Source organism: Monoglobus pectinilyticus (assembly GCF_002874775.1).
In the GTDB taxonomy this organism is placed as follows: Bacteria; Bacillota; Clostridia; order Monoglobales; family Monoglobaceae; genus Monoglobus; species Monoglobus pectinilyticus.
In genome coordinates this window covers 115,344-346,029 of the sequence record NZ_CP020991.1, presented here as the reverse complement: position 1 = coordinate 346,029, position 230,686 = coordinate 115,344, and the positions used below count along the sequence as shown (strand labels likewise).

Annotated in this window: 195 protein-coding genes, 1 tRNA gene, 1 pseudogene and 1 riboswitch (2 of these 198 only partly in view); of the genes and pseudogenes, 104 read left to right on the top strand and 93 right to left on the bottom strand. The window is 36.5% G+C overall.

The genetic code is table 11. The annotated features are described in order from the left end of the window. Positions 1–232, bottom strand: partial view of a prenyltransferase/squalene oxidase repeat-containing protein gene (locus B9O19_RS01515; RefSeq protein ID WP_102364782.1) — the beginning only. It extends 788 nt beyond the left edge of the window; 232 of the gene's 1,020 nt are visible here — the first part of the coding sequence; it begins with the start codon at positions 230–232; the stop codon falls past the left edge of the window. A gap of 197 nt (positions 233–429) precedes the next feature. Between B9O19_RS01515 and galE the strand changes: the two genes are divergently transcribed. Genes galE through B9O19_RS01500 form a run of 3 tightly spaced genes read left to right on the top strand, consistent with a single transcriptional unit; the run spans position 430 to position 3,234 of the window. Beyond that, positions 430–1,416, top strand: coding sequence for a UDP-glucose 4-epimerase GalE (galE, locus tag B9O19_RS01510; protein ID WP_102364781.1), 987 nt, complete (start codon positions 430–432; stop codon positions 1,414–1,416). Positions 1,417–1,426: 10 nt separating this feature from the next. Then, positions 1,427–1,636, top strand: coding sequence for a DUF896 domain-containing protein (locus B9O19_RS01505; RefSeq protein WP_102364780.1), 210 nt, complete (start codon positions 1,427–1,429; stop codon positions 1,634–1,636). Then, positions 1,636–3,234: a B12-binding domain-containing radical SAM protein gene (locus B9O19_RS01500; RefSeq protein WP_102364779.1), complete on the top strand. Its 1,599-nt coding sequence runs from the start codon at positions 1,636–1,638 to the stop codon at positions 3,232–3,234. The genes B9O19_RS01505 and B9O19_RS01500 overlap by 1 nt, the downstream gene beginning before the upstream one ends. 208 nt (positions 3,235–3,442) lie before the next feature. On the opposite strand, the gene B9O19_RS01495 is transcribed toward B9O19_RS01500, so the two are convergent. The 4 genes from B9O19_RS01495 to csaB form a co-directional block, all read right to left on the bottom strand. Beyond that, positions 3,443–4,090 carry an ECF transporter S component gene (locus B9O19_RS01495; protein ID WP_102364778.1) on the bottom strand — a complete coding sequence of 216 codons (648 nt, stop codon included), beginning with the start codon at positions 4,088–4,090 and terminating at the stop codon, positions 3,443–3,445. Positions 4,091–4,224: 134 nt separating this feature from the next. After that, positions 4,225–4,345: riboswitch (FMN riboswitch) on the bottom strand. 66 nt (positions 4,346–4,411) lie between these two features. Further along, the gene (locus B9O19_RS01490; RefSeq protein ID WP_102364777.1) at positions 4,412–6,223 is read right to left on the bottom strand and encodes a VanW family protein; all 1,812 of its coding nucleotides are present in this window, start codon (positions 6,221–6,223) and stop codon (positions 4,412–4,414) included. Positions 6,224–6,358: 135 nt separating this feature from the next. Next, entirely contained in the window at positions 6,359–7,549 is a 1,191-nt protein-coding gene (locus B9O19_RS01485) for an ATP-binding protein (protein ID WP_102364776.1), read from the bottom strand. A 174-nt stretch (positions 7,550–7,723) separates the two neighbouring features. After that, on the bottom strand, positions 7,724–10,006 hold the full coding sequence (csaB, locus tag B9O19_RS01480) for a polysaccharide pyruvyl transferase CsaB (protein ID WP_158648881.1): 2,283 nt from the start codon (positions 10,004–10,006) through the stop codon (positions 7,724–7,726). A 232-nt stretch (positions 10,007–10,238) separates the two neighbouring features. Here csaB and B9O19_RS01475 point away from each other — a divergent pair, with 232 nt between their 5' ends. From B9O19_RS01475 to B9O19_RS01405, 15 genes are all read left to right on the top strand, one after another. Continuing rightward, positions 10,239–11,666 carry a DHHW family protein gene (locus B9O19_RS01475; protein ID WP_102364774.1) on the top strand — a complete coding sequence of 476 codons (1,428 nt, stop codon included), beginning with the start codon at positions 10,239–10,241 and terminating at the stop codon, positions 11,664–11,666. Positions 11,667–11,671: 5 nt separating this feature from the next. Further along, positions 11,672–13,231 (top strand): DHHW family protein, encoded by a 1,560-nt coding sequence (locus B9O19_RS01470; RefSeq protein WP_102364773.1) that lies wholly within the window; start codon positions 11,672–11,674, stop codon positions 13,229–13,231. A 73-nt stretch (positions 13,232–13,304) separates the two neighbouring features. After that, positions 13,305–16,793, top strand: coding sequence for a glycosyltransferase family 39 protein (locus B9O19_RS01465; RefSeq protein WP_102364772.1), 3,489 nt, complete (start codon positions 13,305–13,307; stop codon positions 16,791–16,793). 26 nt (positions 16,794–16,819) lie between these two features. Beyond that, positions 16,820–17,662, top strand: a complete 843-nt coding sequence (locus tag B9O19_RS01460) for a fumarate hydratase (RefSeq protein ID WP_102364771.1) — start codon at positions 16,820–16,822, stop codon at positions 17,660–17,662. A 326-nt stretch (positions 17,663–17,988) separates the two neighbouring features. Continuing rightward, positions 17,989–19,005, top strand: coding sequence for a 3-deoxy-7-phosphoheptulonate synthase (gene aroF, locus B9O19_RS01455; RefSeq protein WP_102364770.1), 1,017 nt, complete (start codon positions 17,989–17,991; stop codon positions 19,003–19,005). Positions 19,006–19,020: 15 nt separating this feature from the next. Next, positions 19,021–19,893: a prephenate dehydrogenase gene (locus B9O19_RS01450; RefSeq protein ID WP_102364769.1), complete on the top strand. Its 873-nt coding sequence runs from the start codon at positions 19,021–19,023 to the stop codon at positions 19,891–19,893. Next, a complete protein-coding gene (gene aroB, locus B9O19_RS01445) occupies positions 19,881–20,933 on the top strand; it encodes a 3-dehydroquinate synthase (protein WP_102364768.1) in 1,053 nt (350 codons plus the stop codon). Before B9O19_RS01450 ends, aroB begins: the two co-directional genes overlap by 13 nt. A 48-nt stretch (positions 20,934–20,981) precedes the next feature. After that, entirely contained in the window at positions 20,982–22,265 is a 1,284-nt protein-coding gene (gene aroA, locus B9O19_RS01440) for a 3-phosphoshikimate 1-carboxyvinyltransferase (RefSeq protein WP_102364767.1), read from the top strand. 15 nt (positions 22,266–22,280) lie between these two features. Then, a complete protein-coding gene (aroC, locus tag B9O19_RS01435) occupies positions 22,281–23,351 on the top strand; it encodes a chorismate synthase (RefSeq protein ID WP_102364766.1) in 1,071 nt (356 codons plus the stop codon). 23 nt (positions 23,352–23,374) lie between these two features. Then, the gene (locus B9O19_RS01430; protein ID WP_102364765.1) at positions 23,375–24,577 is read left to right on the top strand and encodes a chorismate mutase; all 1,203 of its coding nucleotides are present in this window, start codon (positions 23,375–23,377) and stop codon (positions 24,575–24,577) included. A 6-nt stretch (positions 24,578–24,583) separates the two neighbouring features. After that, positions 24,584–25,105: a shikimate kinase gene (locus B9O19_RS01425; protein ID WP_102364764.1), complete on the top strand. Its 522-nt coding sequence runs from the start codon at positions 24,584–24,586 to the stop codon at positions 25,103–25,105. Between the two features lie 51 nt (positions 25,106–25,156). Next, positions 25,157–25,603, top strand: coding sequence for a type II 3-dehydroquinate dehydratase (gene aroQ / locus B9O19_RS01420; RefSeq protein WP_102364763.1), 447 nt, complete (start codon positions 25,157–25,159; stop codon positions 25,601–25,603). Continuing rightward, positions 25,593–26,465 carry a shikimate dehydrogenase gene (gene aroE / locus B9O19_RS01415; RefSeq protein WP_102364762.1) on the top strand — a complete coding sequence of 291 codons (873 nt, stop codon included), beginning with the start codon at positions 25,593–25,595 and terminating at the stop codon, positions 26,463–26,465. The genes aroQ and aroE overlap by 11 nt, the downstream gene beginning before the upstream one ends. A gap of 221 nt (positions 26,466–26,686) precedes the next feature. Next, positions 26,687–27,946 carry a glycosyltransferase family 2 protein gene (locus B9O19_RS01410; protein ID WP_102364761.1) on the top strand — a complete coding sequence of 420 codons (1,260 nt, stop codon included), beginning with the start codon at positions 26,687–26,689 and terminating at the stop codon, positions 27,944–27,946. An 86-nt stretch (positions 27,947–28,032) separates the two neighbouring features. Continuing rightward, the gene (locus B9O19_RS01405; protein WP_102364760.1) at positions 28,033–29,286 is read left to right on the top strand and encodes a glycosyltransferase family 2 protein; all 1,254 of its coding nucleotides are present in this window, start codon (positions 28,033–28,035) and stop codon (positions 29,284–29,286) included. A gap of 73 nt (positions 29,287–29,359) precedes the next feature. Here the strand turns inward: B9O19_RS01405 and asnB are convergent, their stop codons facing one another. Beyond that, on the bottom strand, positions 29,360–31,207 hold the full coding sequence (gene asnB / locus B9O19_RS01400) for an asparagine synthase (glutamine-hydrolyzing) (RefSeq protein ID WP_102364759.1): 1,848 nt from the start codon (positions 31,205–31,207) through the stop codon (positions 29,360–29,362). 283 nt (positions 31,208–31,490) lie between these two features. On the opposite strand from asnB, the gene proS reads away from it, so the two are divergent. The 13 genes from proS (at position 31,491) to spo0A (ending at position 46,844) form a co-directional block, all read left to right on the top strand. Further along, entirely contained in the window at positions 31,491–32,927 is a 1,437-nt protein-coding gene (gene proS, locus B9O19_RS01395) for a proline--tRNA ligase (RefSeq protein ID WP_102366577.1), read from the top strand. Positions 32,928–32,974: 47 nt separating this feature from the next. Then, positions 32,975–33,823 (top strand): diadenylate cyclase CdaA, encoded by an 849-nt coding sequence (cdaA, locus tag B9O19_RS01390; protein WP_158648880.1) that lies wholly within the window; start codon positions 32,975–32,977, stop codon positions 33,821–33,823. Between the two features lie 2 nt (positions 33,824–33,825). Beyond that, a complete protein-coding gene (locus B9O19_RS01385) occupies positions 33,826–34,788 on the top strand; it encodes a CdaR family protein (RefSeq protein WP_102364757.1) in 963 nt (320 codons plus the stop codon). Next, the gene (locus B9O19_RS01380) at positions 34,772–36,352 is read left to right on the top strand and encodes an NAD(P)/FAD-dependent oxidoreductase (protein WP_102364756.1); all 1,581 of its coding nucleotides are present in this window, start codon (positions 34,772–34,774) and stop codon (positions 36,350–36,352) included. The genes B9O19_RS01385 and B9O19_RS01380 overlap by 17 nt, the downstream gene beginning before the upstream one ends. A 119-nt stretch (positions 36,353–36,471) precedes the next feature. After that, on the top strand, positions 36,472–37,833 hold the full coding sequence (gene glmM / locus B9O19_RS01375; protein ID WP_102364755.1) for a phosphoglucosamine mutase: 1,362 nt from the start codon (positions 36,472–36,474) through the stop codon (positions 37,831–37,833). A 54-nt stretch (positions 37,834–37,887) separates the two neighbouring features. Next, positions 37,888–38,982 carry a redox-regulated ATPase YchF gene (gene ychF, locus B9O19_RS01370; protein WP_102364754.1) on the top strand — a complete coding sequence of 365 codons (1,095 nt, stop codon included), beginning with the start codon at positions 37,888–37,890 and terminating at the stop codon, positions 38,980–38,982. A 60-nt stretch (positions 38,983–39,042) separates the two neighbouring features. Further along, a complete protein-coding gene (locus B9O19_RS01365) occupies positions 39,043–39,534 on the top strand; it encodes a zinc ribbon domain-containing protein (RefSeq protein ID WP_102364753.1) in 492 nt (163 codons plus the stop codon). 2 nt (positions 39,535–39,536) lie between these two features. Further along, complete coding sequence (locus tag B9O19_RS01360) at positions 39,537–40,415, top strand: hypothetical protein (RefSeq protein WP_102364752.1); 879 nt, start codon at positions 39,537–39,539, stop codon at positions 40,413–40,415. Positions 40,416–40,438: 23 nt separating this feature from the next. Continuing rightward, on the top strand, positions 40,439–41,110 hold the full coding sequence (gene cmk, locus B9O19_RS01355) for a (d)CMP kinase (protein WP_102364751.1): 672 nt from the start codon (positions 40,439–40,441) through the stop codon (positions 41,108–41,110). Then, positions 41,097–41,705 carry a lysophospholipid acyltransferase family protein gene (locus B9O19_RS01350; protein ID WP_102364750.1) on the top strand — a complete coding sequence of 203 codons (609 nt, stop codon included), beginning with the start codon at positions 41,097–41,099 and terminating at the stop codon, positions 41,703–41,705. The genes cmk and B9O19_RS01350 overlap by 14 nt, the downstream gene beginning before the upstream one ends. 36 nt (positions 41,706–41,741) lie before the next feature. Next, positions 41,742–44,108 (top strand): 4-hydroxy-3-methylbut-2-enyl diphosphate reductase, encoded by a 2,367-nt coding sequence (gene ispH, locus B9O19_RS01345; protein WP_102364749.1) that lies wholly within the window; start codon positions 41,742–41,744, stop codon positions 44,106–44,108. Between the two features lie 92 nt (positions 44,109–44,200). Next, positions 44,201–45,610, top strand: coding sequence for a UDP-N-acetylmuramoyl-L-alanine--D-glutamate ligase (gene murD, locus B9O19_RS01340; RefSeq protein WP_102364748.1), 1,410 nt, complete (start codon positions 44,201–44,203; stop codon positions 45,608–45,610). Between the two features lie 433 nt (positions 45,611–46,043). Further along, on the top strand, positions 46,044–46,844 hold the full coding sequence (gene spo0A / locus B9O19_RS01335; RefSeq protein WP_102364747.1) for a sporulation transcription factor Spo0A: 801 nt from the start codon (positions 46,044–46,046) through the stop codon (positions 46,842–46,844). A gap of 633 nt (positions 46,845–47,477) precedes the next feature. Here spo0A and B9O19_RS01330 read toward each other — a convergent pair. Beyond that, the gene (locus tag B9O19_RS01330) at positions 47,478–48,401 is read right to left on the bottom strand and encodes an ImmA/IrrE family metallo-endopeptidase (RefSeq protein WP_158648879.1); all 924 of its coding nucleotides are present in this window, start codon (positions 48,399–48,401) and stop codon (positions 47,478–47,480) included. Between the two features lie 69 nt (positions 48,402–48,470). Next, positions 48,471–48,992: a helix-turn-helix domain-containing protein gene (locus tag B9O19_RS01325; RefSeq protein ID WP_102364745.1), complete on the bottom strand. Its 522-nt coding sequence runs from the start codon at positions 48,990–48,992 to the stop codon at positions 48,471–48,473. 340 nt (positions 48,993–49,332) lie between these two features. On the opposite strand from B9O19_RS01325, the gene B9O19_RS01320 reads away from it, so the two are divergent. Then, positions 49,333–49,503: a hypothetical protein gene (locus B9O19_RS01320; RefSeq protein WP_158648878.1), complete on the top strand. Its 171-nt coding sequence runs from the start codon at positions 49,333–49,335 to the stop codon at positions 49,501–49,503. A 98-nt stretch (positions 49,504–49,601) separates the two neighbouring features. Here the strand turns inward: B9O19_RS01320 and B9O19_RS01315 are convergent, their stop codons facing one another. Further along, positions 49,602–51,650, bottom strand: a complete 2,049-nt coding sequence (locus B9O19_RS01315; RefSeq protein ID WP_102364743.1) for a transglycosylase domain-containing protein — start codon at positions 51,648–51,650, stop codon at positions 49,602–49,604. Positions 51,651–51,808: 158 nt separating this feature from the next. Between B9O19_RS01315 and B9O19_RS01310 the strand changes: the two genes are divergently transcribed. Then, the gene (locus tag B9O19_RS01310; RefSeq protein WP_102364742.1) at positions 51,809–52,222 is read left to right on the top strand and encodes a hypothetical protein; all 414 of its coding nucleotides are present in this window, start codon (positions 51,809–51,811) and stop codon (positions 52,220–52,222) included. A 28-nt stretch (positions 52,223–52,250) separates the two neighbouring features. Here the strand turns inward: B9O19_RS01310 and B9O19_RS01305 are convergent, their stop codons facing one another. After that, complete coding sequence (locus B9O19_RS01305) at positions 52,251–54,620, bottom strand: ABC transporter substrate binding protein (protein ID WP_102364741.1); 2,370 nt, start codon at positions 54,618–54,620, stop codon at positions 52,251–52,253. 234 nt (positions 54,621–54,854) lie between these two features. Between B9O19_RS01305 and uvrB the strand changes: the two genes are divergently transcribed. The 5 genes from uvrB to B9O19_RS01280 all read left to right on the top strand — a co-directional run bounded on the left by uvrB (position 54,855) and on the right by B9O19_RS01280 (position 64,163). Further along, positions 54,855–56,822: an excinuclease ABC subunit UvrB gene (uvrB, locus tag B9O19_RS01300; protein WP_102364740.1), complete on the top strand. Its 1,968-nt coding sequence runs from the start codon at positions 54,855–54,857 to the stop codon at positions 56,820–56,822. Positions 56,823–56,848: 26 nt separating this feature from the next. Beyond that, positions 56,849–59,704 carry an excinuclease ABC subunit UvrA gene (gene uvrA, locus B9O19_RS01295; protein WP_102364739.1) on the top strand — a complete coding sequence of 952 codons (2,856 nt, stop codon included), beginning with the start codon at positions 56,849–56,851 and terminating at the stop codon, positions 59,702–59,704. 116 nt (positions 59,705–59,820) lie between these two features. Next, entirely contained in the window at positions 59,821–62,136 is a 2,316-nt protein-coding gene (locus tag B9O19_RS01290; protein WP_102364738.1) for an AMP-binding protein, read from the top strand. Positions 62,137–62,163: 27 nt separating this feature from the next. Beyond that, positions 62,164–63,132: a P1 family peptidase gene (locus B9O19_RS01285; protein WP_102366576.1), complete on the top strand. Its 969-nt coding sequence runs from the start codon at positions 62,164–62,166 to the stop codon at positions 63,130–63,132. Positions 63,133–63,242: 110 nt separating this feature from the next. After that, positions 63,243–64,163, top strand: a complete 921-nt coding sequence (locus tag B9O19_RS01280) for a copper amine oxidase N-terminal domain-containing protein (protein ID WP_102364737.1) — start codon at positions 63,243–63,245, stop codon at positions 64,161–64,163. Positions 64,164–64,215: 52 nt separating this feature from the next. Here B9O19_RS01280 and B9O19_RS01275 read toward each other — a convergent pair whose 3' ends face one another. The 3 genes from B9O19_RS01275 to B9O19_RS01265 form a co-directional block, all read right to left on the bottom strand. Next, the gene (locus B9O19_RS01275; RefSeq protein WP_102364736.1) at positions 64,216–64,467 is read right to left on the bottom strand and encodes an AbrB/MazE/SpoVT family DNA-binding domain-containing protein; all 252 of its coding nucleotides are present in this window, start codon (positions 64,465–64,467) and stop codon (positions 64,216–64,218) included. A 110-nt stretch (positions 64,468–64,577) separates the two neighbouring features. Next, positions 64,578–66,557 (bottom strand): GerAB/ArcD/ProY family transporter, encoded by a 1,980-nt coding sequence (locus B9O19_RS01270; protein WP_154058595.1) that lies wholly within the window; start codon positions 66,555–66,557, stop codon positions 64,578–64,580. A gap of 20 nt (positions 66,558–66,577) precedes the next feature. After that, on the bottom strand, positions 66,578–68,065 hold the full coding sequence (locus B9O19_RS01265; RefSeq protein ID WP_158648877.1) for a spore germination protein: 1,488 nt from the start codon (positions 68,063–68,065) through the stop codon (positions 66,578–66,580). A gap of 171 nt (positions 68,066–68,236) precedes the next feature. Here B9O19_RS01265 and B9O19_RS01260 point away from each other — a divergent pair, with 171 nt between their 5' ends. Further along, positions 68,237–70,690, top strand: coding sequence for a carbohydrate-binding domain-containing protein (locus B9O19_RS01260; protein WP_102364733.1), 2,454 nt, complete (start codon positions 68,237–68,239; stop codon positions 70,688–70,690). A gap of 191 nt (positions 70,691–70,881) precedes the next feature. After that, on the top strand, positions 70,882–71,511 hold the full coding sequence (locus B9O19_RS01255; protein WP_102364732.1) for a flavodoxin family protein: 630 nt from the start codon (positions 70,882–70,884) through the stop codon (positions 71,509–71,511). A 62-nt stretch (positions 71,512–71,573) separates the two neighbouring features. Here B9O19_RS01255 and B9O19_RS01250 read toward each other — a convergent pair whose 3' ends face one another. Next, the gene (locus B9O19_RS01250) at positions 71,574–72,404 is read right to left on the bottom strand and encodes an Mrp/NBP35 family ATP-binding protein (RefSeq protein WP_102364731.1); all 831 of its coding nucleotides are present in this window, start codon (positions 72,402–72,404) and stop codon (positions 71,574–71,576) included. Positions 72,405–72,641: 237 nt separating this feature from the next. Between B9O19_RS01250 and B9O19_RS01245 the strand changes: the two genes are divergently transcribed. The 4 genes from B9O19_RS01245 to B9O19_RS01230 are packed head-to-tail and all read left to right on the top strand — an operon-like array spanning position 72,642 to position 77,439. Next, a complete protein-coding gene (locus tag B9O19_RS01245) occupies positions 72,642–73,502 on the top strand; it encodes a methylenetetrahydrofolate reductase (protein ID WP_102364730.1) in 861 nt (286 codons plus the stop codon). Between the two features lie 22 nt (positions 73,503–73,524). Then, positions 73,525–74,235 (top strand): vitamin B12 dependent-methionine synthase activation domain-containing protein, encoded by a 711-nt coding sequence (locus B9O19_RS01240; protein WP_207655132.1) that lies wholly within the window; start codon positions 73,525–73,527, stop codon positions 74,233–74,235. After that, positions 74,207–76,612: a homocysteine S-methyltransferase family protein gene (locus B9O19_RS01235; protein WP_172620945.1), complete on the top strand. Its 2,406-nt coding sequence runs from the start codon at positions 74,207–74,209 to the stop codon at positions 76,610–76,612. Before B9O19_RS01240 ends, B9O19_RS01235 begins: the two co-directional genes overlap by 29 nt. Positions 76,613–76,629: 17 nt before the next feature. Then, positions 76,630–77,439 carry an amidohydrolase family protein gene (locus tag B9O19_RS01230; protein ID WP_158648876.1) on the top strand — a complete coding sequence of 270 codons (810 nt, stop codon included), beginning with the start codon at positions 76,630–76,632 and terminating at the stop codon, positions 77,437–77,439. Between the two features lie 25 nt (positions 77,440–77,464). Here the strand turns inward: B9O19_RS01230 and feoB are convergent, their stop codons facing one another. Together feoB and B9O19_RS01220 are read right to left on the bottom strand one after the other, a co-directional pair. After that, positions 77,465–79,657 (bottom strand): ferrous iron transport protein B, encoded by a 2,193-nt coding sequence (gene feoB / locus B9O19_RS01225; protein ID WP_102364728.1) that lies wholly within the window; start codon positions 79,655–79,657, stop codon positions 77,465–77,467. Between the two features lie 23 nt (positions 79,658–79,680). Further along, positions 79,681–79,902 (bottom strand): FeoA family protein, encoded by a 222-nt coding sequence (locus B9O19_RS01220; RefSeq protein WP_102364727.1) that lies wholly within the window; start codon positions 79,900–79,902, stop codon positions 79,681–79,683. A gap of 1,062 nt (positions 79,903–80,964) precedes the next feature. On the opposite strand from B9O19_RS01220, the gene B9O19_RS01215 reads away from it, so the two are divergent. The 5 genes from B9O19_RS01215 (at position 80,965) to B9O19_RS01195 (ending at position 93,141) form a co-directional block, all read left to right on the top strand. Next, on the top strand, positions 80,965–88,767 hold the full coding sequence (locus B9O19_RS01215) for an RCC1 domain-containing protein (protein WP_102364726.1): 7,803 nt from the start codon (positions 80,965–80,967) through the stop codon (positions 88,765–88,767). A gap of 20 nt (positions 88,768–88,787) precedes the next feature. Then, positions 88,788–90,206 (top strand): stalk domain-containing protein, encoded by a 1,419-nt coding sequence (locus B9O19_RS01210; RefSeq protein WP_158648875.1) that lies wholly within the window; start codon positions 88,788–88,790, stop codon positions 90,204–90,206. A 122-nt stretch (positions 90,207–90,328) separates the two neighbouring features. Then, a complete protein-coding gene (locus tag B9O19_RS01205; protein ID WP_102364724.1) occupies positions 90,329–91,696 on the top strand; it encodes a DUF4855 domain-containing protein in 1,368 nt (455 codons plus the stop codon). Between the two features lie 32 nt (positions 91,697–91,728). Continuing rightward, positions 91,729–92,385, top strand: coding sequence for a DUF6273 domain-containing protein (locus tag B9O19_RS01200; RefSeq protein ID WP_102364723.1), 657 nt, complete (start codon positions 91,729–91,731; stop codon positions 92,383–92,385). Positions 92,386–92,535: 150 nt separating this feature from the next. Beyond that, positions 92,536–93,141 carry a copper amine oxidase N-terminal domain-containing protein gene (locus tag B9O19_RS01195; protein WP_102364722.1) on the top strand — a complete coding sequence of 202 codons (606 nt, stop codon included), beginning with the start codon at positions 92,536–92,538 and terminating at the stop codon, positions 93,139–93,141. A 179-nt stretch (positions 93,142–93,320) separates the two neighbouring features. On the opposite strand, the gene B9O19_RS01190 is transcribed toward B9O19_RS01195, so the two are convergent. Together B9O19_RS01190 and B9O19_RS01185 are read right to left on the bottom strand one after the other, a co-directional pair. Continuing rightward, positions 93,321–93,680 (bottom strand): molecular chaperone Hsp90, encoded by a 360-nt coding sequence (locus B9O19_RS01190; RefSeq protein ID WP_102364721.1) that lies wholly within the window; start codon positions 93,678–93,680, stop codon positions 93,321–93,323. 124 nt (positions 93,681–93,804) lie between these two features. Continuing rightward, positions 93,805–95,040: a peptidoglycan-binding protein gene (locus tag B9O19_RS01185; RefSeq protein WP_102364720.1), complete on the bottom strand. Its 1,236-nt coding sequence runs from the start codon at positions 95,038–95,040 to the stop codon at positions 93,805–93,807. A gap of 80 nt (positions 95,041–95,120) precedes the next feature. Here B9O19_RS01185 and B9O19_RS01180 point away from each other — a divergent pair, with 80 nt between their 5' ends. From B9O19_RS01180 to B9O19_RS01160, 5 genes are all read left to right on the top strand, one after another. Further along, the gene (locus tag B9O19_RS01180) at positions 95,121–96,689 is read left to right on the top strand and encodes a S8 family serine peptidase (protein WP_102364719.1); all 1,569 of its coding nucleotides are present in this window, start codon (positions 95,121–95,123) and stop codon (positions 96,687–96,689) included. Position 96,690: 1 nt separating this feature from the next. Beyond that, on the top strand, positions 96,691–98,397 hold the full coding sequence (locus B9O19_RS01175) for a S8 family peptidase (RefSeq protein ID WP_102364718.1): 1,707 nt from the start codon (positions 96,691–96,693) through the stop codon (positions 98,395–98,397). A 398-nt stretch (positions 98,398–98,795) separates the two neighbouring features. Next, a complete protein-coding gene (locus B9O19_RS01170; RefSeq protein ID WP_102364717.1) occupies positions 98,796–100,082 on the top strand; it encodes a glycosyl hydrolase family 18 protein in 1,287 nt (428 codons plus the stop codon). Between the two features lie 609 nt (positions 100,083–100,691). Continuing rightward, the gene (locus B9O19_RS01165; protein WP_102364716.1) at positions 100,692–100,943 is read left to right on the top strand and encodes a helix-turn-helix domain-containing protein; all 252 of its coding nucleotides are present in this window, start codon (positions 100,692–100,694) and stop codon (positions 100,941–100,943) included. A gap of 201 nt (positions 100,944–101,144) precedes the next feature. Next, a complete protein-coding gene (locus B9O19_RS01160; protein ID WP_158648874.1) occupies positions 101,145–101,396 on the top strand; it encodes a helix-turn-helix domain-containing protein in 252 nt (83 codons plus the stop codon). A gap of 277 nt (positions 101,397–101,673) precedes the next feature. Here the strand turns inward: B9O19_RS01160 and B9O19_RS01155 are convergent, their stop codons facing one another. Continuing rightward, positions 101,674–102,984 carry an alpha-amylase family glycosyl hydrolase gene (locus B9O19_RS01155; protein ID WP_102364714.1) on the bottom strand — a complete coding sequence of 437 codons (1,311 nt, stop codon included), beginning with the start codon at positions 102,982–102,984 and terminating at the stop codon, positions 101,674–101,676. 160 nt (positions 102,985–103,144) lie between these two features. Here B9O19_RS01155 and yunB point away from each other — a divergent pair, with 160 nt between their 5' ends. From yunB to B9O19_RS12205, 21 genes are all read left to right on the top strand, one after another. Beyond that, positions 103,145–103,849 carry a sporulation protein YunB gene (gene yunB / locus B9O19_RS01150; RefSeq protein WP_102364713.1) on the top strand — a complete coding sequence of 235 codons (705 nt, stop codon included), beginning with the start codon at positions 103,145–103,147 and terminating at the stop codon, positions 103,847–103,849. Positions 103,850–103,987: 138 nt separating this feature from the next. Continuing rightward, positions 103,988–104,218 carry a trp RNA-binding attenuation protein MtrB gene (gene mtrB / locus B9O19_RS01145; RefSeq protein ID WP_102364712.1) on the top strand — a complete coding sequence of 77 codons (231 nt, stop codon included), beginning with the start codon at positions 103,988–103,990 and terminating at the stop codon, positions 104,216–104,218. A gap of 3 nt (positions 104,219–104,221) precedes the next feature. After that, on the top strand, positions 104,222–105,982 hold the full coding sequence (gene pyk, locus B9O19_RS01140; protein ID WP_102364711.1) for a pyruvate kinase: 1,761 nt from the start codon (positions 104,222–104,224) through the stop codon (positions 105,980–105,982). 12 nt (positions 105,983–105,994) lie between these two features. Continuing rightward, positions 105,995–106,417, top strand: coding sequence for an acyl-CoA thioesterase (locus B9O19_RS01135; RefSeq protein ID WP_102364710.1), 423 nt, complete (start codon positions 105,995–105,997; stop codon positions 106,415–106,417). 149 nt (positions 106,418–106,566) lie between these two features. Then, complete coding sequence (locus B9O19_RS01130; RefSeq protein WP_154058593.1) at positions 106,567–108,747, top strand: heavy metal translocating P-type ATPase; 2,181 nt, start codon at positions 106,567–106,569, stop codon at positions 108,745–108,747. An 18-nt stretch (positions 108,748–108,765) separates the two neighbouring features. Then, entirely contained in the window at positions 108,766–108,972 is a 207-nt protein-coding gene (locus tag B9O19_RS01125; RefSeq protein ID WP_102364708.1) for a heavy-metal-associated domain-containing protein, read from the top strand. Between the two features lie 164 nt (positions 108,973–109,136). Next, complete coding sequence (hisZ, locus tag B9O19_RS12150) at positions 109,137–110,792, top strand: ATP phosphoribosyltransferase regulatory subunit (RefSeq protein WP_158648873.1); 1,656 nt, start codon at positions 109,137–109,139, stop codon at positions 110,790–110,792. Then, positions 110,789–111,505 carry a 1-(5-phosphoribosyl)-5-[(5-phosphoribosylamino)methylideneamino]imidazole-4-carboxamide isomerase gene (gene hisA, locus B9O19_RS01115; protein WP_102364706.1) on the top strand — a complete coding sequence of 239 codons (717 nt, stop codon included), beginning with the start codon at positions 110,789–110,791 and terminating at the stop codon, positions 111,503–111,505. Before hisZ ends, hisA begins: the two co-directional genes overlap by 4 nt. Before the next feature lie 2 nt (positions 111,506–111,507). Then, positions 111,508–112,146 carry a bifunctional phosphoribosyl-AMP cyclohydrolase/phosphoribosyl-ATP diphosphatase HisIE gene (gene hisIE / locus B9O19_RS01110; RefSeq protein WP_102364705.1) on the top strand — a complete coding sequence of 213 codons (639 nt, stop codon included), beginning with the start codon at positions 111,508–111,510 and terminating at the stop codon, positions 112,144–112,146. A gap of 30 nt (positions 112,147–112,176) precedes the next feature. Then, on the top strand, positions 112,177–112,551 hold the full coding sequence (locus tag B9O19_RS01105; RefSeq protein WP_102364704.1) for a VOC family protein: 375 nt from the start codon (positions 112,177–112,179) through the stop codon (positions 112,549–112,551). Between the two features lie 179 nt (positions 112,552–112,730). Beyond that, positions 112,731–114,605, top strand: coding sequence for a 1-deoxy-D-xylulose-5-phosphate synthase (gene dxs, locus B9O19_RS01100; RefSeq protein WP_102364703.1), 1,875 nt, complete (start codon positions 112,731–112,733; stop codon positions 114,603–114,605). A gap of 9 nt (positions 114,606–114,614) precedes the next feature. Further along, positions 114,615–115,415 (top strand): TlyA family RNA methyltransferase, encoded by an 801-nt coding sequence (locus B9O19_RS01095; protein ID WP_102364702.1) that lies wholly within the window; start codon positions 114,615–114,617, stop codon positions 115,413–115,415. Between the two features lie 15 nt (positions 115,416–115,430). Beyond that, entirely contained in the window at positions 115,431–116,303 is an 873-nt protein-coding gene (locus B9O19_RS01090; RefSeq protein ID WP_102364701.1) for an NAD(+)/NADH kinase, read from the top strand. Between the two features lie 35 nt (positions 116,304–116,338). Then, on the top strand, positions 116,339–118,024 hold the full coding sequence (gene recN / locus B9O19_RS01085; protein ID WP_102364700.1) for a DNA repair protein RecN: 1,686 nt from the start codon (positions 116,339–116,341) through the stop codon (positions 118,022–118,024). Positions 118,025–118,165: 141 nt separating this feature from the next. Continuing rightward, positions 118,166–118,573 carry a SoxR reducing system RseC family protein gene (locus B9O19_RS01080; protein ID WP_102364699.1) on the top strand — a complete coding sequence of 136 codons (408 nt, stop codon included), beginning with the start codon at positions 118,166–118,168 and terminating at the stop codon, positions 118,571–118,573. Positions 118,574–118,585: 12 nt separating this feature from the next. Beyond that, positions 118,586–119,296, top strand: coding sequence for a hypothetical protein (locus tag B9O19_RS01075; RefSeq protein ID WP_102364698.1), 711 nt, complete (start codon positions 118,586–118,588; stop codon positions 119,294–119,296). 73 nt (positions 119,297–119,369) lie between these two features. After that, positions 119,370–119,576 (top strand): 4Fe-4S binding protein, encoded by a 207-nt coding sequence (locus B9O19_RS01070; RefSeq protein WP_102364697.1) that lies wholly within the window; start codon positions 119,370–119,372, stop codon positions 119,574–119,576. A gap of 13 nt (positions 119,577–119,589) precedes the next feature. After that, positions 119,590–120,657 carry a 3-methyl-2-oxobutanoate dehydrogenase subunit VorB gene (locus B9O19_RS01065; protein WP_102364696.1) on the top strand — a complete coding sequence of 356 codons (1,068 nt, stop codon included), beginning with the start codon at positions 119,590–119,592 and terminating at the stop codon, positions 120,655–120,657. Between the two features lie 19 nt (positions 120,658–120,676). Then, the gene (locus B9O19_RS01060; protein WP_102364695.1) at positions 120,677–121,432 is read left to right on the top strand and encodes a thiamine pyrophosphate-dependent enzyme; all 756 of its coding nucleotides are present in this window, start codon (positions 120,677–120,679) and stop codon (positions 121,430–121,432) included. Further along, the gene (locus B9O19_RS01055) at positions 121,429–121,974 is read left to right on the top strand and encodes a 2-oxoacid:acceptor oxidoreductase family protein (RefSeq protein WP_172620963.1); all 546 of its coding nucleotides are present in this window, start codon (positions 121,429–121,431) and stop codon (positions 121,972–121,974) included. The genes B9O19_RS01060 and B9O19_RS01055 overlap by 4 nt, the downstream gene beginning before the upstream one ends. Beyond that, on the top strand, positions 121,968–123,914 hold the full coding sequence (locus B9O19_RS12205; protein WP_102364693.1) for an ABC-F family ATP-binding cassette domain-containing protein: 1,947 nt from the start codon (positions 121,968–121,970) through the stop codon (positions 123,912–123,914). Before B9O19_RS01055 ends, B9O19_RS12205 begins: the two co-directional genes overlap by 7 nt. Positions 123,915–123,916: 2 nt before the next feature. Here the strand turns inward: B9O19_RS12205 and B9O19_RS01045 are convergent, their stop codons facing one another. Continuing rightward, positions 123,917–124,900, bottom strand: coding sequence for a tyrosine recombinase XerC (locus B9O19_RS01045; protein WP_102366573.1), 984 nt, complete (start codon positions 124,898–124,900; stop codon positions 123,917–123,919). A 236-nt stretch (positions 124,901–125,136) separates the two neighbouring features. Between B9O19_RS01045 and recD2 the strand changes: the two genes are divergently transcribed. The 3 genes from recD2 to B9O19_RS01030 are packed head-to-tail and all read left to right on the top strand — an operon-like array spanning position 125,137 to position 128,471. Then, on the top strand, positions 125,137–127,329 hold the full coding sequence (gene recD2 / locus B9O19_RS01040) for an SF1B family DNA helicase RecD2 (protein WP_102364692.1): 2,193 nt from the start codon (positions 125,137–125,139) through the stop codon (positions 127,327–127,329). Positions 127,330–127,355: 26 nt separating this feature from the next. Beyond that, positions 127,356–127,955, top strand: coding sequence for a recombination mediator RecR (recR, locus tag B9O19_RS01035; RefSeq protein WP_102364691.1), 600 nt, complete (start codon positions 127,356–127,358; stop codon positions 127,953–127,955). Positions 127,956–127,970: 15 nt separating this feature from the next. Further along, positions 127,971–128,471, top strand: coding sequence for a GNAT family N-acetyltransferase (locus tag B9O19_RS01030; protein ID WP_102364690.1), 501 nt, complete (start codon positions 127,971–127,973; stop codon positions 128,469–128,471). Between the two features lie 192 nt (positions 128,472–128,663). Here B9O19_RS01030 and B9O19_RS01025 read toward each other — a convergent pair whose 3' ends face one another. Together B9O19_RS01025 and B9O19_RS01020 are read right to left on the bottom strand one after the other, a co-directional pair. Further along, the gene (locus B9O19_RS01025; RefSeq protein ID WP_158648872.1) at positions 128,664–131,948 is read right to left on the bottom strand and encodes an SGNH/GDSL hydrolase family protein; all 3,285 of its coding nucleotides are present in this window, start codon (positions 131,946–131,948) and stop codon (positions 128,664–128,666) included. Between the two features lie 248 nt (positions 131,949–132,196). After that, entirely contained in the window at positions 132,197–132,853 is a 657-nt protein-coding gene (locus B9O19_RS01020; protein ID WP_158648871.1) for a cytidylate kinase-like family protein, read from the bottom strand. 287 nt (positions 132,854–133,140) lie between these two features. Here B9O19_RS01020 and rpsF point away from each other — a divergent pair, with 287 nt between their 5' ends. From rpsF to B9O19_RS00985, 8 genes are all read left to right on the top strand, one after another. Then, on the top strand, positions 133,141–133,428 hold the full coding sequence (gene rpsF / locus B9O19_RS01015; RefSeq protein ID WP_102366572.1) for a 30S ribosomal protein S6: 288 nt from the start codon (positions 133,141–133,143) through the stop codon (positions 133,426–133,428). A gap of 2 nt (positions 133,429–133,430) precedes the next feature. Next, positions 133,431–133,928, top strand: a complete 498-nt coding sequence (gene ssb / locus B9O19_RS01010) for a single-stranded DNA-binding protein (RefSeq protein ID WP_102364687.1) — start codon at positions 133,431–133,433, stop codon at positions 133,926–133,928. Positions 133,929–133,953: 25 nt separating this feature from the next. Beyond that, a complete protein-coding gene (rpsR, locus tag B9O19_RS01005; protein ID WP_102364686.1) occupies positions 133,954–134,202 on the top strand; it encodes a 30S ribosomal protein S18 in 249 nt (82 codons plus the stop codon). A 131-nt stretch (positions 134,203–134,333) separates the two neighbouring features. Then, on the top strand, positions 134,334–135,602 hold the full coding sequence (purD, locus tag B9O19_RS01000; RefSeq protein WP_102364685.1) for a phosphoribosylamine--glycine ligase: 1,269 nt from the start codon (positions 134,334–134,336) through the stop codon (positions 135,600–135,602). A 230-nt stretch (positions 135,603–135,832) separates the two neighbouring features. After that, positions 135,833–136,924: a 2-oxoacid:acceptor oxidoreductase family protein gene (locus B9O19_RS00995; protein ID WP_102364684.1), complete on the top strand. Its 1,092-nt coding sequence runs from the start codon at positions 135,833–135,835 to the stop codon at positions 136,922–136,924. Next, the gene (locus tag B9O19_RS00990; RefSeq protein WP_102364683.1) at positions 136,921–139,149 is read left to right on the top strand and encodes a thiamine pyrophosphate-dependent enzyme; all 2,229 of its coding nucleotides are present in this window, start codon (positions 136,921–136,923) and stop codon (positions 139,147–139,149) included. The genes B9O19_RS00995 and B9O19_RS00990 overlap by 4 nt, the downstream gene beginning before the upstream one ends. A gap of 75 nt (positions 139,150–139,224) precedes the next feature. Then, a complete protein-coding gene (locus tag B9O19_RS11790; RefSeq protein WP_169925261.1) occupies positions 139,225–139,398 on the top strand; it encodes a hypothetical protein in 174 nt (57 codons plus the stop codon). A gap of 50 nt (positions 139,399–139,448) precedes the next feature. Then, positions 139,449–139,697, top strand: a complete 249-nt coding sequence (locus tag B9O19_RS00985; RefSeq protein ID WP_102364682.1) for a spore coat protein — start codon at positions 139,449–139,451, stop codon at positions 139,695–139,697. Between the two features lie 504 nt (positions 139,698–140,201). Here the strand turns inward: B9O19_RS00985 and B9O19_RS00980 are convergent. From B9O19_RS00980 to B9O19_RS00925, 11 genes are all read right to left on the bottom strand, one after another. Beyond that, entirely contained in the window at positions 140,202–141,665 is a 1,464-nt protein-coding gene (locus B9O19_RS00980; RefSeq protein WP_015573044.1) for a tyrosine-type recombinase/integrase, read from the bottom strand. Between the two features lie 12 nt (positions 141,666–141,677). Beyond that, positions 141,678–141,884, bottom strand: coding sequence for a helix-turn-helix domain-containing protein (locus B9O19_RS00975; RefSeq protein ID WP_015573045.1), 207 nt, complete (start codon positions 141,882–141,884; stop codon positions 141,678–141,680). After that, a complete protein-coding gene (locus B9O19_RS00970) occupies positions 141,874–142,575 on the bottom strand; it encodes a helix-turn-helix domain-containing protein (RefSeq protein WP_015573046.1) in 702 nt (233 codons plus the stop codon). Before B9O19_RS00970 ends, B9O19_RS00975 begins: the two co-directional genes overlap by 11 nt. Continuing rightward, positions 142,562–142,813 carry a helix-turn-helix domain-containing protein gene (locus tag B9O19_RS00965; RefSeq protein WP_015573047.1) on the bottom strand — a complete coding sequence of 84 codons (252 nt, stop codon included), beginning with the start codon at positions 142,811–142,813 and terminating at the stop codon, positions 142,562–142,564. The genes B9O19_RS00970 and B9O19_RS00965 overlap by 14 nt, the downstream gene beginning before the upstream one ends. Positions 142,814–142,919: 106 nt before the next feature. Then, positions 142,920–143,180 carry a helix-turn-helix domain-containing protein gene (locus B9O19_RS00960; protein WP_015573048.1) on the bottom strand — a complete coding sequence of 87 codons (261 nt, stop codon included), beginning with the start codon at positions 143,178–143,180 and terminating at the stop codon, positions 142,920–142,922. Continuing rightward, positions 143,173–143,751 (bottom strand): type II toxin-antitoxin system PemK/MazF family toxin, encoded by a 579-nt coding sequence (locus B9O19_RS00955; RefSeq protein WP_024721675.1) that lies wholly within the window; start codon positions 143,749–143,751, stop codon positions 143,173–143,175. Before B9O19_RS00955 ends, B9O19_RS00960 begins: the two co-directional genes overlap by 8 nt. A 100-nt stretch (positions 143,752–143,851) precedes the next feature. Continuing rightward, on the bottom strand, positions 143,852–144,391 hold the full coding sequence (locus B9O19_RS00950; protein WP_015573050.1) for a sigma-70 RNA polymerase sigma factor region 4 domain-containing protein: 540 nt from the start codon (positions 144,389–144,391) through the stop codon (positions 143,852–143,854). A 438-nt stretch (positions 144,392–144,829) separates the two neighbouring features. Then, on the bottom strand, positions 144,830–145,561 hold the full coding sequence (locus B9O19_RS00940) for an ImmA/IrrE family metallo-endopeptidase (protein WP_024721676.1): 732 nt from the start codon (positions 145,559–145,561) through the stop codon (positions 144,830–144,832). A 19-nt stretch (positions 145,562–145,580) separates the two neighbouring features. Continuing rightward, on the bottom strand, positions 145,581–145,832 hold the full coding sequence (locus B9O19_RS00935; RefSeq protein WP_003525178.1) for a hypothetical protein: 252 nt from the start codon (positions 145,830–145,832) through the stop codon (positions 145,581–145,583). A gap of 2 nt (positions 145,833–145,834) precedes the next feature. Beyond that, complete coding sequence (locus tag B9O19_RS00930) at positions 145,835–146,134, bottom strand: hypothetical protein (RefSeq protein WP_024721677.1); 300 nt, start codon at positions 146,132–146,134, stop codon at positions 145,835–145,837. Between the two features lie 12 nt (positions 146,135–146,146). After that, positions 146,147–147,382, bottom strand: coding sequence for a DNA polymerase Y family protein (locus B9O19_RS00925; protein ID WP_015573051.1), 1,236 nt, complete (start codon positions 147,380–147,382; stop codon positions 146,147–146,149). 150 nt (positions 147,383–147,532) lie between these two features. Here B9O19_RS00925 and B9O19_RS00920 point away from each other — a divergent pair, with 150 nt between their 5' ends. After that, entirely contained in the window at positions 147,533–147,943 is a 411-nt protein-coding gene (locus B9O19_RS00920) for a helix-turn-helix domain-containing protein (protein ID WP_015573052.1), read from the top strand. A gap of 100 nt (positions 147,944–148,043) precedes the next feature. After that, the gene (locus tag B9O19_RS00915) at positions 148,044–148,577 is read left to right on the top strand and encodes an ImmA/IrrE family metallo-endopeptidase (protein WP_024721678.1); all 534 of its coding nucleotides are present in this window, start codon (positions 148,044–148,046) and stop codon (positions 148,575–148,577) included. A gap of 41 nt (positions 148,578–148,618) precedes the next feature. Here the strand turns inward: B9O19_RS00915 and B9O19_RS00910 are convergent, their stop codons facing one another. The 5 genes from B9O19_RS00910 to tet(O/32/O) form a co-directional block, all read right to left on the bottom strand. Further along, a complete protein-coding gene (locus B9O19_RS00910; RefSeq protein ID WP_024721679.1) occupies positions 148,619–149,089 on the bottom strand; it encodes a GIY-YIG nuclease family protein in 471 nt (156 codons plus the stop codon). A 103-nt stretch (positions 149,090–149,192) separates the two neighbouring features. Further along, complete coding sequence (locus B9O19_RS00905; RefSeq protein ID WP_000323895.1) at positions 149,193–149,618, bottom strand: RNA polymerase sigma factor; 426 nt, start codon at positions 149,616–149,618, stop codon at positions 149,193–149,195. Positions 149,619–149,712: 94 nt separating this feature from the next. Beyond that, positions 149,713–150,225, bottom strand: a complete 513-nt coding sequence (locus B9O19_RS00900) for a sigma-70 family RNA polymerase sigma factor (RefSeq protein ID WP_000241709.1) — start codon at positions 150,223–150,225, stop codon at positions 149,713–149,715. Between the two features lie 596 nt (positions 150,226–150,821). Next, positions 150,822–152,042: a tetracycline efflux MFS transporter Tet(40) gene (tet(40), locus tag B9O19_RS00890; RefSeq protein ID WP_102366571.1), complete on the bottom strand. Its 1,221-nt coding sequence runs from the start codon at positions 152,040–152,042 to the stop codon at positions 150,822–150,824. Positions 152,043–152,111: 69 nt separating this feature from the next. Continuing rightward, entirely contained in the window at positions 152,112–154,031 is a 1,920-nt protein-coding gene (tet(O/32/O), locus tag B9O19_RS00885) for a tetracycline resistance ribosomal protection mosaic protein Tet(O/32/O) (RefSeq protein WP_024721683.1), read from the bottom strand. A gap of 448 nt (positions 154,032–154,479) precedes the next feature. Between tet(O/32/O) and B9O19_RS00880 the strand changes: the two genes are divergently transcribed. Further along, positions 154,480–155,418, top strand: coding sequence for a DDE-type integrase/transposase/recombinase (locus B9O19_RS00880; protein ID WP_102364681.1), 939 nt, complete (start codon positions 154,480–154,482; stop codon positions 155,416–155,418). 98 nt (positions 155,419–155,516) lie between these two features. Here B9O19_RS00880 and B9O19_RS00875 read toward each other — a convergent pair whose 3' ends face one another. Beyond that, entirely contained in the window at positions 155,517–155,891 is a 375-nt protein-coding gene (locus B9O19_RS00875; protein WP_001129922.1) for a TnpV protein, read from the bottom strand. Continuing rightward, the gene (locus tag B9O19_RS00870; protein WP_102364680.1) at positions 155,872–156,474 is read right to left on the bottom strand and encodes a P-loop NTPase family protein; all 603 of its coding nucleotides are present in this window, start codon (positions 156,472–156,474) and stop codon (positions 155,872–155,874) included. Before B9O19_RS00870 ends, B9O19_RS00875 begins: the two co-directional genes overlap by 20 nt. Positions 156,475–156,549: 75 nt before the next feature. On the opposite strand from B9O19_RS00870, the gene B9O19_RS00865 reads away from it, so the two are divergent. The 4 genes from B9O19_RS00865 (at position 156,550) to B9O19_RS00850 (ending at position 157,792) form a co-directional block, all read left to right on the top strand. Continuing rightward, positions 156,550–156,729: a hypothetical protein gene (locus B9O19_RS00865; RefSeq protein ID WP_179947306.1), complete on the top strand. Its 180-nt coding sequence runs from the start codon at positions 156,550–156,552 to the stop codon at positions 156,727–156,729. Positions 156,730–156,853: 124 nt separating this feature from the next. Continuing rightward, positions 156,854–157,228 carry a hypothetical protein gene (locus B9O19_RS00860; protein WP_102364679.1) on the top strand — a complete coding sequence of 125 codons (375 nt, stop codon included), beginning with the start codon at positions 156,854–156,856 and terminating at the stop codon, positions 157,226–157,228. Positions 157,229–157,251: 23 nt separating this feature from the next. Further along, the gene (locus B9O19_RS00855; RefSeq protein ID WP_015573057.1) at positions 157,252–157,584 is read left to right on the top strand and encodes a hypothetical protein; all 333 of its coding nucleotides are present in this window, start codon (positions 157,252–157,254) and stop codon (positions 157,582–157,584) included. Continuing rightward, a complete protein-coding gene (locus B9O19_RS00850; RefSeq protein WP_015573058.1) occupies positions 157,571–157,792 on the top strand; it encodes a hypothetical protein in 222 nt (73 codons plus the stop codon). The genes B9O19_RS00855 and B9O19_RS00850 overlap by 14 nt, the downstream gene beginning before the upstream one ends. A gap of 58 nt (positions 157,793–157,850) precedes the next feature. Here the strand turns inward: B9O19_RS00850 and B9O19_RS00845 are convergent, their stop codons facing one another. From B9O19_RS00845 to B9O19_RS00715, 27 genes and pseudogenes are all read right to left on the bottom strand, one after another. Continuing rightward, positions 157,851–159,560 (bottom strand): CHAP domain-containing protein, encoded by a 1,710-nt coding sequence (locus B9O19_RS00845; RefSeq protein WP_015573059.1) that lies wholly within the window; start codon positions 159,558–159,560, stop codon positions 157,851–157,853. Positions 159,561–159,600: 40 nt separating this feature from the next. Next, entirely contained in the window at positions 159,601–160,371 is a 771-nt protein-coding gene (srtB, locus tag B9O19_RS00840) for a class B sortase (protein WP_015573060.1), read from the bottom strand. 37 nt (positions 160,372–160,408) lie between these two features. Continuing rightward, on the bottom strand, positions 160,409–162,742 hold the full coding sequence (locus tag B9O19_RS00835) for a VirB4-like conjugal transfer ATPase, CD1110 family (RefSeq protein WP_015573061.1): 2,334 nt from the start codon (positions 162,740–162,742) through the stop codon (positions 160,409–160,411). Then, positions 162,735–163,100, bottom strand: a complete 366-nt coding sequence (locus B9O19_RS00830; protein ID WP_015573062.1) for a PrgI family protein — start codon at positions 163,098–163,100, stop codon at positions 162,735–162,737. Before B9O19_RS00830 ends, B9O19_RS00835 begins: the two co-directional genes overlap by 8 nt. Further along, positions 163,100–163,285: a hypothetical protein gene (locus tag B9O19_RS00825; protein WP_015573063.1), complete on the bottom strand. Its 186-nt coding sequence runs from the start codon at positions 163,283–163,285 to the stop codon at positions 163,100–163,102. Before B9O19_RS00825 ends, B9O19_RS00830 begins: the two co-directional genes overlap by 1 nt. Positions 163,286–163,299: 14 nt before the next feature. Then, the gene (locus B9O19_RS00820) at positions 163,300–164,136 is read right to left on the bottom strand and encodes a hypothetical protein (RefSeq protein WP_003525214.1); all 837 of its coding nucleotides are present in this window, start codon (positions 164,134–164,136) and stop codon (positions 163,300–163,302) included. A gap of 73 nt (positions 164,137–164,209) precedes the next feature. Beyond that, the gene (locus B9O19_RS00815; protein WP_014635894.1) at positions 164,210–164,569 is read right to left on the bottom strand and encodes a glutamyl-tRNA amidotransferase subunit A; all 360 of its coding nucleotides are present in this window, start codon (positions 164,567–164,569) and stop codon (positions 164,210–164,212) included. Positions 164,570–164,708: 139 nt separating this feature from the next. Beyond that, positions 164,709–166,380 (bottom strand): annotated as a pseudogene (locus B9O19_RS00810) (VirD4-like conjugal transfer protein, CD1115 family); the annotation flags it as partial. Then, positions 166,367–166,570 carry a hypothetical protein gene (locus B9O19_RS00805; RefSeq protein WP_002606285.1) on the bottom strand — a complete coding sequence of 68 codons (204 nt, stop codon included), beginning with the start codon at positions 166,568–166,570 and terminating at the stop codon, positions 166,367–166,369. The pseudogene B9O19_RS00810 and the gene B9O19_RS00805, both read right to left, overlap by 14 nt. Positions 166,571–166,579: 9 nt before the next feature. Then, a complete protein-coding gene (locus tag B9O19_RS00800; protein ID WP_015573064.1) occupies positions 166,580–167,464 on the bottom strand; it encodes a hypothetical protein in 885 nt (294 codons plus the stop codon). 5 nt (positions 167,465–167,469) lie between these two features. Then, entirely contained in the window at positions 167,470–168,264 is a 795-nt protein-coding gene (locus tag B9O19_RS00795; RefSeq protein WP_003525219.1) for a PcfB family protein, read from the bottom strand. Then, on the bottom strand, positions 168,248–169,618 hold the full coding sequence (locus B9O19_RS00790) for a relaxase/mobilization nuclease domain-containing protein (RefSeq protein WP_024721688.1): 1,371 nt from the start codon (positions 169,616–169,618) through the stop codon (positions 168,248–168,250). Before B9O19_RS00790 ends, B9O19_RS00795 begins: the two co-directional genes overlap by 17 nt. Further along, positions 169,609–169,950 carry a plasmid mobilization protein gene (locus B9O19_RS00785; RefSeq protein ID WP_024721689.1) on the bottom strand — a complete coding sequence of 114 codons (342 nt, stop codon included), beginning with the start codon at positions 169,948–169,950 and terminating at the stop codon, positions 169,609–169,611. The genes B9O19_RS00790 and B9O19_RS00785 overlap by 10 nt, the downstream gene beginning before the upstream one ends. Continuing rightward, on the bottom strand, positions 169,931–170,074 hold the full coding sequence (locus B9O19_RS00780) for a DUF3789 domain-containing protein (protein WP_081721142.1): 144 nt from the start codon (positions 170,072–170,074) through the stop codon (positions 169,931–169,933). Before B9O19_RS00780 ends, B9O19_RS00785 begins: the two co-directional genes overlap by 20 nt. Before the next feature lie 133 nt (positions 170,075–170,207). Beyond that, positions 170,208–171,125: a DUF3846 domain-containing protein gene (locus B9O19_RS00775; RefSeq protein ID WP_102364678.1), complete on the bottom strand. Its 918-nt coding sequence runs from the start codon at positions 171,123–171,125 to the stop codon at positions 170,208–170,210. Next, positions 171,122–172,075 (bottom strand): DUF3991 and TOPRIM domain-containing protein, encoded by a 954-nt coding sequence (locus B9O19_RS00770; protein ID WP_024721691.1) that lies wholly within the window; start codon positions 172,073–172,075, stop codon positions 171,122–171,124. The genes B9O19_RS00775 and B9O19_RS00770 overlap by 4 nt, the downstream gene beginning before the upstream one ends. A 16-nt stretch (positions 172,076–172,091) precedes the next feature. Beyond that, the gene (locus B9O19_RS00765) at positions 172,092–172,484 is read right to left on the bottom strand and encodes a hypothetical protein (protein WP_014635901.1); all 393 of its coding nucleotides are present in this window, start codon (positions 172,482–172,484) and stop codon (positions 172,092–172,094) included. Beyond that, the gene (locus B9O19_RS12330; protein ID WP_102364677.1) at positions 172,474–180,138 is read right to left on the bottom strand and encodes an N-6 DNA methylase; all 7,665 of its coding nucleotides are present in this window, start codon (positions 180,136–180,138) and stop codon (positions 172,474–172,476) included. The genes B9O19_RS00765 and B9O19_RS12330 overlap by 11 nt, the downstream gene beginning before the upstream one ends. A gap of 15 nt (positions 180,139–180,153) precedes the next feature. Then, complete coding sequence (locus tag B9O19_RS00755) at positions 180,154–180,837, bottom strand: hypothetical protein (RefSeq protein ID WP_015573070.1); 684 nt, start codon at positions 180,835–180,837, stop codon at positions 180,154–180,156. Between the two features lie 5 nt (positions 180,838–180,842). Further along, positions 180,843–181,400 carry a hypothetical protein gene (locus B9O19_RS00750; RefSeq protein ID WP_102364676.1) on the bottom strand — a complete coding sequence of 186 codons (558 nt, stop codon included), beginning with the start codon at positions 181,398–181,400 and terminating at the stop codon, positions 180,843–180,845. Further along, a complete protein-coding gene (locus B9O19_RS00745; RefSeq protein WP_015573071.1) occupies positions 181,378–181,611 on the bottom strand; it encodes a hypothetical protein in 234 nt (77 codons plus the stop codon). Before B9O19_RS00745 ends, B9O19_RS00750 begins: the two co-directional genes overlap by 23 nt. 13 nt (positions 181,612–181,624) lie before the next feature. Next, on the bottom strand, positions 181,625–182,218 hold the full coding sequence (locus B9O19_RS00740; protein WP_015573072.1) for a hypothetical protein: 594 nt from the start codon (positions 182,216–182,218) through the stop codon (positions 181,625–181,627). A 9-nt stretch (positions 182,219–182,227) separates the two neighbouring features. After that, a complete protein-coding gene (locus tag B9O19_RS00735) occupies positions 182,228–182,521 on the bottom strand; it encodes an exodeoxyribonuclease VII small subunit (RefSeq protein WP_003525240.1) in 294 nt (97 codons plus the stop codon). A 148-nt stretch (positions 182,522–182,669) separates the two neighbouring features. Then, complete coding sequence (locus B9O19_RS00730) at positions 182,670–186,920, bottom strand: SpaA isopeptide-forming pilin-related protein (protein WP_015573073.1); 4,251 nt, start codon at positions 186,918–186,920, stop codon at positions 182,670–182,672. A gap of 70 nt (positions 186,921–186,990) precedes the next feature. After that, positions 186,991–187,695, bottom strand: a complete 705-nt coding sequence (locus tag B9O19_RS00725) for a hypothetical protein (RefSeq protein WP_024721696.1) — start codon at positions 187,693–187,695, stop codon at positions 186,991–186,993. A gap of 233 nt (positions 187,696–187,928) precedes the next feature. Further along, positions 187,929–188,873: a ParB/RepB/Spo0J family partition protein gene (locus B9O19_RS00720; RefSeq protein WP_024721697.1), complete on the bottom strand. Its 945-nt coding sequence runs from the start codon at positions 188,871–188,873 to the stop codon at positions 187,929–187,931. Next, positions 188,830–189,654: a ParA family protein gene (locus B9O19_RS00715; protein WP_024721698.1), complete on the bottom strand. Its 825-nt coding sequence runs from the start codon at positions 189,652–189,654 to the stop codon at positions 188,830–188,832. Before B9O19_RS00715 ends, B9O19_RS00720 begins: the two co-directional genes overlap by 44 nt. Positions 189,655–190,264: 610 nt before the next feature. On the opposite strand from B9O19_RS00715, the gene B9O19_RS00710 reads away from it, so the two are divergent. Beyond that, complete coding sequence (locus B9O19_RS00710) at positions 190,265–190,486, top strand: DUF3784 domain-containing protein (protein WP_015573075.1); 222 nt, start codon at positions 190,265–190,267, stop codon at positions 190,484–190,486. A 75-nt stretch (positions 190,487–190,561) separates the two neighbouring features. Here B9O19_RS00710 and B9O19_RS00705 read toward each other — a convergent pair whose 3' ends face one another. From B9O19_RS00705 to pflB, 4 genes are all read right to left on the bottom strand, one after another. Continuing rightward, positions 190,562–190,741 carry a hypothetical protein gene (locus B9O19_RS00705; protein WP_102364675.1) on the bottom strand — a complete coding sequence of 60 codons (180 nt, stop codon included), beginning with the start codon at positions 190,739–190,741 and terminating at the stop codon, positions 190,562–190,564. A gap of 370 nt (positions 190,742–191,111) precedes the next feature. Beyond that, positions 191,112–191,188: transfer RNA gene (locus tag B9O19_RS00700), tRNA-Arg, on the bottom strand. Between the two features lie 198 nt (positions 191,189–191,386). Beyond that, the gene (gene pflA, locus B9O19_RS00695) at positions 191,387–192,157 is read right to left on the bottom strand and encodes a pyruvate formate-lyase-activating protein (RefSeq protein WP_102364674.1); all 771 of its coding nucleotides are present in this window, start codon (positions 192,155–192,157) and stop codon (positions 191,387–191,389) included. 154 nt (positions 192,158–192,311) lie between these two features. Beyond that, complete coding sequence (gene pflB / locus B9O19_RS00690; protein ID WP_102364673.1) at positions 192,312–194,549, bottom strand: formate C-acetyltransferase; 2,238 nt, start codon at positions 194,547–194,549, stop codon at positions 192,312–192,314. A gap of 218 nt (positions 194,550–194,767) precedes the next feature. Between pflB and B9O19_RS00685 the strand changes: the two genes are divergently transcribed. Continuing rightward, positions 194,768–195,853, top strand: coding sequence for an acyltransferase (locus B9O19_RS00685; protein WP_102364672.1), 1,086 nt, complete (start codon positions 194,768–194,770; stop codon positions 195,851–195,853). Here B9O19_RS00685 and B9O19_RS00680 read toward each other — a convergent pair. Genes B9O19_RS00680 through B9O19_RS00670 form a run of 3 tightly spaced genes read right to left on the bottom strand, consistent with a single transcriptional unit; the run spans position 195,806 to position 198,891 of the window. Further along, positions 195,806–197,065 (bottom strand): BaiN/RdsA family NAD(P)/FAD-dependent oxidoreductase, encoded by a 1,260-nt coding sequence (locus tag B9O19_RS00680; protein WP_102364671.1) that lies wholly within the window; start codon positions 197,063–197,065, stop codon positions 195,806–195,808. The genes B9O19_RS00685 and B9O19_RS00680 overlap by 48 nt on opposite strands. 13 nt (positions 197,066–197,078) lie before the next feature. Beyond that, positions 197,079–198,035, bottom strand: a complete 957-nt coding sequence (locus B9O19_RS00675; protein WP_102364670.1) for a metal ABC transporter substrate-binding protein — start codon at positions 198,033–198,035, stop codon at positions 197,079–197,081. 40 nt (positions 198,036–198,075) lie between these two features. After that, positions 198,076–198,891 carry a putative ABC transporter permease gene (locus B9O19_RS00670; RefSeq protein WP_102364669.1) on the bottom strand — a complete coding sequence of 272 codons (816 nt, stop codon included), beginning with the start codon at positions 198,889–198,891 and terminating at the stop codon, positions 198,076–198,078. A 301-nt stretch (positions 198,892–199,192) separates the two neighbouring features. Between B9O19_RS00670 and lon the strand changes: the two genes are divergently transcribed. Genes lon through tyrS form a run of 6 tightly spaced genes read left to right on the top strand, consistent with a single transcriptional unit; the run spans position 199,193 to position 207,377 of the window. Continuing rightward, positions 199,193–201,616, top strand: coding sequence for an endopeptidase La (gene lon / locus B9O19_RS00665; protein WP_102364668.1), 2,424 nt, complete (start codon positions 199,193–199,195; stop codon positions 201,614–201,616). Positions 201,617–201,642: 26 nt separating this feature from the next. Then, on the top strand, positions 201,643–202,251 hold the full coding sequence (gene yihA, locus B9O19_RS00660; RefSeq protein WP_102364667.1) for a ribosome biogenesis GTP-binding protein YihA/YsxC: 609 nt from the start codon (positions 201,643–201,645) through the stop codon (positions 202,249–202,251). Positions 202,252–202,265: 14 nt separating this feature from the next. Beyond that, on the top strand, positions 202,266–203,036 hold the full coding sequence (locus tag B9O19_RS00655) for a fumarylacetoacetate hydrolase family protein (protein WP_102364666.1): 771 nt from the start codon (positions 202,266–202,268) through the stop codon (positions 203,034–203,036). Further along, positions 203,033–204,289 (top strand): histidine--tRNA ligase, encoded by a 1,257-nt coding sequence (gene hisS / locus B9O19_RS00650; protein WP_102364665.1) that lies wholly within the window; start codon positions 203,033–203,035, stop codon positions 204,287–204,289. Before B9O19_RS00655 ends, hisS begins: the two co-directional genes overlap by 4 nt. A 39-nt stretch (positions 204,290–204,328) precedes the next feature. Further along, positions 204,329–206,152 (top strand): aspartate--tRNA ligase, encoded by a 1,824-nt coding sequence (aspS, locus tag B9O19_RS00645; RefSeq protein WP_102364664.1) that lies wholly within the window; start codon positions 204,329–204,331, stop codon positions 206,150–206,152. Beyond that, the gene (gene tyrS / locus B9O19_RS00640; RefSeq protein ID WP_102364663.1) at positions 206,145–207,377 is read left to right on the top strand and encodes a tyrosine--tRNA ligase; all 1,233 of its coding nucleotides are present in this window, start codon (positions 206,145–206,147) and stop codon (positions 207,375–207,377) included. Before aspS ends, tyrS begins: the two co-directional genes overlap by 8 nt. A 181-nt stretch (positions 207,378–207,558) precedes the next feature. Here the strand turns inward: tyrS and B9O19_RS00635 are convergent, their stop codons facing one another. From B9O19_RS00635 to fmt, 10 genes are read right to left on the bottom strand one after another with little or no spacing between them, the layout of a single operon-like run. Next, on the bottom strand, positions 207,559–208,083 hold the full coding sequence (locus B9O19_RS00635; protein WP_102364662.1) for a hypothetical protein: 525 nt from the start codon (positions 208,081–208,083) through the stop codon (positions 207,559–207,561). 20 nt (positions 208,084–208,103) lie between these two features. After that, positions 208,104–208,733, bottom strand: coding sequence for a thiamine diphosphokinase (locus tag B9O19_RS00630; protein ID WP_158648870.1), 630 nt, complete (start codon positions 208,731–208,733; stop codon positions 208,104–208,106). Next, the gene (gene rpe, locus B9O19_RS00625) at positions 208,714–209,406 is read right to left on the bottom strand and encodes a ribulose-phosphate 3-epimerase (protein ID WP_102364660.1); all 693 of its coding nucleotides are present in this window, start codon (positions 209,404–209,406) and stop codon (positions 208,714–208,716) included. Before rpe ends, B9O19_RS00630 begins: the two co-directional genes overlap by 20 nt. An 18-nt stretch (positions 209,407–209,424) precedes the next feature. Beyond that, positions 209,425–210,315 (bottom strand): ribosome small subunit-dependent GTPase A, encoded by an 891-nt coding sequence (gene rsgA / locus B9O19_RS00620; protein ID WP_102364659.1) that lies wholly within the window; start codon positions 210,313–210,315, stop codon positions 209,425–209,427. Between the two features lie 3 nt (positions 210,316–210,318). Beyond that, positions 210,319–212,361, bottom strand: a complete 2,043-nt coding sequence (gene pknB, locus B9O19_RS00615; protein ID WP_102364658.1) for a Stk1 family PASTA domain-containing Ser/Thr kinase — start codon at positions 212,359–212,361, stop codon at positions 210,319–210,321. Then, positions 212,358–213,119: a Stp1/IreP family PP2C-type Ser/Thr phosphatase gene (locus B9O19_RS00610; RefSeq protein ID WP_102364657.1), complete on the bottom strand. Its 762-nt coding sequence runs from the start codon at positions 213,117–213,119 to the stop codon at positions 212,358–212,360. The genes pknB and B9O19_RS00610 overlap by 4 nt, the downstream gene beginning before the upstream one ends. A 23-nt stretch (positions 213,120–213,142) precedes the next feature. Beyond that, the gene (rlmN, locus tag B9O19_RS00605) at positions 213,143–214,165 is read right to left on the bottom strand and encodes a 23S rRNA (adenine(2503)-C(2))-methyltransferase RlmN (RefSeq protein WP_102364656.1); all 1,023 of its coding nucleotides are present in this window, start codon (positions 214,163–214,165) and stop codon (positions 213,143–213,145) included. Between the two features lie 13 nt (positions 214,166–214,178). Further along, the gene (gene rsmB / locus B9O19_RS00600; RefSeq protein ID WP_102364655.1) at positions 214,179–215,489 is read right to left on the bottom strand and encodes a 16S rRNA (cytosine(967)-C(5))-methyltransferase RsmB; all 1,311 of its coding nucleotides are present in this window, start codon (positions 215,487–215,489) and stop codon (positions 214,179–214,181) included. A gap of 8 nt (positions 215,490–215,497) precedes the next feature. Further along, positions 215,498–216,208: a zinc metallopeptidase gene (locus tag B9O19_RS00595; RefSeq protein WP_102364654.1), complete on the bottom strand. Its 711-nt coding sequence runs from the start codon at positions 216,206–216,208 to the stop codon at positions 215,498–215,500. An 11-nt stretch (positions 216,209–216,219) separates the two neighbouring features. Next, on the bottom strand, positions 216,220–217,155 hold the full coding sequence (fmt, locus tag B9O19_RS00590) for a methionyl-tRNA formyltransferase (protein ID WP_102364653.1): 936 nt from the start codon (positions 217,153–217,155) through the stop codon (positions 216,220–216,222). Between the two features lie 219 nt (positions 217,156–217,374). On the opposite strand from fmt, the gene hisH reads away from it, so the two are divergent. Genes hisH through B9O19_RS00575 form a run of 3 tightly spaced genes read left to right on the top strand, consistent with a single transcriptional unit; the run spans position 217,375 to position 220,023 of the window. Then, a complete protein-coding gene (hisH, locus tag B9O19_RS00585; protein ID WP_102364652.1) occupies positions 217,375–217,980 on the top strand; it encodes an imidazole glycerol phosphate synthase subunit HisH in 606 nt (201 codons plus the stop codon). 14 nt (positions 217,981–217,994) lie between these two features. Further along, positions 217,995–218,759: an imidazole glycerol phosphate synthase subunit HisF gene (gene hisF / locus B9O19_RS00580; RefSeq protein ID WP_102364651.1), complete on the top strand. Its 765-nt coding sequence runs from the start codon at positions 217,995–217,997 to the stop codon at positions 218,757–218,759. 1 nt (position 218,760) lies between these two features. Beyond that, positions 218,761–220,023: a bifunctional folylpolyglutamate synthase/dihydrofolate synthase gene (locus tag B9O19_RS00575; RefSeq protein ID WP_102364650.1), complete on the top strand. Its 1,263-nt coding sequence runs from the start codon at positions 218,761–218,763 to the stop codon at positions 220,021–220,023. 228 nt (positions 220,024–220,251) lie between these two features. Here the strand turns inward: B9O19_RS00575 and B9O19_RS00570 are convergent, their stop codons facing one another. From B9O19_RS00570 to B9O19_RS00530, 9 genes are all read right to left on the bottom strand, one after another. After that, positions 220,252–222,000: an Rqc2 family fibronectin-binding protein gene (locus B9O19_RS00570; RefSeq protein ID WP_102364649.1), complete on the bottom strand. Its 1,749-nt coding sequence runs from the start codon at positions 221,998–222,000 to the stop codon at positions 220,252–220,254. Positions 222,001–222,065: 65 nt separating this feature from the next. Further along, the gene (gene metK, locus B9O19_RS00565; RefSeq protein WP_102364648.1) at positions 222,066–223,214 is read right to left on the bottom strand and encodes a methionine adenosyltransferase; all 1,149 of its coding nucleotides are present in this window, start codon (positions 223,212–223,214) and stop codon (positions 222,066–222,068) included. Further along, complete coding sequence (gene tmk, locus B9O19_RS00560; RefSeq protein ID WP_102364647.1) at positions 223,207–223,824, bottom strand: dTMP kinase; 618 nt, start codon at positions 223,822–223,824, stop codon at positions 223,207–223,209. Before tmk ends, metK begins: the two co-directional genes overlap by 8 nt. A 17-nt stretch (positions 223,825–223,841) precedes the next feature. After that, the gene (gene araD / locus B9O19_RS00555) at positions 223,842–224,537 is read right to left on the bottom strand and encodes an L-ribulose-5-phosphate 4-epimerase (protein WP_102364646.1); all 696 of its coding nucleotides are present in this window, start codon (positions 224,535–224,537) and stop codon (positions 223,842–223,844) included. A 26-nt stretch (positions 224,538–224,563) separates the two neighbouring features. Continuing rightward, positions 224,564–226,213: a ribulokinase gene (gene araB / locus B9O19_RS00550; RefSeq protein ID WP_102364645.1), complete on the bottom strand. Its 1,650-nt coding sequence runs from the start codon at positions 226,211–226,213 to the stop codon at positions 224,564–224,566. Positions 226,214–226,339: 126 nt separating this feature from the next. After that, positions 226,340–227,683, bottom strand: a complete 1,344-nt coding sequence (locus tag B9O19_RS00545; RefSeq protein WP_102364644.1) for a CCA tRNA nucleotidyltransferase — start codon at positions 227,681–227,683, stop codon at positions 226,340–226,342. 19 nt (positions 227,684–227,702) lie between these two features. Continuing rightward, the gene (locus B9O19_RS00540) at positions 227,703–228,203 is read right to left on the bottom strand and encodes a peptidylprolyl isomerase (RefSeq protein WP_102364643.1); all 501 of its coding nucleotides are present in this window, start codon (positions 228,201–228,203) and stop codon (positions 227,703–227,705) included. A 38-nt stretch (positions 228,204–228,241) separates the two neighbouring features. After that, positions 228,242–229,315, bottom strand: a complete 1,074-nt coding sequence (locus B9O19_RS00535; RefSeq protein ID WP_102364642.1) for a peptidylprolyl isomerase — start codon at positions 229,313–229,315, stop codon at positions 228,242–228,244. 106 nt (positions 229,316–229,421) lie between these two features. Beyond that, on the bottom strand, positions 229,422–230,686 hold the 3' portion of the coding sequence (locus B9O19_RS00530) for a serine hydrolase domain-containing protein (RefSeq protein ID WP_102364641.1). 160 nt of this gene lie beyond the right edge of the window; the window shows 1,265 of its 1,425 coding nt (coding positions 161–1,425); the start codon falls outside the window, past its right edge; its stop codon occupies positions 229,422–229,424.

The following is a 230,686-nucleotide window of genomic DNA, read 5'->3' as shown; positions in this document are numbered from 1 at the left end:
TCAGACCTGAATGTGATATTCCAATAACAGCCCATTCACCAGATGTAGATGATATTGTTGGTATAGTCGCTTGAGAAAGAACATATCTTGCTGTCTCCTCAATTTTTTGACTATCATCTGAAGCATAAACGGATGAGTGTGCAAATATAAATAGTATGATAAACATAAACAGAGGTTTCATCAGTGTTTGTATCAAATTTATTGTATTAAAATCATTTTTTTTATTAACCATAAAAATACCTCAAAGTTATAGATAATACGATAGTTTAATAATGTTTATATTATCATTTTTAGCGATTAATGTCAACAATAGCATTACAATATTTAATTATCTGTTGACAAGCAATTTTATTTGTTATAAACTATAGCCATATTTGTAAATAGGTTTATATGTAAGTTAGAATATATACTAATAATGGAGGAGATATTATGTCAGTTTTAGTATGCGGAGGAGCAGGATATATTGGCAGCCATACTGTTTCAGAACTTCTTGATAGAGGCGAGGACGTTGTTGTTGCTGACAATCTTCAAAAAGGTCATAAAAAAGCTGTTTTAGGCGGCAAATTAATGATAGGTGATTTGCGTGACAGCGATTTTTTAGATAAGGTTTTTTCGGAAAATACAATTGATTCAGTCATTCAGTTTGCGGCCGATTCTTTGGTAGGCGAAAGCGTTGAGGACCCGCTTAAATATTATAATAATAATGTTGTGTCAACTTTGAGTCTGCTTAGTAAAATGAAACAGTATGGTGTGGATAAAATTGTATTCTCATCTACTGCTGCAACTTATGGTGAGCCGCAGAATATACCAATTATGGAAACTGACCCAACTATTCCTACTAATCCTTACGGACAAACTAAATTGGCCGTCGAGAAGGCTCTTAAGTGGTGTTATGAAGCATATGATATAAAATACACTGCACTGCGCTATTTTAATGCTGCCGGCGCACATATAAGCGGAAAAATAGGTGAAGACCATAATCCTGAGACGCACTTGATTCCTATTATTCTTCAGGCTGCACTTGGACAAAGAGATAGTATTACAATATTCGGCGATGATTATAATACCGAAGATGGAACCTGTGTACGCGATTATATTCACGTTACTGATTTGGCAGACGCTCATATTCTTGCTCTTGATAAGATGAGAGCCGATGGAAAATCTAATATTTATAATCTTGGAAACGGAAACGGATTTTCTGTAAAAGAAGTTGTAGATATAACTAGAAAGGTTACCGGTGTGGATATAAAGGCTGAACTTGGAGAACGGAGACCGGGTGACCCGGCTATACTGGTTGCTAGTTCTGAAAAAGCAAAAAAAGAACTGAATTGGAAACCGAAGTATAATGATTTAGGTACAATAATCGAAACTGCATGGAAATGGCATAAAGAAAATCCTAACGGTTTCTCTGAATAATGGAGGATATATGGAGCAAAAGAAAATAAAAAGAATAAATGAGCTGGCAAAAAAAGCAAAAAGTGAAAATGGTCTTACTCAAGCAGAAGAGCAGGAACGTGCTCAGCTAAGAAAAGAATATATAATGGATGTTAAATATAATCTCAGAGCCCAGCTGGAAAATATTGAAGTTGAATATCCGGATGGAGAAGTGATTCCAATAAGGAGAAAGAAAAAGTAATGAAGACGGTTTTTGTTGCCGTTAATGCCAGATATTCTCATTCATCTTTGGCAATAAGGTATATAGAAAAATATAATATAAAATTTAATCCTGAACTAATGGAATTTTCAATTAATGACAGTATTGGTTCTATATATTCAGCATTAGTGGAAAGCGGTGCAGATGTGTACTGCTTTTCTTGCTATATTTGGAATATTGAGATAATTCTGAAAGCTGCGGAATTAATAAAAAAAGCTATGCCAAATATTGTAATTATATTCGGTGGCCCTGAAAGCGGTTATAATTCTGATGAACTTCTAAAGAAATACAATTTTATTGATACAATAATCAGAGGAGAAGGAGAAATAATAATTGGCAAAGTGCTGGAACTGATTCAGCAAGGAAAACGACCGAATAGGTTTTATCAAGGAGAATGTGTGGATTTAAACAGTCTGAAGTTTCCGTATACAACTTTGGATATAGAAAATCTTAAAAATAAAATATTGTATTTCGAGACCTCTAGAGGGTGTCCATTCAGATGTGCATATTGTCTGTCGTCGGCAGATAGTAATGGGATAAGATACTTTCCAATGGAATATGTTAAAAAAGGATTTAAATTTTTCTTTGATAAAAAGGTTCCTTTAGTTAAATTGATAGACAGAACTTTTAATTGTGATTCAAAACGGGCAGTAGAAATAGTGAATTATATAATTGAAAATTCAACTGCTACCAAAGTTCACTTTGAAATAGAAGCAAGTATTTTAACTGATGAACTGATTTCGGTTTTGAATTCAGCTCCAAAAGATATGTTTCAAATTGAGGTTGGCGTACAGACTATAAATCACGAGGCTCTTACAGCAGTTAACAGAAATTATGATTTAGAAAAAATAAGATATAATATAAGACGTTTGACAGAGCCAAAAAATATACATATTCATTTGGATTTGATAGCTGGATTGCCATTTGAAGATTATAATTCTTTTATTAAATCTTTTAATTTTGTGTATTCGATGAGTCCTGACATGTTGCAGTTAGGATTTTTAAAAGTCTTAAAAGGCACACAGGTATCTGAACGATTTACTTCGGATATAAAATATGCAGAGTTCCCTCCATATGAAGTGATTTCAACAAAATGGATATCAGCGTCAGAACTTCTGAAATTAAAAAAAGTTGAAAATGCTGTGGATATGTTTTATAACAGCGGAAAATTCTTTAATAGTATAAGAAGTATTTCAGAAAAACCGCCTTATGATAATAATCCTTATTCTTTATTTGAGCAGCTGGGCGAAAAAACCAAACGCAGTGAAAAAGCAGGAAAGTTGGCAAATACAGCATTTTATGAGATTTTGTATGAAATTTTTGGAGATTGCATTATTGAGGAATTGGCAGTGGATTTTATTAAAAATAACAAGACCGCAAGACTTCCAAAGTTTCTTCATAGGGAAATGAGCAAGTCTTTTAAAACTCATTGTATTGAATTAATTAATAATCCAAACTTTGTTGAAAGTTATAAAATATCCGGAAATTTAAAGGATTTACGATTTGAGCACATTTTAAATAAGGTTTTTGTTATGGATTATAGCAATAACTTGTTCTTTGATATAACAGAATGGTTTTAAATAATATAAAAGATTTATGAAATTCTTAATTATTTAGATTAAAAAGTTTATTTTAGAACTTCGGGGGACGATATATATGATGTGTAAGGTACAAATAATAAAATAAAGTTTGTCAAATTGTCTTGTAAATAATTTCAGAAGATTTTTTTATGATTTATTTCTTATTGATTTTTGGGCCGCAGAGCTTTTGTTCTGCGGCCCATTATTTTTATGCCTTACCTTTTAATATTGGTTTAAGACGTTTGTATAATAAAAATGTTAATATTGATATAATAACGCCTTTGAAAATATTATATGGAGTTATACATAAAGCTATAAGTTTTAGTTCACTGTCAAGAATAGGTGAGATTTTAGTTCCCATTTCTATAATTGCATCCATAGGAAAACCCATTGCATTTATGTAAAACGGGAAAACTATAAAGTAGTTAGAGAAAAATCCCATTGCCGCAAAACAAAGTGTTCCGACAAGCATGCCTATTAAAGCTCCTTTTCGAGTTCTGTTTTTTTTGTAAATAATGCCGGCGGGTATAACTAGACAGCAGCCTAGAATAAAATTTGATAATTCTCCAACACCCATTGTATGGGTTGTTAATAAATGCAGAAGATTTTTAATCAATTCAACAAATACTCCGGCAAGCGGACCGAAAGTGAAGGCACAAATGAGAGCCGGAAGGTCTGAAAAATCAAACTTTACAAAACTTGGTACAATAGGTATTGCGATTTCAATTAGCATTAGCACATATGCTATCGCACTGCATAAAGCAATTGAAACAAGCATTCTTGTCGTTATAACTGGTTTTGACAAAACACTTTTGGGTTTAAATGAATTTTTCTTTTTTACGGCTTCGTTAGTCATAATAATTCCCCTTTATAATATAAATTTTTAATTATTTGCAAAATAAAAACACCCTAAAATTTCAGGGTGTTATAGTACCAAAATAAATTATAATACTTAAAATAAGTATTCAAGTATTTAAATAATCGATACAATATAGACTTCTTTCATCCGGACTTTACCGTCGGCTTTGGATTTTCACCAAATCAACTTATAAAAATAAGCTCGTGGGCTATAACCACCGGTAGGGAATTGCACCCAACCCTGAAGTATTTTAATTGATTTAGAAATTATAACATATACTATGATTTATTTCAATAGTTTTTTTATATTTTTCCAAATTTATTGCTGAGGTTCTGCAGAGGCAGTAGTTTGGCTTGAAGGTTCTTTTGTTGGAGGAGTTTTACTGCTGATAGTTTCTTGAGTTGTGCTGCCGTCTGAACTGGTAGTCGTTTTAATAACTGTTATAGAATTTCCATCATTTTGAACGTCTAAGTTAATCTTAGGTTTAGAGACATTTGAACCTACAACTCTAACAGACAGAACTCCGCCGCTGGCATCAATAAGGATTCTAACGGGATAATTTGTACTGTTTTTAAATATAAACTCCGGACCTCCCCAAGACACGGTGGCATCCATTCCTTTAGGAACGTATGCTACGTCTTTTGAGTGTGAGGTTCTGGCTATAACGTCAAGACCCGCTCTGTTGATTGCGCAAAAAAGTGTTGATGATACTTGGCATATTCCGCCGCCATAATCAACTTCACTCACAGTTTTACCTTCTTTGACTACGTAAACCGGTGCCTGCTGATAACCTCTGTCCGGTGAACGTTTGCCAACGACATCATTAAAATCAAATTTTTCTCCCGGAAGTAATTCCAAACCATTGATTGTGTTTGAAGCCAGTCTTATATTTCCGGCTCTGGCAGCGCTGCTTCCGCTATAGTCGGTAGTGTAAGTTCCTAAAGTGTCTTCATAGAGGATACTTTGCAGAAATTCAGTGTCTACAGCAGGATTAACCAATTGAACCGGTATGCTGTAATCATCTTCGGGCTGTTCAATTGCGGCTTTAATTTCCGACTTATTAACGACGATTTGCGGTTTTCCCGGAACAACATAGACTTTATTATTATCGTCCTTGGCGTATGACGCGTCTTCAGCCGGTTTGGTTATATAATTATAAAAATCGTCCAAATCAAGTTCAGGAGCTTTTGTCTTAATCGGAATAAATTCAATATCACCAAAGTTAAAAGAACAAATTTGGTCAATAACCAATTGTATAGCAGATTCCATATCGACCTTAATACCGTCCTGAGGTTTAGCGATTACTATATCGTTGTTATCACCGATTCTGAAGGTGTAACCTAACGGTTCAATCTCATGCGGGGCGCATAAATCATTAATTGCACCGGTAAGCGCCTGTTCATCATAGGATACAGCTGGCCTTACTTTACTGCCTGAGAATATGCTTGAAGTATAAGATTTAAGTTTATTAAAAAAGCCGGCTTCTGTTCGTCCAACTTGAAAAGCGTCACTAGCCATTTTTTCCGGTTCAAACTGCATAGATAAGTTTTTAATATCTATAGTGGATTGGTCACCCATGCAAATAAATTTCAAAGTTTTGCCCTGAATTCTATTTTGATCATATTCTTGACTTAATTTTTCTGCAGCTTCTTCTTGGGTTAACCCTCCAAGATTTATATTTTCAATATAAGTATTAGGCATTATATTACTGTAGCTATTGACATATATTCCATATCCGGCAGTTGCTAAAACTATTAAAGAAATAGCAGAGGCAGCAACAATTTTTATTGTTTTATAATTTTTCTTTTTTGTTTTTATAGTACTGTTCTTAACCGGACTTCTTTTAATTTCATCATCATTATTTTTAGAATCTGCCGTTGATTTTAAATTATTATTTTCATCTGTAGATGAGGTTTGTTCATCATTAAAGTTATCTTTAACAAATTCAGAACTTTTATTTTCTTCTTTACTATTTAATTTATTTTTTGAATTGTCTTTTAAATTTTCTTCTTTATCGTTATCTCTAATAATTTTAGAATTTTTATTTTCAAGTTCTTTAGACGCGTTTTTTAATATATCATTATCTATATTATCTTGTGAAAAGTCATCGTTGACATTGTATTTTGACATATAATCTTTCACCCACTATTTTAAAATTTCATAATTGTCCATATACTTATTGTCTCACAATTTTCTACAAAAATCAACAAAATTTTCACCTAAAACGTATTTGTTATAAAAAATTAATAATTTATAATTAATATATTATTGTTCACTTAGGAAATTTGAAACAAACTGAGCGGCGGTTCTGCCTGAAAAGCCATTATATTGTATTTGCCAAGTTAATGCTTTAGAACGAATATTCTCATCCATTTGAATATCTTCTCTTCTTAACATGTCTGAAACTATATTGAGATATTCCTTTTGTGTAGGAGTTAGAAAACTTAAATTTATTCCAAATCGTGCTGCTAAAGATTTTCTTTCTGAGAGAGCTTCGCTCCTGTGAATTTCATCATTCATACCGCCTTCGCGGTCAGCCCACGTTTCTTTAATCAAGTTTCTTCTATTGGAAGTAGCGTAGATTAGAACGTTTCCTCCCCTGGTTTCTGCTTGACCGTCAAGGGCAACTTTTAATAATTTATAACTCATATCATCAGGTTCAAAAGATAAATCATCTATAAAAATAATATATTTTAAAATTTGATTATTTATGCTTCTGAAAACCAGCGGCAAATCATCTAAATCAGACTTTTTTAATTCAATAAGTCTTAAACCTCTGTCTTTAAACATGTTAAGACTAGCTTTAACGCATGAAGATTTACCTGTGCCGCTGCTTCCGGTCAGCAGAACATCATTGGCAGGTTTTCCGCACATAAAGCTTTCTGTATTTGCTATTAGTATTCTTTTCTGATATTCAAGACCGCAAAGGTCATCAAATGTGATAGGATCTGTATTATAAATTCCTTTTAATGATTTTCCTTCCCATTTTAATGCAGCAAATGCTGATGAACTCCCGGTACCGAAAACTTCAGCATGTGCAAGTATTGCGCCCATCAAGGCCTCTCGTGATTTTGAATTCATCATACTTTCAAGAGATCTCGCATATCCATGTAATCCGGTTTCTATAGGTGTCGAAATTATGGATGAAATTGGAACAAGATCTTGAGATATACAAAGCTTATCCCAATCTATACATAAAAGATTATCATAAACAGTTTTTATGTCCTGACGCAAAAAGTCACGTATTGTTTCAGGATTAGGTAAATTGTCCTGTTCAAGCATTAAACGCAAAATATATTCATCAATAATATTTCCGTCTGTCAGCCTGTGTTTAGAGAAGGAGATCAAATTACGTGCCGCCTGATAATACGCATCTTCATCTCCGTCACTTTTAAATTTAAGTAATGAAGTTACAACATCATCATTATTTAAATTATTGAATATAAATAAATTCATATAGTTACCTTCCTTTATATTTTACTGTGAATGTATTAAGTAATTAACTAAAATATCTACTTTGCTGTTTGATATTGAAAAAATAATTTTGCTTTAAATATAATTCTAATACATGCCTAAGTTATATAAAAATAGATATAATACACAATTCTAGCTGTATATTAATATTTAGTCCTAGTTTTTAATTAAATCTACTGCGAGTTTTGCGGTATCAAGAGCTTTCTCTTTAGCTAATGCGGTTGTATTTTTTAAATTAGCTACAATATCGTCATGAGATAAAATAAGCTCATCTATATACCTGGTTATCGTGACAGGATTAAGGTTATCTACAGAAATACTGTATTTTTGGTCAATATAATCCATTATAGCATTTATTTTCGGGTCATATATCAATCCGATTATTGGAGTGCAAGTGGCGGCTGCATATATAAGCGTATGCAGACGCATTCCTATAACAATTTTGGACCGTGCAGTAAGCCCCAAAATTTCAGGCGGCGTCAAATTTTCAGGCGCTATATAGCCGGTTTTTGTGGCAAGGGAAGAAATTCTTTTCGAAATATCAACGTCCTTAGGGCACTGCATTGGAACAAATACACTGTCAATGCCATATTTTTCTTTTATATAATCAGCAGTTGCTGCAATAGTTTTTTCAAAAGATTTGCCGATTGTTTTCCAAGGACGTACAGATATACATACGAATTCTGAATCTTCTTTTAGCCCCATTTTTAATAAGATATTATCAGTTGTTTCATCAGTAGTGGGTTTTAGCGTAAAAGCAGGGTCTGCTGTTATAATTATATTTGAGTTATTAACTCCTATTTTTTCAAGTTCCTTTTTAGAAGAATCTTCGCGTAAAGTAATTAATTCAACCTTATCAAGAGTATTCTTTATCTTAGCGTAATTGTGTTTGTTTTGTATAGGTCCTATTCCATTAGAATACAGCATAACTTTTGTGCCGCATTTTTGGGCAAGTCTTATTATAGTGAGATAATATGCCAAAGATTTGTCGCTGGTGATATCTTGAATCAAACTTCCGCCGCCGCTAATTAGTAATGATGTGTTTTTTAATTTTAAATAAATCTTAGGAAAATTAAACCTATGAATCGAATCCACACCATAAACAGCTTTAGTCTGTTTGGGGTTATTTGACAATGCCAGTATTTTTATATCGGGTTTTAGTTCTTTAAGATTGTTCACAATGGCTTTTAATATTGAATCATCACCACTGTTGTCAAAGCCATAGTAACCTGATATCATAACATCATAAGTTTTATTTTTGCGCAAGGGAAAAATATATTCATCAATGTCTTCAAATTCATCATTAGTAACATCGTTTATACCTTCACTTTTAATTATGCTGACATACATTTTCATTGCGTCATCAGCCATAGTATCTATAGAATAATATTTTTCGATAACTTCTTTTGAATAGCTTCCTAATCTTGTTTTTTCTGCTTCAGGAAGGCCCATAAGCTTTATAATATCTTCATATAATATATTTTCATCAGTTTCACGGCAGCCTCTGCAGCAAAAATTAGTATCAATAGAAATACCTAGTTTATCTTGGTCAAATATACCGATATATCCTTCATTTCCTGCGATTATAGACGGTTTTTCCGCGGCCATGGCTTCAAGAGCCGCACGGCTGACGCCGATAAATATTTCGCCGCTGGCAACCAGCTTATTTATGTCGGTTCTGCTTCCAGTATATTTGATTAAAGGTTTATTTAATTTGTTATTTACATTATCAGCAGCAGTTTTCATATTTTCAAAGTCATTACCGCCGCCAACTATTAGAATTTCAAGATCATCTATCTTTTCATCAAGTTTTTCTGCAATAGAAATAAGTTTATGAGCAGCAAGACTTCTATCAATATCCATCCTGCTGACATATACTATCCTGCGTTTTTCCGGCGTTAGTCCAAATTCTTCTGCAACTTCAGTATAATCAGTATTTTTTGAAAATTTCTGAGTATCTATACCATTGATTGTTACTCTTATATTTCCCGGTTTTATACCATAATTATCAATAAGATATTTTTTTATATCATCACTTACAGCTAGCGAGCGGTCACCCCATTTGGTTATATATTTATATGGGAATTTTAAACTGAAAACCCAATGAGCTGTTGTGACGAATCTAAAATTAATTGATTTTCTGATAAGATTTAATATGAAACAAGGTATTCTTGCGTGCCCGTGAACCACATCAATTTTATAATCAATTATGATATTTTTTAAAGTTTTATATGCGGTTATTACATCTTTTGGATTTTTGTCTGACATAGGCACATAAAAGTGTTTTATCCCGGCGTCTGTCAGTTCTTTTTCATATGCACCTCCGGCTGAAGCTACATAGACATCAATACCGCGGCGTTTTAACGCTTTGGAAAGTTCGACAATGTGAGTTTCTGCCCCGCCAATATCTAGTTTCATTGTTGCCATTAGGACTTTCATAATCATAACCCCTTTGCAGAAATTTGGTCGTATTATCACAAAAACTCATTTTAAATCACTTTATACAAAAATGCAAGGCTTTTTTATGTAATGTAATTATAAAGTAATTTTATATTTATAATATATTTTTTCAATAAAATAATACAAAAATTTTATTTAGAAATATTGCATTGGAAATATAAGTATGATATAATAACTCAAATATGTTAAATGGTAAAGGAGCAGAGTATTTTTGAAATATTCGGTTAAAATCAGATTATATTCGGCGCTTATTTTATTGTTATCCATGATGAGCGTGTTGTTTGCAGGTGATGTTTTAGCTATCAAACAGGAGGTATTTGTATATGTATATGGAAATAGAGTTGAATTTTCTAACTGTGAACCAATTATAAAAAGCGGGAGAGTTTTTTTGCCGGCTTCAGAAATTTTTGATATACTGGGTCTTGATATTTATTATTCAGAAGATAATAATAAATTGACTGTTAAAAATAATGGAAATACTTATGTTCTGAGTGTTTATAGCAGTGATATAACGGTCAATTCCAGAGAAGTTAATATTGGCTCAGAACCAATACTTGAAAATTCAGAGATGTTTATACCTATTCGTGCTGTAGGAAGTACAATGGGGTATCATGTTTCTTGGGATTCCCAGAATATGACTGTACATATTGATAAAGGCAGAAAGCAAAACCCTATGGACGGGACTGTTATAAGTGATGAATACAGATATCAGAATTATAATGGTTCATATAACGGGTTTGACGTTTTCAGCAACGGTGAAAATCATTTCTGTATGGAAATATTAGATATTAGTGATGAGAATTGCAATAGATATTCAAATATAGTGAATAATTTTGCTGATGCTGTACCTGAAGCTAATACATATAGTATTGTCATCCCGACCGCTTCTGAGTTTTATGCTTCTGATGCAAAAAAGTCCAGCTATTTAAATGAAATAGCCAGTATATATGATGGATTGCATGATGATGTGACGCCAATTAACGTTGAGGACGTTTTAATGAAACATGCCAATGAAAATATATTTTTTAAAACAGACCACCATTGGACGCAGCTTGGCGCATATTATGCTTATAAAGAATTTTTAAGCTATAGCGGCGGATATATCGATGAGCCGGAAATGTTTGCAAATCAAACTATAGATAATTATCAAGGTTCTTTTCTTGGTTACTTATCAGGAACAGACGGATATGATTTAATGAAAGATACATATGATAAATTAACTCTCTATTATCCAGTAGGCAACTATACAGGAGCGTCTTATTATGATGTTAATTTGACTCAGTACATTGAGGAGATGAAAGGGATAAATCCAGGGTTTGAAAATTATGATTGTCTGCTGGAAGGAGATTATCCTATAGAAGTTTTTAAGACTTCTATAAATAATGGCAAAAAAATATGTATTGTGAAAGAATCCTTTGGAAACGCGTTTGCAGTATGGGCGCTTAATAACTATCAGGAAGTGTATGTTGTTGATTATAGAAAGTTTAACAGGTATGGCGGCAACATTGAAAACAGCCGGGAGTTTTTTATAAGCGATTTCTATGATAATGTGAAATTTGATGATTTAGTAATAATAAATTATCCTGTTTCTGTTGAAAACGAACCTGAATTAAATGCACTTGAGAATATGGCAAGATAAATTAGATGAAAAAATTGAAATTTGGTGATTTTTTGATAACTATAATTGATGTAAAAAAATTATTCTGTAAGACTATTATATTAATTGCGATATTAATATTTATTATTGGAAGTCTATCAGCTGCCGCTTCCAGCGGTGATATTTCAGTTAATTTTGATGGGACATTTTTGAAATTTGATCAAAATCCTATTATAGTAAATTCAAGAACAATGGTTCCATTAAGAACTGTGTTTGAAGCTTATGGAGCAGAGGTATCATGGGACGAGGGAACTGAGATAATAACTTCTAGATTGGATGATATCGAGATTATATTGCAGATTGACAATAATGAGATGTTTAGAAATGGGAAAGTTATACATTTGGATGCGGCTCCCATGATTGAAGGAGACAGAACATTGGTTCCGGTAAGAGCAATTTCTGAATCTTTCGGCAGCGAAGTGACCTGGGACGATATAAATAGAATAGTTTGTATTAGAAATTTGCCTGAGTCAAATAACGTGATGAATGGAACAATAATAAGTGATGAATATCGTTATGAAAATTACGATGGACAGTATAACGGCGTTTCCATTTTTAATAAAAACGGAATCGATTATTTTGGTATGGAACTGCTTGGAATTTCCAAAAAAAGCGGAGAAAAATATGCTGAGATATTGAATGGAATGGCGGAAGATTTGCCTGATGTCAGAGTATTTTGCGGAGTTGTTCCCACTGCGGCGGAGTTTTATGCGCCTTTTGGTTTTAGAACAAATTATCTTTCAGCTATTTCACACATATATAATAGTTTAAACTCAAATGTTACGCCTATTAATATTGAAAACGCTATGATGTCAAATGCCGATAAGTACATATATTTTAAGACGGATCATCATTGGACGCATTTGGGTTCATATTTTGCTTATCGTGAATTTTGCAGTGTTTCGGATAATATGGCTTCTGAGTTGGATGAATTTGAAAAGAGAACTATAAATAATTATCTTGGTTCTTGGGGTAAAGTTACTGTAGATACTGATGGATATAATATGCTGGACAGCAGCCGTGATATAATTGAGTTTTATATGCCTAAGGTAGAATTTGAAGGACAGTCATATAGTGAAATGGAAATGGACAAACCAACAAAGAATATGCAGCTTATTAATCCGGCTTTTGGTAACTATGCTATTTTTCTCGAGGGAGACAATCCGCTTGAATATTATCATACTAACGTTGATAATGGCAAATCAATCTGTATTATTAAAGAGTCTTTTGGAAATGCTTTTTCAACATGGCTTTTAAATAATTATGAAAATGTGTATATAGTTGATTACAGAATATTTAATAATAATGGTGAAAATTATAATACCTTTACAGTTAAAGAATTTTATGATATGTATAATTTTGATGATTTACTTGTTTTGAGTTATCCATATACTATACAGCAGGAAGATTTAAGGCAGATGCTTGGTCAGACATGGAGATCAGATTACGTAGAATATTCTTCTTACAGTAATGATAAAGGCTCGGATGATAATGATGTTCCGCTGCCAACCCTGGTTCCTGATGTTATAGATACTGGGTTGGAATAACAACTGTTTATTTCAAACAACATATTATTTATAGTAAACAATTAAAGAATATATAGAAAAAGGGGTAGAGGAAGTGTATTTAGCCTATTTAATTGCAATACTTTTTATTTTAGCTTTTGTGGCTCTGCAAAAATTTGTTGATTCTAAGAATCAATTATCAGTTCAACCTTTGATGGAAGTGAACAAAAATAAATCAAAAAGTAGAAACCAAAGAAAAAAATCCAAAGAGAAATTTGTGCCGGCAAAGCAACTGAAAAATAACAAAAATATTGGTGATTTATCTATACGTATTTTTGTTATTGTTGGCGCTGTTGCATTGTTGTCCAGAATAATATTGGCTTATTTTTTAAAGGGATATCCGTCGGATATGTCATGCTGGATAGCATGGGGAAATAATGTGATGACAAATGGGCCGGGACATTTCTATGCTCCTGAGTATTTTTGCGATTATCCGCCAGGGTATATAACTATACTCGGAATTTTTGCATGGTTTAATCAGATTTTTCATCTTTCCGGAAATGCAACACAGCTGATGTTTAAACTTCCGGCTATTTTGGCTGATACCGTATTGATGATTTCTGTTTTTGTTATTGGTTCAAAACACATGGGCAAAAAGTCTGCATTGATTTTGGGAATAATTTTAATGCTGAACCCGCTTCTGTTTATTAATTCATCTGCTTGGGGACAAGTTGAATCTGTACTGGCAGTATTTTTAATACTTTCAATGTATAATTTGTATAAGAAGAATTATTATTTATCCGGCATATTATATGTGCTTGCTGTTCTCATGAAGCCTCAGGCCTTGATGGTCGGACCGGTATTTTTGTTTGCCTTTGTTGCAGCAAAGGATTGGAAAATGATATTAAAGATGGTTGTAATAGGAGTTATAATGCTTCTTATGTTCTCAATTCCATATAACTATGCAGCTTGGGGACATGAAGGATTGAATATAGGGCAAAAATTATTAGTATCACTTAATCCGGTTTGGCTTATACAAAAATATATGAGTACATTAGCTTCATATCCATATTTTACAATAAACGCTTTTAATTTCTTTGCAATGCTAAAATTAAATTGGGTTTCTCTTGAAGTCGGCGGCTCAGCCCAAACACTTCTCAATATTCTGAATTATGTTATGATACTTTTAGCTATTGGCGGAGCATTGATACTATATATTAAAATCAAAAGCCCAAGCGGAAAGATATTTATACCTGCATTCTTCATAATCAGTTTCTTGTTTACGTTTGGATTAAAAATGCACGAACGTTATTTAATAACGCCAATTATGTTTTTAATTTTTGAATATATGTTATCGAAAAATAAGAGAACGTTATTTAGTTTTGCATTTTTCAGCAGTGTTAACTTTATAAATGTTTTCTGTGTGTTGATGTTTATGCTGAAATTTAATACTTCAGGACCGTCATATCAAGCAATGGCGTTCGCTTCAGTATTAGAAGTTGTTACTTTTATAATTACCATGTTCGTTATCATACATGATTACGTTTTATATCCTCAGGTGACTTGTGCTAGGGCTGGAGATATTGGAGAAAGTAAATATCATGGCTTTGAAGCTGTAAAGGTATTTTTTACTTCATTCGGCAAAAATAAAGTTAATGTTTCAAGTAGAGTTGTTGATAGTGCTGAATTGAATGTGGAAATATGTGAGGAGGAATCAGAAAGTATTCCACCTCTTGATACATGGATTTCTAAAATTAAATTAAAGTATTTTGAAATTCTATCTAAAGTTACATCTTTATTTTATAAAGCAACAAAAATTGAGTATACGGGCAAACCATTAAAAACGGAAAAGATAGTTAAAACTGATATAGTAATAATGGCGGCAATTGTTATTATTTACGCTATTATCGCATACGTAAATTTGGGAAGTTTAAAAAATCCGCAGACGTTTTATCAGCCTGAGTCTCCAAATGAAACGGTTCAGATTGATTTGGGTTCAGTTCAAAGCATTGATACTGTAACTTATTATTTGGGAATAGGCGATGTTGCTACAAAGCCGGGGATGAAGCTATCATATTCTAAGGATGGAAGAACATGGCAGGACATGAATGTAAACTGTCAGCTTAATTCTGTTTTTAAATGGGAAGTGTCAAAACTTGCCTCTCCTGTTGAAGCTAGATATATAAAAGGTGAGACCAGTGCTATAGACTACAGAATGTTTGAACTTGCTTTTTGGCAGGCTGACGGAACACAAATTCCGATATCAAACGTAACCGGAAAAGGTGATTGTGCAAATATTGCGGATGAGCAGGATATGGCGCAATATAGAACAAGTTTTATGAACAGCACCTATTTTGATGAAATATATCATCCGCGTACTGCGTATGAGCATCTTCATTTAATGCCGTATTATGAGACAACTCATCCGCCGCTTGGTAAATTAATTATGTCAATCGGTATTGCTGTTTTTGGTATGACGCCGTTTGGCTGGAGAGTTATGGGAACCACTTTCGGAATTATAATGCTGCCTCTCTTATATATATTACTTAAAAAATTATTTGAGAGAACTAGATATTCCGTTTTGGGAACGTTGATATTTGCGTTTGACTTTATGCATTTTGCTCTAACTAGAATGGGAACGATAGACTCGTATCCAGTAACATTTATAATAGCGATGTATTTGTTTATGTTCTTGTTTGGAAAGAGGGCGCTTAACCTTGCAAAAAATAATCCAACTAAGCTTAAAGAGGGAAAAACTATTTGGAAGCTAATCGGAACTTTAGCTTTATCAGGATTAATGTTTGGCTTTGGCGCTGCGTCAAAATGGATTTGTATATATGCAGGGGCAGGACTTGCTGTAGAGTTGCTTCTGATTTTTGTTGGCGTATATATGGCTTTGCCTAAAAAACACAAGAAATTATTCCTTGGATTCTTATTTAAGATATGTGCTTCATGTGTAGTAACTTTTGTTCTTATTCCAGGATTTATATACACTATGTCATATCTGCCGATTTCGATGGTTAAAGGATATCCGGATGTTTGGCATGCAATGCTGAATAATCAGACTTATATGTATAATTACCACAGCGGACTTGAGGCAACACATCCGTATTCGTCAGCATGGTATCAGTGGCCGATCGATTACCGTCCTTTATGGGCTTATTCGGCACCTGTAGAGACGGTAGGACAGAACAATATTGGATGTATCTCCATTTTTGGTAATCCATTGATCTTCTGGTCCAGTATAGTTGCTTTTATATATACAGTTATCGTTGGAATAATTAAGAGAGATAAAAAAGTTCTATTTTTAGTTGTTGGATTGCTTGCTCAAATATTGCCTTGGGTATTCGTTACCAGATGTGTATTTATATATCATTTCTTTGCAAGTACGCCATTCCTAATAATCATGATAGTTTATACTCTCCGTGATTTAGAAGAACGTTTTGGCTGGTTTAAGCATATTTCAAACTGCTTTGTTGCATTGTGTGGATTGCTCTTTGTCGGTTTCTATCCTGTGCTGTCAGGCATGACTGTAACTAAAGATTACTCTAATATATGGTTAAAGTGGCTGAATTCATGGGTGTTCCACAATAGGGGAAATTAATTATATAAAAAAAGAATGGTGATACAGTGAGAGAGATTAATACAGATTTAATAACAAAAACTATTGAAAAAATGTGTATAGACGCAAATTGTTTTTTGAATCCTGATGTAGAAAATGCAATATGCAGGGGATATGAGAAAGAGACTAATACAGTTGCAAAAGATGTTCTGAATAACATTATAAAGAATGCTGAAATAGCTCGTGATGAAGCAGTTCCTATTTGTCAGGACACCGGGATGGCGGTTGTATTTCTAAAAATAGGACAGGATGTTCATATTTCCGGCGGTTTATTGTGTGATGCAGTAAATGAAGGCGTTAGGAGAGGATATAAAAACGGTTATCTTAGAAAATCAGTTGTTGCTGACCCTGTAAGACGCGGTAACACTGGAGATAATACTCCCGCAATAATTCATACAGAGATTGTTGAAGGTGATAATATTGAGATAACTATTGCTCCGAAAGGTTTTGGCAGTGAAAATATGAGCGCGGTAAAAATGCTTAAACCATCAGACGGACTTGAAGGAATAATTGACTTTGTTGTTGATACAGTAAAAAATGCCGGAGGCAATCCATGCCCGCCGCTTGTTATAGGCGTAGGTATTGGAGGAACCTTTGAAAAGGCTGCATACCTTGCAAAATATGCGCTTCTTCGTGATGTGGACAGCAAAAATCCTGATCCGTATTATGCTGATTTAGAAAATATTTTATTGGAAAAAATAAACCGGCTAGATATTGGACCTCAGGGATTTGGCGGCGTAACAACTGCACTCGGAATAAATGTTGAAACTTTTCCTACACATATTGCCGGAATGCCTTGTGCGGTTAACATAAACTGCCATGTTACCAGGCATGTAACAGAAAAAATATAAAAAGTTTAAAAAAACACTTGCATTTTAACAAAGTATGTAGTATAATACTAAGAAGTTAAAATTTGCAAGTGTTTTTAATTTAATTTGTTATTTGGAGAAGAATAAAATGAGTGATTTGCTGCGTAGATTGATTTCTGATACAACAGAATATTTTTTCTACTTTAGCCAGAGCTTTTACTTTAGCTTTGGTTATTTTTGGTGCAGTAAATTTAGTAAAGCCCGTTTATGTTCTTTTTAAGATAATAACATAAAACTTTGAAAATTATTCAAGGATGGGCTTATGGCTCATCCTTTTTATTTTTATAACAAATTTAGGAGGAATAAAAATGGTAGTTATTTTAAAACCAAAAACAAAACAGGAAGATGTCAATAAAATGGTGTCTTATATAAAGGATATGGGGCTTGACGTGATGGTTAACAAAGGTGTTGACTGCACAGTTTTAGGTTTGCTTGGAGATACGAGCAAAATAGATCCTGATACTCTGATGCTGAATGTTCATGTTGACAGAGTTATGCGTATTGCTGAACCTTTTAAAAAGGCGAGCAGAAAGTTCCATCCGGATCCATCCGTTATTAAAGTAGATAATGTTGAAATAGGCAAAGAAGGCGAGTTTACTGTTATCGCAGGCCCTTGCAGCGTGGAATCCGAGGCACAGATTATTGATGTGGCACAGAGCGTTAAAAAGAGCGGCGCTAAAATGCTGAGAGGAGGAGCTTTTAAACCCAGAACGTCGCCGTATTCGTTCCAGGGACTTGAACTTGAGGGTTTGAAGTTATTGAAAGAAGCAAAAGAAAAGACCGGACTTCCGATTGTTACTGAAATTATGTCGCCTAAAATGGTGGAAATATTTGATAAGGATGTTGATTTAATTCAGGTTGGAGCAAGAAATATGCAGAATTTTGACTTGCTTAAAGAATTAGGCAATACAAAAAAACCGGTTTTATTAAAACGAGGTCTTTCATCAACAATTGAAGAATGGCTGATGTCGGCTGAATATATTTTGGCTTCCGGTAATCCAAATGTTGTATTATGTGAGAGAGGAATAAGGACATTTGAAACATATACCAGAAACACTTTGGATTTAAGCGCCATTCCTGCAATTAAGAGATTAAGCCACCTTCCGGTTATTGTTGACCCGTCTCATTCAGCCGGGATGAGTTGGATGGTCGAGCCGCTTTCTTTGGCGGCGATGACAGTCGGTGCTGACGGTCTTATAGTTGAAGTTCATAATTGCCCTGAGAAAGCATGGTGTGACGGCGCACAGTCTCTTGATAAAAAACAGTTTGAAAATATGATGAACAAAATGAAGGCAATCGGAGTTCATGTTGGAAAGAAAATATAAAATAGGAGTAGAGATATGGAGAAGGATTTTAGGATTGCAATTATCGGACTTGGACTTATCGGAGGTTCATTGGCGTATGCCCTCAAAGGATTTAAAAAATGCGTGATTGCAGGTTGTGATATAGATAGCGAAACCAGACGTCTCGCTTTAAAAAATAAAGCTGTTAATTTTGTATATGAAAAAGCCGGAGATGCTATAGAAAATTCTGATGTTGTGTTTTTTTGTACATATCCGGACAGTATTCATAAAATTATAGAAATTAACGCACACCGGTTCAAGACCGGGGCAGTTATATCCGATGTTTGCGGTGTTAAATCCAGTGTTTCTGAATCCATATGCAGTGTTTTGCCGGAGGGAGTTGACTATGTAGGCGGTCATCCAATGGCAGGCAAAGAGATGGATGGGTTTGTTAACGCATCATCTGAGCTTTTTTGGATGAGCGGTTATATAATAACTCCCGTTAAAACTTCAAAAAAAGAAAGTGTGGAACTGATAAGGGAAATAGCTAAATATATTGGCTCCACACGTATCACCATAGCAAGTCCTGAAGAGCATGACAGTGTGATAGCCTATACAAGCGATTTAATGCACATAGCAGCATCAGCTCTATGTTTATCTTATCCGGAAAAAATGAATAGAGCGTATACAGCCGGTTCTTTTCGTGACTGTACTAGAGTGGCAAGAATAAATCCCAAGCTTTGGAGTGAATTATTTTTAGCAAACAGAAAAAATGTTTTAAATGAAATAGACCGCTTAATTGAAAACTTATCGGAAATTAGGTATTGTATTGACAATTCACAAAGTGATGAATTATATGAATTACTTGATAAAGTGTGTAAAAATAAAATAACTATGCAGGAAAAGGAGCCTGAGCCATGGAAAAATTAAAAGTAAATATTCCTGGAAGAGAGTATGAAATATACATTGATAATGGTATTTTAAACAACACAGCAGATTATATAAGAAAAATTTATTCCGGAGAAAAGATTGCTGTTGTGACAGATTCAAACGTAGCTCCGCTATATTCAGAAATAGTTGTTTCAAGTCTTGCACAGTCAGGTTTTGAAACCAAACTTATAACAGTTCCTGCTGGGGAAAAAAGCAAATCTGCTGATTGCTTAATGAATTTGTATAATGAAATGCTTGATTTTAAGCTTACCAGGACTGATTTAATAATTGCTCTCGGAGGAGGTGTAATTGGTGATTTGACCGGTTATGCCGCTGCTACTTTACTTAGGGGAATACCTTATGTTCAAATTCCTACGACTTTATTGGCTCAGGTAGATTCAAGTGTGGGCGGTAAGGTTGCAATTGATTTGCCTCGTGGAAAAAACCTGGTTGGAGCTTTTAAACAGCCGGAGATGGTGATAATAGATACAGACTGCCTCAAAACATTAACCTCCAGAGTTTTGGCAGACGGTATGGCAGAAGTAATCAAATATGGTGCTATAAAAGATAAAAAGCTGTTTGAAATGCTTGAAAGTATAAAATCTACAAAAGAATTGTTTGCAAATATCGATAAAATAATATATAATTGTTGTGATATAAAGAGGCAGGTTGTTGAATCAGATGAGTTTGATACAGGCGGACGTATGATTTTAAATTTTGGACATACTTTTGGACATGCGATTGAGAAAAAATATAACTATGAAACATATACTCATGGAGAAGGTGTGGCTGTAGGAATGGTCATGTCTTGTGAATATGGTGAGAAACTTGGTATAACACATAACGGCGTTACAGACAGAATGATAAGCATTCTTAAAAATTATAACCTTCCTGTTGATGTTCAAATCAGCAAAGATGAACTTGCAGAAGCTGTCGCAGTTGATAAAAAAGGCGAAGGCAGTAAAATTAATTTAATATTAATTGAGGACATAGGCAAGGTAATGATAAAAAAGCTTGAAAAAAGCGACTTTCTTAAATAATATTTAACATTTTTTTATTATATGACAAATAGAGCTGGAGGCTGAAAGATGGAAGATGTAAAAAAAATTCAACCTAATATGTTAAAAGGAATTGTTTCAGTTCCGCCGTCCAAAAGCGTCGCGCACAGAGCTATAATTGCGGCATCTCTTTCTGGCGGGGAGTGTACAATTGAAAATGTTGCAGTTTCAAAGGATATCGAAGCAACAATTGAATGTATGCGCGCACTGGGCGCTAAATGCAGCGTCAATACAAAAAGTATGACAGTGAGCGTTACGAAGAAAAAAACATATAAGGTTAAGAATATGATTACTCTTGATTGCGGAGAAAGCGGTTCTACTTTGCGTTTTTTGATGCCTATTGCGCTTGGAAAAGGCGTTCCGGTAAAATTTGTAGGTCATGGCCGCCTTATGCAGAGACCACAGACTCCATATTTAAACATCTTTCGCGAAAAAGGTATAAAGTATGAACTGGGAACTGATTATATAATTATTGATGGAAGTTTAAAATCAGGGAGTTATGGTCTTCCTGGAAATGTCAGCTCCCAATTTATTACTGGACTTCTATTTGCTTTGCCGATTATAGACGGAGACAGTGAAATTATTGTGTCCGGAGAGCTTGAATCAAAAGGTTATGTGGATTTGACTATTGATATGCTTTCAAAATTTGGAATTGAAATTGAAAATTATAAGTATAAGCTGTTTAAAATAAAAGGCGGTCAGAAATATAAAGGCTGCAATGAATTAAAAATTGAGGCTGATTATTCTCAGGCAGCATTTTTTCTTGTAGCTGACGCAATCGGCTGTAATGTTGAATGTTTGAATTTGAATCCTAATAGTTTGCAGGGAGACCGAGAAATTTTAGATATAATTAAAAATACCGGTGCAAGAATTGTAAAGGGGCCAAACGGCGGAATTATGGCTAAAAAGACAGCTGTAATGCATGGGATAACGGTTGACGCCAAAAATATTCCGGATTTAGTACCTATTGTCGCGGTGCTTTGCTCTTTTTGCTCAGGAGAAAGCCGGATAATAAACGCCGGAAGATTAAGACACAAGGAGAGCGACAGATTAAGGTCAACCGCAACCGAACTTGGCAGGCTGGGAGTTGGCATTGTAGAGGAAAGAGACGGTTTAAAAATAATAGGCAGAGATTTGGTTGAGGGAAATGTTTGTTCTTCCTGGAACGATCATCGTATAGCTATGGCGCTTTCTATTGCTGCTTGCCGCGCTGAGGGGTGTATTGAGATAACGGGCGCAGAAAAAGCTGTAACCAAATCTTATCCTGATTTTTATAAGGTGTATGATCGTCTGGCAGGAAACGAAACTTACTAAGGAGGAACACTTGCATTGAACACATGGGGAAACAATCTTAAGCTTAGTATTTTTGGAGAATCGCACGGCGGCGGTATAGGTATAGTTATAGATGGTCTTCCATCAGGAATAAGTTTGGATATAGAAAAAATTTCAGATGAAATGAGAAGACGTGCTCCCGGAAAGGATAATATTTCAACATCAAGACGTGAGGAAGATAATGTTGAAATACTATCTGGTTTTTTTGATGAAAAAACAACAGGTACCCCGCTTTGCGGTATAATCAGGAATACAAATACGATTTCAAAACATTATGAAAAAGATTTAATAAGACCGGGACATGCTGATTTTACAGGTTTTATGAAGTATGGAGAAAGTCATGATTACCGCGGCGGAGGCCATTTTTCCGGAAGGATAACAGCGCCGTTGGTTTTTGCCGGCGCCATAGCCAAACAGGTTTTAAGCTTATATAATGTTTATGTTGGCGCGCATATTTATAGAATTAATGATGTTGCTGATGAAAAGTTTAATCCTATTTCAGTATCAAAAAATGATATTGAGTTGATTACAAAAAAAGATTTCCCAGTTATAGATGACGGTAAAACTGAACAAATGAAGGCAAAAATACTTGAGGCTAAAGAAAATTTAAACTCTGTTGGCGGAATAGTAGAATGTGCTGTTATTGGTATGCCTGTTGGTAAGGGGGCGCCTTTTTTTGGTTCCGTGGAAAGCCGCCTTTCATCTATGCTGTTTTCAGTTCCGGCAGTAAAGGGCGTACAGTTTGGCGCCGGTTTTGATTTTGCCGGAATGTTTGGTGATGAGGCAAATGATGAATTTTATATGGAAGGAAAGGATGTTAAAACATTTACAAACAATAATGCCGGTATAAATGGCGGTATTACTAATGGTATGCCGATAATAATGCAGGCTGTTTTAAAACCGACGCCTTCGATTGCACAAAAACAACGAACAGTAGATATATCAAAAATGGAAAACGCATCTATAGAAATACATGGAAGACATGATCCATGTATAGTTCACAGAGGCGCTGTTGTTATAGAGAATGCTGTAGCATTGGCTATTTTGGATATTTTATTAGATAGATAAATTGTAACTTAAAGGAAGATAAAATGGACACTAAAAGTGATAATCAAAAATTGAATGAATTAAATAATACATGCAGCCAAAAAAATAGGTTAGACATACTAAGAGAAGAGATTGATAAGATTGACAAAGAGCTGCTGCCATTATTTTTAAAAAGAATGGATTTATGCAGCAGTGTTGCTGATTACAAGCGAAGTGTAGGAAAGCCGGTTCTTGATTCAGAAAGAGAAAAGCAAGTTTTAAAAAGCAAAATGGATTTGTTAACAGACAAAAGCCGGGAAAATGAAGTTTATGAGTTTTTTACTGCTATAATGTCAATAAGTCGTGATAGACAGACTCGTGAACTTAGCCGCGATAAAGGCAGAAAACGTATTGAGGATATGTTAAATCCTAAACCGCATATTCAAAATCCCAGGATTGTGTTTTATGGTGTTAAAGGCTCATATAGCGAGGAAGCGGCAATAAAATATTTTGGAGCAGAATCAAACAGAACTAATGCTGATTCGTTTGAAGCAGCGTTTTTATCCTTAAAGAATAATAAATCCGATTATGCTGTTTTGCCTATTGAAAATTCTAACACCGGTACCATAGTTGATGTAATGGATCTGCTTGAAAAATATGGTTATTTCATAATAGGTGAAGTTGATATACCTATAAGACATTGTCTTATGGGTGTTAAAGGTTCGAAAGTTTCAGATATAAAGTATATCTATTCTCATGAACAGGGGATAATGCAGAGCAGTGGATTTTTAAAAACTTTAGGCAATGATATTATTTGCCGTGAATACTATAGCACGGCTAAAAGTGCAGAGAAAGTTGCTAATGATAATAATCCGGTTCAAGCGGCAATTGCGGGTAAGCAGAATGCTGAGATATATGGTTTGGATATTTTAGCGGAAGATATAAATAACAGTGATAAAAATACTACCCGTTTTATTGTGGTGTCAGTTAATTCAGAAATAGACGTAATGTGCAATAAAATCAGCGCGGCTTTTACACTTCCTCACGAAAGCGGCGAGTTACATAGAGTATTGGCATGTTTTGCGCATGGAGATTTAAATTTATTAAAACTTGAATCTAGACCTCTTGATAACAAAAATTTTGAGTATATGTTCTTTGTTGATTATACAGGGAATCTTTTAGATGAAAAGGTAAGGCAAATTACAAATAATGTAATTGAAGGCACAGGTGAGTTTAAGCTTTTAGGTAATTATAAAATTAAGGAATAGCAGGTGATGAATTTGAAAATATTGCTTATTGGAATGCCCGGGTGCGGAAAAACATCTTTAGGAAAACGTGCCGCAAAGAGCTTAGACTTTAGTTTTGTTGATTTAGACGAAGAAATTGAAAAAAGTCAGAATAAATCAATAAATGATATTTTTACGGAAAACGGAGAAGAATATTTTCGCAGATTAGAAACAGAGAAGCTAAAAGAGTTTTGTTCTGTTCCGCAAAATAAGGATATTATTATTTCAACCGGCGGAGGCGTAGTAAAAAATAATATTAATATAGAAAATGCAAAATTTTTGGGTGGGTATATTATATTCATTGACAGACCCTTGAATTTTATAATGGAAGATGTTGATACATCTGACAGACCGCTGCTTAAAGACGGAGCTGACAAATTAATTTCTCTGTATAGTGAGAGGTATGAATTATATAGAGATGCAGCTGACTATATAATAACAAATAATATGTCTTTTGCTGAGGTTTTAAAAGAAATAATTAATCATATAAAAACTTTATCTGATAAATAATATAGTATTTTTTTATATATCACGAATATATATGAAAGGGGAAATAGAGTTATGAAAATAATGGTAATAAACGGTCCTAATATAAATATGCTTGGCGTCAGGGAACCGGATGTGTATGGAAATACGGCATATTCAGATTTGGAAAACACAATTGAAGAATACGCTAAAAATTTAGGCGCCGAGGCTATCGTTCTTCAAAGTAATGGAGAAGGAGAAATAATCGACTTTATTCACCATGCGTTGGGAAGCTGTGACGCAATAGTAATTAATCCCGGGGCATATACGCATTACAGTTATGCTATATTAGACGCGCTTAAAGCTGTAAATTTACCTGCAGTGGAGGTTCATATAAGCAACATACATAAGCGTGACGATTTTAGGAAAAAATCTGTTACTGCATCCGGATGTATAGGACAAATTTGTGGATTGGGAATCAGAGGTTATCTTTTAGCTATAGATTATTTGCTTAATGAAATGAGGGAAGAAGATGACAATTAAGCTTAATGTAATCGGAGACCCTATTGAACATAGTAAATCCCCTGAGGTTCATGGCAGTATATTAAATATTTTAAAAATTCCTTATGAATATGAAAAAGTTAAAGTTAAGAAAAATGAACTAGATAAATATATAGAAAATGCAATAAAAAATAATGTAACCGGATTTAACCTGACAATGCCGCATAAAGTTGACATAATTCCATACCTAGATGGAATTGACAGTGAAGCGGAGTTGTTTGGCGCTGTTAATACTGTAAAAATAAAAGATAATAAATTATATGGATATAATACTGATGCAAACGGTTTTATAACTTCTTTGAACTTAGGGCAAAATGGATTTAATGTAAAAGGAAGAAAAATTATAATTTTAGGAGCAGGCGGTGTTGTATCAACGCTGGCGCTGAAGTTTTCACAGCTTGAGGCTTCTAAAATAATTATTTTAAACAGAACTGTACAGAAAGCTGAAGCTATTTGTATGAGAGTCATGTCAGCTCAAGATAATGGGTCAATAAATAAAGTTACTTCACTTAAATTTGATAGTTCTAATTCAAAAAATGTTAAAAATTATCTTGATGATTGTGATATGATTATAAATGCAACACCATTAGGGATGAGCGGAATATCATATGATTATACAGATTTGTCATTTTTAGATAAACTCAATAATGAGGCGCTTGCTGTTGATCTAATTTATAATCCTGAGAAAACTGCATTTTTAAAATATGCTGAAAAAAATGGAAATAAAATAATGAATGGATATGGTATGCTTATTTGTCAAGCAATTTTAGCAGATGAAATCTATTTGGATACAAAGTTGGATATTAGTAAATTGTATACAAAATTTATCAATTTTCATTGTTAGTTTTGACTAAAAAGAGAATGATTTATGACGGGTTTCGAGTGAAAAGGTAAAATAACATATCGTTTATGAAAAATTTACTATTTGTTTATGATTTGTTTATATTTTAAGAATATAAATTAATATAGTATATGAGAAAGGCTTGTAAAAGTTTTATTATTTTTATTAAGCTGAAAATTTTATTCTGTGAATTTTAATTCTTTGAATTTAAAAGGGGATTATTTATGAAAGCTATTATAATTTTTAATGCTGTAATATCTATTTTGTTTACACTTTGTTATGCTTATCAATTTTTTTATTTATTTGTTGGGCTTCTTAAGGGTGAACAAAAGTTTAAAGCTGTCCGTGAGCATAAATTTGCCGCTGTTATATCTGCTAGAAATGAAAGAGACGTAATAGGACAGTTGATTTCGAGTATTAAATCACAGAATTATCCTAAGGATAAGCTTGACGTCTTTGTTATTGCTGACAATTGTACTGATGATACAGCACAAGTTGCCAGAGAAGCAGGGGCAATTGTGTATGAAAGATTCAACAAAGTTCAGGTTGGTAAAGGATATGCCTTGGATTGGTTGTTTAAGATAATAGATCGAGACCATAAAGATGCGGGATATGAAGGCTATATGATTTTTGATGCTGATAACATATTAGACGTTAACTATGTGTCTGAAATGAACAAGGTTTTTGATAATGGATATGATATACTTACAAGTTATCGTAACTCTAAGAATTTTGACAGTAATTGGATTTCAGCAGCATACTCTTTATGGTTCCTTAGAGAAGCAAGATATTTAAATAATTCTAGAATGCAGTTGGGAACAAGTTGTGCGATTTCAGGAACAGGATTCTTGGTTGGCGCAAATGTGATTGAAGGAAACGGTGGATGGATACATCATTTGCTCACAGAGGATATTGAGTTTACTTGTGATTCGGTAAGTAAAGGAATGAAGATTGGTTATGCTTCCAAAGCCGTTTTATATGATGAACAGCCTACAAAATTCAGTCAGTCATACACGCAGCGTCTGCGCTGGGCAAAAGGTTTCTATCAAGTTTTTGCTAATTATGGCGGCAAGTTATTAAAAGGTGTTTTGAAAGGCAGTTTTTCTTGTCTAGATATGTTTATGACAGTTATGCCCGCGATGCTGCTTACACTATTGAGCGTACTTATAAATGTTGTAGCTATACCGGTAGCAATTGCTACTGATGCTCCGGAGACAGCTATTCTTGTGCAGGCGCTTATTCAAACTCTTGTAAATTTTTATGGGTTATTCTTTATACTTGGTCTTTTGACTGCAATCACAGAATGGGATCAAATTCATTGTGTTTGGTATAAAAAAGTGTTATACTTATTTACATTCCCGGTATTTATGCTTTCATATGTGCCGATTGCTATAATAGCATTGTTTAAGAAAGTAGAGTGGAAGCCTATCAAACATAGCGTTGTTAGAACATTAGATGAGGTTAGAAGTAATGAAGCCGCGTAATGTGATCTAAAATATTTCGACTATACACATTAGGAGAGGTGTTTCTGTTGCCTCTCCTTTCTAATTGTAGTGGAATGGAGCCGAATATGAAAGTTATTTTTATAATTAATTTACTTATATCAGTTATTTTTACAATTTGTTACGCTTATCAGTTTTTTTATTTAGTAGTTGCTTTATTTAAGAAACAGAAAAAATTTGTTGCTAAAACCGAACATAAATATGCTTTTGTTATACCAGCAAGGGATGAGAGTATCGTTGTTGGAGAACTAGTGCTGAGCGCTTTGGCACAAAACTATCCTTCAGAAAAAATAGGCGTATACGTTATAGCCGACAATTGCACAGATAATACTGCTGAAGCGGCTAGAAAAGCCGGAGCGACAGTTTATGAAAGAAATGACAATCTTAAAGTTGGTAAAGGATTTGCACTGGACTGGTTTTTTGAAACTGCCTCAGACAAGCTTAATGAAGAAGATTATGATGGTTTTATAATTCTTGATGCTGATAATGTTCTGGACAAAGATTATTTGCTTGAAATGAATAAAGTTTTTGATAATGGATATGATATTGTAACAAGCTATCGAAATTCCAAAAATTACGGAACAAATTGGGTATCTGCCGGTAATGCGCTATATTTTTTGAGAGACGCTAAATATATGAATTATCCCAGAATGTTACTAAATACTCCCTGCGCAGTGACAGGGACAGGTTTTTTAATAAGCAAAAAAATTGTTGAAACCGAAGGCGGATGGAGATGTCACCTTCTTAGCGAAGATACAGAATTTACTGTTAGTGAAGTTTTGAAAGGTGTTAAAATCGGATATGCAAATGACGCGGTATTCTATGATGAACAGCCTACAGAGTTAAAGCAGTCTTTTATCCAAAGAATGCGCTGGGTTAGAGGTTACTATCAGATTTTGGCTAAGTATGGCGGTACCTTGTTAAAGAGAACATTTAAGGGCAGTTTTGCTTGTTTTGATATGTTTATGTCTGTTGCGCCGGCAATACTAATGATGGTTATAGGTTTAATTTTTAATATATTTGCATTGATTTTTGCCGCTGTTATAAGGTCGCCTGAAATGCCCGGTGTATTATTTTCTTTAGGATTTACGTTATTTAATGTATATTGGATATTTTTCTTTATGGGTGGAGTAACAGCTATAACTGAGCGTAAAAGAATATATACTTCCAGAGCTAAGAAAATACTTTATGTATTTACTTTCCCGTTATATATGCTTACATATCTGCCAATTGCCTTTGTTGCTATGGTTAAAGATGTGAAGTGGGTTCCGACAAGTCATAGGGTGGTAAAAGATGTGGATAGTATAAAAAAGGATGAATAAAAATTATAAATACCAAAACATAACGTTTTGGTATTTGTTTTTTTATATTAGTCTGTTTTTTATTTAGATATCGTTATATTATGTTAATTGCATATTTATCAAGCCAAGTATTTATCATATATAAATATGCTAATATCTGCGGATAGTTCATTAGCTGCCCATACCAAGGCTTTGAAAACATACTAGCTTTTGTGTCCAGCAGTTCCTGCAGTTTATCCGGTTTTACTATTTCTAAAATAGGTGAGTCATAATTTAAAAGAATTTTATTTATTTTATTTTCAACATTTCTTGTATATGCCGGATTAAAGCTTTTTGGGTATGGACTCTTCTTTCGATATACAATTTCATCAGGCAGCATATCGCTGAAAGCTTTGCGTAAAATACCTTTTTCACGTCCTGCATAACCTTTCATATCCCATGGAATATTGTATGCGTATTCAATTATTCTAAGGTCACAAAATGGAACTCTGACCTCAAGACCGCTATACATAGACGCATGGTCTTTGCGTGACAGCAAAGTCTGCATAAACCAACTTATGTTAAGCATGGTAATTTCTTTTATTCTTGAGTCAGATGGAGTTTCACTTCCAGTTTTAGGCGCTGAATCTATTGTATCTTTATATCGTTTAAACACGTATTCTTTTGGGTCAAATTGCAAATATTTGTCCTGAATTAAATTGGCTTTTATTTCTGTATTTCCGCTCCAAGGGAAATCGGCCTGTGCCAGCATTTCTTCGTTTGTAAACCATGGATAACCGCCGAAAATTTCATCGGCACATTCTCCTGACAATACAACAGTATGGTTTTTCTTCACTTCACTGCAGAATAATAACAGTGAGGACTCAATGTCCGCCATTCCTGGAAGGTCGCGGGCTAGAGTTGCGTCCAGCAGTGCGTTGCCAACTAAATCGTTATCCAAAATAATATTGTTGTGTTTTGATTCTATAAAATTACTCATTAAATTTATATAATAATTATCGTTTGATGGCTGGTAGTAATTATTCTCAAAATATTTTTCGTTTTCAATATAGTCCACGGAGTATGTATTAAGTCTGCCGCGGTTTGTAATTTTAAATTCTTCTGATGCAACTGCCGATATGATACTTGAGTCCAATCCTCCAGATAAAAATGTACACAGAGGTACATCAGATACAAGCTGTCGTTTTATAGAATCATATATTAAAGAGCGGAGAGTGTAAATAGTATCAGATAAACTGTCTTTATGTTCATATGCTTTAAGTTTCCAATACTGCCATAAATTTAGCCCTTCACTTTTTGAGAAAGTTCCGCACCATCCGGGTTTTAATTCCTTGATATCGTGAAATGCAGTTTTGCCGGGTGTTCGTCCGGGACCAATTAAAAATATTTCAGCTATTCCAAATTTGTCTACATTGGAAGACACAGATGGATGCTTTAACAGTGCTTTTATTTCTGAGCCAAATATAAATTCAAAATCGTTATTATAATAGAAAAATGGCTTAACTCCGCCTCCGTCCCGGGCAAAAAATAGAGAATCAGTTAATTTATTATATATTACGAAAGCAAAAATTCCATTAAATTCTTTTACACAGTCACTTCCCCATTCTATATAAGCAGTCAATAAAACTTCTGTATCAGAGTGACCGTTAAAATTATATCCTAAGTTTATTAGCTTATTGCGTATTTCTTTAGTGTTATAAAGTTCTCCGTTGTAGCATATTACATATGTATTATTATTATTTTCTTTAATCATTGGCTGATGACCATTTTTAATATCAATAACTGACAGCCTTCTATGTGCTAATCCCACAGAATTTGAACAGTATTCATCTTTTTCATCGGGACCGCGCCTATTGAGTGTTTCTCCCATAGAAAACAGAATGTTTTTATCCGACTCTGAAATAATTTTTTTATAGTTTATAAAACCAGTTATTCCGCACACAGTAATCACCTCGCTGCATTTTATGCATAAATTCATTTTTGGTGAGTTATAATTTAATGCCAATATTAACTGATAATAATAAAGTGACTAATAGCTTATGGTAACATTATTGTAATATTAAAATTCTTGACCAGCCTTGACACAAATATCGTTTTCATTTATACTAAATAGTAGTATGCTCATTTAGAAATTAAATTGTAAAAAATTATTTAAAAACTATTTATACAGAAAGTTTTAAATGAGATATTTTGACCTAATATATTGTTTGGAAGGACTGGTAATTTTGGCAAAAGAAAAGAAAATGGTTGAAGAAATAACTTCAATGAGCGAAGATTTTGCTCAGTGGTATACTGATATTATTAAAAAGGCGGAACTATGCAGTTATTCAGGAGTCAGAGGATGCATGGTTATTCAGCCTTACGGATATGCTATATGGGAAAATATTCAGAAAATAATGGATAAGAGGTTTAAAGAAACGGGAGTTCAAAATGTGTCTATGCCTATGTTTATTCCTGAAAGCCTTTTGCAGCGTGAGAAGGATCATGTTGAGGGATTTGCTCCAGAAGTTGCTTGGGTCACACATGGCGGAAATGAAGAACTGCCTGAACGTTTGTGCGTAAGACCGACATCGGAAACTTTGTTTTGTGACCATTATTCAAATGTGATACGTTCATATAGAGATTTGCCAAAATTGTATAATCAGTGGTGCAGTGTAGTAAGATGGGAGAAAACTACAAGGCCGTTTTTGAGAAGCACAGAATTTTTATGGCAAGAGGGTCATACCGCGCATGCCACACAAGCAGAAGCGGAAGAGCGTACTAGAATGATGCTCAATATCTATGCAGATATTTGTGAAAAAGAATTAGCAATTCCGGTAATTAAAGGACAGAAAACTGAACGGGAAAAGTTTGCCGGTGCTACCGAAACATTTACAATTGAAAGTATGATGCATGATGGTAAAGCTTTGCAGTCAGGAACCAGTCATAACTTTGGCGATGGATTTGCAAAAGCATTCGGGATTCAATACCTTGACGAGAATAACGAACAGCAGTATGTTCATCAGACTTCATGGGGAGTGTCAACAAGAATAATTGGTGCTATTATAATGGTTCATGGAGATGATGCAGGCTTAAAACTTCCGCCTAGAATTGCACCGATACAAGCAGTTATAATTCCTATAGCAATGCATAAAGAAGGCGTTCTTGAAAAAACAGCTGAGCTTTATGAACGTTTGAAGAAAAGTTTTAGAGTTGAGTTTGATGACAGTGATAAGTCTCCTGGATGGAAGTTCAGTGAATATGAGATGAGAGGTGTTCCTATCAGAATAGAGATGGGACCTAAAGATATAGAAAATAATCAGGTTGTTTTAGTTAATCGGGTTAACAGAGAAAAAACTTTTGTTTCGCTGGATAATGTTGAAACAGAATTACAAAATCTGCTTGATAAGATACAGCAGCAAATGTTTGACGCCGCTCTCGAAAATAGAGAAAGCAAAACGAGTTCTGCTGTTACTTATGATGAGTTTAAAAATATTATAGCAGAAAAAGGCGGCTTTGTTAAAGCTATGTGGTGCGGTGACGAAGAATGCGAGCTTAAAATAAAAGAGGATACTACAGCTACATCACGCTGCATACCATTTGAACAGGAAAAACTTAGTGACGTGTGTATTTGTTGTGGGAAACCGGCTAAACATATGGTGTATTGGGGTAAGGCATATTAAAAATTATTTTGTCTGCAGTTTTTGCAGGCAGAAACGGAGGTAATTCTGTGTTAGCAAATTTCTTTAGCTCGGCATTAGACCAGATTTCTTTGCTTAGAATTGCCGATGCGGTAGATATTGTAATTGTCGCTGTTTTGGTATATATTTTACTAAAGTTTATCAGAGACAGCCATACAACACGTCTGCTTAAAGGTGTTATTCTTATTATCGTAGGCATTCAAGTGGTTTATCTATTTAATCTTCATGTTACCTCGTATATCTTTAGTAAATGTGCACAGATTGGCGTTATTGCATTAGTGGTTATATTTCAGCCTGAACTTAGGCGTGCTCTTGACCAAGTAGGTAAAACATCAATCAGCGGTTGGTTTTCAAATGATTCTGAGAGCGATACAAACGTTTTGAGTATGATAAGAGAAGTGTCACATGCTGCACAAGCTATGTCAAATGACAAGACGGGAGCACTTATAGTAATTGAACATGGTTCTGATATAGATTCTATGATAAGCTCAGGTATTAAAATTGACGCTGAGGTTTCATCTGAACTTTTAATAAATATTTTTGTTCATAACACGCCTCTGCATGACGGTGCCGTTATAATAAGAGACAACAGAATAGCTCTTGCAACATGCGTCTTGCCGCTTTCACAAAATCCGCATATAACATCTGAACTTGGAACAAGACACCGTGCCGGTATTGGAATTTCTGAGGAAGCGGATGTAATAGTAGTCATTGTTTCTGAGGAGACAGGAAATATTTCAATCGCTTATAAAGGATTGCTGACCAGAGGTTTGAACGAAGAAACTATGAAGAGCAGACTTGAAGAATTGCTTGGAAGTTATTCTAAAAAGCAGAATCCCGGAATGTTTAAAAATATTTTTACAAGAAAGGAGAGGTAGCCTTGAATAAAATTTTTGCTAACAATACTCTCCTGAAAATATTATCATTTATTATTGCCATTGTGCTTTGGGCTTATATAATTATAATTATTGATGCGCCTACCGAAAAGACGTTTAGAGATGTTCCGATTACTACCGTAAACGAGCAGGTAATCAGTGATCGTGGTTATTCTATTGAGAAACTTTCCGTGCAAACCTCGTCTGTGAAAATTGAGGGCAGCCGAAAAGTTATTGCTAAATTTGACAGCAGTAATATTATTGCTAAACTGGATTTTTCTGATGTCAATGCATCTAAGCTGACAAGCGAAGGAGTTATAACTGTTAACCTTAGTGTTAGTTCAGAATTCGGTGATATAGTTAGTTTTACACCGTCTGCTGTTGACGTTCATGTTGAATCAACCAAATATAAAGATGTTGATATAAAATATACTCACAGCGGTGATGTGATGGATGGCTATGTAAGCGGTGACATTAGTCTGTCACAAGATAAAATCAGAGTATTTGGTGCACAGTCAAATATAGATAATGTTTCATATGCCAGTGTTAATATTGATTTTATAAATACTGATTACAGCGCTTATATTGACGGTAAATTAAAGCAGGATTGTCAGGTTAAGTTATTTGATTCAAACGGAAAAGAACTTACCGAGAAAGATAAAAGATGGATTTGGAATAATACTCCTGTGATACAGGCAGAGTGTCCGCTGTATAAAGTAAAATCGGTTAAAGTGGTTCCGAATGCCGATTACACTTTGTCGGGTGTTACTTTAAAGTGTGAACCGGGCGAGATTAAAATCTATGGTGATAATAATTCTATAGAAAATTATTCGCAGATACAGACAGAACCGGTAACTTTATCCAGCTTTGAAAACGGACATGAAATAACTTCTAAATTGGTGCTGCCGTCTTGGGCTAAAACGGTTGATAATGTGTCGGAGGTTAAAATAAGTGCAAATAGTAATTAATAATATAAAGATGCCTGTTAACCATAAAATTGAAGATGTTTTGCTTGCCGCTCAGGAATTTGTGCGGCAGCAATGCATTTATGCAGATAATTTTTATATATACCGTCAATCAATTGACGCCAGGCACAAAAAATCAATAAAATATATTTACTCGGTGGCAGCGGAAGTAAATAATGGTGCAAAGATATTACCAAATAGCAATTTGCAAATAATATCTCAAAATGATGAAATAAAAGTTGAAAGTAAAAAAATGTTTAAAAAACGTCCGGTTGTCGTTGGTATGGGACCATGCGGTCTGTTCACTGCGTATATATTGACATTATCCGGAAATCCACCGCTTATAATTGAACGCGGCGGCATGGTTGAAGAAAGAGTTAAGTCTGTTGAGGAATTTTGGAATTCGGGAAAATTGAATACGGAATCAAATGTGCAGTTCGGTGAGGGCGGAGCAGGAACCTTTTCGGACGGTAAACTCAATACAGGTATTAAAGACAAGAGACAGAGATTTATTTTAAAAACTTTTGTGCGGTTCGGTGCCCCTAACGATATTTTATATAAGTCAAAACCACATATTGGAACTGATAAGCTTAGAAACGTGCTTATAAATATGAGAAAATATTTGTTGGATAATGGATGTGAAATTCAATTTAATACAACTTTAACCTCATTAAAAATGCGTAACGGAAAAGTTTCAGAAATTGAATTAAATAATGATAAAGTCATCGAATGTGACAAGTTGTTTTTAAGTATTGGTCACAGCAGCCGGGATACCTATGAAATGCTTTATAAAGCAGGAGTAAAAATCGAAGCAAAACCGTTTGCCGCCGGAGTAAGAATTGAACATAAGCAAGAATTTATAAGTCGAAGTCAATATGGAGTAGAATGGAAGTCATTGCCTCTGGCCGATTATAAGCTGGTATATAATGGAAAAGACAGAAGCTGTTATTCGTTCTGTATGTGTCCCGGTGGATATGTTGTTAATGCTTCTTCCGAAGATGAAAGACTTGTTGTGAACGGAATGAGCGATTATAAAAGAGATGCCGAAAATGCTAATAGCGCGTTGGTGGTTTCAGTAAGACCTGAGGACTTTGAAACTAACTCACCTTTAGCTGGGATAGAATTTCAGCGTAAATACGAATCGATGGCTTTCAAATTAGGCGGCAGTGATTTTTCGGCTCCGGTGCAGCTTGCGAAAGATTTTTTGACCGGTAAAAAAAGCAGTCAGCTGGAAAGTGTAAATCCTAGTTTTACTGGTAAAACAGTATTATCAGATTTGCGTTCATGCCTTCCTAAATTCATATCTGTCACATTAAGTGAAGGACTGAGATATTTTGATAATAAGATAAAAGGTTTTGCATCAGGAGGAGCTATTATGACCGGAGTGGAAATGAGAACTTCTGCGCCGGTTAAGATTGCCAGGGATAGTAATTTTGAGTCTGTTGGTATTCAAGGATTGTATCCGGCAGGGGAAGGCGCAGGATATGCGGGCGGTATTATAAGCGCTGCATTGGATGGAATACGAGTTGCTTTAGCTGCAATTGAGAGCTGCAATACCGGGTATTGATGGCTGAAAACTTTTAATATTGTTTGACAAATTTGTTGCATTAGCGTATAATAATTAAAGAAATTATTGTATACATTTTGTTTATGTTAAGTAAGCATTTGATATTTTGGAGGATAGTTATGGGTAGATTATTTGGAACTGATGGTGTAAGAGGAGTTGCTAACAAAGACGGAGAGTTAACGCCTGAGTTAGCTTTTAAAATCGGTAAAGCCGGTGCTTATGTTTTGACTGAAACTTGCGGTGATAAACCTAGAATATTAGTCGGTAAGGATACCAGAATATCAGGTGGAATTTTAGAGTCCGCCTTAGTTGCAGGTATATGCAGTGTTGGTGCTGAAGCCGTTCTTGCCGGAGTTATTCCAACTCCAGCTATTGCCCATCTTGTTAGAAGTGAAGGTTTTGACGCAGGAGTTATGATATCCGCATCGCATAATCCTTTTGAACATAATGGAATTAAATATTTCAGCGGTTCCGGATATAAACTCAGCGATGAAATTGAAAATAGAATAGAATCAATTATTCTTGATAATTCTGAAAAAATTGAGTCGCCGATAGGCAAGAATATCGGACATATTACTATCGATGATTCTTTAGTTGATAAATATATCAAATTTGCAGAAACAACTTGTGACACTGTTTTTGATGGAATAAAAATTGCTATAGACTGTGCAAACGGTGCTTCTTCAGTTACAGCTAAAAAAGCACTTGAAGAACTTGGCGCAGAAGTTTGCGTTATTAATGATTCACCAAATGGCATAAACATAAATGAAAATTGCGGTTCAACACATCTTGAAAATTTGGCTGCCTTTGTTACTGAATGCGGGGCTTATGTAGGGTTGGCCTTTGATGGTGACGCTGACAGAGTTTTAGCTGTAGACGAAAACGGTCATATAGTTGACGGAGACAAAATTATGACCGTCATAGGTCTTGATATGAAGAAAAACGGTAAATTACCTGATAATACAATTGTTGCAACTGTAATGAGCAATCTAGGATTTTTTGTTATGGGTGAAGAAAACGGAATTAACATTAAAAGAACTAAGGTTGGAGACCGATATGTTCTTGAAGAAATGCTAAAAAATAACCATTTGATTGGCGGAGAACAGTCGGGTCATGTTATACTGCTTGAACATAATACTACAGGTGATGGACTTGTAACAGGAATACAACTGGTTTCTGTTTTAAAGCATTCAGGTAAACGTTTGTCTGAATTAGCATCTGCTATGCAGGTTTATCCTCAGGTTTTAATAAATGCAAGTGTTAAAAATGAACTTAAAAATGAAGAGAATTATATGAAGTTTCCTGAGATTAAACAAGCAATAGAAGCACTTGAAAGTGAGTTTAAAGATACCGGGAGAGTCCTTATAAGACCGTCCGGTACGGAGCCTCTTGTAAGAGTAATGATAGAAGGAAAAGATGAGAATTTGATTGAAAAAAGAGCAAGAGAATTGGCTAATCTTTTTGAAGCTAAGTTAAATTAAAACGTCTAATAATACATATAGATTTGAAATTTCACATAAAGAGAGGATATACAGATGAAACTTGGAATTGTCGGATTACCAAACGTTGGTAAGAGCACACTATTTAATGCAATTACACAAGCAGGAGCAGAATCAGCAAATTATCCGTTTTGTACTATAGAACCAAATGTCGGCACAGTTCTTGTACCTGACGAGAGAATAGATAAGTTGGTTGAAATGTATGATCCGGATAAAACAACTTATGCAGTTATAGAATTTGTTGATATTGCTGGACTGGTAAAAGGTGCAAGCAAAGGTGAAGGTTTGGGGAACAAGTTTTTATCCAATATCCGTGAGGTTGACGCTATTGTTCATGTTGTCAGAGCTTTCGAAGATGGTAATATTGTACATGTTGACGGAAGTGTGGATCCTGTGCGTGATATAGAGACGATTAATTATGAACTGATAATGTCAGATTTAGAAATTCTTGACAGAAGAATTGACAAGATAATGAAGTCTATAAGAGGCGGAGAGAAAAAGTATCTTGCATATCAGGATTTTTATGAAAGATTAAAGGCGCATTTAGAAAGTGGTAAAACAGCTCGTTCTATGGATATGACTGATGATGAGTTAGATATGCTTGAAGATGTCGCACTGCTCACGATGAAACCAGTAATTTACGCTGCTAATGTTGCTGAGGATGATTATGCAAATGAGGATACTAATGTATTTGTTAATAAGATAAAAGAGTATGCTAAATCTGATAAAGCTGAGGTAATGGTTATTTCAGCAAAGATAGAAGAAGAAATTGCTGGGCTTGAAAAGGATGAAAAGCAAATGTTCTTGGATGAGCTTAGTGCCGCTGAATCAGGACTTGATAAATTAATAAAGGCGAGTTATAAACTTTTGGGACTTATTAGTTATCTTACTGCAGGAAAGCCGGAAGTAAGGGCATGGACCATAAAAGAGGGAACAAAAGCTCCGCAGGCAGCAGGAAAAATTCACACTGATTTTGAACGCGGTTTTATCCGTGCTGAGGTAGTGCATTTTGATGATTTAATGAATTGCGGCAGTATGAGTGCCGCTAAGGAAAAGGGCTTAGTGAGGTCTGAAGGAAAAGAATATGTAATGAAAGATGGAGATATTGTTTTATTCAGATTTAATGTGTAATATTAAAAGTATTCTTTTTGGGGAATACTTTATTGAAATATTAATAAAGGAGTTGTTTTTATGGATTTTTTAGAAAATGTAATGAGTGCTGTTGGGTCTGCCGCGCAGACTGTGGTTAAAAAGTCCGGCGAAGTTGTTGAATATTCAAAGTTAAAATATTCGATGTTTGATCTTAGTAATTCAATTAAAAATTTGTATTCTCAGATTGGTGAAGCAGTATATATCAGCTATAAAAATCATACACCGCTTGATGAAAATGTTAAAGATAAATGTGCTGAAATTGATAAATTAAATGATATGCTTGAAGAACTTGACGATCAATTAGGCGGTTATAAAGCAATTGTTAAATGTCCAAAATGCGGCAAGGGCGTTAAAGATCACTGTTCTTACTGTCCTTATTGCGGTGAAAAACTTTCGGAGGATGTAGATGCTGAGTTTTATGGAGATACACATAAATACTACTCGCCGTCCAGCTCTGAACCTGTTGATGATGAGCCTGATAAACATGTGGACAATGACGCGCATAAAAGCGATTCTAAAACAGGAGAATAATCATGCTTCTTATAATCTCTGACGGTGGTAATTTGGCAAGAGAAACATCGCGCATTCTCGATAAATTGGATGCAAATTATTTATTTCATTTTTCATCTTTCTCAAATGCAGGTTTTTTGGGGAAAGGTAATGCGGTTGTTGGGAAAATGAGCTATAGGAGTCTCTGCCGTATTATTGATAAAAATAATATAAATTGTGTTGTTGACATAATTAATGCGCCCAAAAGTGATGAGTCTTTGGTTGCATTAAATGTCGCTGAGGATTTAAAACTGCCATTGATTAAATTGATTCCACCAACACTGCCTTTTGAACGCTCTAACTTGAAAAGAGTTAATATAAAATGTGATGTTGATTATTCTTATGAAAGTGTTGCATCAAAGATAAATAACACTGTCGGTAATATAGTATTTTTTTCAAAACCATATAATGTTAAAGCTATATCTGATTTGGTTTTTGATAGAAATTCTTTGTATGTTCCAATTTCATCGGGTTTTGATTTTGATATTGAGTTGGCTCTTGAGTTTGGAATTCCATTATTGAATGTAAAGGATTTTGATGATATAAGCAGTTTTGATGGAATGAAAGGCGTTCTGAAAAAGCTTGAAGCTAAACTTTTAATAACTGATAGTTCTTTTGATATACTTGATAAATTAAAAGCTGCATCAGAACTTGGTGTAAATGTTATTTTTACTCAGAATTCAGGTTATGACTATAAGTATATTTATGATAATCTAGATGAATTCAGCTCCATTTTAAAAGAATTGTTTGTTTTAGATTCAGAAGAAAATATTAGTGATTATGAGTATAAAGAAAATATAAATAAAGGTCAATTATTAAATAAATCTGATGCTCTATCAGATAGTTCTGAGCATCAGAAATAAAATGTTTTAATTAAGAGGTAAAAATGAAAATTGCTATTGATGGACCTGCCGGTGCGGGTAAGAGCACAATTTCTAAGTCTGTTGCTAAAATGTTAAATTATATTTATATTGATACAGGCGCTATGTATAGAAGCGTTGGTCTTGCTGCAATAAAGGCCGGATTGGATACTAGGAGCGAAACTGAACTTCAGAGAATAATTAATAATATATCTATAGAAATAAAAAATGACGAACATGGACAGAAATTTTTCTTAAACGGAAAAGACGTTACAAAAGAAATAAGAAAACCTGAAGTTTCGATTGCTGCTTCAAATGTTGCAACAATACCTTCTGTCAGACTTAAACTTGTTGATATTCAACGTAAATTAGCTGAAAAATCCAGCGTAGTTATGGATGGCAGAGATATTGGTACTTATGTTCTTCCAAACGCGGAACTGAAAATATTTTTAACCGCTGATGTTGACGAAAGGGCGAGACGAAGATATAAGGAACTTATAGAAAAAAAGGCTGAAACAAATTTTGAATCAGTCAGAGAAGAAATTTTATTTCGTGATAAAAATGACAGTGAAAGAGATTTCGCTCCGTTAAAACAGGCAGATGATGCCGTTTTATTAGACACTACTAACATGTCAATAGATGAAGTAATAAATAAAATTTTATCTTTAGTTGAGGAGAAATGCAATGACATTATATAAATTTGGCAGATTTGTCGTTAATGCATTTTTTAAAGTTTTTTTTAGAGTAAAGTTCGTTGGAAAGGAAAATATTCCAAGTGTTGATGAGAGATTTATAATATGCGCTAACCATAAAAGCAATCTTGATCCTCCGCTTGTTGGAACCGCATTTTCCTTTGAAATAGGATTTATGGCTAAAGAAGAATTATTCAAAAATAAAATTTTCGGAAAGCTTATTACTGCTCTCGGAGCATTTCCTATAAAACGCGGAAAATCAGATTTTGGAGCTCTGAGAACTGCTATAAGTCTTGTTGCTGACGGCAAGCATATAGCTATCTTCCCAGAAGGAGGAAGGTCGCATAAAGACCGTTTAAGAAAAGGAAAAATGGGCGCTGCCCTGGTTGCTGTTAAGGCGCGGGCAAATATTTTGCCGATTGGTATTGAAGGCGAGTATAAACCTTTTGGTAAATTAATTGTGCGGATAGGGAAGCCAATAGAGTTGACATCATATTTTGATGAGAAATTAAATTCAGCTGAGCTTCAGGAGATAACAGACAAGCTCCTTATGCCAAAAATATCTGAGCTGTCTAACATTCCTTTAAATAATCAGATATGATGTATATTATAAAAAGATATAGTGAGATAATATAATATGAAAATAGAAATAGCTAAAAATGCCGGTTTTTGTTTTGGCGTTGATAGAGCTGTCAAAATAGCTTATGATTGTATAAGTGAAAAAGATAAGCTAAGTCAAAACAATTTAGCGGATGATTCTTTAATATATACCTATGGAATGCTGATCCATAATACAGATGTTACAAACGACCTTGCAAAAAAGGGTATATCAGCGATAGAAAAACCTTGTGACGCTCCATTTGGTTCAAGAGTGATTATAAGAGCTCATGGCGTACCAAAATCAGATATAGAATATTTTAAAAAAAATAATATAAAATTGATTGACGCTACTTGTCCTTTTGTAAAAAAAATCCATAAGATTGTTTTGGATGAATACATAAATAAAGGCAGAACAATAGTTATTGTAGGTAATCCTGAACATCCTGAAGTTATTGGCATAAATGGGTGGTGTAATAATTCAGCTATAATTATATCAGATGAGAATGATATAAACGATATGCTGTTAAAATTGAAGGATATTCCAATATCCGTTGTTGCGCAAACTACCATAAGAAGGCAATTATTTAAAAAAGTTGAAGAAATTTTAAAAAAACATTTTACAAATGCCGATTTTTTTGATACAATATGTAGTGCAACCTCTGAAAGACAAAAATCGGCAGCTGAGTTGGCAGCTAGAGTAGATATGATGTTTGTTGTAGGAGGTAAAAACAGTTCTAATACTTTAAAACTTTATGAAGTTTGTAAGGAATTATGTGAAAACACTGTTCATGTTGAAAATAGTAAAATAATAAAAAAACAATATAATAATTTATTAAACAAAAAAATGAAAGTAGGTATTACCGCCGGAGCATCTACTCCCGAGTCGGTAATCAAGGAGGTCTATTTAACCATGGCGGAAAATGAAATGAATTTTGCAGAGGCACTAGAGGAAACATTAAAGCCTCTGAAATCAGGTGAGGTAGTAAAGGGCGTTGTAATCGGTATCACACCAACTGAGGTTCAAGTTGATATTGGAAGCAAGTATGACGGAGTGATTCCTTTTGATGAACTAACTAATGACCCTAATGATAATATTAATGATTTGGTAAAGATTGGTGAAGAGGTTGACGTTTATATTGTCCATGTCAGCGACAGAGATGGTGTCGTTACTCTTTCTAAAAAGAAAATTGACGCTGTTAAAGGTATGGAAGAACTTAAAGCTGCTTTTGAAAACAACGAAGTGCTTTCAGGACGTGTTGTTGAGTTGGTTAGAGGCGGTGTTGTTACAATTGCAAAAGGAGTTCGTGTATTTATACCAGCTTCTGAATGTGCATTGAACTATCTTTCAGACTTAGGCGTTTTATTAAATACAGAGCAGAAGTTTAGAATTATTAAGATGGATACTGACAGAAGAGGAAGACAGAGAGTTGTCGGCTCTATTAAGACAGTTGCAAAAGAAGCTGCCGATAAAGCGTCTGCTGAATTTTGGGCAACTGCAGAAGAAGGCAAACAATATAAGGGTATAGTTAAGTCTTTAACATCGTTTGGAGCTTTTATTGATTTGGGTGGTGTTGACGGATTAATTCATATTTCTGAACTTTCTCCGATTCGTATTTCTCATCCTTCTGAGGTTGTTAAAGTTGGAGATGAAATTGAAGTATATATTAAAGAACTTGATAAAGATAAAAACAGAATTTCTCTTGTTAGAGAGCTCAAAGAGCAAAAAGCTGCTGAATTTTGGAAAGATGCTGAGATTGGCAAAAAATATACCGGTATTGTAAAGTCTATTACACCTTTCGGTGCTTTTGTAGATATTGGCGGCGTTGATGGTTTGGTTCATATTTCAGAGTTATCTTGGAATAGAATTAAACACCCGTCTGAAATAGTTAGTGTTGGACAGGAGCTTGAAGTTTATATTAAGGATCTTGACAAAGATAAGGGTAAAGTTTCTTTAGGATACAAGAAGGAAGAAGACAGCCCTTGGGTTAAAGCTGTTAAGGATCTGCATGTAGGAGATAAGATTCAGGCTAAGATTGTTAGAATTCTTCCATTTGGTGCTTTTGCTGAAGTGGCTGAATATGTAGATGGTCTGATTCATATTTCTCAGATTTCAAATGAAAGAATCAACAAACCTTCAGATGTGTTGGCTATTGGTGATGTTGTGGATTGTGAAATCGTTGAAATTAATGACGATACAAAGCAGATTGGTCTTTCAATGAAAGCTCTTATGACCGATTCAGCATCTGATGTAACTGCTGACAGTGATTCAAATGAAGAAGTTTTACCTAATTCTTATATTGAGGAAACAAGCTTTACATTAGGAGACATTCTTGATTCTGCAGAAGTTAGCGAAGATTCTGAGAAGAAGGCATCTGAAGATGTTAATGAAGAGCCTGAAGCATAAGCTTTATTAGTTTAAATCATTAGGGGCGGACAAGACTTTGTCTGCCCCTAGTTTTTGAGCGCGAATATTAATATCGTATTGGAGGATTTAAAATGGAGGTTAATGAGTATTCAGTTCCTATTGAGAATTTTAAAAAAAAGGTCAATGGGAAGCCTGTTGCTGTTGTGGGAATTGGAGTCAGCAATGTTCCACTTATAAAATTTTTGGTTGGTATGGGCTCAAAAGTGACAGCATATGATAGAAGAACTAAAGAACAGCTTGGTGATACTTACAGTGAGTTATCTGCTTTGGGAGTTTCTTTTATTTTAGGAGATTCATATCTTGATAAAATTGATGATGATATAAAAGTTATATTTAAAACTCCAGGTATAAGGTTTGACGTGCCTGCTCTTAGCAAAGCGGTTCAAAATGGCGCAGAACTTACTTCTGAAATGGAACTGTTTTTTGAACTCTGTCCGGCTGATATTATAGCCGTTACTGGAAGTGACGGTAAAACCACTACCACAAGTCTTATTTATGAAATGCTTAAACGAGGCGGTTATAATTGTTATTTGGGAGGAAATATTGGATCACCGCTTATTGGTGAGGTTGAAAAAATAAAACATAATGATAAAGTTGTTGTTGAATTATCCAGTTTTCAACTGCAAACAATGAAAATGAGTCCCAAAATTGCTGTTGTCACAAATATTACTCCAAATCATTTAGATTGGCATACTGATTTTGATGAATATATTAGTGCTAAAAAAACAATATTTTTAAATCAGGGCAGTGATGGAAAAGTAGTACTCAATTATGATAATGATATCACAAGAGAATTTAATAATGAAACTGCAAATGGAATTTACTTCAGCCGCAAAAATAGATTAAATAATGGCTATTGTTTGAATGATGATATGATAATATCTTTTTATAATGACGGCCATATAGAACGCGAAATTTTAAGTGTAGAAGATATATATATTCCTGGAATGCATAATGTAGAAAATTATATGGCTGCTATCGCTGCGGTTGATGGGTTAGTTTCAGATGATATTATCAGAAAAACTGCAAAAGAATTTGTTGGAGTCCCGCATAGAATAGAATTTGTTAGAGAACTTAACGGAGTTAAATATTATAATGATTCTATTGCCAGCTCGCCTGCTAGAACTACTGCGGGGTTAAATTCTTTTGATAAAAAAGTTGTTTTAATCGCAGGAGGCTATGATAAAAAGATACCTTTTGAAGAGTTTGGTTCTGTTGTGAATAATAAGGTTAAAAGTTTGGTTTTATGTGGTTTTACAGCAGATAAAATTGAAGACGCAGTAAAATCAGCTCAAAATTATAATGAAAATAATATTCCAATTTATAAGTGTTCTCTTTTTGAAGACGCTGTTAAGAAGGCTAAGGAAATTGCAGAAGCTGGGGACGTTGTTATTCTTTCTCCTGCTTGCGCAAGTTTTGATTTATTTAAAAATTTTGAGGAGCGCGGAAATACTTTTAAAAATATTGTAAATAGTTTTTAATATTTAATGTTTTAATATGCTTACTATCTGATTATTTATTAATAAATAATCAGATAGTAAGCATATTTTTTTAGCAATACTTGTAATATAGTTTTTATATCCAATTTGTATATTTTTTTCTCTTAATTTTTTTAGTGCAAAATATAAAATTTTTTATCTTTGAAATAATAGAAATTTATATTTATTTACAGAATAGCTGATTTTTTGTAAATATTTTGTCGAATGGGTTGACAAGATAAAAGAAAGTTACTATAATTTGAATATCAAATGTTGCCATATTATGTCAATAATCTTACAATTGTGTTACTGCTTTAATTATTTTTTAACTAAGAATAAAATCGTTTTAAGTATAATAAAAGTATTTTATATAATTATTTGTTATTGCCATATAATGGTGAATTAATTTTAAATTATCAATATAGGGAGAAAAGAAATGGAAATTAATCAAAAAATTAAAGTAGCAGTAGCAGATTTCGACAAAGATTTTGCAGATGGATTGTGCTTATATTTGAGACAGTCTGCAAAGATAGATGTTGTAGGATGTGTACATGATGGATTAGAAGTAGCAAGTTTAATAAAGAATAATGACGTAGATGTTTTGGTAATGGATTTGGTGCTGCCGACTATAGACGGAATAGGAGTTCTTGAGAGAATCAACAGAATGCAGCTGAATAAACGTCCTCATGTTCTGATAGTAAGCTCAGTCTTGAACGAGACTGTAACGTCATATTCCAATTCATACGGCGTTGAATATTGTATGTTGAAGCCTGTCAACTATGATGCGCTGATTGACAGAATCACAATGATGGCGGCTCCGATAACCACAGGCGAAGATGTAATGCAGAACTGGAAGGTGAACACAAAAAAGTTTGACTATGCACAGGTAGAAGCAATGGTGACAAACGTTATACATGAGATAGGCATACCGGCGCATATAAAGGGATACCAATACATAAGAAGGGCAATAATGATGGCGATATATGATTTGGATATAATGAACTCTGTAACCAAAGAATTATATCCAACCATAGCGGAGAACTTCAGCACAACGTCAAGCAGAGTTGAAAGAGCGATAAGACATGCGATAGAGCTAGCGTGGGATAGAGGTGACATGGACACTCTGAACAACGTGTTCGGTTACACAGTATCACAAATAAAAGGAAAGCCGACAAATTCAGAATTTATAGCAATGATAGCAGATAAGTTAAGACTTCAGCTTAAGAATGCTTCTTAAGATTTTATAATTAATTTTTGTATAATATAGGTATATAATAATTAAAAAATAAAATACAAGAATTTATATATTCTTGTATTTTATTTCAAATCGTGATTTAATTTCTTTAAAAGCAATAGTTTTTAGAATTGTTTATAATTAGGTCTTATTCAATAGAAGTTGCTCCTACTTAAGTTATGATAAAAAGTATAAATATTTGAGTGAATCAAATTAGAATCTCATTTGATAAAAAGAAATTCAATAATAGTTAAATTTAATTCAAAATGCAAAAAAAGTAATAAAGTCAATTAAGTGATTCTTATAATATTATTTTTTGCGACTGCGCATATATTGGGATGAGTATAAATTTATGACTGGCATATAAATATTGATTATGTCTAAGAATTAATAAAATAAATTATTTATATTATTAATACTCCAAAGCCTGTCACAGACATTCTAAGATTACTATCATATTAATTTTATAAATACATGTTTTGGATATAGTACATTGTAAGTTGATAAAATAAGTTAATATATACGTCTTATGCTATGATTAAATTATGAAATAAAACATTAAATATTTTCTTATCAATACTTATCATAGCATTTTTATAAAGACTTATAAAAATATTTGTTATAAGTTTAATATATTTATTTCGGTTTGCATTTGCCACAGGGCTGATAGCCTGATTTTATTGCTTCATCTATAGTCATGTATATTATATTAGGCTTATCTTTTATATAACTGCAGTTAAGGTCATGATATTTTATTCCGCTTTTGGTCACTCCGACTTTTTCTTGATTGACACTAATTGACGGTGAAGGGGATGTTTCAGATATACTCAATGTAGGTGTGGGAGAAGATTCATAATCATCAGCTTCATTTGCTTGGATACTTATAGGGGATGGATAAAACTGAGATAAAAATATAAATAAAACGGTAACAATAATTATTGTTAAAACACTTGTTGATATAATTAATTTTATATTTTTATATTTCCCGGGCGATTTAATTGCCTTAAATTTTTTGCAGAGTTCAATTTCAGCATTACTATATTTATTATGATTATCAATCTTTGTTAATATTTCATAACAATGTTTTTTATCAAGTAAAGAAAACATAGAAATATCTTCAACTGTTGATATACGATTTACAGATAAAACGCATATTGGGGCAAGGAATTCAAGAGCGAATTCGTTTGCTTCGCGTTCTTGGTTATCATCAAGAAGTCCATTTTCCTGAAAACCTAATATTCCATGCTTAGAAAAATGCCCCATTATATCGTGACCGAGTTCGTGAGCTAATGCGAAACGTTTTCCTGCATTTGATAAATTGTTGCGATAAAAAAGTATCATATTATTATCCGTTTTAATGCTGAATGCAGGTGAATATTTGGCTATATCAAGTACACCCATTCTTTTAAAAATATCTATATAATCAGAAGAATTAATATCATAACTTTTTATTATCCAGCCTCTGTCAAGCAGTATGGACTCAATGTCGTCAACGAGTATGGAAAATTCTTTAATATTATATTGTAATAAAGTTTGAATTGCATAATATTGTGCTGTCATCATTATCCTCCCATTTATGTATAATGATAACGACAAAAAGTATTTAAATAAAATTAAATTTATTATAAATTAATCTATATTGTCAATGTTTTCATCAATCTTATTAGATTTTAAATTTTTGACCGACTGTCCTTTAGCAGCAATTTCTCCGTATTCAGTATCAATTTTTAATATTTCATTTATGCCTTTGTCTAGTTCATCTTTTTGTTTATTTAATGCGTATTCTTCAATTATAGGTTTAATTTGTTCGATAAATTTAGTTTTAAGTTTTTCATCAGAGATTAAATTTACTAGTTCCAAAAGTTCTTTTTCATTTTTTGTTAATTTATTATTTAATTCTGAATTGTCTTCTATAGATTCATCGCTGGGAATTTTATTGTCAATACCCAGTATATCGTCGGCAGAAACTTTAAAATATTCTGCTATTACTGTTATTTTTTCCCATGCGGGATATTTTATTTTATTTTCTAAATCATAAATATAGTTTCTATTAATTCCACAGTCTTTTAAAACTTTTTTGATTGATTTATTGTTTTTTAATGCTAGTTCTTTAATTTTTTTTGCAAATTCGGATCCAGTTATCATTTCCATAATATCAGCTTCTTCCAATTCACACTTGTTTATAGTAAGACTTTATAAATAAAATCCGACAAAGTTAGAAAAAGTTTAACCTTCTTTGTCATAAATCAACAAATTACAGATAAAATCTGCATTTTTGTTGACTACAGAAATATTCTGTATTATAATATTAATAACTTATTTATAAAGTTAGACAAATAAAAGAAAACTTGCGCATATACAATGGCAAATTTATTCGACAAAATTATTATAATATATTTTTCATGAGTATGCAATAGTTTTTTATTAAAGTGAGGTGATTATGGTGGTAAATGAAATCAAAATTAGATTACTAAGACTGGAAAAAAGACAAGTGGATTTATTGGATGCTATCAGAAAGAGGGGATTCAAGAACTTACAGCCATCAACACTTAGTCAATATATCAGCGGAACTATTACAGGCCCGCAAGCCGAAACGGTAATAAAAATTATATATGAAATATTAGAAAGCTGGGAAGAAGAAAAGTCTACTTATGTTAGATAACTGTTTTCTAATTATAAAATAATAAAAATCGAGTGGAAGATAAATAACTCCACTCGATTTAACAAAGTTTGTAATATAACAAACAAAATTAGCTAAACTTATTCGCCGTCAGATTCTCTTGAATTGTTTGAACCACTATTTCTTCTTCCTGAATTATTTTCGGTGTTCTTAGACTTTGAAACTCCTGATGACACACTGACGCTATAGTCTATATCTATACTTCTATTTTTCTTTTTTATTGTCGAATGTACTTTGTCCATAACATTTTTCCATACAGGAATACAAGGGTTTGATGACATTTCTATTGAAGCCGGCGTATCATATCCATACCATACTGAAGCTACATAATATGGAGAATAGCCGATAAACCATCTGTCAAAGTTTTCTGATGTTGTACCTGTTTTTCCGGCAGTAAAGGTTCCGTCTGACAATGCCGCTCCGCGACCGGTGCCGCTGGTTACAACACTGTTAAGATATCTGTTCATTATTGCGGCGGTCTCCGGCTTTATTGCTTCCCAGGTAGTATCACTGTCTCTGCCGGTCAAGATTGTTTCACCGCTTTCATTTTTAATTTCAGTAAATGTGTAAGGTTTATTATATACACCTTGATTTGGGAAAATGCAGTATGCAGCAGTCATTTCAATATTTGTAGCGCCGTGAGTTAAACCGCCGAGCGCCAATTGTGCATATCCAAGATCTGTGTAAATTTCACCGTTTATTTCTTCTGCTTCAACAAGGGTAGTAAATCCAAGTTTCTGCGTCATAAAATCGAACGAAGTCTGAATGCCCATGTCCGACATTATTTCTACAGGCACTGTATTCAAAGACTGCTGAAGAGCATAGTCAAGTCCAACTTCTGAATTACTGTAAGTGTAACTATAGTTTCTTGGTACCCAGCCATCATAGGATTTTCTTTTATCCATCACTCTTGTACTTGTGTTTATTGTTCCATTATCCAGTGCGGGTGCGTATACAGCTAATGGCTTTATTGTTGATCCCGGCTGCCTGGGACTTTGTGCTGCACGGTTCAGAGTAAAACTAGCTTCTTTTTCACCAATTCCGCCTGCCATTGCAACAACTCTGCCGTCTGATGGGTCAATAATAACAATTGAAGACTGGGCTGAAGAATCTGGGAAATTATTTGTATTATAATAGTATTCTTCAACTATTGATTGAATTTCCGGGTCATAAGCACAGTAAATTTTAAGACCGCCGGAATATACCATTTTTGTTGCAAGACTTTCAGAATAGCCTTTTTCCTGCAATCTTGATATTGCATCACGTACTACTTGGTCAACATAATATGATGTTATTATTTCTTCTTTTTTAGTTGCAGCCGTATCTTTGCTGAATGTAAGAGGATAGTTAACAGCTTCATCATATTCTTCCTGAGTTATATAACCAAGAGAAAGCATTTTTGCTAAAACCAATTCTTGTTTTTCTTTATTTTTATCCGGATTTATGAATGGGTCATATAATGCCGGATTTTGAGTAATAGATGCAATAGAAGCGCATTCAGCCAGGTTTAATTGACTTACATCCTTATCAAAATACAAATTTGCAGCTGTTTGAACTCCATGACAGTTTTGGGATAAAAATATACAATTTAAATAAAGTTCTAAAATCTGATCTTTAGATAATTTTTTTTCTAAGTCAATAGCTTTTGAAATTTCTGAAATTTTTCTGGAAATTGTTTGTTCGTCATCACCGGTTATATTTTTTATAAGCTGCTGCGTAATAGTACTGCCGCCAAGAGAAGCTTGGCCGCCTTTACCGGTTAGTTTATCTAAAAAATATGTTAAAGTAGCTTTAAGTGTTCGTTTTATATCTACTCCATTGTGAATAGGAAAACGTTCGTCCTCAATAGCAATAAAGGCATTTTGAAGATTTTTAGGAGTTGCGTCCAGATCTACCCAAATCCTGTTTTCATCAGAAGATAATGTTAAGAGATTCTTTTCTTCTCCTGTATTGGGATCAAGATATACTATGTTTGAATTGCTGTCCATCGTCAGTGAATCCAAATCAATGCCGTCAGTATTTCCCCACATGCCCATTACAGCAGTGAGTACAGCTCCTCCGGCAACAGCTCCTCCAATAATAATTGTAATTAAAAATATTAAAATAAATTTTCCAACGTATTTTCCCATTATTTTTTCCCCTTATAAAATATCAATCATCAAAATACTACATATTATACTATATAATTATATCACATAAACAGGTATAATAAACTATAAATCTGTTAATAATCTATTAAATTAGTGTTACAGCAAATATGATAACACAAGATATGGGGGTACTAATTATGTATAAAAAGTTAGTCAAAAGTATTATCATTTGTGTTTCAGTTGTGTTCTTTACTTTGATGATTGGTTATATAACATATTTTGCAACTGTAAACGTTATAAACAGGTCTGTCACTAAAAATTTAAATTCTGCTGAAGCAGTTGCATCGCAAACAACACCGGGAATGCAGGAAGCAATTCCAAGCAGTACACCCGGAAATGAGCAGTATTATCTCGCACGCCTTAATGGAAACAGCATTGAAATATATTTGTGCAGTAATACAGATTCAGCAAAAGCAGCTGAAAAATTTTTATATTCATTTAAGGTATATGCGTCAGATATCCCTGACGATGATATTTTAAATTTAACGCGCGGAATAATTTTTAAAACTAAAGAAGAATTAGCGTCTTTTGAAGAAGATTACAATAGTTAAACTTTAAAAGGTTACTAATGTTTCATTATTATGTTTGTTCAGACGTTTCTAAATACTTCTCTAAAGTATAATATAATTCATCTGCATCAACAGGTTTAATCACATGTGAATTAAAACCATTATTTAAGATTTTTTCCACATCATCCTCATATACGTCTTGCGACATAGCTATTATGGGGATAGTAGAGGAGTTAGCGTGCTTGCTTTTTCTGATAGTATTTGCTGCTTCATATCCGTCCATTATAGGCATATCTACATCCATAAGTATTACATCAATATCCTTATACTGAGCTTTATTAAAAGTATATACTGCTTCACGCCCATTTTTAGCTATCATAGTTTTAAAATTAACAGTTTTAAGAACATCGTCTAGTATAGCAAGATTAAGTTCGTTATCTTCTGCTATAAGTATTGTTTTACCGGAAAAATTATATTCTTCAGGTGATTTGTATACACGAACTTGTTTGCCGTCCTTTTCACAAATTTCAAGAGGAATCGTAACAGTAATTGACGTTCCTTCACCTTCAGTGCTTATAGCAGAAATATTTCCGTTCATCATAGAAATATATTTTTTTGTCATTGATAAACCAAGACCGCTGCCATTTTGTGCAGAATCATTGTTGTAATTATTGCTAAATACTTTATCCAGTTTATCCTTGCTCATACCAATACCGGTATCACTGACAACAAATTCAAGGATAGCATAATTTTTGTCGCCGGATGGTTTTTGTGTTGATTTTAAGTCAATAGTATTTCCATTTTCTGTGTATTTAAGCGCATTAGTAAGCAAATTTGATAGTAGTAGGCCTAGCTTATATGAATCACCATAATAATTATTTTCAGTAATATCATACCTGTTTTCAGAAAAAGTAATATTTCTCTCATTACAAAGATAAGAAAAAGTCTGTCTTAGATCATTTAGAACGCGGCTTAGTTTAAATGGCTCATGATTTATTTCTAAAGTCTGTATATCTAGATTAGAAATATTAAGTAATTCATTTACAGAGTTAAAGAGAGTGTGTGCTGTATCATCAATTGCATTAATATTTTGTTTAGTTTTTTCAGAATCATTAAGTTCTTTTTTTGTTCTGTTAATTAAAGAAATAAGAGTACTCATAGGTTGTTTTATTTCATTTGACACACAATTCAAATATTCAGATTTTGCAATTCCGTTTCTTTCAGAAATTTTTAACGCTTCTTTCAGTGTAGAAGTAGATATTTCCAATTTTCTGTTTTTCATTCTCGATTCAAACCATTTAATTACAAATTGTATCAAAAGAAGAAGTATCATTATTAGGATAGAGCCAATAGCAAGAAGCTTACCATATTTCTCTCTAAATGATTTCTCATAATTAACATATATAGAATTTGAAGGCAAAGACGAACTGCTTATATGATATTTTTTCATTACTTTAAAATCAAATTTATATTTTGAACTTGAATTTTCCGATAAAGGTATTTCGGATATATTTTGTCCATTAATTATTGAATTTACAGTATTTGCTGCAATTATACCTGACTGCTTTGAAGACAACACTGCTCCACCCAAATAACCGTTACCAATATTTAAATCAGTTAAACAAAAGGTTGGAATTGTTGTATTTTCTGTTATTAGCTTGCAGACTTCATAATCGGAGTATTGCTTTTTATCAATAGTTTCATTCATATTTAAATAGAACAGTATACTGTCATTATTAAGTTTAGAAAGAGCGGATACAAATTCTTCTTCATTTAATTCAGAAGAATTAATATCTTTGAAAATGATATTAGAAAATTGTTCCTGCTCAGCATAAAACTGATCTCTGTCACCGATACCTGTTAATGTATTATCAGAAATAGCAATAATATTTTTTGCGTCAGGATAAAGATTCAGTGCTGTATGAATATTGTTTTCAATATTTAATTTTTCTATAGAACCAGTAATTAACGGATCCATTGCTGCTTTTTCAGCAATAAATTTGTTTTCAATTCCTTCAAAGATTATGGGTGTATTAGGAAATAGAACATTTTGGTATTTTAAAACTAAGTCAAGCGCTTCATCGTCTCCAACGATAACTATATCGAAATTGTTTTCATATGAAGAAATATGATAGTTAAGAATATCATAAAATAATGCGTCGTTTTTATTATCATTTATTATATTTGAATTCAAAAATTCACTTTCAAGTGTAACTGAGCCGTCAAGTGTTTCGCGTATACCTTCGAGTTGTTTAAGAACCGATGTGTTTGAGGGCGAGTATGAACTTATAAATAAAACTTGTATGTTTTTATCTGAACTAACATTGTTATTTTCCTCGCTAAAACCATTAGTATAACTAATAGAGAAAATAATAAAAATTATGGTAAAAAACATAAAGTATTTTAACTTTTGTATATGTTTTGTTCTGAAAATAAACATTGTAGTTGCCCCTTTAATTTACATATATGGTATCATTATGATAGCATAAAAAGGTGTGTCGCGCAAGGTTTATTTTTTTCGCTAAAAAGCATTATAATGGTGAGTTCTCTTTTGAGCATATTTTTTAAAAAATGTGTTGAATTATAGGTTTCAAATGTGGTACAATGTGAGATAAGTGTTATTAATAAATACATTATTATCTGAAGGAATTATTTTATAGCACGGAGGTGTGTTATGGATTTTAAAGTTGTATCAAAATATTCGCCGGCCGGCGATCAGCCTAAAGCTATTAAAACATTAGCTGACGGTATTTTAAATGGTGATAAATTTCAAACGCTTTTAGGAGTTACCGGAAGCGGTAAAACTTTTACAATGGCAAATGTGATTGAAAAGGTGCAAAAACCTACGTTAGTCTTAGCGCATAATAAGACATTGGCGGCGCAGCTTTGCAGCGAATTCAAAGAAATATTCCCGGAAAATGCAGTTGAATATTTCGTATCATATTATGATTACTATCAGCCTGAGGCGTATATTCCTTACTCTGATACCTATATTGAGAAGGACGCTCAGACGAATGATGAAATTGATAAGCTTCGTCACAGCGCTACTGCGGCATTATTTGAAAGAAAAGATGTTATTATTGTAGCCAGTGTTTCATGTATCTATGGATTGGGTGACCCAATAGACTATAATAATATGGTTATATCACTGAGACCGGGAATGATAAAAGACAGGGACGAAGTTATTGCAAAACTTATAGAAATTAAATATGAAAGAAACGATATTAATTTTTCAAGAAATAAGTTTCGCGTAAGAGGAGATGTTTTAGATATATTTCCTTCTGACGCATATAATACGGCAGTAAGAGTAGAATTTTTCGGAGATGAAGTTGAACGTATTACAGAAATAAACACTGTAACAGGTGAAGTTATTGGTGAAAGAAAGCATATTGCGGTATATCCTGCATCACATTATGTTACTACGCCTGAGAAGCGTGACAATGCTATAATAAGTATTGAAAAAGAATTAGAAGAACGCTTAAAAGAACTCAGAAATAATAATAAGTTGGTTGAAGCTCAACGACTAGAACAGCGCACTAAATATGATATGGAAATGCTGAGAGAAACCGGATTTTGTAATGGAATAGAAAATTACTCCAGACATATCAGCGGCAGAGAACCGGGGAGTCCTCCGTTTACACTTATTGATTATTTACCGAAAGATTTTTTATTGTTTGTTGACGAAAGCCATGTTACGCTGCCGCAGGTTAGAGCAATGTATGCAGGTGACCGTGCCAGAAAAGAAAATTTGGTCAAATACGGATTTAGATTACCATCTGCTTTTGATAACAGACCTCTCAATTTTGATGAGTTTTGGGGAAAGCTGAATCAAGCAGTTTTTGTATCTGCAACACCGGCAGATTTTGAAAAAGAGCAATCAACCCGTATTGTAGAACAGGTAATCAGACCTACCGGTTTGCTTGATCCTGAGGTTGAAGTCAGACCAATAGATGGACAAGTAGATGACCTTTACACAGAAATTGTCGAAAGGACAAAAAATAATGAAAGGGTCTTAGTTACTACTCTTACAAAGAAAATGGCGGAAAGACTTACTGAATATTTTGACGACCTTGGTGTAAAGGTAAGATATTTACACTCAGATGTTAAGACCATTGAACGTATGGAAATTATAAGAGATTTAAGACTTGGCGAGTTTGATGTATTAGTCGGCATAAATCTTTTGCGTGAAGGATTAGACATACCTGAAGTTTCTCTTGTTGCTATACTGGACGCTGATAAGGAAGGCTTTTTAAGAAGCGAGACATCATTGGTTCAAACAATAGGTAGAGCGGCAAGAAACGCAAAAGGAAAAGTTATAATGTATGCAGACACAATAACCGGTTCAATGAGATATGCTATAGATGAAACTAACAGAAGGCGCGGTATACAGATTGCCTTTAATAAAGAGCATAATATAATTCCACAGACAATTAAAAAAGAAGTATATGAGGTTATTGAAGCAACCACTGAATTAAGCAGGTCAGAAAAAGGAAAGACAGCAAAGAAGAATGAACAAAAATTAATTGATAAGGAACGAGCAATTGCAGAATTAACTGTTGATATGAAAAAAGCTGCAGAGCTTCTTCAGTTTGAATTAGCGGCTCAGATACGTGATGAAATTAGAAGAATGCAGGAAGAATAAGCGTTATAATAGGAGTTGACATAAATATGAACAAAAATATAATTGTAAAAGGTGCAAAGGAAAATAATTTAAAAGATATTGATTTGGAAATACCAAGAGATAAACTTGTAGTTTTTACCGGTTTAAGCGGCTCCGGAAAGTCTTCACTTGCTTTTGACACTATCTATGCTGAAGGTCAGCGGAGATATGTTGAATCTTTATCAGCTTATGCCAGACAATTTTTAGGTCAAATGAGCAAGCCAGATGTTGAATCAATAGATGGTTTGTCTCCGGCTATATCAATTGACCAAAAGACAACGGCGAGAAATCCGCGTTCAACAGTAGGAACAGTGACAGAGATATATGATTATATCAGATTGTTATATGCAAGAATAGGTGTGCCACACTGTCCTAATTGCGGAAAAGAGATTTCGCCCCAGTCCATTGACCAAATTGTTGACTCTGTTCGTAATCTGCCTGAGCGTACTAAAATACAAATAATGGCTCCTGTTGCCAGAGGACGAAAAGGCGAATACGTAAAGACGTTTGAAGACGCAAGGAAAAATGGATTTGTAAGGGCAAGAATAGACGGAAAAACTGTCGAAATTTCTGATATGGATATCCGTCTTGATAAACAGAAAAAACATAACATAGACATAGTTGTTGATAGGCTTATTATAAAAGAGGGTATTGATAAAAGGTTGGCTGATTCATTGGAAACAGCTTTAAACATGGCACATGGGCTTGTGATTGTTGATATAATAGATGGAGAAGAGTTAATGTTTTCACAAAATTATGCTTGTGAGGACTGCGGTATAAGCATAGAAGAACTCACGCCTAGAATGTTTTCTTTTAACACTCCTTATGGTGCGTGTCCGGAATGCGCAGGTTTAGGACATATTATTGAAATCGACCCAAACCTTATTATACCTGATAAAGAATTATCTATAAACCAAGGTGCAATAGCCGCAAGCGGTTGGAACGGAACTGACAAAAATTCGATTTCGTATATGTATTACAGAGGTTTATCTGAACTTTATGAATTCAGTCTTGATGAGCCTATTAAAAATCTCCCCCAAAAAATACTTGATGTTATCTTATACGGAACCGGTGACCAAAAAATAAAGCTGACCTATGACAGAAAATTTTCAAAAGGAGTTCAGTATGCAAGATTTGAAGGCATAATTAATAATCTTGAAAGAAGACATAAAGAAACGAATTCTGACTGGATGAAAGCTGAAATAGAAACTTTTATGGTAGATATGCCTTGCCCTAAATGTGAAGGAGCCAGATTAAAGCCGGAATCTTTGGCGGTCACTATTGGAGGGTTAAATATAAACCAAGTAAGTGATATGTCTATAACTGAAGCTTACGATTTTTTCTCTAATATAAAAATCAGTTTATCAAAAAAAGACATAATAATTTCCGAAAATATATTTAAGGAAATAAAAGAGAGATTGAAATTTTTAAAAAATGTTGGATTGGAATATTTGACGCTCTCTAGAAGTGCGGGAACGTTAAGCGGAGGTGAAGCACAGAGAATACGTTTGGCAACTCAAATAGGTTCAAGCTTAATGGGTGTTGTGTATATTCTGGACGAGCCCAGTATCGGACTTCATCAGAGAGATAACGATAAACTGATTGAGACTTTGAAACGGTTAAGAGATTTAGGAAATACTTTGATAGTGGTTGAACATGATGAAGATACAATGCTTGCTGCGGATTATATAGTGGATATAGGACCCGGCGCAGGAATACATGGCGGAGAAGTAGTGGCAACAGGAACCGCCAAGGAAATTATGAAATGTGAAACTTCTTTAACAGGTCAATATTTGTCAGGTAAAAAATTGATACCTGTTCCGGAAACACGAAGAAAAGGAAATGGATTTAACTTAGAAATTAAAGGCTGTCAAGAGAATAATTTAAAGAATGTCAACATCAAAATACCTCTTGGAACTTTTACTTGTATAACCGGCGTATCAGGAAGCGGAAAGAGCTCATTTGTAAACGAAATATTATACAAACATTTATCAAATGTATTAAATGGTTCGAAAAAGAAACCCGGCAAGTTTAAGAGTATAAAGGGGGAAGAAAATTTAGATAAGGTTATTGATATTGACCAGTCTCCTATCGGCCGTACTCCAAGAAGTAATCCAGCAACATATACAGGTCTGTTTTCAGATATAAGGGAGTTGTTTGCGGCAACCCAGGAGGCAAAATCCCGAGGCTACAAGTCAGGAAGGTTTAGTTTTAATATAAAGGGCGGAAGATGCGAAGCCTGTACAGGAGACGGAATAATTAAAATAGAAATGCACTTTTTGCCTGATGTGTATGTGCCTTGTGAAGTTTGTGATGGAAAACGGTATAATAGAGAAACACTTGAAGTTAAATATAAGGGTAAGAATATTTATGAAGTACTGGAGATGACAGTTGAGGAGGGGTGCAGCTTTTTTGAAAATGTTCCTAAAATAAGCAGAAAGCTTCAAACTTTATATGATGTTGGACTGGGTTATATAAAAATAGGTCAGCCATCCACAACTCTGTCCGGAGGTGAGGCTCAAAGAGTTAAACTTGCCACTGAGCTCAGCAGAAGAAGCACAGGAAAAACAATATATATATTGGATGAACCGACAACAGGACTGCACACTGCGGATGTTCATATGCTTATAAATGTTTTGCAAAAGCTTGTAGATGCAGGAAATACGGTTGTGGTTATTGAACATAATTTGGATGTTATTAAAACTGCTGATTATATTATTGATTTAGGTCCGGAAGGCGGAGACGGCGGAGGAACTATTGTCGCTAAAGGTACGCCGGAAAAAGTGGCAAAAAACAGCGCGTCATATACAGGTCAATATTTAAAAAAATATTTAGAGAAAAAGAACGAAAAAGCTAAAATATAAGTAAGTTGACAAACATTTTTAGTAATGCTATACTTAAATTTATAGAGTTTGTATTATTTTACTAAATAATATTATCTATTATTTTTATAAAATTTGTATTTTAAGGAGTTATCAGTATGGACAATGTTTTGGACGGAAGAATAAAAGAGGTTGCTGAACGTATAAAAACCTTACGTGAAATTGATGGATTAACGATGGAAGAAGTTGCTGAAAAGACTTCAGTTGACATCGAAAAATATAAGCAAATCGAAAACGGTGAAAGTGATTTTAGTTTTTCATTTATTTGTCTTTGCGCCAGAGTTTTGGGCGTAGATGTTACAGATCTTTTAGAAGGACAAAGCGCAACTTTGTCAGGATATGAGCTTACTCGTGCCGGTGAAGGTATGAAAATAGTAAGACGTAAAGAATTTGAATATAATAATTTGGCGTCTCTTTTTAAAAATAGAATTGCAGAACCATTTCTTGTAACCGCACCATTTTCTGAAGCGGAACAGCATAAGGATATAAAGCTTTCAAAGCATGAGGGACAAGAGTTAGATATTGTTTTAAGCGGTAAGCTTAAAGTGCAAATAGGTGATAATATTGAAATATTGAATCCCGGAGATAGTATTTATTACGACAGCAAGACTCCTCACGGTATGATTGCTGTTGATTGTGACACATGTAAATTTTATGCAATAGTGCTGACTCCCAACGGCAGAGGGACAAGCTATATAGAAAATGTTGAAATAACTCCTGAAAAGCCTGTTCCTATCCGTGAAGATTCAGATGATATGATATATAAAAACTATCTTAAAACTGAAACGGACAAAAACGGTATTGTTAAATCGATAGATTTTATTAATGAAGATAATTTTAATTTTGCATTTGATATTGTTGATAGGCTTGCTGAAAAAGCTCCTGATAAGATGGCTATGCTGCATTTGTCCAGAGAGAAAGAAGAACGCAGGTTTACTTTTGAAGATATGAAAAAGTATTCCGCTAAGACTGCAAATTATTTTAAGTCACTTGGAATAGGAAAAGGCGATAAAGTAATGCTTGTTTTAAAACGCCACTATCAATTCTGGTTTTCTATCCTTGCATTACATAAGATAGGCGCTGTTGTAATACCCGCAACAAACCTGCTTGTTGAGCACGACTTTGATTATAGGTTTAAGGCGGCTGAAGTAAAGGCTATAGTTTGTACTTCAGATGGTGATACGGCACATCAGGCAGAGCTTGGCGAAAAAAATTGTGATTTTGACGTCTTAAAAATTATGGTTGGAGGCAAGCGTGAAGGCTGGCATGACTTTGACAATGAAATTGAAAACTTCAGTGATGAATTCCCTCGTCCTCAGAATCCGGATGAAACTGCATGCGGAGACGAAACTATGCTGATGTTCTTTACGTCAGGCACTACCGGATATCCTAAGATAGCAATGCATAGCCATAAATATCCTTTGGGGCATTTTATTACTGCAAAATATTGGCAGAATGTAAATCCTGACGGTATTCATTTTACTATATCAGATACTGGCTGGGGAAAAGCGCTGTGGGGAAAACTCTATGGTCAGTGGATGTGTGAAGGCGCAGTATTCACATATGATTTTGATAAATTTGAGGCAGAGGATATTTTACCGCTGTTTAAGAAATATAATATTACTTCTTTCTGCGCACCTCCTACGATGTTTAGATTTTTTATAAAAGAAGACTTGGGAAAATATGATTTGTCTTCACTCGAGTATGCTACTGTTGCAGGAGAAGCGCTTAATCCCGAAGTATATCAGCAATTTTATAAACATACCGGTATAAAGCTTATGGAGGGATTTGGTCAAACAGAAACTACTCTTGTAGTCGGCAATTTTGTTGGTATGACGCCAAAACCAGGTTCTATGGGCAAACCCAGTCCGCTGTATGATGTTGATATTGTTTTGCCAAACGGTAAATCTGCTGCAGCCGGCGAAGTCGGTGAAATTGTTATTAATACTAAGAACAGTATTCCATGCGGATTATTTAAAGGATACTATAATTCTGAGGAATTAACGCGTGAAGCATGGCATGACGGCGTATATCATATGGGAGATACGGCTTGGCGTGACGAGGACGGTTACTTTTGGTATGTTGGAAGAACAGATGATGTCATAAAATCATCAGGTTATCGTATAGGACCTTTTGAAATTGAAAGTGTTATCATGGAACTTCCTTATGTATTGGAATGCGCTATTACTCCTGCACCGGATCCGATCCGTGGCCAGGTGGTTAAAGCTACAATAGTTTTGGTAAAAGGTGTTGAAGGCAGCGAAGAAAGAAAAAAAGAAGTTCAGAATTATGTAAAGAAACATACAGCTCCTTATAAGTATCCTAGAATAGTTGAATTTGTTGATGAACTCCCAAAGACAATAAGCGGCAAGATAAGGCGCGTTGAGATTAGAGATAATGATAATAAGCAATAGGTGAGCAAAATGTTCGTAGATAATCTTATAGAGGAAATAAGCATTACAGAACTTCCAAATGTAAAGATAGGAAGTTCGGAGGACTTTGAAGGCGGCACCGGTTGTACTGTTATTTTGTGTGAAGACGGAGCCCCTGCCGGCGTAGATGTAAGAGGAGGGGGGCCGGCTTCACGTGAAACACAGCTTTTGAATCCCACTATGGCTATGGATAAAATTAATGCTGTGGTTCTGAGCGGCGGCAGTGCTTTTGGCCTTGATGCGTCCGGCGGGGTTATGAGTTATTTGGAATCCAAAGGTATTGGATTTGATGTTGGTGTTACTAAAGTTCCTATTGTTTGTCAATCATCTATTTTTGATTTGACAGTTGGTTCAATGAAAAAAAGGCCTAATTTTGATATGGCAGTAAAAGCTTGTGAAAATGCTGAAATAAATATGCCTGAGCAAGGCTGTTATGGAGCCGGCGTTGGAGCCACTGTAGGCAAAGTGTTGGGAATGGATCGTTGTACTAAAAGCGGAATTGGTATATATGCAGCAAAATTAGGCGGTCTTATGGTTGGCGCTATAGTAGTTGTAAATGCTTTCGGAGATATTTTTGATTTTGAAACAGGAAAGAAAGTTGCAGGGGTGCTGAATAAGGATAAAACAAAACTATCTAAAAAAGATTGTCAGGAGCTAATGTTTGAATTCTATTCAAATTTTGAAAATCAAATAATTACAAATACAACAATTGGTGCTGTTTTAACAAATGCTAACTTTGATAAAACACATATGACAAAAGTTGCTCAAATGGCTCAGGACGGTTATTCACGAAGTATATGCCCTGTTCACACCACTCTTGGCGGAGATACTATATATGCGTTATCGCTGGGTGATTTAAAAGCTGACATTAATTTGGTTGGAACTTTATCGGCATATGTGACGTCTAAAGCAATAGTTAATGCTATAAAATTTTCCAAATCAATGTATGGTTTTAAAGCTGTCTGCGACTTACTCTAAAAGGTTTGACATTATTTTCTGTTGCATATTCGGTTGATTTATAGTATAATATAAAATAAATTTAGATTTGAAAAAATCATGTATTAAATATATAGTTAAGGAAGGTTATTATGAAAAAACTGATTTGTTTGTTTATAAGTTTATCGATAACCATCGGTATAATTTGCAGTTTTTCTATATCAAGCTACGCTGCATCACCTATTGAAAACATTTATATTAACGGTCAGCCTATTGATTTTAGTGAGGCTGAACGTCCGTATATTCAAAATGATAGAACAATGATACCGCTTAGAGCCATTGCAGAAGCTTTAGGAGCTACTGTATATTGGTTTAATACTGATAAAAAAATTCAGATTGTGAGATATGATACTACATTACGTTTGGTTATTGGCTTGCCAAGACTTGATATTTATAAAATTGACGGTGAAGAGCAAGCTTTGAAAGAAACAGTTGAACTGGACGCTCCGGCTTTCCAGGGAGATATAACCAGAGATTTTCGTACATTTGTGCCTGCTAGAGCAATTTCAGAGGCTTTTGGAGCTGATGTAAACGCTAAATTTGTTAATGATGATGAAGGTAAGACCGACAGAGCTATGAACGTATATATTTTAGATGATTATGATGAAACTAAAGAAAATGTAGTTTCGATAGCTGACTTATATGATAAAAAAGATGTTCAAGATAAAACTCTTATTTCGACTGTTGGTATAATATCAAAATTGGATTCTAAATATTATTTACAAGATGAAAACGAGCCATATAAAATGATTCCTATTACTGATATTCCTGAAGTAGAAAATTTTTGGACTGAACAGCTTGGTGTAGAAAATAATAACCCTATTGGAACAAAAGTGAAAATTACTACTATGGTATCTTTAAATGATGAGAGTGGATATTCTATACCTATTAAAAGGGCTATTACCGGTATAAGAACAATAGAAAAAAGTAATAGCTCGTCACCTGTTGTAAGCAATGAAGATAAAACAACAGCAACTCCAAAGCCATCATATGAAAATTTATTTGCTGATTAACAAGTTTATACTTAAAATAATAATGACCTGCGATTAATCCGCAGGTCATATTTTATATTTGTTTGGTTAAATCATTAAGACAATATTTGCAAATCATTTTTCCCCTGTATTCAACTAAATTATCTTCTCTATCACAGAAAGCACAGCAAGGCGTAACTCTTTGAATAAATATCTTATTGTCTAATGTATATATTTCAACTCTTATTTTTTCATCATCTGATTGACCTAGTACCCGTCTCATTTCGCTCGGAATAACGAGACGTCCATAGTGATCTAATTCACGAATGACACTAGTAGGTTTCATAATTGCTACCTCCTTAACAATATGATAATAATACCACATATATCTAAATTTGTCAATTACAAAAGGCAGGTGTCATTTTTTGAAATTTTTTATTTTACTATATAACTATATCAATATAATAAATTAATATTAACGGTCGGTATATTTATGATATTTTCTTTTTCTTGGATTACATTTTTCCATTCGTATTCATATAAGAATTTAGATTTTGCAAATTTTCCGATTGATAATATATCACATTGATTTTGATATATTTTTTCAATTAAATTTTTACTATCATTCATTAAATCTTCATAGAGCAATTCATAATTATCTTCAGAACCATTTTGATTTTTCTTGGCAAATATTTTGGTTTCAATTTCAGCACTGATTTTTTTATTCTCTATATTTGTTTTTATATTAGGTGATGAACTTTTTATCTTGTAGACTTGATTGGTGGATTCGGAAGTAAAAAATATAGAATCTCTTTCTATCCCTAAAAGTATGTTTATAATTTGACATTCATGATTACTTAGTTCTATTTTGGGTATTTCCCCGGAAAACAAGATTGCCCCCGTAAATCCATCCGGTGAAATAATTGGAAGATACCCGTCTCCTGAACTACCGGTAAGTTTTATTAAAAATGTTCTTAAATTTGTTTGCAAAGTTTCGGTTGTAGAAGAATCTGAAAATAATAATTCATAATATCTAGCCATACTTTCTTCGAGTGATGGGTTGACTCCATATAGATACTCTTTAGCGGTATCTGTGCTTGCTATACATATTTTAGTTTCCGGACGCACATCATTAATGTTAATAAAATCTTCACAGATATTTTTTAAATACCCATCACTGTTAGTTATTGATTTTGAAAAGACAATAAGTTTTAAATGTGAAAGTGATGGCGTTTTGCCTATAAATCTTTTAACGCTCTCTAAACCGTCAAATATATTATCAGCATCAATTGAAATATTGTTTACTGACTTATTTTCTGTTTCACTTTCTTCTGAACCTGAATTTTGCGGGTCTGTATTTTCTCCGGTTGTCAGCGGATTTGTAAATTGAAATGAGAATATCAATGAACCTGTATTTTCGTCTTTATCTACGCCAACAGCTATTGCATATGCGGTATCTTCAATATCCCTGTTGTCGTAACAGCCGCAAAGAGGAACTATTCCAATTAACAATACCAATATTGACGCGGTTGTTTTCATGAAGCTGTTTTTTGGTAAACCAATTTTTTTCATAAGAATTCTTATGACCGCAAGTGATGTTGATAAATATAATATACCGGATGTGATTGAAATAATTATATTTAACACATCAAGCCGGGTGTTAAGCCGGTTTATACCTGAAAATCTTGATATATGGAACAATGGATTATTTTCTGCTACAAAAACAGAGTCGGTCGGGATTGCCAGCAGAGATATTATAGTAAATATACTGTAAATCCCAGCGCCAATAATTGCTGAGTATAATATAATTTTTGAACGGTTTATATTTTTAGACTTTTCTTCAGGCATTATTGTTAAAAATACAATTGGAACTATTATTTCTGAAAATGCAAACAGATGTTTGAATCCGCTGCTTATCGTGGAAGCGATTCCATTTCCTAATACAGGAAGAGCATTATATATATCATCATATTTTATACTGCTTATTGAAATTATAATCAATCCAATTATTATTAACGGAACGCATATACTATGCAGTTTTAAGATAGACGAAAAGTCTCTGATTCCAACAATCAGCACTGTAACAGCAATTAATGTCAAGACAATCCAAAGAGGAGTATTGGGATAAGCGCTGTTGTTTATTGTATTAATCAGCTGGTAAATAAAATATATATTATGTGATATTAAATAACCAATTAATATCACAAATATAGTGTTTCTTAAATAAGTGTTTTTAAGGCTCAATATAAAATATCTTTTGAAAAAGTAAACTATAAACAAAATCGCCGTAAATACAGCAAAACTAAAGATTAATGCCAAACATGATGAAGAACCTGTCTCGTGAAGCAGAATGTTCGAAAATCCTATAAATATTTTTATCAGCAGACAGTTAAATGTTAAACACCATATACCTAAATTGATATTTTTTTTATTCATAGATATCACTCTGTTTCCTTTTATTTTTTCCACTTTCTGCTTATGTGCGGCTGTTTTATATTATCTTTTGTTTTGAGTTCAGCCGGACGTCTTTCTTTTTTCCATATTGGTTTTACAAGCAATGATTCAGATGAACGAACGTTAATTCCGAAATCGGATAGAAATGGAAACCCAAACGTTTTAGTCGCTGCCAATCCTGACAAAGTTATCATTATAGCAGCCACCAGACCAACTATTCCAAACAAATATGCCGCTGCTATATATACAAATTTTAATACGCTGAGAGATCTTGAAAGTGATAAGGTTGGTGTCGAAAATGCTCCAATTCCGCCTATTGATACTATTATTATTAATATTGGACTGACTATGCTTGCTTCAACTGCAGCCTGGCCTAAAATCAGTCCACCGATTATACCAAGAGTGCTGCCAATTGGGTTTGGTACTCTGACGGATGCCTCTTTTATAAGTTCAAATGATATTTCCATTAAGATTAATTCTACTATAAGTGGAAATGGAACTTTTTCACGGCTGGCTGAAATAGCTATTAGTAAGTCAGTGGGGAGAATTGCCTGGTGGTATAACATTACGGCAATAAACAGTGCAGGAAGAAGAATTGACAGAGACATGCCAAATATTCGTACTAATCTCATCAAATTTGCCTCGGGAACACGTACATAATTGTCTTCTGTGGCTTCTATCAAATCTAATGAAGTAGTTGGAACTATCAATGCAAATGGGCTGCCCTGAACTATTATTGCAACCTTTCCCTCGACAAGCATTGAGGCAACTCTGTCGGGTCTCTCTGTTTTTAAGGTTCTAGTCATAGGAAAATAAGTGGTGTCTTCTATCAGCATTTCAACATCACTTGAAGAAAATATATACTCGGTATCTATATCTTTTAATCTTCTAGTTACCTCTTTGATAAGCTTGCTGTTTGTTATTCCTTCAATGTACATTAAAGCGCAGGGAATTTTATTTGTTTTGCCTACCGGAATATTAGTGGCGGTTAATTTAGGATTTTTTAATATCTTTCTAACAAGTGCTAAATTTGTCATTATAGATTCGGCAAACGCTTCCTGAGGTCCCGCAAGGCTGACTTCCTGAGTAGGCGAATCAACTCCTCGTGAGTCCCAGCCTTTTATATCGGCTATAAAACAGCAGTCGCAGCCGTCTATAAAGATACCGCATTCACCAAAAGAGATTTTTTCTCCGATTAAATCAAAATCTTCGGCAATGCTTAGAGGCGCCACTGATACTATTTGTTTAAAAACAATATCTTTTTTTGGTGTTACGCTTGTGTCATACGCTTTGCATGTGAGCAAAGACCGCATAATATCGCGGTTTAAAAATGTTTGATTTGACATTCCGTCATAGTATATTAAAAAAGCGTCAGCCGTTTCGTTTTTAAACTCAACTTTAAATTCGCGAAAGTTAAAATCAATATTCTTATCTGAGTTAAACAGCTGTTTTACGGTATTCTCATTATTTTTTAAATTTGTATCTATCAATTTTATCACCTGGATTATTTTACCCTTATAGCCAAATTGCTATTCAGTTTTTATATAGAGATTTTGTTCATATAAACTTTACAATTTTATTTTTAGTTTTAAGGTTTATTTAAGAAAACTAATTTATAATTTTCGTATAGTCAAGTGGAAATATTTTTAAGGAGGAATAAAATGAAAAAAGTATTATGTTCAATATTCTCTGTATTTATACTATTATTCTTAATGTCCTTTCCGATAACGTCGCTGGCTGAGGAAAACATAAATGTTTATTATGAAGGAGAATTATTAGTTTTTGATGTCGAACCTCAGATTATAAATAATTTTACTATGGTACCGGCAAGAACTATATTTGAAGCTATGGGCGCAAAGGTAAAATGGGACGAAGAAATTCAGACTGTAACTGTGAAAAAGAAGAAAAAATCAATATCTATGACAATAGGCGGTCAAATCACTAATCAAGACGGAGAGGTGATAAATACTGAGACAGTTCCAGTCGTACTAAATGACAGAACATTGGTTCCGGTGAGATTAATATCTGAATTTTTAGGAGCTCAGGTAGAATGGAATGAAAATACCAATACTATTTATATAACTGAAAAAGAAGAGATTGAAGATGATTCATGGAAAGAAAATCTTGGAACAATAAATATGACTTCTATGGAAGTAAACGGAAGCGGAGTTAAAACAGATGATAAAATTGTATATATAACCGAAGGCGGAGATTTTGAAGTCAGCGGCAAAACAGAAGACGGAATGATTATTGTAAATACCGATGAAAAAGTTAAGCTTAGATTAAGCGGTGTAGACATAACGAATAGTGACGGTCCGGCAATATATTTTAAAAATACCGACAAAGGATATATAACATTAACAGACGGAACTGATAATACGCTTACTGATAGTGAGCAATATAATTATGAAGACGCAAGTGCCCCCTTATTCAGTGATGATAATTTGGAGATAAAAGGCAATGGTTCCTTAATAATTAATGCGAATTATAAACATGGTATTGCCGGTGATGATGATATAAGGATAGAAAACGGGAATATAACGATAAATTCAAAAATAGGTGACGGGATACATGCCAAATGTGGTGTTAAGATAATAGGAGGAACTTTGAATATTACTTCAGACGGTGACGGTATTCAGTCGGGTGAATGGAATGTTATAGTTGATGGCGGTGAAATAAATATGACTACTACCGGGGAAATAATCGGTTCACACAAAAACATTACCGGTTTTCCGAATGATTTTGAAAGAAATGAGCCGCAGGACGACGGAGCGAAATTTGATTCTAACACTTTACCGGAAAACTACAGAAATAACGTAAATGAAAAAGGCGGTATTTCACAAATATTAAATAACATTGATACTTCAGTTTTTGATAATATGACCGTTGAGGAAGTAACTGAAAAGCTTAAATCAATGGTTGAAAATGGAGAATTATCAATAAGTGGAAATATTGAAGACACACAGCAAACTCAGGAGGAAGGCGTTACTACCAATGAAAAAAGTTCAAAAGGATTAAAAGCAGCAGAAGATATTTATATAAACTCAGGAAAAATAAATATACATTCAATTGACCATAGTATTCATTCGGGAGATATTACTGAGATAAACGGCGGTGAATTAAATATTTATTCTGAAGAGGGCAAAGGTATGAGCGCTCACGGAAATTTGAATGTTAATGCAGGTGATATAAATATAGAATATTCCACAGAAGGAATAGAAAGTAAAGCAGAAATGACAATCAACAGCGGAAACATTCATATAATATCCACAGACGATGGGTTAAATGCCGGAGGAACAGGCAGTGATAGTATGGAACATGGTGTAATGGATTCAAGTATGATTTTAGAGCGTCTTGCTGAGAGAATTGTTAATGGAAATATTGATAATCAGCAAAATAATATGCCGCCTGATTTTTCCCCTGGTAATACAGAACAAATAATGCAGCAGCCCGATTCCCTCCCTCCAAATGGTGAAAGACCAACTGATAATGGACAAAATATATCTAGTTTTAATGGTCAGGCTAATTTTGGAGGGCAGCGTACGGACGTTGATAATAACGGTCATTCTATCACTATAAACGGAGGTTATATCTATATTGACGCAATGGCAGACGCAATTGACTCCAATGGATTTTTGGAAGTTAATGGCGGAACGATCATCCTGGACGGTCCAACGAGCGGCGGAGACAGTCCGCTTGATACAGACGGTTCCATGTGGATAAACGGAGGTTATATTGTTGCTGTCGGAAGCAATGGTATGCTTGAAATACCAAGTGATGATTCAAAACAAAATGTTTTAGTGGTATCGTTGTCTGAAGCTGTACAAAAAGAGACTATAATTAATATCAAAAATTCAAGCGGTGAAGATATAATTACATTTAAGCCGTCAAAAGAATACCAGGCTTTGATTTTCAGCTCACCTGATTTAGATTCAGATGATACTTATACTATCTCTTATGGTGGGACAGCTGAGAGTGAAAGCATAGACGGACTGTATAGTCAGCCTTCAAATTATATTGGAGGAACTGAAATTGGAAGTATAACGACTTCTGAAACCATTTCAAAATTAGGAACATTTGGAGGAAGGTTCGGCGGCGGACGAGGCGGATTTTAATTTATCAATAGAAGAGGTGATGATTAATACGCTGAATCTATTGTTTTTCATAACCCCTTTTTATATTTTTATGACTCTCCTTATTGGAGAGTCTTTTTTCTTGACTTAAAATGTAAAAAAATATATAATTATATCAAATAGTTATAATACCATTAAAATAATAATAAGTTAAATTATGAGGAGGTTAAATTATGAAAGTATTATTAGTAAACGGAAGCCCAAAACATAAAGGATGTACATACACTGCTTTAAGCATAGTAGCAGATGAACTTGAAAAAAACGGGATTAATACAGAAATTTTTCAGGTTGGTATGCTTCCTATAAGAGGGTGTATTGGCTGCGGCATGTGTGCAAAAAACGGAAACGGACTATGCCAGTTCGATGACGATGTGGTAAATAAGGCTATTCTCAGTTGTAGAACTGCTGATGCAATAATTATAGGCTCACCTGTTCATTATGCTTCTGCGTCTGGCGCGATAACTTCATTTTTAGACAGATTATTCTATGCTGGAGGCTCTAATTTGGCATATAAACCCGGAGCAGTTGTTGCAAGCTGCAGAAGAGGGGGCGCATCAGCAACGCTTGATCAAATTTCAAAATATTTTGGCATAACAAATATGCCTATTGTTTGTTCAAATTATTGGAACATGGTTCATGGGAATACTCCTGAGGAAGTTTTGAAAGACGAAGAAGGCGTTCAGACTATGAGAATACTTGGAAGAAATATGGCATGGATTTTGAAATCTTTAAATGCAGCAAAAGAGGCCGGAATAGAACCGCCTGAACGTGAAGCAAAGATAAAAACAAATTATATAAGATAAAAAAAGGTCATAATGTGGTATTTCACATTATGACCTTTTATATATCATTACATTTAATTTTATTACAAATTTTCTATTGCTTCAATAGAGTTTGGTATTGGATTTTCGGATATTGATTCTATTATACCATTGTCACATGCGGACGCAATGTTTGGATCAATCGGCAGCTTATCCAATACTTTTATGTTGTGTTTTTTTGCTATTTCATCTATATGACTTTCTCCGAAAATGTTTATTTTTTTGCCGCAGTCAGGACAGGTTACATAACTCATATTTTCGACAAGTCCAATAATCGGAATATTCATTAACTCTGCCATTTTCACTGCTTTGCCGACAATCATTGAGACAAGCTCCTGCGGTGAAGTGACAATAATTATACCGTCAACTGGGAGTGACTGAAAAACTGTCAGTGGTACGTCTCCGGTTCCCGGCGGCATATCAACAAACATATAATCCTCATCTTCCCAAACTACTTCACTCCAAAATTGTTTAACTGTTCCAGCAATAATAGGACCTCTCCAAACTACAGGTTCAGTATCGTTTTCAAGCAGCAAATTTATAGACATAATATCAATGCCAAGCTTTGATTTTTCAGGAAGAATACCAAAGTCGCTGCCAACGGCCTTATTGGTTATACCGAAAGCTTTTGGTATTGACGGTCCTGTTATATCAGCGTCCAAAATTGCAACATTGTGTCCCTTTTTCTTCATGTTTACAGCTAAAAGTGAAGTGACGAGAGATTTACCTACGCCGCCTTTTCCGCTGACAATACCTATTACCTTTTTTACAGAACTATGCGCTCCCAAATCTACCCTAAAACTATTTTGTTCCTGTTCTCTTTCAGAGCAAGTTTCACCGCAGCTTGAACAATCATGTGTGCAATTTTCGCTCATTTTCATATCTCCAATCTAAATAAATTTTAAAATATTGAAAAACAACAAGTTTAAATATAACTTTCTTTTCCGTTCTTGTCAAGTATATAGAGTGTATATAGTTTATTTTTGTATAATTTACAAATTTATTTATTTGCATATAAACAATTGTTATGATATAATATTTTAAAATTTTGCGGTTTTTGTTATTAATCTGCGTATGAAAATTTAAATATATTTGATACTAGGAGATAGAATATGAAGATTTCTCAACTGTTTAAAAATAAAAATGACAAACCTATAATATCTTTTGAAATTTTTCCTCCCAAAAAGGAAGAGGCTTTTGAAAATGTGGGAATTATGCTAAAAGAATTGTCTTATCTTGAACCGAAATTTATTAGTGTAACCTGCGGAGCAGGAGGAAGTTCAAACAGAAATAAAACTATAGAGCTTGCATCAAAGATAAAAAATGAATTTAATATTGAGTCTATGGCTCATATGACCTGTATTTCTTCTACACCTGATAGTGTTCTTGAAGAGGTGAAGGCAATACAGGACGAAGGGATAGAAAATATTTTAGCCCTGAGAGGAGATATTCCAAAAGAAGGTTTTGAGCCTGAAAAAGCAAGTTATAGTCATGCTTTTGAACTAATAAAAGAAATTAAGACGAATAGTGAACTATGTGTGGCTGCAGGAGCTTATCCTGAGGGTCATATTGAATGCGATGATTTTAATAAAAGTATAGAACATATGAAAATAAAAGAAGAAGCGGGTGCAGATTTTTTTGTCTCACAGCTGTTTTTTGACAACAGATACTTTTATAGATTTTTTGAAGCTGCTGAAAAAGCCGGTATTACCGTTCCAATAACTCCCGGTATAATGCCAATGATGTCTAAGAGCCAGATTTCTAATATGATATTTATGTGCGGTGCGTCTTTGCCTTCGGAAATGGTTAGAATTCTATATAAATATGAATCCAGCCCTGACGATCTTCTAAAAGCCGGAATAGAGTATGCCGGAAGACAAATAAGCGATTTGGTAAAAAATAATACGTGTGGTATACATCTGTATTCTATGAACAAACCTGAGATAGCTAAGCAGCTTCTTGAATATGTATAATATAATTTGAGAGAGTGGTTTAATGTTTAATATTGAGCTTGATAAAAATGAAATACTAAGATATTTAGGACATAGAGGTCAGGAAATTGATACTAATACCGAAACTATGATTGATAACTGTATAGAGGAAATAAAAAAAATCTCGCGGTATAGATATGTGTATAAGATTTTTGATATAAAAGTCGGATATCATGATGCAGTTTCTTGTATAGATGTTGTTGGTACCAGTTTAAGACTTGAAGGCAATGATATATATGAGCATTTGCGCGAATGCCGAAAATGTGCCGTTATGGCTGTGACGCTCGGTATAGAAGTTGATAACAGCATACGTATTGCACAAGGGAATGATATGCTGAAGGCGGTAGTAATGGATAGCTGCGCCACTGAATTTATCGAAAAGGTTTGCGATGAAGTTGAAAAGAAAATAAAAGCTGAGGCGGAAGTTTTAGGGAAAGGAACAAATTTGCGCTTTTCTCCCGGTTATGGAGATTTGCCAATTGACATTCAGAAAAATTTACTCGATGTTCTTGACGCCAACAGAAAAATTGGATTGACAGTGACGAACAGCTCTTTAATGATACCCGGAAAGTCGGTTACCGCAATAATTGGATTTACTGAAAATATAAGTTTTAAAAAGAAAAAATCAAAATGCGATATTTGTTCAATGAGAGAAAATTGTATGTTCAGAAAAGGAGGAACTACTTGTGAGCGTGGCAGAGTATATAAAGCATAATAGATTATTTTTTGACGGAGCCATGGGAACCATGCTTCAAAAATCCGGTCTTGAGCCTGGAGGTCTTCCTGAAGTATATAATATTGAGAAACCTGAAACAGTGCTTGAAATACACAAAGAATATGTAAAAGCAGGTGCAGATGTAATAACAGCAAACACTTTTCAAGCTAATGAGTTGAAACTGTCTGACTGCGGATACTCGGTAGAAGAGATAATAACAGCAGGAGTGCAACTTGCTAAAAAAAGCGGCGCAAAGTTTTCAGCTCTTGATATTGGTCCTTTAGGGCAGCTTATGGAGCCCATGGGAACATTATCTTTTGATGATGCGTATGAAATGTTTAAACGGCAATTAGTTGCAGGTGAAAAAGCCGGTGCTGATATAGTCCTGTTTGAGACGATGTCTGATTTGTTGGAGGTTAAGGCCGGCATTCTTGCTGCAAGAGAAAATACAAATCTGCCGGTATTTGTCACGATGACATTTCAAGAAGACGGTAGAACATTTGTCGGCTGTGACCCTAAGTCGGTTGCTGTCACACTTTCTGGATTAGGAGTAGATGCTTTAGGTGTAAACTGTTCTCTAGGACCCAAAGAATTATTGCCAACTATAGATGAGCTCATAAAATACTCACGGGTACCGGTTATGGTTCAGCCTAATGCGGGACTTCCGCATATTGAGAATGATAAGACAGTCTATAATATTTTGGCTGAGGATTTTTCTAACTTTATGAAAAAAATTGCAGAAAAAGGCGTTTCTGTTATAGGCGGATGCTGCGGCACAACTCCGGAGTTTATTAAGGAAACAAGAAATTTGGTTGAGGCTGTTGAGTTTTTCAGTCCGGAATATGAGCATGTAACAGCAGTGTCGTCAGGAACTAAAACTGTTATTTTTGATAACGCCGTTACAGTTATTGGAGAGAGAATTAACCCGACCGGAAAGAAAAAACTGAAGGAAAAATTAAGACAACAGGATTTTGGGTATTTAGTCAGTGAAGCTATCTCGCAAATGCATAACAGCGCTGATGTCCTTGACGTTAATTGTGGCTTGCCGGAGATAAATGAAGCGGAGACTCTTGCAAAAACCGTCAGTGAGATACAGGCGGCAGTAAACCTGCCTCTTCAGCTTGACAGTAGTGACAAAAACGCCGTTGAAGCTGGAATACGAAAATATAATGGTAAGCCTATTATTAATTCTGTTAACGGCAAACAAGAAAGTATGGACGCTATTTTTCCAATAGCTAAAAAATATGGTGCGGTTGTTGTAGGTTTATGTCTTGATGAAACCGGAATACCTGAAACGGCAGAGGGAAGATATAAAATTGCTGAAAAGATAGTACGTACAGCGGAAACATACGGAATACCAAAAGAAGATATTATTATTGATTGTTTAGTACTTACAGCTTCAGCCCAACAGAAGTTAGTTATAGAAACAATAAACGCTATCAAGCTGGTAAAAGAGAGACTTGGGGTTAAAACTGTGCTCGGAGTAAGCAACGTGTCATTCGGGCTTCCTGCGCGACCAATTTTAAACAGTGTATTTTTGGCCGCAGGTTTTGGCGCAGGGCTGGATTCTGCAATAGTTAATCCAATGAGTTTTGATATTATGAAAACAGTCCGAGGTTTTAAAGTGCTGAACAATCAGGACGTTGACGCTGTAGATTATATTTCAAACTATGCAGATTATGTGTCTGAAACCGGTTCCGGCAAAGATAGTGCCGGAAAAGTTAGTGATAATACGAATGCGGCAAAAGGTACAAATGAAGATATTACTTCTTATATCATTGATGGAAGACGTGAAGAAACAGGTATAGCAACAAAAGAAATGCTCAAAGATTTAGACCCTATAAAGATAATTGACAATTATTTTATTCCGGCTCTTGATATTGTGGGAGACAGATACGAAAAGGGAACGGCGTTTCTGCCGCAGCTTATCCAATCTGCAGAGGCTGTAAAATGTGGTTTTGAAATTATACGTGACAGTTCAAAAAAAGAAGGAGAAAATAAAAAAGGTAAAATTGTTTTGGCTACAGTTAAGGGTGATATTCACGATATTGGAAAAAATATTGTAAAAATGCTGCTCGAAAATTATGGTTATGATGTAATTGACTTAGGTAAAGACGTTCCTATAGAAAGTGTTGTAGACGCTGTAATTCAGAATGATATTAAGCTGGTCGGTCTCAGCGCATTGATGACAACAACGGTAAAAAGTATGAAAGATACAATTTCTGCCTTAAGAGAAGCAGGTAGCAGCGCTAAGGTAGTAGTCGGCGGAGCTGTATTAAATGAGGAGTATGTTAATTTTGTCGGCGCCGATTATTATGGAAAAGACGCAAGAGCAACCGTCAAGATTGCTAATGAAATTTTTGGATATGACAATTAATATTAGGAGGATTTACAGTGATTATTGATTTTCATACGCATGTTTTTCCGGACAAGATATCTAAGAGAGCGATTCATTCGCTTGAGGATAATATTGTAAAAATTCAGGGTGAAAACTTTCCCGCCAGAACAGACGGCAGCCTTGGTGAGCTGCTGAAAACAATGAAAGAGGATAATGTTGACTATTCTGTGGTTTTACCAATTGCAACCACCGTTACCCAATCAACATCAATAAACAAATTTGCAGCGGAAATAAATGGACATAACGGAATCATATCTTTTGGAAGCGTTCACCCATTACAAAATGATTGTGAGAAAGTTCTGGAAGAAATCAAAGAGGCCGGATTATTGGGTATAAAGTTACATCCGGAATATCAGGGGGTTTTTGTGAGTTCCCCGGAAATAAAAAGAATTTTAAAAAAGACAGATGAACTTGGTCTTTATGTTGTGTTTCATGCCGGACAGGATATTGGTATGCCAAAGCCTGTTCACTGCATGCCGGAATGTTTGAATCATGTTTTGGATTATATAAGCGGAGATAAGATTATTGCAGCTCATATGGGTGGCTGGAAAGAATGGGATGCCGTAGAAAAATACATAGTTGGAACGCCAATAATGATTGACACTTCATATACGGCCGGATTTATGGATAAGGCACAATTTAAACGTATTGTTAGAAATCATGGAAGTGATAAGGTTTTATTTGGAACCGATAATCCATGGCACCGGGTAAAAGAAGAAAAAGAGTTTATAGACAGTATCGGTCTTGAAAAAATTGAACTAGAAAATATATATTATAAAAACGCAAAAAGAGTTTTAAATATATAATTATTAAAAACGGACCTGCATTTTTTTATGCGGTCCGTTTTTTATTAAATTCATTTAAATACTCATTTGACTTCTTATATCTGTTTTTTCTAAAAATAGCATATAATAAAGCTGCAAATGCTATTACAGCAAAGAAAGTGTAAATATTAAATGTCCCATAAGCTATAAACGAGCCAAGTTGGTAGATACATAAAGAAATTATATACGCAAATCCCGTTTGATATAAAATAGCAAATGCAGTCCATTTTTTATTATTCATTTCTCTTGCTATCGCTGCCATTGCTGCACAGCATGGAGCACATAAAAGATTAAATGCTAAAAATGAATAGGCCGATAATGGTGTAAACGCTGAAGTCAATATACCCCAGGAACCTTCAATTGAACCGGATTGCGAAAAGTCAAACAGGACTGCAAGAGTGCTTACTATATTTTCCTTAGCAATAAGCCCTGCAAGTGTAGCAACAGTTTCTCTCCAGCTGCCAAACCCAAGAGGTATAAAAATCCATGATATCCATCTTCCAATGTAAGACAGCAGTCCATTAGAAAAGTCATTTACAAATCCAAAATTTCCGTTCTCAAAGCCGAGATTTGACAAAAACCATATTATTATTGTTGAAATTAATATCACTGTTCCTGCTTTTTTTATAAATGACCATGAGCGGTCCCACATACTTCTCAAAACATTTGTTGCGGTTGGCATGTGGTATGGAGGCAATTCCATAACAAACGGAGTATCGTCTCCGCTAAACGCTGAGGTTTTCTTAAGTATAATCCCAGAAACAACAATTGCTGATATTCCAAGCAAATATGCGCTTGGAGCCACCCACCAGGCTCCTCCGAATAAAGCTCCTGAAAATAAAGCGATAACAGGAAGTTTTGCTCCGCATGGGATAAAAGTTGTTGTTATTATTGTCATTTTTCTGTCAGCCGGATTTTCTATAGTTCTGGAAGCCATAATTCCCGGAACGCCGCACCCTGTTCCAATCAAGATAGGAATAAATGATTTTCCTGACAGACCAAATTTTCTGAAAACTTCGTCCATAATAAAAGCAACGCGAGACATATATCCACAGCCTTCCAGGAAGGCTAGAAATATAAAAAGCACCATTAATTGAGGTACAAAACCAAGCACAGCACCAACACCGCCAATTATTCCGTCAATAATCAAACTATTGAGCCAGTCCGCAGTTCCAATAAAGCTTAAGAAACTTTCAACAATTACCGGGATACCCGGTATCCAGTTTCCAAATAAACTCCATCCCTCTCCAAATATTCCATTATTCATCCAATCGGTTACATAAGAACCAACTGTTGTAACTGAAACAAAGTACATAACAAACATTACTATTATAAAAATTGGTATAGCTGCAAACCTATTTGTTAGAACTAGATCAATTTTTTCTGATAATGTCTGTTCATTATCAGACTTCCTTATATAACAATTTTTAATAATAGAGGTAATATAAGCATATCGTTCGTTAGTAATTATACTTTCACTGTCATCGTTAAAAGTCTTTTCGGTCTTTTTAATTATATCTTCAACGTTTGGAATATAATTTGAATTTATTAACTCGTTAATTTTTTTATCTCTTTCAAAAATTTTTATAGCAAAGAAGCGTTTTTGAGTATCAGGGATTTCCCTGCTAAGCTTATGAGATATAAATGCAAGAGTCTCCTCAAGTTTTGGGCTAAAAAGAAGAGGTCTTAAAATTTTCTTATTTTTATCAGTTTGAGCTAACTCTATAGCTTTATCTACAGCCTGAGAAATACCGTCATTTTTAAGCGCAGATGCCTCAAAAACCGGACAGCCGCTTAAGGCGTCCGAAAATCTTTGAAGATTTAAAACATCGCCTTGTTTTTTTAAAATATCTGCCATATTTATGAGAATTACAACAGGTATTCCAAGTTCAAGCAGCTGAGTTGTAAGATATAGATTGCGTTCTATGTTTGTCCCGTCAATTACGTTCAAAATTACGTCAGGACGTTCTAATATTAAATATTTTCGAGAAATAACTTCTTCTAATGTGTATGGAGATAATGAATATATGCCGGGCAAGTCCATAATAATAACATCGCTGTTATATTTTAAAGTACCTTCTTTTTTTTCTACGGTAACACCGGGCCAATTTCCGACATATTGATTCGATCCTGTTAAAGCGTTAAATATAGTAGTTTTTCCGCAATTTGGATTTCCGGCAAGTGCGATTTTTACAGTCATAGATTTCTCCTTAAATATGTATGTTAATCAATCTCTATAAGTTCAGCGTCACATTTTCTAAGAGACAGTTCATAACCTCTTACTCTTAATTCCATTGGGTCTCCCAAAGGCGCAAGTTTGCGAACACTTATAGCAGTACCTTTCGTTATTCCCATATCCATTATTCTTCGTTTTAATGCACCGCTGCCATTAAGTTTGACAACTTTGACAGTACTGCCGCATTCTGCATCTTTAAGCGTTTTCATTAATAAACACTCCTTATCAAAAGCATGATCAAGCTATTTCCTCACATATAGGTTAGCACACTCTAACTTGTATGTCAATTAGTATTTGTATAGTAAAAAATATTTATATATTTTATTCAATAGGTATAAATTTAATAACTAGATATTTGTAGAACATTATAAAATTATTAGAAAGATATGAGGAGCTTTAAAATTAATATAATATGTTAATTGATATAAATTGATAATAAAATAAGAATTTAGAATATGGTATAAATTTGAGTAAAATTAACGCAGAACTTAAAATTATTTTTAAAATATATTATATTAATTAATAGAATATCATAAATTTCTATTAAAAATCTAGTTATTATATAATAGCTAGATTTGATTTATTTATTATCTTAATTATTATAATTATTTATTAAATATAACTTATTCATTAAAATAAAAGAAAATATACATAAAAATGTTGACAATTCTATGACAATTTGGTAATATATACAATAATAATATTGTAAAAATAATCCAATATAATATGCGGTTATTAAAAATTATTTTTATTTTATTTTTGCATTAACACAGAAATATACATAATAATACTTATTATAAATTATTAAAATATAATATGTATAATATCGTGAATTATAAACTGTAAATAGAAAGTTAAATTTATTAATTTTCTCTTTACGCATATTTTTTTAGCTATTTATAGTTAAATGGTTTAATTATTGTTAATCAATTAATATTTTCATTCAGACATTTTAAATATTTCTTTGAACTATAAAAAATAGTATATTACAATATATTTAGTATTTCAAAAAAATTTATTTATGATATTTGAATTAATTTTAAAGAAAGGAAGTGAAAAAATGAAAATAAGTTCGTGTTAGAGATTGCAGTATTATATGAATTTTAATTATACTTTTATCATCCGAAAATATTGTAATATATCAATTGTTTTAAGTAATACATACTTTGAAGAAAATATTTTTAAATTTGTTTTATATGAAAATATTAAATTTGCATTTTAATTAAGTAAAAAAACAAAAAAGAAAAAAGAGAAATTAGGAGGGAGAAAAAGTGAAGCGAAGGATAATAAGTCTAATATTGGCAATGTCAATGTTAATATGTATGAGTAATTTTGGTATAGTAAATTCTCAGGGGGAAGAGAATAACGACGTTGATGTTTCTGAAAATGTAACGCTGCCGGAATTTGAGGATAAAGTTACAAAGCAACCGGTTGATACAACTCCGGAGCCTACAGAATTAACATTTACTCAGGAGCCGGTTGAAACGCCTGAAAGTTCCAAACCGCAGGAAACTATTCCTTCACCTGCGTTGCTGGATAATAATGCAGGTGAAGAATTTTCACGTCAGATAGAAATTAAGATTGCTACACAAGACGGAATAATTGTGTCGAATGCAGATGTATCAGTTGATGAAGATCATGCTGTTTCTGATTCGAATGGTATTGCACATTTTGACAGTATACCGGAGGGAAAGCATATCCTGAAAGTGTATGCTGCCGGATATAGATACAAAGAAACAGTATTTGTTATCCCTGGTAATAGTAAAGAGACGTATGAACATAATACATATTTGATACAAAATGAAAGTGAGTTAATGCTTCTGTCAGATGAAAATGATGAGGAGACTGCCTACAGCGAGAAAGTTAAAAAATATTCGGAAAATTTCGACTATGCAGATGGCGGTGGATTTAATATTTCATACAGCCGTTCTGTCGACGGAAGCGTAGGTACGGGAGTTCCTGTTACTCAGTGTAATGGATATATTTATTGTTTTGATTCAGACGCCACATTTGCATATAATATATCAAACGATAGTTGGTCAATTTATCCGGTGATTCCAACGTACAGAGCATATGCCGGAGTTGCAGCAATAGGTGATATAATATATGTAATTGGAGGGGCTGGTCCAAATGCGGCAGGCAACGAGGTTCAGGCTTTTAACACAAATACAAAAACATGGTCTCAAAAGTCAAACATGCCGCAGACAGGCTCATATTTTAACGCTCATGCTGTGAACGGAAATATTTACATTGGCGGAGGTATTGTGTCAGGAAATCCGGCAGGGAGCTCTCCGAGTGACTCCAGCGGAGAGGTTAGTCTATATAAATATTCACCTGAAAATGACCAGTGGACAATTCCTGTGCAGAAAGGCGAAATTCACTCTTTAAAGGGAAGAGTTTCAACAGCCGCTAACGGCAGGATTTATTTTACTGCCGGACATGATTGGTATGCTGATCAGCATTCAAATGATGTATATATTTATGATACTATAGATGAAACATGGAAAAGAGGCGAAATAAGACCCTCTAATTCAGATAATATCGGTATATTCGGCGGAATATTTACAAACTTAGGTAGTTGCCTGTATTATCAGGGCGGAACATCATGGTTTGGCGGTGACGATGAAGGACATAAATATACCACGGAGGACAGACCGTGTCTGTATGATCCATATTATGATTCATGGATGGAATTCAATTTATATGATGAGAAATATAAACTGGATTTGGTTGACTATCAGTCAGTAACATCATACGGGAGCACAATATTTATACCTGAAAATGACAATGATTCATTTCGTTTAAAAAAGGTTTCAGTATTTAATTCATATGTAAACTCACCGGAAATGTATAGAGACCATAATATAGCCCTTGGAAACAGTTATATACTTAAAGTTGAAGACGGAAAAGTGATGGCAAAAGGAAAAAATGACTGCGGACAGCTAGGCAACGGAACAAATATTGATTCTGAGGATTTTACAGAAGTTAAAGCAGTGTGGGGAAATAAAAGAATAGCAAAAGCAGAAACCCGTGCCAACACATCATATGCTTTGACAGAAGACGGAGTTTTGTATGGCTGGGGAGATAATTCAAGCGCACAGCTAGGAGACGGAACTTATGTTAATAAAAATGTACCTGTAGAAATTCTGACAGGAATATCTGATATTACAGCAGGAGTAGAACACGCTTCTGCGTTGAGACAGGAAAGTTCAGTTTCAAATTACAGAATATATTCCTGGGGTTCTAACAAAGAAAAGCAAATAGATGATGAAAGTAAGGTTGAATATTATGATTTGCCACGCGGAGTAGACAGTGGAGAAATTATAGAAGCCGGAAGTTATCAGTCATATAGGTATAATTCTCTTAATGGTAGAAAACTTTATGCTTGGGGCAAGAATGATAAAGGTCAGCTGGGCGGAAGTATGCCGAATCCCTTTAATTACTTAAATGATTATGACAACGTCAAAAAGATTGCAACCGGAGCTAATCATACGGCAATGATATGCAATGATAACCAGCTTTATGTTTTTGGTGATAATACATATGGCCAGCTGGGCAGAAGTTTAGGAGAAAATGAAACATACTCATCGGCCCCAATACGAACAGGAATATATCCTGAAAATGTTTTTGCCGGAGGAAACTCTACTGCATATGTTTTGCAGGGGGAAGTATACCAGGCAGGACAGGTGTTTGACGGAAATAACGCCTCGTTCAAAAAGGTTGAAAACACTAAAAATATAAATGAGGTTGCAGTCGGGGATAAGTTTTCTATAGGTGTTGATGTGAATAAAACATTATGGCGCTGGGGAAGCCTGACGGACGACAGCAGTTTTGAATTGAAATCTTCAAAAAAATACCAAAAGCCGCTTAAATCAGAATATATCTATGATTTTATTGATATAGACTCACAGCGAGCACAGACAATAGGAATAAACAGCGAAGGGAAATTAGTTGCTTGGGGCACAGGATATTATGGAGACGGAACAGATAAGGAAGTTAAACACAACGCGCCTCATGAAATAGTTTTAGGAGACGGCGTTATCCCAAAGTCAGTTGAGCGCGGGAAGAATTTTAATTTGGTGCTTGATACAGAGGGCAATGTATGGGGCTTTGGAAGTAATACTAATAAGCCTATGGGCGGCACGGCCGGTAAATATAAAGTGCCGACTAAAATATCAGATATATCAGATGTAAAGCAGATCACAGCAGGAGATGGGTTCAGTATTTTCCTAAAAAACGACGGAACACTTTGGGGGATGGGAGCCAATAATTTAGGACAGTTATGTCAGGGTAATAATACAGATTCAAAAGTCCCGGTTCAAATAACGGATAAAAATAATTTTACAAAAGTATCAGCCGGAGACAGCTTTGTTGCTGCAATTGCCGGAAATGAAGTATATACTTGGGGTGAAGGGACAGACGGACAGCTTGGAAACGGAACGGATAGTTCTGCAAACACTCCTCAAAAACTTCAGGTAAGCTTTGATGAGCCATACGAAAAATTTGTCGATATAAAAACCAGCGTCAATTATTGTATAGCTTTAACCAACAAAGGAAACGTATACAGCTGGGGCAGAAACGCATCAGGTCAGTTGGGGCATGGGGATAAAGTGAGCAGAAATATACCTGCAAAAGTACCGGGGCTTAGCGATATAAAATCAGTATTTGCTGAAAACTTGCAGAGCTTTGCAATAAAAAATGACGGAACAGTGTACGCGTGGGGAAATGGCTCTAACTATCAGCTCGGATTAAATAAGACTGGAACACAGCAGTCTCCGGCAGTTGTTACAAGTCTGGCAGGAAAAGAAATAACAGAAATAGTATGCGGAAACGGATACAGCATAGCGCTGAGCCGATATGGATATATGTATTCATTTGGTTCAAATATAGACGGCTGTATGCCGGTATATTCAGAAGAGGCGCAGAAGTATAGCTCAATAGAGATAGAGGATATGCGCTGGCTGAGAAAATATATGAGTGATAATATAGGAAACAATATAACCGAAAATATATCACTGCCGGCGAAGGGACCCAAAGGAAGCAAAATAACATGGACAAGCAGCCACGAGGGATACATAAGCAACACGGGAGAAGTGCACCGCCCGGACGCATACGGAAAAGATACAGATGTAACTCTAACGGCGGCAATAGGACAATACGATGACGGTGAGAAGGCAAGATTTGATTTAACGGTTCTGCAAGACGCGTCAATAAAACCGTCAACCGATGTGCCTATACGTTCTATAGGTATGGAATATGACCAGATGTATCCTGAAACAGCCCCGGACGTATATCCCGAAATAACAGCAGCGTCAATGACAGTTATAGATGAGAGCAAGGGAATATATCAACTTACCATACGAGACGACCAGTATAGATGTTCTGAAAAAGCGGCGCCATTCTTTTTCTGGAATGCAAGACAAGGAACATTCCTGCCTGTTGACGGATGCGACGATTATAGAAGCGTACAGTTTACAGTTGACCCGGACGCATTGGGTAAACAGATAAAAGTTATTGTTGGTATAGGAGATGGTTTGGGTTACATTGACAGAAAATCAATTCTTATTCAAACAAGCGGTTCTGCGGAGACAAGCGTCCAAGCGGCAGATTCAGAAAATATAATGACATTGGCAATGGAAAATGAGCTTACACAAGAAGACATAAGCAAGGATATAGAAGAGACAGGCTCGGCAGTGACATTGGCAATAGGAATTGATAGTTCAGCTGATATGCAGAAGTTTGACCAGGGTTCAACAAAAAGATGGGCAAGTTCAGTTGAAGGACTGATAGATTCGGCAAACAAAGGAACAGAAATAGTTTTAGTGGACGATACAAACTATGGATATGCAAAAGACGCAGAAAGCGCAAAGAATTCACTGGGACTAATGATGTCCAAGGACTATTCGGGAACAACAGACGCGGAAACTATGCTTGCACGATGCGAGGAAGCGCTAACCGAAGAGGAAAGTATATCCACAAATGGGAACAAATTGATAACTTTATTCGTCCAAAAAATAACAGATAAAACCGCATTGGAAGAAAAGGTTGAAGAACTGAATAATAAAGGAATAGCAGTATATGTAATGTTACTCGGCGGAGGATATGAAGGAAGCAGGGAAGAAATAATAAACTGTGAAACAGAGCTGAATCTGAGACTAAATGTATCAGAGCTGTACGGAGCCTTTAATAACATATCGCAGGTTATGATTCTTTCGGAGAATGAAACGTCCGTTTTTTCGAACGGTAATATATATAATAGCGACTTTAGAGCAGGAAAACATGATTTTGCTAATGTTACTGCCAACCAATTTGGTGCGTCAATTGCTTCTGTATTAAATATTTATGGATGCTTGCCGGCTATCGCTAGTAAAATCAAGGGAAATACTAAAAGCTATAACTTATTCACTGAACCGGATGATGTATATAACTTGACGCAAGGAAATGCTCATGAAGTGAAGCAATCAAACGCAATAGCTGAATATTATCAGGAAATGTTAGGACAGTACACGAATGATAATAATATAACGATTAAGAATGCGGATTTATCAAAGTATGATGTTCAGCAAGTCATTGATAAAAACCTGCAGTATAGATTCCCTGTAGTAGTGTATAAAGATAATACAGCAAGTATAATCACCTCAAAAAATAGTCAGGGAAGTTATTGTATAAATGGAACGAGTTCTGCAATATCAGGAACATATAATATTATCGATACGTATTCGTATTTGTTATCAATAGCAAATAAAACAAATATAGTAAACTATGTTGCGGAAGGCGAATATTTATATGATAATATAAGGTTTACAAAGCCATATGGTTATGATAAGAATGATGTTGAAGTATATCAAAAGTTGGATTCAGGTTGGGGTAAAACAAATGTTGTTGAAGAACAGGAATGGTATGTAATACCAACGCCGGAGCCTGATTTAGAAATAGTAAGAGGAGTGAGAACAGAGTTTGACGGAGTAGTGCCAAATATATATAATGCAAATGAAAAATATAAGGTAAAGAAGTATGGAGATTTGCAAGAACGAACAGAAACATGGTACTATCCGTATTTGTTTAAGGCAACAAATATAGGAGCAATAGGAGGAGACGACCAAGGAAAAGTAAATGCAATAGACCCGGTTACAAGAGCGGAATTATTTAAAATATTACTGGAAAGCGCAGACGTAGAATTAGAAAATGCAAATCCAAATGCAGAGTATTGGGCGAGAAACTATATACGGTATATGACGCAAAATATAGATATATATGCAGGGAAAGCAATCGACGACAGTTATTTTTACAGTGAAATCCCAAGAGATGAGTCAGCATATATAATAAAGTCAGTATTTATGGGAGCAGTGGAAGATACAAAAGTACCAAACAAGTTATATACATATAGTGAAAACATGTCATGCGACCAAATGAGTAATTGGAACAGCAATAAGGGATTGAGTGATAAATGGAAAATAAACCAGTATTATTTAGAGGCGGTAAGGCAATTATACTGCAATAAAATAATGGTGGGAGACGGAAATAGCTTTAATCCAAAAGATACAATCACAAGAGCAGAGATGTGTAAATCAATAATGAGCTGTTTATTTACGCTGGACGAAGGATTGAAAAATGTAAGAGTTGTAAAGGACGGTGAAAAGACTGTATATATTATGCTTTATGATTCTGAGATGGAACCAAACCAAGATTATAACCTTACTATTTCAAGCCGTTATATGAATGATAAAGGCAGTGAATATCAATATACTCCTGAATTCTTTAAAAATTATTTTGATATGATAGGCAATAAAAAGGTTGGATTTGTAATTTCAATCCGTGACGTGGATTTTGACCAGGATACAATAGGGTATAATAAGTTCAACCAGAAGTATAATCAAGACATAACAGACGAGCGGATAAATAGTGTAATATCAAAAACAACAGATAGAGTTGCAAATATTATAAGTAATATGAAAAGCGGATTGACTTCAGCAAATTCAGGAAGAAGCGATAAAATTCAAATGCCAGAATTATATATAGGCACACCGCATCTTGCGCATACAGGAATAAATGATGAAGTGGAGTTTTCAACAAACCCGGAAAAAACAACAGAACAAGATTTGCTTGATAAATATATGTATGTAACGAATGTAATATATAACAATATTGCAAGTCGATTTGGTGAAGGGAATATAACAGGATTATATTTTGGAAGAGAAGACCCTGATAGCATGAAAGACGCTTATGGAAATCCAACGTTTGCATATAAAAACCGTTCTCAGATATCAGAATTTATACATAGAAAGAATAAAAGCCTGTTTTGGATTCCATACAGCACTAATGAAACTGAATGGACAAACATAGCGGAAGCTGCTAATACAGGTAAAACACTAAATACAAACGAAGATTTATTCGATATAGTTATGATGCAGCCGGGCTTGTTTTATTCAAATTATGAAGGTGGAGAAAGTGGAGTTGAAAGTTATAATGTAGAACTTGAACCGGACAATGGGTATTATAATGACCAGCTTAGAAAGGTAAAGGATTTGTATTTGAGTGCGGCAAATAATCAATTTTATATGTGTGGTGTGCCATATGGTCAAAAAATTACAAATACAATAATTTCATTTGAAATGGAATATGACATTTCATTGATAACAGGACGTATACACAATAGAGAACGTGTAAAATCTGCTCAAAAAGCAGATAACTTTATGGTAACATATAATAAATACAAAGATTTAATAAATGACGCTAATAAATCTTTTGCAATATACGCAGGCGGACCAAATGAACAGAATTATTCCGGCATTTACAACAATGAAGGCAATGAAATCTTAAAAAATAATAACAGACATTATTTTGTAAACCATCCATCATTTTTGGCTAGTTTAGATGCAGAAAAAACAGGAAACTATGATGATCCTGGTAGTAATATGCCATATTTTTCTTTCTATAATGGAAATATAAATGGAGTTCTAAATGAATACTATGCGGAGGATTATAATAAACTCATTTATGATATGACATGCGGTTTATTATATGGAGAAACAACATTTACACAAAAATGTAAAAATTATTTAGGATGGCAGTAAATAAAATAGGAGGAATTAAAATGAAAAAGTGTAATGAATATAAAAAAATGTTATATATGTTTTTATCTATAATATTGTTATTTACATCTATTACTGCGATTGCTGCTGAAGATAATATAGATATAACATCTGGTACATATTTTCAATTAGGAAAATATAACGATAATCCAATACTTTGGAAAGCAGTGGTCTACGATAATGAAAATGGAATTTTAATGGTAAGCGATAAAATTTTGTGCTATAAAAATTTTGATCCAATTAAAGAACCTATTGGAAAGTATGAACATTGCGGAAGTAATTTTTGGGAGGAATCAACACTACGTATATGGTTAAATTCAACAGCTGATATTGGTAAAATTAACTGGAAATATGGAAAAAAGCCTGATAAGGAACATGTTAGAAGATACTATATGTCAGAAGAAGGCTTAGATCCGTATGCTGATTCTGCTGGATTTTTATCAAATAAAAATTTCTCAGAATCTGAAATGTCGGCAATAAAAACAGTAAGTCACTGGCAGGCTCTATCTGAAAACAAAAAAATGTTATCGACAAATGGCTTAAATGTTCCGTATTATCCTGAAATAGTGAGAGCGCCAGGTACTCATTTAGAACAAATTAAGTATAAATATGAGATATCAGAAATGAATAAGGCATATTATGGGGCGATGTATAGGTTATACGATACAATATTTACGCTTGATGAAAGTCAATTATATGAACTTTGGTCTCAGTTTGGTACTGTTGAAGCGGAAAAGGCAGAAGGAGTTTTAGATCCATGGTATGGTATTGATAATCCAATAGGAAAATCGCCTTATCAATGGTATTGGTTAAGAACACCCGATGGAGATAATGGTATTACCGTGGCTGCAAGCAAAGAGGCATATGCTGTAACTAATCCTACAGATAATGAATTAGGAGTAAGACCAGCATTTTATTTAAATGAGGATAATATGATAATCAAATCCGGAATCGGAACGGAAGAAGACCCATATATATTGGACGGAAAAGGACAAGAAAATACAGCAATTTTCTGTAACGGAAAACAAGTGGAATTTGATCAGCAGCCAATAGAGGAAGATGATAGATTGCTGGTTCCGGTAAGAGCAATATTTGAACAACTGGGTGCGGAAGTAACGTATGACGATGGAGATGGAGTTATAACAGCCAATAACGGTGAAAGAACAGTAGTAATGCAAATTGACAATCCTGAAATGGGTAATGGAACAGAAGTATTTACACTGGATGTAGCGCCAAAGTTAGTAGGAGATAGAACAGTAGTACCTCTGAGAGCAGTATCGGAAGCGTTTGACTGCAGAGTTGACTGGGTAGAAGAATTAGACAGAGTAGTAATAGACCCGCCACAGCCGGAAGACACTGACGAAGGACATTACCAAAATATATGGGATATAGAAATACACGGAAAAGGTAAAAAACGATAAGTTGGCTAAATATAAATTGAGACGAATCAACTTGATATTGCAATAATAACAACTGAATAAATATTTATTCCGCCGCTCAGTTTATTTGAGCGGCGGAGTATATTTGGTTAATAGTAAGAGGAGTGAGAACAGAGTTTGACGGAGTAGGAAGTGTAAATGCTGATACAAATATAAGTAGATATAAAAATTCTGATGGTAGCAATTACGTATATACACAAGAGTTTTTTGAAAAGTATTTTGAGTTGATAGGAAACAAAAATGTAGCGTTTGTAATATCAGTTAGAGATGTTGATTTTGACGGTTATATGCAAAACAATGGAAAAGTAGAACAAAATGATTTAGGAGACCTATCCAAATTTTGGGATAGCAGCAGTTTGTACGGAGAAACGAGCAATCGTTTGAGTATAGTTGTAAATAAATATAAGAATATATTGCAGAATATGCAGAGTGCATTAACCGCAGTAAATGGAAACAGAGCAGATAAAATACAAATGCCTGAAATATATTTGGGAACTCCGCATATGTGGAGATACGAAATTGATGATGCCACACAGAGAACAGACTTTTTAAATCTATATCTTGATACAACGCAGAATATCTATAACAGTATAGCAAATGAGTTTGGAGAAAATATTATTACAGGTTTATATTACGGGCGTGAAGATCCTATATGCTTAGAATCAAACGTAAACACATATACAGGTTATGCGAATATGGATCAGATATCAAGATATATACATGGCAAGGATAAAAAACTGATATGGATACCTTATTGCGATGTAGATACTGAACATTGGGAGAACATCGGAACTATAGCGAATACAGGAAAATGCACTGATAACAGCGATATATTTGATATAGTAATGATTCAACCTGGATTGTATTTTTCGGATTATAATGATGATATGGCGGCAGATGAGAAAATGTTATATGAAAATAAGGTTGAAAATATACTAAAAAGTTCAATAAACAACACAGTCGTAGATGGAGATAGTGTAATAGGAGGCACAAAGAATACAAGCACAATAATTTCGTTTGAAATGGAATATGATATATCTCTTGTGACAGGCCGTGTTCATGGATTTGACAACAATGCAAAAGTATACCCGAAACAAAAAGCGCAAAACTTTATGAGAACATTGGGAAAATATTATAGTTTAATCTATGATGATATGACGTCGTACGGTATATATTCAGGTGGTCCAAATGAGCAGGCATATTTGACTCAAACATTAAATGGAACTAATAATAATATTCATAATTTTATTAACCATCCTTCTGTTTATGGTGTTTATAACGATAGTAGTAAAACTTGGAGTGATAGTCATGACGGATTTGCATATGATCAATTTATTAGTACATTTGCTGATAATAGATATAATATAAAGGATTATGGTAAATTAATATATGATATAACTAGAGGGTTGTTATATAATGTATGGGGAGAAAACGGGGATACTAGAGTTAAGCAGTACTTAGGAATGCAATGAAATAATTAAAATTAAAAACGGAAGAGAAACAAATGTTAAAAATTCAAAAAATATTAGCTGTTATTTTGACTATAACAGTTTTATATGCTGGTATGACAATAACAGTAAACGCAGAACCAATTGATTTTTCAATAGGTACATATCTTCAAATGGGAAAGTATAATAATGAGCCAATTTTATGGAGGTATATGGCAGATGATGAAAATGGCAAGTTAATAGTGAGCGATAAGATAATATGCTTTAAAGCGTTTGACGCATCTGTTAAAGATGCAAATGCAGATGGACATTTAGTATATGGAACAAATAAATGGAAAGAAAGTAATATACGTACATGGTTGAATTCATATGCAGAGGGAGGGGATATAATATGGCCGAGAAACAATCCTCCAACCGCTAAAAAGATACATGGAAATAATAATGCTGTTCAATATGAAGAAGGTAAGTATCCATATGCGGATGAAAAAGGATTTTTGCACATTGATAATTTAACATTATCAGAGCGTAGAGTGATGAAAACAGTCAGCCAATGGCAAACCTTAAACGGAAGTGAACTTGATTTATCTGAAAACGGATGTAATAGGATATATATGCGAGGATTTATGGTGGGCAGTGGGCGTAATCCTAGAGTGCTTCATACGGTTGATGTTTCGGAACTGGGTGAAGCATTTCAAGGCGCAATGTATAGATAGACTGATACTGTATTTTTACTCAATGAATCACAGATATATAATATATGGAAAAACTTTGGAATTGTAGGAGCCAAAAGAACCGATAGCTCAATTCCAAACTCAACTATTAATAATGGGTATTATGAATATTGGCTTCGTAGTGTTGCAACTATGCATGCAGGAACGTTAGGAGGAAGCACAGATGTAACATCAATATACGGAGAAAATACATATAGTGGGAAAATAGTTAACATGTATGAACTTGGAGTTCGTCCGGCATTTTATCTGAATGAAGATAATATGATAATAAAATCTGGATCAGGAACAGAGAACGACCCATATAAAATCGACGGATATGGTCAAGAAGGCATAGCTGTATTTTCACAGGGTAAACAGTTAAACTTAGACCAGCAGCCGATAGAGGAGAACGACAGACTACTGGTGCCGGTTCGGGCAATATTTGAATCGCTTGGAGCAGAAGTAAGTTATGACGATGGAGACGGGGTTATAACGGCGAACGATGGCGAAAGAACAGTAGTAATGCAGATAGACAACTATGAAATGGGAAATGGTACAGAAGTTTTTACGCTTGATACAGCCCCGAGAATAGTTGGAGAAAGAACAATGGTACCTCTTAGGGCTGTATCAGAAGCATTTGACGCCAAAGTAACATATGTAGAAAATTTGCAGAGGGTAGTAGTTGACAAACCTGAACCGCAAGTGTTTTCAGAAGCATGGCGTAAAACCCCATGGTATAAAGAAGCATGGATGGAATAAAGTTATAATCGTGTAGAGTAATGGTTCCGTTTAGATTCCTATCTGAAAACTTATGATATAATGTAGAGTGGGACGAAGCTACTAATACTGCAATGGTAACAACTGAATAAATATTTATTCCGCCGCTCAAATAAACTGAGCGGCGGAATATTTTATTATAATCGGTCAACAGTGTTCTATTATTTAAGAATATCATTCTTTTTTTTTAGGATTGCCTCTGCTGCAGCACAAGCCGGACAATCGCAATATTTTGCCCCTGATGATTTAATTTCCCTTGCATGTTTTGCTATGCTTTTTGCGGCGTCTGCTCCAAAACAATTTACTCCGTTATCTGATTCTGCAAAATTAATTAAACTATCAATAGGCATAATATCAGATTCCAATTCAGCAAAATAATTCTTTGTCTCAGAAGCTTCGTTTTCTGTGCCAACGGCTTTCAGCCAGGATTCTGCTGCTGATTTTGCCCCATTACTGCATGTTGAAGAATTTATTAGCTCTTGTGATTTTTCGGAGATATATTCCAACAATTTTTTATCCATATATATCACGTCCTATAAGTTTTTCTTACATTCTACTATAACCATTTTATAATGTCAACCATGATATTTTTAGTTTGTCACCCAGCAAAAATATTTTATACAATGCTATTTTTTAAAACCTAATTTATGAAGCCATTTTTGAAATAGCTACGTATATATTAGAAATTTGATACCATGTTGAAAAATCTACATCTCCTGTTTCCGGAAGATAAAAAATTTTTTGAAATGTTTTTACACTGTTTGCTGTTGATTCACCATAACTTCCATCTATCCTCAGTTTAGCAATTAACGGGTAATTGTTCGAAATTTTATTTAATTGAGTTTGAACGGTTCTTACTGCTTCTCCCAAGCTTCCTATTTGCAGAGGTTCTCCTGGATATGATGATGGAATCCCCTCAACTTTTTCAGCTGATTCAATATATATATCTGAACCATAATAAGTTTTTAATATACTTAAAGCATCATATCCCTGCTCCCCGAGTGCCTGAGAACCCCATTGTGACAAACCGCCGCACTGTGTATGTTTGCCGTCGCAATACTGTGTAAACAATGGCTGTTCAATATTTTCTCTGGTTATATAATTCGTGAATAATTCATCTACTGCTACAGAGATTTCTTTGAATATATTTCTTCCGTAATTAAATGCCTGATCATATGCTGTAGAGTTTGTGACAGTAAAATCATGTCCCTTTCCTCTGTACCATTCTGTATAAACACGGTTTAAAGTAAATGATAAAATTGCAAGTATATTTGCTTTTATTGTTTCAGTCTTCCAGGTAGAATAAATTTCACAACTTGCTACATTTTTTATGTACTCTTTAAATGGAACCTCAACGTCACCGGCAGATATGTCATCGGGATTACCAAGATGAACAACAATATACTCAGGTATAACCGGTTCAGGCAGTACTACAAACCCACTTGCATTATCTATTGGCTTCACTTCATTTTCAGGTATTTTTGCCGGATAATTCGTCCAAAGAGAATGAGAGTTAATCAACGTATTGCGAACATTGAAGCCTCCCGGAACGGCTGGTCTTAAAACTGCATTTTGTATCGCTGAACTAGTGGGTAAAATTTGTACTCCATCAATATGAAGAACCTCTGTATCTGCTGCTGAAACAGTTACATTATATAATGCATATGGTCTTTCATCTCCACCGTTAACCGAATATTCAAGCGGCGGTGCAGGCAATTCAACAGCGGGCGTCTGACCTGAACTGTCTGTTTTAACTTCCTCTATTACAGAACCGTCAAGAGGATCAGTAATACGAACCAAAGCATTATCTGTTGGTATTACAAATTTCTCTGTAGAGACCGATACCTGCAGAATTCCTTTATCTATATAATCTGTTCTCATAATATCACATCCTTTCTCATAATAATATATGTACAGCTCGTTGGTACGTGAGCAAAAATATATTTTAAGGCTGTGTTCATATGGAATATATTATAAAATATAATGGCAACCTTGATTCTATAAGAGATAAAATTGAAATATTAAGCGTCGGTTATGCAATTATTGATATAGAACCATCTCAAATCAAATATCTGAGAGAATTAAAAGAAATTGAATATTGGGAACCAACAAAAAAACTATTTTTATCAACTAAACTCGGTCTCAACTCAACATGTATATCTCCGGTCCAAAATCAAACAAGTTACCATTTGACCGGTTCTAGAGTTATAATTGGAATTATAGATTCCGGTATTGATAGCAGCCACTCCGAATTTATGAACACTGCAGAAACAACAAGAATTTTATCTGTATGGGACATGACAACTGAAGGAGTCCCACCTAATGGTTTTTATAAGGGAACAGAATATACATTTTCTGATATTAATGCAGATAAATTTGTATGCAAAGATTTTATAGGACACGGAACTGCAGTTGCTGGTATTGCTGCAGGAATCAGCGGAGCAGCTCCGGAAGCATCAATTATAGCAGTAAAGCTTGGTAGTTCAGAAACTCGCACAACCGACATAATGAGAGGTATAAAATATATTATTGATAAAGCAATTAATTATAACATGCCCTGCGTAATCAACTTAAGTTATGGTACGAATAATGGTTCTCATAGAGGCCAATCTTTATTTGAAACTTATATTGATGACATATCAAGACTTTGGAAAACAGTAATTGTATGTGCTTCCGGAAACGAAGGATATAGCGGCCACCATTTTAAAGGAAATATTAAAGAAAATAATCCACTAAATTTGAACTTTAACGTTTCATCTAATAAAAATAATGTTTACTTATCACTTTGGAAAAATTTTTCCGATATTGTTAATTTTGAATTAGTTAATCCCAGCGGGATGTCTACAGGCATAATTACACCATTGGTTCGAGATATTAGTTTAAACTTACACAATGTTAAAATATCTTTTTCTTTTGGTGAACCAAATCATTATAGTGCAGCTCAGGAAATTTACGTTAATTTAGGAGCAGCATCAGACCTAATGGACGGTATTTGGACTCTAATATGTTACGGTGAAAAAATAGTAGACGGTAATTTTGACGTTTGGCTCCCGACAATTGATGAAGTGTCTGAACGTACTTCATTTCTTGAATCTACTCCAGACATGACGATGACATTACCGGCTACTGCGGTTACTCCAATTTCTGTTGGCGGTTATAGGCCCGAAACTGACACTGTTTGCACCTTTTCAGGAAGAGGCGGCACAATGCATGAAATTGGACTGCCTCAATTGGATTTGACAGCTCCTGCCGAAAACATCTATACAGCAAAATCCGGCGGTGGTTTTGATACATATACGGGAACCAGCATGGCTGCCCCATTTGTTTCTGGAGCAGCGGCTCTTATGATGGAATGGGGAATTGTAAAAGGGAATGATCCTTTTCTTTACGGACAGCGTGTTAAAGCTTTCCTATGCAAAAATGCAGTCCGAAATACATATTTAACCTATCCCAATCCTCTTTGGGGATATGGAAAACTAAGTCTTTGTGACACCATCGATGATTTGGAACTATATAAAAGGAGAATTTAATATGGAACTTTCAAATGAGATCAAAAATTTTATACAATCGCCCGACACTCTTGATTTTATAGTCAGAAGTTCCGATTATCTTGATGAATTTATAAAAGAAAATCCTAATATAACAATTACACAGACTCTATCCGGAAGATATATTATCGGTTATATAGATAAAAGTCACTATGATGATTTGCTTTCTTATTTAAGCACATCGTTTATAAGTTCTGCACCTGTAATATTGGGAACACTGGACCGTCCTCCTCTTGATTCAGCCGGAATTATACCGGTTCATAACCAACCGTATCTTGACTTAAAAGGCAGAGGCGTTTTAGTTGGTATCGTAGACACAGGTATTGATTATATGCAAAAAAGCTTTATTTATGAAGACGGAACAAGTAAAATTCAATTTATATATGATCAAACAGCTGAAGGAGATCCTCCTGACGGTTTCTTTTTCGGACATGAATACAATAATGAACAAATTAACTCCGCATTATCTTCTGAAAATCCTCATGATATAGTTCCTGAACATGATAAATCAGGCCACGGAACCTTTTTGGCCTCGGTAGCTGCAGGAAGAGAAATAGATGATTTTTCAGGAGCAGCGCCTGAGGCTGATATAATTGCCGTTAAATTAAAAAAAGCCCGGCCATTTTATCTTGAAAAATTTTGCGTTCCAGACCAACAGGAATACGCTTTTGAATCAAGTGCAGTAATGGTAGGTATTGAATATATTATAAAAAAGGCTCATGAATTGAAAAGGCCGGTAGTAATTTGTCTTGGTCTAGGTACAAACTTTGGAAGTCACGATGGTTTCAGTATATTTGAAGAATATTTAAGCGGTATATCTAATTTAAAAGGAGTTTGTATTTGTAATGCAGCCGGAAATGAATGTCAGGAGCGCCATCATACATCAGGAAAACTCAACACAGTTGGTGAAACTCAGAATGTTGATGTAAGAGTAGGCAGCAACGCCGGTAACATATGTATTTCGCTTTGGAATACTGTATCCGATAGGCTTTCTGTATCAATTCGGTCACCATCCGGAGAATTAGTTGGACGTGTACCGGCAAAAGCGGGCACAAGCACAGAGGTAAAGCTTGTTCTTGAGAATACCAGAGTAACTGTAGAATATTATATGCCGCTGGAGGGCAGCGGCGGTCAGTTAACAGTTGTGCGAATATTAGATGCTACTCCCGGAATATGGACCATTATTGTTCATGGTGACATTATTCTTAATGGTGTTTATCACTCATGGCTTCCAATGTCAGGATTTGTGTCTACAGATGTAGAATTCCTGTCTGCTTCACCATATTACACCACAACTATTCCAGGGACAGCAATTGGCACTATATGCTGTGGAGCTTATAATAGTTTAAGCCAAAGTCTTTATCAAAAATCCTCTTGGGGTCCATCGAGGGCAGAAGTAACTCTTCCGGATTTAGTAGCTCCCGGCGTTAATATAGGCGGGTACTTTCCGTATGGATTTGGCCAAATGAGCGGCACAAGTGCTGCTGCCGCAATAACCAGTGGTGCCTGCGCACTTTTAATGCAATGGGGAATTGTAAATGGAAACGATGTATCATTAAGCACCTATCAAATACGGGCTTACTTGATACGCGGATGTGTAAAAAGCATTGCAATGGATTATCCCAATGAACAATGGGGATACGGAACCTTAAATCTAATGCAGTCTTTCCATCTGATGCGTGAATTATAAAACTTAGAATTTTTTTATATAAAAATCTTTTGATAAAATAATTTTGTCAATGGAATTAATGGTTTGAAGATAAGTGCAGATAAATTCATAATAATATTTATTAGAAACATTTATTATTTTTTAATCACAATTTATATATTGTAATTATTATGTCGTAGTAAGATTTACATTCATGTTAATTATCTGCCATTTGTTGGTTTAATCTGGTACACTATTAATTATATATATTAAAAAATAAATATCTGTTATATTATTTATGACTGATATATTAGTTTATGTGAAATGTGCTATATACTTTTAAAAATATAATAGGCAGAAATTCATGACATATCTTTAATTAGTAGTTTAACAATTAATTTTAATGTAAACAAATAAATATAAATCACGGAGGTATAAATATGATTATTCATGTCGTCAAACCAGGAGAAACACTAACCGGTATCGCTAATGAATACAATGTAAATTTAAATAATTTTTTAGCTGATAATGGTTTAAACACCAACTCAAGGGCTGTTATCGGTCAAGCATTGGTTATACTGCAACCCGAAACACAATATATAGTTCAGCAGGGAGATACTCTGACAGGTATAGCAAACAGATATAATGTCAGCATTAAAACTTTATTAAGAAACAATTATTTCTTAAAAGGCAGTACAAACATTTCACCGGGTCAAACAATAGTAATTAAATATCAAGATGAAAACAGAACAACATCATTTATAACCAACGGATATGCTTATCCGTTCATAAGTCGCGAACTTCTTCGAGAACAGCTGCCTTATATGACATACTCTACCCCATTTACTTATGGGATAAGAGAAGACGGTGGATTGGTTAATTTAGAAAACGATGAGTGGATGATTGCTATGGCAAACAGCTTTGGAACCAAAAATTTAATGCACCTTTCAACATTAACTGAAGCTGGAAACTTCAGCAATGAAAGAGCAAATCTTGTCTTCACAAATGAAAATATACAAAGTAAATTAATCAATGAGACTATTGGTAACATGGAACGAAAAGGATATGACGGTCTTGATATAGATTTTGAATTTATATACCCGGAAGATAGATATGATTATGTTATATTTCTCCAAAATATGTACAAAGCTATAAATCCTCTTGGATACCCGCTATTTTCAGCGCTTGCTCCAAAAGTTAGCGACACACAGCAAGGAACTTTATATGAAGGTCATGATTATGGCGCTATTGCCTCATCTGTGGATAAAGTGTTACTTATGACTTATGAGTGGGGATATACATATGGACCGCCAATGGCTGTGGCTCCAATAAATAAAGTTAATGAAGTGGTGGAGTATGCTCTGACCCGCATATCTTCTTCAAAAATACTTTTAGGCGTTCCGACTTATGGTTATGACTGGCCCTTGCCATTTGAACAAGGAGTAACAAAAGCAACATCTTTATCACCGGTAGAATGTATTAGGATAGCGGAAGCAAATAATGCAGAAATACAATTTGACACTGTTGCGCAATCACCATGGTTCAGATACACAGATAATGAAGGGCGACTTCATGAAGTTTGGTTTGAAGATCCAAGAAGTATTACCGCCAAACTCCAGCTTGCCGAACGTTACAATTTATCAGGAATTGGCTACTGGAATCTCATGCGGGAGTTTCCACAAAATCTAGTAATTCTAAATGCAAATTATAATATAATTACTTTATAATTATAAAATACATCATACAGATAATAAGTATAAATATTTCTATTATTGACAACTGCGTATTTATTTATATAAAAATAAACAAATATTTTACTTATAATACATCGATATTACTGCTGCAGCATATGTATCATAAACTTAATATAATATATATCTTTTTGGTGTATATATATTCAACAGAATTTTTGATATAAAAAATTGTGCTCTTTATTAGATTATTAAAAGGGTGTGAAAACATACCCTTTTATATTTTTGCTATGACATTTTCAATAAAGAAAATGTTACTATAGCCTGATAACTGCAAATTTTTTTGACCAACATATCAATACTTCAGAGTATTATTTAGAAATAAGAAATTAGAAGATTAATTAATAGGTTTATATATAATGATAATATAATTAATCTTTAAACTTATACATTATAAAGAAAAATATTATTGTTAGATAAATATCCTAAAACTTATTAATATATCTTTACTCTATACAGAGTAAGGTTTGATATAAAAAATTTAAGAAGATTTTGGGATTCGCATTTCATGAATCACACTTCGTTTCAAAATATATAAAATTCTGATACAATCCATCTGTAGTATATTGAAGGGAGGTGTTTTTTGTGATAAATAAAAACAATCAACAGATTATAAAAACTGTATTGAGCGAAATCTTACTATCTAAAAGAAAGGAATATAAACTTACTCAGGAGGCTATGGCTCATAAGTGCCATATTACATGCAGATCATATGTAAATTTAGAAAACGCTGTAAGTATACCGTCAACCCCAACTTTTATAAACATATTAATTATTTGTGATATAGACCCCGGTGAGTTTATAAAAAAATTAAAAAACGCTGGAGATTATACCTGAACCGATAACAACTATATTTGCACCGACAGGCGCGGCATTTAAAGCCGCGTTTTTTTTATTTAATTATAAAATTTATTATGCAATTATTACTCATATTTTGCAAAAAGTATTAGCAAGTAAAATTCATATGCGGCAATTAAACATATAGCTTGGAATAAAAATTGATAAAATTTACACATTTTGTATATTAGGAGTGAAATGATGAATATATTAAAATTATGCTTTGGAAAGACATTATACTTTAGAAGAATGGAACTGAAATTAAATCAAGAAAAAATGGCAGAAAAATGCTGTCTCTCCCCACGTCAATACATAGATTTAGAAAATGGGAAAAGACTACCGTCATTTAAGAGTTTAATTAATATAATTATAAATGGCGGCATAGACTTAAATTTATTTGTAGAAAAAATTATTAAAGCTGGATACATACCTGAAGATTCAGTGGGGAAATAGAATATATGTTTTTAAACAAGTAGAAACAGGCTTCTTAAAAAAGTTACAAGAAGCCTGTTTGGCATATTTAATTATCAATTTTAATCTTGTAATCAAAAATATATGCTATAATATTATAATAGTTATAAATTTCTCCTTTTAATAATATTCTGTCATTGTTAGTAATCAATATAGTTCATTTTGGAGTGCATATAATTTATCTGATGTAAGTTTTTATTGAAATTTATACATATGAATTTTTAAAACATATAATATTTAAAATTTATAAAAATATAAATTATCTTTCCATTTTCCAATACTGCACGCTGTATGGAGGAAGCTTGCTTCCGCCGCCGAAGTCGTGTACTTCGTCAGTAATTAAATCGACAGCCATTCCACATTGAGCGTCAAAGTGTGCGGTGAAAGATGAATCATCAATATTTATTGCGACAAGCACACGTTCATCTTCAAATTTTCTCTGAAAAATTGCTTGTTTATTTGTTAGCAGAACAGATTCAAAACTTCCATAACAGAGCGCTTTTGATTCCATATGTGCCTTTGATAATTTTGAAATTAACTCTGTAAGTTCATTTTCAATAGGAGCTTCAAAGCTTTGACGCAGTGCATTGTCTCCATTTTCTTTCTTTCCTTTTGCGCCCCATTCACTTCCGTAGTAAATACATGGAACTCCGGGCATACTAAATAATAACCCATATATAAGGGGTAAATGTTCTGAAACATTAAGCAAATCAGCAATTCTAGTAACATCATGATTATCAACAAAATTTAAAAGATGTTTATCTTTATAAAGCGACCAATTTTCGGGTCCAAACTGTCTAATTAGCGAATGGATTATTTCGAACATATTCTCAGAATTAAAGCTCGAATATAGTCCCTTGTAGCATTCATAATTTGTGCAGCTGTGAAGTTTGTCATCTGAAACGAATAGATTGTAATCCCCATGCAGTAATTCTCCGATTAAAACAAAATCTTCTTTAATTTGATTACAATGATATCTTAAAGTTTTTAAAAAATCTTGATCCAAACAATAAGCTACATCAAGTCTAAGTCCGTCTATATCGAATTCATTTACCCAAAAATCTACGCATTCCAGTATATAATTTACAACTTCTTGGTTTCTCAAATTTAATTTAACCAGCTCATAATGTCCTTCCCAGCCTTCATACCAAAATCCGTCATTATAATTACTGTTACCGTCAAAATTTATATAAAACCAATCTTTATATTGTGAATCCCACTTTTTCTCTATAACGTCTTTAAAAGCCCAAAAGCCGCGTCCTACGTGGTTAAAAACACCGTCTAAAACCACTTTTATGCCGTTTTCATGCAAATTCTGAGCTACCATCTTAAAGTCTTTGTTATTACCAAGTCTGCAGTCAATATTTTTATAATCTCTTGTGTCATAACCATGATTATCAGAATCAAAAATAGGCGAAAAATAAACCGCATTACATCCAACCTTTTTTATGTGCGGTATCCAATCCACAACTTTTTTTATTCTATTTTTATATATTCCATCGTTTTCTGTTGGAGCGTCACAAAATCCCAAAGGATAGATTTGATAAAATACACTTTCGTCATACCACATAACTATTCCTCACTTTCATCAAAATAATATACAAATTTAATCTTTTGTTTATTATACTATACTAAACCATCATTGTCACGTTAAATTTACCTTATTTATAAATAAATTTATAATTGTAACAAAAATTAGAGTATAGCGTAACATACAATAGGTGATTCTTATGTTTATTTGGCAAAAAAAGTTAAAGTATAGGCTCGGATTATCAGGAAAAAGGTGTAAACGTCACAGAACATACTATAATAGAAAATCATCTTCAAAAATTAAATTTTATATTATCCTAATTTTAGTCATAGTTTCATGTGTATTTTTATTTAATTCAATTGAAAACCATATTGATCCAGTAATTAAAGATTTGTCATTATCAGTATTAAACAGTGAAGTTACAAAAGAATGTAATTCAGCTGTCAGCGAATTAATAAATGAATCAAATATTAACTATGATTCAATAATAAATATGACAAAAGACAGCAGCGGAAATGTAAAAAGTCTTGAAACCAATTACAGGGAGATAAACCTTTTAAAATCTGAACTTGCTGTAAATGTTCAGAATAGAATTGATAAAATAAACAGCGTCGATATATCAATTCCAATACTTTCTATGTTTTCGAGTAAGTTCTATTCCGGGTACGGAATACCTGTATCATTGCGTGTTTTAACAAATGAGAATGTAAAGGTTGAGTTTTGTAATGAATTTATTTCCGCTGGAATTAATCAAACAAAACATTTAATAAAAGTAAAAGTTACAACAGCACTGGGTGTTGTTTTGCCTGTAAGAGGAGACCTTGAAGACATAGTTACAGAAGTACCCATTGCAGAATCAGTCATAGTTGGCGATGTTCCAGATACATATCTTGACTTTAATTAATTAAATCTCTTTAATTTTGCGCTTAATATTTTATATTTAAACTAATTTTGCTTGATTTTTTTATCGCTTTGGTATATAATGCCTTAAGTAAATATATATGTTGTTTTTAATAGCAATATAAAATCTGGAGGTTTATATATGGATGTAAACACTTTTGGTGAATATGTCACAATCGTTGCAGAGGAAGACGGAGTAACTATTATTGGTTTAACCAGAGGAAAAGACACACGGTTTCACCATACTGAAAAATTAGATAAAGGTGAGGTTTATATTGCTCAGTTTACAGAGAATACTTCTGCAATAAAAATTAGAGGTAAATCAAAATTATATACAAAAATGGGAGTAATAAACATAGGTGAGGAGAAATAATCAATGAGAAGAAAAACTAAAATAATATGTACACTTGGTCCAGCCACAGATGAGCCAGAAGTTTTAAAGCAGCTTATGCTGAATGGGATGAATTGCGCCAGGATAAATTTTTCTCATGGTACTCATGAGGAACATTTGGTTCGTATAAATGCAGTGAAGAAAATGCGTGATGAACTCGGCCTTCCAATAGCCCTTTTACTTGACACTAAAGGCCCTGAAGTGAGAACCGGAGATTTTGAAAATGGAAAAGTTGAACTCGTTGAAGGACAGAGCTTTACTCTTACTCCTAAAAATATAGTTGGCGATAACACTCGTTCATCAATCACATATAAGGATTTGGCAAAAGATGTATATGCAGGCGCCAAAATTTTGATTGACGATGGATTAATTGAAATGAAGGTTACCGGCATCAAAGGTTCTGACGTAGTATGTGAGGTTTTAAACGGCGGTCCTGTCAGCAATCATAAAAGTATAAATGTTCCGGGAATTGAGCTTGGAATGGAATATATGAGCAAAAAAGATGTTGAAGATATTAAATTTGGAATTGAACAGGATTTTGATTTTATAGCAGCATCATTTGTCCGTTCAGCTTTTGATGTTCTTGACATAAAAAGGATATTGGAACAAAACGGCGGAGAAAATATTCAAATCATTTCAAAGATAGAAAACAGGCAGGGTGTTGACAACATTGAATCAATATTAAAAGTCAGCGAAGGAATAATGGTAGCAAGAGGAGATATGGGAGTTGAAATATCCTTTGACGAACTCCCTGCCATTCAGAAAAAGCTGATAAAACAATGTTATACAGAGGGTAAAAAGGTTATAACTGCGACACAGATGCTTGAAAGTATAACACATAATCCGAGACCAACCCGTGCTGAAATTTCTGATGTGGCAAATGCGGTTTATGACGGAACTTCCGCCGTTATGCTTTCGGGCGAAACGGCTGTCGGTGAATATCCGGTTTTGGCTCTTCAAACTATGGCAAGAATCTGTATTAAAACAGAAGAGAATATAGATTATGTTAAGAGGTTTGAAAATTTGCATTTAAATCAAACAACCAGTGTTTCAAATGCGATAAGCCACTCGTCATGTACGACTGCACATGATATCGGTGCAGCTGCAATCATAACTGTCACTCAGTCCGGATATACTCCGCGTCAGATTTCTGCTTATCGTCCTAAATGCCCTATTATTGCAGGTGCTTTAAATAAAAAAATATGGCGTCAGCTGAATTTGTCATGGGGCGTCACTCCTATTATGACAGAAGTTAAGAGCACAAGCGATGAGCTTTTTGAACATGCTGTGAATTGTGCAGTAAGAGAAACTAAACTGGTTAAAAAGGGTGATGTAGTTGTTCTCACCGGAGGTTCGCCGTTAGGTATAAGCGGAACTACAAACATTTTAAAAGTTCTGTTGGTTGGGGATATACTAGCGTCAGGACAAAGTCTTTCAAATAAATCAATAAGCGGAAAAGTTTGTGTTGCTTCCAATAACAATGAGGCTTTAAAATATTTTGAAGACGGCGATATATTGGTAATACCTGAGACTTCTAATTCTATAATTTCTATATTAAAAAAAGCCTCAGCGATTATAACAGAAGTTTCCGGAAGCACGTCACATGCCGCCATTGTTGGAATGACTTTGGATATTCCTGTTTTGGTAGGTGTTAAAAATGCGACAAAGATTCTGAAAAACGGTACCACGGTTACAATAGACGGAATAAGAGGACAAGTTTACTCCGGTATAGCAAAGATAGTATAAGGAGAGATAAAATTGTTTAAAACAAAAATTACGGTTCGATACTGTGAAGTTGACAGTATGGGAGTAGTGCATCACTCTAGATATTTTCCTTGGTTTGAAGTCGGCCGCACTGAATTCTTTAAAACTTCAGGTATGTCATACAGAGAAGTTGAAGAAAACGACGTTTTGCTTCCTTTGCTTGACTGCTATTGTAAGTTTATTAAGGGTGCTAAGTATCAGGATGATGTTTGGATTGAGGTTAATTTAAAGAAATTGGGCGTTGCAAAATGCGTTTTTGAATATAACGTTATTAGAGATGACGGTGAATTATTAGCCACAGGATATACCACTCATGGTTTCACTGACAGAAAATTTAAACCACTAAATCTTTTGAAGAAATACCCTGAAATTTATGCTTGTATAAAAAATCTGCAAAGTTTTAATAATGAAGCGTAGTATATTATTCTATTAGATTTATATAATAAGGATGAGTAATTCTCATCCTTATTTTTATTGACATTATAAAATAAATATGCTATGATTATTACAAGTTAGGAATTGCTAACTTTTTACAAATGTTCCAATTATTGAAAGGAGCTGTTGTTATGAGGTCTGAGCTAAAAATTGACGGGATGACCTGTGCTGCATGCAGCGGAAGAATAGAACGTGTTTTAGCAAAAACGAACGGTATTGAAGAAATCAATGTTAATTTAACAACTGAAACGGCAACTGTAAGTTTTGACCAAACACTTATAACAAATGATGAAATAATAAATAAAATTAAAAAAATGGGTTTCGGAGCTGAGGTTTACGACGAATCAAAAGAAAATTCCAATCAAAGAGAGTTTAGAAATCTAAAAATATATCTTATATTTTCTATAATATTAACCACCCCTCTGATTTTGGGAATGATTGCCTCGTGGCTTGGAATTCATATAATGTTTCTTCATGACCCGATTTTTCAATTAATCTTAGCTACACCGGTGCAGTTTATAATAGGTTATAGATTTTATAAACCAGCGTTTTATGCTATAAAATCAAAAAGCCCTAATATGGACGTTCTTGTTTCTATTGGAACGCTGTCTGCATATTTTTTCAGTTTATATAATGTGATAGCAGGTAATATAGTACATGGACAGATGGATGGTCTTTATTTTGAATCGTCCATGACTATTATTACTTTAATATTGCTGGGAAAATATTTGGAATTAAGAGCAAGAGTTAAAACAAGCGAAGCTATACAGTCGCTGATAAAACTACAGCCGCAAAATGCAAATCTTCTTCGTGACGGAGTTATAACTACAGTACCGCTCTCTATGTTGAATGCCGGAGATGTAGTTGTTATCAATCCGGGCGAAAAAATACCAATTGATGGTGTTATAAAAAGCGGACGGTCAACAGTAGATGAATCTATGCTTACGGGCGAAAGTCTTCCTGTTGACAAAAAAATTGGAGACAATGTATTTTGTGCTACAATTAATAAAATGGGCGTTATACAAGTAGAAGCTGAAAAAATTGGTAAGGAAACAACGTTATCAAATATAATCACATATGTTAGAAATGCCCAGGGCAAGAAAGCTCCAATACAAAAGATAGCGGATAAGGTTTCAGCTGTTTTTGTTCCGGCTATTATGATAATAGCTCTGATAACTCTTTTTGCTTGGTATTTTATTACTAAAAACTTTGAAACTTCTTTGATAAACGCAGTATCAGTTTTGGTTATTGCATGTCCATGTTCTCTTGGACTTGCAACCCCAACAGCAATTATGGTTGGTACGGGGCTCTGTGCTAATCACGGAATACTTGTAAAAAGCGGTGAAATATTAGAAATATCCTCAAAAATAAACACAGTTGTATTTGACAAGACCGGTACTATAACTAAAGGAACGCCTGATGTCACCGACTTAATATTATCTAATCAGGAAGATAAAGAAACATTTTTGAAAATAATCGGCGGATTGGAATTTGGAAGTGAGCATCCGCTTGGTAAGGCTATTTATACACATTGTGTTAAAAATGTTAATGGTTTGCTGGAGCTTGAGGAAACTGAAGCAAAAGTAGGAATGGGTATAGAGGGAAAAGATAAGGAAGGAAATGTATATAGAATCGGAAATAGAAAACTAATGAATTCAGCTAATATTGAGATAAGCAATATAGATTTAAAAAAAGCGTCCGAATTTGAAATGCAAGGTAAGACTGTAATGTTTGTATCCGAAAACACGAATTTTATTGGAGCCGTAGCCCTTTCTGACACAGTTAAGGAAACATCTGTTCAAGCAGTTAACAGATTGAGCAGAATGGATATTGATGTTTGTATGCTGACAGGTGACAATGATGCGACTGCTGCAGCAATTGCTAAGTCGGTAGGTATAAAAAAAGTGTTTGCTAACGTGTTGCCTCATGAAAAATCAGAAAAAATATTGTCTTTTAAGTCAAAAGACAATGTTGTGGCCATGGTTGGCGATGGAATTAATGATGCGCCTGCATTAGTCAGTGCTGATATAGGTATAGCAATGGGCGATGGGACAGACGTTGCTATTGAAGCTGCAGATATAACTTTATTGAGAGGAGACCCAAATGCAGTTTGTGACGGAATTTATCTTTCTAAAATGACTATGAAAAAGATAAGACAAAATCTATTTTGGGCCTTTATATATAATGGAATAGGAATTCCGTTCGCAGCCTTTGGATTTCTCAACCCGGCAATTGCAGGTGCAGCTATGGCTCTCAGCAGTGTTTCGGTTGTGACTAATTCATTACTTTTGAAAAGAATAAAGATAAAATAAAAATATAGAGGTGTTAATATGAAAACTTCAGAGATTAAAATTAAAGGCATGAGCTGCAACCATTGCGTTGCTTCTATACAAAAAGCTCTTTCAGCTTTAGAAGGCGTAAAAAGTGTTGATGTCAGCCTTGAAAACGAAATGGCGACAGTTGAATATGATGAGGCCAAAACAGAAGAAAGCATTTTTAAAAATGTAATAGACGATATTGGATTTGAAGCAGTTTAATGTTTCTGTATAATTAACCGGACGTACTTTATAATTAAGTGCGTCCGGTTTTTATTTATATAATATATAACAAATTAAGACAAAATATATTGACTTATAGCTGGTAAAAGTGGTATAATGTCTTTTATATGAATTGAATATATAACTTTATGGATGTGATAATTTTGAGTTTTGGAAAGATTACGCATACTCCGGTAGGACTTGCCGATGTATTATGTGATGAGTATGAACTTAAACTGCGTATAGAAAATACAGCTTGTACAGTTTTTAAAGATTATGGTTATCGAATGGTTCAAATTCCGACTTTTGAATATTTCGATGTGTATAATGTTACTACCCCGACTCAGGCGGAACATATGTTTAAGTTTTTTGACAATGATGGAAGAATGCTTGCTCTTCGCCCCGATTTAACTACCTCTGTAGCGCGTATGGCGGCAACTAAGCCGGCTGCCGGTAAATTGCCGCTTCGTATTTCTTACTGTGGAAGCGCTTTCAGAAATGAGGAAAATTTCAGTCAAGCACGCCAGCGTGAATTCACACAAGTCGGAGTTGAACTAATTGGTGACAACAGTGTAAATGCTGATGCTGAAATAATTCAAATTGCAATAGAAACATTTTTAAAATCCGGAATTAAAAATTTTCAAATTGATTTGGGTCAGGTTGAATTTTTTAAAGGTTTGGTTGAACAAACCGGCTTGAGTGACAGCGAAAGCGATTTAATACGCAGTCATATAAATGACAAAGATTTTATTGCTGTTCAGTCTGTTCTTGACAATTTAAATATTAACAGCAATATGAAATCAATGTTTCAGAACCTAGCAACAATGTTTGGCGGAATTGAAATTGTTGATAAGGCTCTTTGTGATAATGACTTAAACCAACGTTCCAAAGACGCGTTAAAAAACTTGAAGGATGTTTATTCAATTCTAGTTGAAAAAGATTTGGACAAATATGTTTCAATTGATTTGGGAATGGTTCAAAATATAGACTATTATACCGGAATTATTATACGTGGATTTACATATGGCGTAGGATTTCCAATTTGCAGCGGAGGAAGATATGATAATTTGTTGGCGAAATTTGGAAGAGACATTCCTGCTACGGGTATAGCTATAGGCGTAGAGCGCGTCATGGCTTCAATATATGATGAAAATAATGACAGTGACAAGGAAATAAGCAGCAGCGAATACGTTACCGTGGCTCTTGCTAAAGGCAGATTGGCGGAATTATCTGTAGATATATTTGAAAAAATAGGATTTGATGTAAATCAAATTAAAGAAAAAACAAGAAAATTAATTTTTACTGATGAAGAAAATAAGTTAAAATTTATACTGGTAAAAGCTTCCGACGTACCGACTTATGTTGAATACGGTGCCGCGGATATAGGTATTGTAGGTAAGGATACGCTTTTAGAAAACAATAAAAATCTGTATGAAGTTTTAGACTTAGGTTTTGGAAAATGCAAAATGGCAGTAGCCGGTCCTAAAGAAATGAAAGACAGGATTGATAAACAAAACATTATGCGTGTTGCAAGCAAATATCCTAGAATTGCCAGAGAATATTTCCATAAAGTTAAAGGGCAGACCGTTGATATTATAAAGTTAAATGGCTCAGTTGAGTTAGGTCCGTTAGTTGGACTTTCAGATGTCATTGTAGATATAGTCGAAAGCGGTAAAACTTTAAAGGAAAATGGTCTTGATGTTTTGGAAAAAATTTGTGATTTAAGCGCCAGACTTGTGGTAAACCGAGTTAGCATGAAGTTAAAACGCGATAAAATTGTTGATATTATTCAAAAGATGAAAGGAGAAATAAACTGTTGAAGATTTACCCCGCAATAGACATAATAGGTAGAGAATGCGTCAGACTCGTTAAAGGCGATTATTCTCAAAAGACAACTTATTCACAAAATCCGGTTGAGGTTGCAAAAAAGTGGGAAGAAGCAGGCGGTGAATTTCTTCATATCGTTGATTTGGATGGTGCAAAATCAGGTGATATGCCAAATTTTGAACTCATAAGAACTATAGTATCTGAACTTAATATACCGGTTGAAGTTGGCGGAGGAATCCGCAGTATGGAATGTGTGGATAAGTATTTAAACGCTGGGATTGCGAGAGTTATCTTGGGAACTTCAGCTCTTAAAAATCCCGATTTTGTCAAATTGGCTGTCGAAAAATACGAGGATAAAATTGCTGTCGGAATAGATGCTAAAAACGGTATGGTAGCAATCAGCGGTTGGGAAGATGTCAGCAATACGCCTGCTGTTGAGTTTGCAAAGTTAATGGAAAGTATCGGAGTTAGATATATAATTTATACTGATATAGCAACTGATGGTATGTTAAATGGTCCTAATATAGAGGCTATGGCAGAAATGCTTGAAAATGTTAATGTAAACATAATAGCTTCCGGAGGTGTAACTACTTTAAATGATGTGAAAAAACTTGCTGCTTTAGGCGTAGAAGGCGCTATAATAGGCAAGGCGCTATATACCGGAAATATTGATTTAAAAGAAGCTATTTTGAAAGGAAGATGTTAATAATGGAATTTGTAAAGGATTTGAAGTTCGATGAAAAAGGTTTGATACCTGCCGTTGCACAAGATGCGGTGAGCGGTGAGATATTGATGCTTGCATATATGAACGAAGAGAGCATTAAACAGACAATTGAAACAGGACATGCTGTGTATTTTAGCAGAAGCCGTCAAGAGCTGTGGGAAAAAGGCGCTACTAGCGGCAATATTCAGAATGTGGTTGATATGTATGTTGATTGTGATCGAGACGCTATAGTATTAAAGGTTAATCAAACCGGCAATGCTTGTCATACTAACAATCACTCTTGTTTTTTCCGTAAGGTTGAGAATGGAAAGCTTATAGAAATTCCTACCGGACTAGCAGCGAGACCTGGAATTTTATATGATGTTTATAACGTAATTGTTGACCGTGTGAAAAATCCAAAAGAAGGTTCATATACAAATTACCTATTTGAAAAGGGCATAGACAAAATGCTGAAAAAAGTAGGAGAAGAAGCTGCAGAAGTTATCATAGCTTCAAAAAATTATGTAAAATCAGAAGTTCAATATGAAACAGCAGATTTACTTTATCATCTGTCTGTTGTTTTGGTTGAGCAGGGCTTAACTTGGGATGATATATTTATTGAGCTGCAAAAAAGATATAAATAATATTCAAAATTTATTCAGGAGGTAATAAAAATGGTAGGAATTGAGCACGTGGGAATATTTTCAAATGACACTGCCGCACTTAAGGATTGGTATATTGACATGTTCGGCTGGAAGGTTGTTTATGACAATGGCAAAGGAACATTTTTCTTAAAAGCAGATGACGGTGGCATGATTGAATTTTGTAAAACTGATATTGACGGCGGAAAACAGGATATGAAAGCAACCGGTATCAGACATATTGCAATTTCTGTCTCCGATTTTGATGGAATGGTAAAAAAACTTATGGATGCCGGCGTTAAGGTTCTGACAGAAGCTGCTGTTAATCCAAAAGGAATTGGAACAATGTTTTTTGAGGATCCTGACGGAAATGTTCTTCATTTGATTAACAGACCTTCTCCGCTATAAACCATACCTAAGTTGTTTGGCACAAATTAGGTTTACAAGATAAAAGCTTGTAAACCTATTTGTGTTTTGTTTATAATATGTAAGATTTTACAGCCAAATGATATAAGTTAATTTCAGATAATTTTATTAAATTAATTTATATTATTTGGTTTAAAATATAAGAAGAGGAAGTAACCATTTTGTTTAGTGAAATTTCAAATACCGGCGAATTAAAAAAAATGAATATTGAACAGCTTCAAAAATTGGCTTCAAGTATAAGGTCTTTTTTGATTGAAAAAGTCTCAAAAACAGGAGGTCATTTATCTTCAAACCTTGGAGTTGTTGAACTTACTATTGCTCTTCACAAAGTGTTTGACCTTGACCAAAATGATGATATTATTTGGGATGTAGGTCATCAAAGCTATACCCATAAGATTTTAACAGGCAGGGCAAATAAGTTTGATATGCTAAGAAAATATGACGGTATAAGCGGATTTCCTAAAACATCTGAGGATAAAAGGGATACCTTTAATACTGGTCATAGCTCTACTTCAATATCAGCTGCAAGCGGAATAGCTAAAGCTAAAGAGTTAAAAGGGATTTCAGGAAAAACAATTGCAGTAATTGGCGACGGAGCCATGACAGGCGGAATGGCATTTGAAGCATTAAATTATTCCGGTCATACAACCAAAAACTTAATAATTATTTTAAACGACAATGATATGTCTATATCAAAAAATGTAGGCGGAATTTCAAAAGCATTAAAGCGTTTAAGAAATGCAAATAGATACCTTAAATTTAAGCAAGATGTTAAATTAGCACTAGATAATATACCTGTTGTAGGAACACCAACTAAAAAGGGGTTAACAAAATTTAAAAGCGACTTAAAAAAAATAGTAATAAATGGGGACAGCGTATTTGAAAGTATGGGATTTACATACATGGGTCCTGTAGACGGACATAACTTTGAAGAGTTATTTACTATTCTGGAACATTCTAAAACAGTTGAAGAACCAGTGTTTATACATGTTCATACAAAGAAAGGAAAGGGATATTTACCTGCTGAAAACCAACCAGAGCTGTTCCATGGCGTTGGTTGTTTTGAACCATCTACCGGCAGAATTATATGCAACAATGACAGAATCACATGGTCAGAATGCTTTGGAAATACCATGTGTAAATTAGCTGAAAAAAATAAAGATTTGGTTGCAATAACAGCCGCAATGCCATTCAGCACAGGATTGGTTGAATTTTCTCAGAAGTATCCTCAAAGATTTTTTGATGTTGGAATAGCCGAGCAGCATGCGGTCACATTTTCCGCCGGTTTTACAATAGCAGGAATAGTTCCTGTTTTTGCTGTTTATTCCACTTTTCTTCAAAGAGCTTATGACCAAATTCTTCATGATGTTTCACTTCAGAATCTTCATATGATTTTTGCAATTGACCGTTCAGGTCCGGTAGGCGCTGACGGTGAAACACACCAAGGAGTATATGATATATCATATCTTTCACCAATGCCAAATATGACTATTTTTTCTCCTGCTTTAGCAGAAGACTTTGAAGCTATACTAAATATATCTGTAAATGATTTAAATGGACCTGTTGCTATAAGATATCCCAGAGGTTCTATCTTACACCGTTCAGACTTCTCTAATGTTTCTTTTCCAAAATTGGAATATAGAAACTGTTTTAAGGCTAAGGTGTTAGAGACCTATAATACTGTTGATGTATTAATAGTTTCTGTTGGTGTAATGTTGAAAAACGCTATAGAAACAAAAAAACTATTAAATGATATGGGATTTTCAGTTTCTTTGGTTGACGCATTTTGTATCAAACCGATTGATATTTCAACTATAAGAAGAGAAAGCAACAAAGCTAAAATTGTTGTAACAATTGAAAATAATGTAATAATCGGTGGGTTTGGAGAAATTCTTCAGTCTCAGCTCGACCGCTCAATTGTTAAATTTGCTTACAAAGACGAGCCAATCCCTCAGGGAAGCGTAAAAGAACTTGAGGAAAAGTATGGTTTATCACCGCAGTCTATAGCGGATAAAATAAAAAAATTACTGAGGTGATATATTGTTATGGGAAAACAGAGACTTGATAATTTTTTAGTAGAAAACGGATACATTGAAACTCGCAGCAAAGCACAGTCTTTAATTATGGCCGGAAGTGTTTATGTCAATAACCAGAAAGCATTAAAAGCCGGTGAACAAATAAAAGGCGATGAAACTATAGAAGTTAGAGATAATGGTATTAAGTATGTAAGCCGCGGAGGTCTCAAATTAGAGAAAGCATTAAAGGTTTTTCCAATTGATTTATCCGGCAAAATATGTATGGATATTGGCGCTTCTACCGGTGGGTTTACAGATTGTATGCTGAAAAATGGAGCCGTTCGCGTCTATTCGATAGATGTCGGATATGGACAATTAGCGTGGAAATTGCGTACTGACGACAGAGTTATTAACATGGAAAGAACAAACTTTAGATATGTAACTCATGATGAAATTAGTGATGATATTGATTTTTTTTCAGTTGATGTTTCTTTTATTTCATTGAAGCTTATATTGCCTCCGGCTTTTAAACTTTTAAAAGAAAGTGGTTATGGCGTGTGTCTGATAAAGCCACAGTTTGAAGCAGGAAGAGACAGAGTTGGGAAAAAAGGTGTCGTTAGAGATATCAACGTTCATAAAGAGGTAATAGAAGAAGTGATTAGTTTCACTAAAGAGATTGGATTTAAAGTTTTAGGTTTGGATTATTCTCCGATAAAAGGTCCTGAGGGCAATATTGAATACTTAATGTTTATAGGAAAAACTGGAGATAATGCGGATATAAATATTAATGAGATAGTTGAAAATTCACACAGCTTAAATAATCTGGAATAAATTTTGGTGATATATATGAAAAAGATTTCTATTGTTCCAAATACACTTAAAGATGAGAATTATTTGGAAACAAAAAACTTAATAAAGTATCTGTCTTTATATGAATGTAAGATTTTTTTTGAAGACATTCATAAGTCTGATCTGTACGATTTTTGTAAAAATATCGGTATAAATTGTTCTTTTGTTCCACGTAATATTCTGTTTTCTGAGGCAAATTTTTTAATTGCGCTTGGAGGAGATGGGACAATAATAGAAATTGCTGTTGACGCTGCAAAATATGAGATTCCTATAGTTGGGATAAACGTCGGCACTTTGGGTTTTTTAACTCAAACGGATAAAGGTGATTATTCTGCCATAAAAGATGTAATAGACAATAATTACGGGTTAACTGAGTGTATGATGCTGGATATAAGTATCATTTCTAAAGATAATCAGGAAATCTGTAATTTTCTAGCGCTTAACGACTTGATAGTTACAGGAAATTCATATAAAATGATAACCACATCTACTTCTGTAGATGGAACTAATATGGGTCGTTACTCTGCTGACGGTCTTATAGTGTCCACCGCAATAGGTTCAACCGCATATTCTCTCTCAGCAGGAGGTGCTGTTATGCATCCGGAAGTTGATGCAATGATTATTACTCCTATCTGCCCTCATACATTAAAGGCAAGAAGCACTGTTATACCTGGAAACAGCACAATTGAAATAACACAGATTCCGCCTTTTAGAACAGAAGCAGTTGCTCGCGCTGACGGAAAAATAATATACAAGTTTAAAGATTCATCTGAAAAAATAAGAATTAAAAAATCAAAGTATACAACATTATTGGTTAAACAGGAGCATACAAACTTTTTTGATGTGCTTAGAAATAAATTATCTGATTAAAAGATGATTATAAAAATATCGACTGAGGTGAGTGGATGTTAACCGAACTTCAAATAAAAAACGTTGCAATTATTGATAATATTACAATTAATTTCGGAGCCGGTTTTAATGTTTTAACTGGAGAAACCGGAGCAGGAAAATCAATATTAATTGATTCAATAAATATGGCTTTAGGCGGAAGAACAGCAAAAGATTTGGTTAGAAACGGAACAGAATACGCATTTTCTCAAGCAGTTTTTGAAGTAAATGAAACAGTTGAAAAGAAACTTACAGAATATGATATAGAGCTTGAAGATAATACTTTGATTTTATCAAGAAAAATTACCGCAGACGGCAAAAGCAGCTGCAGGATTAATGGCAGAACAGCGCCTCTTTCAATAGTTCGTGAGATTGGAAATATGCTTTTGAACATACACGGCCAGCTGGATAATCAGGCGCTGCTTGTTTCCTCAAAACATCGTGAGTTTGTAGATAATTTTGCCGGAAATAAAGATATATTGGCTGAATATTCAAATAAATATCTTGAATATTCAAAAGTTCTTAAAAAATTTGAAGAACTACAGCAGTCCGAAACTGATAAAGAACATAGAATAGAATTGTTAAAATTTCAGGTTAACGAAATAAAATCTGCTTCTTTAAGACCAGGAGAAGAAGAGGAGCTAATAAAACGGCGCGAGTTTTTGATGAATGTTGAAAATATAATGTCTAATGCCATTGAGGCACATAACGCATTGTACGGAGATGAAATGACAAAATCAGCATACGATATGCTTTATGATGCAAATCAAAGTCTTGAAAAAGCTGCTGAGTATGATGAGAAGTTAAGCAGTTATTACGATACAATCTCTTCAGTTCTTGCTGATATTGACGATGTAACAAGAGAATTAAAATCTTATATCGACGGAATAGATTATGAACCTGAAGAAATTGATATTGTTCAGAATAGACTTGCATTAATATCAGACTTAAAACGTAAATATAACTGCTTGGATATTGACTCTGTTTTAGAGTACTGCAATAAATGTGAAGAAGAAATAGCCGAAATTGAAAATTTAGAAAATACAATTGAAGCAATAAAAGATGACGTAAAAAAATCTAAAGACGCTTTAACCGCAGCAGCAAAAAAATTAACTGAAACAAGAATAAAAGCCGGGGAATTTTTAGCTGAATCCATAATGAGAGAACTTGCTGAACTTGACATGAATAAAGTAGTCTTTAAAGTAAAGATAACTGAATCTGATTTTACAATAAGCGGATGTGATGACATAGAGTTTTTGATTTCCACAAATCCCGGTGAAAATCTCAAACCGCTTAGCAAAATAGCTTCCGGCGGTGAAATGTCAAGAATAATGCTGGCAATAAAATCAATTTTATCTAAAGGCGATATTGTGGACACTCTAATTTTTGATGAGATAGATACCGGCGTAAGCGGACGGGCCGCACAGAAAATCTCGGAAAAAATATGTAAAATTTCAAGAACAAAGCAGGTGCTTTGTATAACTCATTTGGCTCAAATTGCTTCTATGGGTGATTTCCACTATCTAATTCATAAAGACAGTGATGAAACAAAAACGAGAACATTCGTTAATTTATTATCAACTGAAGAAAGAAAAGATGAATTATCGAGAATTATTGGAGGGGTATCTGTAACGGATACTACTTTAAAAGCTGCCGAAGAAATGCTTCAGCAGGCAGAAAATCTTAAAGATTCTTTTATATAAAATATATTTACAACTGAGTAATTATTATCTATTTGACAATATGATTGAAATTTATTATAATGATACAATAAAATTAAATATATAATCATTGGGTAATGACAATATTATTATAAACGAATTTAAACCGAGGATATTATTTATATGGAACAAACAGGATATGTAGTTGAAATAAAAAATGGCGTTGCAAAAATTAGAATTGACCGTGAATCTGCCTGCGGAGGAAAATGTGTCAGCTGTAAAGGATGCCCTTCAAATGCTATTATTGTAGAAGCTAAAAATGAACTCAATCTCAATAAAGGCGACATAGTAACGCTATATGAAGATACAAGAAAAGTTATGAAATATGCTTTTATTGGCTATGGTCTTTTAGCGATTTTGTTAGTTGTTGGAGCCATTGTCGGGTATGTTTTAACTAAGCGTGACATTATGGCACTAGTGTCTGCTGCATTATTTGTTGCAGTCGGTTTTTTGATTATTAAATTTTCGTTTAGGAATATAGACAGTGAATTTACCATAAAGTCAGTTGAAAGACAAAATATTGATGAATAACTGGGAGACAGAATGAAAAATGATGCTGTGTTTTATAATTTAAATAAAGATGATGTAAAACGCATAACCGTGATTACCGGGCATTTTGGAAGCGGTAAAACGGAATTTGCACTCAATTATGCTTTGGCGCTTAAAGAATTAGGACTTGATGTTATAATTATTGATTTTGACATTGTAAACCCATATTTTAGAACAAAAGATGCAGAACAATTTTTATTAAATCAAAAAATAGATGTAATTTCTCCTGAATTTGCAAATTTGAATATAGAAAACCCATATTTACCTCCTGAAATTTTGCGCGCTTTTGATGATAAATCAAAGTATATTGTTTTTGACGTTGGCGGCGATAAAGATGGAGCCACCCCTTTAGGAGTTTATAACGAACATTTTCTAAAAGAAGAATATGATATGTTTTTTGTTTTAAACGAAAGACGTCTTCTTACGCAGAGTGTAGATGATGCTTTACAAATATATAATGAAATTAAATATGTTTCTAGACTGGATTTTACTGGTATAGTAAATAATACCCATTTAATGCAGTACACTAATAAAGAGATTCTTTTAGAGGGTCAGAAGTTAGCGGAGAAATTTTCTGTTAAAACAAATATTCCGATTAAGTTTATAACCGCAACTCCTAAAATACTTGCAGAAATATCCGAGTATTCTGATATAAATACTTATAATTGTTTTCCGCTAAGACTTTTTGTTGGTCCTGGATTTTAATATAAACTATAAAATTATGGGGTCATTCCCTTAATATATTGTATGATAATCTGTATAGAAAGAAGGAAGAAATATGCCAAAAGTTAGTTTTAGACAAGACAGGTGCAAAGGCTGCGGACTTTGTGTGTCTGTCTGTCCTAAAAAAATTATTGCTATTGATTCTGCTGTTTTGAATGATAAAGGATATCATCCGGCAGGAGTTATTGATATGGATAAATGTATTGGTTGTGCGTTTTGTGCAACAATGTGTCCTGATTGCGTAATATCAATTGAAAAATAAGGAGATAGATAAAATGGCTAACAAGGTTTTAATGAAAGGTAACGAGGCATTGGCGGAAGCTGCAATGCGCTGTGGCTGTAGATTTTTCTTTGGCTACCCAATAACTCCCCAAACCGAACTTGCCGCTTATATGGCAAAAAAAATGGAGAAAAACGGCGGAACATTTTTACAGGCGGAGAGTGAAGTTGCGGCTATAAATATGGTTTATGGTGCAGCAGGCGCAGGCGCAAGGGTTATGACGTCATCATCAAGCCCGGGTATCAGCTTGAAGCAGGAAGGAATTTCATACATAGCCGGAGCTGATCTGCCATGCTTAATAGTAAATATAGTTCGCGGCGGTCCCGGTCTCGGCGGAATACAGCCTGCTCAGTCTGATTATTTTCAGGCAACCAAAGGCGGAGGTCATGGAGACTATCATCTATTAGTATACGCACCGTCTTCAGTTCAAGAGCTTGCTGATTTAACATCGACCGCTTTTGATAAAGCTGATAAATATAGAATGCCGGCAATGATAATGGGAGACGGAATGCTTGGTCAGATGATGGAACCTGTAGAGTTTAATGAGTATATTGACCCTGAAAGTCTTCCTGAAAAACCGTGGGCAACTACCGGAACAGGTATGAAACGTAAAAAGAATATAGTTAATTCTTTATATCTTACGCCGGAAGAGCTTGAAAATCTTTGTATCGAAAGAGAAAAAAGATATAATACAATAAGAGAAACTGAATCTTTATATGAAGAGATAAATACAGAAGATGCAGATTTAATTATTGTTGCATATGGAACGATTGCTAGAATTGCAATGTCTGCTGTCGAAGAAGCTAGAAACAATGGTTTAAAAGTTGGTTTAATCCGACCTATTACATTATGGCCGTTTCCGGCAAAAGTTTTTGAAAAACGTGCGGAAACAGCTAAATCATTCCTTTGCGTTGAAATGAGCATGGGTCAGATGATAGAAGATGTTAAGCTTTCTGTTAATGGAAAGAAACCTGTTTATTTCTATGGAAGAACCGGCGGAATGGTTCCTCAGCAGGACGCTATTCTTGAAGAAATAAAAAAATGTCTTGATGCAAATGCATAACATAGGAGATGAAAATAAAATGGAAAAAATATTTGATAGACCACACTCTCTCAGCGATGTAGTACTCTCATACTGCCCTGGCTGCACGCATGGAGTTATTAACAGACTAATTGCAGAAGTGGTTGACGAAATGGGACTTGAAGGTAAGACCATTGGCGTATGTCCGGTTGGATGCAGCGTTACGGCTTATAACTTTTTTGAATTTGATATGCAGGAAGCATCGCATGGCAGAGCTCCTGCTGTAGCAACCGGTATTAAAAGAGTACATCCTGAAAATCTTGTATTTACATATCAAGGAGATGGCGATTTGGCGGCTATAGGTACTGCCGAGACTATACATTCTGCTGCCAGAGCCGAAAATATTACAATTATTTTTGTAAATAATACAATTTATGGGATGACGGGCGGTCAGATGGCGCCAACCTCTTTAGTGAATCAGGTTACGCAAACTACGCCGTTCGGCAGAAAAGTAGAAAATCAGGGATACCCGATACAAGTAAGTGAAATGGTGTCGACATTAAGAGGCGCCTGTTACGTTGAAAGAGTATCTGTAGATAATGTTCCCAATATAAAGAAAACAAAGTCCGCTATCAGAAAAGCATTTGAATGTCAGATGGCGGGATTAGGATTTTCACTGGTAGAAGTTCTTTCAACTTGTCCTACAAACTGGGGTATGTCACCGGTTGAAGCGCTTGAAAGAATACGCACTGAAATGATGCCTGAATTTCCTTTGGGTGTTTATAAAGACTGCACTAAGACCGGGGGTGTTAGATAATGTATGAACAAATTGTTATAGCCGGATTTGGTGGTCAGGGTGTTTTGTTTGTTGGGAAAACTTTGGCTTACTTAGGAATGGATACAGGAAAGAATATCTCTTGGCTGCCATCTTATGGACCTGAAATGCGCGGCGGAACATGCAATTGCAGCGTTATAATTTCAGATAATCAAATTGGCTCGCCAATTATCCAGTCACCGGATACACTTATTGCTATGAATAAACCGTCACTTGAGAAATTTGTTGATACTGTAAAACCTGGTGGTATAATAGTATTAGACAGCTCTTTGATAGACTTAAAAGTTGAACGCTCTGATGTTAAAGTTGTATACATACCGGCTATGGAAATTGCTGAAAGTTTCGGAAATAGCCAGCTTGGAAATATGGTTATGACCGGAGCTTATATAAAAGCTAGAGAAACAATGTTTTCAGCAGATGACTTATATGACAGCGTAAAAACTCATATTCCCCCTCAAAAGATGAATTTGGCTGAAAAAAATATTGAAATGATAAAGGCAGGATACGAATACGATAAATGTTAATTTCAATTTCAAATCTTAGTAAAAGTTTTGGAGAAAATCAAATATTAAAAGATATTAATTTGACCATAGAGGATAATTGCCGCTATGGTCTTATTGGCGTAAACGGAGCCGGAAAATCAACTTTGCTCAGTATAATTATGGGAGAGCTAGATTACGATGACGGTGATATATATAAATCTCCAAATTTGACAATCGGATATTTGAAGCAGAATAGCGGTCTTGACAGAAACTCCACAATAATATCGGAAATGCGCAATGCTTTTTCTGACATTATTAAAATCGAGGATGAACTAAGGCTTATCGAGGAAAAAATGCTTTCATATTCAGAACATAATTCATCGGAATATAAAAGTTTAATGTCTGAATATTCAAAAAAACAGTCTTATTTTGAGAGTATGGACGGCTATAATATTGACGTCAAGATAAAAACGGTTTTAAACGGACTGGGATTCTCAGATAGAAGCCTAGAGACAGAAATAAATGTTTTATCCGGAGGGGAAAAGACCCGACTTGCATTAGCGGCTCTCTTATTGGAAGAACCCAATTTGTTAATATTGGATGAGCCTACCAATCATTTGGATTTTAAAACCCTTGACTGGCTGGAAAATTATTTGATTAACTCCTACAAAGGTTCGCTTTTGATTGTGAGCCATGATAGATATTTTCTTGATAACACAGTAGAGAATATGTTGGAGATAGAGCGTGGGAAGATGTATTCTTATAACGGAAACTATTCAAAATATTTGGTTCTTAAAGAAGAAAGAAACGAGGTTTTGAGAAAAGAGTATGAGGCGCAGCAGCTTCAAATTTCTCAAATGCAGACATATATAGATAAGAATATAACTAGAGCTTCTACGTCAGGAAGCGCCAAATCAAGAGTAAAAGCTCTCGAGAGAATGGAATTAATTGAAAAGCCGGATGATGATATTAAGCCTATTAAATTAAAGTTTGAAACTATCAAAGAACCTTATAAAGATGTTTTAACAGTTGAAAATCTAGACATTACTGTTGGAGATAGAGAGTCCGCCGGCGGTATTAAAAATATTTGTTCAGGTTTAAACCTCAGTATTAAACGCGGAGATAAGGTTGCTCTGATTGGAGATAACGGAATTGGCAAGTCATCGTTTCTAAAAGTAATTCAGGATATAATTCCCCACCAAAACGGTTCTGTCGTTTGGGGAAAAAACACAAGCGTAAGTTACTATGAGCAGGAAAATTTAAATTTAAATCCCGATAATCTAGCTATTAATGAATTGTGGGACAGATTTCCACGCATTCCGGAGGCTCAAATCCGAAGAGTTTTAGGAAATGTTCGACTTACAAAAGAAGACGTTTATAAACCTGTAAAAGTAATCAGCGGCGGAGAACGAGCAAAGCTAGCGTTCTGTATAATTATGCTGGAAAAATCAAACGTCATATTATTTGATGAGCCTACAAATCATCTGGATTTGCCCTCAAAAGAAATTTTAGAACAAGCTATGAACGAGTATGACGGCACTTTATTGTTTGTATCGCACGACAGATATTTACTCAATAAAGTGCCAAACAAAATAATTGAAATGACCAAGGACGGTTTTACAATTTATGACGGAAATTTTGAGTATTATAAGCAAAGAAAAGAATGGATTAAACAGAAACAATCTATAGAAACAAATAATAAAGTTGAAACAAATAATTCATCACAAAAAAGCAGCGGAGGATATAGGTCTAAGGAACAGAGAAAAGCGGAAACTAAACGAAAACTTCAAATCGCTGAGCTTGAAAAGATGATTTCTAAGACTGAGGAAGAAATTTCAGCGCTTGAAAATGAAATGACAAAGGAAGAAGTATTTTCAGATTATATTTTGATGAATGAAAAAAACAGCGAGCTTGAGAAATTAAATTCAAATTTAGAAGAGTATTATGACAATTGGACCAAACTGTCCGAAGAACAAGAATAAATTTATTTGTTCTTCGGACCTTGACTTTCGATTTCTGATAAAGGATTTTGGGCAACTGCCTCTCTAATTTGATTATTGTTTACATGAGTATATATTTCGGTTGTGCTCAATTGTTTATGACCTAATATTTCCTGTAATATTCTAATATCAACGCCTGATTGATGCATTAATGTTGCAGCTGTATGCCGCAGCTTGTGCGTAGTATATTTATGAGAATCCATTCCAAGCTTTTTAACATATTTTTCAACTATATGCTGAACGGTTCTCCGGCTGATTCTTTTGTTTCTTTCAGATAAAAATAATGCGTTTTTATCTTTTGATTCAGGTGACATTTTTTGGCGTATTTTTAAATATGACTTGATTGCTGATATACATGAATTATTAAGATATACAGTGCGCTCTTTATTTCCTTTACCTGTAACAACTAATTCGTCCCCACGTATATCTGTAATATTAATTCCAACCAATTCTGCAAGCCGCATACCGCAGTTTAAGAACAATGTCAAAATACAATAGTCCCGTTCATAATTTCGTTCATCAACAGCATTTAATAAATTAATACTATCTTGAAGCGAAAAATATTTTGGAAGCGAGTTTTCAAATTTAACAGAATCCAAATCAGCTGTCGGATTATCATGAAGCAACTTAACTTTGCTGCACAAATATTTATAATACGATCTCAATGACGAAATTTTTCTGGCACGTGTTCTAGCTTGATTTCCTAAGTCTCGATTTAAAAAATCAGCATATTCATACAGCAGATTTAAATCGACTTTTTTTAAATAATCAATATTGATTTTATCAATGTCAATTTGATTAAAATTAATATTTGAATTTACAAGATTAAAGTGTAAACATAAAAATCTATAAAATGTTCTAATATCATAAAAATACTCATTAACTGTTTTTCTTGATTTGCCCTGAATACTTTCAAGGTAAATCAAGAAAGAATGCAATGGTTCAGGCGCATATTTAATATTGTCCATAATAATCACACATTTCTTTTTATTTTTTTTCATCTTCCATCTTTTGTCACAAAATTTTTATTTTGTGCAATGTTCTGTTTTGATTATATACCTCTACTGATTTTATTTCCAGTATTTTTAGATTAAAATTATATTACAATTTATCTTTTAATTTTATATCTTATTGCTATTCAATATCTGTTAGTATATAATTATAAAATATACAATTATAATAATTTTAAAGCAGGTACACATATATGATAAAAATTGAAGGAATTATTGATACAGTGATTTTTTATAACTCTGATAATGGTTATGCAGTCTGTGATGTATCATGTGTTGGCGAGCTTGTCACAATGACTGGAACTATGCCAAATATAACTGAGGGTGAAAAAATAATTGCTTCAGGTGAATGGACAACTCACGTTGACTATGGCGATCAGTTCAAAGTTGAGTATATTGAACGTGTAATGCCATCTTCTGAAAATGAAATTGAAAAATATTTAGCTTCCGGAATCTTACCATATGTAGGAAAAATGACTGCCAAAAAAATTGTCGAGAAATTTGGCACAGACGCACTTGACGTTATAGAAAATGACCACGAAAAACTGCTTGAAATAAAAGGGCTGACAAAAAGCAAAATCGAAGATATTTATAAAGCATTTGTTGAGCAAATAGGTATCAGACAAATTGTTATGTTTTTTCAAAAATATAATGTTTCCCCCTCTTCTGCTGTTAAAGTTTTTAAAATTTTCGGCACCGGAACTATACCTTTGGTTCAAAATAATCCGTATATTTTAGCAGACCAAATTGATGGAATTACATTTGAAAAAGCCGATGAAATTGCTATGTCATTGGGGTTTGAAACGAAATCATATGTTAGAATAGCTTCCGGGATTAAGTCTATTATTAAACGTATTTCCTTTTTGAACGGTCATACATATCTTCCGCGGCCCACAATTATCGCCCAGGCTGTTTCTATGCTTGAAGTTGAACAGGGACCCGTTGAAGACGCTATATCTCAGCTATTACTCAGCGGCGAATTAATATCTGAAAACCAGGGTGACTATGACGCAATATATTTAAAGCTTTTTTATGACGCTGAACGTGAGGTAGCCGAAAAACTAATAAGAATGTCCGGCGTAACATTTGATATAGATATAAGTCAAATTGATGGTTTAATAGACAAAGTAGAAAGCGAAGATAGAATTGAACTTAGTGAAAATCAAAGAGAAGCTGTAAGACGTGCCTTTCAGACTGCAGCTTTGGTTATCACAGGAGGACCCGGAACAGGAAAAACCACAATAATAAACACAATTATTAACGCAATGAAAATTGAACATAACAAGGTTATGTTAGCTGCACCGACAGGAAGAGCCGCAAAAAGAATGAGCGAAGTCTGTGGATTTGAAGCCAAAACCATTCACCGCCTTTTAGAGATTACACCGGGAGTTGACGAGGTTGGCAGCTGTTTTGCAAGAAACTCAGAAAATCCGCTGGATTGCGATGTTTTAATAATTGATGAAATGTCAATGGTAGATATTATATTAATGAAACATTTGACTGACGCTTTATCCTCCAGAACAAGATTGATTATGGTTGGAGACAGCGACCAGCTGCCTTCTGTCGGAGCCGGAAATGTCTTGAAAGATATAATTGACAGCCACAGCATTGAGTGTATAAAATTAACAGAGATATTCAGACAAGCAAAAGAAAGTATGATAGTCGTTAATGCTCACCGTGTGAATAATGGTGAAGAACCTCTTTTGAATGATAATGACAACGACTTTTTCTTTGTTCACAGAGATGACCCAATGCAGCTTCCGAATACTATAGCCGATTTGTGCGTCAGGCGGTTACCACAATATTATGGATTGGATGGTATAACACAGATACAAGTTTTAACGCCGACCAGAAAATCCTTGATAGGAGTTCAAAATTTAAATACAATTCTGCAAAGCTGTTTAAACCCACCATCTCCTGATAAAAGAGAATATATAACAAGACGTTGTATTTTCAGAGTTGGCGATAAAGTTATGCAAATAAAAAATAATTATCAGCTTGAATGGAAAAGAGATACCGAGAAAGGTTTGGGAGTTTTTAACGGTGATGTAGGATTTATAATAGATATTGACAGCAGAGCACAAAAAATGACTGTTCAGTTTGATGATAAAATAGTCGTTTATGATTTTTTATTACTAGATGAAATTGAGCTTGCCTACGCCATAACCGTTCACAAAAGTCAAGGAAGTGAATTTGATGCGGTAGTAATGCCAATGTTTGAAACACACAGACTTTTGATGACAAGAAATCTATTTTATACGGCTATAACAAGGGCTAAATCACTTGTTGTATTGGTCGGTCAAGAAGGCGTTATGGCTCAGTATGTGAATAATGATAATGTTCAAAGAAGATTTTCAGGTTTAAAAGATAAACTAAAAATATTTTAATTTTTAAATAAATAGGAGATATATAGATGGAACAATACGCAGCGCCACTAAGAGAATTAATAGAAGAATTTAATAAACTTCCGGGGATCGGAAATAAAACAGCTCAGCGTCTAGCTTTCTATGTTATGAACCTCCCTGAAGAAAAATCAGCTAAACTAGCTAACGCAATTATTAATGCCAAAAAGAATATTAGATACTGTTCAGTTTGTCAAAATCTATCTGAATCTGAGGTATGCAATATATGTTCAAATACTGCAAGGGACCACAGTATAATTTGTGTAATGGAAAGCCCCCGAGACATTATGCAAATGGAAAGAACAAATGAATATAAAGGCGTTTATCATGTTCTGCATGGCGCTATTTCACCCATGGATAATATAACGCCTGACGATATTAAAATAAAGGAACTTGTTGCAAGGGTTGCAGAGGGCGGTATTAAAGAAGTAATAATGGCAACCAATCCAAATTTGGAGGGTGAAGCTACTTCTATGTATATATCTAAACTATTAAAACCTTTTGGGGTTAAGGTGACAAAAATTGCTCATGGAGTTCCCGTAGGCGGAGAATTAGAATTTGCGGATGAAGTAACGCTTGGAAAAGCTTTAAACTGGCGTGTTGAAATATAGTTGAGGTGAAAAGTTTTGGAGAATAAATATAATATAAAACTAGCTCAAACAGATAAAGAGATTGAACAAATTGCAAAGTGCGCAGAAATTACTTGGCATGACGCTTATGATAATTTGCTGCCTGACGGTCAAGTAGATTATATGATAGAGAAGTACCAAAGTTTTTATGTATTAAAAAATGATATCAAAAATAATGGTTATGTATATTATATTATTCAAGAAGATGATGAAGTAATTGCTTTTTGCGGAATAAGACCGGAAAATGATAAGTTGTTTATAAGCAAAATTTATGTTGATCCCAAATATCAGCGTAAGGGTCTTGCGACGAAACTGTTTAACAAAGTTTTAATAGAATATAGAGATGATTATAAACTATTTTATTTAACAGTAAATAAAAACAATACTAAAGCGATATCTGCATATAAAAGTTTCGGCTTTACTATAACTGACAGTACTAAAACTGATATTGGAAATAATTATGTAATGGACGATTATATTATGACTTATAATAATTAAATTACTTATATTATTTTAAAATTTATATTAAAAAAGCGAAGATAAATCTCTTTAAAACAGAGAATCTTCGCTTTTTTATTTATTAACATCCAGCAATTGATTTATACTTTTTTAACCAACACTGTTTAAATTAAAAGATAACTTTTTTTAAAATGTCAAATGCAGAGTTCTTTTTTCTAACACATTAATATATTATTTTATTGGCACAGTTGGTGCATTTGTGTTTACTGTCTGTATTTCTTGAGTTAGTGCAGCTTGGTTGCCGTTTGGCAGAAGCTGACTTTCATTTCCCATTGGCTGAGTAAGCATAAAGCAGAATACCAGCGATTTAGCTGCTTTAGCTCGGGTTACCTCTACCTTTGGTTCAATAATTTTACCATTAGAAACAGAGCCTCTGGCAATTCCGCTCTCAGTTCTGATAAGACCTAGATTATACGCCTTTTTGAGTTTTTGATAAAGGTCAGTATTAATCGCTGCCTTATCATCTAGTACGCCCCAACCGGTAAGCGGTATATACGGAGTACCTTCATACTTGATATTTGGATCATAATTGGGGTCATCAGGTGATGGAACACTGCCATTTTGCGCTATATACATATCAATAATTGATTTGTCCGCTTTTTGATATGCATCATAGAGAATTGCTCCCATCACTTCGCGTGTAAGAGCTGCGTCACTAGCAACTATAGTGTCTTCCACCAGAGGTGGTTCCGCTGTGAATTCAGCTGTTACATTTGAATCTTTGGTTGCAGTAAAGGTGGCCTCTTTTGAAGTTCCAATAACCTCTCCATCTACTAAGATTGATTTATTAATATAATACTCGTTTGGCAACGCAACAACTTTGATTTTGTCATTAGCCTTTGCAACTAGTGAAGTTGTGCTATGCGGATAGTCATTTGACTCATATTGAATACCAAACAATCTTCCTGTGCCGCCATTTGTATAAACTTGATATGTCTTTCCAGCTTTGACATCAAAAGTCACAGCGTTATATTTATTATCTTTTGTTGTGCCGGCAATAGTAGTATTATTTATATACTTTGTAGATGTTGTACCGTCTGTTTTATTTTCACATGTAATTATTTTATGGTCAACAAACATAAGATAAAGAGTGAGTACACCGTCTTCCTTTGCCACATACTCAGGCTGTTTTGTTCCGTTATTACGAATTTCAATAGCCGATGTTGTAATATTTTTGTTTAATGCAAACACACCACCATTATCTACCTTCTTAACTATCTCCGACGGAGCCTTAAATGTATAGTATTCATTATCTCCCAGTACAGAGTTTGCTGTTACCTTACTTGTAATATCAGTAGTTGCTGTGTGAAATTCACTCTCATTATAGACCGTTACAGTACCGCCCGCCGCCGGTTGTGTTACATTGATTGTAACCTCACCTTCAGCAAGTTCTGTACTATTATCTGATGAAACCGAAACTGCCGTTGTTGACACTTCTGCGTTCTTTGTTTGCAGTTCAGCATATGTTTTGTTGTAATTAGTAAGTGAATTTTCTTCTAGACCAAATGCTTTTTCGGCTCCCCTTGCAAATTCGCCAACTGTAATCGTTTGAGTTGGTTTAAAATTGTTATTGCTGTCCTTATGGAGCAAACCAACTTCAAGAGCTTTTTCAATATTTGGCCTATAATAATAATTGTTTTTGCTCTGTTTAACCGCACCGGGAATTATGCCAACTGTACTCACATCTGACGCCATTTCGGGAAATACAGCAGACCAATTGCCTGATTTTGCTGCTTCCTGGACATTTTCAGGCATGTAACTTACCAATTTTTGCATTATCTCTTTGTCTTTATAAATGTCATCAGCTGAATTAGCCTGGTCATATATGCTTTGGAGCATAATTCTGCACCACTGCTTTGCTATAGCTTCACGATAATGTGTACCGTCTCCTCTTGTTCCATTAGCTGCATTGATTGCAGGAGTTTCGCCTGCCTCATATGTGTTATAGATATAGAATATCTCATTTGAATCTAAACTATCAATATACGCTTTTGCACCACTGTAAAGCTCAACCAAACCGATTTCTGAATCCGAAGCGGCCTTTTCACGCATATTTCCGGGAGAATCAGGATCAAATCCATTAGGTTTTTTAGAGCTTTCCGAATATCTTCCGCTGCCGGTTCTCGGCATTGCTGTAACAAGTACAGGCGTCATACCGCGTTCTTTTATAGCTGTCATATACATATCCAGCCACTTATTATAGTTTGCATTATTGGCTGCAAGATCGCCTTCTTTTACAGAAGAACCACGTTCGTATCTATCTGTGCTTACAGTCTCGTCATTGTGTGCTGAATGTATAAATACAAAATCGCCGACTTTACCTCTGATAAGAATTTCGTCAAATCTGCCTTCATCATAGTTACTCTTCATAGCACGGCCGCCCATTGAGTAATTAACAACATTAACCTTGTTTAAATCAAAATAATTTTTAAGTGTTTGTCCCCACGAACTTATAGTTTCGTTGAAACTGTAAGCCTTTTGAGTAGAGTCACCTAAGATATGAATTGTCGGCTTATCACCTGTCGCATTATTTTCAAGCGGCGTCACTTTAATTTTTTTAATACCAACAGTCTTCGGAGATGATTCTGATGGCAGTTTGGAAGGTTCTACATCGATTTCAATAAAATTTTCCCCTGTACCAAAATCATAAGACCATGTGTTTCCATTCCATTGAGCACTTACTGTTCTCGGAACCTGACCGCAGTTATCCCAATTACTTGTACTTGTCAGGCGTGAGGCCTGCATACCTGTAGGAGCAACCCAAGTATCCGCTGATGTGCCTGTTACCTCAACTTCTATATGATATGCACCCGGCTTCCCGGTGTCAATTCTGTAAATAAGACCGCCGTAATTATAATCTTTATCACCGCCATAATGCAAATATGAGCCTGTTGTTTCTGTAACTGTAGCTCCATTATCTGATGAAATCTTAATATTATCTGTCGCTCCAACCTGTCTCATATAAGATTCCGGCATTATGGTATGTGATTTATCAACAAACCCCTGACCATTATCTTTATTATACACCGGGACTTCACTTAATTTTGTGAAATCTATTGTTACTTCACTAACAGGTTCAGAACTATCCACTGTTTTTATATTGCTGAGTGGTATAATATTGTTAGTTCCATCCCAAATAAATAATTTAGTTTTCCCGCTTTCAGGTTTATAGTAATCCAATACTTCTTCTCCTACGGTTCCTATATCAAATTTTGCACAATCAGTTATAATTTTTTCACTGCTATCCTCATAAGTTACAACGAACAATACTGCATTGCTTAATTCACCATTTGAAGTATAACTAATATATAGTTTACCGGCATCATTGAAATAAGCCTCATTAATAACAAAAACATTTGAGTTTTCAGTTTGTTCTGCTAATACTGTTACGCCTGCAAAAACTGTAAAAACAAAAGTAATCATTATGACAAAACTCAGCCATCTCTTTTTTAACATTTTGCTTCCTCCTTTTCCCATAAGGGTTATATATTTATTCAAATTATAGCATACTTACATATAAAATCAATAGCCAAACGTCTTATAGTTTTTAATACCAGTTCGCAATTATTCTGTAGTAAACACAGTTTATTTACACAAAAGATATGTGTAAATAAATATTTTTACAAATAATTTTTAATAAAAAAACAGCTTTTTACTATAAATGCAAAAAGCTGTTCTAAAATATTATTTAATATATAAAGAAATTATTTTATACCAAATCTTAGTTTTACAAAATCACAAATTATCTTTGCAGTATCATCAATACCAAGAGCGGAACTGTCAACCGATATGTGGTAATTTGTAACATTTCCCCATTCTTGATTTGTATAAAAATTATAATAATTACTTCTCTTTTTATCAGTCTTTTTCATTGTTTCAAGAGCTTCTTTTTCTTTTTGTTTATAGATACGCATAACGCGTTCTAATTTAAACTCTTCATTAGCATGAATAAAAATGTTTACAACATTATCTTGATTTCTCAAAACATAGTCTGAACATCTTCCTACTATAACGCAGGAATTATCCTTAACCAAATCCTGAATAACCTGAGACTGAATTCTAAAAATAGCGTCAGAATTCAAAACGTCGCCATATCTATAAAATGAATTTCTATCGGATTGAAGACCCATAACTAAAGAATATAATAAACTATTAGTTGGCTTTTCATCTATACCTTCAAAAAGATTTTCTGAAAGCCCGCTTTCTTTTGCTGCAATAGCAATAAGACCCTTATCATAAAATTCTATTCCAAGCATATCTGCTACTTTTTTAGCAACTTTTCTGCCGCCTGAACCAAATTGCCGGCCTACTGTAATAACATAATTTTTACCTGCTTCTACTTTATTCATATCATTTCCCATATTATTTCCTCCTAATACAGATGATTTTAACATATTTTTTTATTTAATGCAAATTATTATTGAAAATTTATTGTATAAAATAAAACTAAAACTTTTGTACATATTTACCAAATAAAGTTTTAAAATTCCCAAATTATTATATCTTTAATTCTTTAGATGTTTTCTTGACATTATTCTTAAAGTATATTATAATAACTTAGTTGTATAAATTTATAAATATACAATTCCTTACTCCTATATTTATAGGGGTCAAAGTCCAGAAGGAGGTGACAAATATGGCAGAACATATCAACAAGTATGAGACTATTATGGTTTTAGACTCTTCTAAAACAGAAGAAGAAATCTCTGCATTGCTTGAAAAGTTCAAGTCATTGATTGAAAAACACGGCGAAATCGAAAGTGTCGATGAGTGGGGAAAGCGTAAGCTTGCTTATCCAATCAATTTCATGAATGAAGGTTATTATGTATTGGTTAACTTTAAATCAAACCCTGATTTCCCGAAAGAACTTGAACGTGTTTATGGTATCACAGACGGCGTTTTAAGAAACATCGTTGTTAGACGTGAGGAGGACTAATTATGATTAATAAAGTAATCTTAATGGGAAGACTCACTCGTGATCCCGAAGTTAGACACACCAGTACGGGAAAAGCTGTTTGTAGTTTTTCTATAGCTATTGATAATGGATATGGTGAAAACAGACAGACAGATTTCATCAACTGCGTTGCGTGGCAAAATCAAGCTGAGTTTCTCGGCAGATATTTCACAAAAGGTATGATGGTGATTGTTGCGGGCCGAATTTCGACTCGTACTTGGGAAGGTCAAGACGGAAAAAAGAATTATGTTACTGAAGTTATAGCAAATGAAGTGAACTTTGGTGAATCTAAAAAGTCCAGAGAAGAAAACAACGGTTATTCAGGAGGATATAATAATGCTCCGCAGCAGCAAGCATATTCTTCTTATGGTGCAGAGCAGCAGTCAAATAATTATACTGCTCCAGCTCAACAAATGCCCGGCGGACTTGAAGAAGATGAATTTACTCCGTTATCTGAAATTGATGACGACCTTCCGTTCTAAAATTTAAAGTTAAGGAGAGTTTAAGATGGCTGAAGAAAGAAGAAACGACAGACCCCGCGGCAGACGTCCTAAGAGAAAAGTTTGCTCATTCTGCGTTGATAAAGTTGATTACATCGACTATAAAGATGTTGCAAAGCTCAGAAGATATGTAACAGAACGTGCCAAGATACTTCCAAGAAGAATCAGCGGCTGCTGTGCAAAACATCAAAGACAGCTGACAGTTGCTATTAAAAGAGCAAGACAGATTGCCTTGATGCCTTATACATCTGACTAATAAAATATTTCGGCTCAGGTTCTGCCTGAGCCATTTTTTATAAAATTATTTAAAACTATTGTGTTTTTAATAAAAATAATGTAAAATATTATTATATAAATAATATTAATTTTTACTAAGGAGAACTGATTATGAAAGTACTTGTAATTGGAGGCGGAGGCAGAGAACATGCGATTATTTGGAAACTTGCCCAAAGCAAAAATGTATCAAAAATATACTGCGCTCCTGGAAATGGCGGAATTGCGGATTTAGCGGAGTGTGTTCCTATAGATGTCATGGATTTTGAGAAATTAACTAAATTTGCTAAAGAAAATAATATTGATTTAACTGTCGTGGCTCCTGACGATCCTCTTGCAGCAGGTGCAGTTGACGCTTTTGAAGCAAATGGTTTAAGAGCTTTTGGGCCTAATAAAGCTGCTGCAATCATTGAGGGAAGCAAATCATTTTCTAAAGATTTAATGAAAAAATATAATATTCCCACTGCAGATTATGAAGTGTTTGAAAACAGTACAGACGCAATAAATTATATTAAAGCAAATAACAAATTCCCGGTCGTAGTAAAAGCTGACGGACTCGCTTTGGGAAAAGGAGTTATAATAGCTAAAACATTTGAGGAAGCCGAAAATGCAGTTCATGACATACTAGATGATAAAATTTTTGGTTCTGCAGGTGCTAAAGTGGTAGTAGAAGACTTTTTAACCGGACCTGAAATTTCTGTTTTAGCATTTACCGATGGTAAAACTATGAAGCCAATGGTTTCTGCTCAAGATCATAAACGTGCTTTTGACAATGATGAGGGACCTAATACCGGCGGTATGGGTACGTTTTCTCCAAGCCGAGTTTATACCGATGAAGTTGCAGAAGAATGTATGGAAAAAATATTCATTCCAACCATGAATGCAATGAATGCAGAAAATAGAACTTTTAAAGGAGTTTTATATTTTGGGCTCATGAAAACTGTAGATGGCGTTAAAGTAATAGAATATAACTGTCGTTTCGGTGACCCTGAAACACAAGTAGTTCTACCACGGTTAAAATCAGACCTATGCGAAATATTTAACGCTGTAATAGACCAGAGGCTTGATGAAATAGATATTGAATGGAACGATGATGCCTGTGTATGTGTTGTTATGGCTTCAGGCGGCTATCCTAAAAACTATGAAAAGGGATATAAAATCGATGGTATAAAACAAGCGGAGAGTTTGGGAGCACTTGTATTCCACGCCGGGACAAAACGCTCCGATAATGATATTTTAACAAATGGGGGCCGAGTTTTAGGAGTTACAGCTCTAGGAGATAATCTTGAAGACGCAATTCAAAAAGCTTACAAATATGTTGATTTAGTAAACTTTGAGAATGCCCACTTTAGAAAAGATATTGGAATAAAAAAAGAAATCTAGTTAAAAAACTTACTATCATATTTTTCTACAGTCAGTTTCCATAAACAGGAAACTGACTTTTTTATATTTAATAACTAAATCTTATATGCATCAACTTACAGCAAAATATAATTTGATTTTTTTATACATCTTCTTCTATTATCATTTATTCTTTCTAAGTTTATATATTTACATAAAATTTATGTCTTGTGAAATAATAACAATAGATTATAAGAAAGCTAGGTGGTATTATGGATCAAGAAAAACTTCCTGTTAAAAATGACCGAGGTTACTATGAAATACGACTAGAGAGCATTGGCGGACTGGGAGCTAATCTTTGCGGAAAAATGTTGGGAGAGCTGGGCGTTACATGCCTTAAGCTGAACGCTGCCAGTTTTTCAAGTTATGGTTCAGAAAAAAGAGGTTCACCGGTTAAAGCCCATATTCGATGGAGCGAGCCGGATGTTGAGATTCAGCTTAATAGCCCGATAGAGTCACCGCATATACTGGGGCTTTTTCACGAGGCGATGACAGGTAAAGTTCCCGTAACAGCCGGATTAACCGAAAAATCAAAGGTCGTTATAAACACTTCACGCTCTCCTGAAGAAATTCAAAAAGCTTTAAATCTTTGCTGCGGAGAGATATTTTGTATAGACGCACAAAAGATAGCAATGGAAAGTAAAACTAGAATAAATATGGTTATGCTTGGAGCAATATGTAAAGCGTCAAACTTTGTTCCTTTAGACGCTGCTATAAAAATAACTGAAGAAACTATTGGTAAAAAATATCCGAATTTAATCGAAAAAAATATTGATGGTGTACGCCGCGGATATAATGAGACGATTTCTAAGTTTTTTGAGCGTAATAATAAAATAGAACCACTAAAATATAAAGAAGCAGAAAATCGCTGGGGATATGAAAATGCACCAATCGGAGGTATCAATAATAGGATAGGCAGCACTGTTTCAAATGATCTGTCAGCCTCCAGAGAAGGTTATATTCCTTTATTTGTTCAAGAAAAATGTATAAACTGCGGCTTATGTGACACTACATGCCCGGATATGGTGTTTCAGTTTATGCCTGGCACATACAAAGAAAAACCGGCTATGGTTAATATGGGCTTAGATTATCACCATTGCAAAGGATGTCTAAGATGCGTTGATGTTTGCCCTACAAACGCTTTAGTTGCCGGACTTGAACGTGAACATCCGGATAAAAAATGGTTTGTGAGAAATAAGGATTTAATTGTAGATAAATTGGAATATGAGGATGCAGGCGCAAACAGCTGGATTACCAGCGAAGCTTATTTGGATGAAAAAAGAGTGGATGGAGGTATTGTATGAGTAAACAAAAACTTTTATTTGAAAGCGGTAATGAATTAGCCGCATATGCAGCAAAACAGATTAATTACCATGTAATGGGATATTATCCGATCACACCATCCACACAAATAGCGGAATATTTGGATTTAATGAAAGCTAATGGTGAACATGATATATCTCTTATTCCTGCCGAGGGAGAGCACAGTGCTGCAGGAATATGTTACGGAGCGTCAACCGGCGGCGGAAGAGTTTTTAACGCGACCAGCGCAAACGGACTTTTATATGCTTTGGAACAGCTACCTGTACAGTCCGGAACACGTTTTCCGATGGTTATGAATGTCGCTTGCAGAACTGTATCCGGTCCTCTTTCAATTAAAGGAGACCACAGTGATATTATGTACACCCTTAACACCGGATGGATAATACTTTTTGCAAGCACTCCTCAAGCCGTTTATGATTTTAATATTTGTGCTTTAAAAATTGCTGAAACGGTAAAATTGCCGGTCATAGTAGCTTTTGACGGATTTTTTACAAGCCATCAAAAACGACGTTGTTATGTATTTGAAGAAGATAAGACCGTTCAAGATTTTATAGGTAAATATAATGCAGAATATTCGGCACTTGATTTAGAACAACCTGTTTCTATCGGCTCCTATATGAATGAACCTGACATTTTAAATAATAAATATCAGCTTCATATGGCTATGGAAGATGCCAGAAAAGTAATACCTGAAGTTTTTTCAGAATTTTCAAAATTATCTGAAAGAGAATATCAATTCACTGAAAGTTACAAAACCGATGATGCGGAAGTTATTTTATTCTTATTGGGTTCAAGTTATCATACAGCAAAAATGGCTGTGGATATATTACGTGAACAAGGAAAATCAGTAGGAGTATTTACATCAAATGTTCTAAGACCATTTCCAGCAAAACAGCTTGCTCAGAAATGCAAGAATGCAAAAACAATTATTGTTGGAGACAGACAAGACAGTTATGGAGCTAACGGCGGAAATATGACGCTGGAAATAAAAGCAATGCTTCAAGACGCAAAGTTGGATACACGTGTTATATCAAGAATATATGGTCTTGGAGGACGAGACTTTTATGTTGAAGACGCTATAGAATTTTTAGAAGCCGGATTAAACTCAGATTCTAAATCATTTGACTATAAGGGAATATATCCGGGCGATATGAGCACACCTAATACTCAATACTTTAATCCTATAACCGACGAAGAATCCAGCCCCGGTCTAACAACATGCAAATGGAACGATGATAAGCAGAATATGGAAGTATCAGGCGGAAGAATAAATGAAACTACAAAAATGCCAAAAAGACTTGCTCCCGGTCATGGAGCGTGTCCAGGCTGCGGAATACCGGTGAATGTCAATTTACTTCTGAGAGGTATCGAAGGAAACGTTGTACTGCTGTTCCATACAGGCTGCGGCATGGTTGTTACAACCGCATATCCAAAGACTTCTTTTAAGATTCCATATGTTCATAATCTTTTCCAAAACGGAGCTGCAACTTTATCAGGTCTTGTTGAAATGTTTCATCAGAGACAAAAGCGCGGCGAGTATCCGAAAGGAGAAATTACGTTCATAATGGTAAGCGGTGACGGCGGCATGGACATTGGAATGGGAAGTGCAATCGGGACTGCATTAAGAAATAATCATATTATTCTATTTGAATATGATAACGGCGGATATATGAATACCGGTTATCAATTGTCATATTCAACTCCAAAAGGCGCAAAAAGTTCAACTTCTCATGTAGGTGAATATCAGTACGGCAAGTCATTTTTTAATAAAGATATGCCTCAAATAATGTCTGCTACAGGTATTCCATATATAGCTACTGTGGCAGAATCAAATCCAGCGGATTTCATAAAAAAAGCTAGTAAGGCAAAAGCGTATTCACAGGAAAGCGGAATGTCTTATTTACGTGCTCTTTCTGCCTGTCCTTTGAATTGGTCTGATAAGCCAAACCTAGAAAGAAAGGTAATTGGAGCTGGCGTGGACTGCTGTTATTTTCCTCTATATGAAATAGAAAATGGAATAACTAATATAAATTATAATCCAGAAGATAAAAACAAGAAAATAAATGTACTTGAATGGCTGAGTATGATGGGCAGAACAAAACATCTTAAAGATAAAAAATATAAATATATAGTAGATGAAATTCAGGGGGAAATTGACCGAAGATGGGAAAGATTAAAAGCTCAGGATTCAAATCCGCTTTTGTAAGAATAAAAATAAAATCATGTATATTTTAACAGCAATTACAAATAATAGATATATAAAATAACTGGAGGTGAGAAGATGAGTCCAAAAGAATTACTTTATATTGAAGACGCTCTTGGCCATGAACAATTTTTGAAAACGCAATGCCAGGATACTGCCAACAATCTTCAAGACGGCGAATTAAAGAACTATGTTTCACAGCTTGTAATGAAGCATGATGAACTGTTCAAACAATTCTATAATTTAGTGTAACATAGCGCTATTATTGATGAACTCGTTAACAGAGAAAGGATGAAAATAATATGGATGATAAGAACCTTATGGAAAGTTTGCTGATGTCAACAAAGGGAGTATGCGACCTTTATATGCATGGTTCAATTGAATCGGGAACAACTAATGTAAATAACTCATTTAATAAAGCATTAAATGACACATTATGTATGCAGGATGAAATATATAAGAAAATGACAGCAAAAGGTTGGTATCCAACCGAACAGGCTGACCAACAGAAGATAAGCCAGGTTAAGCAAAAATTTGCTGCACAAGCGTAAAAAAATATATAAATAATGATAAAATGCACTTTTTATTGATACGATAGTTTTATTACATCGGCAATAAAGGTGCATTTTATTATTCAAAACAAAAACGCCGTATTTATACGGCGTTTGGCACCCTCTACGTGAGTCGAACACGTGACTAGCCCTTAGGAGAAGCCCCCGAGGGGCATTTTTGACTCCCTACAAATCCCCGAAAATCCTTGATTTTACTGGCTTTTCTGGGATTTCACTGTTAGTAAATTCTCGTCCAAAACCTGCTAATTTTTCGTGGTTTTTTGCCTTCCTTTTAGCAGGGTATTAGCAAATGCAAAGAAATATGGGAAACATCATTGAGTTAATCTGTAGCCCATAAATCACAGGAAACGCATTTGAAGTTTACGCATTCTCTTATGCAAATCAATAATCTGTGTTCAAATATTATAATGGTTTTTCTTCTTGATTTCAAGATTTTTCAGGAATTACAAAAGGCAACCCTGACGGATTGCCTTTTTTGTATGACTAAATTGTTTTCGCTAAAGCCTTTAATAATGCTGCTGTTTCCGGATTTGATAACAGTTTTGTGAGCAAGGCGGCGTTTTCATCTGTACTGTTCTCAGCAGGCTTTTCTTTTTCAACTTCGCTCTCTTTTTGAACCTCTGCCATTGGGTCAAGGAGTTCAACCGAAGTTTCAAACTTGGGCATTGGAGCAGTTTTACCTTCTTCCGCATTTTTGAGACCTTTAGCGTTGTAGAACTGTTCCTCAAACTTCTGTGCGTTATATCGCCTGTCCTCGTCGATTATATGGCTGTAAACATCGGCAACCATATCCATTCGGGCGTGTCCTGAGTCGCCTTGAACCGATTTCATATCGCCGCCGTTCCATTTCAGCTTGTAGGTTATACTTGCGTGACGGAAGCTGTGAAATACCACATCGGGTAAGTCGTTGTCCTGTATCAGCTTTTTCAAAGCACGGTTGATTACCTGACCTTCCATCGGTCTGCCTGACGAATGGCAGAATACCAAGTCATAATCCAAATACTCATCACCGAAAAGCTCTTTCATTTCGTCAATCTGCTTTTTTCTCTCTAACAGCATTTGAGCTACGGTTGACGGCAAGAAGATTTTTCTCACACTTGTTTTAGTTTTTGGCGTTTTCAAAACAAGGGAGGTATTTGTATTTGACAGAGTTCTCGGAAAGACACGGATAATGTCCTTATTATCAAGCACCTCCATTACATCTCTGTTTACTCGCTGAAGCTCTTTATCTACAAAAATGGAAGCGTTGTTTTCTTTCAGGCTTTCCTCCGAAATATCAATGCAATCCCAAGTAAGACCGAGCATTTCACCCATACGGAGTGAACAGGCAAAGGATAAATTGATGGCTAATGCGAGAATATCATCATCGCACACTTCAAGAGCGTGCATAAGAGTTTCTGCTGTCCATATTTCTCGTTTCTGATGTTCCTCTTTCGGGAGCGTTGCATTGAGAACCGGGTTTCTTGTCATCAACTCCCATTTTACCGCCTGATTAAAGGCACTCCTTAAAAACTTATGGATTTCTCTTACGGTATGTACGGTCAGATACTCATTTTTAGGCTTTTTATTCTGTACCACTTTGGTCTTAACTTTCAGAAGGCTTTGATAGAATTTATCCATAAGTCTCGGAGTCAGTTCATCAAGTTTCACATCGCCGATAAGCGGAATGATGTAATTATACATAAGCCCTTTCTTTGAACGGTAGGTTGACATTGCCCAGTTATTTACTCCGTACACGGAGCAGTATTCTTCAAGCAAATCCGCAACTGTCGTAGCATTAGGAATGATGAATGTACCGCTTTGCTGTTCAAACTCAATTTGAGTTTTTCTCTTTTTAGCGTCTGCGTTTGTATCAAAGGTTTCCCATTTTTGATGTTGGTTTCCGTCATCGTCTTTGTAGGTATAAACGACGGAATATCGATTCTTTCTCTTTACAATAGAAGCCATAGTCGTTCCTCCTTATTCATTATCCAGCCATTTATCAAAGCTGGTCTTTATTATGCGGTATCCGGTTTCGAGCATTACTGCCTGAAAACACCCCTGTTTGATGAGCTTATATACGGTCTGTCGGGTAATACCCAAGATTGACTGAACTTCCTCTACGGAATAGCTCTTTTTTGTATATGTACCGCCGTTTAATTCACGAACTCTATCCTCAATCGACATATCCCTCCACCTCCTCGATTTCCTTAACTTTAGTGTATTTACTTTGCGAAGCGTACCACTTATCAAAGCTTTCTCTTTTTATTCGGCGTTTACCGTCAACCCATATAAACTCAACAATGCCATCGTTCATAAGGTCATTTGCGGTGCTTCTCGGAATGCCGAGTACCTTTGCAACAGTAAGAGGAGAGAGCGTTTTGCCGTATTTCTTACCGGGTCTTTCGCCGTTTACTTTCTCATAATGGAATTGTCCTGCATACCAATCTTCAAAGCTATCCACATCAACTCTCATTTTGCCCAGTACCAAATAGGTCTTAAATCGGCACTGATTGATGAGTCGGTATGTAGCCGTCTTTCCAAGACCGAGTATTCTCATTACGTCGGGTACAGACATTGTCTTTTTGTCCTGATATGTAAGAACTGCCTTGACGATTTTCTTATTTTCTTCAACGCTTTTCTTTGAAGCTCTGTATTCGTTGCCGACTCGGTATGTTTTGAATAAGCCGCAATTCATCAGTTTCAGTGCTTCTTCTTCGGAAATGGAAAACAACCGAGATATTTCCTTGACAGAATAGGCTTGCCACTGTGCTTCCTCCTGAAGCTTTTCATCGCTGAACAATTCTGCCAAGCGTTCATTTTCCTCTCTGAGATTAAACTGCTCCACTCGGTCATTGAACATATTAACAAATGCCATCTTCAGAACCTCCTTTCTCGCCATTGAGCCAATTTTCAAAGCTCTTTTTAGATATTCGATATTGACCTCCGACACGAACGCTATGGAATTTCTTGCTTTTAAGCAGCTCATAGACGGTAGTTCTGCTCACTTTCAAGATGTGCTGTATATCATCTACCGTGTATGCTCGTATATCAGGTTCAGTCTGCCTGAATGTATTAGGAAGTCGAGTATCGCTCTTTTCAATTTTCTTTCGCATTACCGTTTACCCCCGATTTCTTATTTGCCACTCTGACTACCATATAGCCAAGTGACTTGGCTATATGGTACTGAAAATCGGAGTTTTTGTTAATTATGCGATTGGTTTAATCGCATAATTGACAACCGGAGCTTTCGCTGTCCATATTATCAAGCCATCGGTCAAAGCTCTTCTTGGAAATTCTGTAATGTCCGCCGACCTTTACAAAATGGAAAACGCCTGAGTTGACGAGAGCATAAGCAGTGTTCTTTCCAATGCTGAGAATATCCATTATTTCTTCTACCGTATAAACTCTTTTCTCAAAGCCGGAACTATCATCAACAGCGTTGGGTAGTTTGTTCATTGCTTCAATCTTATCTTCAAACATTGTCAACACCTCCCTTAGCGTGATGATGGTTCTTTTTGAAAATCATATAGTCATAGCCGTATCCTACCTGACATTTATCGCACATCTCTTTATCTGCCTGAAAGGGGTCAAGTCTTTTTACAATGTTTTCAGGGATAGACTGAAACTCGCTTCTGCAACGAGGGCAAAGACTTAGTACAATGCCTTTACGCTCTGTCTTGGGTTTAACGGGAATACCGACTGCAAATTTCAATCCTCGCTTGATTTCGCTGATTTTATCTGCGTCGGTAATTCTTCCGACAAAATTATCAAGCTCTGTGGCTTTATCCACGGTGCGTAGCTGCTCAAGCATTACCATCGACGGCTCTTTTAAGCCACAATCCGTGTTTAGCTCAATATGAGTATTCATTGCCGTTTTCTTTTTAACAGCCGTTATAGCGGCTACAACGACCGTAGGACTGCTTTCATTTAAGCGATTTGTCTGAACCACAAGAACCGGTCTCATTCCCGATTGCACACTACCGTTTGTAACCCCCAAGTCGCAGTAATAAATATCGCCCCATCTGACATTCTTAAATTCTTTTTCTTTCATATGTAAATCCTCGCTTTCGATTATTCTGAGGTAATTCATATCCGGATTAGAATTAACCCCTTCACTTGTTTGAAATGGGAGAGCGTTTTTGGGGGGTGTTTTAGAAAAATTTCCTCAACTTTTTTATTGCACTGTTTACCGATTCCCTTACAGAAGTAAAATCGACTCCTTCTTCATCTGCGATTTTTTCAAGTGTTTTGTTGTAGAAGAAATACTTAAAAACTCTGCGTTTCTGTGTTTCGCTTAAGTAACACAAAACCTCCCGAAGTCGCTTAATATTGTCTTTCAGCATTATTTCTTCGATTGGGTCTGTATCGACTGCCAATTCCGGATGATGCACTTCAAATTCTCCGTCATTGATGTCAAATGCGTGTCCGAAAAGAAGCCTTCTCATTCTCTCTCTTGCTTCGTAGTTCTGATACTCCGTTATCACTTCGCCCTGAGCCATAGAAAGCAGAATGAACGGAGTGTACCGACGGATAACATCAGGGTATTTAACCCACAATTCTTCTTCCGCCAGTTCTGTTACAATCGCCCATTTCTCCGTGCCGGTGTAGCCGTGATATTCATACCGCAGGTTAATGAGCTTGCAGTCGTTCGCAAATAATAATTCCTGTTGTTCTAATGTAAGTTTTGTCATTGTCGTAATCTCCTTAAATTTGAATTTTTGAATTTGGTTGAAATCAAAAATTCGGAGATTACGGATACTTGGCGATATACGCCAGCCACTTATATGTCACGGTCTTGCTCCTTTCGGGAGCGACAAAAAAGCCGGACACCAAGAACATTAGGATATTTCTATCCCTTAATTCTCAGCGTCCGGCAATTTGATGACTCAAGAGCTTTCGCTCAAGGACTCGTGGCTCGGTACATCTGTCCGATATTTAATTGTTCGCTCTGTTACTACTTCTTGTTAATCTGTACTTGACTGTTCCCTTGCGTAGGGATAGGTCAACCTCTACTACTCTGTGGCAGTTCGGACATTTCAGTTCAATCACGCCTGTTGTCATTGTTACCTTGTCAAAAATACGCCAGCCACAGTTTTTGCACCTTACGATTATCTTTTGTTCCAACGATTTCATAGCTCGCTCACCTCCGGATAAACCGTAACCAAATCAAAAGGATTATCAAGATACTCCTTTTTCAAAAGTCCGAGCTGTTTCATTCGTATAGCAAGTGCTTTTTTGGAACACCCTAAAAAATCCGCAAGTGCATCAAATCTCTTATATACGCTCGGATAGTATATTTTGTTCAGACACTCAATCTTTTCTCCAAGACTGAACAGATACATTCCCTGCTTTATAAGGTTTTCGGGAAGAAGGATAGCAGCTCCAAGCGTATTTGCCTGCCATTCCTCCCAATCGGATATAGGCTTATTTCTCTCGGAATTTGCCTTGTAATAATGTACTCCGGCAGATTTCTGTGTCACACCGTAATCATTCGGGAACAACATCTTAAATATCTGATGGCTGCCCTCGTGCATTAAGGTGAAATTCTTTCTGCCTTTCAGCTTGCTGTCAAAGTTCAAGTCCTTTTCCACGAGAACGGTTTTTCCATCCAAAAAGAAAAAGGCTTCGTTATCATCATCTTCAAATACCTGAACACCCATTTCCGTAAATGAGGTCATTCCGAGAATACTACCGTCATAAGATAGGTGCTGGTATTCGACATTCAATCCGAGAACCTTCTCCAAGAGAAGCTCCGGGTCAATTCTGTATATTTGTGTGTTACGGACATCGGGAAGTGCCATATATGCCTGAACATACTTGTCGGCAATCGCTTCGATGTCAAATCTCGATAAATGTTTCAAGTTACAAAACCTCCTACCATTAGGATTTTGCTTCTACAAACCACTTTCCGTTTTCTTCGTCGAACAGAAATGTGGGCTTGCCGCAAATCTGTACCGTGTAGCGGATACCGGTTCCTCCGACTTTGGTGGAAGCCGCACGGCATTTCTGAATTACACGGTCTATCTCATATTTTTCATCATTCTCAAACTTGATGAAGTTCGGACGAGCCGTTCCATCAGGTCTATGTGTTACATTTACTTCAACATAAACTTTTCTTCTTTCGGATTCCATTTTTATTCCTCGTAATTTCTCAAAGTCAAAACTAATCTTCCCAAGTGCTTGTATCCGTCGATGTTCTTATCCGACACCCTGTACTTGGGTCGGTCATCTCCGGCAGTATTGATGTAACAGGAAAGCCTTCCTTTCTTAAAGCGTTTTTTCCGGTCAAAGAAAAGAAACATTCCCTCATATATACCGTAGTCGGTAAAATGGTTTCCGCCGTCCGCACGAAAGATAACAATATCTTCGCTGCACCCCTGCAAAAAGCAGTCGGGCATCGTAACATAAGCCGTAACCTCTTTTTCGTCAATCACATTTAGACCTCCTTAACCAACCATACCTGTCGGCATAGTGATTTCGGCTTTTTCCGGTGGTAGCCGCAAGTTCTGACACAGAACCCCATTCCTTATGCTGTCCTTTCCGAAACGCCGTCTGATTTCTTCAACACACTTTTCCATTCGCTCCAATTTGTCCTGCTTTGCGGCGTCCATAAACATATCTATTTGACGGGGCGTGTCTTGTGGAATAAGATTTATGGCTTGTACTGTCACAGAACGGATAGGGTTATTCCACCCATATCTTTTTTCAAACAACTGAAAAGCGGTCTTTGCAATAATCATCGGAGACTGTGTAGGAAGTGCAATCTTCGTCTGCCATTGCCTTGTATTGAGCGTGTTGTCTCTAATATGTATTGCGACACCTTCTGCACTCAGTCCGTGAACACGGAGCTTGTGTCCGATGTCTTGGGTTAATTCGAGAAACACGGGCCACACCTGCTCCGGTTTCTCTAAATCTGCTACTGTTGTTATACCGTGTCCTACACTTTTTATAGGAGAAACGAAGTCTTTCTTGGCAACAAGGGAAAGGTCGTTGCCGTTGGCATAGTTCCATAAAACTACTCCGTTCTTTCCTAATCTTCTGCGTAAGAACTCAGGGTCGTTATTCGCTAAATCCCCGATGGTACGAATACAATAGCTGTCAAGCACTCGCTGGGTTGCCCGTCCTACACCGAGCAGGTCAGCGGCAGGAAGTCCCCAAATCTTTTCTTTGAATGTATCCTTTGGTATAACGGTTACTGCGTCCGGTTTCTTCATATCCGAGCCGAGCTTCGCAAATATCTTATTAAAGGAAACACCCACAGAAATCGTCAAGCCGAGTTCAAACTTCATCGTTTCACGAATTTCATTTGCCACCTTTTCCGGCGAACCGAAAAGGCTTTCTGTCCCGCTAATATCCAGCCAACACTCGTCCATACCATACGGTTCAACTTGGTCGGTATATCGCTCATAAACGCTTCTCGCAAGCTTTGAGTATTTGATATACTCCTCATAATGGGGCGGCACTACAACCAAGTCCTTGCACTTCTGTTTAGCCTGCCATACTGCGTCCCCGGTTTTCACATCAAAAGCCTTTGCTTTGTAGTTCTTTGCAAGCACGATACCGTGTCGTTCCTCCACAGAGCCGCAGACAGCAATCGGATATTTCTTCAATGCGGGGTCGAGCATACATTCGACGCTGGCATAGAAGTTGTTCATATCACAATGAAGTATGCTTCGTAACATTTTTTGAACCCCCCTTGACATTTTGGGAAGTTTAGTGTAAACTATGAGTAGTTCAACTTCCTGTTTCTTATTATACGCAGTTTAAGTGTACTTGTCAAGAGTAAATGAGAAGTTAAACTGTAAATATTCTTTTAAGGAGTGAAATCAAAGATGACATTCGGTGAAAAAGTCAAAGCAGAGAGGACTAAACTCGGTCTTAATCAGGATGAATTGGCTGAAAAAATAGGCGTAACCCGACGTGTAATTTGTTCTTATGAAAATGATAAATCCCGTCCGAGAGGAACGGAAAGATACAAGAAGCTGGCAGAAGCATTAAATGTAAATGTGAATTATCTGCTGTCTGAGGATGACGCTTTCATCGCCGATGTAGAGGATAAATACGGACGCAGAGGGGCAAGACAGGCTCAGGAGTTGCTTGCAGAAGTTACCGGTCTGTTTGCCGGCGGCGAAATGGCTGACGAAGATATGCGTGAAATGGTTGACGCTATTCAGGAAGCATATCTTATTGCAAAGAAGAACAATAAAAAATACACCCCGAAGAAATACCGCAAAGACGAGTAATCCTCACAGTGAACTAAGTCCAATATATGGGACACACAATAGTTTATAATTTATTATAGGGTAAATATCCGATATACTATAATATGGGAGGTGAGCCGGATTGGGGTATTACACTACGGCTGAAATTGTGAAAATCGTCAACAAGCTCATTGACCGTTGCGGTACTCGTGACCCGTACAAGGTCGCAAAAGAGCTTGGTATCAATATTATCTACCGAGATTTTGAAAAGCAGCGTGGAGCATACAAGGTCATTCTGAAGAACCGCTTTGTTTTCCTTAAAAACGGTATGCACCCGGTCGTGGAACAGATAGTGCTATGGCACGAAATCGGACACGATGTTCTCCACAGGCAAGAAGCGGTTGCTGTCGGCGGGTTCAAAGAGTTCAACATCTTTGATATGAGAGAGAACCGTATGGAGTATGAAGCAAATATCTTCGCTTCTCAGGCTTCGCTCCCGGACGACACCATTTTGGAATACATTGAAAACGGCTATGACATTCAGCAGATTGCACGGGCAATGTGTTCCGACATAAACCTAATTGCTCTGAAAGTAGATACGCTGATTGCACAAGGCTATCAACTTCGCAAACAGGAACACCAAAACGATTTTCTTAAATACAGTAAAAAAATATAAGACCGTCAAGTCTCGAATGAGATCTGACGGTCTAATTTTTATCAGTTTTTATTATATCCGAATTGTCTTGTGCAAAGGGTATCTTTCCACCATTTTTCACGACTCAGTATGTAATTATCATCCATTCGTGCGTTATAGTTTTCTAATACTGAATACTGAAAATTTGCTTTTATATAATCAAACCCTTTGGTGTCAACAATATGTTTAAGTTCAACATTCCCACCGTGTCCATTGTCTATATAGTTAGTCCACCTTTGAAGCAACATTCCATACTGAGCAGTTGCCGAGCCAACATACATTTTTCCGTTGCTGGTATCAGTTATAAGATAAACTGCTTTTTGATTTCTCAAAGCATCAAGCCAACCGCTGCGTTTATTCCGAATAATCGTTTCCAGTTGTGAAAAACTCAATCTTATGTTCTCATAACCCGGAAATTCGTCACCATCATAAGCAGTAGAAAGAATTTCTATTACTTCCAGTTCCTCCATCATAGACTCATAGGTTCTTCCCATGCCTTAACCCTGTATGCCATCCTGTTGTCCTCCTGCAAAAAATGAGTGAGGGGATTTCCATCCCTCACCCAGTAGCCCGCAGGATGGCAGGCTGTTTTAGAAGCTATAAAATTTTCCGCAGCTTCTTCCGCAGATGGTCTAACCTCGCATAGATGGCACCAGTCGTCAAATGCACAAGCGGGGCAATCTCCTTTGTGGAATACCCCTGCATTTTCAGCAGGACGATTTTCAAGGTACGCCCGTCCACCGTGACTAATACTTGATAGAGATTTTCGCTCTCAATCTCTTCCAGTAACTCCGCAACCGTACCCACTTCCGCCTGCCGCTCCCTGCCTGCCATGTCCTCAAGATATTCCGCAACGTCATTCGTCCATCGGTAAAACCGCCTGTTGGAATTGAAGTCTGCCCTGTCCGCCATGCGTATCTGCTCAATGGTCGCTTCATCAACGCCGCACTCACGCAGCAGCTTTTCCTCCGCTTCTTTCCAGATACGCCATTTCCTGTCCTCCCGTCCGTGGTTGTATGCCATTCTTACTTCCTCCAATCAGAATTGATTGAGAGGGCAGAGAAAAGCCCCCTCATCTTCCCAAAGGAAAAAACAAGGGGGCTGAACGCCTTAAATTTTAATTTTCTATTATCTTTCTTAGTTTTATTAGGATTCTGGCTTTGCGTTTGTTTACAACGCTCTGGGTTATGCCCAACCTCGCCCCGACTTCACGCTCGGAAAGTCCGTCAAAAAAGATTGCCTGTATCAGCTCCTGTTCACTATCCGACAGCAAAGGCAGGGCGGCTTTCAGCCTGTCCACCATGACCGCATTGACAACGGTTTCTGCAATGTCCACCGCTTCATCAGTGATAAAGTCCAGAGGATTCCCCTCGCTGTCCGTAAATCCGTCGAGAGATAGCAGTCTATTCTTTGTATCTAATTTTTGCAGATAACGCCACCGTTCCTTGTCACGGTAGAAGTCTGTGTATTGCTCCCTCACGACTTCAAGCAGACAGCCTTGAATGGGGATAAACAGCTTGTCCATATAGGTCTGGTCGGATTCCCTGCAACGGCAGAACTCCGTGTAGGATAATTCCACATAGCCGCCACTTTCTCTGATATATACCTTTCTTGGTGCATATTTCACCATAAATACCTCCCATCTGAATTTTTGAAATGTAAAAAATCCAGATGGAGAGGCGGAGAACGACACCGCATATCAGAAACAGCCCTACGGCACTTTCCAACAAAAATCGACAAAAGAAAAACCGCAAAGGCTCTGTGACCTTTACGGTTATAGGAAATAGTAATTCTATTGTATGGAGATTGTACTTCTACTTTCAAGGTGAGAAGTACCGTTGCACTGGCAGAAATTTTTTTAACTGGTTTCCTGCCGTTCTCTGATATGCTATGTATTGATAAATTTTGCTTCGTATGAGCAGATAGATAACTGCCCGAAAAAAGGACATAAAAAAATCCCTCCAAATTTAAAAACAAATTCAGAGGGTAATTTAGGGTATAACAAAATAACCCACCCGAATATCGTTTTTTTTATTTGGTGAGTTTGTTCTTTCAAATACGAAACAAATGCTCATGTACGGTAAAGTATCACAAGAAAATTATGTCGAATTGACAGCCGCCTCCGCTATACCGAATAAGGAAATAAAGAGTCCTCAAATTTTGCGCTACTAAATGAAGACGAGCGGAAGTAATCTCCCGCTCGTCAGTAAACTTAACTATGCCATATCAATCCCGCTTCTTTCCCGCCACCGGCACTAAGAACAGCGCGGGCAACAGCAGGAAAGCGGTACAGACCAGCCCCCAGGGTATGGACACCTGCTGGGCTACCAGCCCCACAATAGGCCCGCCGATGATCTGCCCGAAAGAGTCCAGCTGTCCGCTGGTGGAAAAGACTGTGGCGCGCATTTTCTCATCCACATGGTCGTTCATCCAGGCGGCCAGCACAGGCTCCTTGATGGTGCGCATAAGCCCCGCCAGCAGGAACACCAACAACATGAACCAAAAGCTCCGCCCCACCGCGAAGAGAACCAGGCACAGGATATACCCGGCGCTGGTGGACATGACCACACTGGTTCGGCTGACAGTCCCTTTTTTCTCCATGCGGGCGATGAGCAACTGAGAAGCCAGAATACCTAAGCCGCTGCCGATAAGACTGATAACACCGAACCAAGTGACGCTGTTCAGCGGCCCGATAACGGGTATTACCGTGTCATCCAGAAAATGAGCGGTGGAGAGCCGGTCAAAGCCTTCACTGGCAAGTCCCCCGCATAGTGTGATTGCTAAGAGCGCCAGCAACACAGGTGCGCCTTTCACAAAGCCCAGGTTGAGCTTGAACAGGCAGACAAAGTCTTTAAGCAAGCCCTGCCGTTCCTCAATAGCAGGGGAGAAGTTGGTTTCTGGCATGATGCGACCCAACACCAGCCCCAACAACAAGCACAAACTGCCCCCCAAGATGAGAGGCATTTGCAGGTTTATGTTTCCCAGCAGTGTGCCCAGCACCACGCCCAGAACGCCGCCGATTTGCCCCATTTGACTGCCCCGCAGGAACACCTTGTCTATGGGTTTGTCCTCTTCCTCCGAGGCAATCCACGCCTCCAGAGCGCCGGTGATGAAGGTATCACCGCAACCCCAGACAACCTGGGCCAGCAGAACCGGCGCGAACCACGGTAGCGCACCCTCCATCAGAAAGCCCAGGCCGTAGAGGAACATTCCAATCAGCACCGAGCGCCGACGGCTATACAAATCCGCCACCACACCGGTGGGTATCTCGAACAGAAAGCAGGAGGTCTCCAGAACCGTCCCTACCAGGACAAGCTGGAAAGCATCCAGCTGCACCACCTCCAGGTGGTACACGATGGAAAGCACTGTGGACATAGAAACCGCCAGGGAACAGACAAATCGGAACAGCAGGTAGACAGAATATGCCTTTGAATTTTTAGCAAACATGAAGTTACATTTCATCATAATTAGTCTCTAATCCTTTCAAATCTCATTTTATATGACTTTTGCAAGCTGTTAAGCTAACTTGTGGAACATATGCCGAACCTTATCTATACGGCTATTCGGGCGGCGGGGTTGGCAAATAAATTTACCAATAGCTGGCTGGTATCCTTTTAACTCTGTCAAGCAGACTCCCTGCCCATTTGTGAAATAAGTTAAATCGTTCCTGTATTCTTGAATACATCTAGCAGGGATTTCTCCTTTCAGAATGACCTCGTCATTCTTTATCTGAGTACTTACAATATCTGCACAATACCTTGGAGCATCATGATACGCCCGTGAGAGATATTCCTGCGGTGCATAAATTTCAAAGTGGAGATATGGCTCTAATAGTTCTGTCCCTGCTTTTTTTAAAGCCTGCTCCAATACGATAGGGGAAAGCAGCCGAAAGTCTGCGGGGGTACTTACAGGACTATAATACAATCCATATTCAAAACAGATTTTACAGTCTGTCACTTTCCATCCATACAGCCCCTGCTCGCAGCCATAAAGAACCCCCTCCATAACCGCATTTTGGAACGATTGATTTAAATATCCAAGTGAAACTCTGCTTTCATACTGCACTCCGCTTCCAATAGGGAGCGGCTCTATGGACAACCCGACAGAAGCCCAGAAAGGATTTGGCGGGACTTCTATGTGGATGGTATATTCTGCTTTTCTAAGCGGTCTTTCCAGATAAATAACCGAAGGCTCTTTCATAGCCACGCCCACATGATATTTTTCTTCTAATAGCGAACAAATAACTTCTAACTGTACTTTTCCCAAAAAAGATAACATAATCTCATGTGTAACAGTATCAATGTCAAAATGCAAAAGAGGGTCTGTATCAGCAATCTCTGCGAGGGCATTTAACAGGGCTTCCCTTTGCTCCGGCTTTTGCGGCTCTACCGTTGTCCGAAGTAATGGCATGGGATTATCAATCCATGTTTTGTGAGGCAGGAGTTTTTCATTTCCCAGAATGTCGTTCAGTTTCAAAGTATCATCAGCTAAAATAACAATTTCTCCCGGACAGGCATGGTCAGCCGGGACGATTTCACCATTTGACGGAATACACATTTCTGTAATCTTTATTTTTTTCTTTTTTGACAGCAGCAGGGTATCCCGTAAATGGAGCGTCCCATGATACAGGCGTAAATAAGAAAGCCGTTTTTTCCGCTCTGTATACTCAACCTTAAAAACATATCCACATAATTCAGACTGAATATCGTCTGTTTCTGTAATGAAAGTTTCTGTAACCGCTTCAATCAGTTTTTCTGTTCCTAAATTGTCTTTTGCACTCCCATGATAAACAGGAAACAAAGAGCAGCATCTGGTTCTTTTGCACTTTTCATATTGTAATTCCTGTATATCCAAAGAATCCTCTGCAACATATCGTTCTAATAGTTCATCGCTTCCGGAAATAATCATATCCCATTTGTCCAAATCAGAAATATCGGTCATGGATATTTGGGGCGACAGGGAAACCTCCTGCATGACAATCATATCACTGGTAAGTTTGTCTTTAATGCTTTGGTAAACACGCTGTAGGTCGATTCCATTTTGGTCTATCTTATTTATAAAGATAATTGTCGGAATGTTCATTTTCTGAAGCGCATGGAATAATATACGCGTCTGTGCCTGTACGCCGTCTTTTGCCGAAATGACTAAAACAGCTCCGTCAAGGACAGATAAAGCACGGTATGCTTCGGTTAAAAAATCCATATGGCCTGGCGTATCTATAATGTTGACTTTTACATCCTCCCACTGAAAAGATGTCACTGCTGTCTGGATAGTGATTCCCCTTTGACGCTCCAAATTCATTGTATCTGTCCTTGTTGTGCCTTCATCTACGCTCCCTAGTTCTGCAATTGCACCACTGGTATACAATAAACTTTCCGTTAATGTTGTCTTTCCTGCGTCAACGTGAGCCAGAATGCCTAAGTTAATTATTTTCATGTGATTTTCCTCCTATCAACACCCAAAAAAGGGCATAAAAATACCCAGTGATAAATACTCCTATCACTGGGTAAATAACTCCAATAGCCCCAAAACACTTATATGTTTTCGGGCATATAAAATTACATGATAAAAGTATTCTTAAACTGGGTACAAAAAACTAAGCCCCATATTAAAAGTGAAACGGGACTGCTACTTTTTGTTCCCACTATCAAATTGACAGTTTATTTAAGAATACCTTGCCGCATATTTATTAACTCCTTGTATAATACTGAATCTAATTATATTCCTTAACCCTTTATTTGTCAAGCCTTTATTTGTCAAGCTGACAAACTAAAGTGTAGGTTTACAATAGATGTGTTACAGAGATTAAAAAAAGAGTGACGAATGGAGCTTTCTGTGTTACAGTTAAAGTTGCGACACCAACTGAAAGGAAGCACCATTCGTCATGAATACTGTAACACAAACAATGCTGTACCGTCAAGCCCTAATTAACTATGCAAATAAAAAAGGTGTAACAAAAGCGGCAATCAGATACAAAACAAACCGTCAGTATATTTACCGCTGGCTGAAAAGATATGACGGAACGCTGCAATCATTGGCAGACAAATCACACCGACCGCACCATCACCCTAATGAGCATACGGCAGAGGAATTAAAGCTGATTGCAGATATGCGAAAGCGTAATATGAACGCCGGATTAGTAGTTTTTTGGGTAAAGCTGCGTCAAAGAGGATATACACGCTCGGTGACTGGATTATACCGCATTTTACGCCGACAAGGACAAATGGCGGTTAAGCCGCCAAACCCAAAGTATGTGGCGAAACCGTACGAACAAATGCAATTTCCAGGGCAAAGGGTTCAAATAGATGTTAAATTTGTGCCGGAGGTGTGTATGGTAGGTGATGTTAAGGGCAAGAAATTTTACCAATATACCGCAATAGATGAGTATTCACGCTTTAGGTATTTGGAAGCATTTGAGGAACACAGCACATATTCCTCTGCCATTTTTCTTGAACACCTTATAAAAAAATTTCCTTTTAAGATACAATGTGTTCAAACCGACAACGGCTCGGAATTTACTAAAAGCTTAGGCAATACCGAAAAGCCGACACCCACACTGTTTGAGGCGCGCCTCAAACAGTGTGGCATAAATCACAAGCTGATAAAACCGTACACTCCCAGACACAACGGTAAGGTAGAGCGTTCACATCGCAAAGATAACGAATACTTCTATGCCACTCATACTTTTTACTCGTTTGAAGATTTTAAAAAGCAGCTTGCTGTTCACAGCAGAAAGTACAATAATTTCCCTATGCGTCCTCTCAATTGGAAATCTCCTGCCGATTATTTGTTTTCCTTTTTATCTAACGGCGAAGTTTTCTGATTTTTGTAACACATCATTGACAAACCTACATTATTTGTCAAGCTGACAAACTAAAGCAGAAAAAGCGGCAGGATTTCCCCCTGCCACTAATCATCTGTTTATGCAAAAATAATTTCCTTTTCCACAATCTCCCTCGCACAAGCCCTTATGTTATTGAGGCATCCTGTCCATTCTAAGGCGTTTTCTGCCTTTAGCTGTTCCGTTATGCCCTGTGCCTGTTTCATACCCTCTATGAGCCTTTCAAAGCGTTCCTGTGCCTGTCTGTTGATGTCGGCAAGGTAGGCGTTTAGCCTGCCGCTTGTAAGAAGATTGGTGTATGTAACTTTACGGTACTGTTTTAGATAATCTAAATGCCGTTGCCCCCAGATGCCTATTGCCTGTTCTTCTTCGGCGGGTACAGTTAAGCACGGTATCAAATAATCCCCTTGCCTTTCGTATTTGCCGCCCAGTTCCTCAAATAATGATTTTGCCATTGTCTGTTACCTCCACATTCTTTTTTATTTTGAATGTCCGCAAAATCCGTCCTACATCAATCGGATTTGATGGCAGATTCCAATGCACAATTCTTCGGCAATAATTGTGGAAATCCAATCCTTCTTGTCCTATGGAAGTAGATGCTAAAACAAATGGTCTAAATGGAGAATTGAAAGAATTTCTAACGCTCTTTTTTCTGTCTGCGTCCTTTTCTTTTCCATCTCCTTTAGTAAAGGCAACTGCAAAGTGAGAACGAATAGCAGTTGGTTTTTCCTTTGTTCCATTTGCTCTTGCCTTAAACGCATTGAATGTATCAATAGTGTATATTGTGGTTCTCACATCCATAGAACTTGCTATTGTATAGTGTAAGTTATCAACCAAATTATTGTCTGCGTCTAAACCGTTTGTAATTAAATGAGCATATTCATCAAACATAGCCTGAATGTTTCCCTGCTTGCAATAGGTAAGCAGATTTTCCCAATGTGCGTCCTCGCTTTTTTTACCACAAGCAAGCTCGACTGTGGCTGTAGACTCGGCTGTATTCATACGGTTTATAAAGATTTTTGCAATCTGACTTGGCAAATAACTTGGAAAAGTAGTTCCTCGTTTGCAGTAAGATTGATAGGTTCTGTTTATAGTTATTGCAGGAGAAGCTATATGAACTATGCTTCATATAATGGATATATAAAGAAACTGCTGGGACTTATTTTTATCCTGTCCGACGACTTTTCTATGTTCAAAGCAAAAGATAATAGAGACAGCGATTTGTTGATGTGTTTTACTTATCACACGCACAATGTCTATCTGAAAGATAGAGAAATAACTGATTTTGAATAATGTACTTGATGGCTACTCAAACGAGCAGCCATTATTTTTTTATTGACTTTTTTCAAGTAATAGTGTATTATAACAATGTGAAGTGTGCAGTTCACAATTTTAGGAGTAAAAGAGGTGATTAAAAGTGTCGAGAGTATACACCAGTTACAGTGAGGAAGAATTTGCTCTAATATCTAATGAATGCGAGCAATATGGAATGACCCCCTCTGCATTCCAAAAGTATTGTGTACTATTATACTTAGGACAAAATGCCGAGGAAATTAAAAAGATAGATATAGAAGAAATGAAACAAATTATGAATCAAGAACTTAATAACAAAAAAGTTGGAGACAAATTCATTGTAAGTGCTTTGTTACCACCGGAAAAGTGGTCAAATCTAAATCGAAGTCAAAAAATCACATTAAGCCTATATTTAAAGAACATAATAGAAAACTGTTCTGACAGATTTAGAGTATGTGATATTTTACACAATAATATCAAGCAATATGAAAGATACTAAAGTCAAGCGAAAGAAAAAATGTTATGGATTATTTGAAAACGGCAGATGAAATTGTTGATGTCTATTTTGTCACATATATAGAGTCTTGTGATAAGAATAATAATTCACATTCTACATCTTGGAGAAATAGATATATAGGTCAAGACGGTGTTATCTATATTCTTAAGAATGGAAACAGACAATTCTTTGTTTGGCATCCTGTTGACGATGATTTTAAACCAATTACTTCTTTGGGAATTATTAGTTCCCGTGATGATTATTATATTAAAAAGAACAATCTATTAGTAACAACTCAGAATTCCATTTACAAATTCAGGCTTATCAACAAGGAGGTGAACACTGATGATAAAACTTAACAAAATGGAACAAAATGAATATAACGCTTTTATTGTTGCTGTTGTTCCTTCATTATTACCCGGCACATACCACTTTAGAGACTTTTTCACAAATAGAGTTACATCTGCAAGAATCGGTCGTAAATTCTATGAAGATGTTGTCAATGGTATATATCCGCATATTTCTCTTGTTGGGACAAAGGCTTCAGAAGGTTATATTTGTTCTTGAGTAAATACCTGATTTCTCATAATGTACTTGATGGCTACTCAAACGAGCAGCCATCTTTTTAATATGCCGGAATACCGTATCCGTAGATAACAGAGCTTCCGACAGGGTATGTTTTGGTTCTGCAAGTGTCGCCTGAGTTGCCCTCAACGGTATAGACTGTACCGTTTTCGCATTTCTGAACAATACCGGTGTGGTCTGTCACACCGTCGCCCTCCCAGTCAAAGAAAATGATTGTACCGGGCGAAGGCTCATACGAACCGTCTGCCCACTGTCCTCGGTCTCTGAACCATTGTACACCGTTTACACAGCCGGCATACTTTGGAATAATACCGGCGTCGATATATCCGCACTCGTTAGCACACCAAGAGACGAAGCAGGCACACCATTCTACACGGGAGTCAAATCCGTACCAAGACCAGTAAGGCTGACCGCCTACATTACCCACCTGTGACAAGGCAACCGTTACGATTTGGTCGTCGCTGTATCCGATACCGTAAAGCACCTGAGACCATAGTTGATTGTTTTCGTCCTTTAGCAGCTCGGCAAGATACTCTTTCTGCTCCTGATTAAATCCGTACATAGCCGCCATTTCATCAACGGTCTTGTGCGATACCGTGATATACAGGAAAGTTTCTGTTACTGTGGTTTCGGTCTGTACGATGTTGCCGTGTCCGTCGTCGCTTTCTTCGATTTCGGTATGGGTTTTCGTTTCCGTTCGGGAAGAAATATCGTTCATTTCCCAAAAAATATCCGACAGTAGCTGCTTCTTGGTTTCATCAACCGTAGCAACCTCCATCGGATTGTCGGGGTCGGTATTCACTTTAACAGAATAGACCGCAAGAACATCTTTCCAAACAGCTCTGCTTCCGCTCATTTCAAGCACATCATAGCTTACAGAGTTCTTTTCCTGTTCCAATCGGTCATCATATTCCTGATTGATTTCCTGAACGACTGTCTGCATTGACATTCCCGTGCCGGAATCCTCTCCCGAAAAGAAGATACCGAACACAGAACCTGCAATCAAGGCTACAAGACATAGCACAATAATTACTACCACCGCAACCCAACCGCCGGCAGCGATAGCGGCAATAAGACCTTTTACCGCCGCTATGATTGCTTTTACTGCGGCAATGGTGGCTTTGGCTGCGGCTTTAATCGTAGCGGCTGTTGCTTTGGCTGTGGCTTTTGCCGCCTGTGCCGCTTTCTGCGAAGCCTTAACTGTCGCCTGAGCTGTTTTCTGTGCCGCTTTTGCCGCTTGCTGACTGGTTTTTATCGCAGTCTTTGCAGTCTGCTCAGCCGTCTTAACCGATTTCTGTGCGGTCTTTGTTGCTTCTTTTCCGGCAAACTTAATGGTTTTCTTTCCGGAGGAAGTGGCAGACTGCTTTATGGTCTTTTCCGCCTTATCGACAGTCTTAATCGCAGAGCTTGTGTTTTGCGAAGCCTGTTTTCTCAAAGACTGCTCGGCTCGCTGCTGCTTGAAACGCTGAATACCGTCCTTTGCGGTGCGGATATTCTCTTTTGTGGTTTCAAGTCCCTTTCGTCCCGCCTTGTCAAACGCATAGGCACCATCGTGAAACACCTCGTCAATACCGCTTTCCAGTTTATCGGAAGCGTATTCCTCGGCAGAACTGCTGTTGGCATTTACCGACCGCTCCGCCTTTTCTTTTGTTGCGATATACGCCTGCTTCATTCGTTGGGTTGCGACGGCAGCCTTATCTATTGTTCGTATCGTACCTTTTGCATTGTCTTTCGTTTTAATATCAGCCATACAATCCCTCCTTCCTATGCAGGCTGAACTACCTGTTGTATTATTCGTTTATTAGCTTCGCCACTACAACAAGTCTGCCGTTTGTCCGGGAATACTCACAGGTGGAAAGGGTCAGGAGCTTGTCGCCGTATTCGGCGGTTATGCCGGTTTCGTAAAGCGACAGTTTCTTGCACTTCTCAACATAGGCAGTGAAATCCTCGGCGGTGTCCGCATTGACGAACTGATAATATTTGAAGCTGTCGGGACTATCCGTATATACTACGGTTTTGAACACGGCAATTACTTCATAGGTCTGTCTATCGGTCAGCGTATCAAAGGATACTGTTTTGTGCTTTTCCCAAAAGCTCTTGTCCTTGAATTTCATAAGACCGGCGAACATAGAGCCGTCGTTCATATGATGACCGTAGATAATGATATTGTCGCTTGGCAGTTCCATATCGCAGTTTTCCTGAACATAAGGACAGCCGTAGTCGGTGTATGCCTTATCAAAGCCGTGCTTCAGATAGAAGTTCGGGTTGTCCTTTGACTGCATAACGGGATAATTGATTTTTGTGTCCTCAACCTTAATCCAGCCGACCATATCGTTATTTTGCAGATAAAGCTCCTGATACTCCGGGATAAAGGTCTTTTCTTCGGAGTAGTTCATCAGCTCTGTGGTTTCTTCAGGCTCGGTCTCCACAACCTCAATCAGATTGTCGTACATCTCAGCCTGCTTTGCAGAGTCGCAATAGTGCTTGATGAGAAAACCTGAACTGACGGCAAATACAATGCTGAAAGCACAGATTATGGCAATATAGATTTTGTTTTTCATAGGTGTTTCCTTTCTCATTTACAGAATAGGGCAAGGGTTATGCACCCTCGCCCGGTTTGGTTGTCATCAGCTTATACAGCTTCGTATTCTTCGGGAACTTATTTGCAAACGGCACAAGCGAACTGCCGACCTTAATCAATCCGTGTCCTGCGTCAACATTCGTGATATACGAAAGCTGGAGGTCAGAAATGTTAAGGAGCTTTGCAAGCTCAATTCTGTCGGTTGACGCCTGATTGAGCATAATCAAAAACTCGCTGTTTGCAAGCATAGTTCTCGCTGTATGGCTCTGCAAAAGGTCGTCCACATTCTGTGTAATGCCGGTGGCATAAGCGCCGTACTTTCTTACACGCTTCCAAAGCGTAAACAGGAAGTTTGCAGAATACTCGTGCTGGAACAGGAGGTAGATTTCATCAATGAAGATAAAGGTCTGCTTACCTTTAGCACGGTTCTGTGTAATACGGTTCAGAATAGAGTCGAGGACGACAAGCATACCGATAGGCATAAGCTGCTTGCCGAGGTCAAGAATGTCATAACAGATAAGTCGGTTATCCGTATCAACATTGGTTGGCTTTGCAAAGGTATTCAAAGAACCGTGAGTAAACAGCTCGATAGCAAGGGCGATTTCCTTTGCTTCCGGCTCGTCCTGTTTCAAAAGCTCCGCACGAAAATCCTGCAAGGTAGGAACAGTACCGGTATATCCTCTCTGCTGATAGTCTCGGTAAACACTTGCCGTACAACGGTCGATGATAGATTTCTGCTTTGCTCCGAGGTTTGTACCGCCGATAAGCTGTTCGCAAAGGGACATAATGAACTCGGATTTCAGGATAACCGGGTTTGCTCCGTCGCCGTATTCCTTGTTCATATCCATCGCATTGATATGGCTCGGAGAAGTAGCGGAAATATTGATTATTTCGCCGCCGAGAGCTTTTACAAGCTGCGAATACTCTCGCTCAGGGTCTATGATAATAACATCTGCATTGGAGGAAAGAATGATATTTTCAATTTCACCCTTTGCCGCAAAGGATTTTCCGCCGCCGGATACGCCGAGAATAAAAGAGTTGCCGTTGAGTAGCTGTCTGCGGTCGGCAATAATCATATTTTTACTGATGACATTCTGACCGTAGTAAATGCCGTTTTCGTGGTAAATGTCCTGAACCCTGAAGGGAATAAAGACCGCAAGGCTTTCTGTGGTAAGGGTTCTGAATGCGTCAATCTTGCGTGTTCCAAAGGGCATAGCCGTATTCAGTCCGTCCATCTGCTGATACTTGAGAACGGCAAACTGGCACAAATGCTTTCTTGCCGTAGTAAGCAGAGCTTCGGTGTCGTTATCAAGCTGTTCTTTGGAGTCCGCAGTATGAACCATAGTGAGTACAGCGAACATCATTCGCTGATCACGAGTGGTAAGGTCATCAAGGAACTCCTTCATTTCCTTTTTCTGCTGTTCCATATCATACGGAACGGTAGCGGAAAAGTTATTGTTCTGATTCTGCTTTCTCTGCCAGTTGGTTATATTCGTCTCAACCCCAAGCAGTCTGCTCTCTGCTTCTCGCACCGCTTCATCGGTAGGAACAGGTACGATGTCAATGGACATCATCAGGTTGCGGTTCAGGTCGGTAAGCTCGGCTACCATACTGTCCTTGATATAGGAAGCGTACTCACGAAGAAAAAGGACTCTCCCGTAACGGTTTCCCATTTTGAAGTAGTCCTTTTCAAATTCCATTGTATCGGGGCAAACATAATCCTTGAAATCGTGTCCCTTCTTTCTCGTTTCCTTAATATTGAAGTGGTAGGCGGTTTCCTCCCCGACACGGAAGAAATCGTGGACAATTCTCAGTCTCTCATCGGTTTCAAGCTCCACACATTTGCTTCCGAGTCTTGCAAAGTGGGCAATCAGGTCAGCACCGACACGGGCAAAATAGGTTCGTGCGTCCTCCACGCTCTTTTTATTGATGGAGATAGTAACATATTTATCCTGAACGATGGCATTTGCCCCGGTTGCCTTGTCGAGAAGCATTTTGTTATATTCCTCTCGGTAAACATCAAGCTCATCGCCGGTTTCGGGGATAAGAATGGTTTTCTCAAAGTCAAGACGGTTAAGCCGTCTGTTGTTGATAGTCAGCTTTGTAGTAGCTCCGCTGTCAAGAGAGTTGAGAAGCTCGGAGTATTCAAGGAACATTGCTTCCTTATCCTCACGGCTCGCTACGGCATAGTTAATATCCGTGAACTTGAAGCTTTTGGAATACTTGTCCTTGCCTACACGGAAAATGCCGTCATCATAAATAGCGGTAATGGGAATACAATCCTGTACGCCCTTTGGTACTACGAACTTTTCTTTGTCCTGCTTTAACAGGTTTGTAAGAGTTTTAATCATTGTTCTTATAAGCCTCCTTCTGTTTTTGTTCGATTGTCGGTTTCATCAATTCGTAATAGGTGTTGGTGGAATGAAAGACCAGCTTTTTCGGCATAAGGAACTCGGACTTTATCCACGCCCATATAAATTTCTCAGCCGTCATTCCGTTGTATTTCACAAAGCCGAGAGCCGCAAAAGGGGCAGCTCCCAAAATGCACACCCACGATACAGTTTCTGTTCCGAGGTACGGTTTTAGGAGGAAGTAAAGTCCTACCGCTACCGCACAGGCGAGGACAGAAAAAATGAACTGTCTGAGCGACAGTCCAAAAAACATTGACTCTGTGTAATTTCGTATCTCTCGGTTAATTTTGACTTCCATCAAAAGCTCCTTTCTCTGCGATATGCTTGTTTTGCGTGACGGATTTCATCAGAGCAGACGCAGGTGTCCGCAAGGCAAATCACATTGCCGTTTTTCTTTCCTCCGTAATACACACAATATTTGCAGTCGCAGTCGGCAGGCGTATAGCCCTGCCATCTATCGTTATTATTCTTGTTTTTCTTCATCAGAGAACCTCCCGTTATAAGCCCATCATTTCACGGATAATTCGGTCGCTCATCTTAACCGCACCGACAAGCACAAGCATATTGAATACCAGTTCGCCGATATATGCCCATACCTGAGTAACGGCTGCTGCGTCAGGGTTCACTACCGGCGGCGTAGAAGCAAATAGGGAGAAGATGATACAAGCAAGTACAATTACTGCTCCCTCAAGCAAAACGGCACAGTAGCTCTTTATAAAGCTCTTACCCACATTCTGCGACGGTTCTCCGGCAAATGTGGAAAGCGGTATCGGAGCGAGAGCAGTGTACATATACAGCTTGAAAAATCGTCCGTACACCGTCATTATCATAATGAACGACAAGACCGTGATAAACAGTCCGCCGATAAGAGTAACCGCCCACAATGGGATACTTTCAAAAAATCCGCAGCTTTCAATGGTTGTTACCATTTCAGCAGGTAAAGTTGTTTGATTGGGCGTACCGAATCCCGCAGATGTCATAATGGTTGAAATCGTACCTTGTACGATGTCGAACAGGGCAAGCATAAGCTCCAGCCCGTAGGTAATCACACCTTTGGCAATGGCAAAGCGGATAAACAGCTTTAATGCGTGTTCCGGTTTCTTTACATCGGTAAAACTTCCGCAGGTGCGAACCACACCGACAACAAAAAACAGAACAAGCAGGGCAAGACCGATAGCCTGAACTGCTCCGTTGATATTCACCATTACCGACCAAATACTGCCGCCTTTGAACTGTTGCGGCGAAGTGGTTAGCAACTGCCATATTTCCGAAAGCTTGCTGTTCCAAGTTTCAAGGGCATTTTCGAGGTTCTGAACTACCCAGTTATCACTCATCTGTTTGCACCTCCTTTAAGATTAGGGGCATACCTGAAATGCCAGGTATGCCCCGTTTGATAACTGTGTTCTCTTAACCGGTAATAAGGGTAAGGATTTCCTTTGCAAAGGTAATGATGATACCGCCTGCAAGAGTCAGGAAACCGTTGGCTCTCTGAGACGGGTCGTGAGACTTCAAAGAGAGACCGACCTGAACGATACCGAAGCCAAGCAGGATAAGACCGATGGCACGGATAAGACCGAAGATGAAATCGGACAGATTGTTGACTACGGTAATCGGGTCGCTGGCGGCAAAAGCGGTAACGCTCATACCGCAAACAAGAGTTGCTGCTGCGATTACGGCGCAGTAAGCACGGAAGCCTTTCTGAACCTTTCCGGTCATAGGCAGCTTCTGAGTAGTTTTCTTTTCGTTGTTCTTCTTAAAAATGTTCATTGTGTTTTCCTCCGTTAAAATAAGTTTTTATTCACTTCAAAATCCTCATCGGACAGAAGTTCGTAATTGGTTTCTCCGTAGCTTTCCTCCGGAAGTTCTTCCGGGTCAATAGAAAGAACGGAAATTGATGAGTGCTTGATGGTCACTTCGCCGTGTTTATATGCAGAAGCCTTTCCATCGGTTGTAAGTGCCACATTCGGGTGCTTCAAGATGTCGTACTTGAAGTCCATAACGGGGCGTTCTCCACGAATAAACAGAATTGCATATTGGTTATCAAGCATACGAACCTCATCAGGAGTAAGAAGCTCTCGACCGCTAATCTGATAATTTGTGGAGTAGTTGCCGCTTCGACCGGTACTTTTTCCGAAAGTGTTGGTATCAATGGTTTCCTTGCCGAGAAGCTCGGACACATATTTGTGGGTGCTTTGCTCGTTGCCGCCGAGATATAAAAACTCGTCGCAGTTACCTACAATGCTTTCCCATTGCTTTTCAAACAAGGCTTTAAGCTGTGCCAAGTTCTGCAAGATAATACTTACCGATACCCCACGGGAACGCATAACCGAAAGAATTTTGTCGAAGTCATCAGGGAGTGAAACATTCGCAAACTCGTCCATCAAAAAATGAACGGGAACGGGAAGCGAGCCGCCGTGAATATGGTCGGCAGCATAAAACAACTGCTGAAAAAGCTGTGTGTAAAGGATAGATACCAAGAAGTTAAAGCTGGAATCGTTATCCGGTATCAAAGCGAACAGAGCGACCTTTTTCTCTCCGAGTGACGGGAGGTCAAGCTCGTCTGTGGTGGTTAAAGAAGCAAGACTTTCAAGGTTGAACTTTTCCAGTCTTGCCGCAAGGGTTATCTGTATGGACTTTAAGGTTTTCGCCGCACCTGAATGATAGGAACGGTAATACTTCAAAGCAATGTGGTCGGGATTCGACATCTCCAATTCCGCAAACAGTTCATCAAGAGGAGAAGGTCTTGTGTCCTCCTCGTCCTCAATCGCACCGGCTCTGAGCATTTCCATTATCATTGCAAAGTTCTGTTCATCTTCGGGTGCTTCATAATGAAGATAAAATACAAGTGCAAGCAAAAGCATTGAAGCCGAGGTATCCCAAAAGGGGTCTTGTGATTGACTTCCTTTCGGAGTGGTACTCTTAAAAAGGTTCGTCACGAGCTTTTGCACATCGTTGTCATTCTGCAAATAGACAAACGGGTTATAGCAATGGCTTTTCTCCATTGAAATCAAATCGAGAACACGGACTTCATAGCCTTTGCTTTCAAGCAGCTTTCCGGTATCTCGGAGAATTTCGCCCTTTGGGTCAAGAATGACAAATGATGTGTTGCACTGCATAAGATTCGGCTTGCAGTAAAACCTTGTCTTACCGGCTCCCGAACCGCCGCACACAAGGGTGTTTAAGTTTCTTCGGTGTTTCTTCGCATTGAGTCCGATACAGACATTTTGCGTCATCAGCTTATTTGCAGAAGCCGGAGACTGTCTGTATTTTTTGTTTACGGCTCTTGCATTGCCCCATTTTGCAGAACCGTGTTCTTCACGCCTTCGGTAATTCTTCTGTGTTGAGAAGTAAATCCCAATACCCATTGCATAGCAGAGAAGCAAAACGAGGACAGTTTTTAGGCTGTCCTCGCATAGCTCAATATGAAATGGTTCGTTGAACGCTGTTAATAGGCTCGGCAGTATTTCCGGCAATCCTCCTTTTACAGAGGGTGCAATCAGAAGTGCCAGCCATACGACCGGGATAATACCGATGACGGAAAGAATAATAGCAGACTGCCTCTCGTTATCTCGATTCACAGGAGCGTTCCTTTTCGATAACTTTGAACTTTTTCTTTGGGGCAGTTCCGACCTTGATGATAAGGTCGTCCACCGCATCGGTAGATTTGCCCTCGTTCATCAAATCTGTTTTCTCGTCGTTGAGAGAACGGATAATAATGCCGTGTTCATAATCGTCCAATGCGATATGATACATTTCTTCCTTCGCCATAGTCTCACCTTATCTTTCGTAGTCTTTGCTTCGTTCCTGCTTTTTCTTGTAAAGCTCATCGGAAACACGGGAGTGAATATCCGCCATTGCGTTTCTCGTTTTGGAAAGCTCATAGCGAATGTCCTTCGGCTCTTTGCCGGCGAGCTTTTCAGGGATACGGTTGATAGCAAAATTCTGTGTATCGACGCCGTACTTTTTGCAAAGCATATAGCCGATACATACTGCCTGAAAGCCCATATCCGCTCTGCTGTAACTGTCGCTGTTGATAGAGAGCTGTGCGTGGCCAAGCTCCTGTGCTACGCACTGAGCGACCGCTACGCTGTCTCCCACATCACGCTTTACATACAAGGTCTGTTCCTCGTTGTTATAAAACGCCGCCATATTGGGATACGGAAGCTCATTTGTTGCTTCCACTTCAACCGGGGAAGAATCCAGCATAACGGTAATGAGTGCTTTCGGGTCACGGTTGACAGTCGGTGCAGGCGGTCTTTTGCCGTTGGTCTGCGAAACATCAAAGACCTTTTTCACATTGTAGGAAATGCCGGTCGTACCGTCTTTCTTTGCATACTCGACAGGTTCAAGAATGGAAATGCTTTTCGCACCTTTCTGAATTTTCACATTATCTTTGCTCCAGTCATCAAAGTTTTTAAGCTGGCTTGCTTCGGGAAGCTGCTTGAAAATCAGAAGTGCGTTGACCGCAGAGTATCTGTCAAGACGGCTCTGCGTATCAAGGAAGGCTTTGAACTTTTCCGGGTCGGAAACAATCGCCTTTGCGGTGTCGTCCGCCATCTGATATACGGCTTCTTTTTCAGCCTTCATCTTCTCGGCATATTCCTCTTTGGAAAGTCGTTTGCTCTGCTGTCCTGCCTTAGCAGGGGTAAAATTGTTTGTCATTGTGATTACCTCTCTTTCACATTTTTGCTTTTAGGTTTCGGCTGCTGGTGTACGGTCTGTGCCGGGGCGTTCTTGACTTCCGGCTTTGATACCTCCGGCTCTTTGCGTTCTGCTTCTTTCTGCTGCTTGGACTGTGCCTTATATCGGTCAAGCTTTGCTTTTACCGACGGCTTTCTCTGTCTGTCGCTTACAGTACCCTTATCAGTTTGCATATCTACCGGCTCGGAGTCGTGCCTTGACGGAGGGTTTTTGTCCGTTTTGGCGACTGTGGGGTTTGACTGGGAATACCCCTCTTTCTGAATAGGTTTTCTGACGGCTTCCTCAGTGATGATTTCGTTTTTGGTTTTCGTCGGCTTGTCTTTCTCCAAAGCTTCACGCTTTTCGACAGCCTTCTGAGACTCGGTGACAATCGCAGCCTTATCAACTTTACCGAGTTCAAATCTCTCAACGATTCTCTGAATTTTGGAAGCGTCCTCTGCACGGGCAATAATATCAATCGGGACATTATCGCCCTTTGTGTTTTTATCCCTGAGTACGCAGTAGAGAACGCCGTAGCGTTTTGCCTGCTCGGTAAACTTCTTCAAGTCCTTGTTGGGGATAGAAAACACCTTCAGCTCCTTGCCCGACTTAATCATATTAGTAAGTCGAGCCTTGCCTTTTGTTTTCTGTTCCTGTTTGAGAACAGAGACTAAAAGAACGGCAATATTCTTTGCTGCCGCTCCGCTTAATTTTGCGGCTACTTCAAAGCCTTCAAGCGATAGCCTGACGACCTGTTCTGCCGCATCACCTCCGTTTGTCATTACGGTTCTGCTCCTTTCGTTCTTGTTTTTCTTCGTAAACTCTTACCGTTTCAAGGTTGGCTTCAATAACCTTTGACCTTTCGGCTATGTCATCACAAAGACCGACCTCTTTGCGGAGAGTCCACAGCTTGCTCGTGATTGCCGTAATCTGCTCTTTGACATTTGATAGCTCATCGTCACTCAAATTTCTTCTTAACTGTTTTCGCAGGTGCGTTCTATCGTCAGTCAAGGATTTGATTTGCGACAACACGGACTCTTTATATGAGAAAAGCTGCTCGTCGGTAGAAATGTTCTCCCGTCCAAGCAGCCTTGTCTCCTGAGTGATTTTGTCGAGCTTCAGCAAATCTTCTTTCAAAAGATAGTGAAGCCTTGCGGTATTCTGTTTTTTGTACTTCGGCAGATAACCCAGCTTATAGCAGTAATGCAGATACAGCCCATACAGTCCGCCGACCTTTTTGACTTTGTGTTCTCTTGTGGGCATTCGGTACTGCCTGACTCTTACCGTTTCCTTTGCAAAAGGAACGATAAGAACCTTTTGATTTTCCGTCAGCCTACGCTTGATTGCGTCCTCGGTATAATTCTCTCCGAGTGATTTAAGTCGTATCGGCTTCTTGTATCCTTTCGGGACAATCGTCCAATACTTTCGACTGTCGCTGAGACAATGTTCATAGCCCATCTGAGTCAGGATATAATCAAAGGTCTTTAAGTTGGTGCTGTGTGCAATCGCTTCATCAATGGCGTCACGGGTCATTGAATATCGGCTCGGCATACCGGCTTGTTCCTGCTTGTAGTAATAAGAGGATTGCTTACTGCGGTTTGGGTTCGGATTGTAATACAGTCCGTACTTTTCACAAAGGCAGTCGGCAACCAAACGAAACTTGAACCACGCTTTTTCGTCGCCCCATAACCGCTTGCCGTCCACAAAGGAAACGGAGTTTATTACATAATGACAGTGCAGGTGTTTCGTGTTCAGATGAGTAGTAACCACCACCTGAAATCTTTTGCCCCACACTTCGTTTGCAAATTCCATTCCGATTTTCTGTGCAAGCTCCGGGGATATGTCCTGTTCCTTAAAGCTCAGGTATCCGTGATAGGCTTGAATGCCGTCGTCTTTGCCGTATGCTTTTTTTACAGATATAAACTGGTCTCTTGCGGTCGCAGGGTTGCAGTTGATACCCTCTACGAAAAACTCACGCTCGGTTTTTTCTTCGTCCTTTGCATAGCTGAGAACATCACGGAGAGCCTGATACTGTTCCTCGGTGTAAATGTCTGCCGCCGTCTTTTCGGGATTGGCGGCATAGTCGATTACCTGACCGAGCCTTGATGTGACCGACCACAATTTACTTACTGCCATTTCATATCGCTCTTATCGGGTCTTAAAAAAGTACGCTCCACATCAGCCTGAAACTTGTGCCAACGCTCGGCTTCCTTTTTGAGCTGCGGTGCGTCCACAAATCCGAGGGTGTTTGCTTTCGCCGCAAGCTGATTGATGTTGTTGCCGATAGCGGAAAGCTCACGCATAACATCGTAAAATCTTTCATCGGGCTTTTCTCTCGGCTCGTATCCTCTGAGAAGCAAACGGATAAGTCCGCCTTCGGAAAGACACGCCCGCTTTGCTTTTTTCTGCAAATCCTGAGCTTCTGCCTTGTTCATCAGAATGTGCTTTTCAATGTTTCTCTTGCTCATTTTTATCGCTGTCCTTTCTGTAAATATAGTGTCTGTCCCGGTTTATCTGAAACAGGCACATTGTTGTTACTCCGAAAAAGCCGCCGATGAGTAACCCGGCGGCGACCAATACTATCTCCCGCAAAGCTTATGCTCCTTTCTTGCTTGGGGTATTAGGGGCAACCCCTAACGAGTGTACCGTTTTGGACATTCCTGTCCATAAATGGTCTGCTCGCTAAGATTATGCAGACACTCAGGGTTGCCCCATAGATTGACTCTTATCTCTCCATATCCTTTGAGACAGGCTTATACGGCTTTGCTTCAATACCGTCCAAGGACTTATAAAATCTCTCCGGGTATTTGAACTTTTCCTCGTACTTACGAGCCAGTTCTTTCGGCATACTGAGGAACTTTTCCGACTCAATCGGTGCGTATGCAATGAAGAACTTGCCGGCAATAATGTCGAGCATTTCACGGTTGCTGTCGTCTTTCACATAACATTTTTCAATCTTCCAACCATCCTTGCCGCCGTGTTCATCAGCCATATACGCTTCCAGTCGCACACATTTATCCGAGCCGTCAAGGGAAGAAGCATAGATAGAATATCCTCCCATACCCTCAATGAAAGCCTTATTGTTACTGCTGACAACATAGGTTCTTTGTTCCTCTGTGTAAGGCTTGTCAAAGCTGTCATCCGTAAAAACAATATATCCGGTCGTGTGGTTTCTTTCTTTTTCTGCCTGCCGGAAATGAGCTTTCAACTGCGGATAACTCATCTCAACATTCTCAGGCTCGGAATAAACTGCCCTGTTCAACGGCAAGCCGTTCATCTTTCCTTCATCGTTGCAGATGATGGCAACTTCGTCCTCAAAGGGCATATATTCTTCAATATCTCCCTCCACAAGAGACTGCATTGCTTCAAGCGTATCCTCGATTTCAATGAGCTTCGGATACCTGCCCGGCTCAACAAGAATGACGGAAATCTTCTCAGGTGCTTCTACCTTTTCAAAGGTATCCTCGTTAATATTCAAGGCGAGGGAGCTTCCGTTTTCCCAACTCATATGAATCTGTCCGGCGTCGTCAACGAATTTAACCGTTCCTTTCAGACCGTAGGGCATTTGACTTTCGCCAGCCATTTCAGTGAGTACAATCTGCGTTCCCTCCGGGTACATTTCTCTGATTTCTTTTAGTTTCATCGTGCAAAACTCCTTTCGGTTTTATCTTTTATTCCCAAGCGTTTACAAAGAAAGTCGTTGACATCTTTCCCATATTGGGGAGGGTCGTCAACGACTTCATACTTATCTGAAAGAATCGTCTGCAACGCTTTGGTCGCTTTTCTTCCGGCAATATCATTGTCCAAATGAAGAACAATTCGCCTGATTGTTTTGTCCTTTTCAAGCAGCCTGCCGAGTGTAACAGGCACTTTCGAGTCCTCGATTTTCTGCTTTGGGGAATACACTCCCGCAAGAGAAACAAGGTTAAACTGTCGCCAGTCTTTGCCCTCCAGCTTCATCAAAGTTGCATAGGAAAGCAGGTCAATGGCACACTCAAAAAGATGAACCTCTCCGGTGTTCTCGGCAGTCAGGCGGAAAGAATATTGCTTTTTGCTTCCGGTGCAGTCGCCCATAATTCTTGATTGATTTGTTGCTCTGTATGCGGCGTATTTAGGTTCTTTGTTCTCGTCATAGCCGATAAAAACAGCATTATGATATGGGAGCGACTCGATGATTAGCTTCTGTTCCAAGCAGTAGTTGATAATTTCATAATCAATCCCACGCCCGAAAAGATAATCAAATACCACATCGGTAGTGGGGCTTTTTTCAGGCAGAAGCAAAGGCTGGTTCTCATAACTTTTGATGTTTTCACAAGTCGGAAAGCTGACTGAACCGTTTCCCATAATGGTCTGAACCGCCTCCACAAAATCCATTCCACGGACTTTGATAAGGTAATCGAGGGCAGATTTGCCCCCGATACCTCTCGACCACCACATCCATTTGCCGTTGGAAATCTTCAAGCTGTCGTGGGTTCTTGTGGTGTAGGTGTTACTTGAAAATTTAACAAGCTCGCCCGGTTCATACTCTCTAAGATAGGTTAATAAATCCATTCGTTTGGCTTCGGTTATGACTTCCGGTGCAATATACGGCATAATTATCACCGCCGTTCTACATCAGCAAATCGGCAACCGCTTTCTGTATCGGTTCGTTGATACTGAGCTTTGCAATGATAATGAGTATCTTATCAACAGGGCAGCCGATGTCATTCCAAACAGTCCAAGCACCTCCCGCAAGGTCGTCGTTTTCATACAAAGCAATGATTTCTTCCGGCGAAAACACCGTTTCAATGCTCTGTCGAACCAACTCTCCGTAGAAAGAAAGCTTTGCATTTCTAAGGGCAAATTCTGCTTCCTTTGCGGGCGGTTTGCTTCTTTTCAATTCGAGATATGCTTTATCAAGTCTCCTGACCACAACCATCATCATTGCGTCAAAAGGGTTAATGATTGCTTTTCTGCAAGGGCAGTTTTCTCTTTCCTTATCGGGTGTCATTTTATCGTTCATAGGTTTTCTCCTTTCGTGTGTTCGGCACTTCGCCCTCATCGGGTTCGCCGCCGACAATTTCGTTTTCTCGCTTATCCATATTGAGCAAGATATTCAGCTCGTCCAAGCGGGCAAGCTTTGTCTTTAGTTCTTCCTCTTGGATAAACGGTTTTTGGACTTCTTTCTTTGCGGTTTCCAACTGATTTGTGGTGTTCTCAAGGTCATTTTCCGCAAGCGACAAGCTCTCGGCAAATCTCTCAATGCCGTTATCAAGACGGATAATATTGCCGTGTGCGTCATCACCGAGAGGAACATTTCTGCTTGTCGCACCTTTCAGTCGAACCTCATAATTTCGCTCTGCGGTATTAAAAAGCAGTTCCGTTTCAAACCCTCGGTACTTGCCGAGAGGAATAGGGTCGGGGCTGTTCATCTGCTTGCAGGCTTCAATGATTGCTTTACCGGCGTCGGCTTTTTCGGAATAAAAAACACCCTTAACCTCCATACCGACAAATCGGTCGTCCGTTGGTTTCGGGTGCTGTTTCGCAGTTTCTACATCTTGCTTCAATCCTTCAATACGGTTTTCCAAAGCTGTAATTCGCTGCGGATAATATTTGATTATCTTATCTTCCAAAGCGTATTTTTCAGATAGAAAGTTGGATTTTAAGAGCTTCAGCTTTTGAACTTGAATGTCCAAATCCATCTTCTCCTTAATATACGGGTTGCCGGTGGCAAGCATTTTAATCTCTGCATAGGAAAGGGCGGTTTCATCAATATCCTCGGCAGAACGCACCGGGGATTTGCTCGTCATAATCTGACTGGCGAACTTTTGCTTTCCCTCTACAAGCTGATAGAGATATGCGTCAAAGGTCTGCTCCGTTACATAGCGGTAAATATCTACATCAGGATTTGAGTTACCCTGACGGATAATTCGACCGGAACGCTGCTCCAAGTCTGACGGTCTCCACGGGCAATCCACATCGTGAAGTGCGATAAGTCTGTCCTGAACATTCGTGCCGGCTCCCATCTTTTGCGTAGAGCCGAGAAGCACTCTGACCTCGCCTTTACGGGTCTTTTGGAACAGTTCTTTTTTCTTCACATCGGTATCTGCTTCGTGGATAAAGCGGACTTCGCTTTCGGGGACACCACGCTCTATGAGCTTCTTTCTGATGTCGTTATATACCGAGAATGTTCCGTCATTCTTTGGAGTTGAGAGGTCGCAGAACACAAGCTGTGCCGATTTTTTATCGGCTGTTTCCTCCCAAATACGGTAGATGTTATCGACGCAGGCGTTGATTTTACTGCCCTCAAAATCAGGCAGCATATCGTTAAGCATACGCTGGTCAAGTGCTAACTTCCTGCCGTCGTTTGTAATTTTAAGCATATTATCTACACTCGAATCTACACCGCCGCCACGGACTTTCTCGGCTCGTTCCGCAAGGGAAGCAACCATCTCTTTCTGCATTTCCGAAGGCTTGACCGCAACATTGTGGAAGTGTGCTTCCGGCACAGGCAGTTCCAGCATATCCGCCGTCTTGATGTCGGCGACCTCCTTAAACATCGCCATAAGCTCCGGTAGGTTGTAGAATTTCGCAAAGCGGGTTTTCGCTCTGTAACCCGTTCCCTCCGGGGTAAGCTCAACGGCTGTTACAGTCTCTCCAAAGGTACTTGCCCACGAGTCGAAGTGCTGCAAGTTGTTTTTGACAAGCGTGTTGTACTGCAAGTATCGCTGAATGGTATATAGCTCCACCATACTGTTTGAGATAGGAGTACCGGTTGCAAATACCGTTCCTCGACCGCCTGTAAGCTCGTCAAGGTATCGGCACTTCATAAACAGGTCGGAGGATTTCTGTGCTTCCGTTTGAGCGATACCGCCCACATTACGCATTTTGGTGTAAAGATAGAGGTTCTTGTAATAATGACTCTCGTCAATAAAAAGCCTGTCCACACCGAGTTCTTCAAAGGTAACAACATCGTCCTTTCGGCTTTGGTCGTTGAGCTTTTCCAGCTTTTGTTTCACGGACTTTTTAGACTTTTCAAGCTGTTTAATGGAGAAGTTTTCTCCACGGTTTCGCTTCAAATCCATAATACCGTCTGTCAGTTCTTCAAGCTGCTGCTCAAGAATTGCCCTCTGTCTTTCAATGGACATCGGGATTTTCTCAAACTGAGAATGACCGATGATTACGGCGTCATAATCTCCCGTGGCAATTCGACCGCAGAACTTTTTGCGGTTCTTTGTCTCAAAATCTCGCTTTGTCGCTACGAGAATATTCGCCGCCGGATAGAGTTGTAAGAACTCCGCCGCCCATTGCTCGGTTAAGTGATTTGGCACTACGAACAGCGACTTATTGCAAAGTCCCAGTCGTTTGGACTCCATAGCGGCGGCTACCATTTCAAAGGTCTTGCCCGCACCGACTGCGTGTGCTAACAGCGTATTACCGCCGTACAGAATGTGTGCAACCGCATTTTTCTGATGTTCACGGAGTTCGATTTCCGGGTTCATACCGTTGAAAACAATGTGGCTTCCGTCGTACTCACGGGGTCTTATACTGTTGAACTTTTCGTTATACATCTTCGTGAGTTTTTCTCGGCGGGCAGGGTCAGCCCATATCCAGTCCTGAAAGCCCTGCTTTATGAGTTCCTGCTTTGCCTGTGCGATTGCCGTCTCTTTTTTATTGAGAACGGCTTTCTTTCTGCCTTCCTCATCTTCGATATAGTCAAAGATTCGGACATCTTTCAGGTTCAGTGTTTCCTCAATTATCTTATATGCGTTGATGCGGGAAGTACCGTATGTGCTGTACGCTTTTACATTGGAACGGTCGTAGCTCTTTCCCTCAATGTTCCATTCGCCGGTAAACTGAGAGTAGTGAACCTTGATATTCCATTGTGCATAGCGTGGGGTGTCGAGAAACTCAAACATAAACTGTTGGAATATTTCGGGCGGTATCCAAGTCGCACCGAGCCTTACGGAAATCTCGCTTGCCGTCAAATCCTTTGGCTGCACCTTTTCAAGTGCCTGCACATTGACGGTGTAATCTTCGGGATACAGTGCCGCAGACCTTTTGGCTGTCGCCAGCTTCTCACGAACATTGCCCGACAGATATTCGTCTGCCATCAGATACTTCGGCTCATAGGAATTACCGTACTCATAAAGGGGATTTAAGAAGATTACACCCTTTAAGTCAGCGAATAATTCCTCCTCACTTTTGCCGGACAACTCCATCATATATTCCATATCAATGGCTGCTTTTTCGCCCATAGAGACAGCGAGAGCCTCGTCTGCGGTGTCAACCTCCGTTACCGGCTTGTGCGGTTTAATCGTCCTTTTGAAGAACATATCCGCCTTGCGTTCCAGTTCGCCATCTTCATTGATAACCTCAAGAGCGGAGAGCAGAGCATAGGAGCTGTCGTCGGAAAAGGCAGAAGTATTGGCACGGCTGTTAATCAGTCCGTACTTCTTTGTAAAGCTGTCATACAGTGTGTTCAGCTTATCCTGTGCCTGTTTGATTTCGCTGTCCGGGTAATCCTCGGTTTGCAGTTCAATCAAGTTACGGACGCAATCTCTTATCCCAATCATACCCTTAATGCGGTTCTCAGCGGTTGCAGATACCTCCACCGGGGACATACGGGAGTTCTCACGGAAATAGATTTTATCGTCTAAAACAGTGTAAGAGAAGTTCCTTACCATAGGGTCTGCCGGGATAGAATTATCTTCTTCCTCCAGTTCGTCGGCAACCTCGTATTCGGAGATTTCTCCGTGAATGTTTGAGACTGCTTCGTTCAAAAGCTCCGAAAGGTCGGCATTTTCAAACGGTTCACAGGTTGCTTCCGGTCCGAAGCGACCGCTTACCATTTTCATTTCGCCGAGTATCATTTCCGGGTGCTGAACAAAATATGAGTTCATCCTTATACCGTTTTCGTCGGTGTCAAGATGAACCCAATCCGGCTCAATATCTATGAGTCTGTCTCGCTTTTGCAGAAACAGAATATCGGATACGACCTCTGTCCCGGCATTACCTTTGAAGGTGTCGTTCGGAAGTCTGATTGCTCCGAGAAGCTCCGCCCTCTGTGCGATATATTTACGCACATTGGAGTTTTCCTTGTCCATAGTTCCTTTGCTTGTCACAAGAGCCATCACACCGCCGGGGCGTAACTTATCAAGCGATTTTGCAAAGAAATAATCGTGGATTAAGAAATTGTACTTGTCGTATCGTTTATCGGAGACTTTGAAATCTCCGAAAGGCACATTGCCGATAATGCCGTCAAAGAAGCTGTCGGGGACATTTACTTCCTCAAAGCCCTGTGCCGCAATGGAAGATTTCTGATAAAGCTGCTGAGCGATACCGGCTGAAATGGTATCAAGCTCAACACCGTAAACCTTTGCGTTTTCCATTGACTTGGGCAGCATACCGATGAAATTACCGATACCGCAGGACGGCTCAAGCAGGTTGCCCTCCTGAAATCCCATCTGTTCCAACACCTTGTAAATGGCGGTAGATACTTCGGGCGGAGTGTAAAATGCAGTCAGTGTGCTTTCTCTTGCCGACGCATATTCCTCCGGCGTCAGGATGTTTTTCAGCATTGCATACTCTGTATGCCAAGCTCCTGCTCGTTCGTCGAAGGCTTCGGGAATACCGCCCCAACCGACATATCTCGACAAGATTTTCTGCTCGTCAGGTGTTGCAAAACGGTTTTCGTTTTGACAATCTCTCAGGACTTTTATTGCTGCATAGTTTCGGTGGAAGCGTTCTTTCTTGTTCACTTCTTCAACCTGATTATTGGCAAGGTCAAAGTTGTGTCGTTCGGACATAGGAATATCCGGGTGGAGGTCAAAGCTCTTTACTTTTGACTTTTTCTTTTGCTCCCAAGCGGGGACAATCGGTTCAGGCTCTTTGTCGTAACCGTTGCCGATACGAACACCCTCGTTATACATTTCCTCATCGCTGTCAAAACCGTTTTGAGTAGCAACGATTTCTCTGTAATCCTCAATCGGTACATTCCCGATATTTGTTGCCACCATATCAGCTCTTTCAGTGTTTTCAATAAGAGCTTCCATTGTGGCAGAGGTACAGTCGGTCAAATCCGGTGTCCTGTGAAATTCTCGGTCTGCGTCCACAAACCATTCCGTACCTACATCGGCAAGCTCCTGATTTGCAATGCTACCGAGATAATCAAAGAAATCCTCTGCCGAGTCATACTCCCGTGCGACTTGCTGTATCTCGTCAAAAGAAAGAGTATTTGTAACATACTGACCTCCGGCATTGCTGTCGGGGTTATAGTACATCCAAGTTACACTTTCATTGTCCCGGTCAATAAAGAAGGCGTCGTCATAACCGGTTTTCGGACTGAAATCCGGTACGGTTTCAGTATCGTTTTGAGCTTTATTTTCGCCTGTAACGGTTTTTTCTTCCGCCGGTAATACACTGACCTTCAAGTGGTCGTTCATCGGATTTTCACGCACTTTGCGGTCAAATTCTTCCCTTGAAAGTTCCTTGTTGAATAAGGGCATATCGAAGTCATAGAGCATTACACGGTTTTCATCAAAGGACAAAATCTCATACTGAGAAGCCCCAATATACACGCTGTCGCCGAGATGATATTCATACTGCGCTTCCGGCTCGTCCTCTTTGTTTTCAGGTTCAGGCGGTGCGGTAGAAAGTATCTCACGGTTTTTTCTCTGCTCTGCAAGCTCGGCTCGCCGTTCTTCCTGCTTTTCAAGCCATTCAGGGTACTTTTCTTTTTCCTTTGGGTTTAGGTATCTGTCCATACGGATAAGGTCTCCGATACGCTTTTCCACCTGAGACCAAGAAAGAGTAATGTGCGGCTTGTCGCTTCCGATACCTTTTGAAATTGTGATACCTTTTCCGTCGTGCTGTTCGTCAATGCCTGCACCGATGATGACCGGATAAGAGCCGCCCCAACCGTATTCGTTTTTCAAGAAGTCGGCGTTCTCTTTTGCGGAAATGCTCTTTTCAAACTGCTCATAGATACGCATTTTACCCTCGGAAACTCCGCTTCCACGGGTCAATACAGCGTCTATGATTTCCTGAGAAAAAGTAAAGGCAGAGGTTTTTTGTTCCTCTGCCTGATTTCCCATAATGAGAGTCAACTGACCGTCCATAGACGGAATCGGTTTCATTGTATCGGTCAATTCTCCCAAAAGTCTCATTGCTTCAAAATGCTGTGCGATAACGCCCCAGTCGTAGAAACTCTGAGCGGTTCTGTTTTCGTATTCACCCTCCCACAAGTGGAGGACATTCTGAAATGTTTTGTATCCCACAAGCCTGCCGTCGTTTAAGGTAAGCCGGGTGTAGTCGTTATTGAAGATACCCTTGATATATTCGGTACGGGTCGCATTGTCCGTATTTCTCTCATAGAAGTCTTTGATTTCTTCCTTTGAAGCGGACAAATGCGGGGTAGTACCGAGTATCTCTCGGATAGTATCATCGCCACCGAAAAACGGCAGGCTCTTGTCCTCGTGGTTTCTGTCGTAATACTCTAAGCGAATATTACCTGATTCTTCACGATTTCCTGTGCCGAGTTCCTGATGTTGTTCATCAGGCGAACCCACTTCATCATATCTTCCGCTTTCATCTGCTCCGTCAGCCCGGCTTTCTGTGCCATCTGCTTCACGAGAGTTTCCTCCAGTTCGCTGGCTCTCTGCTGAACCTCCGCCAAGTGACTGTTCAGAATCCCTTTCGTCAGAAGATTGTAGTACAGGATTTTGTGATGTTCCTTCAGATAAGTTCTCCTCATCTGCGACCATCTGCCGAGAGTCACTTCCGTCTGCTCCGGCAGTTTCAGGTTCGGAAGATTGTAATCTCCCACCATCGTGTATGTGATTTCGCTCATCGCTTTGACTCCTTTCGTCTTTGATGTCTTTATTGTATTCGGATTGCTCCTGTTCATCAATTATGCGATTTTCCTTGCTGAGCGTGCTGATTGTTCTGCTGACAGGGAGCAACGCCATTTCTGCAATGTCGCTTGTAGCAATACCCACCGCATTGAGAACTTCCTGTGAATTAAAACTTGAAATACCGGCAAAGTCATCGGGAGAATAGACCTTGTCTGCGTTCAGTCCCAATCGTGCCATAACCATATATGATACGCTGTTTCTGACAAGCTCCAAATACAAGGCATTTGCTTCGTCGGCAGACAAATACTCAATATCGCTTCCTGCACCCAAACTCATAAAGTCGGAGATATAGTCTGCGATGTTATCCTCAACGGCATTGGCAATGCTCTCTTTGACGACATTTTCAATACTCGTTGTATCGTTTACCGCACCGAAAGTATTTTCAAGTGTTTCAATAACTTCTGCTTCATATTCGGGTCTCATCTCCCAAATCGGAACAGGGCGGGAATGTCGACTTTCGTGGGTGTCCGATATATCAAAGTAATGAATCAGCCTTTGACGGCTTCTGTCTGTGTCCTCAAATACGGCAATACCCTTTGCTCCTCGGTTTACCCAGCGACCGAAAGTACCGTTCCATCGTTCGATTTCAAGCACGGCTGTTGCGTCGGGTCTTTGGGCATAAATGAGAAGCTGTTCATCAAATCGGAGCCTGAAATTTCTGCCTGCTGTTTTCAGAAACGATTGCCAGTTTACCGGATTGTCTGTAACTGCAAAACAGGTTCTTTCATACAGCTCTGAAATCAGGTCAAATTTTCTTGCCACCTCGTCTGCACCTCCTTATCGTGTTTTTTCTTTGTCCTTTGCGGATTTCGTGTTTTCTTTTGCGGCTGGTTCTACGGTATGACCGTTTCTCTCGCAAAGCTCGGCAAATTCGCAGATATGGTAGAGATTTGTGCCGACCTCCAAATGGTAGTCGTCGATATATCTGCAAGTTCTCTCCATTGTTTTGCCGTCGCCGAGCTTGATTGAGATTTTTTCTCCGTCCGCAATGCGAAACTGCTCCTGATAGTGCGGGTTGATAAATCGGATACCTCGCTCAGCGTTTTTCAAGTGGGCATTTAGCCACTCTTTCTGATAGCAATAGCAGTACAGATTGTACTCGCCCCTGTTGGGGTTAAATCTCATAAGATAGCTGTACTTTCCCGTATCAAGACGGATGCCGTAGTGGTTGCAGTCATCATTAAAGGAGCTGTCGGGAGTGGAATAACAGTAAGAGGACATAGCCTTTCTGCCGGACAAAACATCGCCGTCACGCAATCCGTTTATGACTTCATCAAATTCAGCCTTAAATTCATCGGTTTTCAAGTCTTTTCTGAAATCGTTCCAAGTCGTCCAAAACTCGTTCCCGTTAGAACCGAAGTCGGCTCTCAAATATCCGATAAGACCGGTCTGCATAGAGAGCTGCTGACTTTGGCTGAAGGTGTATTTACGCTCTGCTTCGGTCAATACTCTGTAATCCATTTTCATCACCTCGCTTGTTCGTTTGTTTGTCTTTGCTTTGGAATAGGAAAACCATAAACTCCGGCAATGTCATCGCCGAGCCTTTTGGTAACTCGTGTGATGTCGGCTCTTGTGGCTTTTCCGTTATAGATTTTATCTTGCAGATTTTCAATCTGCGTATCGGTAACACCGTCTTTGAATACACGGTAAAGATAATGGTTTGTACCGTCGTGATGAACGGCGTCGGCACGAAGGTCGCCGTACTTATCCACATACCATTCGTTGTAATCGGTATCGGAATAAAGGGAGTCCTTAATGTTGCCGGAATCAATCATCTTGTAGCCCGACACTCTGCCGTTCCATCTGCCGAGGTCGCCGATAACAATAATCGGCTGTGAAAGCTGAATATTGAGATTTACTCGTTCATCATAAAGATTTTCGGCATTGGATTTTACCATAATGTCGTAAAGCTCATCATCGGAATATCCGGGATACAGTTCCTCCAAAGACTCTCGCCAATCATCAAGGTCAAGGCTAATGTCGCTCCAAATGATATGGCGGTCATTCTGTTCCTGCCTGCTCATCAGTGCCACCTCCCAAATAAGAGAACAGCTTATTGGCTTTGGTCTGCTTCTGAAACTCGATAATCAGACTCATATCCGGAATAGTGATACCCGGAATTTTCAAAATGCTCTCCATGTCGAGCTGCTGCAATTTCTTTTCGGTATTGCAGCCTGCGTCAAACAGTTTCGTCAGAAGCTTTGTCTTTTGCTGAAAAGTGAAATTTTCCTTCATTGCTTTGTCCTCCTTATCGTTCTTTGTCTTTATTTCGCTTCTTGTTTGAAAGCTCTTGTGCCTTTTCCTTTGCCCATTCAGGCAGACGCTCAGGCTTTATTTCGCCCATAACATCCATTCTTTCATATCGGGTTGATTTGCCGGTGTGAAGATTGGTACAAAACACGGCACTTCCACGGCTGTTTGCCGACGCACCGAAACCACCTGTAACATAGTAGAGCTGTCTGTCGGCTCTCTGAAATTCAGGCTTTAATACCTTGGGGTCAATGGCTATGATTTTGCCGTTGATGTCTTTGGAATAGTGGTCGGGGATACAGTCGGCTTCTGTTATGAGTGTGATTGGAATATCCAGTTTTTCGACCTGTTCCTTGAAAAGCTCCGCTTCATTTGCCACACGGCTTCCGAAAAGGTGTACGATTTCGATATAGTCATCGCTTACCATACATTCCGAACACAGTTCAAACAGGTCGTTTCGCTCTGCAAAGCCGCACATAAATTTATCGCCGTTTGTACTTTGCTCATTGGAAGCCAAGATAACTTCCTTTTCGCCCACATTGACCGAGCAAAGAACAGTGTATTCACCGATTTTTCTTTTTCCCTCGTTCATATCCACACCTCAGCTTACTTCAATCACAATTCTGATGTTTCCGCAGTCGCAGCCACTGCACTGCCTTGACAGTTCGGGAAATAGGGATTGCACTCTCTGTCTTGCTCTGCGGATAGTCTCAAAGCACGGCAAGCCGTAGCCTTTATAGTTGTTGACTATATCCTCAAGCGGTAAATCTCCGACTCTCATATAGCTGTATCGGTTGTAATAGCAAAGGATAAGCTGCATATCGTCATACCTCGTTTCGGGGCATTCTCTGAGTATTGCAAGCACCTTGCTGTCAACCGTCTTTTGCTTATTCATAATGCACCTCCGTAAAAGAACGGTGGGCGAAGTTTTCACTCCGCCCACACAAGCGTTCCTTATTTCTTTCTGTTCTTAATCTGCAAGAAGATAAAGCCGCCGATAATAAAGGCGACTAATACAACTGCTACGATTGTTTTAGCGTCCATTACTCATTGTCCTCCTTCTTCTTTTTTCTGTACGCAACAACGGCTGTGCCGACAATACCGAGGGCAGAAAGTCCCGCAAGTGCCGTCCACAAGCCCACATTGCTGTTATCTCCGGTCTTTGGTGTATCTCTCAGCTCATTGTGCATTTCCACAACGGTAGTAGAACCGACCTTTACGGTTGCAATCTTATCCGCAGGAAGCACATAGGAAGCAGAAACACTATCCTGAACCTCGGAAATGGTGTAATCGCCGATACGAAGTCCCTCGATAATGATTTCGCCGTTCTTATCGGTCGTGAAGCTTCGGTCGTAACCGTTTACTCCTGTAACTCTGAAAGTGAAGCCTTCAACCTTACCGTCAGAGGAAGTTTTAACGATTTTCAGGTTTCCTTTCATAGCTGTGTTAATAAAGCCGACGCCGGCTTTGTTTTCTACCTCGTAGGTGGTTTCATCTTTTTCAATGAAAACAGAGTACACACCCTTATCAAGCTCAAAGCCATCCGGTGCTTTGGTTTCTCTTACAAGGTATTTTCCGTAAAGAAGTTCCTTCATCTCGTAAATACCGGTAGAGGTTTCGGAGAGAGTTCCGATAAGCTCGTCGGCGTCATCCAGTTTACCGTCGCCGTTTACATCTTTGTAAACCTCAAAGGTCGCTCCTGTCAGCTTGTTGTCCGGGTAATCTTCATCGACCTTAGTCAACTTGATATTGCCGTGAACATACTCATTGACGATTTCGACCTCAATGACCTGAGCGACCTCGGAGATTTTAACTTCATAAGAAGTTTCATCAAGCACGAAGCCCTCCGGCTGCTCGATTTCTCTTACAAGCCAGTTGCCATACGGTACTTTCTCAAAAGAAAAGCTACCGTCTTTTTGGGAGGTAGCAGTCATCAAAGCATTTTCTTTTGTAAATTCGGTTTCATCAGCCTTAAACAGACCGATTACAGCACCTCCCAGTGCTTCGCCGTTTTCGGTAATCTTCTTACCGGAAACAGAACCGTAAATGAGCTTGTTTTCAATCGGCTTGCCGTCATTGACCGCAATCTCAACATTTGCGGTATCCTGACCGGCATAGCTGAAAGTGAACGGATACTTGGCGTCGGTAAGGATATAATGCTCATCGGTGGCAAGTTCCTTTACATAGTAGCTTCCGAAAGGAAGGTCGGTTTTGATAACAGCCTTGCCGTTCTCGGAAAGTGAGATAATCTCAATCAGTCCGTCTGCCGGAATAGAAGTACCGCTTGCAGAAACAAGTTCTTCTGCGGCGAAAAGTCCGAAGCTGATATTCTTCATTTCATCGCCGTTGCCGATATTGAAGATGTCGTTCTTTTCAATAGTCTTTTCAAGACTTACCGCTACTTTCTGCCTGTCGTTTACAAAGCTTGTGGCGGTTTCGGTTACAGACACTTCCTGACCGGCATAAGTCAGCTCAACATCGTGAGCTTCTTTGTTGATGACCATACCCTCCGGTGCAGTAATTTCAACCACCGTATATTTTCCGAGATAAAGCTCCTTACTCTTGGCAAGTCCGTTTTCATCTGTGGTAACAGTATCTACTACCTCGCCCTTTGCATAACGGAGTGTACCGTCGGGAGTGATAATATCTTCTGCTGCGCTAATCTCATAAACTGCACCTGCAAGACCTTTCACTTCATAGACAGGCTGATAAATCACATCGGCGTTTTCCACGCCGGAGATATTTACCCCTGAAAACACCTCGCCGGTCTTTTCAATGCTGACTGTACCTTTCTGTGCCATATTAGGCTTATCGACCTTAATCACGGTAATACCACCCTCATCGGAAGAATGTTCCTCTGCCACATCAAAGTACACCGGTGTGCTGTCAAGCACATATCCGTAAGGAGCCTGAACTTCTACAAGAGAATATCCCTTGCCGTATTCCAGTTTTTCCGGTGTCACAAGCTGTCCGTTTGCGTCGGTGTAGAAAGTATCAATCGTTGTCGGAGTAGGATAAGTGAAGGTCATTGTTACCTGATTGCCGTCAGGGTCAAAGATTTTGAAGCCTGCACCGGCATAAGGAATGTTTTTACCGCTTTCTGCGTCCACCTTGACAACCTTGATATAGCTTTCAAAGTTTGCGTTGTTGATAAGATAGCGGTAGGTCTGTCCGTCCTGAGCAATGAACACATCAAAGTTCTTCATCAGCTCACGACCTTCCCAACCGGAGGTCTGATGAACGGTATATACGCCGTAAGGCATATCCTTTGTCTGCCCGAAACCGTTTTCATCACAGACAATGACATCTCTTTCATCTTCTTCTGCTGCGTCAAAACTGCCGGAAGATTTGAGATAGATTTCAAAGGTTGCTCCGTTTTCCGGTGTTTCAATCTGAGTTTCGCCGTCATCGGTGTGCTTGATAATGGCGATATTGCCTTTCATAACCTGTTCGGTAACATCATTTGCTGTCTGATTGTGTTCCACCGTATAAAGCTGCGGTTCAGCACCGACCTTGTGAACAGTCGTATCAAGCAGATAACCCTCGGACGGCGTGATTTCACGGATTGTCCAGTCATTATCACAGACATATTCCTTTGTGGTAAACTGCCCGTTCTTATCCGTCACATACTTGTCCACAAGGGTTTCGCCTTTATAGATACCGTAAACTGCTCCGGCAAGGGTAGCGTCGCCCTGCGGTGTGCCTTCCTCTCGGTCGCTCTTTGTTACGGTTACGCTGAACTTTTTGAGAATGTTCGTGAAGTTTCTTGTGGTTACTTCTTTCCAGTTAATCGGTGCGGTCTGATTTGCAGGCACAACATAACGGATTGCGGTATCCACTTCCTCAATGGTGTATGGGGTAGTGCCGCTGATAAGCACATCATCAAAAGAAGCAACACCGTTCTTATCTGTCACGGCATACTCATCGACAGCAATACCGGAAAGAGATGTGCCGTAAAGATGGAAGGTAACGCCCTCAACCAAGTTATCCTCAGAAGATTTGATGACCTGAAGATTACCTCTTTTGAGAACATTATTGAAATTGACCTTTGACACCTGACCGGCAACAACAGTTACTCTGTGAACCTCCTGCGGAACATATTTGTCGATAGACTGTTCTGTTACCGTGTAAACACCGGGCATAAGGTTATCCAGTTGGAATTTACCGCCGTTTGCGGTTGTTACAGTCTGATTGACACCGTTACCGCTTATGGTAAACTGAATGCCGTCAACCTTTCCGTCCTCACTTGTCTTTACAATCTGACAAGAGCCGTAGCTTACCTTCATTTTGACAAAGCCGCTGACAGGGTCACTGACCTCCTGAGCATAAGTGACCACATCCTGAATGCCGTTTCCGTTCTGATGGATACCGTCAGACCATACGACAACACCTCTGCGGACACCGTTCTTTTTTGCGGCTGTGATGGTAAATTCCTTGCTCGGAGCTTTCTCCATCGAAACAGTCAATTTGTTTCCGCTGACAGAGAAAGAAACCCCGTCAATGTTTGCCGAGAAGTTGTAATTGCCAAGCACACCGTTTGTATCGGTGAGAGTAGCAACATACTTGCTTCCGTTCCATTCAAGCTCGTTTACCTTTGCAGAACCGCTTGACCTTGTGCAGAAGCTCGGCACTTTGGTGTGATTCTGAACACTTGTTACCATACTGTTGTAGTACGACAAGATTTTACTGCGGAGTGGGTGTGCAGTGCTTACACATTCAAGCACGGCATTGTATCCGCTGGTAGAAACGTGATTAAAGCCTGCGTCTCTTTCTCCGACAATCGTTTCCCAAATCAAAATCTGAGTGGCATAAGCGTGTGCGATGCAGTTTGCGTCGCTTTCATTCTGCGACTTCCAGCTTGTCGAAATACCTCCACGGTAGCCGTACTGCAAGATACGACCGATAAGCAGGCGAATGTCATCGCCGGAAATCGTTCCGTTCGGGCTGATGTTATTAAAGAAGTTCTCGTCCTTTTCGGTGAGAGTATCTCCAGTCCGCTGACCTGTACCCGGTTCAATACAGTAGGCAATATTGCCCGAATACGAACCCATTGCACGAAGTCCTGTATATTTTGTGGACAAGCCTTTCCAACCGTTCATATAGTTGAGATTGCCGTGTCCCCATTCGCCGTTGTTATTGGTATCTCCGCTTCGGGGATAATCGACGAGGTACACATCGGCTTTTTCTCCTACGGCTGCAAAGGCTGTCGTTGCCCCAATGCCCGTAAAAGCAGTAAGGCTCATAACCGCCGCCAACATAAGCGAGACGGCTTTCTTGAATTTTGTTTTAACCATTGCGTTTTCCTCCTTGAAATGCAAAAACGCACCGATTTTACTCAGTGCGTCCGCTTAAAATTATTTTGTTTTAGCAGTAGCCGATATAGATGTTGTAATCCGTATCGGATAGCTTTTCTGTCCATATCCACACAGCGGTAAAACCCTCGCTGTTCTTGTATCGGTTCAGTCTGCTTTCAATATCAGACTTGATACCGCTTCGGTTAGGATTTGCGGATATGGGGTTGTCCCAACATTCTGTCGCCGTGATGTCAAGAGAAAGCCCTATGCTTACCGCATACTCTTTTGCGTAACTAACATAAGGGCTGACATCGAATGTCTGCTTGTGCGGCTCTGTCGGTTTCGGTTCTGCCGGCTTTTCAGTCGGTTTTTCAACCGGCTTTTGTTCGGCAGTTGTCTGTTCTTTTGGCTGTTCCGTTTGTTTTTCGGGTTCAGCCTGCGTGGTTGTCTGCTTCGGTGGCTCTGCCTTTGGCTTTTCGGTTGCAGGAGTATCAGCCGTTTTTTCTTCCGCCGGTTTTGTCTGAACAGTCGCAACCGTCTGCCTTTCAGCGGTTGATTGGCTTTCTTCTGCCGTAATCGGTGTTTCTTCCTGAACTGTCGTGCTTTCCGGTTCTTCTGCCGTTTCTTCCTGAGAATCTGTTTCGGTATTACCAGCCGGAAAAGAAGTCTCTGTTTTCGTAATCTCCTGTGCAGCTTCTTTGGCTGTGTTACCGTTACAACCTACGAGGAAAATCATCAGGCAGGCAAGAACACAAGGTATCAGCCTGTTTTTCATATCCATCGCTCCTTTCTGCCTTAATCGTAATCAAAACCGGTCAAAACATCAAAGGTGCGATTGGCTGAACTTTTTATCGTAGCAGACATTTTGCTTTTGCTCCAAATGTGCGAACCCTTTTATAGACAGCTATATGTTATTAGAGATAGATATACTCAAGGGAGATAGAGTATATTTTTCAGCAGGTTAATAGCCGGTATATATAGGGGTTAGAGTGTGAGAAAGGGGGAAGGCTATCGGCTGTCACGGTCGGCTCTGCTTCGCAGAAACTTGTTGTAATGCTCCAATGCCTTGCACACAAAATCCTCCGTTTGGCTTATGGGAATATTCTTCGGGATAAGCTGTCGAACCCTATCGCCCCTCAAAACAATTTTCTCCCTTTGGTTTGGTTTTTCCTCCGACATAATCGCTTGGATTGCTTCGGTTGTGAGCTTGCCCTCCTCAAAGAACTTTCGCATACGGATTGTTTGGTCGTGGGACGGGGTTGCGTCGTTCAGGTCGATTTCATCAACCACATCACGCTGACTGTCCTCATCGAGAAAAGACAATTCAACCGCCGGTCGCATTTTAATTCGCCCCTCATCAACATATTCCAAAAGTTCGGGAACAAGGTTTGTAAGGCGAATATATCTGCGAACTTGGGTTTGACTGTCACCCGACTGCTCTCCAATTAGTTGTGCTGTTTCTTTTCCGCTTGACTTCCAACCCACTGGGTCGGAAGTTAGGTCTGTTCTTTTGCCTTGTCTGCTCAATGCTTCCAAACGCATTTTGTAGGCATAGGCTTTTTCCGAGGGAAGTATCTGCGACCTTTGGTAGTTGCTCTCAACCATTAAAATCGTGGCTTCGTCTCGGTTCAGTTCAACGACCTCACAACGGAGAGTATCAAACCCGGCAAGCTCACAGGCTCGCTTTCGTCTGTGTCCCGATATGAGTTCGTATCTGCCGTCCTCTTTCTGCCTTACCGTCGCCGGAGTGATTACCCCTCGTTCCTTAATACTCTCAATGAGCTGTGCCATATCCTCGTCATCACGCACCTTAAAAGGGTGGTCGGGGAAATCGTCAATCTCAGTCAAGGGAATATCTCGGATTTTTGAAAGTTTTTCTTCATCTCTCTGTTCCTGCGTCGAGAATAAGTCATCGAGCTTCGTGAGAGTGAAGTCGCTCTTTCTTCCTGCCATCGGCTAACACCTCCTTTGTAAATTCGGTGTACGCTTTTGACACCGTGCTGCCCGGTTCGTAGGCAAAAATGCTCTTGCCTTTGGAAGAAGTCTCTGCGGCTTTTACGGCAATCGGGATATATGTTCGATACATCTTGATTTGACTACCGAAGTTCTCTCTCAGAGCTTCTACCGTGCTTTTGGCGAGGTTGGTACGGCTATCCACCAAAGTGAGAAGCATACCGTCAATCTTTAAGCCCGGATTGATACGCTTCTTAACTCGTGAAATGGTCTGAACAAGCTGCGTCATACCTTTTGCCGGTAAATACTGAGCCTGAACAGGAATTATTACGCTGTCTGCCGCAGATAGAGCATTGATTGTTACCATTCCGAGGGAAGGCATACAATCTATTAAGATATAGTCGTATTTCTCCTTCACTTCGCTGAGATAGTTTCTCAATGCCGTCTCTCTGCTCATTGCGTTGACAAGGTTAAACTCCATTGCTGAAAGCTCAAGGTTTGCCGGAATAAGGTCAACACCTTCGTCGTGGTGCAGAATACCGACCGTAGGGTCATTCATCGTTTCATTTATGACATCTGTGAGTTTCGTTGCAAGCGTGATACCCAAGTTGTCTGTATCCTGCCAACCGAGACAAGTGGTTAAGTCGCCCTGTGGGTCTGCGTCTATGAGCAGCACTTTCTTTCCCTGCATTGCAAGACCGACGCCGAGGTTTACCGTAGTGGTCGTCTTTCCAACTCCGCCTTTTTGATTGCATATCGCAATCGTTTTGCAGTTCGACACTTTGTGCGTCCTCCTTTCGTGAAATTCATAGCCATCGCAGTATGGCTATGTACTTGACCGGCTCATTTCCTAACCGGTCGGGCAATATTTGTTCTCAACACCCCTTGCCGAGCAATAAGCTCACGGGAAGTCACTAAGGAACAGACTGCTAATCTGTATCATAGGAATTTCACCTCTGCCGGGTACTCCGCCAGCTCCGTAGAGAAGTATCATTATCCTTCTGACTGTCATCGCCGTAACAGGGGCAACCTGTTACCTATACCGGGAGTTCTCGCTGTTCTGCAATGCAGAAGTCACGGCGTACCCGATAAGGTGGCTAAAATCATCAGAATTAAAGTCTTAGTGAATGGTTTATTCAGTTGTCAAAATACAAGTGAAAGGGCTGACCTTTTCGTGGCTCGGAATTAACCCCTTCACTTGTTTGAAATGGGAGAGCGTTTTTGGGGGGTGTTTTTTCAAAATTTCTTGAAAATTTTTTTGCTAACAAAAAAAGCCACCTACTTTCCTCTTAATTGAGGTCAATAGACGGCGGGTAGAAATATTCATAATTTTGGTGTATAATAGGAAATTAAGAGAAAGACAAATTTGAATTTTTTGTGGAGGTGTTTATATGATATTCCTAAAGGTATTGGCTGTAGTTCTGGGATTGGCATTCCTTCTGTTTGGATACTTCATTTACTTTAAAAAGAAATACAATCTTATCAACGGTTTTGAGGCGGATTTCAAAGCCGGTCGGAAGAAAGAAGAATACGCAAAGAAAGTGGGAATGATAGAGTTTGTTGTTGGTATAGTTCTGCTTATCACAGGTGTTGCACTTATTCTGTTTGCCTAATAAATTCCAGTTTGTCTAACTTACTCTAAATTAGCAAAGACCGCTTACAAAAGTGTAGGCGGTCTTTATTCGTGTTCAGATATATTTGATTTTGAACTTTCTTTTCTTGGCTGAAAGCACCTTGCAAAGAATATCATCTGCTGCGTCCGTGTATCTGCCTTGTGCTATCAGGCTGTTCTTCAAACGGATAAGTGATTGCAGCACTTCGCTGTATTCGTCCTTGGAAAGGTATAAATGATATTTTTGTTCTTTCAAAACAACCACCTCCTGTTACCGCAATTATATAATAAGAAATGGCATAGAAGTAGTGTGCGATTGTCGCTTGACCACCCCTAAATGAACGAATTAACAGGGTAACGAACGCCTTATTCATTAGCAGGAATTTTGCTCGAATTTTTCTGCCATTAGCAGAGAGGGCATTTTCATTAGCAAAATAGCGAAAATCCTGCTAATTTTTATTAGCAAGTCGTTCACCTGAAAGGCGGACGACATTCGTCCTAATTTCCATTAGCTGACGGAGATTTTGCTAATGAAAATCTGTGAATTTTACGATTTTTCACTTTTTCCGTAAAAATGAAAAAACGCCGGAAACCCTTGATTTTACTGGGTTTTCCGGCGGAGTTTTTGGCGTTCCCGAGGTGATTCGAACACCCGACCTACCGCTTAGGAGGCGGTCGCTCTATCCAGCTGAGCTACGGAAACATCTTTAAAATCTATTCAATTTTAGTCTTAAACTTACTCAATGTCAATCGCCTTTGCCCGAAAGGCGGTCGTTATAACATATTCTTAGGAGGGGCTTGTTATATCCACTTAACTAAGAGGGCAAATTAAATAATCAACCGTTTAATTATATACAACAAGACCTTTATTGTCAAGTGGAAAATATAAAAAAATCACACTTTATACTAATGAATTATTTAATAATCCTTCCCACTCTTTTGTTTTTTTCTTATCCATGGGAGGAAGTTTTTCCAATCTATATTTAATACCAAGTTCTTTATATTTATTTACTCCAAGAGTATGATACGGCAAAAGTTCAAATTTCTTAACATTATTAATATTTTTAGAAAATTTTTCTAACTCTTTTATATAATCCATATTGTCATTTATTCCGGGGATAATTACAGCTCTTATCCAAACATCCGTATCTGAAGAATTGAGCGTGTCAAGAAATTCCATAAAAAAACTCATATCTACACAAGTAATCTCTTTATACATTTCAGAACGAGTATGCTTAACGTCCAGCAAAACCAGGTCAGTATATTTGAGTATTTCTTTATAATCAGGTCTGAACTTTTTGTCCCCTTTATGACCTACTCCGGATGTGTCCAACGCAGTATGGATATTGTTTTGTTTGCATTTTTTTAATATGTCAAGCAAGAATTCAGGCTGAAGAAGCGGTTCGCCTCCAGAAAATGTTACACCGCCGCCGGATGAATCATAATAAGGTTTAAACCGCAGGATTTTTTTTATTAAATCAGCGGTAGTAATAACTTTATTAGGTTCGGTTCCCCAAGTATCAGGATTATGGCAAAAAGCGCATCTTAAACTGCATCCCTGAAAAAAAACAACAGAACGTATTCCGGGACCGTCAACACTTCCCATACTTTCAAAAGAATGTATATTACCGATTATATCAGTATTACTTTTTATTATATTTTCATTTTCCATAATATATCACCTGCGTAAATTTAACATATTGTTTTTAGCAACAAATAAATGCTTTAACGCCATCCGTAAAGCTATATTCTTTACAGATGGCGTTTGCTATAATATCAATATTATCTTCTCTTATATCAACGTGTAAACAAATACACTTTACACGTTACATAGACTCATGGAATGTTCTGGATATTACCTCAAGCTGCTGTTCACGTGTAAGTCTGTTGAAGTTTACAGCATATCCTGATACCCTTATTGTAAGTGTTGGATATTTATCCGGGTGTTCCATAGCGTCTTCCAATGTTTCTCTATTTAATACATTAACGTTGAGATGGAATCCTCCCTGTTTAAAATAGCCGTCTAAAAGCCCAACTAAGTTTGTAACCTTTGCTTCTTCACTCTTTCCAAGAGCATCAGGAATAATTGAAAAGGTATTAGAAATTCCATCTTGACAACAGTCAGCAAATTTTAGCTTAGCTACTGAATTTAGTGAAGCCAAAGCGCCGTTTACGTCTCTTCCATGCATTGGATTAGCACCAGGAGCCAAAGGTTCACCTTTTTTACGTCCATCAGGTGTTGTTCCGGTCTTTTTACCATACACAACGTTTGAGGTTATTGTTAATACAGAAAGCGTATGTTCTGCATTTCTGTAAGTTGGGTGTTTCTTTAATTCATTAAAGAATTTTTCTAAAACCTCAACAGCAATGCTGTCTACTTTATCGTCATCATTTCCATACTTCGGAAAATCACCTATGGTTTCAAAGTCATAAGCTAAACCGTTTTCATCACGTATAGGCTTTACCTTTGCAAATTTTATTGCAGATAATGAATCCGCAACAACTGACAATCCGGCAACTCCAAACGCCATGAAACGTTTTACATCTGTATCATGAAGCGCCATTTGTCCAGCTTCATATGCGTATTTATCATGCATATAGTGTATAGTGTTCATAGTATTAACGTAGAGTTCGGCAACTTCTTCCAAGCATTTAAAATAAGACGCTTTAACCTTTTCGTAATCTAAATATTCATCATCTGTCATTGGTTCAGTGCATTTCAAAACCTTCAAGCCCTTAAGCGCATCAACACCGTCATTCATTGACATTAGTAAAGTTTTAGCAAGATTAACGCGTGCACCAAAAAACTGCATTCTTTTGCCCAGTTCCATAGATGATACACAGCAAGCTATACCATAGTCATCTCCATAGAGAGGGCGCATAAGGTCATCGTTTTCATATTGTATAGCGTCTGTCTCAATGCTCATTTTTGCACAGTAGTTTTTAAATGCCTCAGGCAAACTATTACTCCATAAAACTGTCATATTAGGTTCCGGTGCCGGGTCAAGATTTGTCAGAGTATGGAGCATTCTATAAGACGTCTTTGTGACCATTGTTCTTCCGTCTGCACCCATTCCGCCTATTGATTCTGTTACCCATGTTGGATCGCCCGAAAACAGTTCGTTATATTCGGGTGTTCTTAAATGACGAACCAATCTAAGTTTTATGACAAGCTGGTCAATCAACTCCTGAGCCTCTTCCTCTGTCAAAACTCCATTTTCTATATCTCGTGAGATATAAATATCAAAAAATGCAGAATTTCTGCCAAATGACATTGCAGCTCCATTATTTTCTTTAACACCGGCCAAATATCCAAAATACGTAAATTGTATCGCCTCTCTAGCGTCTTTTGCAGGATTAGAAATATCAAATCCATATTTTTCAGCCATACTTTTTATCTGATTAAGAGCTTTAATCTGCATACGTATTTCTTCCCTGATTCTGATAACATCATCTGACGCAGGAAGAGATTCCTTTAGTTCAAAATCTTTCTTTTTCTCTTCAATCAGTCTATCCACTCCATAAAGAGCGATTCTTCTATAGTCACCAATAATTCTTCCTCTTCCATATGCGTCAGGCAAACCAGTCATTAATCCAACTGATCTGGCAGCCCTCATTTTTGAGGTATAGGCGTCAAATACGCCGTCATTATGTGTCTTTCTATATTCTTTGAAATGGTTCTCAATGTCTTTATTAAGTTTATATCCATACTCATTTAATGATTGTTCAACCATTCTCATTCCACCATATGGATTTACTATTCTTTTTAACGGCTTGTCCGTTTGAAGACCCACGATTACTTCATTATCTTTATCAATATAACCAGGGTCAAAATTATCAATACCTGAAACTTTTTCTGTTTCAACATCTATTATTCCCTTTTTTATTTCTTCGAGAATAAGTTCTCTGGTTATTTTATATACAGCATCAGTTTTTTCGCTTCTGTCACACAAAAAACTTTCGTCGCCTTTATATTCAGTATAATTATTTCTAATAAAATCTTCAACATTTATTGTATCTTTCCAAACACCATCTTTAAAACCTTGCCAACCTAAGTTTGTCATAGCAGTTCCTCCTAAATAAAATTTCCATATTCTACAATATGTTGTATATCGGCAAGTTTGATTATACCAGACCTTGCACAACTATTCAACTATAATATACAATAAAACTACATAAACTTTTTATAATCTTTTTATAAAATTTATGTAGTTTTATTAAGCATTGACTTAAATATGAAAATAGTGTAAAATATAAATACTATTATGTAGAGGGATGTTATATGAAAAGAAAAATTACGGAAGTTTCAGTTTTTGAATTCTTCCTCTGTATGTTTGTTATATTAATACATTTGCTTTCAGAGGGCATAAATGTATTTCCGAAATGGAGCGTTTTATCTATAGTGTTTTTCACAGTTACGAAACTCACTACTTTTGCTGTACCTGCTTTTATTTTTACAAGTGCGTTAAAATTATTTTATAAATTCAGCGAAAGAAAATTTACATACGCGCCGTTTCTATTAGATAGAATCAGAAAAATATATCTGCCGTATATAATTATGGTCGTCATATATTATATCATCTTTGTTTATGCTTTCCATATTTATGAATTTAATCCGGTTTCATTGATAAAATATATTTTGAACGGAGATTTATCTGCTCAATTTTATTTTGTTGTCTTAATAATGCAGTTCTATCTGCTTATGCCGCTTTGGATTTTACTCAGCAAGCATAAATCTAAGCTTTTCAATACAATAATAATCTTTATAGCTGTCGTATGTTCAATAGGATTCAGAATGCTGATATCTTCGACTGAATATACGCATAAGATATTTCCGTCATACTTGGTGTTTTGGATACTTGGAATGTACGCCGGAATGTATTATAATGAGTTCTTACGTTTCTTAAGCAAATCAAGACTTTTGGTCTATGCAGGCTGGCTTGTTTTTGCAATACTTCACTGCGTAACTTCATATATGGAGTATGGCGGTGTTATAAACAATCCTTTCTCACCTACAATAGTGATATTATTCTGTCTGTTCTCAACATTTGGTTTTTACCAATACGCGTATGGTCTTACTGAATCCCTGGAAAGCCGTGGAAAAGGATTCTTTATCAGCATTTCCGGAGCCTCTTACAACATATATCTTGTGCATTGTTTGATAATCACTTCGACTTATGAAATTTTAAATGGAATTAAAGTTACAGATACTATATCAAGATTTATAATTACTGCTGTTATTACATATGCTTTATCAATAATATTCTGTGTAATTTCCGCAACTCTATACAGAAACTTTAAGTCATCATTTCAGCGCAGTTCAGCACGACGTTCCCGCAAGAAAGCCGCTCGAAAACGCTATTTGTAAATTAAATCCGCCGGTATAAGCGTCAACGTCAATTATTTCTCCGGCAAAGAATAATCCGTCAACGATTTTAGATTCCATAGTTGATGGATTTATTTCTTTAACATTTATTCCTCCAGACGTTACTATAGCCTGCTCTATAGGACAAAAATCAACTACGCTGAATTTAATACACTTTAGCAGTTTTACTAACGCAGTTCTTTCGGATTTAGTTATTGAATTAACCTTTTTTAACGGATCAATTTCAGACATCTCAATAATTGGATCTATTAATTTTTTAGGCATTAGCTTATTTAAACTATTCTTAAAATCTTTATTTAAATTTTCACTAAAATCACGTAAAATCCTTTCATCAAGCTGATTTTCACTCAGTCCGGGTTTTAAATCAAGTTCTATCATATAATGTTCAGATTTAATATTTTTCATATGCGCGCTTGCACTAAGGATTACAGGACCTGTTAATCCAAAATGTGCAAACATCATTTCACCAAAATCAGTATATATAGTTTTGTTTTTTGAGTTCTTTACTTTAATTGATATATTTTTTAAAGTAAGTCCTAAAACATCTTGAATCCAATCTTCTTTTACTATAACAGGAACTAAAGAAGGCCGAATATCCGTTATAGTATGTCCAAGCTCTTCAGCCCAAAAATATCCATCGCCTGTTGAGCCTGTCTTTTGATATGACATACCCCCCGTAGCAATAATTACCCTGTCTGCGAATATCTTCCCTCTGTTACTGCATATAACACCGGAAACCATGCTTTTCTCATCAGAATCATTATTAACCGTAAGTATAGAATCCACTCTGTCATTAATTATTTCAACGTTGTTTTTTATAATATAATTTCTAAGCGCTTCTACAATGTCGGAACTTTTATCGCTAACCGGAAAGACTCTATTTCCGCGCTCAACTTTAGTTTCAACGCCAAGCTTATTAAAAAATTCGATAACCTCCATATTGGAAAATGTATAAAATGCACTGTATAAAAAATTCCCGTTAGTAGGCACATTTTGTATCAGTGTTTCAACATCGTCGCAAGCGTTGGTTAAATTACATCTGCCCTTGCCGGTTATTAATAGCTTTTTACCCAAAATCTTATTCTGCTCAATTAATTTAACATTGTTTCCTCGTTCTGCCGCTGTGCCTGCCGCAATCATTCCGGCAGGCCCTCCGCCAATAACTATAACATTTTTTCTGCTAAAATCACTCATAATATCTCCATATTCAGTTTAATGCACGCTGCAGCGTGTTTATATTTTCTTTCATAAGACTCAAGTATGTTGCGCCGTTTTCAAATTCATCATTTGTTAAATTATGGCATGAATTGAACTGGAGCGGAACAGCCCCTGTAGACTCGCATATTGTTTTTGCAACCTTTTGATTTGACAATTCAGGATATAATACTACAGGAATATTTTCTGTTTTAATTTTATCTATTAAAAATGAAACTGTTTTTGCACTAGCTTCCGTTTCTTCCGAACACCCCGGAAAAGCTGCATAATATTCTAATCCATATTCATCAGCAAAGTATCTAAATGGAAATCTGTCGCCGAAGACGATTGTATTTCGTTTGCCTGACTTCACAATTTCATGAAAATCTTTATCAAGCTGTTCTAGCTTTTCATTATAACTTATAGTGTTATTATTATAAATTTCTTTATTAACAGGTCTTGATTCTGCCATTGAAGAATTGATTTTATCAACAATTTTTATCGCGTTTCTAGGAGATGTCCAAACATGTTCATCATATTCCGGCTCATATGTTTCTTTTGCATTCTTCTCTTCTTCCATTCCCTCAACTGTTTCTTCCTTAACAAGCTCAACACAATCCATCATAGAAACTATATTTATTGAATTAGTGTCAATCGATGACAAAATATTTTTTACCCATTCATCGGATTCTCCGCCAACATAAATAAAGACATCACAATTTTGTATAGCAATTATATCCTGCGGGGTTGGTTCATATGAATGCGCTTCCGAACCGGGCTTAAGCAAAAGTTTTAAATCTATGTCGTCTGTACCGCGAGAGACCTCACGAACAAAATCATAGGCCGGAAAAATTGTGGCGACTACACTTATTTTATCATCATTTTTAACTGATGCAATCTGATTGCATGAGCAAAATAACAATACGGAAATTAAAATGATGGATACTACAGAAACTAATCTTTTAATCATACTTATGTTACTTCCTCCAAATTTTATTTTATATTATAAATTATTTTTTATTTTCTTTATTCTTATTATCCCAATACTCAAATAATTTTAAGTCGGGAAATGCGGAACGTATACGTTTTGCAGTCATAGGCATATTCTTTAATATATCCTCTTGTTTTCTCTGAATAGCCGCTCTATGCTTTTCCATATCATTTATGGCTTTTTGACGTTTTTCTTTTACATCATTTTTTATATTTTCACTTTTTTGAGTAAATTGAATTGTTTTGTCAGAAATATTTTCACCTATAGATTCAGAAATCTTTCTAAGCTGACTGCCTGATTTTGACAATAATTTTAAATATCTGTTTGTTCTGTTAATTCCAATAATTGTTGAGATAATGTCAGATATAAATAAAACACTTAATATACCAATTGTGATAATACCAATATTTATTGGATTTATTTCCACAGCCTTCATAAAAAATGGATGTATTATATCGACTACTATTAAGCATGCCAATCCCCAAATAATTGAAAACTTTAAACATATGTAACCGTGAATATTAAAACGTTCGTTTGAGTAATCCCACCATTTCATTTTAAATACTTTTTCAAGCAAAAATCCTGTTATAAATTCAAGCACTGATGTTAATATAACCGACCCTATAAATAAAAATAAAAAATTTTCTCTAATCGGTTCCAATAAAGTTAAAACAAATAAAACCCCAAACCCATATATAGGACATATGGGTCCGTTTAGAAATCCGCGGTTAACGAACTTTCCGTCAATTATTGCGGCATATATGACTTCACAGCACCAGCCTAAAAATCCATATATAAAAAAATAACACAACGCTTTATATATGAGTAAACTCATAATATCACTTCCCCCAATATTTTATCTATTATATCACAATATATTTTATATTTCAATTGATATGCAAATAAAAGTAATTTATATTGATTTAAAACGCAAATTTGACTATTATACTATAATCTGTAAATTTTCGTTTATTTGTTTATTCGTTGCACAAAAACTTCTTATGTTTTTATAAGAATTTATACAGTAGAATTTTGCGGAAATACTTGATATTTATATATATTAATAGTATAATTAACTTCTGCCGAGTATTTTTACACGGCATTAAATTCATATAGAAAGTTAAGGTATAATAAATATGATAGATAATAAATATACACTGCCCCTCGTTCCGCTTAGAGGACTTATTGTCTTTCCGGGCATGGCACTTCATTTTGATGTTGGCAGACCAAGGTCGATTGACGCTGTAGAAGCGGCAATGCAGAAAAATAAATTGATATTTTTGTGTTATCAAAATGATTTTTTAGTTGAGTCTCCGGTTAAATCAGACTTAGCTGAAATTGGAACTATATGCGAAATACGTCAAATTCTTCGTCTTCCTGATGGTTCTATAAGAATACTTGTTGAGGGAAAATCAAGAGCAAGCATAAATGATTTTGAAGATTTAGGAAAGTATATACAAGTTAATGTTACTAAGCTTGACGATATTAATTCTGATGATGATACATATACTCAAATCTTAATTCGAAAAATTCAGCGTTTGACAGAGGACTATCTTGAACTGTATGATAAGGCATCTCCTGAGGCCATAAGCGCTCTGCTCGCAATTGACGATCCTGGTGAAATGACTGATGTCATTATATCAAATATTCCTATAAAACCTGCTCTTAAACAAACGGTTCTGGATAAAGTGAACGTTCTTGAAAGAATGGAACAGCTTATAACAATAATGTCTGAAGAAATTGATCTACTTGATATAGAGAAAAGTGTAATGGATCAGGTTCAGGAAAATCTTGATAATAATCAGCGTGATTATGTACTCAGAGAAAAACTTAAAGTAATTCAGGAAGAATTAGGCGAAGGCGAAGAAAACGACTCTGATATAAAAAAATATCGTGAGAGCATCAAAGACAGAAATTTACCAAAAGAAGTCATGGACAAGCTGAATGATGAATTCTCAAGGCTTACTAAAACTCCCCCGCATTCACAGGAATATGCTGTTATTCAAGGATATATAGAAACCATAATAGCTCTGCCATGGGATATAACCGGCGATGAAACTCTTGACATAAAAGCAGCAAAAACGCAGCTGGACAGAGACCATTATGGTTTGGATAAGGTTAAAGAAAGAGTTTTAGAGTACATTGCAGTAAGCAAACTTACAAATAAGGTAAACGGAAATATTTTATGCTTAGTTGGTCCTCCCGGAACCGGAAAAACTTCAATAGTCAGCTCTTTGGCAAAATCCATAGGCAGGAAATATATTAGGCTAAGTTTAGGCGGCGTACATAATGAGTCTGAAATTCGAGGTCATAGAAAAACATATGTCGGTGCAATGCCCGGAAGAATAATTGATGCTATAAAGCGCGCCAATGTAAATAACCCTGTTATACTATTGGATGAAATAGATAAAATGACGAAAGATATCAGCGGTGACCCAACTTCAGCTATGCTTGAGGTTTTAGACCCAGAACAAAATAAAAGCTTTAGAGATAATTATATTGAGCTTCCTTTCGATTTATCCAACGTTATGTTCATAGCTTCTGCGAACAGTCTTGAAAATATTCCTCGTCCTCTTTTGGACAGAATGGACATAATTGAAGTTTCTGGATATACAGAAGATGAAAAACTCAATATCGCAAAAAAATATTTAATTCAAAAACAACGTAAAAATAATGGACTTACTAGCCATAATTTAAATATTACCGACAGTGGTATTAAAGAAATAATTAACGGGTATACACGTGAATCCGGCGTTAGAAATTTAGAAAGAGCAATTTCTAAGGTTTGCAGAAAAGTTGCTGTTAAAGTTGCGGAAGATAATGATTTTTATATAAGCGTTACAAGGAAAAACTTAAATGAATTTTTAGGCAAAAAAATCTATAACGACAGCTCAATCGAAAAGAAAGATTCTGTAGGAATAGTTAATGGGTTAGCATGGACAGAAGTTGGAGGAGAAACATTATCCGTCGAGGTTAATATTATGGACGGTACAGGAAAACTTGAGCTTACCGGTAATCTTGGCGATGTAATGAAAGAATCTGCAAAGGCCGGATATAGCTTTATACGTTCAAACAGTTATAAATTTGGAATTAAGTCTGATTTTTATAAAAATTATGATTTGCACATTCATATTCCTGAAGGAGCAATACCAAAGGATGGACCATCTGCCGGAATTACCATGGCAACAGCTATGATTTCTGCTTTAACCGGCAAACCTGTAAAACATGACGTTGCAATGACAGGAGAGATAACACTAAGAGGAAAAGTTCTTCCAATCGGAGGCTTAAAAGAAAAAACATTGGCAGCTTTAAGAATAGGTATAAAAAAAGTTATTATACCGTTTGAAAATAAAGCAGATTATGAAGAGCTTCCTGATATAGTTAAAAATAATATTGAGTTTATCTTTGCTAAAAATATGGTTGATGTTTTGGAAAATGCATTAACTAAACCATTCAAACCGTCATTGCCTGTAAAAAAAAGTGGGAATAACTTATTGCCCCTTGACAATGAACTATATATAAAAAATGATATAAGCAATGTAACGATTGCAAAACTGTAATATATAAATTTGATGAGGTGATACGAATGGATTTTGTTGAAGTAGATTTACTTAAAACCGCAGTTTCATTTGAACAATATCCTGATACATTAGTTCCTGAAATAGCTCTTGTTGGCCGTTCGAATGTTGGAAAATCCTCTTTAATAAATTGCCTGACAAATAGAAATAAACTTGCAAGAACAAGCAGTACTCCAGGAAAAACCGCCACAATAAATTTCTATCAAATTCAAAAAGACAGATACAGGATTGTGGATTTACCCGGCTATGGATATGCTAAAGTTTCAAAAGCTGAGCAAGAAAAATGGTCAGCCATGATTGATACTTATCTATCAAAAAGATATAATTTAGTTCAAGTTATTCAGTTAGTCGATGCTAGACATGCACCGTCAAAAGATGATATTACAATGGCGGATTGGATAAGACATTATAATTTTAATACAATTGTTGTTGCAACAAAAATTGATAAATTAAAGAAATCACAAATTGACAAAAATTTAACCGAGATTTATAATGATTTACAAATGGATAATAATTCAATATTAATTCCATTTTCTGCCGAAAAGCGTACCGGACGAAATGATTTGATAGCTTTATTTGATGAAATCCTTTCAAATTATTCTATATCAGAAAAATAAACGGAGATGAAATAATGAAATTTGCCAGAATATTATATAATGATGAGATTTATTACGCAAAGTATGATAGTTCTTCAAATATGTTTGAATTAATTGAAGGAGATATTTTTGATTTCTTTTCATATACAAGTACAAATGTTAATAGAAATGAAGTTAAAATTCTTCCGCCGTGCGAACCCTCAAAAATAGTTGCAGTAGGATTAAATTATGCGAATCATGCAAATGAAATGGGGCTGAATATTCCTAAATTTCCTGCTCTGTTTTTAAAGCCATCCTCTTCTGTTATTGGTAATATGGATAATATTATATATCCTGATATGTCAGAACAAGTTGATTATGAGGCTGAGTTAGCAATAGTTATTGGAGAAACCGCATCATACGTAAGCGAATCTGAAGCTAAAAAATATATTCTCGGCTATACTTGTTTAAATGATATTACCGCTCGTGATTTGCAAAGGCTTGATTCACAGTGGACAAGAGCTAAAGGATTTGACACATTTGCTCCAATAGGACCATTTATAGAGACAGAATTAGATCCTGATAACGCTGATATTCGTTTGCGCCTTAACGGAAAAGTAATGCAGGAATCCAATACATCAAATTTTATATTTAAAACTGATTATTTAGTTTCTGCAATATCGCAAATCATGACTCTTTATCCCGGAGACATCATTACAACGGGTACTCCCTCCGGTATTGGTTCTATGAATATAGGAGATACAGTGGAGGTTGAAATTGATGGTATTGGGACATTAACAAATTTTGTAAAGGAGAGGCAAAAATGATAAAAAAGCCAAGAGGCACCGAAGATATACTGCCAAACGATTCAAAAATTTGGAGACTGATTGAAAATACGGCTCATGAAATTTGTGCTAAATACGGCTATAAAGAAATTCGTACTCCTGTTTTCGAGGATACTTCTCTTTTTAGCCGAGGAGTTGGGGACACGACAGACGTGGTTCAAAAAGAAATGTATACATTCAACGATAAGGGCGGGCGTAGCATTACTTTGCGTCCAGAGGGAACCGCTTCATTGGTTAGAAGTTACATTGAAAATTCGCTTTATGCGAATCCTCAACCCACAAAGTTATATTATTTAATTTCTTGCTATAGATATGAGAAGCCTCAATCCGGCAGACTCCGGGAGTTTCACCAGTTCGGTCTTGAATGTTTTGGAAGCGATTCAAGCGCCACAGACGCTGAAATAATAACTCTTGCTTTTGACTTTTTTAAAACTCTTGGTGTAAAAGACTTATCACTTAATTTAAACAGTATTGGGTGTGAAAAATGCAAGCCAAAGTATAATGAAGAACTAAAAAAATATTTCAGCAGCCATATTGATAAATTATGTGATACTTGTAAAGATAGACTTGAGAAAAATCCAATGCGGATTATCGACTGCAAATCACCGGTATGCCAAGAAGTTTGTGCTGATGCTCCGCGTATGATTGATTATTTATGTGAGGATTGTGATTCTCATTTTAATCAGCTGACATCATATTTAGATAAACTTAATATAAAATATGCTATTGATCCAAATATTGTCAGAGGGCTTGATTATTACACAAAAACAGTGTTTGAAATAACATCTGACGCTCTCGGAGCTCAGTCTACAGTATGCGGCGGCGGCAGATATAATGGACTTGTTGAAGAATTAGGCGGCAAGCCAACTCCTGGTATAGGATTTGCTATGGGTATTGAGCGACTGATTTTAATTTTAAAAAGCCAAGGAATCGAACTTGGAGAAAGTTTGGGTCCGAATATATTTGTAGCTTCAATTGGCGATAATGCCAGCTTAACCGCACAAAAGTTAGTATATGATTTAAGAAATAAAGGTCTTTGGGCTGAACGCGATTTATGTGACAGGAGCGTTAAAGCACAAATGAAATATGCAAATAAACTAGGAGCATGTTATAGTATTGTTATCGGAGATGATGAAGTTTTAAACAATAAGGCTTCATTGAAAAACATGGGAACAGGCGAAGAAACTGTTGTAGAATTATCCTGTGATTCGATTTATAATATAATAAAAAAATGATATTATCTTGTTTATAATTTATTTTAAGGAGAAAGATAAATGGAATTTGAAACATTGTCTGATATGAAACGCACAAATATGTGCGGTGAGCTTAATGCCTCAGATGAAAACAAAGAAGTCGTACTTATGGGGTGGGTAGCAAAAAACAGAAAACTTGGAGGCGTAAATTTTGTTACGCTGCGTGACAGAACCGGTATAGTACAATTAGCTTTTAACGATTCAACTGACAAAGATGTATTTGAAAAATCCGAGCATTTAAAAGGAGAATATGTTATTGCTGTTAAAGGTAAGGTTCTCAGGAGAACGCCTGAAAATGTCAATAAAAATATGCCTACCGGTGAAATTGAAGTTTTTGTTACTGAGCTAAGGGTTCTTAACTCATCCGAAACACCTCCTTTCTATATCGAGGAAAACATTGACACTAATGACGCACTAAGATTAAAATATAGATACCTTGATTTAAGGCGTCCTGATATGCAAAAAAATATGATGCTGCGTCACAAAGTTACTAAAATTGCTCGTGATTATTTTGATGCAAACGGTTTTTTAGAGATTGAAACTCCTATGCTCACCAAAAGTACTCCTGAAGGCGCTCGAGATTATTTGGTCCCCAGCAGGGTTCAGCAAGGAAAATTTTACGCTTTGCCGCAGTCTCCGCAGCAATATAAACAAATGCTTATGCTTGCCGGATATGACAGGTATTTTCAAGTTGTCAGATGTTTTAGAGATGAGGATTTAAGAGCAGACCGTCAACCCGAATTTACACAGCTTGACATGGAACTATCATTTGTAGATATTGACACGATAATAAACATAAATGAAGGCTTTTTAAAAAAAGTTTTTAAAGAAGCTATGGGAATTGACATAGAAACTCCTTTTATAAGAATGCCATATAATGAGGCAATGAATAGATTTGGTTCAGATAAACCAGATACAAGATTTGGTTTGGAGTTTATAGATATTTCTGATGAAGTAAAAAACTGCGGTTTTAAAGTGTTCTCCGGCGCCGTTGAAAATGGCGGAAGCGTTCGCTGTATAAATGTAAAAGGTCTTGGGAACAAGTTATCCAGGAAGAAGCTTGATGCACTCTCTGAATATGTTAAGACATATAAGGCTAAAGGAATGTCTTGGATTGTTGTTGAAGATGATTCTTTGCGTTCACAAATAACCAAGTTTTTATCAGATGATGAGATTAATTCAATACTTTCTAAAACTGACGCTGTTCCCGGCGACGCAATACTTATAATTGCTGATAAAAACGATGTGGTATATGATGCTCTTGGTAATCTGCGTCTTGAAGTGGCACGTCAATTCGACCTTATTGATAATTCTAAATTTAATTTTCTTTGGGTTACTGACTTCCCTCTCTTTGAGTATTCTGAGGAGGAAGACAGATACGTTGCTAAACACCACCCATTTACACATCCGGTAGATGAGGATATCGAAAAACTAGAAACTGAACCTCAAAACGTTAGAGCAAAAGCATACGATATTATTTTAAACGGAAGCGAAATCGGCGGCGGAAGCTTAAGAATATTTAATTCTGATTTACAAGAAAGAATGTTCAAAGCACTTGGTTTCACGCATGATGAAGCTTGGGAGCGTTTTGGTCATTTAATGGAGGCATTTAAATATGGTACTCCACCGCATGGCGGACTAGCCTATGGTCTTGACAGACTTGTTATGATTATGGCAGGCTGCGATTCAATACGTGACGTAATTGCTTTCCCAAAAGTTCAAACTGCATCAGAATTAATGCTGAAATCGCCTAGTTATGTTGATAAAAAACAATTGGAAGAACTGGGGATTGAAATAACTGTACCAGTAGATGATGGAGAAAAGGAGAATTCGGACAATGAATAATAAAAATGTTTTTGACACCCTGAAAGAAAGAGGCTTAATTGCCCAAACCACTCATGAAGATGAAATCAGAGAGCTTCTCGGAAAAGAGAAAATAACATTTTATATTGGCTTTGATCCAACTGCTGACAGTCTTCATATAGGTCATTTTATGCAGCTTATAGTAATGAAACATATGCAGAACGCAGGACACAGACCTATTGTTTTATTGGGCGGAGGTACTACCATGGTCGGCGATCCAACAGGAAAAGCTGATATGCGCCCTATGATAACTCAGGAAGTTATTCAGCATAATGCAGACAACTTTAAAAAACAGATGTCTAAATTCATCAATTTTGACGGTGAGAATGCTATAATGGTCAACAATGCTGATTGGCTGCTGAAACTGAATTATATTGACTTTCTACGCGACGTAGGCGTTCACTTTTCTGTTAACAGAATGCTGACATTTGAATGTTTTAAAACAAGATTAGAAAAAGGGCTTTCATTCTTAGAATTCAACTATATGCTGATGCAAAGCTATGATTTTTATAAGCTTCATAAAGATTACGGCGTTATTATGGAGTTTGGGGGAGACGACCAATGGTCTAATATTCTCGGAGGTATTGAATTAATCAGGCGTAAAGACGGCAAACAGGCTTATGGTATGACATTTACTCTGCTTACAACAAGCGAGGGCAAAAAGATGGGTAAAACAGAAAAAGGAGCTCTTTGGCTTGACCCTGAGAAAGTTTCACCTTATGAGTTTTACCAATATTGGAGAAATGTTGATGATGCCGATGTAATAAGACTTCTAAAATTGGTTACATTTCTACCGCTTGAAGAAATTGCTGAATATGAAAAATGTGAAGGTGCTGAACTAAACAAAGCGAAATGCTTATTAGCATATGAAGTTACAAAAATGGTGCATGGTGAAGAAGAAGCAAAAAAAGCAAATGATGCGGCTATGGCTATATTTTCAGGTGGAAATGCAGCTGATATGCCATCGGAAACTGTTGATGCTTCAATTATCAATGCAGGAATAAATGTACTTGATTTATTGGTTCAGGTTGGACTCATACCATCAAAAGCTGAAGGCAGAAGACTTATACAGCAAAATGGACTGACAGTGAATAACGAGAAAATTTCTGACGTTTCGACAATTATTGATAATACTTATTTCGAAAATGAAAACGAAATGATAGTAAAAAAAGGTAAAAAGAAATTTTTAAAGATAGTAAAGGCATAGTTGAATATAATCTCATTAATATAAGACCCCATGCGTAGTTTCTTACACGCTGGGGTCTTATATTAATATTATAACTTATTTTATAATATATACTCTATATACGACAAACTATATAGATGGTTTAACGACAAATAGCTAAAATATAATTTTATTTTAAATTAACAATATATAAATAATTGTTTTATTGACTACTATCAGGCGGAGATGTTTCAATCAATGTTTCTAAAACATGTTCCCATTGATTATTTGCAGAAGATATTTTATTTGAAAAATCATTATAAGCATATTGCTGTATTTCCGAATCATCATTGTCTTTTGCTGCGTTCATAATATCAAATGCGTCTTTATATGATGACGAAACACTTACCAACGCTTGTGATAAAGACTTATCCATACCGCCGAGTTTACCGCTCATATTAATAGCATTATTTTCTTCATATACTGCATTCACATTATTATATATTGAATCAAATTTCTGCCACCAAACTAAATCAGTTTTACTATTTAACAGGGCTGCTGATACATTTTTTAATTCGTTAAACTCAGAAAATATATCGCTGAAAGCCGTATTATTACTCACTCCAATACTTGGGGCTGGAGAAGGACTTATACTCTCAGATTTATCACTTAAAGAGCATGATGAACTGTATACAGCTACAATGGTAATTAATACAAAATACGACAAGGTCTTTAATATATATTTCATTGCAAAATCTCCACTTAAAATTAATATCTGTCGTCACATAACATAACAATAACAAGTCCGCTGTCAAAGGTTACAATTGCAGTATCAGAATCACAAAACTCATTGCTCGACGCTTGAACTCGGTTTGGAACCAAACGCATATTTGTTGTCTCATATTTTAAACCTTTTATTGAAAAATTCAATACAGCTCCTGCATAAGGAAAGAATGAAACATATTTTCTTTTAGATTTTTTAAGTTTAAAAGGTTTATTTTCCATCCATATTTCATTTGTGTCATTAATCAACTTTAGTTTTACTCCTTTATCCAAAGCATAATTCATAAGACAAAAATGAGAAAATTCATGGTCTATCCTGCCGCCAAGACCGCCAATAATTAAAATTTCTTCTGCATTATTATTAATAGCATAATCTATCGCTGCGTGGGTGTCTGTAAAATCTTTTTCTGGTGGAAAAACAAGATTTTTAATATTATCAGGATACTTTTTTAAATATGAATCATTGTCGCCCAAAATAACATCCGGTACTATTTTTAAATTCTCTGCGTGTTTATATCCGGAATCCGCACATATTATTAGATATTCATCAAAATTAATTTCAGACAAATAATCATAGTTTTCTATATAAGCGCCGCTAAAAATTATTGATTTCACGTTCTTGTACTCCTTGTTCCGCTTTCTTACGCATTTTATTTATCGTATCTTTTATGTTGTTAGAATTAAAAATTGCTGAGCCTGAAACAATAATGTTTGCACCTGCTCTTACAGGTCTGTTCACATTTTCCTCAGTTATCCCTCCATCAACCTCTATCCCGATATTTAGATTTTGATTATTGATAATCTTATATAATTCAGAGATTTTTTTATCTACTTGATGAAGATAACTTTGCCCTCCAAATCCGGGCTCAACAGTCATAAGCAGAACCACATCAGTCAAATCCAAAACATTTAAAATCATATCTACAGGAGTTCCGGGTTTTAAACTTACTCCTGCCTTTTTTCCAAATGAGTGAATATTTTTAAGTGTTTCTTTTAAGTTTGGAACTGCCTCCTGATGAACTGTAATTATATCAGAACCGGCTTCTGCAAATTCATCAATGAATTTGTCAGCATCTTGAAGCATTAAATGAACGTCAAATATTAAGTTTGATTTCTTTCTTAAAGCTCTTATTACATTTGCCGAATAACTTAAATTTGGAACAAAATGTCCGTCCATAATATCAATATGGAGATACTCAGCTCCAGCCTCTTCTACCAGCCTAACATCACGTTCTAAATTGGCAGGGTCAGCAGATAATATTGAAGGTGAAATAATTATTTTGGACATTTTATTTATCCCCCGTTATCAAAAAGTTTTACTATCTAGAATTTCCTTATATTGTTCGACATAACTTTCATGTCTGGATTTACTGATTTCACCGGTTTCTACCGCTTCAAGTACAGAGCAGCCCTGTTCAACGGTATGACTGCAGTCGGCAAATCTGCAATTATCGGAATACTCTATAAATTCAGGAAAAAGCTTATAAAGCTCATGTTCATCAAAACCGCTTACAGAGAATGAACTAAACCCGGGTGTGTCTATAATATATCCTCCGTTGTTATCAAGCGGTATTAATTCACTGTGTCTGGTAGTATGACGTCCGCGTTCTATTTTGCTGCTCACCGTTCCGGTCTCAAGATTAGCGTCTTTTAATATGCAGTTGAGTAAACTTGATTTTCCAACACCCGAATTTCCGGCAAATACCGTGACTTCTCCTGAGAGCTTTTCAATAAGCATATCTATATTTTCTTTACTTTCAGCGCTTATATAAAGAGTTTTAAATCCTATTTTCGAATATATTTCAAAAAGGTTTTCGCCATTTTGTAAATCGGTTTTATTAATACATATTAATGGCTTTATATTAGCATATATAGCTGATGATATAAGTTTATCAACAGTTTTTAAATTAGGTTTCGGATTAGTGACTGAAACGACTATAGCTATTTGTGTTACATTGGCAACAGGAGGGCGTATTAAAGAATTAGTTCTAGACATTATATTACTAATCATACCTGTATTTGAAGTTTTATCAATCAAACAATTAACTTCATCACCAACCAATGGAGTTATTCCATCTTTTCTAAAACGCCCTCTAGCTCTGCATTCATAAATAAAATTACCGGCTTTAACGTAATAAAAACCACCGATACCTTTAAAAATTTTACCCTGTATTTCAAATTGATTTTTTTCCGGCATATATTAATCCTCTAAACCATTGCCGCTTCCGCCTTCAGAACCTGTTCCGCTACCCATTCCGCTTTCACTGCCGGAACCACCAGAGCCAGTCTCTGAACCGCTTCCTGAACCACTTTCAGATCCGGATCCGCTTCCTCCGCCTGAACCTGTGCCGCCCTCAGAACCCGACTCGCTTCCTGATCCGGTTTCTGAACCTGTTCCGCTTCCGCTGCCTGAGCCTGTGCTGGTTCCCGAACCGGTACTGCTGCCTGAGCTAGAGCCCTCATTTGTAGTGTTACCTGAACCGCCTGAACTTGAATTGCTTCCACTATTATTAGAAGAATTCTCATCATTTTTGTCATTATTTGACGAGTTACTTGACGAATCATTCGAATTCGGTTTATTATTTGATGACGAACTGTTCTCATTATTTGAGTGATTATTCGAGTCATTATTAGAATTTTTATTTGGCACAAGAGAAGGTTCCGGTGTACTTTCCGGTCCCTTGCTAACAGTAAATGTAATCATATCTCCTGCTGCAACCGAACTGCCGGACTTAGGTTCCTGACTAATAATTAGTCCTGCCTCTATTTCAGGGTCAACTTTTTCTATTTTACTGCACTTTAAACCTAACTTTTCTAATTCTTCTTTTGCCTTATCATATTTGATTCCAGTATAATCATCAAGAGTAACAGAACTGCTTCCTAGGCTAACTACTACTCTGATAATGATGTTGTCTCTTTTGGAAACTGTATCTCCTCCAGCCGGAGTTTGTTCTAATATTGTTCCTGCCGGTTTTGTACTTTCAGTTCTGTTTTGTTCAATGATACTAAAGCTTTTGCCATACTGAGATTGAGCGTCTTTAATAGTCATACCAACTACATTAGGTATTTGAATAGAATCTTTCTCTACGCCAAAAATACCAAAACCACCGGTAAATGCAAAAGCAGCCGCAAATCCAACTGCTAAAACGGCAAGTGCAGACAAAAAGGCAATAAAAGCAATTTTACGTTCTTTCTTTTTTTTCAATCTTTTGGCTCTTTTTTCATTTAAACGTTCCATAGCTTCGTATTCTTCATCCTGCTCATCATAATCATCTAAATCATATCCAGGTATCATTTGTTCATCAAGATTAGAATCCACAAATGTTCTAGGCATTTTTATTGTATTTGAAGCTGCATCGTTTACCTGATTATCAACAGGTAAACTTCGTCTGCCTGCCGCAAAAAGATTTACATTTGGATTAGCCAAAACTTTTTTAATATCTGAAATCATATCTGTTATAGAAGAATACCTGCTGTCTTGTTCTTTTGACATGGCTTTCATAACAATTTGTTCCAATGCATTAGGAACGTCAGGATTTATATCTGTTATAGGTGTAGCCGTTTCCTGAAGGTGCTTTATAGCAATAGCCACAGGACTGTTATCATCAAACGGAAGTTGTCCTGTAAGCATTTCATACATAACAACACCCATAGAATAAATGTCCGTCCGCTCATCTGTATATCCGCCTCTAGCTTGCTCCGGAGACAAATAATGTGCGGTTCCAATTGTATTATTGTTCGCCATGGTCATTGTCGCCTGAGTAGATGCTCTTGCAATACCGAAGTCTGTTACTTTTAGCACACCATCAGAAGCCATTATTATATTTTGCGGCTTTATATCTCTGTGTATAACTGAGTTATTATGAGCTTCCTCTATACCTTCACAAATCTGAATGGAATAATTTGCAGCTTCACGCCAGGGAAGAACTCCAACTCGGTCTATATACTCTTTTAAAGTTTCTCCTTCAATATATTCCATAACAATATAATGCATTCCATTTTCGCATCCAACATCGTATATAGAAACAATATGTGGATTTGACAGACTGGCCGCCGCTTGAGCCTCTACATTAAACCGACGTACAAATTCCTTATCATCTTTATAATCCTCTTTAAGAACCTTTACTGCAACAAGTCTATTTAGTGACTTATCCCGTGATTTATAAACATGTGCCATTCCACCCTTGCCGATTTCCTCAAGAATTTCATATCTTCCATCTATTTCTTTACCAATCATATTCATATGGAACTCTCCTCCTCCATAATTCTAATGGCTATAACAGTTATATTATCAACCCCGCCATTTTTCTTTGCCAACTCACACAAATTATCGGCAATCTCTTTTGAACTTTTACCATCCTGAACCGTCTTCAAAATAGTAGCGTCCTCAACCATTCCTGAGAGTCCATCACTGCATATAATAATACTATCCCCAGGTTTATATTCATATTCAAATATATCAGCTTTTGTGGTTTTCTCACTTCCTATAGCCCGCGTTATAATGTTTTTCTGTGGATGCACTCTAGCTTCCTCACGGGTAATTGAACCATTAGCAACCATCTCTTCAACAATAGAATGATCAATAGTGATTTGATAAATTTCATCATTTCTGCAAGCATAAGCACGGCTGTCACCTACATTGGCTATATATCCCTCACCATTGGCAAATGTACATATAACCGTGGTTGTTCCCATACCGTTCCGATTTTTGTCTTCTCTTGCCATTTTATAAATACTCTCGTTTGCAGAATTTAAGGCATCATTAATTCTTCTTGGCACATCAGGATTTTCACTGTTTTGAAGTATATCATTGAGGGATTCAGTAATAAAGTCAATAGCCAGCTGGCTTGCTACCTCTCCGGCATTATGACCGCCCATTCCATCAGCAACGACACAATATCCAGGTTCATTATTGTTCTCAAATCCACAAATACAAAAATTATCTTCATTGAGCTGACGAACACATCCAGTGTCAGTAACGCCATAAACATCAAATTTCATTGTCAACGCTCCTTCCTTATTGTTTATATCTGTGAACGCAACTGACCGCACGCAGCTGAGATGTCACTTCCCATTTCACGCCGAACTGTTGCCGGTATACCATTCTTTTCGAGAATATTTTGGAATTCTCTTATATTTCTTTCACTGCCTGGTACAAATCCAGTCCCATATACTGAATTAACCGGAATTAAATTAACATGGCATAAAATACCTTTTAATAAATTTGAGAGTTCTTCTGCATTCTGAGTATAATCATTCTTTTTATTAATAAGAGTATACTCAAATGTGATTCTCCTGCCTGTTTTATTCACGTAATATTTACATGCTTCAAGCAATTTTAAAATATTATATTTTTTATTTACAGGCATAATATCATTCCTGGTTTCATCATTTGTTGCATGCAGTGAAATAGCTAAAGTAATTTGAAAATTCAAATCTGCCAATTCATAAATTCTTTCAACAATACCGCAAGTAGATATGGTTATATGTCTTTGCCCAATATTCAAACCGTTTGGATTATTTACATTTTTTATAAATTTTACTATATTATCAAAGTTGTCCAACGGTTCGCCAACACCCATCATGACAACGTTTGAAATGCGTTCACCAACATCCCTTTCAACAGTGATAATTTGATCAATTATCTCACCGGCTGAGAGATTGCGTATTTTACCATTTTTAGTTGAAGCACAAAACTTACATCCCATTGCACATCCAACCTGAGATGAGATACAAATTGAATAACCATGTTTATATTTCATAAGTACAGATTCAATATAATTATTATCCGATAATTGTATCAAATATCTCCTGGTTCCGTCAAGAGTTGATATGAACTTTTTATTAATTGCAAGATTTCCGATAGTAGTATTAGATTTCAGCTTATCTCTTAACGTTTTAGAAATATTAGTCATTTCTTCAAAATTCCGCACACCGCTGTATATCCATTTATATATTTGCAGTGCTCTGAATTTCGGTTCTCCAAGATTAATTATATAATCTTGAAGTTCTTCTAATGTCAAATCTTTTAAATTTATTTTATCCATGAATATTAAGCCTCTAAATCCTCTTTAATTTAGCAATATAAAAACCGCTTCCTCCGTCAATATGAGTAAACAATCTTTTCTCTGAAATCAATTTATAGTCTCTATTTTCTGAAAGAAACTTTGAAATCTGAATTTCATTTTCATCTTTCAAAATTGTACAAGTACTGTATACCAATGTACCGCCTTTTTTAACATATTTTGACGAAACGGAAAGAATTTTTTCCTGTATTTTTATTAATTCTTTAATATCATTCTCATTTCTATGCCACTTAATATCCGGTTTAGTATGTATCACGCCAAACCCAGAACAAGGAGCGTCAACTAAAACTCTATCAGCATATTCAACAAGTTCGGGCTTAAATATAGAAGAATCATGTTTAACTGCTTCTATTATATCTATTCCAAGACGATTTGCCGACTTATTTATTAAATCAATTTTATGCTGATAAATATCAAAAGCCAAAACGCGCCCCTTATTTTTCATAAGCTCAGCTATGTGGGTGGTCTTTCCACCGGGTGCCGCACATACGTCTATAATTATCTCATTCGGTTTTGGGTCTAACGTTATAGCCGTTAATTGTGAACTAGGATTCTGAATTGTATATAAACCATTTTTATAGCTTTCAGAATTATTTATATCAAGTTTTCCATTTACCCAAAAACAATTTTGTATATCTTCATTAGGAATTATATTAATATTCTCAGATTTTAAAGTATCAATAAACTCGTCAGTTTTAACTTTACCATTTCCATCATTAGGCACTTTCAATATATTTGCACGTATAGCCGGATAATATGTTTTAAACGAAGATTTTAAAATATCTTCGCAAAATTCAAATCCAAATTGGTCAACTAATTTTTCAACTATCCATTTTGGAAATGAGTAGTATATAGAAAGATACCCTATTTTATCTTCTGTCTTATCAGGATATTTTATATTATATTTATTGCGGCTTATATTTCTCAACACTGCATTTATAAAACCGGACGAACGATTTGCATATTTTTTTGCAAGCTTAACACTTTCATTACACACAGCTGAATCAGGAATTTTATCAAGAAATAATAATTGATAAGTTCCCATTTCAAGAATATTTCTTACTGATACAGACATTTTTTTAATTTTAATTTTAGAAAATTGGGAAATTATAAAATCAAGCAAATACCGATTTTCTATACTTCCCAATACCAGTTCATTAATTAAACCTTTATCTTTATTGTCTATATTTTTATTTTTAAAAGTATCTGCTAATAATTTATTAACATAAGCCTTGTCATAATCATATTTATTTAATATCGACAATGAAATATCTCTTGAATTCATGAATACTCCTAATCTCTTCTATTGTTGTTAGATGATAACAAAACAAGCCTCAGCAATGTCATAAGCGCAGAAAAAGCTGCGGCAACATAAGTCATAGCGGCAGCCGATAAAACTTTTTTAGCACCTTTTATCTCTTCAGAACCCAACATTTGATATGATTCCAAAGTTTTTAAAGCACGGCTGCTGGCATTAAACTCAACCGGAAGAGTAATAAGCTGAAAAACAACGGTAGCTGAATACAATATTATACCAATATCCACAATTAAAGGAGCCATACCGCCGAAAGCTGTAAGTATAAATCCTAATAGAATAATTGGCATAGAAAGCTTACTGCATATGCTTACAACTGGAAAAATTCCATTTCTAATTCTTATCGGAGTATATCCGGTTGCATATTGAACGGCGTGACCGCATTCATGTGCCGCAACACCTATTGCACCTATACTGTTACTCATATAAGTTGCGTCAGATAAATTTACAACATTGGTTCTTGGGTCAAAATTATCAGTTAAACTTCCGCTTATATGCTGAATTTTAACCGAATACAAACCATTTTTGTCTAATATCATTCTCGCCGCGTCTGAACCTGTCAAACCGCGTGCATTTGCTATCTTTGAATATTTGTTAAAGGTACTTGAAACCTTTGTTTGAGCCCATAAAGCTAATATAATTGCAGGAATCAGCAAATACATTGTAGGGTCAAATAAACCAAAATACATTTAATTACCTCCTAATTTAAAATTTCACCGATATCTATACTATGACCGTTTAAGTAACTTGAAACATTCATACGTTTTCCGCCCTTAAACTGTATTTCATCAATTAATATTGAACTTGAGTTACCGCAGCAAACCTCTATTTTTTTATTTTTTATTCCTATTATTTCTCCGGGTTTACCAACTGTGTTAGTATTGCCTTTATATGCTTTATATATTTTCATTATTTCAGATTTATAACTTGTAAAAGCTCCTGGCCATGGATTTGTTCCGCGGATTAAATTGATTATATCAGAAGAATTTTTATTCCAATCAATATGACCGGTTTCTTTATTAAGCATAGGAGCGTAAGACGATAGTGAATCATTTTGAGGTACTCTGATCGCCTTGCCTTCAGAAAGTTTTTTTATTGTTTCAACAATCAAATCTGCTCCTATAAGAGATAATCTATCGTGAAGTTCTCCGGCAGTTTCTTCATCGCCTATTTGAATTTCAGCTTTTTGTATCATATCCCCTGTATCAAGGGATTTAGCCATATACATTGTAGTAACTCCGGTTGTTGTGTCTCCGTTTATTACGCTCCATTGTATCGGCGCTGCACCGCGGTATTTAGGAAGCAATGACGCATGAACATTTATACAGCCGAACTTAGGAAAATTTAAAATATATTCAGGTAATATCTGACCATATGCTACTACAACAATAATATCAGGATTCAGCTGTTTTAATTCATCTTCAAAACTTCTATTTTTTAAAGTTTCCGGCTGAAACACAGGTATATTATATTCAACTGCTTTTGCTTTAACAGGTGTAGGCTGAAGCTTATGACCTCTTCCTTTTGGTTTATCAGGCTGTGTTACAACTCCAATAACATTATTATTTTCACTTTTAATGATTGATTCAAGACAAGGCACCGCAAAATCCGGCGTTCCCATAAATAATACTTTCATTTTCTGTCACCTGATTTCAGTAATAAACGTCATTATAGTAAATTATACCTTTTGTCATTATACTACAAACCAAATGATATGGCAAGTAATATTTTACTGTTTAAGTCAACGAATTATGTAAAATTACAGCAATATTTTTCTCAATTACTCTTGAAATAATTATTATAAAATAGTATAATTGAATTCATATTATATTGACAAAACTTTAAGGAGATCACGATGATAGCGATTATTGATTATGGAGCCGGCAATCTTCGGTCTGTAGAAAAAGCTTTGGAATTTTTGGGATTTAAAGCTAAAATAACCTCAAAACCGGATGAAATAATTTCTGCAGACAAGGTAATTCTTCCCGGCGTCGGTGCTTTCGGCGACTGTATGAATTCTATTAATAAAGCTTATCTAACTCAGTGTATACATCAAGTTATAGAAAATAACGTACCTTTTTTGGGAATATGCCTTGGGCTCCAGCTTTTATTTGAAACAAGTGAGGAATCACCTAATGAACCCGGTCTCAAAATATTTGATGGAAATTGTATCAAGATTTCAAAACAGGGCAGCCTTAAAATTCCTCATATAGGCTGGAATTCAATAAAGTACGACAAAAACTGTCCTATTTTTCAAGGATTAAGTGAAGAACCATATATGTATTTTGTTCATTCATATTATATTAATCCAAAAGATAAGGAAATTATATCCGCTGTAACTGAATATGGAACTGAACTTCCGATTGCTGTGCATAAAAATAATATTTTTGCAACACAGTTTCATCCTGAAAAAAGTGGAAATGAAGGATTGAAAGTTTTAAAGAACTTTGGCAATTTATAAAAAGGAGAAATAAAATGTTTGCAAAGCGAATCATACCATGTCTTGACGTAAAAAACGGCAGAGTTGTAAAAGGAGTTAACTTTGTTAATTTAATTGATGCCGGCGATCCTGTTGAAGTGGCAAAGATATATAACGAAGCCGGCGCAGATGAACTTGTTTTTCTTGATATTACCGCTACGCATGAAGCTAGAGGAACAGTTATAGAAATGGCCAAAAAAGTTGCCGAGACTGTTTTCATACCATTTACCGTAGGAGGGGGAATTAAATCTGTTGATGATTTCAGAGAACTTCTGCTGCAAGGTGCGGATAAAATTTCAATAAATTCATCTGCTATACGAAATCCTCAACTCATATCAGAGGCAGCCCAAAAATTTGGAAGTCAATGCGTTGTAGTTGCAATTGATGCAAAAAGAAATGAATACGGAAGCTGGAATGTTTATATAAACGGCGGTCGTATAGACACCGGGCTTGACGCTTTAGAGTGGGCAAAAAAGGCTGAGAGTTTAGGTGCCGGAGAAATTCTATTAACTTCTATGGATTGTGATGGAACCAAAAATGGTTACGATATAGAATTAACAAAAACTATATCTGAAAATGTTTCAATTCCTGTAATAGCCTCCGGCGGCGCCGGAAACATGTCACATTTCAAAGATGCATTAACTGACGGCAAAGCTGACGCTGCACTTGCCGCTTCACTTTTCCATTTTAGAGAAATAGAAATTTGTGATTTAAAAAATTATCTTGAAAACGAGGGTGTTTCTGTCAGGAGGACAGAATAATATGAACTATAAAGAAACATTAGAATATATACATAGTATTCCTAAATTTAACCGTATTTTGGGTAATGCTCTGCTAGAAAAACTTTTAAACAAAATGGGAAACCCTCAAGATAATTTAAAATTTATACATATTGGAGGAACAAACGGCAAAGGCTCAACCTGTACAATGGTTTCACAAATACTGACAGAAGCAGGTTATAAAACAGGATTATTTACATCGCCATTTTTAAAATTCTTTAATGAACGAATTAAAATTAATGGTGTACCTATAAGCAATTCTGATTTAGCTGATATCGCGTCATATGTAAAAAAAATAACAGAAAAATATGACGCATTTGTATCAGAGTTCGCTTTTGACACTGCTGTTGCGTTTGAATATTTTAATAGACAAAACTGTGATTTTGTTATTCTTGAAGTTGGCCTTGGAGGTAAATTAGACGCTACAAATATTATTAAAAATCCTTTGGTAGTAGGGTTTACTGCAATTGGATTAGACCATTGTCAATATCTCGGCAATACCATAGATGAAATTTCAAAAGAAAAAGCCGGGATAATTAAGAAAAATTCAGATGTGGTTTTATATCCTATTCAAGAATCAAAAGTATTTGATAATATTAGATTAATATGTCAAGAAAAAAACTCTAATTTAATCATTCCGGAATTACCAACGCTTCCGGAACCTTATAAAAATTCTTTTGAATATAAAGGAACGCGCTATGATTTAACATTAAATGGCAGATTTCAAACTTATAATGCAGTTACAGCTATTGAAATTATCAATAGTTTATTAAATCAAGGATATGCTATTTCTTCTGATTGTATAACAAATGGCTTAAAACATGCAAACATAGAAGGAAGATTTGAGTTTATTGCACCGAATATTATCGTCGACGGCGCACATAATCCGCAGGCAATAAATTCTTTCTTAAAATCTTTAAAAAGTCTGAATAAAAAAATTCATTTTTTAGTTGCTTTTATGTCTGATAAAGATTATGAATCAATTATTAATTTGATTTCTGATTATGCTATCTCAGAAAAATCAAAAATAACTGCAACAGAAATAAATATGCCGCGATGTTTGGATTCAGGTACTATAAAGAATATTTTTATGAAAAATAACATCGTCTCAGATATTAATTCAAATCCAATTTCTGCATTTAATGAAGTTGTGAAAATACTTCATAAAGATGAGTTATTATGTGTTATAGGTTCATTATTTTTAGCTGGTGAAATAAAGAAATACTATGAAGAAAAAAATAGTTAATTATTAAAAATTTCGGCAAATACATTATCAGCTTCCCATTTGGGAAGCTGAATTAGATCATTAATCCAAATAAAAATATATAGTTAAAAGACATTTTTAAACTATACTAAATAAAGACATTTTTCAATCTAAAAAAATACGTTCATAATTACTAAAATAACAAGTTTACTTATTAACTATCATAAAAACTTATATTTTATCTAAAAAAACAATATTTTACTTAAACATTTATTCTGTAACTTTTTCAAATAATTTTGGAGTTACATAAACAGTATTATTTTTTTCATAAATTACAAAGCCCGGTTTAGCACCGTTTGGTTTTTTTACATTCTTTATTTGTGTATAATCTACAGGAACCTGAGCCGAATTTTTAGCTTTACTATAATATGCCGCTAGCTGAGCAGCTTCAAGTATTGTACTATCCGGTACTTCGCCTGAACCATTTGTTCTAATTAAAGTATGCGAACCCGGAATATTTTTTGTATGAAGCCAAATATCAGTAGAATATGACATACGAATTGTGACTTCATCATTTTGCTTATTATTCCGTCCTACTAAAATCTCATAGCCATCGCTTGATATAAACTTCATGGGCATAGATTTTTGAGTTTTCTTCTTTTTCTTTGAAGCAGTATTAGAGATATATCCTTGTTCTGCCAACTCTTCTTTTATTTCAGATAAGTCTCTAGGGCTTTCTGCCTTTAATATACTTTCCTGAACAGTTTCTAAATACTCAAGTTCTTCTTCAGCACCTACAATTTGTTCTTCGGCATATTTTTCTGTTACTTTCGCTTTATTATATTTTTTATAGTATTTCTGAGCATTTTGAGAAGGAGATATATTTGGATCAAGCTTTATTTTTAATTCAGAATTATTATCATAGTAATTTTCCACACAGACTTCATCCATACCAAATTTTACCCTATACATATTTGCCGTCAATAAATCTCCGCAAATTTTATACTTATCTCTATTTTTCGCTTTTTCTAAATTTTCACGATGCATAACAAGCTTTTTAGTGCATCTATCAATATTGTTGTGGACTAATTTCAAAATATTTGCACTTTTTTGCTTCATTCTCTCCTGAGAAGCCCTTGTTAAATAATATTTATCAATTATCTCAGATATTGAATCTAATATATTAATTTCAGCAACATTTTCATATTGAGTTAATTCTACACATGAAAAATACATCGGCTTTCCTGTATCTTTTTCTAAAACAAGACACGGTGAATACTTATCTGAAACAATATCTTTAAGAAATAAATCCACTGTGGCAGCAAATTTATAATCATTAATTTCTCTTTTTGCGATTTTTGTGTGATTTGAAAATCTATATACTATTTCCCTTGCAATAAGCGGACTCAAACCCATAATTTTACCTAACAGGAACTTATCCAGCAAAATATCCTTATCTTCTTTAGTAAAATCATTAATAAAATCAAGCAGAGAAAACTCCTTAGGCGACATCTTTTCCTGCTTTGGAGGAAGCTGATAAACAAATCCCGGCAGTATTTGGCGAACTGCACTCACTGTAAAATCCACATGTTTTGCACTATCCAAAATTTTATTATTTTCATCAATAAAAATTATATTGCTGTGTCTGCCCATTATTTCAGAAATAATTGATTTAACTCCTAAATCGCCAAGTTCATTATAACATTCTATATCAATTTTAATAATTCTATCAAAATCTACTTGTTCTATTCCGATAATTTTGCCGCCTAATAAGTGCTTTCTCATTAGCATACATAGCATAGGCGGCGTCATTGGATTTTCACGTTTTGATGTCGTTAAATGCACTCTGGCATTTGATGCGCTGGCTGATAATAATAAACGGTAATTCCCATCAAATGTTCTGACCGAAATTATTATTTCATCGCTTTCAGGCTGGTATATTTTATCAATTTTACCCCCTAAAATTTTACCGTTTAATTCATGAACAACACTATGTGTAACAAACCCATCATAAGACATAATACTCTCCTATCAATATATAAACAATAAGGAAGCAACATGAATGCGCTTCCTTTGTAATATTATTATGCATTCTTTAAAGCTTCCGCTTTGTCAATCTTCTCCCATGGCAAGTCCAAATCATTCCGTCCGAAATGTCCATAAGCAGCAGTCTGCTTGTAAATCGGACGCTTTAAGTTCAAATCTCTTATAATACCGCCCGGAGTCAAATCAAAAACTTTTAAAATCTTTTCTTCTATTTCTTGGTCACTGATAACACCGGTACCTCGGCTGTCAACTCTAATAGACACAGGCTTGCTAACGCCAATTGCATATGCTAATTGTACCTCACATGCTTTTGCAAGACCTGCTGCAACCACATTTTTAGCTACATATCTAGCTGCATATGCGGCGCTTCTATCAACTTTTGTCGGGTCTTTTCCTGAAAAGGCTCCTCCTCCGTGGCTGGCATATCCTCCATAAGTATCAACTATTATTTTTCTTCCTGTATGTCCGCTGTCGCCCTGTGGGCCTCCAATAACAAATCTTCCGGTAGGATTTATATATATAATAGTATTCTCGTCCTTGAGATCGTCACCAATTATAGGATCTATTACAAACTCCTTGATATCATCCTGAAGCTGCTTTTGTGTAACAGTTTCATTGTGCTGGGTGGAAACAACAATAGTGTCAACTCTTTTTACAGAGCCATCCTCATTATATTCCACAGTAACCTGCGCTTTTCCGTCCGGTCTCAAGTAATCTAAAACATTCTTTTTTCTTACCATTGTAAGTTGTCTTGTCAATTTATGTGATAAGTATATAGGCATTGGCATATATTCATCGGTTTCATCGCATGCAAAACCAAACATCATTCCCTGATCCCCAGCGCCAATTCCGTCTCCGTCGTCATCAACTCCCCGGGCAATATCACCGGACTGCTCGTCAATAGCCACAAGCACAGCGCAGGTATCACAATCAAACCCATACTTAGCTCGGTCATATCCAACTTCGCGAATTGTTTCACGAACAATACTCTTTATATCAACATAAGTTTTAGTCGTAATCTCTCCAACAACAAGCACCAGTCCGGTTGTTACAGTAACTTCAACTGCCACACGGGCATTAGGATCCTTTAAAAGGATTGCGTCTAAAATCGCGTCTGAAATTAAATCAGATATTTTATCAGGGTGTCCCTCTGTTACAGACTCAGAAGTAAATAATCTTCTATACATATTTTAATATCTCCTTTGCAACATCATCAATGCTTCCATTAGCATCAATAATCATAATATTTTGACTATAATCTTTTTTCAGCGTAGAAAATACGTCCAAAAAACCGCGTCTTATGTTACTCATTTCTTCCACGCTTTTCTCATAAAGTTCTATATTATCCCTGGATACATCAATTCTATCTTTGCATGTTGATGGGTTAACGTCAAGAAACAAACAAATGTCAGGAGTTAACAATCTTTCACAGTTAAGATTCAAATTAAGTATCCATTCAAAATTACAATTTGGATTTTTCCCCTGATAAGCGAGAGATGAATAATAATATCTGTCACATATAACTGTGTAACCATCATCTAAATACTTTTTTATACCTTTTTCGGGATGCGTTATATGCTCAATCCTATCCGCTAAGAATAAAGCAGCCAACAAATATATATCTTTTTCCAAACTTTCTGACAAAATTCGTCTTAAATACAATCCGGTTTCATAATTTGTAGGCTCAGCCGTAACATAGACTTTTTCACCTTTTTCTTTTAGCCGTCTTGCCAGTATATCAATCTGTGAAGTCTTGCCGCAGCCGTCAAGCCCTTCAAACACAATAAATTTACCCATAAAATTCTCCGTAAAGTTTAATTATTTTGTCCGTAATAGGCACTTTTGCCATGTTTCCTATGATAATGCTTGTCTAAAATATATTTACCCATTCTAGTAATATCATGGTTTATTATCTCGCAGCGAAAAGCCATTTTGGCGACTTCCTCCAACACTACAGCATTATGAACCGCTTCAGCTGGGTCTAACCCCCACGAAAATGGAGCATGATTAAATACTAAAACCCCCGGAATAGCTTCCGGATCCTTATTCTCAAATGTTTCAATAATAACTTTCCCGGTATTTAATTCATAGTCGTTCTCTATTTCCATCTTAGTCAGAGCTCTAGTACAAGGAATATCTCCATAAAAATAATCTGCATGAGTAGTTCCGTAAGCTCTGATTGCTCTGCCTGCCTGTGCCCACGAAGTAGCATATGACGAATGAGTATGAACAACACCACCAATTCCTTTAAAAGCTTTATATAATTCAAGATGGGTTGCTGTATCAGAAGATGGTTTTAAATTTCCGTCAATAATCCTGCCGGTATTTAAGTCTACCACAACCATATGCTCAGGCTTTAACTTATCATAATCAACACCTGACGGTTTGATAACTACCAAACTTTTCTCTCTGTCTATTCCAGAAACATTCCCCCAAGTGAATGTAACCAAACCATATTTCGGAAGCATCATATTAGCGTCATAGACTTTCTGTTTTAGTTCTTCTAACATTTTGATTTACCTCTTTTTAAAATCATTTAATTTTTTAATGCCATTTTTATATCTTTTAAACGCTTCATGACATCATTTCCGCCTTTACCGTAATAATTATGAAGTTTCTTATATTCTTTATATAACTCATTATAAGTCTCAACATTTTCAGGTATTGGACGATAATAATGAGCTTTTGTTTTTCCTAATATTTTCGCACATTCCTCAATGGTGTCATATCCGCCGTTTTCTTTTCCGGCAGCGACAGCACCTGACATTGCTGAACCCAAAGCAGGTGTATGAACAGAACCGGCAATCTTTATGTCCATATTCATTACATCAGCATATATCTGCATTATAAACGCGTCTTTCTGAGCAACTCCACCGGCAGCATAAAGCTCTGTAACAGGTATTCCAGCATCTCTAATAGTATCTAAAATCATTCTAGCACCATAAGCAGTAGCTTCAAGCAATGCTCTATAAATTTCTTCGGGTCTGGTTTGTAAGTTTAATCCGAGCATTACACCGGACAAATCTTTATCCATCAATACGCTTCGGCTGCCATTCCACCAATCCAAAGCAAGCAATCCGCTTTCGCCGGGTCTTTGTTTGCTTGCTTTAGTGCGCAGCAGTTGATGAATATTCATATCAAGAGCATTCGCTTCCCTATAATAACTTTCGGGGACACTGGATTTTACAAACCAATCAAAATGTTCGCCAACGCCGGATTGTATTGCCTCATAGCCATAATATCCGTCAATAATACTATTTTTATCGGCGCAGTAAATACCGGAAATATTTTTTTCTTCTTCCCCCAAAACAATATCACAAGCAGACTTTCCGATTATCATAAGAAGTTTGCACGGAACAGCTATCCCTACGGCCGGAAGTGATACCTGTGTATTAATGTTTCCGACTGCAACCGCTGTTCCTTGCTTCAAACCTGTAAGTCCAGCTGCAAATTGGTTTAGTTCACCAGCCTTTTTACCAATTGAAGAAACTTTGCGTTTAAATTTTTTATCAACAAAATCCTCAAGTTTTGGGTTAAGTGATTTTAAAAACTCTTTTGACGGCAGCGTGTTTTCTATTCCTTGAGTATTTATCGGTTCAATCCCTGTGAGCTGCCAAACTATCCAGTCAGCAGCCCCTATAAACTTGTCCATTTCATCATAAACGCGCGGTGCTTCTTCTGCTATTTGCCAAATTTTTGGAACTAACCATTCTGAAGAAAATTTTCCGCCGTATTTTAATAAAAAGTCCTCATTTGTTTTTTCAGCGTATTTATTTAAACTATCAGCATATTTTTGAGCCGCATGATGCTTCCAAAGTTTAACATAAGCATGAGGTTCAGATTTATACTCTTCCATAAAACATATGGGAGTTCCGTCTTCTTTAACCGGCAGGACGGTCGATGAAGCAAAATCAACACCTATTCCAATAATATCTGCCGGATTAATATCCGTTTCTTTAAGCAAAGCTGGTATAGTTGAAGCCAATACGTCAAGATAATCCTGCGGGTCATGCAGAGCCCAGCCATCTTCTAGTTTTGTTTTGCCATCAGGAAGACATTCCGTCATAACCGAATGCGGATAGTTAAAAACTGACACAGCAATCTCGTCGCCTGTATCAACATCAATTAACACGGACTTCCCTGCCATAGAACCATAATCTATACCAATTGAATACCTTTTTTTCATATATAAAACTCCTAACCAAATGTATCTATCAACTAAACATAAATCTTATAAAAATTTCATGATACACATTATATATAAAATATAAATAAAAATCAAGTCAAAATATGAAAATTATAAAACAACGGATTAAATCATTTTTATAAATTCAAGAATTTTATCCCTATCATTATCTATTTTCCCATCTACTACCGCATTTAAAATAATTTTTAAAGTTTGGCCGATTTCACAACCTGAAAAACCTAATTCAATTAGGTCTTTGCCGTTTATTTTTAAATCTTTTATTTTAAAACATTCTTCTTCAGATATTATTTCATCAAATAAAATTTCAATATCTTTAAGAGCTTTTATTCTTTCATCAGCCAATCCAGGCGACTGAGCCAAAACATCGGCGCGTTTTACTTTCAATAATTTTCTAAATAACTCTACGCCTATTTTATTAAGTTTTCTTTTTATACCTGATTTTGATAATGGAATTTGATCGCCATGCATTCTTACCAAGTTTCTTACATCATGCAAAAGACGGTTATCTGATTTAAGACGATTTAATATCTTTGCAGCTATTTCCTCAGAATATTTTGCATGTGCATAAAAATGACCCAAAGTATTACCATTTTCTAAAATTTCTTCTGAATAAACTTTTGGTTTACCAATATCATGAAAAAGCATTGTAAATCTTAAATCAACTTCCGGTTCTATCATTTCGACAGAGTGCAAAGTATGTTCCCAAACATCGTAGCAATGATACGGCGTATTCTGATTAAATTCAAACATAGCGGTAATTTCGGGTATAAAAACTTCGATTACATCTCTAAATTCTCTTATTATACTCACTGCATTGATGCCACAAACTAACTGTTTAAATTCAGACATTATTCTTTCAACGGAAATGTTTTTGAGCAAGTCCCTTTGCTTATGAATAGCTATTGAAGTTTTGTTATCAATATCAAATCCTAAAACCGAAGCAAATCTAAGAGCCCGCAATATACGCAGAGCATCTTCAGAAAATCTTTTTTCCGGTTCTCCAACACAGCGAACTATACCATTTTTTATATCTTCAATTCCACCAAAAAGATCTATAACCTCACTGCTATCTTCACAGCCGCAAGCCAACGCATTAATTGTAAAATCTCTCCTGGATAAATCTATATCAATGTCAGACACAAAAGTAACAGTATCAGGTCTTCTGTTATCTTTATATTCACCATCACATCTAAATGTTGTAACTTCATACGGATTATGATTAATAATTACAGATACCGTTCCATGTTTTATTCCGGTTTCTATAACTCCCATATCATAAAAAATTTCTTTTACTTGTTCGGGCTTAGCGGAGCTTGAAATATCCCAGTCCTGTGGTTTTCTGTTAAGAATTGAATCCCTTACACATCCGCCTACAACATACGCCGAAAAACCTTGAGAATTCAAACGTTTTATTATAGTTTTTACTTCTTCAGGTACATTTATTTTCACAAAATCACCTTATATAATATTATTCGGCAAAACTCATACTTTTAATAACTATAGGAGTAACCGGAGTTCCGCCCTCCGCGCCTACTCTTTCTGTTTCAAGGAACTTATCAACTGTTTCCATTCCTTCAACTACTTTTCCAAATGCAGCGTATTGACCGTCTAAAAAAGACGCATCATCATAACATATAAAGAATTGACTGCTAGCCGAATTAGGACTCATGGACCTGGCCATTGAAACTACACCTCTTGTATGACTTAATGTGTTATCAACAAAACCATTCTGCTTGAACTCTCCAACTATGTTTTCATCACTTCCGCCTGTTCCATTACCGATTGGACAGCCGCCCTGTGCCATAAACCCATCTATAACCCTATGAAAAGTTAAACCGTTATAAAACTTTTTTGATACAAGTGTTTTAAAATTTTCAACAGTTTTTGGCGCAAACTCAGGGTATAGTTCAATAACAAAAGAATCTCCGCTTTCCATTTCAACCAACACTTTATTTGATTTGTTTTCCATAATAATATACCATCCTTATATAAATTTTTCTAACCTATCTAATCAACATTTTTTGCTTTAGCTTCTTTTATCATATCCATTACATCGTAAAAATTAACCATTTGCAGAGAATTCGGAGATATTTGAACATCTGCTTCCGACCTCCAAAAATTTTGAAGCTCATATGCACCAACAATTCGCTTTATTATATGAAAACCGTAATCAGATTCAACTATATCGCTTATTTCACCTATTTTTAAAGAAAAAGCAGCGGTTTCAAACGATGGAAGCATTTCTCCCTCAGGAAATGTATATCCGGATTCTTTTTCGCTGGTATCATCATTATATTGTTTCATAAGCTCCACAAACTCTTCACCGTTTTTGGCTTTTTGGAGAACGTTCTCAGACAATTGAGAAGCGTCATCTGTATCGTTTAAAATAAGCACATGCTGTACAGAGGCGCCTTTATTGCCAATATAATTAGATAATACGGAAATGTCAGTAACATATTTTTCGGGATTATTCTGAAAGTCTTCAGCAACGCCTTCAAAAACAGAAATATTAGTATAAATTTTTTTATACGTTTCAGCATCGCTCACACCAACTAAGTTCGCGCTTACTTTAAATTGTTCTTCTCCCTGACGTTCAATTGAACCATTTACAAGCTCTTCGGCTTCTTTTTCAGCACCGGAAATAAGAAACCCGGAATTCTCAGCCGACTGTCTGAACACAACATCGTTTATCGCATCCTCTATTGCGTTCTCAACAACTACATCACGTAATGCTTTCCCATCTTTATTTGTTTTAGACCAATCAAATGTTGTAACATCCTCTGTGGTATTACTGTCCTCTTTATACATTTGTATAACAGCATTGTTATAAATATAATATCCAAAATCTTTAGCTTTAAGTTCTTCGCCGTTAACCGAAGCGACAACATCATTATTAAGAACAGTATTGGTCCCGTCATTTATTGCACCATCATATTTTTCAATATTTTCGGTATTTTCTGAAATATTATTGTCTGTTATTCTATCCGGATTTGTGGCACTTTTTCCACAACTCATCAAAAATATTGAACTTAAAACAATAATAACAAAACAAAAAAATACTTTACAAAATATTTTTTTCATAATTAGCTCCTTTTTAAAAGTATCATAATGTAATTATATTACATATTAATATTCATGTCAATTAAGAATATACAAATATAAAAATAACACAGTATGAATTATTAATCTAATTTGATTGAGCAAAACCGGAATATTCACTAAATAATATTTCTTCAGTTTTTCTGGAAAATATTGTAACAGCTCCATCCTTTTTAAATGAAAACTGCATTATAACTTTTCCTATACATTCTCCGATAAGATTAGCCTTAACAACAAGAGTATTTTTATCTGCCCAGCATCCTGAAGCAATATACGGGCAATCATAATGGCTGAAGTTCCCGTCCAAAAATGAATTAAATCCAAATTTTATAATCTGACTGCCATAAGTATTATCTAATATAATTTTTCCGCCGCTGACGCTGGTAATAATTCTAACATTTGATATTTCTAAACTATTATCATCAAAAAACTCATATGTCTTATCAAGCTCAACTGAAATATTATTTTTAAGAGGTTTGAGACTGCAATTATCAGATATCTCACAAAGTTTTAAATATGAATCTTTATCAAACTCGTTTTCCTCGTCTATATATGAATACACCTCATCAAAAAATGCGTCTATTATTTGTTGTACGCCGCCTTTTCTATCGGTTGTGTCAGCTGTTGTGACAAGTATTAAATCTTTATCCGGAAAACATAATGCCAACTGTCCTGCCATTCCATACATCATGAACCCATTATTTTTGGTCATCCAAAATTGATATCCATATCCTTGCATTTCAGCTAAAAAACTTCCCTTTACAAAATTCGCAACCTTATAACTTGTTGCTTCCCTTAAATATTTTTCAGGTAAAATTTGAATATTATCAATCTTTCCATAATCAATTGCAAGTTTAGCTAAAAGCAGTAAATCCTTAGGATACGCCATCATACCTGAACCGCCTTGACTTACACCACACCCATCCGTAATACAATAAGATTCATTAGAAAAACCAACTTTTGTCAAACCTTTTGTTCTCAGATAATCAAGCAAAGACAAACCCGTTAACTTTTCTACCAAAGCTGCCATTACATGTGAGGCGGATGTATCATAAGAAAAAATAGTTCCCGGTCTATGAGTAGGCTTCTTTGTAAAATATGATTCCGTCCAATTATTTTTACTGTGTTTATCAAATGTTGTTCCGTTATGAGGCGTTGTCATAGAAAGCATATCGCGAATTGTTGTTTCAATAAGATAAGGATAAAATCCATCTTCAGGTTCATATTCCGGAAAATATTTAGTTATTGAAGCGTCTAAATCTATAACCCCGTCTTCGGCTAGGGCACCAATAGCCATTGATACCACACTTTTGGTGACAGAAAACATTCTATGAAGAGTATTTGAATTAAATG

Coding starts and splice junctions, on each gene's coding strand:
- galE (WP_102364781.1), top strand. CDS start 430: ATGTCAGTTTTAGTATGCGGAGGAGCAGGATATATTGGCAGCCATACT.
- B9O19_RS01505 (WP_102364780.1), top strand. CDS start 1,427: ATGGAGCAAAAGAAAATAAAAAGAATAAATGAGCTGGCAAAAAAAGCA.
- B9O19_RS01500 (WP_102364779.1), top strand. CDS start 1,636: ATGAAGACGGTTTTTGTTGCCGTTAATGCCAGATATTCTCATTCATCT.
- B9O19_RS01495 (WP_102364778.1), bottom strand. CDS start 4,090: ATGACTAACGAAGCCGTAAAAAAGAAAAATTCATTTAAACCCAAAAGT.
- B9O19_RS01490 (WP_102364777.1), bottom strand. CDS start 6,223: ATGTCAAAATACAATGTCAACGATGACTTTTCACAAGATAATATAGAT.
- B9O19_RS01485 (WP_102364776.1), bottom strand. CDS start 7,549: ATGAATTTATTTATATTCAATAATTTAAATAATGATGATGTTGTAACT.
- csaB (WP_158648881.1), bottom strand. CDS start 10,006: ATGAAAGTCCTAATGGCAACAATGAAACTAGATATTGGCGGGGCAGAA.
- B9O19_RS01470 (WP_102364773.1), top strand. CDS start 11,672: ATGAAAAAATTGAAATTTGGTGATTTTTTGATAACTATAATTGATGTA.
- aroF (WP_102364770.1), top strand. CDS start 17,989: ATGGTAGTTATTTTAAAACCAAAAACAAAACAGGAAGATGTCAATAAA.
- B9O19_RS01450 (WP_102364769.1), top strand. CDS start 19,021: ATGGAGAAGGATTTTAGGATTGCAATTATCGGACTTGGACTTATCGGA.
- aroB (WP_102364768.1), top strand. CDS start 19,881: ATGGAAAAATTAAAAGTAAATATTCCTGGAAGAGAGTATGAAATATAC.
- aroA (WP_102364767.1), top strand. CDS start 20,982: ATGGAAGATGTAAAAAAAATTCAACCTAATATGTTAAAAGGAATTGTT.
- B9O19_RS01430 (WP_102364765.1), top strand. CDS start 23,375: ATGGACACTAAAAGTGATAATCAAAAATTGAATGAATTAAATAATACA.
- B9O19_RS01425 (WP_102364764.1), top strand. CDS start 24,584: ATGAATTTGAAAATATTGCTTATTGGAATGCCCGGGTGCGGAAAAACA.
- aroQ (WP_102364763.1), top strand. CDS start 25,157: ATGAAAATAATGGTAATAAACGGTCCTAATATAAATATGCTTGGCGTC.
- aroE (WP_102364762.1), top strand. CDS start 25,593: ATGACAATTAAGCTTAATGTAATCGGAGACCCTATTGAACATAGTAAA.
- B9O19_RS01410 (WP_102364761.1), top strand. CDS start 26,687: ATGAAAGCTATTATAATTTTTAATGCTGTAATATCTATTTTGTTTACA.
- B9O19_RS01405 (WP_102364760.1), top strand. CDS start 28,033: ATGAAAGTTATTTTTATAATTAATTTACTTATATCAGTTATTTTTACA.
- glmM (WP_102364755.1), top strand. CDS start 36,472: ATGGGTAGATTATTTGGAACTGATGGTGTAAGAGGAGTTGCTAACAAA.
- ychF (WP_102364754.1), top strand. CDS start 37,888: ATGAAACTTGGAATTGTCGGATTACCAAACGTTGGTAAGAGCACACTA.
- B9O19_RS01365 (WP_102364753.1), top strand. CDS start 39,043: ATGGATTTTTTAGAAAATGTAATGAGTGCTGTTGGGTCTGCCGCGCAG.
- B9O19_RS01360 (WP_102364752.1), top strand. CDS start 39,537: ATGCTTCTTATAATCTCTGACGGTGGTAATTTGGCAAGAGAAACATCG.
- cmk (WP_102364751.1), top strand. CDS start 40,439: ATGAAAATTGCTATTGATGGACCTGCCGGTGCGGGTAAGAGCACAATT.
- B9O19_RS01350 (WP_102364750.1), top strand. CDS start 41,097: ATGACATTATATAAATTTGGCAGATTTGTCGTTAATGCATTTTTTAAA.
- ispH (WP_102364749.1), top strand. CDS start 41,742: ATGAAAATAGAAATAGCTAAAAATGCCGGTTTTTGTTTTGGCGTTGAT.
- murD (WP_102364748.1), top strand. CDS start 44,201: ATGGAGGTTAATGAGTATTCAGTTCCTATTGAGAATTTTAAAAAAAAG.
- spo0A (WP_102364747.1), top strand. CDS start 46,044: ATGGAAATTAATCAAAAAATTAAAGTAGCAGTAGCAGATTTCGACAAA.
- B9O19_RS01330 (WP_158648879.1), bottom strand. CDS start 48,401: ATGACAGCACAATATTATGCAATTCAAACTTTATTACAATATAATATT.
- B9O19_RS01325 (WP_102364745.1), bottom strand. CDS start 48,992: ATGGAAATGATAACTGGATCCGAATTTGCAAAAAAAATTAAAGAACTA.
- B9O19_RS01315 (WP_102364743.1), bottom strand. CDS start 51,650: ATGGGAAAATACGTTGGAAAATTTATTTTAATATTTTTAATTACAATT.
- B9O19_RS01310 (WP_102364742.1), top strand. CDS start 51,809: ATGTATAAAAAGTTAGTCAAAAGTATTATCATTTGTGTTTCAGTTGTG.
- B9O19_RS01305 (WP_102364741.1), bottom strand. CDS start 54,620: ATGTTTATTTTCAGAACAAAACATATACAAAAGTTAAAATACTTTATG.
- uvrB (WP_102364740.1), top strand. CDS start 54,855: ATGGATTTTAAAGTTGTATCAAAATATTCGCCGGCCGGCGATCAGCCT.
- uvrA (WP_102364739.1), top strand. CDS start 56,849: ATGAACAAAAATATAATTGTAAAAGGTGCAAAGGAAAATAATTTAAAA.
- B9O19_RS01290 (WP_102364738.1), top strand. CDS start 59,821: ATGGACAATGTTTTGGACGGAAGAATAAAAGAGGTTGCTGAACGTATA.
- B9O19_RS01280 (WP_102364737.1), top strand. CDS start 63,243: ATGAAAAAACTGATTTGTTTGTTTATAAGTTTATCGATAACCATCGGT.
- B9O19_RS01275 (WP_102364736.1), bottom strand. CDS start 64,467: ATGAAACCTACTAGTGTCATTCGTGAATTAGATCACTATGGACGTCTC.
- B9O19_RS01270 (WP_154058595.1), bottom strand. CDS start 66,557: ATGAATAAAAAAAATATCAATTTAGGTATATGGTGTTTAACATTTAAC.
- B9O19_RS01260 (WP_102364733.1), top strand. CDS start 68,237: ATGAAAAAAGTATTATGTTCAATATTCTCTGTATTTATACTATTATTC.
- B9O19_RS01255 (WP_102364732.1), top strand. CDS start 70,882: ATGAAAGTATTATTAGTAAACGGAAGCCCAAAACATAAAGGATGTACA.
- B9O19_RS01250 (WP_102364731.1), bottom strand. CDS start 72,404: ATGAGCGAAAATTGCACACATGATTGTTCAAGCTGCGGTGAAACTTGC.
- B9O19_RS01245 (WP_102364730.1), top strand. CDS start 72,642: ATGAAGATTTCTCAACTGTTTAAAAATAAAAATGACAAACCTATAATA.
- B9O19_RS01240 (WP_207655132.1), top strand. CDS start 73,525: ATGTTTAATATTGAGCTTGATAAAAATGAAATACTAAGATATTTAGGA.
- feoB (WP_102364728.1), bottom strand. CDS start 79,657: ATGACTGTAAAAATCGCACTTGCCGGAAATCCAAATTGCGGAAAAACT.
- B9O19_RS01220 (WP_102364727.1), bottom strand. CDS start 79,902: ATGAAAACGCTTAAAGATGCAGAATGCGGCAGTACTGTCAAAGTTGTC.
- B9O19_RS01210 (WP_158648875.1), top strand. CDS start 88,788: ATGAAAAAGTGTAATGAATATAAAAAAATGTTATATATGTTTTTATCT.
- B9O19_RS01200 (WP_102364723.1), top strand. CDS start 91,729: ATGTTAAAAATTCAAAAAATATTAGCTGTTATTTTGACTATAACAGTT.
- B9O19_RS01195 (WP_102364722.1), top strand. CDS start 92,536: ATGCATGCAGGAACGTTAGGAGGAAGCACAGATGTAACATCAATATAC.
- B9O19_RS01190 (WP_102364721.1), bottom strand. CDS start 93,680: ATGGATAAAAAATTGTTGGAATATATCTCCGAAAAATCACAAGAGCTA.
- B9O19_RS01185 (WP_102364720.1), bottom strand. CDS start 95,040: ATGAGAACAGATTATATAGATAAAGGAATTCTGCAGGTATCGGTCTCT.
- B9O19_RS01180 (WP_102364719.1), top strand. CDS start 95,121: ATGGAATATATTATAAAATATAATGGCAACCTTGATTCTATAAGAGAT.
- B9O19_RS01175 (WP_102364718.1), top strand. CDS start 96,691: ATGGAACTTTCAAATGAGATCAAAAATTTTATACAATCGCCCGACACT.
- B9O19_RS01170 (WP_102364717.1), top strand. CDS start 98,796: ATGATTATTCATGTCGTCAAACCAGGAGAAACACTAACCGGTATCGCT.
- B9O19_RS01160 (WP_158648874.1), top strand. CDS start 101,145: ATGAATATATTAAAATTATGCTTTGGAAAGACATTATACTTTAGAAGA.
- B9O19_RS01155 (WP_102364714.1), bottom strand. CDS start 102,984: ATGTGGTATGACGAAAGTGTATTTTATCAAATCTATCCTTTGGGATTT.
- yunB (WP_102364713.1), top strand. CDS start 103,145: ATGTTTATTTGGCAAAAAAAGTTAAAGTATAGGCTCGGATTATCAGGA.
- mtrB (WP_102364712.1), top strand. CDS start 103,988: ATGGATGTAAACACTTTTGGTGAATATGTCACAATCGTTGCAGAGGAA.
- pyk (WP_102364711.1), top strand. CDS start 104,222: ATGAGAAGAAAAACTAAAATAATATGTACACTTGGTCCAGCCACAGAT.
- B9O19_RS01130 (WP_154058593.1), top strand. CDS start 106,567: ATGAGGTCTGAGCTAAAAATTGACGGGATGACCTGTGCTGCATGCAGC.
- B9O19_RS01125 (WP_102364708.1), top strand. CDS start 108,766: ATGAAAACTTCAGAGATTAAAATTAAAGGCATGAGCTGCAACCATTGC.
- hisIE (WP_102364705.1), top strand. CDS start 111,508: ATGGAATTTGTAAAGGATTTGAAGTTCGATGAAAAAGGTTTGATACCT.
- B9O19_RS01105 (WP_102364704.1), top strand. CDS start 112,177: ATGGTAGGAATTGAGCACGTGGGAATATTTTCAAATGACACTGCCGCA.
- B9O19_RS01095 (WP_102364702.1), top strand. CDS start 114,615: ATGGGAAAACAGAGACTTGATAATTTTTTAGTAGAAAACGGATACATT.
- B9O19_RS01090 (WP_102364701.1), top strand. CDS start 115,431: ATGAAAAAGATTTCTATTGTTCCAAATACACTTAAAGATGAGAATTAT.
- recN (WP_102364700.1), top strand. CDS start 116,339: ATGTTAACCGAACTTCAAATAAAAAACGTTGCAATTATTGATAATATT.
- B9O19_RS01080 (WP_102364699.1), top strand. CDS start 118,166: ATGGAACAAACAGGATATGTAGTTGAAATAAAAAATGGCGTTGCAAAA.
- B9O19_RS01075 (WP_102364698.1), top strand. CDS start 118,586: ATGAAAAATGATGCTGTGTTTTATAATTTAAATAAAGATGATGTAAAA.
- B9O19_RS01070 (WP_102364697.1), top strand. CDS start 119,370: ATGCCAAAAGTTAGTTTTAGACAAGACAGGTGCAAAGGCTGCGGACTT.
- B9O19_RS01065 (WP_102364696.1), top strand. CDS start 119,590: ATGGCTAACAAGGTTTTAATGAAAGGTAACGAGGCATTGGCGGAAGCT.
- B9O19_RS01060 (WP_102364695.1), top strand. CDS start 120,677: ATGGAAAAAATATTTGATAGACCACACTCTCTCAGCGATGTAGTACTC.
- B9O19_RS12205 (WP_102364693.1), top strand. CDS start 121,968: ATGTTAATTTCAATTTCAAATCTTAGTAAAAGTTTTGGAGAAAATCAA.
- B9O19_RS01045 (WP_102366573.1), bottom strand. CDS start 124,900: ATGGACAATATTAAATATGCGCCTGAACCATTGCATTCTTTCTTGATT.
- recD2 (WP_102364692.1), top strand. CDS start 125,137: ATGATAAAAATTGAAGGAATTATTGATACAGTGATTTTTTATAACTCT.
- recR (WP_102364691.1), top strand. CDS start 127,356: ATGGAACAATACGCAGCGCCACTAAGAGAATTAATAGAAGAATTTAAT.
- B9O19_RS01025 (WP_158648872.1), bottom strand. CDS start 131,948: ATGTTAAAAAAGAGATGGCTGAGTTTTGTCATAATGATTACTTTTGTT.
- B9O19_RS01020 (WP_158648871.1), bottom strand. CDS start 132,853: ATGGGAAATGATATGAATAAAGTAGAAGCAGGTAAAAATTATGTTATT.
- ssb (WP_102364687.1), top strand. CDS start 133,431: ATGATTAATAAAGTAATCTTAATGGGAAGACTCACTCGTGATCCCGAA.
- rpsR (WP_102364686.1), top strand. CDS start 133,954: ATGGCTGAAGAAAGAAGAAACGACAGACCCCGCGGCAGACGTCCTAAG.
- purD (WP_102364685.1), top strand. CDS start 134,334: ATGAAAGTACTTGTAATTGGAGGCGGAGGCAGAGAACATGCGATTATT.
- B9O19_RS00995 (WP_102364684.1), top strand. CDS start 135,833: ATGGATCAAGAAAAACTTCCTGTTAAAAATGACCGAGGTTACTATGAA.
- B9O19_RS00990 (WP_102364683.1), top strand. CDS start 136,921: ATGAGTAAACAAAAACTTTTATTTGAAAGCGGTAATGAATTAGCCGCA.
- B9O19_RS11790 (WP_169925261.1), top strand. CDS start 139,225: ATGAGTCCAAAAGAATTACTTTATATTGAAGACGCTCTTGGCCATGAA.
- B9O19_RS00985 (WP_102364682.1), top strand. CDS start 139,449: ATGGATGATAAGAACCTTATGGAAAGTTTGCTGATGTCAACAAAGGGA.
- B9O19_RS00980 (WP_015573044.1), bottom strand. CDS start 141,665: ATGGCTTCTATTGTAAAGAGAAAGAATCGATATTCCGTCGTTTATACC.
- B9O19_RS00975 (WP_015573045.1), bottom strand. CDS start 141,884: ATGTCGATTGAGGATAGAGTTCGTGAATTAAACGGCGGTACATATACA.
- B9O19_RS00970 (WP_015573046.1), bottom strand. CDS start 142,575: ATGGCATTTGTTAATATGTTCAATGACCGAGTGGAGCAGTTTAATCTC.
- B9O19_RS00965 (WP_015573047.1), bottom strand. CDS start 142,813: ATGCGAAAGAAAATTGAAAAGAGCGATACTCGACTTCCTAATACATTC.
- B9O19_RS00960 (WP_015573048.1), bottom strand. CDS start 143,180: ATGTTTGAAGATAAGATTGAAGCAATGAACAAACTACCCAACGCTGTT.
- B9O19_RS00955 (WP_024721675.1), bottom strand. CDS start 143,751: ATGAAAGAAAAAGAATTTAAGAATGTCAGATGGGGCGATATTTATTAC.
- B9O19_RS00950 (WP_015573050.1), bottom strand. CDS start 144,391: ATGACAAAACTTACATTAGAACAACAGGAATTATTATTTGCGAACGAC.
- B9O19_RS00935 (WP_003525178.1), bottom strand. CDS start 145,832: ATGGAATCCGAAAGAAGAAAAGTTTATGTTGAAGTAAATGTAACACAT.
- B9O19_RS00925 (WP_015573051.1), bottom strand. CDS start 147,382: ATGTTACGAAGCATACTTCATTGTGATATGAACAACTTCTATGCCAGC.
- B9O19_RS00920 (WP_015573052.1), top strand. CDS start 147,533: ATGACATTCGGTGAAAAAGTCAAAGCAGAGAGGACTAAACTCGGTCTT.
- B9O19_RS00910 (WP_024721679.1), bottom strand. CDS start 149,089: ATGGGAAGAACCTATGAGTCTATGATGGAGGAACTGGAAGTAATAGAA.
- B9O19_RS00905 (WP_000323895.1), bottom strand. CDS start 149,618: ATGGCATACAACCACGGACGGGAGGACAGGAAATGGCGTATCTGGAAA.
- B9O19_RS00900 (WP_000241709.1), bottom strand. CDS start 150,225: ATGGTGAAATATGCACCAAGAAAGGTATATATCAGAGAAAGTGGCGGC.
- B9O19_RS00880 (WP_102364681.1), top strand. CDS start 154,480: ATGAATACTGTAACACAAACAATGCTGTACCGTCAAGCCCTAATTAAC.
- B9O19_RS00875 (WP_001129922.1), bottom strand. CDS start 155,891: ATGGCAAAATCATTATTTGAGGAACTGGGCGGCAAATACGAAAGGCAA.
- B9O19_RS00865 (WP_179947306.1), top strand. CDS start 156,550: ATGAACTATGCTTCATATAATGGATATATAAAGAAACTGCTGGGACTT.
- B9O19_RS00855 (WP_015573057.1), top strand. CDS start 157,252: ATGGATTATTTGAAAACGGCAGATGAAATTGTTGATGTCTATTTTGTC.
- B9O19_RS00850 (WP_015573058.1), top strand. CDS start 157,571: ATGATAAAACTTAACAAAATGGAACAAAATGAATATAACGCTTTTATT.
- B9O19_RS00845 (WP_015573059.1), bottom strand. CDS start 159,560: ATGGCTGATATTAAAACGAAAGACAATGCAAAAGGTACGATACGAACA.
- srtB (WP_015573060.1), bottom strand. CDS start 160,371: ATGAAAAACAAAATCTATATTGCCATAATCTGTGCTTTCAGCATTGTA.
- B9O19_RS00835 (WP_015573061.1), bottom strand. CDS start 162,742: ATGATTAAAACTCTTACAAACCTGTTAAAGCAGGACAAAGAAAAGTTC.
- B9O19_RS00830 (WP_015573062.1), bottom strand. CDS start 163,100: ATGGAAGTCAAAATTAACCGAGAGATACGAAATTACACAGAGTCAATG.
- B9O19_RS00825 (WP_015573063.1), bottom strand. CDS start 163,285: ATGAAGAAAAACAAGAATAATAACGATAGATGGCAGGGCTATACGCCT.
- B9O19_RS00820 (WP_003525214.1), bottom strand. CDS start 164,136: ATGAGTGATAACTGGGTAGTTCAGAACCTCGAAAATGCCCTTGAAACT.
- B9O19_RS00815 (WP_014635894.1), bottom strand. CDS start 164,569: ATGAACATTTTTAAGAAGAACAACGAAAAGAAAACTACTCAGAAGCTG.
- B9O19_RS00805 (WP_002606285.1), bottom strand. CDS start 166,570: ATGGCGAAGGAAGAAATGTATCATATCGCATTGGACGATTATGAACAC.
- B9O19_RS00800 (WP_015573064.1), bottom strand. CDS start 167,464: ATGACAAACAATTTTACCCCTGCTAAGGCAGGACAGCAGAGCAAACGA.
- B9O19_RS00795 (WP_003525219.1), bottom strand. CDS start 168,264: ATGACAAACGGAGGTGATGCGGCAGAACAGGTCGTCAGGCTATCGCTT.
- B9O19_RS00790 (WP_024721688.1), bottom strand. CDS start 169,618: ATGGCAGTAAGTAAATTGTGGTCGGTCACATCAAGGCTCGGTCAGGTA.
- B9O19_RS00785 (WP_024721689.1), bottom strand. CDS start 169,950: ATGAGCAAGAGAAACATTGAAAAGCACATTCTGATGAACAAGGCAGAA.
- B9O19_RS00775 (WP_102364678.1), bottom strand. CDS start 171,125: ATGAAACTAAAAGAAATCAGAGAAATGTACCCGGAGGGAACGCAGATT.
- B9O19_RS00770 (WP_024721691.1), bottom strand. CDS start 172,075: ATGCCGTATATTGCACCGGAAGTCATAACCGAAGCCAAACGAATGGAT.
- B9O19_RS00765 (WP_014635901.1), bottom strand. CDS start 172,484: ATGAACGATAAAATGACACCCGATAAGGAAAGAGAAAACTGCCCTTGC.
- B9O19_RS00755 (WP_015573070.1), bottom strand. CDS start 180,837: ATGGATTACAGAGTATTGACCGAAGCAGAGCGTAAATACACCTTCAGC.
- B9O19_RS00750 (WP_102364676.1), bottom strand. CDS start 181,400: ATGAGCAGGCAGGAACAGAATGACCGCCATATCATTTGGAGCGACATT.
- B9O19_RS00745 (WP_015573071.1), bottom strand. CDS start 181,611: ATGAAGGAAAATTTCACTTTTCAGCAAAAGACAAAGCTTCTGACGAAA.
- B9O19_RS00740 (WP_015573072.1), bottom strand. CDS start 182,218: ATGAACGAGGGAAAAAGAAAAATCGGTGAATACACTGTTCTTTGCTCG.
- B9O19_RS00735 (WP_003525240.1), bottom strand. CDS start 182,521: ATGAATAAGCAAAAGACGGTTGACAGCAAGGTGCTTGCAATACTCAGA.
- B9O19_RS00730 (WP_015573073.1), bottom strand. CDS start 186,920: ATGGTTAAAACAAAATTCAAGAAAGCCGTCTCGCTTATGTTGGCGGCG.
- B9O19_RS00725 (WP_024721696.1), bottom strand. CDS start 187,695: ATGAAAAACAGGCTGATACCTTGTGTTCTTGCCTGCCTGATGATTTTC.
- B9O19_RS00720 (WP_024721697.1), bottom strand. CDS start 188,873: ATGGCAGGAAGAAAGAGCGACTTCACTCTCACGAAGCTCGATGACTTA.
- B9O19_RS00710 (WP_015573075.1), top strand. CDS start 190,265: ATGATATTCCTAAAGGTATTGGCTGTAGTTCTGGGATTGGCATTCCTT.
- pflA (WP_102364674.1), bottom strand. CDS start 192,157: ATGGAAAATGAAAATATAATAAAAAGTAATACTGATATAATCGGTAAT.
- pflB (WP_102364673.1), bottom strand. CDS start 194,549: ATGACAAACTTAGGTTGGCAAGGTTTTAAAGATGGTGTTTGGAAAGAT.
- B9O19_RS00685 (WP_102364672.1), top strand. CDS start 194,768: ATGAAAAGAAAAATTACGGAAGTTTCAGTTTTTGAATTCTTCCTCTGT.
- B9O19_RS00680 (WP_102364671.1), bottom strand. CDS start 197,065: ATGAGTGATTTTAGCAGAAAAAATGTTATAGTTATTGGCGGAGGGCCT.
- B9O19_RS00675 (WP_102364670.1), bottom strand. CDS start 198,035: ATGATTAAAAGATTAGTTTCTGTAGTATCCATCATTTTAATTTCCGTA.
- B9O19_RS00670 (WP_102364669.1), bottom strand. CDS start 198,891: ATGAGTTTACTCATATATAAAGCGTTGTGTTATTTTTTTATATATGGA.
- lon (WP_102364668.1), top strand. CDS start 199,193: ATGATAGATAATAAATATACACTGCCCCTCGTTCCGCTTAGAGGACTT.
- yihA (WP_102364667.1), top strand. CDS start 201,643: ATGGATTTTGTTGAAGTAGATTTACTTAAAACCGCAGTTTCATTTGAA.
- B9O19_RS00655 (WP_102364666.1), top strand. CDS start 202,266: ATGAAATTTGCCAGAATATTATATAATGATGAGATTTATTACGCAAAG.
- hisS (WP_102364665.1), top strand. CDS start 203,033: ATGATAAAAAAGCCAAGAGGCACCGAAGATATACTGCCAAACGATTCA.
- aspS (WP_102364664.1), top strand. CDS start 204,329: ATGGAATTTGAAACATTGTCTGATATGAAACGCACAAATATGTGCGGT.
- tyrS (WP_102364663.1), top strand. CDS start 206,145: ATGAATAATAAAAATGTTTTTGACACCCTGAAAGAAAGAGGCTTAATT.
- B9O19_RS00635 (WP_102364662.1), bottom strand. CDS start 208,083: ATGAAATATATATTAAAGACCTTGTCGTATTTTGTATTAATTACCATT.
- rpe (WP_102364660.1), bottom strand. CDS start 209,406: ATGTCCAAAATAATTATTTCACCTTCAATATTATCTGCTGACCCTGCC.
- rsgA (WP_102364659.1), bottom strand. CDS start 210,315: ATGCCGGAAAAAAATCAATTTGAAATACAGGGTAAAATTTTTAAAGGT.
- pknB (WP_102364658.1), bottom strand. CDS start 212,361: ATGAATATGATTGGTAAAGAAATAGATGGAAGATATGAAATTCTTGAG.
- B9O19_RS00610 (WP_102364657.1), bottom strand. CDS start 213,119: ATGAAATTTGATGTTTATGGCGTTACTGACACTGGATGTGTTCGTCAG.
- rlmN (WP_102364656.1), bottom strand. CDS start 214,165: ATGGATAAAATAAATTTAAAAGATTTGACATTAGAAGAACTTCAAGAT.
- rsmB (WP_102364655.1), bottom strand. CDS start 215,489: ATGAATTCAAGAGATATTTCATTGTCGATATTAAATAAATATGATTAT.
- B9O19_RS00595 (WP_102364654.1), bottom strand. CDS start 216,208: ATGTATTTTGGTTTATTTGACCCTACAATGTATTTGCTGATTCCTGCA.
- fmt (WP_102364653.1), bottom strand. CDS start 217,155: ATGAAAGTATTATTTATGGGAACGCCGGATTTTGCGGTGCCTTGTCTT.
- hisH (WP_102364652.1), top strand. CDS start 217,375: ATGATAGCGATTATTGATTATGGAGCCGGCAATCTTCGGTCTGTAGAA.
- hisF (WP_102364651.1), top strand. CDS start 217,995: ATGTTTGCAAAGCGAATCATACCATGTCTTGACGTAAAAAACGGCAGA.
- B9O19_RS00575 (WP_102364650.1), top strand. CDS start 218,761: ATGAACTATAAAGAAACATTAGAATATATACATAGTATTCCTAAATTT.
- B9O19_RS00570 (WP_102364649.1), bottom strand. CDS start 222,000: ATGTCTTATGATGGGTTTGTTACACATAGTGTTGTTCATGAATTAAAC.
- metK (WP_102364648.1), bottom strand. CDS start 223,214: ATGTATAGAAGATTATTTACTTCTGAGTCTGTAACAGAGGGACACCCT.
- tmk (WP_102364647.1), bottom strand. CDS start 223,824: ATGGGTAAATTTATTGTGTTTGAAGGGCTTGACGGCTGCGGCAAGACT.
- araD (WP_102364646.1), bottom strand. CDS start 224,537: ATGTTAGAAGAACTAAAACAGAAAGTCTATGACGCTAATATGATGCTT.
- araB (WP_102364645.1), bottom strand. CDS start 226,213: ATGAAAAAAAGGTATTCAATTGGTATAGATTATGGTTCTATGGCAGGG.
- B9O19_RS00540 (WP_102364643.1), bottom strand. CDS start 228,203: ATGGAAAACAAATCAAATAAAGTGTTGGTTGAAATGGAAAGCGGAGAT.
- B9O19_RS00535 (WP_102364642.1), bottom strand. CDS start 229,315: ATGAAAAAAATATTTTGTAAAGTATTTTTTTGTTTTGTTATTATTGTT.